This window comes from Tautonia marina (genome assembly GCF_009177065.1).
GTDB lineage: Bacteria > Planctomycetota > Planctomycetia > Isosphaerales > Isosphaeraceae > Tautonia > Tautonia marina.
Genome location: NZ_WEZF01000014.1, coordinates 1 through 195,084 on the forward strand (window position 1 = coordinate 1; position 195,084 = coordinate 195,084).

General features: G+C 65.6%; 163 protein-coding genes and 1 pseudogene. 90 read left to right on the top strand and 74 right to left on the bottom strand.

The window, feature by feature from the left end:
• The first annotated feature begins 200 nt into the window (after positions 1-200).
• Positions 201-944, top strand: a complete 744-nt coding sequence (locus GA615_RS16875; protein WP_152052497.1) for a PH domain-containing protein — start codon at positions 201-203, stop codon at positions 942-944.
• Positions 945-1,039: 95 nt separating this feature from the next.
• Here the strand turns inward: GA615_RS16875 and GA615_RS27875 are convergent, their stop codons facing one another.
• Complete coding sequence (locus GA615_RS27875) at positions 1,040-1,420, bottom strand: hypothetical protein (protein WP_201750213.1); 381 nt, start codon at positions 1,418-1,420, stop codon at positions 1,040-1,042.
• 330 nt (positions 1,421-1,750) lie between these two features.
• Here GA615_RS27875 and GA615_RS16890 point away from each other — a divergent pair, with 330 nt between their 5' ends.
• Complete coding sequence (locus GA615_RS16890; RefSeq protein ID WP_152052498.1) at positions 1,751-3,844, top strand: FG-GAP-like repeat-containing protein; 2,094 nt, start codon at positions 1,751-1,753, stop codon at positions 3,842-3,844.
• Positions 3,845-3,862: 18 nt separating this feature from the next.
• Here the strand turns inward: GA615_RS16890 and GA615_RS16895 are convergent, their stop codons facing one another.
• The 6 genes from GA615_RS16895 to GA615_RS16920 all read right to left on the bottom strand — a co-directional run bounded on the left by GA615_RS16895 (position 3,863) and on the right by GA615_RS16920 (position 9,670).
• Positions 3,863-4,225: a hypothetical protein gene (locus tag GA615_RS16895; RefSeq protein ID WP_161602389.1), complete on the bottom strand. Its 363-nt coding sequence runs from the start codon at positions 4,223-4,225 to the stop codon at positions 3,863-3,865.
• A gap of 156 nt (positions 4,226-4,381) precedes the next feature.
• On the bottom strand, positions 4,382-5,032 hold the full coding sequence (locus GA615_RS16900) for a TetR/AcrR family transcriptional regulator (protein WP_161602390.1): 651 nt from the start codon (positions 5,030-5,032) through the stop codon (positions 4,382-4,384).
• The gene (locus GA615_RS16905) at positions 5,029-6,930 is read right to left on the bottom strand and encodes an alkyl hydroperoxide reductase (RefSeq protein ID WP_152052501.1); all 1,902 of its coding nucleotides are present in this window, start codon (positions 6,928-6,930) and stop codon (positions 5,029-5,031) included. The genes GA615_RS16900 and GA615_RS16905 overlap by 4 nt, the downstream gene beginning before the upstream one ends.
• Before the next feature lie 160 nt (positions 6,931-7,090).
• Entirely contained in the window at positions 7,091-8,308 is a 1,218-nt protein-coding gene (locus GA615_RS16910; RefSeq protein ID WP_152052502.1) for a biopolymer transporter ExbD, read from the bottom strand.
• Positions 8,309-8,423: 115 nt separating this feature from the next.
• Positions 8,424-8,858, bottom strand: a complete 435-nt coding sequence (locus GA615_RS16915; protein WP_152052503.1) for an ExbD/TolR family protein — start codon at positions 8,856-8,858, stop codon at positions 8,424-8,426.
• 65 nt (positions 8,859-8,923) lie between these two features.
• The gene (locus GA615_RS16920; RefSeq protein ID WP_152052504.1) at positions 8,924-9,670 is read right to left on the bottom strand and encodes a MotA/TolQ/ExbB proton channel family protein; all 747 of its coding nucleotides are present in this window, start codon (positions 9,668-9,670) and stop codon (positions 8,924-8,926) included.
• A 274-nt stretch (positions 9,671-9,944) separates the two neighbouring features.
• Between GA615_RS16920 and GA615_RS16925 the strand changes: the two genes are divergently transcribed.
• Complete coding sequence (locus GA615_RS16925) at positions 9,945-10,808, top strand: response regulator (protein ID WP_152052505.1); 864 nt, start codon at positions 9,945-9,947, stop codon at positions 10,806-10,808.
• 268 nt (positions 10,809-11,076) lie between these two features.
• Here GA615_RS16925 and GA615_RS16930 read toward each other — a convergent pair whose 3' ends face one another.
• The gene (locus tag GA615_RS16930; protein ID WP_152052506.1) at positions 11,077-12,150 is read right to left on the bottom strand and encodes a hypothetical protein; all 1,074 of its coding nucleotides are present in this window, start codon (positions 12,148-12,150) and stop codon (positions 11,077-11,079) included.
• Positions 12,151-12,494: 344 nt separating this feature from the next.
• On the opposite strand from GA615_RS16930, the gene GA615_RS16935 reads away from it, so the two are divergent.
• The 8 genes from GA615_RS16935 (at position 12,495) to GA615_RS16970 (ending at position 20,246) form a co-directional block, all read left to right on the top strand.
• Positions 12,495-13,340, top strand: a complete 846-nt coding sequence (locus GA615_RS16935; RefSeq protein WP_152052507.1) for a hypothetical protein — start codon at positions 12,495-12,497, stop codon at positions 13,338-13,340.
• Between the two features lie 231 nt (positions 13,341-13,571).
• Positions 13,572-13,802 carry an addiction module protein gene (locus tag GA615_RS16940; protein ID WP_152052508.1) on the top strand — a complete coding sequence of 77 codons (231 nt, stop codon included), beginning with the start codon at positions 13,572-13,574 and terminating at the stop codon, positions 13,800-13,802.
• Positions 13,799-14,092, top strand: coding sequence for a type II toxin-antitoxin system RelE/ParE family toxin (locus GA615_RS16945; RefSeq protein ID WP_152052509.1), 294 nt, complete (start codon positions 13,799-13,801; stop codon positions 14,090-14,092). The genes GA615_RS16940 and GA615_RS16945 overlap by 4 nt, the downstream gene beginning before the upstream one ends.
• Before the next feature lie 337 nt (positions 14,093-14,429).
• Positions 14,430-15,035 carry a PIN domain-containing protein gene (locus GA615_RS16950; protein ID WP_152052510.1) on the top strand — a complete coding sequence of 202 codons (606 nt, stop codon included), beginning with the start codon at positions 14,430-14,432 and terminating at the stop codon, positions 15,033-15,035.
• Positions 15,036-15,303: 268 nt separating this feature from the next.
• Positions 15,304-16,182 carry a tetratricopeptide repeat protein gene (locus tag GA615_RS16955; RefSeq protein ID WP_152052511.1) on the top strand — a complete coding sequence of 293 codons (879 nt, stop codon included), beginning with the start codon at positions 15,304-15,306 and terminating at the stop codon, positions 16,180-16,182.
• A 45-nt stretch (positions 16,183-16,227) separates the two neighbouring features.
• Positions 16,228-17,520 (top strand): hypothetical protein, encoded by a 1,293-nt coding sequence (locus tag GA615_RS16960; RefSeq protein WP_152052512.1) that lies wholly within the window; start codon positions 16,228-16,230, stop codon positions 17,518-17,520.
• An 82-nt stretch (positions 17,521-17,602) separates the two neighbouring features.
• Entirely contained in the window at positions 17,603-19,531 is a 1,929-nt protein-coding gene (locus tag GA615_RS16965; protein ID WP_152052513.1) for a heavy metal translocating P-type ATPase, read from the top strand.
• Positions 19,503-20,246, top strand: coding sequence for a hypothetical protein (locus GA615_RS16970; RefSeq protein WP_152052514.1), 744 nt, complete (start codon positions 19,503-19,505; stop codon positions 20,244-20,246). Before GA615_RS16965 ends, GA615_RS16970 begins: the two co-directional genes overlap by 29 nt.
• 48 nt (positions 20,247-20,294) lie before the next feature.
• Here the strand turns inward: GA615_RS16970 and GA615_RS16975 are convergent, their stop codons facing one another.
• A complete protein-coding gene (locus tag GA615_RS16975) occupies positions 20,295-20,645 on the bottom strand; it encodes a DUF427 domain-containing protein (protein ID WP_152052515.1) in 351 nt (116 codons plus the stop codon).
• A 269-nt stretch (positions 20,646-20,914) separates the two neighbouring features.
• Here GA615_RS16975 and GA615_RS16980 point away from each other — a divergent pair, with 269 nt between their 5' ends.
• Positions 20,915-22,321 carry a di-heme oxidoredictase family protein gene (locus tag GA615_RS16980; protein ID WP_152052516.1) on the top strand — a complete coding sequence of 469 codons (1,407 nt, stop codon included), beginning with the start codon at positions 20,915-20,917 and terminating at the stop codon, positions 22,319-22,321.
• Positions 22,322-22,400: 79 nt separating this feature from the next.
• Here GA615_RS16980 and GA615_RS16985 read toward each other — a convergent pair whose 3' ends face one another.
• Positions 22,401-22,631: a DUF5808 domain-containing protein gene (locus GA615_RS16985; protein ID WP_152052517.1), complete on the bottom strand. Its 231-nt coding sequence runs from the start codon at positions 22,629-22,631 to the stop codon at positions 22,401-22,403.
• A 224-nt stretch (positions 22,632-22,855) separates the two neighbouring features.
• Here GA615_RS16985 and asnB point away from each other — a divergent pair, with 224 nt between their 5' ends.
• The 10 genes from asnB to GA615_RS17035 all read left to right on the top strand — a co-directional run bounded on the left by asnB (position 22,856) and on the right by GA615_RS17035 (position 31,805).
• Complete coding sequence (asnB, locus tag GA615_RS16990; RefSeq protein WP_152052518.1) at positions 22,856-24,343, top strand: asparagine synthase (glutamine-hydrolyzing); 1,488 nt, start codon at positions 22,856-22,858, stop codon at positions 24,341-24,343.
• Between the two features lie 542 nt (positions 24,344-24,885).
• On the top strand, positions 24,886-25,221 hold the full coding sequence (locus tag GA615_RS16995; protein ID WP_152052649.1) for a type II toxin-antitoxin system RelE/ParE family toxin: 336 nt from the start codon (positions 24,886-24,888) through the stop codon (positions 25,219-25,221).
• 4 nt (positions 25,222-25,225) lie between these two features.
• Complete coding sequence (locus GA615_RS17000; RefSeq protein WP_152052519.1) at positions 25,226-25,546, top strand: helix-turn-helix domain-containing protein; 321 nt, start codon at positions 25,226-25,228, stop codon at positions 25,544-25,546.
• A gap of 230 nt (positions 25,547-25,776) precedes the next feature.
• Positions 25,777-26,112, top strand: a complete 336-nt coding sequence (locus GA615_RS17005; protein ID WP_152052649.1) for a type II toxin-antitoxin system RelE/ParE family toxin — start codon at positions 25,777-25,779, stop codon at positions 26,110-26,112.
• 4 nt (positions 26,113-26,116) lie between these two features.
• On the top strand, positions 26,117-26,437 hold the full coding sequence (locus tag GA615_RS17010; protein ID WP_152052519.1) for a helix-turn-helix domain-containing protein: 321 nt from the start codon (positions 26,117-26,119) through the stop codon (positions 26,435-26,437).
• A gap of 197 nt (positions 26,438-26,634) precedes the next feature.
• A complete protein-coding gene (gene dnaN / locus GA615_RS17015) occupies positions 26,635-27,756 on the top strand; it encodes a DNA polymerase III subunit beta (RefSeq protein ID WP_152052520.1) in 1,122 nt (373 codons plus the stop codon).
• A gap of 91 nt (positions 27,757-27,847) precedes the next feature.
• Entirely contained in the window at positions 27,848-28,189 is a 342-nt protein-coding gene (locus tag GA615_RS17020; RefSeq protein ID WP_152052521.1) for a DUF721 domain-containing protein, read from the top strand.
• 105 nt (positions 28,190-28,294) lie between these two features.
• Entirely contained in the window at positions 28,295-30,931 is a 2,637-nt protein-coding gene (gyrB, locus tag GA615_RS17025; RefSeq protein WP_152052522.1) for a DNA topoisomerase (ATP-hydrolyzing) subunit B, read from the top strand.
• A gap of 89 nt (positions 30,932-31,020) precedes the next feature.
• Positions 31,021-31,551, top strand: a complete 531-nt coding sequence (locus GA615_RS17030; protein ID WP_152052523.1) for a hypothetical protein — start codon at positions 31,021-31,023, stop codon at positions 31,549-31,551.
• 8 nt (positions 31,552-31,559) lie between these two features.
• Entirely contained in the window at positions 31,560-31,805 is a 246-nt protein-coding gene (locus GA615_RS17035) for a hypothetical protein (RefSeq protein WP_201750216.1), read from the top strand.
• A gap of 31 nt (positions 31,806-31,836) precedes the next feature.
• On the opposite strand, the gene GA615_RS17040 is transcribed toward GA615_RS17035, so the two are convergent.
• From GA615_RS17040 to GA615_RS17050, 3 genes are all read right to left on the bottom strand, one after another.
• Positions 31,837-32,787 (bottom strand): ADP-ribosylglycohydrolase family protein, encoded by a 951-nt coding sequence (locus GA615_RS17040; protein ID WP_152052524.1) that lies wholly within the window; start codon positions 32,785-32,787, stop codon positions 31,837-31,839.
• Positions 32,788-32,964: 177 nt separating this feature from the next.
• Positions 32,965-33,777, bottom strand: a complete 813-nt coding sequence (locus GA615_RS17045; protein ID WP_152052525.1) for an XDD4 family exosortase-dependent surface protein — start codon at positions 33,775-33,777, stop codon at positions 32,965-32,967.
• A 577-nt stretch (positions 33,778-34,354) separates the two neighbouring features.
• Positions 34,355-34,822, bottom strand: coding sequence for a nucleoside deaminase (locus GA615_RS17050; protein ID WP_152052526.1), 468 nt, complete (start codon positions 34,820-34,822; stop codon positions 34,355-34,357).
• Positions 34,823-35,591: 769 nt separating this feature from the next.
• Here GA615_RS17050 and GA615_RS17055 point away from each other — a divergent pair.
• Together GA615_RS17055 and GA615_RS17060 are read left to right on the top strand one after the other, a co-directional pair.
• Positions 35,592-35,777: a DUF1328 domain-containing protein gene (locus GA615_RS17055; RefSeq protein WP_152052527.1), complete on the top strand. Its 186-nt coding sequence runs from the start codon at positions 35,592-35,594 to the stop codon at positions 35,775-35,777.
• Positions 35,778-36,094: 317 nt separating this feature from the next.
• Positions 36,095-37,738: an ArnT family glycosyltransferase gene (locus GA615_RS17060; RefSeq protein ID WP_152052528.1), complete on the top strand. Its 1,644-nt coding sequence runs from the start codon at positions 36,095-36,097 to the stop codon at positions 37,736-37,738.
• Between the two features lie 7 nt (positions 37,739-37,745).
• On the opposite strand, the gene GA615_RS17065 is transcribed toward GA615_RS17060, so the two are convergent.
• From GA615_RS17065 to GA615_RS17090, 6 genes are all read right to left on the bottom strand, one after another.
• Positions 37,746-38,300 (bottom strand): Uma2 family endonuclease, encoded by a 555-nt coding sequence (locus GA615_RS17065; protein ID WP_152052529.1) that lies wholly within the window; start codon positions 38,298-38,300, stop codon positions 37,746-37,748.
• A 166-nt stretch (positions 38,301-38,466) separates the two neighbouring features.
• Positions 38,467-39,366, bottom strand: coding sequence for an arsenite methyltransferase (gene arsM, locus GA615_RS17070; RefSeq protein ID WP_152052530.1), 900 nt, complete (start codon positions 39,364-39,366; stop codon positions 38,467-38,469).
• Positions 39,367-39,409: 43 nt separating this feature from the next.
• Entirely contained in the window at positions 39,410-40,096 is a 687-nt protein-coding gene (locus tag GA615_RS17075) for a hypothetical protein (protein WP_152052531.1), read from the bottom strand.
• A 74-nt stretch (positions 40,097-40,170) separates the two neighbouring features.
• Positions 40,171-40,542: an ArsR/SmtB family transcription factor gene (locus GA615_RS17080; protein WP_152052532.1), complete on the bottom strand. Its 372-nt coding sequence runs from the start codon at positions 40,540-40,542 to the stop codon at positions 40,171-40,173.
• 179 nt (positions 40,543-40,721) lie between these two features.
• The gene (locus GA615_RS17085; protein ID WP_152052533.1) at positions 40,722-41,264 is read right to left on the bottom strand and encodes a carboxymuconolactone decarboxylase family protein; all 543 of its coding nucleotides are present in this window, start codon (positions 41,262-41,264) and stop codon (positions 40,722-40,724) included.
• A gap of 361 nt (positions 41,265-41,625) precedes the next feature.
• Complete coding sequence (locus GA615_RS17090; RefSeq protein WP_152052534.1) at positions 41,626-42,153, bottom strand: peroxiredoxin; 528 nt, start codon at positions 42,151-42,153, stop codon at positions 41,626-41,628.
• 155 nt (positions 42,154-42,308) lie between these two features.
• Between GA615_RS17090 and GA615_RS17095 the strand changes: the two genes are divergently transcribed.
• From GA615_RS17095 to GA615_RS17120, 6 genes are all read left to right on the top strand, one after another.
• Positions 42,309-43,199 (top strand): LysR family transcriptional regulator, encoded by an 891-nt coding sequence (locus GA615_RS17095; RefSeq protein ID WP_152052535.1) that lies wholly within the window; start codon positions 42,309-42,311, stop codon positions 43,197-43,199.
• A gap of 124 nt (positions 43,200-43,323) precedes the next feature.
• Complete coding sequence (locus GA615_RS17100; protein WP_152052536.1) at positions 43,324-44,397, top strand: HlyD family secretion protein; 1,074 nt, start codon at positions 43,324-43,326, stop codon at positions 44,395-44,397.
• Entirely contained in the window at positions 44,384-47,230 is a 2,847-nt protein-coding gene (gene rbbA, locus GA615_RS17105; RefSeq protein ID WP_152052537.1) for a ribosome-associated ATPase/putative transporter RbbA, read from the top strand. Before GA615_RS17100 ends, rbbA begins: the two co-directional genes overlap by 14 nt.
• Before the next feature lie 570 nt (positions 47,231-47,800).
• Entirely contained in the window at positions 47,801-48,922 is a 1,122-nt protein-coding gene (locus tag GA615_RS17110; RefSeq protein WP_152052538.1) for an ABC transporter permease, read from the top strand.
• 294 nt (positions 48,923-49,216) lie between these two features.
• On the top strand, positions 49,217-50,098 hold the full coding sequence (locus GA615_RS17115; RefSeq protein ID WP_161602391.1) for a TetR/AcrR family transcriptional regulator: 882 nt from the start codon (positions 49,217-49,219) through the stop codon (positions 50,096-50,098).
• Positions 50,099-50,100: 2 nt separating this feature from the next.
• On the top strand, positions 50,101-51,606 hold the full coding sequence (locus GA615_RS17120) for a DUF1254 domain-containing protein (protein ID WP_152052540.1): 1,506 nt from the start codon (positions 50,101-50,103) through the stop codon (positions 51,604-51,606).
• Positions 51,607-52,030: 424 nt separating this feature from the next.
• Here GA615_RS17120 and GA615_RS17125 read toward each other — a convergent pair whose 3' ends face one another.
• Complete coding sequence (locus GA615_RS17125; RefSeq protein ID WP_152052541.1) at positions 52,031-53,461, bottom strand: ascorbate-dependent monooxygenase; 1,431 nt, start codon at positions 53,459-53,461, stop codon at positions 52,031-52,033.
• Positions 53,462-53,791: 330 nt separating this feature from the next.
• Here GA615_RS17125 and GA615_RS17130 point away from each other — a divergent pair, with 330 nt between their 5' ends.
• Positions 53,792-54,796, top strand: a complete 1,005-nt coding sequence (locus GA615_RS17130) for a TIGR03009 domain-containing protein (RefSeq protein WP_161602392.1) — start codon at positions 53,792-53,794, stop codon at positions 54,794-54,796.
• A 174-nt stretch (positions 54,797-54,970) separates the two neighbouring features.
• Positions 54,971-55,546 carry a DUF6939 family protein gene (locus GA615_RS17135; protein WP_201750217.1) on the top strand — a complete coding sequence of 192 codons (576 nt, stop codon included), beginning with the start codon at positions 54,971-54,973 and terminating at the stop codon, positions 55,544-55,546.
• Between the two features lie 31 nt (positions 55,547-55,577).
• Here GA615_RS17135 and GA615_RS17140 read toward each other — a convergent pair whose 3' ends face one another.
• The 4 genes from GA615_RS17140 to GA615_RS17155 all read right to left on the bottom strand — a co-directional run bounded on the left by GA615_RS17140 (position 55,578) and on the right by GA615_RS17155 (position 60,474).
• On the bottom strand, positions 55,578-57,134 hold the full coding sequence (locus GA615_RS17140) for a gamma-glutamyltransferase (protein ID WP_161602393.1): 1,557 nt from the start codon (positions 57,132-57,134) through the stop codon (positions 55,578-55,580).
• Positions 57,135-57,360: 226 nt separating this feature from the next.
• Positions 57,361-57,633 (bottom strand): hypothetical protein, encoded by a 273-nt coding sequence (locus GA615_RS17145; protein WP_152052544.1) that lies wholly within the window; start codon positions 57,631-57,633, stop codon positions 57,361-57,363.
• 364 nt (positions 57,634-57,997) lie between these two features.
• The gene (locus tag GA615_RS17150; protein WP_152052545.1) at positions 57,998-58,912 is read right to left on the bottom strand and encodes a XamI family restriction endonuclease; all 915 of its coding nucleotides are present in this window, start codon (positions 58,910-58,912) and stop codon (positions 57,998-58,000) included.
• Positions 58,909-60,474 carry an N-6 DNA methylase gene (locus tag GA615_RS17155; RefSeq protein WP_201750218.1) on the bottom strand — a complete coding sequence of 522 codons (1,566 nt, stop codon included), beginning with the start codon at positions 60,472-60,474 and terminating at the stop codon, positions 58,909-58,911. The genes GA615_RS17150 and GA615_RS17155 overlap by 4 nt, the downstream gene beginning before the upstream one ends.
• 555 nt (positions 60,475-61,029) lie before the next feature.
• Here GA615_RS17155 and GA615_RS17160 point away from each other — a divergent pair.
• The 3 genes from GA615_RS17160 (at position 61,030) to GA615_RS17170 (ending at position 63,352) form a co-directional block, all read left to right on the top strand.
• The gene (locus GA615_RS17160; protein ID WP_152052547.1) at positions 61,030-62,166 is read left to right on the top strand and encodes a hypothetical protein; all 1,137 of its coding nucleotides are present in this window, start codon (positions 61,030-61,032) and stop codon (positions 62,164-62,166) included.
• 427 nt (positions 62,167-62,593) lie between these two features.
• Entirely contained in the window at positions 62,594-63,007 is a 414-nt protein-coding gene (locus GA615_RS17165) for a Yip1 family protein (protein ID WP_152052548.1), read from the top strand.
• A gap of 24 nt (positions 63,008-63,031) precedes the next feature.
• Complete coding sequence (locus GA615_RS17170; protein ID WP_152052549.1) at positions 63,032-63,352, top strand: hypothetical protein; 321 nt, start codon at positions 63,032-63,034, stop codon at positions 63,350-63,352.
• A gap of 136 nt (positions 63,353-63,488) precedes the next feature.
• Here the strand turns inward: GA615_RS17170 and GA615_RS17175 are convergent, their stop codons facing one another.
• From GA615_RS17175 to GA615_RS17185, 3 genes are all read right to left on the bottom strand, one after another.
• Positions 63,489-64,973: an alpha/beta hydrolase gene (locus tag GA615_RS17175; protein ID WP_161602394.1), complete on the bottom strand. Its 1,485-nt coding sequence runs from the start codon at positions 64,971-64,973 to the stop codon at positions 63,489-63,491.
• 12 nt (positions 64,974-64,985) lie between these two features.
• Positions 64,986-65,357 carry a hypothetical protein gene (locus GA615_RS17180; protein ID WP_152052551.1) on the bottom strand — a complete coding sequence of 124 codons (372 nt, stop codon included), beginning with the start codon at positions 65,355-65,357 and terminating at the stop codon, positions 64,986-64,988.
• A gap of 159 nt (positions 65,358-65,516) precedes the next feature.
• Positions 65,517-66,056, bottom strand: coding sequence for a DUF6702 family protein (locus GA615_RS17185; protein WP_152052552.1), 540 nt, complete (start codon positions 66,054-66,056; stop codon positions 65,517-65,519).
• Between the two features lie 337 nt (positions 66,057-66,393).
• Between GA615_RS17185 and GA615_RS17190 the strand changes: the two genes are divergently transcribed.
• Positions 66,394-68,115 (top strand): GntP family permease, encoded by a 1,722-nt coding sequence (locus GA615_RS17190; RefSeq protein WP_152052553.1) that lies wholly within the window; start codon positions 66,394-66,396, stop codon positions 68,113-68,115.
• Between the two features lie 45 nt (positions 68,116-68,160).
• A complete protein-coding gene (locus GA615_RS17195) occupies positions 68,161-69,618 on the top strand; it encodes a GntP family permease (protein ID WP_152052554.1) in 1,458 nt (485 codons plus the stop codon).
• 101 nt (positions 69,619-69,719) lie between these two features.
• Here GA615_RS17195 and GA615_RS17200 read toward each other — a convergent pair whose 3' ends face one another.
• Positions 69,720-72,308 (bottom strand): sigma-70 family RNA polymerase sigma factor, encoded by a 2,589-nt coding sequence (locus GA615_RS17200; RefSeq protein WP_152052555.1) that lies wholly within the window; start codon positions 72,306-72,308, stop codon positions 69,720-69,722.
• A 369-nt stretch (positions 72,309-72,677) separates the two neighbouring features.
• On the opposite strand from GA615_RS17200, the gene GA615_RS17205 reads away from it, so the two are divergent.
• From GA615_RS17205 to GA615_RS17285, 17 genes are all read left to right on the top strand, one after another.
• Positions 72,678-74,168: a cytochrome ubiquinol oxidase subunit I gene (locus GA615_RS17205; RefSeq protein WP_152052556.1), complete on the top strand. Its 1,491-nt coding sequence runs from the start codon at positions 72,678-72,680 to the stop codon at positions 74,166-74,168.
• Between the two features lie 94 nt (positions 74,169-74,262).
• Positions 74,263-75,282, top strand: a complete 1,020-nt coding sequence (gene cydB, locus GA615_RS17210) for a cytochrome d ubiquinol oxidase subunit II (protein WP_152052557.1) — start codon at positions 74,263-74,265, stop codon at positions 75,280-75,282.
• A gap of 284 nt (positions 75,283-75,566) precedes the next feature.
• Positions 75,567-75,950, top strand: a complete 384-nt coding sequence (locus tag GA615_RS17215; protein WP_152052558.1) for a hypothetical protein — start codon at positions 75,567-75,569, stop codon at positions 75,948-75,950.
• A gap of 320 nt (positions 75,951-76,270) precedes the next feature.
• The gene (locus GA615_RS17220; protein WP_152052559.1) at positions 76,271-76,600 is read left to right on the top strand and encodes a hypothetical protein; all 330 of its coding nucleotides are present in this window, start codon (positions 76,271-76,273) and stop codon (positions 76,598-76,600) included.
• 146 nt (positions 76,601-76,746) lie between these two features.
• Positions 76,747-77,823, top strand: coding sequence for a hypothetical protein (locus GA615_RS17225; protein WP_152052560.1), 1,077 nt, complete (start codon positions 76,747-76,749; stop codon positions 77,821-77,823).
• Between the two features lie 58 nt (positions 77,824-77,881).
• The gene (locus GA615_RS17230) at positions 77,882-79,588 is read left to right on the top strand and encodes a serine/threonine-protein kinase (protein WP_152052561.1); all 1,707 of its coding nucleotides are present in this window, start codon (positions 77,882-77,884) and stop codon (positions 79,586-79,588) included.
• A 256-nt stretch (positions 79,589-79,844) separates the two neighbouring features.
• Positions 79,845-81,134, top strand: a complete 1,290-nt coding sequence (hcp, locus tag GA615_RS17235; RefSeq protein WP_152052562.1) for a hydroxylamine reductase — start codon at positions 79,845-79,847, stop codon at positions 81,132-81,134.
• Positions 81,135-81,263: 129 nt separating this feature from the next.
• Positions 81,264-82,184, top strand: a complete 921-nt coding sequence (locus GA615_RS17240; protein ID WP_152052563.1) for a sulfotransferase domain-containing protein — start codon at positions 81,264-81,266, stop codon at positions 82,182-82,184.
• Between the two features lie 2,057 nt (positions 82,185-84,241).
• A complete protein-coding gene (locus GA615_RS17245; protein ID WP_161602395.1) occupies positions 84,242-87,865 on the top strand; it encodes a DEAD/DEAH box helicase in 3,624 nt (1,207 codons plus the stop codon).
• 64 nt (positions 87,866-87,929) lie between these two features.
• Entirely contained in the window at positions 87,930-89,150 is a 1,221-nt protein-coding gene (locus GA615_RS17250) for an AAA family ATPase (protein WP_152052565.1), read from the top strand.
• Positions 89,147-89,764 carry a DUF4276 family protein gene (locus GA615_RS17255; protein ID WP_161602396.1) on the top strand — a complete coding sequence of 206 codons (618 nt, stop codon included), beginning with the start codon at positions 89,147-89,149 and terminating at the stop codon, positions 89,762-89,764. The genes GA615_RS17250 and GA615_RS17255 overlap by 4 nt, the downstream gene beginning before the upstream one ends.
• Positions 89,761-90,777 carry a glycosyltransferase family 2 protein gene (locus GA615_RS17260; RefSeq protein WP_152052567.1) on the top strand — a complete coding sequence of 339 codons (1,017 nt, stop codon included), beginning with the start codon at positions 89,761-89,763 and terminating at the stop codon, positions 90,775-90,777. The genes GA615_RS17255 and GA615_RS17260 overlap by 4 nt, the downstream gene beginning before the upstream one ends.
• A complete protein-coding gene (locus tag GA615_RS17265; RefSeq protein WP_161602397.1) occupies positions 90,770-91,516 on the top strand; it encodes a class I SAM-dependent DNA methyltransferase in 747 nt (248 codons plus the stop codon). Before GA615_RS17260 ends, GA615_RS17265 begins: the two co-directional genes overlap by 8 nt.
• A 207-nt stretch (positions 91,517-91,723) precedes the next feature.
• Entirely contained in the window at positions 91,724-92,929 is a 1,206-nt protein-coding gene (locus tag GA615_RS17270; protein WP_152052569.1) for a nucleotide sugar dehydrogenase, read from the top strand.
• Positions 92,930-93,085: 156 nt separating this feature from the next.
• Positions 93,086-94,114 (top strand): NAD-dependent epimerase/dehydratase family protein, encoded by a 1,029-nt coding sequence (locus GA615_RS17275; RefSeq protein WP_152052570.1) that lies wholly within the window; start codon positions 93,086-93,088, stop codon positions 94,112-94,114.
• Positions 94,078-94,833 carry a class I SAM-dependent methyltransferase gene (locus GA615_RS17280; RefSeq protein WP_201750220.1) on the top strand — a complete coding sequence of 252 codons (756 nt, stop codon included), beginning with the start codon at positions 94,078-94,080 and terminating at the stop codon, positions 94,831-94,833. The genes GA615_RS17275 and GA615_RS17280 overlap by 37 nt, the downstream gene beginning before the upstream one ends.
• Positions 94,830-95,609 carry a glycosyltransferase gene (locus tag GA615_RS17285; RefSeq protein WP_152052571.1) on the top strand — a complete coding sequence of 260 codons (780 nt, stop codon included), beginning with the start codon at positions 94,830-94,832 and terminating at the stop codon, positions 95,607-95,609. The genes GA615_RS17280 and GA615_RS17285 overlap by 4 nt, the downstream gene beginning before the upstream one ends.
• A gap of 49 nt (positions 95,610-95,658) precedes the next feature.
• Here the strand turns inward: GA615_RS17285 and GA615_RS17290 are convergent, their stop codons facing one another.
• Positions 95,659-96,417: a hypothetical protein gene (locus tag GA615_RS17290; RefSeq protein ID WP_152052572.1), complete on the bottom strand. Its 759-nt coding sequence runs from the start codon at positions 96,415-96,417 to the stop codon at positions 95,659-95,661.
• A gap of 142 nt (positions 96,418-96,559) precedes the next feature.
• Entirely contained in the window at positions 96,560-97,381 is an 822-nt protein-coding gene (locus GA615_RS17295) for a DUF434 domain-containing protein (RefSeq protein WP_161602398.1), read from the bottom strand.
• Between the two features lie 179 nt (positions 97,382-97,560).
• Between GA615_RS17295 and GA615_RS17300 the strand changes: the two genes are divergently transcribed.
• The 3 genes from GA615_RS17300 to GA615_RS17310 all read left to right on the top strand — a co-directional run bounded on the left by GA615_RS17300 (position 97,561) and on the right by GA615_RS17310 (position 100,393).
• Complete coding sequence (locus GA615_RS17300) at positions 97,561-98,403, top strand: class I SAM-dependent methyltransferase (RefSeq protein ID WP_152052574.1); 843 nt, start codon at positions 97,561-97,563, stop codon at positions 98,401-98,403.
• Between the two features lie 323 nt (positions 98,404-98,726).
• On the top strand, positions 98,727-99,965 hold the full coding sequence (locus tag GA615_RS17305; protein ID WP_235905522.1) for a DUF362 domain-containing protein: 1,239 nt from the start codon (positions 98,727-98,729) through the stop codon (positions 99,963-99,965).
• A gap of 158 nt (positions 99,966-100,123) precedes the next feature.
• Complete coding sequence (locus tag GA615_RS17310; RefSeq protein ID WP_152052575.1) at positions 100,124-100,393, top strand: hypothetical protein; 270 nt, start codon at positions 100,124-100,126, stop codon at positions 100,391-100,393.
• A gap of 38 nt (positions 100,394-100,431) precedes the next feature.
• On the opposite strand, the gene GA615_RS17315 is transcribed toward GA615_RS17310, so the two are convergent.
• Entirely contained in the window at positions 100,432-101,217 is a 786-nt protein-coding gene (locus GA615_RS17315) for a DUF4058 family protein (protein ID WP_152052576.1), read from the bottom strand.
• A gap of 144 nt (positions 101,218-101,361) precedes the next feature.
• Positions 101,362-101,502, bottom strand: a complete 141-nt coding sequence (locus tag GA615_RS27555; protein ID WP_161602399.1) for a hypothetical protein — start codon at positions 101,500-101,502, stop codon at positions 101,362-101,364.
• 82 nt (positions 101,503-101,584) lie between these two features.
• Here GA615_RS27555 and GA615_RS17320 point away from each other — a divergent pair, with 82 nt between their 5' ends.
• The gene (locus GA615_RS17320) at positions 101,585-103,477 is read left to right on the top strand and encodes a vWA domain-containing protein (protein WP_152052577.1); all 1,893 of its coding nucleotides are present in this window, start codon (positions 101,585-101,587) and stop codon (positions 103,475-103,477) included.
• 363 nt (positions 103,478-103,840) lie between these two features.
• Entirely contained in the window at positions 103,841-105,928 is a 2,088-nt protein-coding gene (locus GA615_RS17325; RefSeq protein WP_152052578.1) for a vWA domain-containing protein, read from the top strand.
• Positions 105,929-106,050: 122 nt separating this feature from the next.
• Here GA615_RS17325 and GA615_RS17330 read toward each other — a convergent pair whose 3' ends face one another.
• The 4 genes from GA615_RS17330 to GA615_RS17345 form a co-directional block, all read right to left on the bottom strand.
• Complete coding sequence (locus tag GA615_RS17330) at positions 106,051-106,992, bottom strand: DUF1559 family PulG-like putative transporter (protein WP_152052579.1); 942 nt, start codon at positions 106,990-106,992, stop codon at positions 106,051-106,053.
• A gap of 93 nt (positions 106,993-107,085) precedes the next feature.
• Entirely contained in the window at positions 107,086-108,321 is a 1,236-nt protein-coding gene (locus GA615_RS17335; RefSeq protein WP_235905523.1) for a cytochrome-c peroxidase, read from the bottom strand.
• 147 nt (positions 108,322-108,468) lie between these two features.
• Positions 108,469-108,975 carry a hypothetical protein gene (locus GA615_RS17340; protein WP_152052580.1) on the bottom strand — a complete coding sequence of 169 codons (507 nt, stop codon included), beginning with the start codon at positions 108,973-108,975 and terminating at the stop codon, positions 108,469-108,471.
• A gap of 138 nt (positions 108,976-109,113) precedes the next feature.
• Entirely contained in the window at positions 109,114-109,389 is a 276-nt protein-coding gene (locus GA615_RS17345; RefSeq protein ID WP_152052581.1) for a hypothetical protein, read from the bottom strand.
• 277 nt (positions 109,390-109,666) lie between these two features.
• On the opposite strand from GA615_RS17345, the gene surE reads away from it, so the two are divergent.
• Both surE and GA615_RS17355 read left to right on the top strand, forming a co-directional pair.
• Positions 109,667-110,440, top strand: coding sequence for a 5'/3'-nucleotidase SurE (surE, locus tag GA615_RS17350; RefSeq protein WP_152052582.1), 774 nt, complete (start codon positions 109,667-109,669; stop codon positions 110,438-110,440).
• 1,490 nt (positions 110,441-111,930) lie between these two features.
• Complete coding sequence (locus tag GA615_RS17355; RefSeq protein WP_152052583.1) at positions 111,931-112,521, top strand: hypothetical protein; 591 nt, start codon at positions 111,931-111,933, stop codon at positions 112,519-112,521.
• Between the two features lie 8 nt (positions 112,522-112,529).
• Here GA615_RS17355 and GA615_RS28200 read toward each other — a convergent pair.
• From GA615_RS28200 to GA615_RS17385, 6 genes and pseudogenes are all read right to left on the bottom strand, one after another.
• Positions 112,530-112,694, bottom strand: a pseudogene (locus tag GA615_RS28200) (IS630 family transposase); the annotation flags it as partial.
• A 478-nt stretch (positions 112,695-113,172) separates the two neighbouring features.
• Positions 113,173-113,505 carry a type II toxin-antitoxin system HicB family antitoxin gene (locus GA615_RS17365; RefSeq protein WP_152052584.1) on the bottom strand — a complete coding sequence of 111 codons (333 nt, stop codon included), beginning with the start codon at positions 113,503-113,505 and terminating at the stop codon, positions 113,173-113,175.
• Complete coding sequence (locus GA615_RS17370; RefSeq protein ID WP_152052585.1) at positions 113,502-113,765, bottom strand: type II toxin-antitoxin system HicA family toxin; 264 nt, start codon at positions 113,763-113,765, stop codon at positions 113,502-113,504. The genes GA615_RS17365 and GA615_RS17370 overlap by 4 nt, the downstream gene beginning before the upstream one ends.
• A gap of 179 nt (positions 113,766-113,944) precedes the next feature.
• Positions 113,945-115,033 carry a polyphosphate kinase 2 gene (gene ppk2 / locus GA615_RS17375; protein WP_152052586.1) on the bottom strand — a complete coding sequence of 363 codons (1,089 nt, stop codon included), beginning with the start codon at positions 115,031-115,033 and terminating at the stop codon, positions 113,945-113,947.
• A 382-nt stretch (positions 115,034-115,415) separates the two neighbouring features.
• The gene (locus tag GA615_RS17380; protein ID WP_152052587.1) at positions 115,416-118,754 is read right to left on the bottom strand and encodes a WD40 repeat domain-containing serine/threonine protein kinase; all 3,339 of its coding nucleotides are present in this window, start codon (positions 118,752-118,754) and stop codon (positions 115,416-115,418) included.
• Entirely contained in the window at positions 118,751-119,359 is a 609-nt protein-coding gene (locus GA615_RS17385; RefSeq protein ID WP_161602400.1) for a sigma-70 family RNA polymerase sigma factor, read from the bottom strand. Before GA615_RS17385 ends, GA615_RS17380 begins: the two co-directional genes overlap by 4 nt.
• Positions 119,360-119,648: 289 nt before the next feature.
• Here GA615_RS17385 and GA615_RS17390 point away from each other — a divergent pair, with 289 nt between their 5' ends.
• Both GA615_RS17390 and GA615_RS17395 read left to right on the top strand, forming a co-directional pair.
• Positions 119,649-120,158: a hypothetical protein gene (locus GA615_RS17390; protein ID WP_152052589.1), complete on the top strand. Its 510-nt coding sequence runs from the start codon at positions 119,649-119,651 to the stop codon at positions 120,156-120,158.
• Positions 120,159-120,308: 150 nt separating this feature from the next.
• Positions 120,309-121,175 carry a hypothetical protein gene (locus GA615_RS17395; RefSeq protein WP_152052590.1) on the top strand — a complete coding sequence of 289 codons (867 nt, stop codon included), beginning with the start codon at positions 120,309-120,311 and terminating at the stop codon, positions 121,173-121,175.
• 138 nt (positions 121,176-121,313) lie between these two features.
• Here GA615_RS17395 and GA615_RS17400 read toward each other — a convergent pair whose 3' ends face one another.
• Positions 121,314-122,465, bottom strand: coding sequence for a cellulase family glycosylhydrolase (locus GA615_RS17400; RefSeq protein ID WP_152052591.1), 1,152 nt, complete (start codon positions 122,463-122,465; stop codon positions 121,314-121,316).
• A gap of 356 nt (positions 122,466-122,821) precedes the next feature.
• Here GA615_RS17400 and GA615_RS17405 point away from each other — a divergent pair, with 356 nt between their 5' ends.
• From GA615_RS17405 to GA615_RS17420, 4 genes are all read left to right on the top strand, one after another.
• Positions 122,822-123,052 carry a hypothetical protein gene (locus tag GA615_RS17405; protein WP_161602401.1) on the top strand — a complete coding sequence of 77 codons (231 nt, stop codon included), beginning with the start codon at positions 122,822-122,824 and terminating at the stop codon, positions 123,050-123,052.
• Between the two features lie 145 nt (positions 123,053-123,197).
• Positions 123,198-124,265, top strand: a complete 1,068-nt coding sequence (locus GA615_RS17410; RefSeq protein WP_152052593.1) for a DUF1559 domain-containing protein — start codon at positions 123,198-123,200, stop codon at positions 124,263-124,265.
• 398 nt (positions 124,266-124,663) lie between these two features.
• The gene (locus tag GA615_RS17415; protein ID WP_152052594.1) at positions 124,664-125,254 is read left to right on the top strand and encodes a hypothetical protein; all 591 of its coding nucleotides are present in this window, start codon (positions 124,664-124,666) and stop codon (positions 125,252-125,254) included.
• Positions 125,255-125,396: 142 nt separating this feature from the next.
• Positions 125,397-126,137, top strand: coding sequence for an FkbM family methyltransferase (locus GA615_RS17420; RefSeq protein ID WP_152052595.1), 741 nt, complete (start codon positions 125,397-125,399; stop codon positions 126,135-126,137).
• 68 nt (positions 126,138-126,205) lie between these two features.
• Here GA615_RS17420 and GA615_RS17425 read toward each other — a convergent pair whose 3' ends face one another.
• Together GA615_RS17425 and GA615_RS17430 are read right to left on the bottom strand one after the other, a co-directional pair.
• A complete protein-coding gene (locus GA615_RS17425; RefSeq protein ID WP_152052596.1) occupies positions 126,206-126,814 on the bottom strand; it encodes a hypothetical protein in 609 nt (202 codons plus the stop codon).
• A gap of 427 nt (positions 126,815-127,241) precedes the next feature.
• A complete protein-coding gene (locus GA615_RS17430) occupies positions 127,242-127,658 on the bottom strand; it encodes a CsbD family protein (RefSeq protein ID WP_152052597.1) in 417 nt (138 codons plus the stop codon).
• Between the two features lie 398 nt (positions 127,659-128,056).
• Here GA615_RS17430 and GA615_RS17435 point away from each other — a divergent pair, with 398 nt between their 5' ends.
• Genes GA615_RS17435 through GA615_RS17450 form a run of 4 tightly spaced genes read left to right on the top strand, consistent with a single transcriptional unit; the run spans position 128,057 to position 129,697 of the window.
• Positions 128,057-128,515 (top strand): hypothetical protein, encoded by a 459-nt coding sequence (locus tag GA615_RS17435; RefSeq protein ID WP_152052598.1) that lies wholly within the window; start codon positions 128,057-128,059, stop codon positions 128,513-128,515.
• A 36-nt stretch (positions 128,516-128,551) separates the two neighbouring features.
• Positions 128,552-129,046, top strand: coding sequence for a hypothetical protein (locus GA615_RS17440; protein ID WP_152052599.1), 495 nt, complete (start codon positions 128,552-128,554; stop codon positions 129,044-129,046).
• Positions 129,006-129,245, top strand: coding sequence for a hypothetical protein (locus GA615_RS17445; protein ID WP_152052600.1), 240 nt, complete (start codon positions 129,006-129,008; stop codon positions 129,243-129,245). The genes GA615_RS17440 and GA615_RS17445 overlap by 41 nt, the downstream gene beginning before the upstream one ends.
• Complete coding sequence (locus GA615_RS17450) at positions 129,224-129,697, top strand: phage holin family protein (RefSeq protein WP_152052601.1); 474 nt, start codon at positions 129,224-129,226, stop codon at positions 129,695-129,697. Before GA615_RS17445 ends, GA615_RS17450 begins: the two co-directional genes overlap by 22 nt.
• Positions 129,698-129,791: 94 nt before the next feature.
• Here GA615_RS17450 and GA615_RS17455 read toward each other — a convergent pair whose 3' ends face one another.
• The 3 genes from GA615_RS17455 to GA615_RS17465 all read right to left on the bottom strand — a co-directional run bounded on the left by GA615_RS17455 (position 129,792) and on the right by GA615_RS17465 (position 134,134).
• Positions 129,792-130,997, bottom strand: coding sequence for a hypothetical protein (locus tag GA615_RS17455; RefSeq protein ID WP_152052602.1), 1,206 nt, complete (start codon positions 130,995-130,997; stop codon positions 129,792-129,794).
• Positions 130,998-131,286: 289 nt separating this feature from the next.
• On the bottom strand, positions 131,287-133,020 hold the full coding sequence (locus GA615_RS17460) for a GspE/PulE/PilB domain-containing protein (protein WP_161602402.1): 1,734 nt from the start codon (positions 133,018-133,020) through the stop codon (positions 131,287-131,289).
• 301 nt (positions 133,021-133,321) lie between these two features.
• Positions 133,322-134,134, bottom strand: a complete 813-nt coding sequence (locus GA615_RS17465; protein WP_152052604.1) for a DUF4058 family protein — start codon at positions 134,132-134,134, stop codon at positions 133,322-133,324.
• Between the two features lie 212 nt (positions 134,135-134,346).
• Here GA615_RS17465 and GA615_RS17470 point away from each other — a divergent pair, with 212 nt between their 5' ends.
• The 3 genes from GA615_RS17470 to GA615_RS17480 all read left to right on the top strand — a co-directional run bounded on the left by GA615_RS17470 (position 134,347) and on the right by GA615_RS17480 (position 139,453).
• Positions 134,347-135,624, top strand: coding sequence for a Gfo/Idh/MocA family protein (locus GA615_RS17470; protein WP_152052605.1), 1,278 nt, complete (start codon positions 134,347-134,349; stop codon positions 135,622-135,624).
• A 118-nt stretch (positions 135,625-135,742) separates the two neighbouring features.
• Entirely contained in the window at positions 135,743-137,713 is a 1,971-nt protein-coding gene (locus GA615_RS17475; RefSeq protein WP_152052606.1) for a hypothetical protein, read from the top strand.
• Between the two features lie 60 nt (positions 137,714-137,773).
• Positions 137,774-139,453 (top strand): FAD-dependent oxidoreductase, encoded by a 1,680-nt coding sequence (locus GA615_RS17480; protein ID WP_152052607.1) that lies wholly within the window; start codon positions 137,774-137,776, stop codon positions 139,451-139,453.
• 57 nt (positions 139,454-139,510) lie between these two features.
• Here GA615_RS17480 and GA615_RS17485 read toward each other — a convergent pair whose 3' ends face one another.
• Together GA615_RS17485 and GA615_RS17490 are read right to left on the bottom strand one after the other, a co-directional pair.
• The gene (locus GA615_RS17485; RefSeq protein ID WP_161602403.1) at positions 139,511-142,270 is read right to left on the bottom strand and encodes a PAS domain-containing protein; all 2,760 of its coding nucleotides are present in this window, start codon (positions 142,268-142,270) and stop codon (positions 139,511-139,513) included.
• Positions 142,271-142,609: 339 nt separating this feature from the next.
• A complete protein-coding gene (locus GA615_RS17490; protein ID WP_152052609.1) occupies positions 142,610-143,116 on the bottom strand; it encodes a GNAT family N-acetyltransferase in 507 nt (168 codons plus the stop codon).
• Between the two features lie 122 nt (positions 143,117-143,238).
• Here GA615_RS17490 and GA615_RS17495 point away from each other — a divergent pair, with 122 nt between their 5' ends.
• Positions 143,239-144,801, top strand: a complete 1,563-nt coding sequence (locus tag GA615_RS17495) for a rhamnulokinase (protein WP_235905524.1) — start codon at positions 143,239-143,241, stop codon at positions 144,799-144,801.
• A gap of 13 nt (positions 144,802-144,814) precedes the next feature.
• On the opposite strand, the gene GA615_RS17500 is transcribed toward GA615_RS17495, so the two are convergent.
• The 5 genes from GA615_RS17500 to GA615_RS17530 form a co-directional block, all read right to left on the bottom strand.
• Positions 144,815-146,254 (bottom strand): DUF1501 domain-containing protein, encoded by a 1,440-nt coding sequence (locus GA615_RS17500; protein ID WP_152052610.1) that lies wholly within the window; start codon positions 146,252-146,254, stop codon positions 144,815-144,817.
• Between the two features lie 194 nt (positions 146,255-146,448).
• Entirely contained in the window at positions 146,449-147,012 is a 564-nt protein-coding gene (locus tag GA615_RS17505; protein WP_161602404.1) for a GNAT family N-acetyltransferase, read from the bottom strand.
• A 96-nt stretch (positions 147,013-147,108) separates the two neighbouring features.
• Complete coding sequence (locus GA615_RS27560; RefSeq protein ID WP_161602405.1) at positions 147,109-149,913, bottom strand: tetratricopeptide repeat protein; 2,805 nt, start codon at positions 149,911-149,913, stop codon at positions 147,109-147,111.
• A gap of 219 nt (positions 149,914-150,132) precedes the next feature.
• A complete protein-coding gene (locus GA615_RS17525; protein ID WP_152052612.1) occupies positions 150,133-151,023 on the bottom strand; it encodes an SgcJ/EcaC family oxidoreductase in 891 nt (296 codons plus the stop codon).
• Positions 151,024-151,729: 706 nt separating this feature from the next.
• Positions 151,730-152,572 carry a hypothetical protein gene (locus tag GA615_RS17530; RefSeq protein ID WP_152052613.1) on the bottom strand — a complete coding sequence of 281 codons (843 nt, stop codon included), beginning with the start codon at positions 152,570-152,572 and terminating at the stop codon, positions 151,730-151,732.
• A gap of 523 nt (positions 152,573-153,095) precedes the next feature.
• Between GA615_RS17530 and GA615_RS17540 the strand changes: the two genes are divergently transcribed.
• Both GA615_RS17540 and GA615_RS17545 read left to right on the top strand, forming a co-directional pair.
• Positions 153,096-157,031 carry an FG-GAP-like repeat-containing protein gene (locus tag GA615_RS17540; RefSeq protein WP_152052615.1) on the top strand — a complete coding sequence of 1,312 codons (3,936 nt, stop codon included), beginning with the start codon at positions 153,096-153,098 and terminating at the stop codon, positions 157,029-157,031.
• Between the two features lie 74 nt (positions 157,032-157,105).
• Positions 157,106-161,011 carry an FG-GAP-like repeat-containing protein gene (locus GA615_RS17545; protein ID WP_152052616.1) on the top strand — a complete coding sequence of 1,302 codons (3,906 nt, stop codon included), beginning with the start codon at positions 157,106-157,108 and terminating at the stop codon, positions 161,009-161,011.
• A 73-nt stretch (positions 161,012-161,084) separates the two neighbouring features.
• On the opposite strand, the gene GA615_RS17550 is transcribed toward GA615_RS17545, so the two are convergent.
• From GA615_RS17550 to GA615_RS17580, 7 genes are all read right to left on the bottom strand, one after another.
• Complete coding sequence (locus GA615_RS17550; RefSeq protein WP_152052617.1) at positions 161,085-162,302, bottom strand: lipase family protein; 1,218 nt, start codon at positions 162,300-162,302, stop codon at positions 161,085-161,087.
• Positions 162,299-162,880 carry a hypothetical protein gene (locus tag GA615_RS17555; RefSeq protein WP_152052618.1) on the bottom strand — a complete coding sequence of 194 codons (582 nt, stop codon included), beginning with the start codon at positions 162,878-162,880 and terminating at the stop codon, positions 162,299-162,301. Before GA615_RS17555 ends, GA615_RS17550 begins: the two co-directional genes overlap by 4 nt.
• 174 nt (positions 162,881-163,054) lie before the next feature.
• Positions 163,055-164,197 carry a glycosyltransferase gene (locus tag GA615_RS17560; RefSeq protein ID WP_152052619.1) on the bottom strand — a complete coding sequence of 381 codons (1,143 nt, stop codon included), beginning with the start codon at positions 164,195-164,197 and terminating at the stop codon, positions 163,055-163,057.
• 225 nt (positions 164,198-164,422) lie between these two features.
• A complete protein-coding gene (locus tag GA615_RS17565; protein ID WP_152052620.1) occupies positions 164,423-165,556 on the bottom strand; it encodes a glycosyltransferase family 4 protein in 1,134 nt (377 codons plus the stop codon).
• A gap of 48 nt (positions 165,557-165,604) precedes the next feature.
• Positions 165,605-166,135, bottom strand: a complete 531-nt coding sequence (gene hpt, locus GA615_RS17570; protein ID WP_152052621.1) for a hypoxanthine phosphoribosyltransferase — start codon at positions 166,133-166,135, stop codon at positions 165,605-165,607.
• Between the two features lie 104 nt (positions 166,136-166,239).
• Positions 166,240-166,491, bottom strand: coding sequence for a DUF7660 family protein (locus tag GA615_RS17575; protein WP_152052622.1), 252 nt, complete (start codon positions 166,489-166,491; stop codon positions 166,240-166,242).
• Between the two features lie 270 nt (positions 166,492-166,761).
• Entirely contained in the window at positions 166,762-167,448 is a 687-nt protein-coding gene (locus GA615_RS17580) for a PEP-CTERM sorting domain-containing protein (RefSeq protein ID WP_152052623.1), read from the bottom strand.
• Between the two features lie 436 nt (positions 167,449-167,884).
• Here GA615_RS17580 and GA615_RS17585 point away from each other — a divergent pair, with 436 nt between their 5' ends.
• The 5 genes from GA615_RS17585 to GA615_RS17605 all read left to right on the top strand — a co-directional run bounded on the left by GA615_RS17585 (position 167,885) and on the right by GA615_RS17605 (position 171,678).
• A complete protein-coding gene (locus GA615_RS17585; protein WP_152052624.1) occupies positions 167,885-168,499 on the top strand; it encodes an RNA polymerase sigma factor in 615 nt (204 codons plus the stop codon).
• 182 nt (positions 168,500-168,681) lie between these two features.
• On the top strand, positions 168,682-169,332 hold the full coding sequence (locus tag GA615_RS17590) for a hypothetical protein (protein ID WP_152052625.1): 651 nt from the start codon (positions 168,682-168,684) through the stop codon (positions 169,330-169,332).
• A 7-nt stretch (positions 169,333-169,339) separates the two neighbouring features.
• Positions 169,340-169,894, top strand: a complete 555-nt coding sequence (locus GA615_RS17595) for a hypothetical protein (RefSeq protein ID WP_152052626.1) — start codon at positions 169,340-169,342, stop codon at positions 169,892-169,894.
• Between the two features lie 239 nt (positions 169,895-170,133).
• The gene (larE, locus tag GA615_RS17600) at positions 170,134-171,006 is read left to right on the top strand and encodes an ATP-dependent sacrificial sulfur transferase LarE (protein ID WP_152052627.1); all 873 of its coding nucleotides are present in this window, start codon (positions 170,134-170,136) and stop codon (positions 171,004-171,006) included.
• Between the two features lie 159 nt (positions 171,007-171,165).
• Positions 171,166-171,678, top strand: coding sequence for a hypothetical protein (locus GA615_RS17605; protein ID WP_152052628.1), 513 nt, complete (start codon positions 171,166-171,168; stop codon positions 171,676-171,678).
• A 51-nt stretch (positions 171,679-171,729) separates the two neighbouring features.
• On the opposite strand, the gene GA615_RS17610 is transcribed toward GA615_RS17605, so the two are convergent.
• The 3 genes from GA615_RS17610 to glgC form a co-directional block, all read right to left on the bottom strand.
• Positions 171,730-172,194, bottom strand: a complete 465-nt coding sequence (locus GA615_RS17610) for a hypothetical protein (protein WP_152052629.1) — start codon at positions 172,192-172,194, stop codon at positions 171,730-171,732.
• 138 nt (positions 172,195-172,332) lie between these two features.
• Positions 172,333-173,469, bottom strand: a complete 1,137-nt coding sequence (locus GA615_RS17615; RefSeq protein WP_152052630.1) for a DUF1559 domain-containing protein — start codon at positions 173,467-173,469, stop codon at positions 172,333-172,335.
• Between the two features lie 371 nt (positions 173,470-173,840).
• Positions 173,841-175,067 carry a glucose-1-phosphate adenylyltransferase gene (gene glgC, locus GA615_RS17620; protein ID WP_152052631.1) on the bottom strand — a complete coding sequence of 409 codons (1,227 nt, stop codon included), beginning with the start codon at positions 175,065-175,067 and terminating at the stop codon, positions 173,841-173,843.
• A gap of 281 nt (positions 175,068-175,348) precedes the next feature.
• Between glgC and GA615_RS17625 the strand changes: the two genes are divergently transcribed.
• Positions 175,349-176,383: an alpha/beta hydrolase family esterase gene (locus tag GA615_RS17625; protein WP_152052632.1), complete on the top strand. Its 1,035-nt coding sequence runs from the start codon at positions 175,349-175,351 to the stop codon at positions 176,381-176,383.
• A gap of 60 nt (positions 176,384-176,443) precedes the next feature.
• Here the strand turns inward: GA615_RS17625 and GA615_RS17630 are convergent, their stop codons facing one another.
• Both GA615_RS17630 and GA615_RS17635 read right to left on the bottom strand, forming a co-directional pair.
• A complete protein-coding gene (locus GA615_RS17630; RefSeq protein ID WP_152052633.1) occupies positions 176,444-177,430 on the bottom strand; it encodes a DUF1559 family PulG-like putative transporter in 987 nt (328 codons plus the stop codon).
• A 141-nt stretch (positions 177,431-177,571) separates the two neighbouring features.
• Positions 177,572-178,657, bottom strand: coding sequence for a hypothetical protein (locus tag GA615_RS17635; RefSeq protein WP_152052634.1), 1,086 nt, complete (start codon positions 178,655-178,657; stop codon positions 177,572-177,574).
• A gap of 472 nt (positions 178,658-179,129) precedes the next feature.
• Between GA615_RS17635 and GA615_RS17640 the strand changes: the two genes are divergently transcribed.
• The 3 genes from GA615_RS17640 (at position 179,130) to GA615_RS17650 (ending at position 182,110) form a co-directional block, all read left to right on the top strand.
• Complete coding sequence (locus GA615_RS17640) at positions 179,130-179,582, top strand: hypothetical protein (protein WP_152052635.1); 453 nt, start codon at positions 179,130-179,132, stop codon at positions 179,580-179,582.
• Positions 179,583-179,738: 156 nt separating this feature from the next.
• Positions 179,739-181,472: an alkaline phosphatase gene (locus GA615_RS17645; RefSeq protein WP_152052636.1), complete on the top strand. Its 1,734-nt coding sequence runs from the start codon at positions 179,739-179,741 to the stop codon at positions 181,470-181,472.
• Positions 181,473-181,642: 170 nt separating this feature from the next.
• Entirely contained in the window at positions 181,643-182,110 is a 468-nt protein-coding gene (locus tag GA615_RS17650) for a hypothetical protein (protein ID WP_152052637.1), read from the top strand.
• A 107-nt stretch (positions 182,111-182,217) separates the two neighbouring features.
• On the opposite strand, the gene GA615_RS17655 is transcribed toward GA615_RS17650, so the two are convergent.
• Positions 182,218-182,829 carry a zf-HC2 domain-containing protein gene (locus GA615_RS17655; RefSeq protein ID WP_152052638.1) on the bottom strand — a complete coding sequence of 204 codons (612 nt, stop codon included), beginning with the start codon at positions 182,827-182,829 and terminating at the stop codon, positions 182,218-182,220.
• Positions 182,819-183,544 carry an RNA polymerase sigma factor gene (locus tag GA615_RS17660; RefSeq protein ID WP_152052639.1) on the bottom strand — a complete coding sequence of 242 codons (726 nt, stop codon included), beginning with the start codon at positions 183,542-183,544 and terminating at the stop codon, positions 182,819-182,821. Before GA615_RS17660 ends, GA615_RS17655 begins: the two co-directional genes overlap by 11 nt.
• 60 nt (positions 183,545-183,604) lie before the next feature.
• Here GA615_RS17660 and GA615_RS17665 point away from each other — a divergent pair, with 60 nt between their 5' ends.
• Positions 183,605-184,630: a GNAT family N-acetyltransferase gene (locus GA615_RS17665; protein ID WP_161602406.1), complete on the top strand. Its 1,026-nt coding sequence runs from the start codon at positions 183,605-183,607 to the stop codon at positions 184,628-184,630.
• Here GA615_RS17665 and phoU read toward each other — a convergent pair.
• The 4 genes from phoU to guaB all read right to left on the bottom strand — a co-directional run bounded on the left by phoU (position 184,606) and on the right by guaB (position 189,441).
• The gene (gene phoU, locus GA615_RS17670; protein ID WP_152052641.1) at positions 184,606-185,343 is read right to left on the bottom strand and encodes a phosphate signaling complex protein PhoU; all 738 of its coding nucleotides are present in this window, start codon (positions 185,341-185,343) and stop codon (positions 184,606-184,608) included. The genes GA615_RS17665 and phoU overlap by 25 nt on opposite strands.
• 159 nt (positions 185,344-185,502) lie before the next feature.
• Positions 185,503-185,766: a hypothetical protein gene (locus GA615_RS17675; RefSeq protein ID WP_152052642.1), complete on the bottom strand. Its 264-nt coding sequence runs from the start codon at positions 185,764-185,766 to the stop codon at positions 185,503-185,505.
• Between the two features lie 71 nt (positions 185,767-185,837).
• Positions 185,838-187,592 carry a hypothetical protein gene (locus GA615_RS17680; protein WP_152052643.1) on the bottom strand — a complete coding sequence of 585 codons (1,755 nt, stop codon included), beginning with the start codon at positions 187,590-187,592 and terminating at the stop codon, positions 185,838-185,840.
• A 340-nt stretch (positions 187,593-187,932) separates the two neighbouring features.
• Positions 187,933-189,441: an IMP dehydrogenase gene (gene guaB / locus GA615_RS17685; protein ID WP_152052644.1), complete on the bottom strand. Its 1,509-nt coding sequence runs from the start codon at positions 189,439-189,441 to the stop codon at positions 187,933-187,935.
• Between the two features lie 502 nt (positions 189,442-189,943).
• Here guaB and GA615_RS17690 point away from each other — a divergent pair.
• Positions 189,944-191,359: a TolC family protein gene (locus GA615_RS17690; RefSeq protein WP_152052645.1), complete on the top strand. Its 1,416-nt coding sequence runs from the start codon at positions 189,944-189,946 to the stop codon at positions 191,357-191,359.
• A gap of 34 nt (positions 191,360-191,393) precedes the next feature.
• The gene (locus tag GA615_RS17695) at positions 191,394-192,812 is read left to right on the top strand and encodes a multicopper oxidase family protein (protein WP_152052646.1); all 1,419 of its coding nucleotides are present in this window, start codon (positions 191,394-191,396) and stop codon (positions 192,810-192,812) included.
• Positions 192,813-193,172: 360 nt separating this feature from the next.
• Here GA615_RS17695 and GA615_RS17700 read toward each other — a convergent pair whose 3' ends face one another.
• Positions 193,173-194,117, bottom strand: a complete 945-nt coding sequence (locus GA615_RS17700; RefSeq protein ID WP_152052647.1) for a carbon-nitrogen hydrolase family protein — start codon at positions 194,115-194,117, stop codon at positions 193,173-193,175.
• Between the two features lie 379 nt (positions 194,118-194,496).
• Here GA615_RS17700 and GA615_RS17705 point away from each other — a divergent pair.
• A partial coding sequence (locus GA615_RS17705) for a DUF262 domain-containing protein (protein WP_201750222.1) occupies positions 194,497-195,084 on the top strand: 588 nt, incomplete at its 3' end.

The window sequence follows — 195,084 nt, forward strand, 5'->3', positions numbered from 1 at the left end:
CAACCGATTCGTTGCAAGATATGGAGGTGGAAGTAATTGGATCGTGCCCGATCACGAGCGATTGAGTTCCGTATGCAAAACATTATTGCTTCAGGCGCGCGAACGGCTGGGTGGAACTGGTGCGAAGACTTGATCAGCGGTGGGTGGCTAGAATCATCCTGCTCCCAGCGGGTGGCAACCAAACTTAATGGAACCTAGCTATGAGTACAACTTTTCAGCCTGGGCTGCAAACAGAGCAGACTATTTACCAGGCCCATCCGGCCATGTTTCGCAACAGTCCCATTGGTTTCCTGATTTGTATCGTACTGATTCCCTTTCTGGGTCTGGGTTTGCTTCTGCTTTTCGTGTGGTGGTTGAATACTCTGGGAACCACTCTCACGGTTACAGACCGTCGAACCATACTCAGAAAAGGGTTGCTTTCGAAATACACAAATGAAGTTTTTCATGAGGATGTGAGAAATGTTCAGGTCGGACAGACTTTCTTTCAGCGCATCTTCCGAGTCGGTTTCATAGGAATATCAAGTGCAGGACAAGCAGGAATTGAAATAGGGGTAAACGGAATTCCCTCGCCGAATCGAGTCAAGGAAATCCTTGATCAAGCGCGTCACAATCACAAGAGATCAGTCTCGCAGTCCTCTTCGGCCCGCTCGACTCCAGACACTCATCAATCGGCCACGAACTCCGCAGTAACGAAGGCCATGCCCTCTGCCACACCAGCTACACCTCCTCCGATCCCATTGGATGGCCAGATTGAGAATGCGGAATCAGCTTATATTGTTAAGCTCAGAGAACATGGACAAGGATTAATCGACTTTCTTGCATACGTCGCTTCGTTTGTCTGGGTCAGTCGTCTACCTGATTGGGCCCAGCCTATTGTCTGGGGACTCTTGGTTTCCGTTCCGTTAATTGTCCTATTGGCAATTTCGTTTAAAGCGATTGGTTAGGTTGACCACAGAGGGTGGCGCGGGCGGCCTCGGGCGGGTGGCACTGGTAGACGCAATCGCATACTCACATGAAAATTTGGGTGGCACTGGTGACTTCACCAGTGTCCCTTCTGCTTGGCCGAACCGATGGCCTGCCTTCCCCCGTTCGTCGTTTCCAGACCCGTCGCGTCAGTGGGCCAATTGCCAGGTCGACCGGATCGACCCGGCTTTGTTCTGACGACGATTACGATCAATCTCACGAGGTCGGTCACAGGCGATTCGCCATGAGGGCGGTTCTTCCTCAGCGAGCGCAAGGCCTGATTCACCGCCTCGTCGGTCGGAAATGCCGTGCGGACCTCAGCAGACAACAGGGCGAGGTTCGTACCGGCCTGATAGCGTTTGAGATACTTCCCCCGAACGCCCTGCTTGAGATCTTTGGGGCCGTATTCCGGGCGCAGTTCATCCTCGGGCGGCGCCGTGTCCTGATCCTTCCTCATCAAGCCTCCTCTCCCGACGCGTGGCCAACCGGGCACTGATGATTCTCGTGCCCTCACCGCGATCGGCGTGTGACACCACCAGCAGCCTCCCTCCGATCGAATGCCCAAAAGGTCAGGAATCGGTCCTCGTCCTCGGAATGGTCGGGAGGTCCCTTTCTCTCTCGGCAACAGCGAGGGCACAGATCTCGTGTTCAAAGCGGGCTGTTGAACGAGGGACGAGCCGGTTGCGCGGATTGGGCGAGGCGATTCGGCAACAGGGGTTGCGGGGGAGGTTGACGAGGGGGAAGAATGGTCGAGACTTGAAGGAGCTTCCCCGGGAGATTGGTGCTGATGATGACGCCCCCTGCGCGACGGACTCGGGCACTCCGGAAACGGACGGGGGGCGCCCGGTTGGGCTTCGAGGGCCTGGAGGAGCGGGTGGTCTTGTCGGCAATGGTGCCGGCGGACATCGACGGAGACGGGCGGTCGGATTTTGCCGTCTATGACTTCAGCGCTCGCCAGGGATTCGGGACGTTCACGGTCGAGCAATCGAGCGGCGGACGGGTGCAGAAGGCCTTCGGGGGGGCGGCCGATCGGCCGGTCGTGGGAGACTACGACGGTGATGGCCGGTCGGACCTGGGGGTGTTCGGGTTCAGTCCGGTCGATGGATTCAGCCGGTTTGCGATCTTGCCGTCGAGGGGGGGATCGGCCTTTCTTCAGGGGTTCGGCGGGGCGGCCGATCAGCCGGTCGCAGGGGATTTTGACGGCGACGGCATCACCGACGTCGCCGTCTACGGGTTCAGCCCCGATGACCAGGCCCACCGCTTCGCCGTCTTGCTCTCCGACGGCCCGAGCGTGCAGCACCCGAACGGCGTGATCATGCTGCCGATCGGAGAGGCCGCCGACGTGCCGGTGGTCGGTGACTTCGACGGCGACGGCCGCGATGACCTCGGCGTTTACGGCCCGAGCGGCACCGACGGCTTCAGCCGGTTCCGGGTCGTGCTGTCCGGCGGCCCGAGCGCCGAGCATCCGACCGGCCTCATCGTGCGGCCGTTTGGCGGGCTCGACGACCTGCCGGCGATCGGCGACTACACCGGCGACGGTCGGGCCGACCTGGCGGTGGCCGGGTTCAGCCCGGTCGAGGGGTTCCGACGGTTCGCAATCTTGCCGTCGGAGGGGACTTCGGGCCGATCGGTTCCCTTCGGGGGCTTCGACGATCGGCCGGTGCCGCTCGACACCGAGGGAGACGGGATCACCGACATCGCCGTTTATGGGTTCAGCCGGTTCGCGGTCTTGCCGTCGAGCGGATCGGGGGCGTTTGCGGTGCCGATGGGCGCGGCGCAGAGCATCCCGATGCCCTCTCCGGCAATTGCTTCGGTGCCGATCGGTTCTCCGGGACCGGGACCGGGCCGGCCGACCTTTCAGATTGACTGGGTGAACCGAGGGACGGCGACCGACCAGTTCTCGGCCGCCGAGCGTCGGGTGATCGACCGCGCGATCGAGATCTGGGAAGGCGTGATCCTCGACATCAACCGGCCCGACAACACGATGCGGATCCGGTTCCAGGGAGGGGCGTTCTCGGGGCTCGACATGGGAGACACGCTCGGCCTGGCCACGGTCCGTTACGACGCGAGCGGCCCGTTCGAGGCAACGATCCAGCTTGACGCCGACGGCGGCGGCCGAGGGTGGTACGTCGATCCGACCCCGGCCGACGACCTCGAATTCGCGGGGGCCGCCTCGCCGACGTTCCTGGTTCACGGGCCTGCGGATCAGTTCGACCTGCTCTCGACGGTCGTCCACGAGATCGGCCATGCGCTCGGCTTCGGCATCGACTTCGCCAACCGCCTGGGGTCCGGTCTGTCTCCCTGGCCCGGGGGTGGTCTGATCTATCAGGGGCCGACCGGCGCTCGGGCCGTCTTCAACGACGCCGTAGACCACCTCGACCCGATCGAGCACGCCTACGACCTGCTGACGGCCGACGCCTTCGTCGGCACCCGCGCGTATCCGACGGCGTTGAACCTGCAACTGCTGGTCGATGCCTACGGCTACCGGGTGTTCGTTCCCCCGTTGCCTCTCGACGTGAGGCCGCCGCGGATCCTCGATGCCCGGATCGCCTCACTCGGGGTCGGCAACCTGATTGTCTCGGTCGATTTCGACGAGGGGATCGACCTGACCGGGGCTCGTGATCCGTCGCGATACGCCCTGCTGCGGCCCCAGGGGGCCGACTTCGTGCCGGTCGCGTCGCCCTTCACCTCGGCCACCTTCGATGTGAGCCGCCTTCGGCTTCGCCTGCGGCTGCGATCGGGCGTCATGCCGGCTCCCGGCTGGCTCCTGGTTGTGCCTGGCCTCGGCCCGAATGCGATCACCGACCTGGCCGGCAACGCGCTGGACGGGAACCAGGACGGATTGTCCGGGCCGGACGCGGTGGTCACGCTCCGGTTCTGAGGCGATTCGACCGCCTTCTCAGGACAGGCCGAGCCAGTCGAGAATGCGGGCGAAGACCTCGGAAGCATCGGGAGCGTCCACCGATTCGCGGCGGAGTTCCTGAAGATCGGGGCCGAGGTATCGAACGAGGAAGCGGCGCCGGTGGCCGTCGTAGAGGACGAAGACCATCGGCCGCTTGAGCCGGTCCTCAAACGCGGAAACGGTCGATAGGCCGAGGGCCTCGTGCGAGGTACTCGGCACAAGCACCTGGCCATAGGGGCCTGACGCGAGCCAGGAGGCGAAGGCTCGCATCGGCTCCTGACGCCAGCCGTAGTCCTCAATCAATTCCTCGTAGAAGGCGTCGATGTCTTCCCAGCGATCAGTGGGCACAATGAATTCCACCAAAGAAGTTTCATGCTATCAAATTTCATGAAGTACGTCGAATCCTCGAAGACGCACCATCTCGGGCAAAGGTGTGTCTTCGACGACTCGAAATACCCGAGACCACGTGCCCGCGTCAATCGGATGGGGCGGCGCGGGCCGGGCGGGCGGCTTGATTCAACCGAGCGAGAACGGAGGCAAGGCCACACGCCCTCGACGGCCTGTGCCGATCCCGTAAAGGAACGCGTTGACCAGTTCATCGGCCAGTTCCAGGCGCAGGCGATCCCGAGCATCGGGGATTCGAGTCAAGAGATGAAGATGCGTATCCAGAATTGAGCAGAACATCAAGGCCAGTGCGCCGGCGTCTCCGCCTCGTAAGGCCTTCTGATCGAGGCCGTCGAGCATGACCTGGCGGACGATCTCGAACCGCAGGGCACCGATTGCGTCCATGAATTCGGAAATCCCGGGGATGGACGGGCCGAAGCTCGTCTGAAACATCAATCGAGGGACGCGGAGATCCGCCAGGCAGAAACGGAACGACCCCCGCGCGATGGCCCGGAGCCGATCGGCACAGCCCTCGATGCTGCCCAGGATTTGGCCGAGTTCTTGATACGCCTGGTCATGTTTCCATCGAACGAGCCGTTTGAATAGATCGTCTTTCCCGGAACAGTAGTAGTAGAGAACCGGAGCGGTCACGCCCACGGCGTTGATGATTTCACGAACACTGGTGGCCTCGTAACCTTTCTGGGCGAAGAGGGTCAGCGCGGCGTCGAGCAGACGTTCCTCGGTGGCGTTGGTCGGGGGGCGGACCGTGTCGAGCCTCGTCACGGTCTGGGCTCCGGCGCGAGACGCGGTTGTCGGGCGTCGTGCCCGAGGTTGTCGAGAATCACGTGAATCACGTCCTCCGTCCGCTCGGCGGCGATCAGGAAGAAGCAGAACAACATTTCGTCATTTGTGCCATCTCCCCAGGTGACGCGCCGGGGAGGACGGCTCGGGTTCGAGGGGTTCTCGGCCGAATTGTCGAAGGCGGCCCGGACTTCCAGACGCGTTCCGGCGGGTAAGGTAAAGGGGCGCTCGTAATAGTACTCGTCTTGCCAGTTGTAGTTCCAGTGTTCGATGTCGATCAGCGTTGTTTCCTGACCATCGGGCAAGATCGCGGTCACGGTCATGGCCTTGCCGAGCAGGTGCATATGAGGCACGACACCGACCAGGATCACGTCTCGGGGCAGGGTGTACGACGCCGATCGCTCGACGTGGTTCGCGCCGGCGGGGAGGTCGATCTCATAATCGGCGAGCCAGATGCTTCCGACGAGCTTTGCCGGCTCCTTGAGCGCCTCGCTAGCCGGTTTCGGGACGAAGAACAGGCCGATTTCCGACTGGTCCGTCTCCTCCTTGCCTGTGGGGTGGTAGTGCATTTGCACGACCAGATCGGAGCCTCGCTTGAGGTAGCGCCCCATGCCATTGGGGAGCGTCCGAGGCGTGTTGCCGACGGACCATCCCCCGAGTGCTCCCGACGGGAAAAATCCCGGCCCGCCGAAATTCGGATACCCCGGCCCCGAGCTGGCCCGGTCCAGTGCGCGGGCGATGCCGCTTTCATCCAGGAACAGAACCGCGTGGTGGGCCACTCGGGGGTTGCCGGGATGGAACTCGATGGCCGCCACGAGCCTGTCCTCGTCGAGATCCAGGGGGATCACGAAGTTCTGAAACAGGTCGGGGCCATCGGCCGGGACCGTGAACGGCTCGGGCATCCGGACGATCAGATCGGGTTGACCGAGGAGCCAGCCTTCGGCGAACGACGGCACGGGGGGCAAGTCGGCCTCATCTCCCCTGGCCCGGCCCCCTTCGGCCCAGTCGACCAGCAAGTCCAGCTCACGATCCGTCAGCCGGCGATCGCCGACGAACCGCTCATGACCCGAACCGGGAATCCAGGGGGGCATGATCCGGTCCTGCGTCACTTGGACGATCTGACGGGCCCTCCGGGCGGCCTGCTCATACGTGGCCAGCGCGAACGGGGCCGCCTGCCCTTCGCGGTGGCAGTTCAGGCAGCGTGCCTGGAGGATCGGCGCGATGTCTCGGGTGTAGGTCACTCGGCTCGATGCTTCGTCCTCCGGCGGCAGTTCAATCAGGCAGCCGACCGGCTCGGTCTCGGCGATCGAAACGGCCCACCCCCGGCTCGCCGCCTCGATCGCCTCGGCCAGATAGGCCTGCTCGGCCTGGATGCGACGCCGCCCGAGGGCTTCCCAGGCGTTGTCGATCGCCCCTCGATAGACCAGCCGACCGTCGGAATCCAGCACGAAGGCCTCGGGAACGTGCGTGGGCCTCAACGCCTCGAACAGCAACCCCGACGCATCCACGAGGATCGGAAACGCCGCCTCGAACTCCCGGAAATGCCGAGCGATCTCGGCCCGGGTCACGTACGGATCGAAGACGACCCCGAACAGATCGACCCCGACGGCCGAGTCCTTCAGCGTCTCGCCCAGCGCATTGAGCGTCCTGATCGAACCGTTCGAGATGGGACACTCGGTCGACAGGAAGACGAACGCCCGGACCCTCTCTTCATCGTTCTGCCCCAGGTCATGGAGTGCCCCGTCCAGATCCGCCAGGATCACCGCCAGTGACGGAATCCCGCCGAGCTGCCCCGCCTCCGGCTCGGCCGCCGTCACAAGGCCCGACGCGCCGACACTCCCGATCCCCAACAGACCCATGATCGCCACGAGGTTCCGCATGTCCGATTCTCCCTGCAAAGTGGTCCCCACCAGGAATGGCGGTTTTCCGAGAATTACCGAACTAGCGCTCGTTAGGTTTCGTCTGAAGTGGATTTTCTCCGGTCGATCGCGCGTTGAACGGGCAAGGTGGGTCTTCAAGGGCGCCACACACCCGACTCGGCTACTGCGGCGGGGAGGGCTTGGCGATGGCGATTTGGAGGCCGAGCGCGTTGGCCGAGTCGATGGCGGAGACGGCGTTGCGGTGGGGGGTGGTGAAGTCGGCCATCAGGAGCATGCCGGAGCGGAGGGTGTCGGCGCGGGCCTGGCGGAGGCGGTCGGTCAGCTCGGCGAGGTCGATCGGTTCGCGGTCGACGGAGATGCGCCCCTGGGGGTCGATCTCGACGAGGATGTACTCGTCGAGCAGCTCGTCGAGCGTCCGCATTTGCTGGGCGACGGCGTCGGGATCTTCGGGGTCGGGGGTCGGGATTTCGAGGGTCTTGAAGTAGAGGGTCGTGGCGGTGACGAGGAAGAACAGGACGAGCTGAAAGGCGACGTCGACCATGGCCGTCAGGTCGATCTCCTCGGGCTCGTCCCGAGGCTCGGCAGCGAGGGTGAAGGAGGCGGCCTCCTCGTCCTCGTCGGCCGGGTCGAACAGGCCGAACAGCTCGGCGCTGGTGAGGGTTTCGGACGAGGTTTCGACGATCGGGGCGGCGCGGCGGTCGGAGAGATCGGGCGCGGGGATCGGCTCGGCGTCGAACTCGGAATCGGCCTCGCGCTCATCCTCGGTTTCGGCAGCGATGGAGGCATCTGAAGCAGGGGGCAGCGTGTCGGGACGCGGGACGGCGGCCGGGGGAGGCGCCGGCGCCGGCTCCGGGCGCGAGGAGCGCGGGGGCTTGGGGGACCGAGGGGGCAGCTCGACGGTCCGTTCCTGCTCATCGGCGTCAGCGTCAGCCTCGGCCCTGGCGGTGTCGGCCTTGGCGTCGGTGGCGAGCGGAGGGGCGGGGATCGAGTCGTCGAAGTCGGAGTCGGTGTCGTCGGCGTCGAGCGGGAGGGGTTCGAACTCCTCGGCGACCTCGGCAAGCTCAATCACCTCGTCGTCCTCGTTGTCCTCGACAACGTTGGCGTCGAGGATCGGCTCCCGGTCGTCGGGTGGAGGAGGAGCGGCGGGACGGATCGTCTTCGGCGACTCGGTGCGCGGCGAGGGGGGTTCCTCCGCGCCGTAGGAGGGTAACAGCTCGGGAGTGTCGCCGATCCGGGCCCACGAGGCACTCGACCCGGCCGGTCGGACCAGGTCATCGGCCCGGATCGCCCCCGAGGCAACCGCCGCGCGCACGGCCTCGGTGCTGAGGCTTCGCTCGGCTTCGAGGCGGTCGGTGTGGAAGATGTCCCAGTTGGCCATTGGTTCTTGGGAGTAGGCAGGAGGCGGTCGGCAGGAGGCAGTCAGGAGAAGACAGAGGGCGGTAGGCAGTAGGCGGCTTCCGATGTCTTTCTGCCGACTGCCTCCTGCCTCGTGCCTACTGCCCTTCGTCCTCGACACCCAGGTGAAGGATGATGCCCTCGACTTCGGCGACGGTGGAGCCGACGCGGAGGACCTCGCCGTGAGGGACGGCGCCATCGGCCTGGAGGACGACGCGGCGGCGGCCCTGACGGACCCCTTCGGCGACGGCCTCGCGGATGGCGTCGGGAGAGTCGAGCCGGTCGTTTGGGTCGGTGGACATGCCGTTGAAAACGGCGACTGCGCCGCCGGGCAAGGGGAGCAGGGTCAGGGTGATGGCCTCAGTTTCCTCAACCCCCGTGCCGTAGACCGCCGGCGGCAGCTCGATTTCGGACTGGGCCGAGGCGCGGTAGGTGAGCATCAGGAAGATGAGGAGCTGAAAGACGACGTCGACCATCGGGGTCAAGTCGACGGCGCTTTCCAGAGGAGCTCGAACCTGGCGTTGCAAGAGCATGGCGATGGCGGCCCTTGGGGCGTGCGAGCGTCGGAGGTCGTTTGAGGGGTCGGTGTTGCTTCAGATCAACGCGGCGCGGTGGCTCGGACGGAGCCGGAACCGGGCCGCTGGCCGGACGAGGCCGAGGCCGACGCCGACGCGGATCGGCGATCGGCGGCGCGGCGGGCGTCTTCGACCTCGATGAATTCGAGGAACCCTTGAAGCTGCCGCTCGGTTCGGTCGCGGAGCTTTCGCAGGCGGCCCTGGAGGTCGTTGGCCAGCAGCATCAAGGGGGAGGCGATGATCAGGCCGACGGCCGTGGTCCAGAGGCCCAGGGCGATCGAGGCGGCCAGCTGGCTGCCGGGGTCGGTCGCCCGCTCGCCCGCCCCGACGTTGCCGAAGGCCCCAATCATGCCAATGACCGTGCCCAGGAGGCCGAGCAACGGCGCGAGCTTCGCGGCCGTGACGACCGAGGCCAGGCGGTTCTCCATCGACGAGATGATCTGGGTGTGAAATTCCATGACCAGCAGCAACTTGATCTTTGCCAGCCCCTTGTGAAGATTCTGAAGGCCGACGGCGACCAGTTGCGCCAACGTGGTATGCCAGAATGGGGGCCGGTTGCAGACGTCGATGGCTTCCTTCGTCGCGCCGGTCTTGGCGACGAGGGTGCCGACCTGTTCGAGCAACTGGTTGGCCCGATCGTCGGGCAAGGTGCGCTTGCCGATGCCCCGGTAGACCATGACCGCATTATACGTGCCCCAGACCGCCAGCAGGGCCTGAGCCACGTAGATCGAGTAACCGATGAGTTTCAGGAGCAGCGAGATGTCAAGCATGCACGGCCTCGGGTCGTCGAACGGCTCGGCGGGAAAGGATGGGGTCGGGTCGGAATCTTGGGACGGTTCGGTTTGGAACGGGCTGGCCAGGAATTTGTTGGTCGATTTCTGAGGGCTCTTGCGGTCGAGCCGGCGATGTATTGTTCATCCGAGCGTGCAGAGCCGCAAGACCCCGGTGGACGATGCCTTGCTTCGAGCCGAAATGCGCGCCACAATGATTTCCCATCTGTCAGATCGTCATCAAGACCCGAAGGACGTCGGGGACCGCGTGCCCATGTCGCCGCGCACCGTAATGATTGTTGAAGACGAACGCGACGCCAACGACTTGATGGCCGAGCTCGTCCGCGCCCGCAATGATCGGCCTGTCCAGGTCTTCGACGGGGCATCGGTGCTCGACGCCGTCGACGAGCACGACCCGGACCTGATCTTGCTTGATGTCATGCTGCCCGACGTCGACGGCTATGAGATTTGTGCCCGGCTGAAACGCCGACGGGCGACGAACCTGATCCCGATTATCATGGTCACGGCGCTTCAGACCGAGAACAACCGCGTGCGAGGCGTTCGGGTCGGAGCGAACGAGTACCTGACAAAGCCGTTTACCCCCGATCAGTTGTTCGAGGTGATGGACCGCGCCCACGCCTGGCGAGAGCAGCACAAGACCCTCGGCACCGCCGGCGAGATTCATTTCGATATCCGGAGCGAAACGGATTATCTCACCGAGCTGAACGACATGCTCACCGACCTGTACGAGCATACTCCCCTGACCGAGCGGCAGATCAAGGACCTGAAACAGGCCGTCATGGAAATGGGCTCCAACGCGATCGAGTGGGGCCACCGCAAGGACGCCGAGCTGATGCTCCGGATCACCTACCGGATCGAGCCCGATCACGTCACCCTGATCATCCTCGACCAGGGCCCCGGCTTCGACCCCGGCCACGTCCCCCACGCCGCCCAGGTCGACGACCCGATCGCCCACCTCGACGTCCGCAACGAGCTGGGCATCCGCGAAGGGGGATTCGGCATCATGCTCGCCCGCGGCCTCGTCGACGAGTTCCGCTACAACGACAAGGGGAACGAAGTGACCCTGGTCAAGCGCTTCGAATCGACCGGCGCGGTGGGCCTCCCCGAAGGAGACTGAGCCACCCGCTCGGCCGTCAGAAGCCGGTGGGTGGAGGTGAGCCACGGAAGGGGATGGTCGGGGGAGGTTTTGAGCCACGGATGAAACACGGATAAGGGACGAATCGAATCGGCTGACGGATGGCGTTTGCAGCCGACGGTTGATCCCGGTTTGGTTCTTCGACCCCTTGTTTTTACGTGTGTATTCTTCGTCTTGGCGCGCGGTGTTGCTGCCTCCGTCTTTGTATGGGTTGCGTTCTGGTTTCTGTCATCTGTGTTTCATCCGTGTTTCATCCGTGGCTCACATCCGCTCGCTTCCTTCTTGCCGCCGCGGCTCGGGCCCGACGTGCGCGGCGGTTGGTGAGCGGGACGGGAGCGGCCGCCGGCTCGTTCCGCAACCGCTTGTCCGGCAAGGCGATCGGCGGATTGCACGGGGGTGATTCGGGGGCGATGGGTTCGTTTCGCGCGGCCGATTCGGGGGCGATGGGTTCGTTTTGCAGAGGGGGGCGGCAGGGGCGCGGGCCGGGAGGCGAGGAGGAGGCGCGGGGGGCGGAGGAACAGGACTGCAAGCGGCGTAACTCGTTGAGGAAATACGAGAAACGGCGTCGAGCGTCGGCGGCGTAGCGTTCCAGGAGGCGGATGGAAGCGGGGTCGTCGGCATTCAGGCCGAGTTCGGTGTCGAGCCGGGCGCGCTCGTCTCGGGCGTTGAGGACGGTTTCCAGGCGATCGCGGAGGGCGGCGACCGCCTCGGCGACCAGGGCCAGGCCGGGCTCGGGGCCGGAGTCGTCGGGCGAGAGTTCCCAGGGGCCGAGCCCCTCACGGGCGTCGATCGCCAGGCCGAGCAGGTCGAGCATTTTTGACCAGGTTGTCGGCGTCCACCCCTGGTGGCTCGTGAGCGAGTCGGCCACCTCGGCCCAGCGGTCGAGGAGCCATTGCACCCCGTGCTTGCTCTGCAACAAGATCGCTTGAATCCGGTCCGGCTGCCGGTCGAGCTTCGCGGCGAGTTGGGCGACCTCGGCGGCGCGGTCGTCGTCCCAGAGTTCCGAGGCGCGGAGGGCGTGCTCCTCCCTCGCGGCGAGGATGCGCGCGTTGCAGGCATCGAGCCGTACCGACTCGGCCACGAGCTGCTCAAAGGCCCAGATCTGCGCCTCCCCCTCGGGGCGATAGTCCGACTTCCAGGTGGTCTTGCGCCGCTCGATCGCCTCGGCCATCTCGGTTGTCGGGTGGGTGCCGACCTTCGACAATCCGTGCGTCCTCGCGTTCTGGCTCGCTCGTTGCTTCCCCTCGCTCGACCTCGGGCCGGTCGATCGCAGGGCGTTGAGGCGGTTGGCCAGGGTCTGCTTCAGGCTCAGGAGGCGTGTCATGTCTGGATGCCTTTGTGTTGCTCGTGGTGTACTCGATCGGATGCGTTGCGGCCCGATCCCCTGGGCAGGGCCGCGACGGACCGCTCCTGTCTGATAAGATCAGGAAATCGGGGAGGCTTAATTGCGTTTTTCTGGGGCGATTGTGTGATGGGGGTGAATTGAGGGGGGCGATCCTCGTTCGTCGAGGCGTGCTCGCCGAGCGGCGCGACGGGGAAGGAGGCGACTTCGGCTGCGTCCGTTCGCCGAAGCCTCGATTGTGCTTGCATCAACGCAACGAAGGCGGGAGAATCAGGCCGATGGGATGAGATGGGCGATCCGTCGTGTTTTTCCGGGACGACTCCTTTGTGATTGCTCAAGAATATGAGGAATCGTTTGTCGATTTTGGTGAGGCGGCTTGGTTCTTCGCGGATCAGAGGCTGAAGATGGACGACGAACGTGATTTAAACTACGTATGCGAGAACCTCCAAGCAGCGGGTCTCAGCGTGACCCGAGTTGAGGTTGACCCGAAGGCGGAAGTTGAGCGATGTGATCTGTCAGCCACCGACACGCGGGAGAAATACCTCATAGAAGTGAAGGGAATAAACGACGAGGTCAAAATCAAGCAAGTTTTGTGTAAGGGTGAGATGTTCGAGACGACTCGCTCCCATGTTTACCGAAATCGCGTAGCTAAAGAAATTCACAAGGCTAAGAGCCAATTACAAAGCACAGCAGAAGAATATAAGGATCATCTCTGGCTGGTAGCCCTTATCGCAAAGAGCAAATACGATGCTCGTTTTATGCACGAACAGATCCTCGGAACTCTCTATGGCGTTGCCGCCATCACCGATTGTGAAGCAGACGGAAAACGCCGTAGACGCCGCTGCCTCTACTTCTCTGAAAGCGCGTTCCATAAACACCCTGAAGTAGACGGCGCGATCCTATTAGGAGTCGATGGCATTTCGCTACACATGAACGATTATTCCAGTCGTATCGATCGAGTGCGTCGAAGCGGACTGGCGTGTTTTCTTGAACAATACAAGGTTGTATATGATAAAGAAGCAATGGAGGACCGTTGTGATTGTCTGGTTGCCGATTTCGAAATGGATCGAAGTGACGTCCGGGCAGTCATTGAACGCCTCAAGGAGAAATACCACGGCCGAAATTTACAAGCGATGAATTGGCAACGATGGGAAGGAATTGCGCGTATTTGAGGCGAAGCAAGGGTCACTACGTGGTAGTGATTGTCTGCGGACGGGTGGCCGGGGCAGAGCGAGTCTTCGAGCGTGCCCCGGTGAGCGCAGCGGTTGCGGACTGGGGCACGAAAACTTTGCCCCGGCCACCCGCCCGGGGCCCTGGGCCTGGTCGGGCTGGTGGGGTATGATGGATGGAGGCGGGAGCAGCCCGCGCGAACGTCACAAAATCCCCTGCGAGGCGGGCGACCGATGGACTACCAATCCGTTCTCAGGGCCGTCGAGTCATTGCCGATCGATGATCGAATCCGGCTGGTTCAGGACGTCTGGGATCGGCTCGGCAATCAAGGCGCCGAGCTGGAACTGACCGAGGAGATGAAGGCCGAGCTGGATCGACGGGTCGAGGAACTGGACCGCAATCCCGAGGCGGGTATCCCCTGGGAAGTGGTCAAGGCCCGCGCCCTTGAGCGCATCCGGCGATGAGCCTCCCGGTCTTGCTCAGTCCGGCCGCGGACCGGGAGTTCGTGGAGGCGGCGGCCTGGTACGAGCAGCAGGCGGGGCGCGGGGAGGTGTTCATCGAGTGCGTCCAGGAGGTGCTGGACCGCATCGGCCAGCAGCCGGAACTTCATGCGGTGGTCTACCGAGACCTCCGACGGGCGCGGGTCCAACGGTTCCCGTACAGCGTGTTTTACCGTGTCCTGCCCGACCGGGTCGAAGTGATCGCCGTGTTCCACGGCAAGCGGAACCCGCAGATCTGGCAATCGCGAGCCTGACGGGCGGGTGGTACAGGTGACCTCACCCGTGCTGGGGATGGCTGGCCAGGGGGACCACCCCGCGCCACCCCATCGGCAGTCGGGTCCAGGCTGGTTGCGATCGACCAGGGGTGCGACACCCCCCTGGAACCCGCTCGGGGGCGTGCCGAGCCTGGACACGCTGAAAGGCACAACGCACGGGTGAGGCCAACAGTGCCACACGGCCGGAGCCGTGGACTAGAGTCGTCGTAGGGTCGGTCACGGGCGGTGCCGGGGGAGTTCGATTGCTGCCTCGGGGCGGCCACACGGCGCCCTTGAGAGTCTTGAGGGATCGCAACCGTCGCCCTGGAACATCACGGTGCGCAGGAACTATGTCCTCATCGATTATGAGAATGTTCAGCCCGAGTCGTTGAAGGGGCTCGACGCCGAACACTTCAGAGTGCTCCTGTTTGTGGGAGCTACTCAGACGAAGGTGTCGTACGAGATCGCCGAGGGGATGCAGCGTCTCGGGTCACGCGCCCAGTACGTCAAGATGGCGGGCAAGGGGTCGAACGCGCTGGATTTTCACATCGCTTTTTACATCGGTTATCTTGCGGCCAATGATCCCACGGCCTTCTTCCACATCATCTCGAAGGATACGGGATTCGATCCACTGGTCCAGCATCTGAAGACCAACAAGGTTTTCATTGTTCGATCGAAGGCGATTGAAAGCATCACGCTCGTGAAGGTGGCGAACTCGAAGACCCTTCCTGATCGGGTCGCGGTCCTGGTGGCCGACCTGAAGAAGCGAGGCACCGCCAGGCCAAAATCGGTGAAGACGCTGACGAGCACGGTGGCTTCCGTCTTCCAGAAACAACTGAAGGAACCGGAGCTTGCCGAATTGATCGCCGAGTTGCAGCGGCGTGGCTTCATCAGCCTCCACGAGGCGAAGGTTTCCTATGCGTTGCCGGAAGGCGATCCCTGATTGCTTTCCGGGGCCTCGGGAGTCATGGGCAGGCCGTTGAGGCGTTGGGTGAGGTGGGACCGGGCCGGGATTCCGGGGGGAACCTCGGGGCGGAGCGAAGCGGGTACCTCGGGTGATCCGGAACGGGCGGCGAGGTGGTACAATGGGAGGCTCAGACGGCTTCGGATCACGAGGGGAAAGGGGAAGGCAAGCCAGGCCCTGAACCTTCGGGATTGCGAAGGGGAATTGACGGTGACCGAACGAACCTTTCGCATCGGGCCCAACGACCATGAGCACTCCACAGAGCGACACTCAGGAACCCGCATTCGTGATCGACGCGACCCGGGAGGGCTTCGAGCAAGAGGTGATTGAGCGGTCGAAGTCGGTGCCGGTGGTGGTCGACTTCTGGGCCGAGTGGTGCGGGCCGTGTCGGAGGCTCGGCCCGTTGCTGGAAAAGCTAGCGCACGAGTATGCAGGGAAGTTCATCCTGGTGAAGGCGGATACGGAGCAGCTGGGAGACATCGCCTCGGCCTTCGGCGTGCAGGGAATTCCGGCGGTCTTCGGCCTGAGGGACGGGCAGATTGTGGATGGGTTCGTCGGGTTGCAGTCGGAGGCCGTGATCCGAGACTTCATCGGCCGATTGCTGCCGACGCCGGCGCAGGCGATTGCCGCCGAGGCCACGGCGCTGGAGGGGTCGGAGCCGGCCTCGGCCGAGGCGAAGTATCGGGAAGCCTTGGAGCTGGACCCACGCGAGGTGAAGGCGAAGATCGGCCTGGCCCGTGTGCTCGAAGCGCAGGGGAAGACCGACGAGGCCGCAACCTTGATCACCCAGCTCGAAGGCCGGGGCTACCTCGAACCCGAGGCCGAGGCGGTGAAGGCCCGGTTGGCCCTCGACGCCGCCGCGGCCGACGCCGGTGATCTGGCCTCGGCCCGGGCCGAGGCCGACGCGAACCCCGACGACCTGCACGCCCGCTTCCGCCTGGCCGAGGCGCTGGCCGCCTCGGGGCAGAACGAAGAGGCGCTGGCCGTGTGCCTCGAACTGGTCGAGCGCGACCGCCACGGCGTCGGCGAGCAGGCGAGGCAGACGATGCTCGCGATCTTCAACCTGATGCCGCCCGGCGACCCGATCGCCACCGAGTATCGCCGGAAGCTGTCGTTCGTGCTTTGATGTTTGCTCATTTCTTTGGATTTTCTTGACGGATCGGATCGACCGATGCCTTCACCGCTTCGCGATGCCATCACCCGGGGGCTTGCGCCCGGGGCCGACCTTGCCGCCGCCATTCACGAGCTGGGGGATTACCCGCTGCGGACCATCGAGGATGCGGAGGCCGTGTGCGAGGCGCTCGAGCGCCTGCCGGCCGAACCTGATCCGGACGACCAGACAACACGGTCGCCGTTGCACGCCGTGCTGGGGATCTTGCAGGGGATCGAGACGCGAGAAGCCTACGAGGGAATCGCCGAGCGGGGGATCTCCCGGCTGGCGGCGGTGGTGACCGAGCATTTGCGGTCGCCCGAGGCTGCGACGCCGTCGAGGCGGGAGGTGATCGCCTTCGCGCTGAAGGTGCTGGGCCTGTATCGCGTGCCCGAGGCGATCGAGCCGATAGCCGAGGCAGCCCGCCGTCCGGGCGTCGATGAGGCGTTTCTCTGGGAGGTGATCTTCCGGACCTTCGACGCGCAGCACCCCCTCCGGTTGACCCTCTGCGACCGCCTGCGCGACCCCTTGCCGAAGGGGTTCGCAGGAATTGCCTACCTCGACTTTGCCAATACGCTGGCGCGAGAAGGATTCATTGACGATCACCCGTTTGATTCATCGGAGGGGATTGATCGGCTGGTCGGACTGCTGAGGGACTCGGACCCCGAGTCGTTTTCTCAGGCACAGAGCGCCGCGGCGGCCTTGCCGTTTCTCGACCCGGCCGCACGAGAACCCTTGATGGCGCTGGCGATGGATCACCCCTCGACCGGTGTGCAGATGGAAGGGGCCTGGGCGGCGGCGAAGCTCGGCAGCGAGGCGGGGATTCGCTTTCTGGGGCGGCTGTGCCTGGACGTGAACCACAGTCTTCAGGCAAGGCTGTATTTGCAGGAGCTGGACCGGCACGAGGCGGTTCCGCCGCGCGCCCACGAGCCGAACTTCGAGGCGATGGCGAAGATGGTCGACTGGCTCGGGCACCCGATGGAGTTCGGCCAGCCTCCCGACGAGATTTCCCTGTTCGATACGCGGGAACTCCTCTGGCCGCCGGCCAACGACATGAGGCGGCTCTGGCTGTTTCACTACCGATACGCGGCGACTGCTCCGGATCAGCCCGAAACGGAAGGGATCGGCATGGTCGGCTCGATCACCTTTTCGCTGTTTGGGGAAACATCGTCAAGCATGACACCGGAGGACATCTACGCTCTTCACTGTTGCTGGGAGCTGGCCGTCGACGACGACCCGAGAGCGCCGTCGGCCCGCTCGATCGCCGCCGGACGGGCCTTGCTCGGGTTCCCTCCGATCGAAAACGCATCGTGATGCGATTGCAAATTGGTTGATCGCTCCGAGACGTGTTGAGTTGTCTACCTGACTCGTCTCGACTCTTTTCCGAGTTGATCCAATGCCCACCGACGCACCGATCGAACCTGTTGCCGACCGTGTGAGCCGATCTTCGGCGCTGATCGCGGTGTTTACCGTGGGAATGATCGCGGTGCATCTGGTGCTTCGGTTTGGGATCGGCACCAGCGCGACGGTTCAGGGAATTCCGATCGAACGCTGGCCGTTGCTGGCGGCCTTGCTGTTCGGTGGGGGGCCGTTGGTGCTGGACCTGCTGTCGAAGATGCTCCGCCGCGAGTTCGGCGCGGATTTGCTGGCGGGGATCTCGATCGTAACGGCGGTCGTGCTGGGGGAATACCTCGCCGGAGCGCTGGTGGTGTTGATGCTCTCCGGAGGCGAGGCAATCGAGGCATACGCGGTGCGGAGCGCCTCGTCGGTGCTGGAAGCGCTGGCGAAGCGGATGCCCTCGATCGCCCACCGCAAGACCCAGGGCGGGACGGTGGCCGATGTGGCGCTCGACGCGGTGGGGATCGGCGATGAGCTGGTTGTCTTCCCGCACGAGATTTGCCCGGTGGACGGCGAGGTGATCGATGGTCATGGAACGATGGATGAGTCGTTCCTGACCGGCGAGCCATACCTGATGTCGAAGGCCCCCGGCTCGACGGTGATCTCCGGGGCGATCAACGGTGAGTCGGCCCTGACCATTCGGGCCGAAAAGCTGGCGATCGATTCGCGATATGCGAAAATCATGGAGGTGATGCGCGCCTCTGAACAACGTCGGCCGCGTATCCGACGCCTGGGCGACACGCTGGGAGCGCTCTACACGCCCCTGGCCGTGGCAATCGCGCTAGTGGCCTGGTTGATCAGCGGCGATGCGGTGCGATTTCTGGCCGTGCTGGTGGTGGCCACGCCTTGCCCGCTCTTGATTGCGATTCCGGTGGGAATCATTGGGGCGATTTCGCTGTCGGCGAGGCGAGGGATCATCATCAAAGATCCGGCGGTTCTCGAAGCGATTGATACGTGCCGCACGGCGATTTTCGACAAGACGGGGACCTTGACGTATGGTGCTCCTCGATTGACGACGATCGACGTCTCGACGATCGCGGGCATGAGCGAGGATGCGATTCTCCACCTGGTCGCCAGCCTGGAACGATACTCGAAGCACCCGCTTTCCGGCGCGATTCTGAACGAAGCCAGGCGCCGACGCCTGAATCTGTCCGATGCCTCGCAGGTCGAGGAGCGGCCCGGCCAGGGCTTGCTCGGGACGGTTGACGGCCATACCGTGCGGATTTGCAGCCGGAAGCAACTGCTTGCGCTCGATCCCGAGGCCGCACCCCACCTTCCTCCCATGTCTGGGGGAATGGAATGCGTGGCCGCGATCGACGACCGCTTCGCCGCCGTCTTCCGCTTTCGTGACGAGCCGAGGCGCGAGGGGGCCTCGTTCATCGAGCACCTGGGGCCGAAACACCAGTTTGACCGCGTCCTGATTGTCTCTGGAGACCGCGAGTCGGAGGTGCGCTACCTGGCCGATCGGGTTGGCATCGGTGAGGTGTATGCCTCGCAAACGCCCGAGCAGAAGGTGGCGATCGTCCGAGACGAGACCTCGAAAGCGCCCACTGTGTTTCTGGGAGACGGCATCAACGACGCCCCTGCCCTGGCCGAGGCGACCGTCGGCGTCGCCTTCGGCCAGAACAGCGACATCACATCTGAAGCCGCCGGGGCGGTGATCCTTGACACGTCGCTTTCAAAGGTTGACGAATTTTTCCATATCAGTAAGCGCCTTCGAAAAATCGTCCTTCAGAGCGCCGTCGGCGGCATGGTGTTGAGCCTGGTCGGCATGATGATCGCCGCCTTCGGCTATTTGCCTCCGGTGGCGGGGGCGATTTTCCAGGAAGTGATCGACGTGATTGCGGTCGTTAATGCGTTGCGGGTGGCCTTTTCTCCGCCTCGTCTGACGGATTTTGATGCCGAACCGGGCGCGTCGGCACGATGAGACGCGGCGTGTTCTTGAGGATCGCCGACGGCCCCGATGGCCCGACACCTACGGCTTTCTGGTTTCCGAACTCAGTCCGATGATTTCTGAACGGCTCGATCCGTTCTCCGTCATGCCATCGTTCGAGGGATTCCAGGCGCAGATTGACGCCCGCTGTGCCGGGCTCAGCGACGACCTGGTTCGCCGGTTCGCCTGCGCCTGCTGCCGGCGGATCTGGCACGTCATTGAGAATGATCGGGTCCATCGCGCCCTTGCGACGGCCGAACTGTTTGCCTCGGAACGCGCGACCTTCAACGACCTGGATACGGCCCGCGCCGAGGTTGCCGACGCGCTCCGGGTCGCCTCCCATGCCGAGTGGGTGGCGGAGGCCGAGGCCAACTGTACCTACACCCCCCGGTATTGCGAGATCCAGGCTCGTCTGTTTGCGACCCTGGCCGTCTGGTACACCCTCTCGCGGAGCATGGCCGCCCCTGAACCGGACGACGTGTTATTCCTGACCCCTCGTCACAAGCAGAGCAGTTGGTTCTGGGCCGCGGCGACGGTCGAGGCCATCGAGCGAGCCGAGGCGCTCCGGTGGTTCGACGAGCACCTCCCGGGCGACCCCGACACCTTCAACGCCACCAACACGACGGCCCGGATGCACCGGATCGACGAGCGCCGGGAACAGCAGGAGATCCTGGACCGGATGATCGAAAACCAGGCGACACGCGAGTGAACCCTCAAGGGTCGTCTGCGTGCCAATCGGGACGCCCGGCGGCCCACCTCACTGCACGACGATCGCATCGACCTTGCCCGGATAAAAGGCGAGGTGGTCCTTGATGGCGGCGACCTCGGCCTTCGGGTCCTCGTAGCTCCAGGCGACGTCGTCGGTCACCTGGTCGCCGATCGTCAGGCGGAAGTAGCTGGCGTCGCCCTTGAAGGGGCAGTGGGTAGATCGCTCGGTGCGCTGCATGGCGTCCATCACGATGTCGTCGCGTGGGATGTAGACGATTGGCGCCATGCTACCTTCCTTCAGGGCCAGCGCCCGGCGCGACTCGGCGATGGTCTTCTCTCCCTTTGTCACCAGGACCCGGCCGGCGATCGGTTCGATGGAGATGTGGTGCGGGTTGCTCATCGGATGCCGTTTCCTTTGAATCACAGGGATGAATCGAGAATCGACCGTGCCTTCGCAGAAGATTCTCTTGCAGGTTTTAGGCCACCGGCAAGGCCCGCTGGCCGGAGCATGACCGCTGACCGAAAGATTGATCGAATCGGTTGGACTTCCGCGGCGTCTCTGGAGTTTAATGAAGACTCGTGATCGTCTCGCGGGCTGTCGACGTCCGCCTCTCACTCGAGCATCCAATCGGATGGGCTTGATCTGATTCGCCACGGAGGAGACTTCGCATGAGCCAGGCGTTCGCAACGAGCGTTCCGGGCATCGTCGGACCCGTGCTGATGATGCTGGTCGTCCCGGTTCACCTCCAGGCACAGGAGGACGATTCGAGCCCCGCTGCCCCCGGGGTGATCGAACTCGGCCGCGACCTGTTCACCCACCGCTGGATGCCGGGCGATCCAAAGAGCCGGGGGGGAGATGGCCTCGGGCCGGTCTTCAATGCCCAGTCGTGCCTCGATTGCCACGACCGTGGCGGGATCGGAGGAGCGGGGCATTCGGCGAGGAATATCGACATTGCCTCGGCCACCGGACAGGATGGCTCAGCAGGAACCGGATTCTTTTATGCTTTCAGCATGAACATGGGTCCGAACCGTTTCGAGTACCGGATCGGCACGCCCCCCGCCGCCGCCGTGGCCACAAACCGACGAGGGGCCGCCGCTCCGCCGGCGAACCTGGCCGCCCTGGAGGCAATTCACCCCGGATTCCGAGAGTCGCCCAGCGTGGTCTTGCACCGCTTCGGCACCGATCCCGCCTACGGCAACTGGCGGGCCGAGGTTCCCGGTCGGCACGGCTCGGTTTCGGTGCGCATCACCCAGCGCAACCCGACGGCCCTGTTCGGCGTTGCCCTGATCGACGACCTTCCCGATGAGGTGCTGGAAGACGCCGCCCGACGCTCCCGACGGGCAAAGGCGACCCGGGGCCGCCTGGCCCGCACCGCCGACGGCCGCATCGGCCGGTTCGGATGGAAGGGGCAAACCGCAACGCTGGACGAGTTTGTCCGATCGGCCGCGGCCGGAGAGCTGGGCCTGGAAGTCCCCGGGCATCACCAGGCGCTGGATCCGCGATTGCCGGGCATCGGCGCTCCGGGGCCCGACCTGAATCAGGGGGACCTCGACGCCCTTCTCGCCTTCGTCCGATCCCTACCGAGGCCGACGATCACCGTGGATGACGAACTCGCCACCCGGATTGAAGCAGGCGCAAGCACCTTCCGATCGATCGGCTGCGCCTCGTGCCACGTCCCCGACCTCGGGCCGATCGAAGGGATTTACAGCGACCTGCTGCTGCACGACATGGGCCCTCGGCTCGTCGATACGGGCTCGTACATCGCCTTTGGGGCTCGACCCGCCGCAGCCCCCGCTGCCGCTCTCGATGCCGATGCCCCGGCCACGGATCACGAGTGGCGCACCCCACCGCTCTGGGGCCTGGCCGACTCGGGCCCGTACCTTCACGACGGCCGAGCCCAGACGATTTCCGAGGCCATCCTCTTGCACGACGGCCAGGGAGCCGCCGCCGCCCGACGCTTCGCGCAGCTCTCCAGCCCGCGGAAGGAACAGCTCGGTGCCTTCCTGCTCTCCCTCACCGCACCGGCCGAGGCCGACGACCCGCCCCGACTCCTTGGAATCGGAGCCGACGAATAATCGCTTGCCAATCCAAAGCGGGGGCCCGGCTCGAACAGTCCAGTCCGAGCCGCCCGCCTGCCTGGCCTCGCCGAACCGATCAGGGCGAGGCGAGCAGCGCGACGATCGTCACCCCGAACGCGACCGCAAGGAGGAGCAAGACGGTCAGCGGCCCGGAAGGATGGGCGAAGTTCACGGTGTAGCCCATCCACGGTTTACGCTTGGGGACCCAGGCTCGCGAGTCTCTCGGGCTCCGGTAGATCTCGAACCACCTGCCATGCCAGTTCCGGGGATCGTGCCACTCGGCGTCGTTGATTTCAGCCTGGGTCATGACGGACAGCTCCAACCAATCAATCGTGCGGAGATGATGGGAACATGAGTTCTCCTTCAGGAGCAAGTTCGCTCCATCATCCCCTTCATTCAGGAACCTCTCCCAGGTTCCCGGCGAGAACGGGAGCCGAGGCCCTTGGGGTTGACCTCCGCGGCGGCCGGGGAACAATCAAGACGGGGGCCATCGAGACAACCGACTCCATCGAACGCAACGAAAGATGATTCATGTGCGGATTTGTTTGCCTCTGGAAGATCGACGACAAGGTGCTGGCTCGGCAGATGATTGAGCGGATCGAGCATCGGGGGCCAGACGAAACGGCGGTGCTTTCGCCAGCGAAGATTCCGGCGGTGATGGCGCATTGTCGGTTGTCAATCATCGGCACAGCGGATGGCTCGCAGCCGATCTATTGCTCGGACAACGTGCTGGTGGCCAACGGAGAGATTTACAACTACGCCGACATCCGCGCGATTTTGGGGGAAAGCGCGTTTGAGACCTCCAGCGACAGCGAGACAATTCTGCAATTGTTTCGGTCGGGTCAGATGCGCTGGGTGTCGAAACTGGACGGGATGTTCGCCTTTGTGCTGGCGACCCCCGAGCGAATCATCGCCGCCCGAGACCCCCTGGGGATCAAGCCCTTGTACGTGGCCCACCTGCGCGGGGGCCTGGCCTTTGCCTCGGAGCTGAAGGCGTTTGACGGGCTTGGGCTGGAGAAGCTGGAGGCGATCGAGCCGGGAGCGATGTTTGACAGTCGGGATGGGATCCGACGCTGGTATCGCTTGCCCCACGGGGCCGCCGAGTTGGAACCGGGGCAGTCGGCCGAGTCGATCTGGAGGGAGCTTCGCCTGGTGATGGAGGAGGCCGTCCGCAAGTGGATGGTGGCCGATGTGGAGGTCGGCTCGTTCCTCTCCGGGGGGCTCGATTCCTCGATCATCGCCGCTCTGGCCGCCCGGTTCAGCCCGAGGAGGTTGAAGACCTTCGCCGTTGGCCTGGAAGGGAGCGCCGACGTGATGGCCGCTCGCCGAGTGGCCGAGCATATCGACTCGGATCATCATGAATTACTGTTCTCGAAGGATGACCTGATCGAGGTGCTGCCGAAGGTCGTCTATCATCTGGAGAGTGCCGATACGGACCTGGTCCGCAGCGCGATTCCGACCCACTTCGCCACGACCCTGGCCCGGCGACACGTGAAGGCGGTGCTGACCGGTGAGGGGGCCGACGAGCTGTTCGCCGGCTACGCCTACCACCAACGCTACGCCGATCGACCCCGAGACCTGGCCGACGAGCTGACGCGGTCGCTGGCGGCGATGCACAACATCAATCTTCAGCGCGTGGATCGGATCACCATGGCCCAGGGCTTGGAAGCAAGGACCCCCTTCCTCGACCGCGAGCTGATCGACTTCGCCCAGTCGATCCCTGTCACCCTGAAGCTCAAGGAGACCGACGACGGCGAGCTGGTCGAGAAGTGGATCCTCCGCAAGGCCTGTGAGGACCTCTTGCCCGAGGATCTGCTCTGGCGAAAGAAGTCTCAGTTCGACGAAGGTTCGGGCACGACCCAGGCGCTTGCCTCGGCCCTGGCAACGATCCTTGGCGTTGATGGCCCGGTCGATCGCCAGGCCGAGGGACAACTGTATGAGCGCATGCTCCGCGAGCAATACGAGGACCCGGAGTTGATTCTCAACTGCGCCGGCACGTGGGCCGCCAACCGAGTCTGATGCCGCCCTCGCGAGGGTTCGTCCTGAGGTCCGCACGGCATTTCCGAGCGACGAGGCGGTGAATCAGGCCTTGCGCTCGCTGAGGAAGAACGGCCCTCATGCCTGACGCAGAGTGGCCCCCTCGTGCGATTGCGATCAATCGCCGAGAGAACCCCACCGAGCCGATTCGGTTGACCTGGCGATCGGCCCAACGACGGGACGAGGCCCGACGACCTGCTTGACTTCCTCAAACGGCTCGACCGCAAGGTCACCATCCGGATCACCCCCCACCATCCCGGCGAGCCGTACCACGACATCGCCCTTGGCCCTTGACCGGCTGTCAGCCCGCCTTGAGGCCGGTTAAGTTCTTTGGTATCATCGGGTTCTTCGGAATCCTCCCCTCGGACCGAGCGAAGGTGCCGCGGCAGCGCGGGTTGCATCAACAGGTCGGGGGTTGAGTGATTTCTCGGAGCCGAGCCGCGCGGAAGCGGCCGGGACATCGGACCCGAGGTCCAGGGCGGGGTTATAATTTGCGTTATAACTCCAAACGCCTATCCATTTGGATGGGCAACTCCCTAAAAGCCATCCGGGCATTCCCTGACGGGGCTCGTAAGCTTATTGGGGACGAGTTACAATCGATCGAGTTCGGAGGGATGCCGAGGAGCGCGAAACCCTTCAAGGGAGTCGGCCCTGGCGTTTTCGAACTGGCAGTGCAGTACGATACCGATGCCTACCGCACGGTGGTTGCCGTGCAACTCGGCGAGTGCATCTATGTGCTGCACGCCTTCAAGAAAAAATCCAAAGAGGGTATCGCGACTCCGAAGTCGGACGTGGACCTGATCAAACAGCGATACGCCGAGGCGGTATCGCTGGCCCGTCGTCGCGAACAGGGATGCTAAACCGATGGAGATCGAATTCGAGGAAGGCTCGGGCAATGTCTTCGCCGACCTCGGATTCGAGGATGCCGAGGAACGGTTCGCGAGGGCGAAGCTGGGAGCGTGCGTCTTCCGGATCCTGGATGAGGCGGGGATGACCCCCGAGGCGATCGGGTCGCTGCTGAGCCTGTCGTCGGAGGAGGTCGCGCACCTCCTCGACGGCCATTTCAGCCGGTTCTCGACCGACACCCTGCTCGACTTCCTCAAACGGCTCGACCGCAAGGTCACCATCCGGATCACGCCGCACCACCCCGGCGAGCCGTACCACGACATCGCCCTTGGCCCTTGACCGGCCGTCAGCCCGCCTTGAGGCCGGTTAAGTTCTTTGGTATCATCGGGTTCTTCGGAATCCTCCCCTCGGACCGAGCGAAGGTGCCGCGGCAGCGCGGGTTGCATCAACAGGTCGGGGGTTGAGTGATTTCTCGGAGCCGAGCCGCGCGGAAGCGGCCGGGACATCGGACCCGAGGTCCAGGGCGGGGTTATAATTTGCGTTATAACTCCAAACGCCTATCCATTTGGATGGGCAACTCCCTAAAAGCCATCCGGGCATTCCCTGACGGGGCTCGTAAGCTTATTGGGGACGAGTTACAATCGATCGAGTTCGGAGGGATGCCGAGGAGCGCGAAACCCTTCAAGGGAGTCGGCCCTGGCGTTTTCGAACTGGCAGTGCAGTACGATACCGATGCCTACCGCACGGTGGTTGCCGTGCAACTCGGCGAGTGCATCTATGTGCTGCACGCCTTCAAGAAAAAATCCAAAGAGGGTATCGCGACTCCGAAGTCGGACGTGGACCTGATCAAACAGCGATACGCCGAGGCGGTATCGCTGGCCCGTCGTCGCGAACAGGGATGCTAAACCGATGGAGATCGAATTCGAGGAAGGCTCGGGCAATGTCTTCGCCGACCTCGGATTCGAGGATGCCGAGGAACGGTTCGCGAGGGCGAAGCTGGGAGCGTGCGTCTTCCGGATCCTGGATGAGGCGGGGATGACCCCCGAGGCGATCGGGTCGCTGCTGAGCCTGTCGTCGGAGGAGGTCGCGCACCTCCTCGACGGCCATTTCAGCCGGTTCTCGACCGACACCCTGCTCGACTTCCTCAAACGGCTCGACCGCAAGGTCACCATCCGGATCACGCCGCACCACCCCGGCGAGCCGTACCACGACATCGCCCTTGGCCCTTGACCGGCCGTCAGCCCGCCTTGAGGCCGGTTAAGTTCTTTGGTATCATCGGGTTCTTCGGAATCCTCCCCTCGGGCCGAGCGAAGGTGCCGCGGCAGCGCGGGTTGCATCAACAGGTCGGGGGTTGAGTGATTTCTCGGAGCCGAGCCGCGCGGAAGCGGCCGGGACATCGGACCCGAGGTCCAGGGCGGGGCGTCTCCATGAAATTGCTGTGCGACCGCGAGCAATTGCTCGCTGCGTTCGGGGCCGTCGGCGGTGTGGTGCCGGCCCGGAGTCCCAAGCCGATCCTCCAGAACCTCAAGCTCGACGCCTCGCCGAACCAGGGCTCGACCCTGATGGCGACCGACCTGGAAGTCGGCATCCGCTTGAAGGTGCTGGGGGTCAAGGTCGATCAGCCCGGCTCGGTCATCCTCCCCCTGCAAAAGATGGGGCAGATCCTCCGCGCCAGCACCGGAGACGACGAGCTGGCCCTTGAAGTCGAGGGGGAAACCCTGGTCGTCCGCGGCCACCGCTCCGAGTTCAAGCTCCCGGCCGAAGACCCGAGCCTCTTCCCCGACCCGCCCGACTTCCACGCCGAGACCGGCTACCGCATCTCCCCGGCCGACCTCCGCCGCGCCGTCCGCCGCACCAGCTTCGCCACCGACCCCGACAGCACCCGATACGCCCTCGCCGGCGTCCTGATGGAGCCGGGGCCCGAGTCGATCACCATGGTCGGTACCGACGGCCGCCGGATGGCCCGCCAGATCATCCCCTGCGAACCCGAAGGCGAGGCCGAAGTTCCGAGCCAGGCCCCGGTCATCCCGGTCAAGGCCCTCCGCCTCATCGAGCGCAACCTCGACGACGACGAGCCGGCCCGAATCGCCGTGCAGGACGGCACCGCCGTGCTCGTCCGGACCGGCCGCGCGGTCATCTACAGCCGGCTCGTCGAAGGCCGGTTCCCGAACTACAAGGCCGTCATGCCCAGCAGCTACGAGTGCCGGATCCCCTTCACCGAGGTCGATCCGTTGCTCTCGGCCGTCGAGCAGGCGGCCATCGTCACCAGCAAGGAGAGCCGAGGGGTCGACTTCCAGTTCGGCGACGGCCTGCTCAAACTCGCCAGCCAGACGGCCGACATCGGCGAGTCGCACGTCGAGCTGCCCATCACCTACGACGGCAAGGACGTGGCCATCACCTTCGACGCCACCTATCTGATCGAGGCCCTCAAGACCCTCGACCCCTCGCAGCCGATCGCCGCCGAGCTGATCGACCACAAAAGCGCCGCCGTGTTCAAGACCGAAGACCAATATACCTATGTCGTGATGCCCCTGAACCGCGACCGCTAAGCTTGGGCACTTCGGAGCCAGATCATCGGCCAGGTGGGGGCGGGCGGAGCGTGCCCCATCCGCTTGCCAAATGCGGGGTTGAGACGTTACAATGAAAAAGCGTACACATCGAGAACGCCCCCAGGGGGGCGGAGGTCCGACCCCCCTGGCCGAGACGCTCGGCTCGCTGTTCGCCGCTCGAGGATACGCCCGAACCCGAGCCCTCAGCGAGCTGGAAGCCGCCTGGGAATCGGCCGTCGGGGCCGACCTGGTCGCCCGAACCCGCCTCGGTGGCGTCCGCCACGGGGTCCTGAGCGTCACGGTCGCTCACCCGACGCTCCTGGAGGAACTCTCCGCGTTCCGCAAGCCGTCCATCCTCGCCACCTTGCGGCGCGAGGCCCCCGGCACCCCGGTCCTCGATATCCGCTTCCGGGTCGGTCCCGTCGAATCGTGATCGTAACCGTGACCGCTCGCTGGTCGATCGACGACGCTCCCGAACCGACCCGAACCCCGCCTTGCACGTTGCTTGCTTGCTCTTCAGCCTTTTTGAGGTTTGGTGATGGCCCTCAACTCCGACGGCTCGATCGAGACTCCCGAGGCCCCGACCACTCCCCCGGGGCCTGGCGGCGACGGCTCCCAGGCACTCGGCTACACCGAGGAGAATATCCGGGTCCTCGAAGGGATCGAGGCCATCCGCAAGCGCCCCGGCATGTACATTGGTGACACCACCACCCGGGGGCTCCACCACCTGATCTACGAGGTTGTCGACAACTCGATCGACGAGGCGATGGCCGGCCACTGTCGCGCCATCGACGTGACCATCCACGCCGACGGCTCGGCCTCGATCGCCGACGACGGCCGAGGCATCCCGGTCAAGGACCACCCGAACTACCCCGGCGTCAGCACGCTCGAAATCGTCCTGACCAAGCCCCACGCCGGCGGCAAGTTCGACCACGCCACCTACAAGGTCTCCGGCGGCCTGCACGGCGTCGGCATCACCGTCGTCAACGCCTTGAGCGAGCACCTCGAAGCCGAGGTCCACCGCGACGGCAAGGTCTGGCGGCACGAGTACAACCGCGGCGAGGCCCAGGGGCCCATCCGATCGACCGGCGCCACCAAGCGCACCGGCACCCGCATCCAGTTCCTGCCCGATGCCGAGATCTTCCCCGACATCGAGTTCGACTACGACACCCTCGAGAAACGCTTCCGGGAACTCTCGTTCCTCAACCCCGGCGTCCGCATCCGCCTGATCGACGAACGCGGTGACGAGCCAAAGCAGGACGAGTTCTACAGCGAAGGCGGCCTCGCCGAGTTCGTCTCCCACCTCAACCGCGCCCAGAACCCCCTGCACGAGCCGGCCGTCCTCACCGGCCGCGACGACGAGCGCGCCGTCGAGGTCGAGGTCGCGCTCCAGTACAACGACAGCTTCTCCGAGACTGTCGTCACCTACTGCAACAACATCCACACGATCGAGGGCGGCACCCACCTGACCGGCTTCCGCGCCGCGTTGACCCGGACGATGAACTCGTACCTGAAGGCCAACGCCCCCGCCAGCCAGAAGGGCCGCAAGGACCTGACCATCTCCGGCGACGACTTCCGCGAGGGGCTCACCGCCGTCGTCTCCGTCCGCGTGCCCGACCCCCAGTTCGAAGGGCAGACCAAGACGAAGCTCGGCAACGGCGAGGTCGAGGGGATCGTCGCCAAGGCCGTCAACGACTCCCTCTCGGCCTACCTCGAACAGAACCCGGGAGCCGCCAAGAAGCTCGTCGCCAAGGCCGTCCTTGCCGCCGAGGCCCGCGAGGCCACCCGCAAGGCCCGCGAGCTGGTCCGCAACCGCAAAGGCGTGCTCACCGGCGGCGGCCTGCCCGGCAAGCTGATGGACTGCACCAGCCACGACCGCGACCACTCCGAGCTGTTCCTCGTCGAGGGCGACTCCGCCGGCGGCACCGCCGAAGGGGGCCGCGACCGCCAGTTCCAGGCCATCCTCCCGCTCCGCGGCAAGATCCTCAACGTCGAGCGCGCCCGGCTCGACAAGGTCCTCGGCAACGAGGAGGTCCGCAACATCATCACGGCCGTCGGCGGCGGCATCGGCGAGGAAGAAGCGACCGGCAAGCGCCGCTACGGCAAGATCGTCATGATGTCCGACGCCGACGTCGACGGCTCGCACATCCGCACCCTGCTCATGACCTTCTTCTACCGCCAGATGCCCCGCCTGGTGGCCGAAGGTCACCTGTATGTCGCCCAGCCGCCGCTTTATTTGATCACCTCTCGAAAAGAGCGCCGCTACGTGCAGACCGAGGCCGAGATGCACGCCATCCTCATGGGCAACGGCCTGCACGACGCCACCCTCCGCCGCGTCGGTCCCGGCTCCGACGCCGCCCCGTTGACCGCCGACGGCGACAAGCTCCGCGCGCTGGTCGAGATCGCCGCCGGCCTCGATAACGCCCTGCGAGCCTTCGGCCGCCGCAACCTTCCCATCGGCGAGTTCCTCAACCGCGCCCACCCCGAAACCGGCCTGCTCCCCCTCTTCCTCGTCCGGCAGCTCGAACAGGACGACATCTACCTTTCCTCGGCCGAGGAGCTGGAACGCTTCACCCGAGAACACGCCCCCGAATCCCTCGACGCCGCCCCCGTCGTCGACACCGACATTCCCTCCGCCGACGCCGATACGGACGCCGACACCGAGATCGACGCGGCCGAAGCTCCTGAAGCATCGCCCGAAGCCGACGCCGGCGCCACCCCGGCTCCCGTCGATCAGGTCCCGTTCCGGATCATCGAGCTGAGCGAGGTCCGCTCCCTGAACAAGTGGATCGCCCGGCTCCGCGACGAGTTCGCGCTGGGGACTGACGTCCTCCTGCCCGTCGAGGTCACCGGCGACGAGCCCCCCCCGCGCTTCATCCTCGACCGCGAGGGGGACGAGCACCCGCTTCTCGACCTCCGGGAACTTGTCCCCACCGTCCGGAAGCTGGGCGAGCGCGGCCTGAAGATCACCCGCTTCAAGGGCCTCGGCGAGATGGACGCCGAACAGCTCTGGGAAACCACCATGGACCCGAGCCGCCGCACCCTGCTTCAGGTCCGCCTCGACGACGCCGCCGCCGCCAACGACCTGTTCACCACCCTCATGGGCGACGACGTCGAACCCCGCCGCGAGTTCATCGAAAAGCACGCGCTTGAGGTCAAGAACCTCGACGTGTGACCGGCAGACGGCCCCGGTCATTTCCCCCTGGGGCCGATCCGATCGTCACGGCTTGCCCTCCAATCGGATGGAACCAGGAGAGTCGAAGCATGCGTGTTTATCGATTTCGACTCAGCGGCTTGATGCTCATCGTCGCGGTGGTGGCCCTGAACCTGGCCATTGGCATGGCCCTTTTCTCCCGCGATATATCCCTCCTGTTTCGGATCGCTCTGATCGGGATTGCGCTGCAAGTCGGGCTCGTCGCGTGGGTCCGGGGCCGAAACCGTCCCTTCTGGGCGGGGTTTATGGCGTTCGGCCTGCTGAGCGCCCTCTCCTGCGCCCTGGCCTTCGGCCCCCGGTTCGAGATCGTCACCGATGCGACGGGGTCTCGGCCCGTCGAAGTCGCCCCCGCCTCGGCGATGTGGCAGGCGTGGGAGGGCTATGATCGGCTCTGGGTTTCGCGGCTCGAACCCGTCGTGTTCCCTTACCTTCAGCTTCCGGAGCCTCCGTTGCCGATCGTGATCGCCTGGGTGACGACGATCATCCTGGCCTCGGCCGTCCCTCATGCGTTGATCGCGATCGCAGGCGGCCTGATCACCCGCGCCTCTGCCCGACGATTCCGGTCGAGGGTCGGTTCGTAAGTCGTGTCTTGAAACGGAAATGGCGTCCGCCCCTCGCCCTGCCGGCCGTCGGGCTGTTTGTTGCCGGGGCGGGCTTCGCCTACGACCTCGCCTTCGCGGGGATCCCGTACCCGGATCCGACCCCGGAGATGGCGGCCCGATACCGCTTCCATTCCCGCATCGCCTCGGCGGCCGAATGGTCCGGCGCGGCGGTTGTCCTGGTCGGTATGCTGTCCCTCGCGTTGCGGGCGGCCTGGCGGCGGGTGTCCCCCTGATCGCCCTTCTCGGGCGATCCGAGAGGCTCGATCACCCCTCCCACCGTTGCTGCAACCGCTCCAAGAGCGGCTCGTACAGCTCCTTCCCCCGCAGCGCCTGCCGCCAGCGATCGGGAATCGCGTCGATCCCGTCTCTCAACCCTGCCAGTCCTCCGGCCACGCACGCCGTGGTATCGGTATCATGGCCAAGAGCAATGGCGGATTTGACCACGCCTTCATACGAGGGTTCTTCCATCGCCAGGCGGCTCGACCGCAGGCAATCGACCACATAGCCGGTCCCCTTGCCCGAGGGGGGCTCGTCGGGCCGGATCGCCCCTTCGAGTTCGAGCATCAAGATCGACTCATAATCGCAAAGCGTTCGCATGGTCCGCACCGCCTCGCGCCACGGGTCGGCCGCGCCGTCGAGGATCCGACGTGCCCAGAGGCAGTACAGGGCGCAACTCGCCTGCGACCGCGCATGCCCGTGCGTCAGCTTCGACTGCAAGCAGGCCAGGTCGATCAGTTCCACATCCGTCCCTTGATGCCAGAGCGCCAGCGGCAAGACGCGCATCAACGACCCGTTGCCGTTGTCCCGCTCGCCATGCGGCCCGGCCATCGCCGCCGGAATCCCCTCGCGAAGGTTCTGCAAGGCCCGGCTCGTGGTGATCCCGATGTCAAACACCTTACCGCCCACGGCCATGAAGCCGTGTTCATACCAATCGAGCAGCTTGCGTCCAAGATCCTCCAGGTCCAGCTGCCCGCAGTCGAGCAACGACGCCAGCAAACAGAGCGCCTGCGCCCCGTCGTCCGACCACGTTCCCGGCGGCACCCCCGCATGAGCCCTCCGGAACCCCTCCGGCGGCTCCATCTCGATCGCCTCAACCGGCGGTAAATCGCCCGGCGCGTGGAACTCGTACGGCACGCCCAGCGCGTCACCCACCAGGAGGCCGATCAATCCCCCTTCCAACCGATCGAGCAACCCTGGTGGCGTTTCGGCTTCCATGAATCAGTCCTGGTCCGATCGATCCCTGGTTTCCCAATGACACACCCCCTGGCGAGCTTACCCGATCCGCTCACGTCGGGAAACGACGATGCCCTACCACCAGCATGCTGGAAGGCAGGGCATCGAGGGGCATGGGTGTCGCGTTTCCGATGGGATCAAGGCGGGCAGAATCAGCCGTCAGGCTGCGGCGTTCAACGATCGGTGGCGCTGGATGACCCGAACCAGACCAATCGTTGCCACGCAGCCCAGGGCCATCACCAGGGTCGACGGCTCGGGGACTGCGTTCACCCCCTCCGAGCCCTCCTCATCGCTGTCTGGTGGTGTCTGCAGGGTTCCGTAGAAGCTCGGCTCAGAGAGCGATGTCCCGTACTGGAATTTCACGCTCTGGATGTGGGAGAGACTGAACCCACTGCCTACCGTGATGGCAAACGTCAGGGTGTCTCGAACCAGCGGGGTCGAATCGACCGCATTATTGCCGTCGCCAGGGTTGTATCCGGCATTGATGAGACCGAAGTTAAACCCTCCCGTGCCCTCTCCCGTGTTGACGATGTTGCCGTTGAAGATCCCGAACCCCGCGGTTCCGAGACCCTCGGACGGCTTGAGCTGCCAGCCCCCCAACGTCCCGGTGTAGTCCTTCTTCGAGCCGTCGACCGCCAGGTTCGGGTTGGCCGGCCCCGAGTAGTTGACCAGCTCCGAGGCATACGCCGTCAGCAGGTTGAAAGGGTTCGGCGTCGGATTGATGTCGACCAGCAGCGCCGTCAAGACACTGCTCGGCACGGTCTGGTTTGCCCCATACGTCTGGAGCGAAGTGTTTTTCAGAACAATCGAGAGCGTTGAATCGCTCAGCGAAAACTCGGCCGAGGCGGCCAGGGCATGATTCGCCGAGGAGTTCGTGCCCGAGCCCAGGTACAGGCCCGCCTGACACGGCTCAGAGGCGACCGTGAGTATCACCAGGGCACCCCACAGAGCGCCTTGTCCGCGCAAAACCATCGAAGAGACTCCCCAGTCTTGGAGCCGTCACCGTGCGTCATCGCAAATGGTCGCCGTCGTGGCGATCTCGCGCTCGTTCCCGTCAACTCGAAGGGGTCTGAGAACCGCCGGACGACGCAAGCCCTCGCGCCGATCCGACGAAGTCCCGCCTTCAAGCCACGGAACTCCGCTCAATGCAACCGCAACCGTGCTTGATCTCAAACACCCCAGAACTCACTGAGTTCTTGCAAGGGTGCATTTCTCTCGCCCGCCATTCTTTCGTTCCCACCCGGTGGGTTCAAGAGCCCCCTTCCGAATGTTCACGAAACGTTGTCAGGACGCAACATTCCTGTCTCCTCCTTGCATCATCCCGCGCACCAAAGCAGCCCGGCCCGATCCTCTCTCTCATGAGTCCGAACCGGGCCGGGCGGGTTGAGCAGGAATTGCCCGCGCTCCATCGAGACCGTTTTCATTCCGACCATCGAGCGCGGTTGGTTGTGTTGTGTGCAACTGGACCGTTTAGAGCTGGCGCCGGCTCGATCATCGTCCGAGTCGAGGGCGAAAAGCCGGTCGGGGTCTGAGTTCAACACTCGTCTGATCAGTACGCGCGGCCTCGGGCGGCCTTCCAGGTGTCGAAGAGGGCGCGGCACTCGTCGCGGAGGGGGCCGGGCTCGACGAGGATCGGGCTGCCTCCCTGGCGGGCGAGGGAGGCGGCCGGAACGCTCAGTTCGGAAAAACCGGCGGCATCGGCATCGGCAATCGAGGCGCCAAAGATCACCCGATCGACCCGGGCCCAGTGCGAGGCAGCCAGGCACATCGGGCAGGGCTCGCAGGTCGTGTACAGGGTCGATCCGGTGAGGTCAATTCGTTCGAGGCTCCGGCAGGCGATCCGGATGGCGTTCACCTCGGCATGAGCGGTCGGGTCGGTGTCTTGCCAGACCGTGTTGTGCGCCTCGGCAACAATCTGACCCTCCCGCACGATCACCGAGCCGAAGGGCGACTGCCCGTTTGCGATTCCCTTGCGGCAGATCTCCACCGCCCGGCGCATGAACGCCTCGTGATCCATCGTCCCAGGTCCCTTCTGACGTCCGCCAGACGCCCCAGAGCCGCTCTTCGCGGGCCAACCCCGCCAACCACCGGACCGCGATCGAGGATCACCATACCGGATGGCTCCCTCCTCGGTCCAGAAGACCGGCACGCTGACCCTCCACTCGGTCTTCCGCGAGGAGCGTTCGTCGACTCGACTGCTCCCCATCCTGCATCTTGGCAACTTACGCCATTGCTCCTTGTGTTCCGCTTCCTTTCGTTTCTTTTCGTTCTGAGAACGTAAATGAACGGTAGAAAATCATCGTCTTCTTCGGAGAGAGGCCTCCGACGTGTTGACGGTCGCAACCTCAATACGCGAACTCGTTCTTCTGAAAGGAGTTAGGAAACACCGTCCAGAAAACTTCCCAGGGGAAAACCCGTTAACCTTTCTGTCGCGCCCTCCGGCATGGTCCGGGGTTCTCGTGGGTCCGACCACGGAGCGCGAATCCCCTGGTGTTCACCCTCCGGGCGCCATCCGCGAAGGCGCGACGCGCCATCAACGGGTTTTCCCCTGGTCGGTGTTGACGGCGGATCGGGACACCTGATCACCTGGACCAGGAGAAGCGGGTTCGGAATTTCCCACGCTTGGCATTCTCTTTGCATCCAGATCAAGGGTGAGTTTGGTCCTGCTGGTCGCCATTCGACCGGCTGTGATCACGGCCGGCGTGATCCCCCCCGTCGAAGCCACCGGCAGCGACCCCATCGGGAGACGCTCCCAATCCCTTCACTCAAGCGTTGAGGAACGAATCATGAGTTTGCTCTGGTGGGCCTTGATTGCTGCGGTCGTCGCGATCATTTCCGGTGCCCTCGGTTTCACGGGAGTGGCATCGGGTGCGGCGACCATCGCCCGGGTCCTGTTCGGGATCTTCCTGATTCTGGCCCTGATCCTGCTGCTCATGGCACTGCTCGCCGGGGCCGCCGTGGCCGCGGTCTAGCAGGCGCGAAACGGGGTCTGGTGACAGGTCCACGCACGGGGCCGCTGGTGCAAGCTCGCCCGGCAATCGCCCCTGGTTCCGACCTGTCACGACTCCGATCGCCTCCCCTTGGTTTCGCCGGAATCACCGCCTGGAGCACGCGAGGAGCAACTCTCTCGCAATCCTTCGCGCCTTACGCCCAATTTGGTGCGTAAGCGGCGTAATGGGCGCTTCTTCCTCCTCGCCTTCCTGGGATCGCCGTGGTGGCGTATGATCCCGAGCGGAATGGCCTCGGGCTTCGAATCGTTTCAGGCTCGACTGTGTGGGAGGTTGCGGGCATGATGCCATCAATCCGATCGGGCCGGGCTGACCGATGGGTCGGGTTGCTCGGGCTCCTGGCCGTGCTTGTGCTGGGAGTGGGGCTCGGCGGGGCTCGCCGCTTGACCTACCACGAGGCGATTGTGGCTCAGGGAGCGCGCGAGCTGCTCGCGTCTGACACGGCGGCCGACTGGCTGGTGCCGACCCTCGGCGGTCTTCCCTGGCTGGAAAAACCCCCCCTGGCCCACTGGTTGGTGGCCCTGTGTTCGGGGGTGGCGGGGGGAGTGAGCGAGACGTCGAGCCGAGTTCCTTCGGCCCTGGCCGCTGCGAGCCTCGCCGGAGTGGTTGCCTGGCTCGCGGCTCGGCGATTCGGGGGGACCGTCGGCCTCCTCGCCGGAGGCGTTCAGTTGACCACCGCCTGGTCGATTCAGCGCGGGCGCCTGGCCGATGCCGACATGCTGCTGGCCTTGCTCGTGGCTGCCACCCTGGCCGTCGCCGACCGATTGAGGACCGCGACCGACCCTCGATCCGCGCGAGCCTGGCAATGGGCGTTCTTCGCCCTGCTCGGTGGCACGAGTCTGGTCAAGGGAATTGGCTTTGGCGCGGTCCTGGCGATGGCGTCGATTGGGGCTCTGGTCCTCTGGGACCGCGACCGCCGCACCTTGCTCCGCTTTTGCTGGCCGACCGGCTGGTGCCTGGCTGCCTTGCTCGCGCTGGCCTGGCCGCTGGCGATTGTCGGCCGATACCCCGAGGCCGTGCCCCTCTGGCTTGGGCACGTGACCGACCGCCTCGCCGCCGAGCCTCGCCGGTTCGCCGGGCAGCCGATCGGGGCGTTCTTGCTGACACCGATTCTTCAGACCTTACCGTGGACCCCCTTTGCCCTGGTCGGCGCCTGGCACTCCCTCTGCCGCTCCCGCCGAGAGCCCGGCGGCGCCGACCGCCTGCTCTGGGCCTGGGCCGTCGTGCCGACGCTCTTACTCTCGATGGCCTCGGTTCGCAACGGCCACTACCTGATTCACGCCCTGCCCCCCTGGTCCATCTGGGCGGCGCTCGGGCTCGTTCGCCTCGGCGATCGCCTCCAGACGCGCCGAGGGTGGGCGCCCGATCGGCTCCGCCGCGCCACCGTTTCGCTGTTCGGCGCAATCGGCGTGACCGTGACAATCCTTCACATGCTCATCCTCCCCCGAGTCGATCACCGGGGGCGCGAGTGGTTCTGGTATGCCGAGGCCGCCCGCCAGGCTCCCCCCGATGAACCGCTCGTCTTGCTCTACGACTGGGACGGCCCCGACCCCTGGGACCGCCTCCCCTACCCGACTCCCTTCGGCCCGGTCCCGCCCGATCTGGCCGTCCGGCTTTTTTATCTCGACCGCCCCGCGCGCTGGCTTTCCGGACCCGACCGCCTCGCCGCCCACCCGCCAGGCTCCGGTCCCTTCACCGTCGTTGCCCGAGATCGCGACCTGCCTGCACTTCATTCCCTCGGGCCGGTCACCGAGCTGGACCGAGGCCCTTCTCACCGTTGGGATCGCTCCTACGCGCTGTTCCGCGTCTCCCCGGCACCGTCGTCTCATGACCGGCTCGCGGTGGGCGATCGGCCGTCCTCCGGGGCTGATCGCTCCGAGATCGAGCGAAACGAATCGAGAGTTTCGAGTGTTGATGTGTTATGACGATGTTTCAATCGAAGAAGCAGCGCACCGCGACGCGGAAGTCGCCCAGCAGGTCGGGAAGGGTCAGTTCATCGTCATCCTGCAACATTTGCGGGGCGTGATCGACTCGGTAAACCTGGGCCGAGCGCGCCTCGGGGTCGAGCACGAGGACGGCCACCACGCCGGCGTTGAGGTATTCCGTGACCTTCGCCAGCACGTCCGGCCAGCGATCGCCCGGCGAACGAACCTCGACGATCAGTTCGGGAACCTCTGGTCCATACGACTGCGGCAGCGGTCCCTTCGGTAAACGCTGATAACTGTAAAAGGCAATGTCGGCGCCGCGAACCGTGTCGGGATTGCGCTCGGTGATCACGCCGGAGTCATTACTCAGGACGTGGCCCAGGTCGTGCGCATCGACGTGATGGCGGATCAAGAAGTACGCCTGTCCACAGACTTGCCCATGACGTCGATTCGGTGGCGGCATGCGAACGACTCTCCCCCGGACCAACTCCTCGGGAAACCCGGGATCGGGCCTGTTGCCGAACTGCTCGGCAGTGATCAGTGATGCGACGGCGGTGGCCATCGGGGTCCTCCTGTCCGTGTCCTCGGGGTGAACTCCGCCTGTGTGATTGTCACCGGAACCCGGTCCCAATTTCCAGAGCCGGGAAAGGGCTTCCAGTTCCGGCGCAGGAGGCGGCCACGGTTCGGAACCGTTCCGAAGCGTTTCGAACGGAGCAACATCAACACAATCACTGAGGCTTTAACGCGAAGACTCGGACGCTGGCGGCGTAGTCGTTCACGTTGTACCGACGGAGCAGTTCGGCCAGGCGATCGTGAAAGGCCGCGTCGTCTGGAGCCACGGCGGGGGTGGGGGAACAGCACCCGGTCTCGGCGATTGGCAAGGCGCCGGAGGTAGGCGACGCCGGGGCCGGTGGTGAGCAGCAGGCGGCCTGGTTCTCGACCTTCGCGTAGGCGTTCAGGTCGGCCCCGGTGTCCACCACCTCGACGGCCGAGAACCCGGCGTCGAGCAACAACTGCCGATATTCAGGAATCAGCACGGCCCCGGCAATGCAGCCGACGTAGGCCATCAGGTCGTTGCCGAGTTCCTCCGGAAGATCCTGCTTCAGGGCGATATCGCTCACGGCCAGCCGACCACCCGGCTTCAACACGCGGACGATCTCGCGGAAGACGGCCGACTTGTCCGGAGCGAGGTTGATCACGCAATTGCTGATGACACAATCGACCGATGCGTCGGGCAAGGGCAAGGCGTCGATCGAGGCCAGGTGAAACGCAACGTTCGTCGCGCCGGCCTTCGCCGCGTTTTGCTCGGCCAGGGCGATCATCTCGGGGGTCATGTCGATGCCGATTGCCTTGCCCGACGGCCCCACCTTCTTCGCGGCGAGCAAGACGTCGAGCCCCCCTCCCGAGCCGAGGTCGACCACCACCTCCCCCTCGCGCAGGTTCGCCGTCGCCGTCGGGTTGCCGCACGAAAGGCCCATGTTCGCCTCGCTCGGGATCGAGGCCAGCTCCTCCGTCGAGTAGCCGAACGCCTCGGCCACCGCGCGCACCCCTTGCTGATCGCTCGACAGGCCAAAGCCCGCGACCGATCCATACTTCGCCTTCACGGCCTGGGTGATGGATTCCGACATGATTGTTCCTTTCAGAAATGAAGGTAATGGTCCACTGATCTCTTTAGAGAACTCGGGTCAAGGCGTGAAGCATCCATCGGGCCAGTTCGTCGCGACGCTCGGCGTAACGAAGCGATTCGACGGGAGAACCGTCCGCCTCTTTCGGATCGGCAAAGGGAATGGACACGCGGAGCGCAGCCCCCGGCACGACGGGGCACTCGTCGGCGGCCTCGTCGCAGACCATCAGGGCGGCAAACCCAGATCGAGGATTGCTGGCGTCATCATAACGCTTCGAGAACTCGATCGCCTCCGTTTCCGGGTTGCCCGGCACGGTTCCCCAGCGGACCCGGTAGACCGGATTCGGCAGACCGGAACGACCCGACGGAGCCTGCTCGCCGGTCGGCTCGATGACCACGCCGATCGCCTCCAGCGCGGCGATGGTCCGGGGGTTGAAGGCACTCGGCTCGGTCCCACCGCTGAACATCCGGATGTCGGGCAGACCAACAGACGCGGTGGCAATGTTCCCCATCGTCGCGCCGAGGATGCTCCGCCGACTGTTCCCGGTGCAAACCACGATCACCGGCGAGTCCTTGCCCGCCTCGCGATTCCTCGCAATCCAGCCGCCCAGAGCCTCGGCCATTTCCCGATGAGCGATCGGCGTCACCCCCCGGGCACGACCCTCGCCCAGTTGATCAAGATGCGCGGCAACCGCGGGAAGCAAGAGCGATCGGCGGTTGGGCTTCACGGTCATGATCGCTTCCGATGCTGGCCGGGTGTCTGAACCCTTGATTCGTGAAACCGAATATAGAAACGCAAAAAAATGATTCACTTACTGCAACAGGCGATGAGCCGATCGAGCCTCCTGCGATCTTCGCGCAGCAGCTCGATCGGGCCGAGGCACGAGCCGACACTCTCGATCAACGTCCGGTGCAGGCCCGATCTCGGCTTGGCCAGGCGGTAATGGACCCAGAGCCCTTCCTTACGACCGACCACCAGGCCGAGCTTGCGGAGGGCGGCCAGGTGTCTCGAAACGGTCGGTTGCGGTAAGCCGAGCGCCTCGTGCAGGTGGCAGACGCAGACCTCGCGATCGCCGACGAGTAGGTTCAAGAGCCGCAGTCGCACCGGATCGGCAAACGCCTTGAACAGCGCGGTCGATTCGGCCAGGGTCGGCGAGGTGTCGGCGGCCGTGGGGTTCATCGGTCGGTCAGGTTCTGGGACACCGGGATGCGCTTAATTCACTTTTCCGAATATACGCCGACCTCATTCAAAGGTCAAGGGAAACCGGCGTCGGTCCGCATCGACCGCGCCGATTTCCCTTGCTTGATCCCCCATCGTCGGGGACATACCCGATGCCGCCGGCCGGAACGCAGTGAACGTCAGGCCGTCGCCGTCGAGGGCTTGCTGGCCAGCAGCGCGGTCTGGAAGCCCCGGACGACGGCGGCGATGCGCACGGCGTCGTGGACCTTATCCTCGCCGGCTCCTTCCTTGATCAACGCGTCTTCATGAGCCTTGATGCACGCTTCGCAACCGGCCAGGGCCGCGCAGGCCAGCGAGGCCAGTTCGAACGTGGTCTTGTCGGTGGCCGGCCGGGCCATGCGGCTCATGCGGAGGCCGGCGGGGCGGTGCTGGTAGGCGTCCTTGCCCACCATGTGGCGGAAGCGATAGTAGGTCGTGTTCATCGCCATCAGGGCTGCCGCCGCCTTCGCGTCGGCAACCGCGGCGTCGTCGAGCGCCTCGCGGCCGTCGTCGGCGATCGCCTCGGCCAGCGCGGAGTCGTTCAGAAACAAGGCCGAGGTCAGGGCCACGGTGTATCGTTGCTTCGGGTCGAGGCTGCCGCCGCCGAGGACCGAGCCAAGATTCAGGCGCAGATCTTTGGTGTCATCACCGAGCGATTCTTTCATCGGGTCAAGCAGCGACATGAGCAAACGACTCCTCAAGCAAATCTGCCACCCGAACACCAGGGCTCAGGATCGGCAATCCGAACAAACATGATTTGATTCGATGTTCAGAGAAACGTGATCCGACACGCGATCGACGCGCCGCGAACGCAAACCTCGCGGATGCGTCCCACACGCCAGGCTCGCGCGTCGGTTCGTTTGTCCCTCTTGGCTCAACCTCCGGCCTCCCTCTCCCCGATTGCGGGGAGAGGGCCGGGGTGATGGGCCGTTGGCCCGCGCGCGACGCTCCGCGTCACGTCCTCACTCCCTCGTCCGGCGTTCGGCCACATGCTTCCCAGGGTCGGAAAACGAGGTCGCACGGGGAGACACGTCGATCCGTCGATCAAACCTTGATCGTCTCTTCACCCTTCTTCCAGTTGCACGGGCACAGCTCGCCCGACTGCAAGGCGTCGAGCACCCGGATGATCTCGTCCACGTTGCGGCCCACCGACAGGCCGTTGGCCGTGGCAAACTGGATCGTCCCCTCGGGGTCGACGATGAAGGTCGCCCGCAGGCAAACCCCTTCTTCGGGGTGCAGGATGCCCAGATCGGCGGCGAGCTTCTGGGCGCCGATGAGCGGGTACTTCAGGCCCTTCAGGTCCTCGTGCGACTGGCACCAGGCCAGGTGGCTGAACTCGTTGTCCGTGCTCCCGCCCACGACCATCGCGTCGCGGTCCTGGAACTCGCCGAGCCGCTTGTTGAACTCGGCAATCTCGGTCGGGCACACAAACGTGAAGTCTTTCGGATAAAAGAAATAGACGACCCACTGCCCCGGGAACGACTGGTTGTGAAAGGTCGTCAGGCTGTCCTTCGCGGATCCCACGCAGCCGTGGGCCTGAAACTTCGGAAAGCTTTGTCCAACGGTCAGCACGGCTCTCGTCCTCTGCCTTCTGGCAAGATCATGACACACTCGGGCCGGTCACTCCGGCCAGACGGCCTCGCGGCGCGTCGTTCTTGCTGGAGTTATAGAGGATCTGATTCGATAAGTCGAATGGATTTTCCCGATCAGTTTGATAAACTTTGCTTATGGACATTGTGCAGCTTCGCTCGTTCCTGAAAATCGCTGACCTGGGCAGCTTTACGAAGGCGGCCGAGGAGCTGGGGGTCTCTCAGCCGGCGCTTAGCCAGCAGATGGCCCGGCTTGAGGGCGAGCTGGGCCGGCCGGTTCTGGAGCGCGCCGGGCGAACGGTCCGCCTGACCGACGCCGGACGATTGCTCCTGCCCCGGGCCGAGCGCATTCTCGCCCTGGCCGACGACACCCGCCGCGAGCTGCTCGACGACGGCCGGGCCGGTCGGGTGGTGGTGGCGGCGATCCCGACGATCGCCCCGTTTTTGCTTCCCCCCGTGCTCCGCGAGTACCGCCGCGAGCACCCAGGGGCCTCGGTCCAGGTCGATGAGGAGGTGACCGAGACCTTGCTCCGCCGTTGCCAGCGCGGCGAGATCGACGTCGGCGTCTTCGCCCTCCCGGCCGAGGCCCCGGCTTCGCTTGAGGTCGAGCCTCTGTTCGAGGAGGAGCTGGTGCTGGCCCTGCCGGCCGACCACCCGCTCGCCCGGCTCGACGCCGTGCCGCTCGACGCCGTCCGGGGCGAGCCGTTCGTCCTGCTCGGCGAGGGGCATTGCCTCTCCGACCACATCCGCAGCTTCTGCCAGCAACGCGCCGTCCAGCCGATCAGCACGGGCAAGACCGGCCAACTGGCCACCGTCCAGGAACTCGTCGCGCTCGGCCACGGCGTCTCGTTCGTCCCCGAGATGGCCCGCCGCGTCGACGCCAGCCCCCACCGCGCCTACCGCTCGATGCTCGGCGACCGCCCCCGCCGCACCATCGCCGCCTGCTGGAACCCCGACCGCTACCAGACCCGCCTCGCCCGCGCCTTCCTGGAACTCCTCCTCGCCTACCGACCGAGCGATCCCGCCTGATCCTCCTCCCGCTCCCGACAACACCTCGACGCAGCGGCCCCCTTCGTTGACGCGACGACGCACAGCCCCCTACGATTGAAAGATGGGGGAACCGCCGTGCGGCGAGCATCAAAAGGAGGCGAGGATGACGATCCGACAATGGCTCCTGGCCGTGGCCGTCGTCGCCGTCGTCACGATGGGCGTCCTCCAGTGGAGGGCCGCGCGGCCCGAGGAGCTTCCCGAGGGGTTCGCCCAGGGCAACGGCCGCATCGAGGCCACCGAGATCCACATCGCCACCAAGGCTCCCGGTCGGCTTGAGGAAGTCCTTGTCGACGAGGGCGATTACGTCGTCGCCGACCAGGTCGTCGCCCGGATGGACACCTCGGTCCTCGAAGCCCAGTTTCGCGAGGCCGAGGCGCAGCACCGCCAGGCCCAGAGCGCTGTCGATGCCGCCCGGAGCAACGTCACCCAGCGTGAGAAGGACCGGGAAGCCGCTCAGGCCACCATCGCCCAGCGCCAGGCCGAGCTGGAGGCCGAGGAGAAGCACCTGAACCGTACCCAGCAGCTCGTCGGCCGAGACGCCGGAACCGTCGCCGATCTCGATAACGCCCGCGCGCTCTTTTTTCGAGGCAAGGCGGCCCTCGCCGCGGCCGAGGCCAATGTCGCCGCGGCCGAGGCTGCCGTCACTACCGCCACCTTACAGGTCATCGAGGCCGAGGCCGCCGTCGATTCGGCCCAGGCCCGCATCGATCGGCTTCAGGCCGATCTCGACGATGCCGCCTTGAAGGCCCCGCGCGACGGCCGCGTGCAGTTCCGCATCGCCCAGCCTGGCGAGGTCCTGGCGGCCGGTGGAAAGATCTTGAATCTTGTCGATCTCACCGACGTGTACATGACCTTCTTCCTCCCCACGGCCGACGCCGGCCGCCTGGCGATCGGCACCGAGGTCCGGATCGTCCTCGATGCCGTCCCGCAGTACGCCATCCCGGCCCGGATCTCCTTCGTCTCCAGCGTTGCCCAGTTCACTCCCAAGACGGTCGAGACCGCCGAGGAGCGCCAGAAGCTCACCTTCCGGGTGCGGGCTCAGGTCGATCCCGATCTGCTCCGCGAACACATCGACCGGGTCAAGACCGGCCTGCCGGGGATGGCCTACGTCCGGCTCGACCCCGACGCCGAGTGGCCCCCCTTCCTCCGCGGGATTCCCGGCGATGACCAACCCTGACCCTGACCCCGGCTCCCCCGTCGGCGTTGATCCTGCCGATCTCCCCTCCCCGCCGGTCGTTCGCCTCGCCGAGGTCACCCACCGCTACGGCAAGGTCCGCGCCCTTGACGGTGTCAGCCTCGATCTGCCGGGCGGCGGCATGGTCGGCCTGATCGGTCCCGACGGCGTCGGCAAGTCGAGCCTGCTGGGGCTGATTGCCGGTTCCCGGAGGCTCCAGGTCGGGCGCGTCGAGGTCCTCGGCGGCGATATGAGCGATCCGAGGTTCCGCCGCGCGGTCTCCCCCCGCATCGCCTTCATGCCGCAGGGGCTCGGCAAGAATCTTTATCCCTCCCTCTCGGTCTTCGAGAATGTCGCGTTCTTCGGCCGGCTCTTTGGTCACGACCGCGCCGAGCGCGAGCGCCGCATCGCACGGCTGCTCGCCAGCACCGGCCTCGCCCCCTTCGCCGATCGCCCCGCCGGCAAGCTCTCAGGAGGGATGAAGCAGAAGCTCAGCCTCTGCTGCGCCTTGATTCACGACCCCGACCTGTTGATCCTCGACGAGCCGACGACCGGCATCGACCCCCTCTCCCGTCGCCAGTTCTGGGAGCTGATCGACCAGATCCGCGCCTCCCGGCCCGGCATGAGTGTCATCGTGGCGACCGCCTCGATGGACGAGGCCGCCGGCTTCGACTGGCTGGTGGCGATGGACGACGGCCGCGTCCTCGGCGCCGGAACCCCCGCTGCCTTGCTCGATCGTACCGGCACCGACTCGCTCGAAGCGGCCTTCATCGCCCTCTTGCCCGAGGCGAAGCGCCGGGGGCACCAGCCGGTCCGGATCCCCCCCCGATCGACCCTCGAAGGAGAAGGGGCCGAGGTGGCCATCGAGGCCCAGGACCTCACCCGCCGCTTCGGCTCGTTCGTGGCCGTCGATCGCGTCACCTTCCGCATCGAGCGTGGCGAGATCTTCGGCTTCCTCGGCTCCAACGGCTGCGGCAAGACGACCACCATGAAGATGCTCACCGGCCTGCTTCCCGCCAGCGAGGGGCGGGCCTGGCTCTTTGGCCGCGAGGTCGATGCCCGCGACCTCGACACCCGGCGCCGGGTCGGCTACATGTCGCAGTCTTTCTCCCTCTATTCCGAGCTGACCGTCCGCCAAAACCTCGTCTTGCACGCCCGATTGTTCCAGGTGCCGAGGTCGGAGATTCCCGACCGCGTCGCCCAGGCGGCCGATCGCTTCGGCCTCGATTCCGTCCTCGACGCCTTGCCCGACGCCCTCCCGCTCGGCCTCCGCCAGCGCCTTTCGCTGGCCGTTGCCCTGATCCACCGGCCCGAGCTGTTGATCCTCGACGAGCCGACTTCCGGCGTCGATCCGGTCGCCCGAGACGCCTTCTGGCAGTTCCTCGTCGACCTCTCTCGGCGCGACGGCGTGACCATCTTCATCTCCACCCACTTCGTCAACGAGGCCGCCCGCTGCGATCGCATCTCCTTGATGCACGCCGGCCGCGTGCTGGTCAGCGATTCCCCGGCCGCCCTGGTCGAGCATCGCGGCGCATCGAGCCTTGATGAAGCCTTCATCGGCTACCTCGAAGACGCCGCGGCCGAAACCCAACCTCAGCCCCAGGTCCCCGAACCTTCGTCCTCCCTCGCCTCGGCCGAGTCGCCCCCGCCTGGGGTGGCTGGGGTCGTGTCGACCCCCGCGGACCCGACCGCAATCGAGCCGTCATCCCGCTTCAGCCTGCGGCGCATGCTCAGCTTCAGCCGTCGCGAGGGCCTGGAGCTCATCCGAGACCCGATCCGCCTGACGATGGCCGCGCTCGGCAGCGCCATTCTCATGCTCATCATGGGCTACGGCATCACCTTCGATGTCGAAGGCTTGACCTTCGCCGTGCTCGACCGCGACCAGACGGCCCTGAGCCGAGACTACACCTGGAACCTCGCCGGTTCTCGGTACTTCATCGAGCGCACGCCGATCCTCGACGACGAGGACCTCGACCGCCGCATGCGATCGGGATTGCTCAGCATGGCCGTCGAGATCCCTCCCGGCTTCGCCCGAGACGTGGCGCGCGGCTCGCCGGTCGAGCTGGGTGTCTGGATCGACGGCGCCATGCCGCAGCGGGCCGAAACGATCCTCGGCTACGTGCAGGGGATGCACGCCCTCTGGCTCGACCAGCAGGCCGAAACCGTCCCCGACCGAGCCGACCCGACCCCCCCGGCCGTCGTCGAGCTGCGCTATCGCTACAACCCCGACGTCAAGAGCGTCGTGGCGATGGTCCCGGCCACCATTCCGCTCGTCTTGCTGATGATTCCGGCCATGCTCTCGGCTCTGTCCGTGGTCCGCGAGAAGGAGCTGGGCTCGATCCTCAACTTCTACGTCACGCCGACCACCCGCCTGGAGTTCCTCCTCGGCAAGCAGCTTCCGTATGTGGTCCTGGGAATGCTCAACTTCGTGCTGCTGGTCACCATCGTGGTGACGGTTGTGGATGTGCCGATGAAAGGGAGCCTCGCGGCCGAGGCCGCCGGGGCCTTCCTCTACGTCATCTGCTCCACCGCGATCGGCATGCTTGTCTCGACCTTCATGCGCAGTCAGGTGGCGGCGGTCTTCGGCACCACCATCATCACCATCCTCCCCGCCGTGCAGTTCTGTGGCTTGCTTGAACCCGTCTCGTCGCTCGAAGGCACCGGCGCGATGGTCGGCCGGATCTACCCGACCACCCATTTCCTGACCATCTGCCAGGGCACCTTCTCCAAGGCCCTTGGCTTCGCCGAGCTTTCCGGCTCGTTCCTCCCCCTCCTGATCGCCGCCCCCGTCCTGATCGGCCTGAGCGCGGCCTTGCTGAAGAAACAGGAGGCATGATCATGCGAGTCTCTGCGACGTGTGGAGCACCGCTTCCAATGAAGAATGGTGGGCTTCTCCTGGGTGGCCCCGGTTGCTCGTCAACCGGGGTCGCGGAGCGACGAGCGGTCTCGGTGCGGCCTCTCGTCTCCTCATGCGGCTGCGCCGCCCCGGTTGGCGAGCAACCGGGCCTACCCAAACAGGAGGCATGATCATGCGAGTCTCTGCGACCTGTGGAGTACCGCTTCCAATGAAGAATGGTGGGCTTCTCCTGGGTGGCCCCGGTTGCTCGTCAACCGGGGTCGCGGAGCGACGAGCGGTCTCGGTGCGGCCTCTCGTCTCCTCGTGCGGCTGCGCCGCCCCGGTTGGCGAGCAACCGGGGCTACCCAAAACGCATGATTTGAGGGTGGAAGAAGGAGTCGGGTGCGTCGAGTCCTCGAAGACGCACCGCCAAGCTTTTGGCAATGGATCAGTGTGTCTTCGAAGACTCGACACAGCCGACCACAGCAGGGGCGTTGCGATCGTCCTGGGGATGGCTGTGGGAGCCCAGCCACACTCAATCACCTGCCTTCCAGAAAATTTGGCATAATCATGCGAGCCGATCATATTTTCCAGCTTGGCCTCAAGGAATTCTGGAGCCTCGCCCGCGATCCGGTCATGCTCGCCCTGATTCTCTTTGCTTTCACCGGATCGGTCTACTCGGCCACCAGGGCCATGCCCGAGACGCTCAACAACGCCCCCATCGCCATCGTTGACGAGGACCGCTCTCCCCTCTCGCTGCGGATCATCAGCGCCTTCCGCCCCCCCTATTTCCTGCCGCCGAGGCTCGTGACCCAGGGCGAGATGGATGCCCGGATGGACGCCGGTCTCGACACCTTTGCCCTCGACATCCCCCCCGGCTTCCAGGACGACGTCCTTGCCGGCCGATCCCCGGCCATCCAGCTCAACGTCGATGCCACCCGCATGGGCCAGGCGTTCGCCGGCAGCGGCTACGTCCAGACGATCGTCACCCGGGAAATCGACGAGTTCGTTCAACGCTACCGCGCCGCTCCGTCCGTGCCGATCGACCTTGCCTTGCGCGTCCGCTTCAACCCGAACCTGACGAAGTCCTGGTTCACCGCCCTGACGAAGCTCATCGATCAGGTCACCTTGCTCTCGATCATCCTCACCGGCGCCGCCCTGCTCCGCGAACGCGAGCGCGGCACCATCGAGCACCTGCTGGTGATGCCCGTCACCCCCTTCGAGATCATGACGAGCAAGGTCTGGGCGATGGGCCTGGTCGTGCTCGTCGCCTGCACCTGCTCGCTGTTCGTCGTCGTTCAGGGGTTGCTGGCGGTCCCGCTCTCGGGGTCGATCCCCCTGTTCCTGCTCGGCGCGGCCATGAACCTGTTCGCCACCACGTCAATGGGGATCTTCATGGGCACCTTCGCCCGCTCGATGCCCCAGTTCGGCCTGTTGGTGATTCTCGTGCTCTTGCCCTTACAGATGCTCTCCGGCGGCTCGACCCCGCGCGAAAGTATGCCCGAGTGGATTCAGTATGTGATGCTCGCCGCTCCCTCGACCCATTTCGTCATGCTTGCGCAGGCCATCCTCATGCGCGGCGCCGGCCTCTCGGTCATCTGGCCCCAGTTCCTCTGGCTTGCCCTGATCGGTTCGACCTTCTTCGGCATCGCCCTCGCCCGCTTCCGCCACGCCATCGGCACAATGGCCTGAGCCGCAAGACGCCCCGCCCCAATGCCGCCACGCCCTCGGCACGGCTTGACCCTGTTCTCTGAAGTGGCTGGTGTCGTGTCGACCCCCGCGGGCCGACGCGGGGCCGTTGCCTCACCCGACTGGGGTCAGGATGAGCCCAGCCACCCCGCCGTGCTTGACGCGTTTGGGTACTCCCACGCCCGTTCGCCCTTCGTTTCTGGGTGGCACTGGTGACTTCTCCCAGTGCAAGCCGATCGCAGGTGGTTCCAGGCTCCGCGTGATCCCAGGCGACGGTTGTGTGTGTCGAGGTGGAACGTGTCGCGAAGCGTGGTTCCGCCGCCGAAGAAGCTGGGGTCGTTGTTTGGATTCATCATATCGTACATTGGTGAAGTCACCAGTGCCACCCGGCGCAGCCTGTCTGATGTTTCTTACATTCAGGGAGTTGCTGACGCGATGTCAGTAAACTATACTGACGCCATGTCAGTATCTCGTAGAGCAACTCGGAAGACCAAGGCCAACGCACCCCAACGCTCTCCCCGGCATCATCCCGACGATGCGAAGCGGCTTATCACTCAAAGCACGCTCCGGTTTCTTTGGGAATACCCATTCCGGGAACTTACCGTGGCCAAGCTCATGGCGGGGACTTCCCTTAGCCGCCCGGCGTTCTACCAGTATTTTGATGACCTGCATGACTTGGCTGAGTCCCTCCTCCACGAGATTGAGTCCGCGATGCGCCAGAGGGCCAACCCGTGGATCAACGGTGAGGGAGAGCCGATTGCGGCGCTGCGCGTGGCTCTTGATGGCGTGATTCGGTCTTGCATCGAACACGGACCCATCATTCGCGCAGTTGCCGAGGCGGCTCCACTCGACGAGCGTCTCGAACGGGCGTGGTCGAACTTTATGAAGCGTTGGGACGACTCGGTGGAGGCCCGGATCAAGGCCCAGCAGCGCGAGGGCCTAATCGCGAAGACGCTCGATGCGAAGCGGACCGCCAATGCGCTGAACGCCCTCGACGCAGCAGTCTTGATCTCCGAGTTCGGACGCCGACCTCAAGGCGATCCGGACGCCACGCTGGACACGCTTCACAACATCTGGGTGGGAGCGCTGTACGGCCGCTCGCCTAAACAATTACGAATACCAGAGCAATCAGGACCAACATCAACCCAAAAGAAACGCAACACCAAACCCAGGAGTTGACCATGAAAATCACAACGTTTGCAACACTGACTGCGTTTGTTCTCGCCTCGTCGGCGTGGGCACAGCCGCCAAAGATGAAGATGACCACACCGATTCCCGAGGGCATTGCGACGCCCGACACGCTGGAGACGTCGATCGGCACGCTGACGGGGTTCGACGGCGTGCCGGACGCCAAGACCACTGAACTGGTCTACGAGCACCTCTATCGGCAGCGAGCACTCAGTGCGTACCTGAACTCCATCCAGATCGCGTCGATGTACGCGATGGAGCAGGGCATGCGTGAGTTTGGACCGCCAAACACCACGGTGATCCAGTTTGCCGATCAGATGGATTCCAAGGCGCTGTGGCTGACGCCTAACACGGTGTCGATCTACCAGGGCTGCTGGGTGGAGCTTGGCGACGAGCCGATGGTGATCGAGACCCCGCCCAATGTCCTGGGCATCATTGACGATGCCTGGTTTCAGTACGTCATCGATTTTGGCAACGCCGGCCCGGACAATGGCAAGGGCGGCAAGTTCTTGCTCGTCCGCGAGGACTACAAGGGCGAGATTCCCGAGGGCTATTACGTCGCGCGAACCCCGACGACCGGCAACTGGGTGATCTGGCGCGGCTTCCCGGTGGACGGTTCGACCAAGCCCGCGGTGGAGGCGACGCAGAAGTTCGTCAAGTTCTACCCCCTTTCCCAGAAGAACAACCCGCCGAAGCTCAAGTTCGTCAACGTCTCCGGCACGTTCAACAACACCATCCACCGCATGGACTTCGGCTACTGGGAAGAACTCAACGCTCAGATCCAGGCCGAGACGTTGATGGGGCTCGACCCAGACATCCGAGGGCTGCTTGCCGAGGTTGGCATTGAGAAGGGCAAAACGTTCGATCCCACGCCGAAGCAGAAGAAGATCCTGGAGGATGTGGCCAAAATCGGTGCCGTGACCGCCCGGGCGCTTACCGCCCGGCCGAAGGATGACCTGGCGTACGTGTACCCGGGCGAGTTGAAGTGGACAAACCCGTTCTTCGCCAACCGCTACGACTTCATCCTCGATGGCAAACGCCTTTATGACGGTCGTGTCTACATGCACTTTTACGCGACCGGGATCACCCCGGCGATGGCGGCCAGGAACGTCGGCAAGGGGTCACAGTACCTCATCGCCTATCTCGACAAGGACGGCAACGCCCTCGATGGCGGCAAGACCTACAAGATTCATCTGCCGCCCGACGTGCCCGCGAAGGACTTCTGGTCGTTCACGCTCTACGACAACCAGACGCGTTCGATGCTTCAAACGGACCAACGGTTCCCCGGCCTCGACAACCTCAGCAAAAAGGACCTGAAGCAGAACGCGGATGGTTCCTACGACATTTACTTCGCTCCAAAGCCGCCGAAGGGCTTTGAGACCAACTGGATCCAAACCGTGCCCGGCAAGGGATGGAACACCATCTTCCGTCTTTATGGCCCACTTCAGTCGTTCTACGACAAGACTTGGAAGCCGAGCGATCCGGAGTTGGTGGAGTAGCAAGACTTCGCACCACAAACAGCCGATCGCAGTTGGTGGTGTTGTGTGCCATCGGGTGGGTGGCAATGGCGCCCGCACCAGTGTCCTCATCATGGCAGGCGTTTCCAGGCGTTGCACAATTCCGGCCCATGCGACCGTTCGGGCGTGGGTGGCTGATCCGTCGTCGCGTGGTTCTCCTCGCCAAACGATCGGGAGGCCCCTGGCATCGGCCAATCCTCCTGTACACTGGTGAGGACACCAGTGTCACCCTACGAAGAAGATTCCGAACGAGCCGATCCAACCCAAACCGTCGGGGTGGCTGGGGTCATCCTGACCCCAGCGGACGGTCGGCAGGGTGTTCGAATCACCGACTGGGGTCGGGATGACCCCAGCCACCCCGATGGTCGGACCTGAAACCCTTCGCGGTCATGCACGACGCCCCCGCTCAATCGGCCGCGTCTCCCGAAGGATCGCGCGAGACAGAGCGGGCGCGGTCGGCGTCGGTGGCGGGAACGAACTCGAAGATGCCGATGCACATCTCGTCGTTCGTCTGGTCGCCCCAGCGGACGAGGACGGGAGGATGGCTCGGGTTGTTCGGGTTCTCGGCCGAGTTGTCGAAGTGGGCCACCATCTCGAACCAGGTCCCCTCGGGCAGGAAAACGGGTTCGAGCAGGGCGTAGGTCCCCTGCCAGTTGAAGTCCCAGCGGTCGATCCGGATGATCGGGACGCGGGTCTCATCGGGCAAGACGGCGGTCAGGGTGAAGTCCTTGCCCAGCCAGTGCATATGAGGCATGACGGCCGTCAGCAGGACGTCTCGACCGAGCGGCCGACCCATCACCCCACCCTGGCGCGTTGATCCTTTCACCTCATAGTTCGCCTCGCCGGGAGGAATCACAAGCACCTCGCGCATGAACTCGTTCAGGCCCGGCCGACCCCCTTTCTCCTGCATCGCCGCGCGGGCCTTCATGGCCTGGAACATCGAGACGTCCGGGAAGACGAACCCCGTGCGCACTTCCCGGCCGAGCGGCTCATCCGAGAAATAGAGGCCGATCGCCGTGGCGTCCTCCTCCACCTTGCCGCTCTTGTGGTAGTGCACCTGGATCAACACGTCGGCCCCCTTCGGCAAGAGGTAGCCGGCGTCCTCCGGAGCGTCCCGAGGCGTGCTGCCCGGCACCCAGATCGGCAGGAACGACCGGATCGGCACCCCGTCGCCGAACCCGCCGACGGCCGAGTAGCCCGGTGTCTCGTCCTCCGCGTCCAGCTCCCGGGCTCGGCCCGAGGTATCCGTCCCCGCGATCACGTGATGCACCACCCGGCGGTTGCCCGGCTTGAAGTCGACGGCCCGGATCCAGCGGTCCTCGGGCAGATCGGTCGGCAAGACGAAGACGCGGAACTCGTCGTCCCCTTCGGCCCCAAGCGCGTACGGCTCGGCCATCGTCAGGATCAGGTCCGGCTCACCCATCGGCCAGTCGCCGGCGAAGGTGAGGGGCTCGGGGGCGTCGGCCGGGTCCCCTTCGGGGGTGTCTGCGTCGAGCCAGCGCTGAAGGGTGTCGATCTCGGCGTCCGACAGGATCCGCTCATCCCGGAACGGCCCGCCGAAGTCCTTCGAGGCCGGCCAGGGGGGCATCCGCCGTTCCTCAACGACGAGCAGCAGGTCCGACGCCCGCCGCCTGGCGTGGTCGTACTCCAGCAGCGAGAACGGCGCGACCTCTCCCGGCCGGTGGCAGTCCTGACAGTGACGCTGAAGGATCGGTGCCACGTCTCGATGATACGTCGGCACGTCGGCCCCCTCGGTTCCGAAGGCCGACCCCCCACCCGTCCCCAGGCCGACCAGCAAGCAGGCGGCCAGCGTTCCCGCGATCGCGTACCGAGTCATCCTGTCTGATCCCCTTTTTGAAGCGTCTTCTGAGCCGGAATCCACGAAACCCGAACCAACCCAATGGGCCCCACGGCCCGCGGCCGATCTTCGGAGATACTCCCGTTCGGTCCTTCGGGTTTCAACGGCCGCGGCGGGGTTCTCGTCCGATCGGTTCCGAGAATTCCTCGAAAAACCGAAAGACCCGCCGCCTCGGGTGGTCAAGATTGGGGGGATCCGGTACGATCCGCCTCGATCTCGGGCCGTTTGCTTGCCCGAAGGCTGGATTGCGCCCTTTGCGGGGCGTCGGCCCGGCCAGCCCCGAACAACCCGATCCCGGAGGGACGCGGAATGCGACGGATCGCTCCCCTGATCGTCGGCCTCCTCGCCGCACTCGGCCCGATGGCCGCGGCCAAGGGCCAGGCGACCCCCTCGAATCCAGGCCAGGCCCCCCGCCCCCAGACCCGAGCCGGCGCGAGCCAGACTCCCCCTGCCCCGGCCATCCCCGGCCCGGCCCGAGGCGCCACCTATGATCCCTCGGTCCAGCGGGCCTCCACCCCAGCCCCGGCTCAGGCCCCGGCCCAAACTCAGGCTCAGCCCGCCGCTCCCGAGCAGGCCCCGAGCGACCCCGAACTCGACGCCGTCCTCGCCCGCTGGGAGCAGACCAGCGGCAAGATCGAGACCCTCTACGCCACCTTCGAGCAGGTCGACGAGATGACCATCGTCGGCGACCGCAAGGTCTACAAGGGGGCCGCCTACCTCCGCCGGCCGAACCTCGTCGTTCTGCAACTGGAGAAGCAGACCGGCGACGAGGGGGAAGAAAAATTCGTCTTCGACCGCCGCATCCTCGCCAACGGCGGCGAGGTGGTCGAGTTTGACGGCCCGCTCCGCCAGATCACCATCTTCCCCCTGCCCAAGGACGCCCAGCAGCGCGCCCTCGAAGAAGGCCCCCTGCCCTTCCTCTTTCGCATGAACATCGAGGACTTCAAGCGCCGCTACCGCGCCAACCTCATGCCGCCGAACCAGGAAGGCACCCACCGGATCGCCATCTACCCCAAGATCGCCGCCGACCGCGACGCCTTCTCCGTCGCCGTCCTGATCCTCGACGCCAAGACCCTCCAGCCGAAGAGCATCCACACCCTCGCCCCCAACGGCAAGGACAAGCAGAACTATTACATCAAGGAACTCAAAGCCAACGTCGCCATCAAGCCCGAGCTGTTCGTCTGGGACTCCGCCAAGGCCCAGCAGGCCCAGAAAGACGGCTGGCGGATCGTCCGCAACCCCGACCAGCCCGTCGTCCAGCCCCCTCCCAACGAAATCGGCCGCCAGGACGGGCTCGAACCCATCCCCCGCTAAAGGCAATGCCGCAGAGGCACTTCACATGAACAAGGGGTGGCCGGGGTCGTGACAACCCCGGACGGACCGATGCCGATGCGATGGCCCCTCGCCACTGACGCCCCGGTTGCAAGCCTTTACGCCGCCGGGGGCATCCACCGATTCCTTTGAGATCAGGACAGGCGACGGAGGGCCTTGGAATTGATCGTCGCCGTCGAGAGCCGCCGCAAGAAGCTCGCAACCGTCGAGGCTCAATGGCCCGGGGCTGTCATCATCGACGTGACCTCCAAGGGGGTCGAACCCTGGGTCCGGTTCAGCCCCTTCTATCCACATGGCGGCATCCCGATCCCGAACTCCGGGTCCCAGACGGCCCAGTCGGTCGAAGGATTGTGGCAGGGGTTGAAGGTCTTCGAGCGAGAGGACATCGACCCCGGCAAGTGGGCCATCACCCGCATGTCAGGAATCAAGCGCGGGGGCGCCAGGCGAGGAGCGGTGCTCGGCCACCGCTTCGGCGTCGAGGGCGACACGCTCCTCGACTACCTCAGCGCTCGCCTGCGCATTTATTTGCCAGCCTACCGATGGGTGCTTGAGCACCGCCTGGCGGCCGAGGTCGAACAGTTGAGGCGGCTCGCCGCCGATCGCCCCTTGGTGCTCCTCGACTACGAAACCAACGCGGATGTCGAGGACCTCTCCCGCCCTCTCTCGCATGCCGCCCTGATCAAGGACCATCTCCAGGGGTGCTGGCCCGCCCCCCGGACCGCGGAGCCCTGATCCCCGGCCGCCCGGCGCCGACCAATCCCGATCACCCCACCTCCCGCACCGCCCCCTCGCGCCTCAAATCAGCCCGACCCATCAGTGACCCGTCGGCCCCGGCCATCACCAGCTTCACCCCGCCGAAATACATGTCCGGGTGATCAAACGCGCGCACCTCGAAGAACGGTTCGAGCAACGACGTGTCGAATCCCGGCTCGCTTCGGGCGATCGGCCGCCCACCCTCGGCCGACGGTTCAACGTGCAACCGAGGCGCCGCCACCGCATCCCCCGGTTCCAGCCCCTCGAACGCCATCCACGCCCACGTCTGCGCCAGGGCCGTCGTGATTCGAGACGCCCCCGGCGTCCCAAACGCCAGCCTCCTGCCGTCGTCGGCCAGCGCCACCGTCGGCGCCATGTTCGAGACGATCCGCGCTCCCGGCGCCAGGGCCAAAAATCCCCCCGGATTCAGCTCCGGCTCTCCCAACGCGTTATTACAGGTGATCCCCGTCCCCGGAATGTTGATCCCCGCGTCGTAGCCGTTGCTCATCGCGATCGAGACAAGACTGCCGTCTCCCGTCGCCACGCTCAGTTGCGTCGTGCCGGGGCTGGAAAGCCTCGGAAGCCACGGCAAGAGCCCCGTCTCCTCCAGCAGCGACCGCGCCATCGCCTCATCAAAATCACCCGATTCGATCACATCCGCGCGCAATTCCAGCAACGTCCGCTGCGCCCTGGCGATCACCAACGCCCGCTCGCCGTGCGACGTCTCGCTTGGCCAGGCCCGATCGAGCCAGCCGATCAAGACCCCCAGCGCCGCCCCCCCGATGCTCGGCGGCGGGTTCAGGTCCAGCGTCCACCCGCGCGACCGCAGCATCAACGGCCGCCTCACCTCCGCGCGGTACGATTGCAGGTCCTTTCGCGCGATCAGGCCCCCGTAGTCCTGCATCTCCCGTACGATCGCCTCGGCAATGTCCCCCTCATACACCGACCGCGCCCCTTCCCGGGCGATCGCCTCCATCGTCCTGGCCATCCCCGGCAATCGGAACGGACTCCCCGGCGCCGCCGGGTTCCGACCGTCCGGGAAGTAGGTCCGCAAACACTCCTCTTGCCTCACATACGACCCCGGCCCGACCCTCGCCAGGTAGTCGCTCATCGTCTTGCTCGCCGGCCATCCCGACCGTGCCAGCTCGATGCTCGGCGCCACCAGCTCGGCCCACGGCAACCTTCCGTGCCGCTTCCAGAGCGTCTCCAGCATCGCCGGCACGCCCGGCACCGCCACCGTCCCCCGGCCGATCTTGATCGCAATCCCGCTCCCGTACGGCAGCAGGTAATCGACCACGTCCAGCTCCTCGCCCGACCTCCTGCACGTCGGATCGAGCCCCGGCACCGTGTGCGCCCCGTCGATCAGCTCGGCCGCTTTCCCCTTCGTCGCCACCATCGCGAACCCCGAGCCGCTGAGCGAACACATCAACGCCTCGGTCATCGTCGCCACCAGAGCCGCCCCCACGGCAATATCGGCGGCGTTCCCCCCCTCCTCGGCGATCCTCGCCCCCGCCTCCGCCGTCGTGGGCGAATCCGCCGCAATCACCGCTCGTGTCGATCCTGGCATAACCGCTGGCTCAGGCCCTGGTCCGCACACCCTCGGCCGACCCCCTCCAATCCGGGCCGACCCACCCTCGCCCTTCATTCTATCCCAATCCCTGTGCGGACCCTACGAGGCTGGGTGGCCAGATCGACCTTCGCGCCGGGTGCCCCGGGTTCCGCGCACGCGGACCCCGGGCGGACCTGCGGGTGGCCCCGTCATCACGAATGGCCATCTTCACTGCAACGCGGTCTCAGGCGTCCTCAGCGCCGGCCCAGCGTTCCATCTGCTCTCGGATCCGGCGCTGCTCGGCGCTTTCCGGCGGTTCCACGGCCGCGGAGCCCGAATCCGATCGAGGCGATCGGCTCAAGCGTCTCGGCGGGTCCTCGACCAGGCCATACGCGCCGGCCGGCTCGACGAAGAAGGGGAGCTTGCACTTCGGGCAGGTCATCGTCGAGCCCATCACGGTCTCGTCCACCTGCAACGTCACGCCGCACTCCGAGCATTCCACATCCACGATGGCCATGATGAGCCTCTCTCGATCGTTCGCATCCCGAGACGGTGAGTCCCCGCGTCCGATCCAGAAGGCACCACGCCTCGGAACACCTCGGGCGATCGGCAGGCCGCCGTCCTCTCCTGACGATGAACGACACCAGCCCCCGCTGTCAACAGGTCAGATCAAGATTCATCGAAGAAAGAACCGCGATACCTTCCGCTCCGGCGCTTCTTCCACCCATGCGGTGCCTCTTCGCGTGAAGCCTTGGCCGGGTGATTTCCGCTGGTTTGCCGCGTGCCATTCCCACGTCCACCTGGGCATGCCCCATTCGCCTGCCGCTCGATCATGGCCACGTCTTCGTGGCCATACCACCCCTCAAAGAGAGAGGTCACTCCTAAGGTCTAGTTTTCTCAATCCAATCAAGCATGGCATTAAGACTGTGGGCCCAGAAGATTGTGAGGCCACGTCGCTGCGCTTCTTCTAGTTTCTGAAGCTTGTAGACGCCGCTGATGACTGCGGTGGACACGACCTGCGTTTCACCAAAGTCTTTACGCCATACCTCTGCTTTCACGGCAGCATCATTGTTGAGACGCTTGACGGAGTTGAGCGCGGAGTTGGATACCTTGCATTCGAGCGGCATGACGCGATGGTCCCATAGACGAATTACGAAATCCGCCTTCCGTGTGCCGAGTTCGCTTTCGCCACAGAACTCGCCGAGCCCCGGCGCAAGCGGCAGCGTGGGGATTGCCCGCGTCGGTACCTTCTTGAAACCAACACCCAGCATGGCATCTTCTACTCGCTGCTCCTGTGCGCTTTTCCCTTCGTGCCGACGCGCGGTCCCGAGCCGCTGCGTCGCTATGAGAGCCGCAGATGCCAATACTGCCGCACCTCGTTCAGCTTCCGTAGCCTCGCGATCATCCGCTACCCACGGAAACCGCCTTCGATCGAGGGCAATGAGGATGAGTTCCACTACACGGTTAACTAACTCCGGATCCTGTTGGAGGCCTTTCTTGCTCAGCGACGTTGTCTCGGCGACCGTCTTGAGGTCATCAGTTGATATGGGAGGGCCGGCGAGGTAGCGGAATGCCTCGTGAAGCTTCTTGTCAGTGAGAACCTGAAGCCCGTTTTCGCGTAGCTGTGTAAGATCTACGGTCTGTTCGAGAAGGTCCTCAAAGAATCCTTGATATTCATCAAAGACTTCGAGGTATGCTTCCAACGGCTCCCGTAGTCGCTCACGTCGGAAGATTGAGATGGCTATCTGCCGATCTCTCTCAAATTCCTCGGTGGTCCACCGGGGCGGATCGATCATGTCGCACCTTGCGAGAGAATATCCAGACCGGGAACAAGAAGACGTTCCATTTCCCGGGGCTCGAATTTCGTTAGTCCACCTGCGTAAGTGCGTCCCTCATTCGTGTTTACGGCGCCTGACAGGTAATCTACAAGGTTTTGCAGAATGCAGTCACTCAGAATTTCTCTTGGGTAGAGACCATGCGCGATATTGATGTGCCGTGCCTCTGCACGGTTCCGCACGAACGCAGGGGGTCGGCGGGCCATATACGTAGCGAGTATCGGGGCAGGCTGTCTCAGCCCTACCGACCACCATGCGCGGCGATTGGTCGCAATGTATGTCTGATGCGCGCCGAGTTTTTTTGCACGGTCGAGGAAACGATCAATCTCTCGTCGCACTGGCGTATCAAAGACATCTAGATCCACGGGTAGGTCTATAACTCGTCGCAATATCGAAGCATCTTCCAGCACTTTTCCTGCAAGAAAGAGCTCGCGTGCCTTAGTAATGGATGGAAAGAGGACCGACGATGGAAGACCCTTACTTAACGGACCCTCGATCCAGACTTTGTTTGCGCCGGTAACCTGGCCACGATGAACGCGGAAGACCTCGCCTAGTTCGACGTATCCTGCCGGACCCCTACGGACTCGGCGAGTGAGGTGCGACCAGCGGACCTCGGTCTCTAGCCGCTCTCGCCGAACCACGCGCTCGTCGCCGCTGAGTTGCAGATCGTCCAGCAACTCGACTCGTTTCATGCGAATCTGCTTCGGTTGGCTCCCGATCTTAAAGGTGGTGATAGCCGCCGTCGTGGCGGCATCAGGGAAAGGCAGAGCAGTCGGCTCGATAACGACGATCCGTTGCCCGCCGAGGGGGCCGATGAATAGGTCGCGAACGAGACTGCCATAGTTGACATCGAGCCACTCCGCTGCGGTAATAAACGCGCCAAAATCGCCTGGTGCTGCTTTCGCAACCGTTGCGAGGAAGAAGTGAACATGCAGCCCAGCAAGCTGACTCGCTGAGAGAGTTAAGCGGGACGCTTCCTCGATAAGCCATCGCTTCCATTGGGAGCCAATTAGGTGGTGGCGAACATATGGTGGGTTGCCAATATACAGTGTCTTGCCGTTAATCGACGAAATTGGGACACTGCGAAAGTCACCTAGGATGACCTTTGATCGGTGGGCGAACCCCGCCACTGACAGATTCGCCCTAGCGATGACGGCGGACAGGGGATCCACCTCGATACCAAGAATCGTTGCATCACGGAATCTTCTCCCAGCGGCAAGGGCAAAACGGGCGGATCCGATGCCGGGATCAATGACACGTTCAGGAGTTGCAAACTGCTCTGCCCAATCAACCATAGCCGTGGTAATTGGCTGAGGAGTGAAAATGGCACCAGTTTTCCGGCGTTCTACAGGTGGGCGGAGCCTGCAGAACGCTTCTCCGAGCGGATCGAAACCGGCGAGTATTTGTTCCTGGATTCGATCCCGAAGTGAAGGTGGAACAGTCGGTAGATTGGCCGTGAAGTGCTCTTCCTCAGAAGACCAGCCTGCGACTTCCCGAGCCCCAAGAGCCATTGCAATGGCCAAGAGGCCCCGCTCCGACGGCTGCTCGGAGAATTCGGTTGCGAGCACGTCAGTCTCGGCAATATTGGTAAAAAGGCTCAGTTGCCGAGGCTTCCTCATGTCTTCAGCCTACCTTTGCCGTCCGTTTCAACAAGATCACTCCTTCCAGCAGATCTCCTGGAGAATACCGGCCGCAGCCTATCAGGACCACCCTAGGGGCCTGTGTGAATCGATCGCTCTATTTTGCAATACGAACGGCAGGCAAGCAAGCTGCTGGGAGCATGCCCACGAAGCTGCGGGCATGCTCCCAGCCCCTCCTTCCTCCGAGGATGGTCACGCGGACATGGCCATACCACTCGGCCATTGCCAGTAAGGAATGCCTCTCCCACACCTCAACAAAAACGCCTGATCGCCCAGCTACTCTCACGGAAAAACGCAATAAAGCCTCGCCGTTTTCCAGATGCTATCAAATAAGTCGCGCGGTCCTCGCCCTGCCGAAACCCACCGTGGGGCCGCTCGCCCGATGGATTCGAATGGCGCACCTCTTGTGTCTCGCTCACCTTCTGGGAGCACGCTCCAATGGCCCACACCACCCTGAAGCAGACGATCGCCAACCGCCTGAACGCCCTCCTGTCCACCGGCCCGAAGACGATCGAGGGCAAGGCCCGATCGAGCCGGAACGCCCGGACGCACGGTCTCTCGAAACTTGGGACGCACCTCTGCGCCGACATGGTCGAGGCGATCGAAACGCGCAAGGCCCAGTGGCGCAACGATTACCGGCCCGAGGGGTCGGCGCAGGAATGGTTCTTCGAACGCCTCGTGGCCGAATCCGTCCGCCTCGATTGCTGCGACGATCGCATCCGAGCCGCCCGCGCCGAACGCTCCGCCCGCGCCGCCGAAAGCTGGGACGACGACCGCGCCGCCGAGATCGCCTCCCTCGCCGCGCGGCTCGCCACGCATCCCGATCGCATTCAACCCATCTTGCTTCAGAGCAAGCATGGGGTCCTCTGGCTCCTGGAGCGGTGGGACGAGGTCCTCGACTCCCTCAACCGTCACGAAGGCTGGACCCGAGACACCTGGAACCTCGCCCTCGACCTGCTCGGTGTCTCGACCGCGGCGCGCGACGGTTCCGGCCCCTGGGACCTCGACCCCGAGGATAAGACCGAAGCCCCCGGCCTCGACCTCGTGGCCCGATCGACCGCCGCCCTCCGTGAGCGCCTCGACGCCTACCTCCACGCCCGAGACGAGCGCGCCCAGACCGACGCCGCGCTCGGCCTCGACGCCGACGATCCCCCCGCCATCCGCCTCCTCGAACGCTACGCCGCCGACGCACGTCGCCAGTTCTCCAAAAATCTCAACGAGTTGCGCCGCCTGCAATCCCTCGCCTCCCGACCCGCCCCCGCCGTCCCGAGCCTTCCCCCCGGCCCTCGACCGTCCCGATCCCCCTCCGTTGACCGCACCGCTCCCGATCGCCCCCCCGCGCCCATCGAAGCCATCGCCGATTCCCCCCCCTTGCGAAACGAAGCCGATGCCCCCGGATCCCCCTTGCGAAACGAACCCGTCGCCGGATCGTCCCCCTTGCGAAACGAAGCCGATGCCCCCAGCAATCGCCCCGCGATCACCCCTGGCCGCCCCTTGATCTCCCTGCCGGCCGCCTCCCCTCGGGAGAACCGCCGCGCCCGACGCGCTCGGGCCGCCGCCGCGCGACGGTCGTGAGGTCCGTCGATTCGTCCCTCCGTCGTATCGTTTCCACCCTCAACGGATGCGTTGTGGGTGGCCCCGGTTGCTCGCCAACCGGGGTCGCGGAGCGACGAGAGGTCTCAGTGCGGCCTTCCGTTGCCTCTTTCGGCTGCGCCGCCCCGGTTGGCGAGCAACCGGGACCACCCAAGACAAGGAGCGGCGCATCAGTTGAGGTTGGAAGCCGTACTCCTGCGGCAACGTCTTCGCGGTTGCGACGAATCCTCTCTGGGAAGGGGGGATCGGATCGGCCCCGTTCGCCTGTGCCTTCGTCGTGTCCGCTTCATTCTTCGCCAACGGACGAGGGATTCATTGCGTGATTCTTGCAATCACGTTCAGGGCTGTGTATACGTCTGGAGCGGCTCACGTCACCGTCCCATCCAGGCCCGATTCGGGAGTCTCCGAGATGGCCAGTTACGACGAAGATGAGGATCTGCAGAACCCCTATCGTGCGCCGATCGGGCGGCATGACGAGATCCGCACCCCTCAGGAGGTGCCGGGGCTCGGGCCCGACCCGAATCCGTGGAAGACCATCTGGCGACGCCCTCGGGCGACCATTCGCTACCTCGTCGCGACCGACCCGACCCGCAACGTCATGCTCCTGGCGGCGCTCAGTGGCATCAACAGTTCGCTGAGCCGGGCCGTCGAGCGCAACGCCGGAGACCTGATGCCGCTGGTCGCCATCCTCGGCATCGCGGTGCTGCTCGGTCCGATCGGCGGCATCATCTGGCTGTACCTCGGCAGCGCCTTGCTCCGGTGGGTTTCCGGCTGGTTCGGCGGTCGGGGGGAGAGCGAACACATCCGCACGGCCATGGCCTAGTCGCTCGTTCCCGTCCTCACGACCATGGTCTTCTGGATCCCCCAACTGATCCTCTTCCGTGGCGAGATGTTCCAGTCCGAGATGCCCCGGGTCGAGTCCAACCCGGCCCTGCTCAACACCATGGTCGCCCTCGGCGGCCTGGAAGCGCTCGCCATCCTGGTCCTGGGCATCTGGACCCTCGTCGTCTTCCTGCACGGGCTGGGAGAGGTCGAAGGCTACTCCGCCTGGAAGGCCCTCGGCGTCTCGATCGTCGCGGTCATCGTGCTGATGCTGTTCCTCCTGGTCATCATCTTCGGCATCGTCCTGGTGGTCGGTGGGGCAATCGCCGGATTTCGAGGAGTATAATCAACTTTGCATTTCTTGGAATCAATGATTCCTTTTGATCAAGAAATCTGATTGCTCGTGTTCGAGCCGGTTCGCATCGCGTCGCGCGAGGTGGGAGCCGGGCCAGTGGCGGCCCGGCTCCTTGAGACGAGCCCGATCAGGAGGAGCGGCCGGGGCCGTCGGCCTCATTCGCCTCGGCCGGAGGTTGAGGGGGACGGGGGGCGGCGGCGGGCTGGGCTTCGGCCTCGGCCTCGTCGTTGAGGTTGGTCACGCGGACGTTGGTGTAGACGACCGGGTCGAGGTTGTACCGCGGTTCCCACTCATCGGCGCGGACCTTGACGGTGGTGTCGAGGAACTCGATCAGCGGGGTGGTGGCTTCGGGGGCGAAGCGGAGGAGATTCGTGGCGGGCAATCGGGTTTCGGTCAACGTCACCCGGCTCAGGCGCTGGCGTTCGATGGTCGGTCGCAGGGCATCGGCCAGGGCCGAGCGTTCGGCGTCTCCGGCCCCGGCTTGCAGCAAGATCGGCAATCGGGGGGCGAGGGCGGTGACGGCCGGTTCAATGGGCCGATCGTTGAGCGTTGGGCGGGGGGAGATCAGGACCATCGCGGCCAGGTCGCTCGTCCGCCCTTCGATCGAGACCGCCCCCCCCGGAGCCGTCGCCCAATGAGCCGCCAGATTGGCCCCATCTCCCAGCGCCACGACGGCGAACTTTGCCAGGTTCAGCTCGCGCCGGTTGTGCCGATCGAGCAGGAACCGGTAGGCCGCCTGCAGGTCTCCGATCCACCGCAGCAAGGGGTTGCCGACGCTTCCTCTCGACCGCGCCGGGCTCTGCCCGTGGCCGCGGAGATCGACGGCAAGCACGGCGTAGTCGAGCTGCTGCAGATGGGTGGCGATCCCCTGGTTCTCCAGATCGGCGACCGCGGCGTCGAAGTCCTGGCTCGATCGGCCGGGGCCGAGGTCGTGCACGAGCAAGACCACCGGCGCGGTCGAGCCGAGCTGCGACGGGTAGTACCGCACGGCCAGCGGAGCGCCGTCGAAGCTGGCGATCGTCAGCTCGTAGCGAAACGGCCACTGGGGGACGATCGGCATGTTCGGGTCGGCCGGCCGGGCCACGGGCGGGCGGGCCGCGTCGGCCGGCATGGCGGCCGGGCCGAGCGGGTCGGCGGCCGGCCCCGCGGCGATCTCCCCCGGCGGGTTCTCGGGAGGCAATCGCAGCCCTCCCGGCGGGGCCTCTTCCGCGTCGGCCTGGGGATTGTCGCCCTGGCCTCCCCTGATCTGAGGAACCCCTCGGGGTCGAGCGGCGGGCGGGGCCTCTTGCTCCTGGTCCTGTTTCGTGTCCTGCGCTGGCAAGGCGCCTGCGAGGGTCAGATGCGCGACGCCGAGCAGCATGGCGATGCGGGCCATCCGTTCGATCGGGGATCGTCGATCGCTTTTCATCGCGGGGTTCTCTCCTCGGTCGGGGCCTTGGCGGCGGGGCATCAGCTCAGGCAAGTCTATCGTATCGCTGATCGCCAGGCGCAATCCAGCCGAGAGCCCCGACCGATCCTCCCCTTCGGATCGGGGCGGAGCGATCGGGAAGGCCCGGCCGATCGGGTCGAGCCGACCGCCGGCCGGGCCGGTTCGATGCGCGGCAGGGCGCATCACCGTCGCCGATCAGGGGCGGTGGGCATCATGGCAGGCCTTGCAGTTGGCCGCTCCCTTGAGCAAGGCGGGAGCCTTGTCTTCCCCCTTCACCGCGGACTCGGCGGCGAGGACGAGGGCCTCGGTCTTGGCCTTCCAGCTTTCCAGGTCACCCTGGGGCGGTTCGTTCTCGGCCAGTCCCTTGTACAGGACGAGCAGGCGATCTTTTTCCTCGGCCGACGCCTCGCCACCGGCCACCTTCTTGTTCAGGCCCCCCTTCATGGCCTCCTTCATGACCTCTGAGATGGTGATCGGCTCGTCTTCGGCGACGAACCGGGCCGATCCGGTCAGGAAGGCGGTGGTGAACAGGAAGGCGCTGGCCAGCATGATCCATTTCTTCGTCATGGAATACGGACTCCCGAGTCTTGGAACCATAAGATCGAGACACCGTGGTCTCGCACACCGGGCCCGCGTGGCAAGACGTCGCCCGGCGGGACATACGATAATCCGAGCAAGATGTCCGGGCTATCGGGTACCGGGACGATTTCGGAAGAAGCTTCGGGGTCATGGTTTCCGGGGCGAGGACGAGGCGCCGGGCCGCTGGAACCGATGGGTCGGATCGTCTCGGGTAAACCGAAGCGAGACGCGATCTCTCGCCCGGCCGAAAACCATGGTGTTGACCTGGTCGGCTTCGATCTCAAAGAGCAACCGGTTCGTAAAGCTGGCCCCCTCGGGACCGTCGGGCAAGCGGGCCTCGACATACAGCCAGGTGGTCTTGACACTCACCTCCTTGCCCACCCATGCCAGCTCGGCCGCTTCGCCGTCGGGAGGGGTGATGACCAGGCAGTCGCGGAGGTAGTCGAGGATCATCTCGTCGACCTTCTCGGTCTGCTCCAGGTTCACCCGCTCTCCTTCGCGGAGGCTGAGGGCCTGTTCCAGGTCGCCGGGGTTATAGATCCGGATCGCCATCTCCAGCGTGCCGGCCTCGGCGTTGAACTCGACCTCGGCGATCGTCACATGGAACGGATGGGCCGCGACCGATCCCGAAGCCGAGGCCGAGGCCAGCGCCATCATCACGACCATCGCCAGTGCCGGGGTGCTCATGGGTCAAGCTCCGCAAAACCTGGGTCCAAACACTTCCGCGTCGATCCGCCCGCGACCAGAGATACTGTACGAGGTCGAGGGCAGAATCGCCAACCGATCCAGACGCTGGAGGTTTGCGACGAGGCAACCGGCGTGATAGTGTCGGTCCCGCATCGCCTTCCGGGCCGATCGGTTCGGGGCGTTGCGAGACGTGATCTCGGGGTCATCGAAGGCGAATCACGATCGAGCCGGCTCGGGCGGTCGGTGGGCCGAAGGGGATCAGCCCCCTCCTGGCCCAGCCACAACCTCGTCCGAATCCCATCGGCTCGGACCGAACCGGCGGAGGCACAGGGCGTCGATGGAGATTCACCCGTTGATCATTCTGGCCATCGGCATTGCGACGGTCGTGGGAATGATCCTCGTCTTGCGGCTCAATGCCTTCCTGGCCCTCATCACCGCGGCCATCCTGGTCAGCCTGATGGCTCCGGGACCAATCGCCGAGAAGATCAGCCGGGTTGCCCTGGCCTTCGGCGCATCGGCCGGAACCATCGGCATCGTCATCGCCCTGGCGGCGATCATCGGCACCTGCCTGATGGAAAGCGGCGCGGCCGATCGGATCGTCCGCTTCTTCCTCCGCGTCCTGGGAGAGAAGCGGGCCTCGACCGCCCTGATGGGCAGCGGGTTCGTCCTGGCCGTGCCGGTCTTCTTCGACACGGTCTTCTACCTGCTCGTCCCCCTCGGCCGATCCCTCTTTCGGCGAACGGGAACGAACTATCTCAAATATGTTCTTGCCATTGCGTGCGGTGGAGCGATCACGCATACGCTCGTGCCGCCGACGCCGGGGCCGCTGTTGATGGCGGCGAACCTGGGAATCGATCTGGGGGTGATGATCCTCATCGGCATTGCCGTGGCCCTGCCGGCGGCGATGGCCGGCCTGGCGTTCGGCGGCTGGGCCGACCGGCGCATGCCCGTGCCCATGCGGCCGATCGGCGGGATCACCGAGCCGAAACCGCCGCGAGACGAGCTGCTGCCGCCGCTCGGTCTGGCCATCTTGCCGGTGGCTCTGCCGGTCTTGCTCATTACCCTGAACACCGTCTTGAAGACGATGGCCGATACCGAGCACGCCGCCCGGATCGTCGCCGAAGACGTGGCCGATCCCGCCGGCTTCCTCGGGCCGTTGGGGGCCGAAGACCTCCCGCCCGACTCCCCCCTGGCCTTGCTCAACACCCTCCTGACCGACGCCGAGCTAGACCGCAACACCCCCTCGGCCGAAACGATCGCCCTGGTCTTAAATGAAGCTGTCATCAATCAACGTGGAGCGGAGAAGGCCCTGAGCCCCACGAACCTTTCCCGGCTGTCCGAGGCCGAGGTGGAACGGGCCAATCGCCTGATCCTGGAGGAACTTTACCCCGAGACGGTCCTGCGACGGCACGAGTGGGAGACGCCGCTGCGGCGGGCCTCGAACGTGGCGTCGTTGGTGGGGGACGCCAACTTTGCTCTGTTGCTCTCGGCCACGGTGAGCATGCTGCTGCTGGTCCGGCAGCAGCGGCACGGACGCGAGGAGATCGCGAAACTGGTCGAACAATCGCTCATGAGCGCAGGTGTGATTATCTTGATCACGGCGGCGGGCGGCGCCTTCGGGGCGATGCTCCAGCAGGCTCAGATCGGCGCGGTCCTGGAAGATGCGTTCGGCTCGGGGGATGCTCCGGATGCGGCGAAGCGATCGGGCCTGATCCTGCTGTTCGTCGGCTTCGGGGTCTCGGCGGTCCTGAAGGTGGCGCAGGGGTCGAGCACCGTGGCGATGATCACCGCCTCGGGGATCATCGCGGCCCTGATCCCGACCGGAGGCGGGGCGGTGCTCGGGTATCACCCGGCCTATCTGGCCACGGCGATCGGCAGCGGATCGTTGATCGGTTCGTGGATGAACGACAGCGGCTTCTGGGTCTTCGCCAAGATGAGCGGGCTGACCGAGGCCGAGGCGCTCAAGAGCTGGACCCCCCTGCTCCTGGTGCTTGGCACGGTCGGCCTGATCGTCAGCCTGGTGCTGGCCGTCGTCTTGCCGCTGACGGGCCTGGCCTGACGTGATGGTGTCCGAGCGTCGGAGCGTCTTCGGGAGTGTCGTCTCATGCACCCTGTCGCGACCCTTGGCCTGGCCATCGCCCTGGTCCTGTTCGGCATCCTGGCCCTGCGCCTGCACGCCTTCCTGGCCCTGCTGCTGGCGGCGTTCGTCGTGGCGACCTTGACGCCGGCCGAGACGCTCCGGTCGATCCCCGAGGCGAGGCTCGCCGCCGGGGACTGGACCGCCAAGCGGGCCGACGCCTTCGCCTCGTCGACCCCGGCGGCCCGCGTGGCCGAGGGGTTCGGTGACACGGCCGCGAGCATCGGCATCCTGATCGCGATGGCGGCGATCATCGGCAAGTGCCTGCTCGACAGCGGCGCCGCCGATCGCGTGGTCCGGTCGGCCGTCAACCTGGTGGGACAGGCTCGGGCCTCGCTGGCGTTCCTGGGCAGCGGGTTCGTGCTGGCGATCCCGGTCTTCTTCGACACGGTCTTTTACTTGATCATGCCTTTGGGCAAGGCGATGTGGCTACGGAGCCGCCGCGATTACCTGCTCTATGTGCTCTCGATCGTGGCCGGGGCGACGATGGCCCACTCCCTCGTCCCGCCGACGCCGGGGCCGTTGCTCGTGGCCGGGGAACTCGGCGTGGACCTGGTGACGATGGGAGTCGCCGGCATGGTGGTTGGGTCGATCGCGGCGCTGGGAGGGTACGCCTTCGCCCGGATCTTGAATCGCCGGATGGACATCCCCTTGCGCGAGTCGGCCGACCTGTCGATCGAGGATCTCGAAGCCGTGATCCGCAAGCCTGACTCCGAGCTGCCGCCGCTCTGGCTGGCCCTGACGCCGATCGTCCTCCCTTTCCTGCTGATCGCCTCGGACGTGACGCTCAGCACGTATCTGGAGCGGCTCGACGGGGCCGAGCCGCTCGGATGGGTGGCGGCCGTGACCCCCCTGGTGCGAACGATTGGGGACAAGAACGTGGCGCTGACGATCGCCGCCGGAGTGGCCATGAGCATGCTGATCGCCCGCCCGGGGGTCGATCGGAAGTCCCTGGCCGAGGCCGTGCGGAGTGCCCTGGCCGGGGGCGGGGTGATCATCCTCATCACCTCGTCGGGCGGTGCCTTCGGCGCGGCGATCCGGCAAGGCGGGGTCGCTCAGTCGATCGAGGCGATGGCGGGGGGCAGCTCGGCCGCCTTTGTCTTGCCGGTCGCCTTCCTGGTGACGGCCCTGGTCCGATCGGCCCAGGGATCGGCCACGGTGGCGATGATCACGGCCGTCGGCGTGCTCGCCCCCCTGGCCGAATCGGGGGCGCTCGGCTGCCACCCCGTCTACCTCGCCATGGCGATCGGCTGCGGCTCGAAGCCCGTCGCCTGGATGGCCGACAGCGGCTTCTGGGTCATCCTCCAGATGTCCGGCCTGACCGAGGCCGAAGGCCTGAAGACCGTCACGCCCATGACCGGCATCATGGGCCTCGTCGGCCTGGGGGCGACCATGCTCGGCGCCTGGCTCTGGCCGATGCTCTGAGCGGGACGATCCGGGGTAGGGGCGCGGGGCTTTGGCATCCCTGGAGGTGTCGGCCCCGCCCTTCCGATTCCCAGGTCCTTGCCGATGTGAGCCGTCCGAGGTCACGGGACCTCGTCCGGCTCGGGGCCGGCCGGCGGCTCCGTCTCTAAGGGGCCTGGCATCGCCAGCGCCACGCGGACGATGACACGGTCACGGAGTTCGGGATCGTCGATGCTCTGGAGCACGCCGCGGGCTGCGTCGAGTTCCCCGTCCTCTGCGAGCAGGGCCGCCAGGTTGGGAAGGAACTCGTCCCTGGCTTTCTCGGGAAGTTGCGCGGCCGTCTCGATCGCGGCCCGAGTCCCATCGAGCTTCAGGCGGATTCGGGCGAGATTCGACGCCGCCAGCACGATCCTGTTGGTCGTGGCGAGCAACGGATCCCAGCCGTTTGAGCGATCAGGCCTGGAAGACTCTCGGATGATGATCGTCCTGAGCTCGGCCTCTGCACGTTCGAGCCCGTTCCGCAAGGCGGCCCGTGCCCCCAGATCATCGCCCGACGCTCGCCTGGCCTCATGAAGCTTGAGCCAATCGTTGCTGTCCGCGTCTCCTCGCTCGACGAGTTCCGCCGCGAGCGCTTCCGCTTCCTCAATCTCGCCGAGCCTGAGGTACTCTTCGGCCGCCACCCGGATCGGGAAGCTCCTCAACTCATGCCGCTCGATCGACTCGATGGACTCCCTGGCCTCACCCAACGTCTCGCGGGCTCCCTCCTGATCACCACCATCAAGCTGGGCCTGCGCAACCAAAGCAAGCAAGAATAATTTCATATGATTGTAAATCTCGGTCATGTGCGATGGGCCGCTCATCTCGATCCGCCGAATGGTCTCAATGGCGTCGTCGAACCGGCCATGTCGGGCAAGGACCTGCGCAAGGGTGCTCAAATCTCCATTGCGACGCCAGGTTTCTTGCTCAACCCGTTCCTGCTGCAGTTCGCCCTCAGCCCTGATCATGGTCTCGATGGCGTCGTCGAACCGGCCATGCCGGTCAAGAGCCTGCGCAAGGGTGCTCAAATCAATACGATTGCTATGAAGTTCTTGCTCGGCGCGTTCAGGTTGCAGTTCGCCCTCGGCCCGGATCGTTGTGTCGATTTCGGCAAGGATCTCGGTGAGGAATTCATCGTCCTCGGGCAACAGACTCTCGGCGATCGCCAGGAGGGCTTGGCGCCGATCAGGAGCACCCTCGGGGAATTGAAGGTGTGCAGCGGCCTTCACGTCGCGGATCGCCCGCGCAACCTCGCCGGAACGGGTCAGGATTCCCACTCGGATCAAGGTCGCCTCGGGCTCACCGAGTCCCGATCGTTCGACGAACGCGAGATACGGGTCGGCGACGGCCCGAATTCCTTCCCGGCCTATCCATTTTCCCCACATGGCAATGAGGCGCGTCCACTCACTTCGCTGCCGATGATTGTCCATTGCCTCGATGATCGGGATCGCCGCCCGGAAGGACTCCAGCGCCGCATCGCGGTCCCCCGCCTCGGCCTGGGCACTGGCGATTCGGGTGATCGGGTGTCTGGAGTTGCCCAGGGCCTCCACAGGGATTCTCTTCGCCGAATCACGGGCCAGTCTCAGGACTTCGAGGGCCTCGGCGGACTGGCCGCGCCGGCTCCGCGCCTGGCCGAGGCGCAGGAGGACCTCCGCCCGTCGCTCGGGGTCATCCAGCGATGCGGCAATCGCCTCGGCCCGTTGGTCGATCGCCTCGGCAGAGAGGGCGGGTGCCTGGCGATTCGGGACGGGTGAGGGCTCCCGGGAAGTCGAGCCCGAAGGGTTCCCCGGATTCGACCCCTGGGCCACGACCACGGCCGCGGCACCGGCGGCGCAGAGGCTGCCGCCGAGGACGAGGACGGCGGCGGTGGTTTTCAGCTTGGCAAGGAACATGGCGTGGATGACTCCTCGGGACAGGGCCGCGACGGTGGGGGAGAGGGAGGCGACGCCGGCCCCGGTGGCGGCGCGGCCGAGCGAGAGGGAGACGGCGGAGCGGACGGTCCGCTCCGTCAGGGCGTTCGGGACGATGCCTGCGAGGGCCGCAGGCGCGGGGAGGGTCGGGGAAGCGCCTCGGGACGAAAGGCGGGAGCGGAGCAAGGCCCGACCGCGGTTCAGGCGGGCCTTGATCGTGCCGACGGGGCAGCCGAGCCGGGAGGCGACCTCCTCGTAGGAGCAGCCGCCGAGGTCGTGCAGGGCGATCGGCCCGCGGTAGTGGGCGGGCAGGCGGTCGAGCTCGCGAAGCAAGGCCTCCAGGTCGCCGGGGGCGTCGGCGAGGGGGGGGACGGCGACGGCCTCGGGGCGGGCGGCACGGCGCTCGGAGTCGCGGCGGGATCGGGCGTCGGCGAGGGATCGGAGGGAGATCCGCCGGGCGACGCCGTAGAGCCAACTGGCGACCGAATCCCGACGGCGGATCGAGGCGGCCCGCTCGGCCAGGACGAGGAAGGTGGCCTGGTAGGCGTCCTCGGCGGCGTGCCGGTCGGAGAGGACCCCCCGGCAGACGCGCCAGACCATCGGCCCGTGGCGTCGGACGAGGGTCTCGAAGGCCGCATCGCCGCCGTCGTCCGGCTGCTGGAGGAAGCGGTCGAGCAACCGGCCGTCGGGCCAGTCGCCCATCGTCCCCAGGCGGAACAGGGTCCGCCAGTCGCTCCCCGCCATCTTCGACCGATTCCCCGCCATGAGCCCGGGTCCTCCTTACCCTATTGGTGTGCGCCGAGTGCCGGTGTCCTCTCCTCCATAGTGCATCGGGGAGGGGAGATTGTTGCACGATTTTGTGGCGGGGTCTGGTTTTGGGGCAATTGAGGCGCCCGGGAAGATGGACAGTTCGAGCGTGTCGGATGCGTTGAACGTTCCGAAGCGTCCGCACGGTTCGCACGGTTCGAAGGGGACAGAATACGATCAGATATGGAAATCTCGGCAGACGACGCTATGATCCCAGAACAAGGGGGACGCTCAGCGACGGCTTGACGAGGTGATTCTTGCCCGGACGCGCGCCCCTTGACGACCCGATCGCCGCCCGCCCCGAGTCCTCGACGGAGCCGAGTTGCCGTGGATGTCTTGCTGCTGTCTCGGTTGCAGTTCGCCTTCACCATCATGTTTCATTATCTGTTCCCGCCGTTGACGATCGGGATCAGTATGGTGCTGGTGCATTTGGGGTTCATGCGCCTGATTCGCCCAGACGATCGGATTTATGAACAGGCGGCGAAGTTCTGGACGAAGATTTTCGGCCTCAATTTTGCGCTGGGGGTGGTGACGGGGATTGTGATGGAGTTCGAGTTCGGCACGAACTGGGCGGCGTATTCAAGATATGTGGGGGACGTGTTTGGTTCGGCATTGGCGGCGGAGGGGATCTTTGCGTTCTTCCTGGAGTCGGGGTTTTTGGCCGTGCTCCTGTTCGGCTGGGAGCGGGTGGGGGTGAAGACGCACTTCTTCGCCACGGTGATGGTGGCGATCGGGGGGATCTTCTCGTCGATCTGGATCGTGATTGCCAATAGCTGGCAGCAGACGCCCACCGGATTTGAAATCCGGGAGTACGAGATCCACGGGCAGACGTTCACCCGCGCCGAGATCACGGATTTCTGGGGGATGGTGTTCAACCCGTCAACGGTCGATCGCCTGATTCACGTCTGGCTCGGGGCCTTCATCCTGGGGGCCTTCTTCGTGATGAGCATCTCGGCGTGGTACTTGCTGAAAAATCGTCATGTGGAATTTGCCAAGCGGTCGTTCACGGGGGCGTTGATTCTGGCGACGGTGTCGTCGCTGCTGCAACTGACCTCGGGGCACTCGCAGGCGACGATGGTGGCCGAGCATCAGCCGGCGAAGCTGGCGGCGATGGAGGGCCTGTATGAGACGCAGTCGCGGGCGCCGCTGTCGCTCTTTGGCTGGCCGGACAGCGAGGAACGGCGGACGAAGTTCGCGGTCGAGGTGCCGGGGATGCTCAGTGTCCTCTTGCACGGCGATCCCGAGGCCGAGGTGAGGGGCTTGAACGACCTGGAAGCGGACTACGGGATGCCGCCGGTCTGGCTGACGTTTCAGGCGTATCACCTGATGATCGGCATCGGCATGCTGTTCGTGGCGACGACGGTCCTGGCGACGTATTATCGGATGCGAGGAACCTTGTATGAGAAGCGCTGGCTGCTCTGGTACTTCGTCTTCGCGGTCTTCCCGGCGTTTGTGGCGAACGAGGCGGGATGGGTGACGGCCGAGGTGGGCCGGCAGCCGTGGGTCGTGTATCCGACGGTGGTGGACGGCACGTTGCAGGGGGGATTGCGGACGAGCGATGGATTGTCGGAAGTGGTGACGGCCGAGCATGTGCTGGGATCGATCATCATGTTCGGCTTGATTTACGCGTTGCTGTTCGTCCTGTGGATCATGATCCTCAACAGCAAGATCCAGCACGGGCCGGAGCCGATTGCGGAGACACCGCCCGACTCTGGCTCTCATGTGCTTGAGGCGGCGTCGGCGCGGGTCGATCATGCCGGGTCTTTGACCGAGGCGAAGGAGCCGCCGGAGCCGAGTGAAGGGAAGGGAGCATCCTGATCGACCCCGGCGGGTGCTGAGGTGAATGGGGGAAGCGGTGGGCGGCGGTTTCGGCGAGTGACCACGGATCACATCAACAAAGGCGATCGACTCAATGGATCTCAACCTGCTCTGGTTTATTCTGCTCGGGGTCTTGCTGGCCGGGTACGCAATTCTGGATGGCTTCGATCTGGGGGTCGGCATCCTGCACCTGACGGCGAAGGGAGACACCGAGCGCCGGGTCATGATCAATTCGATCGGGCCGATCTGGGACGGCAATGAGGTCTGGCTCGTGACCTTCGGCGGGGCGATGTTCGCGGCCTTTCCGGAGGCGTATGCGACGGTCTTTTCGGGATTCTACATTGCGTTCATGATGGTCCTCTTTGCCTTGATCTTCCGCGCGGTGTCGATCGAGTTTCGGGGCAAGAGCCACTCACAGCGTTGGCGGCGGGTGTTCGATTTCAGCTTCTTCGCCTCAAGCCTGCTGGCGACCCTGTTGTTCGGGGTGGCGATCGGCGCGGCGATGGCGGGGGTGCCGCTGGATGAGCGGGCGCTGTATGCGGGAGGGTTCTTCGACATCCTCTCGGTCTATACCTTGATGGTCGGCGTGCTGGCGGTAGCCCTGTTCACGATGCACGGAGCGATTTATCTTTTGTTGAAAACCGAAGGGGACCTGCGCGAACGGCTCTACCGGCACGCCTGGACGGGGTTCGGCTTCTTCCTGGTGACGTACCTGATGGTCACGATCCTGACCCTGGTGACGATCCCCCGGGCGACGGCCAATTTCGAGGAGTACCCGTGGGCCTGGATCGTGGTTTTTGCCAACATCCTGTTGATTGCGAACATCCCCCGCAGCCTGTTCCTGCACAAACCGTCGCAGGCGTTCGCCTCCAGTTGCGGGGCGATTGCCGCGTTCGTCTTCCTGCTGGGGATCGCGCTCTTTCCGAACATCGTGACCAGCTCGATCGCCCCCGACGAGCGCAGCCTGACGATCTACAACGCCGCCAGCTCGCAGCAGACGCTGTGGAACATGGCGATTGTCGCGGCGATCGGCTCTCCCCTGGTCCTTTCGTACACGGCGATCGTCTACTGGACCTTCCGGGGGACGGTGCGGCTGGACCCGCACAGCTATTGACCCGGTCATCGGGAGACGGGGTGGCGGTGATGAAAAGGACGATTTGTGGGTGAATCGCGCCGAAGAGGACGCCCCAGACTAGTTCGCCGACCGGGATGCCAAGGACTCGTTGCGCCCAGATGCTCCCTTCGAAAACGCCGTCGTCGAGGAGTTGGGGCCAGATCAGGATGAAAAGGTGGAGCTCGATGAGGTAGTAGAGGGCGTATCCGACCGAACCGGCAAGGACCATCGGCCACCGGATGCGTTCCCAGCGGACGATCGCGAGCAAGACGAGCGTCATGCCGATGAGCGAAGCGCTGACCATCTCCAGGCCCATGACGGAGCCGATGGCGATGGTCGCCATGCCGAGCAGCACGACCCCGAGGTATCGCTTGGCGGCGATCGTCCCCGCGCCCCGGAACGCGAACACCCTGCCGGTTCCGGCGGCGGCCGCGAGCCAGGCGACGGCTCCGGCCTGGACCAGGAACAAGACATCCTCGACACCGGCCGCCATGCCTCCGAGACGGGACGGCGCCCAGTACCAGCCGCGCTCGGGGACCGTGATCAAGGCAAACCCTGCCAGGGGGATCGTGCTGAGCCCGCTGATGAGCATCATCGGCCGTTGCGCGGGGAAGAGCAGGAAAAGCAGGCCCACCACGGGAAGCGACAGCAGCCCGCTGAGGAGATAAGGATCGTCTCGAAGGAGCGAACCGATCGAGTCATCCATGAGGCACGGATCCCGAGGTTTCGTCTCGTCTCGTCCCATCTGCCGGGCATACGCCGCCCTGGCCCTCGTGCTGGGTGAGATCATCCTATCAGGATACCGCGTTCGGTCCCTTTCGGGCAAAACGAGGGCGAGATGGGCCGTCGAGGGGCGGAGGCATTGGGTGCGAACATTGAATTTTTGTTTGCTTTGGGCTGCCCCGTTGCAGAGTGCCGATCCGACCGAGTAGCTTGAGAGACTGTGATAGATCGGTGTGTTCTGAAACGACGAGATTAACTCACTTCAATGCTCACCTCTGTTGCGATTTTTTACCTGGTGATCAAGGGGGCCTTTCTCGCGGCACTCGTCAAGGCGTTCACGTCGAGCGATTCCTTGATGGAAAAGCCGATCATGATGGCGGTGATCTACACGCTGGGCATTGCCGGTCTGAGCTACGTGTACCTGAACCCGTCGATGCTGCGGGAGATGGGGATCTCCTGGGAGGACCGGCGGATCTGGCTGGGGACGACGTTTTTGCTGGCGGCCTTGTACTTCTGGTTGCTGGCGAAGTTCGAGAATGCCGGGGCGCTCTGGTGGGCCATCTTGATGCTGGGCCTCGGCCTGGTGATTTATTGAACCCCTTCGGACGAGGCCGCCGAGCGGGACGAAGCGAAGCGAGACGAGACGGGACGGGACGACGCAGTGCCGACGGTGAGTCGCCACCGGATTGAAGCGTGACGAGGCGAGCAGCGATCGCCTGGGTTGGAAGCGGGGACGCAGTGATGACCATCGATTTCGCGTGTCCGAGGTGCGGCGCTCAGTTCACCGTTCCCGCATCGCTTGCGGGCAAGACCGGCCGGTGCAAGAAGTGCCAGCATCAGATGACGATTCCCGCCTCGAAGCCCGTGGCGGCGCAGGTGGCCGCCAGCGGGATGTTCCGGCTGTCGAGCCTCAGCACGGCCGGGGCCGGTGCCGTGCGGGGGACCGGCGCCCGACAGGCAGACGGGGGAGGACTGGGCTTCCCCTCCAACGTCGGGCTCGCACCGTTGACCGAGGAGGTGCGGCCGGTCTTCGGCAAAGGGGCGCCTCCGTTGCAGAAGCAGTACAGCTTCAACCCCGATTTGCTGCTGGAGAACTCGGCGCCGGGTTCCTCTTACAAGCTGGTGGCGTCGCAAAAGGTCTTGCCGACCGTCGGGAGCAAGGCGAGTGCTCGCACGCCGGGGTTTCTGGAGCGGCTCTGGCGAAGTCAGGCGAGGGCTGTGCTGGGCCTGGTGCGTCAGATCAGCGACGTGGTCTACCTGCTGACGGTCCCTTGCGTGATTCTGATCCTGGTGGCGATTGTGCTCGACCGCCGCGACCTGGCGGTGCTCGGGGCGACGGGGGTGATCGTCCTGAGTCTGCTCCGCCTCGTGCTGGAAGGGTTCGCCCTGGTCGCCGGGCCGTTCAAGGAGAACCCGCTCCAGGGGATCCTGTTCCTGATCCCGCCGTTCACGTTCATTTACCTGTCCAAGTACCCGAAGCGGACGAAGAAAGCGTTGGGCCGGGTGCTGGCGCCGATGGGCTGGATTCTGGGGGTCATCCTGGCGTTTGCGTTCGTCCCGCAACTGTCCAGCGGCGAGGGAGCTGAGAACGGCTCAACGCTCGATCGCGCCCGAACCGAGGTCAACGCCCTGAAAGGGGACGTGTCGAGCGAACTGGAGGGCCAAGGGGTCTCGCTCGACGCGGTCCGGGATTCCGAGACCGGCCGGCGCGCCGGCGAAGCCCTCGGCGAATTGAAATCACGAGCCCGGCAAGGTCTCGACCAGGCCAAGCAGGCCCTTCCCCAGCAGAAGACGCCGGCGTCTGAGCCGAACCCCTGACCCGTCGCCTGAACTGCCGAGGCTGCCGTATCCCACCGAACCGACGCGAGGCGTTGTGATGTCTGCGAAACCCGAAGCCAACGGCGACGAGGTCATCGAGCTGACCCCGACCGTCGAAATCGCCTTCCACCGAAGCCCCTCTGCCGACGACCCGACGCTCGACTTCACCCTCGGCGGCCCACCGGAGGGAGGAGGCCACGTCGAGCTGGTGGCCGGGGCGGCGCAGACGATCGGGACCGAGACGACCTCGCTGCTTCATTCCCGCTTGCGGACGGTCACCTTTGTGATGCTGGTGATCTTCTCGATGACGCTGGTCTGGTCGCTCGTCAACGAGGCGGCGTTCGACTCGGGGGCCTTGCGGCTGATCACGGGGGTCAACATTGCCCGGCTCGCCGTTCTCGGGGTGATTCTGGGCGTCCTCTGGAGCCGCCCTCACTTTTCGAATCGCTTCCTGAGAGGGCTCGAATATGCGCTCTTTGGCAGCCTGATCGTCTCGTGGATGGCCGTGCGCTACCAGTCGATCCTCAGTAACGCTCGGGCCGGAGCGATGGTCGATCTGGTTCTCGAAGCGCAGCTTCAGATGTTCGCGCTGTTTGTCTACATGATCCTGCACGGCCTGTTTATCCCCCACCGATGGACCGGCACGGCTCGGGTTGTGGGCACGATGGCGCTGGCGCCGGTCGTCACGCTGGCGGCCTTGAAGCTCGGGCATCCGGAACTTCTGGATCGGATTGCCGCGATCACCAACGAACGGACCCTGAGTACCGACATCCTGATCGTGGCCGTCGGCGTGTTTCTGGCCACCTACGGCGCGGCGATGTTCGACCGGATGCGGACTCAGGTGCACGAGGCCAAGAAGTTCGGCCAGTACCAGCTGGTGCGGAAGATCGGCTCCGGCGGCATGGGAGAGGTGCATCTGGCCGAGCACGCCCTCCTGAAGCGCCCCTGCGCCTTGAAGCTGATCCGGGCCGACGCCTCGGGAGACCCGACCGCCCTGGCCCGCTTCGAACGCGAGGTGCAGACAACCGCCCGCTTGACCCACCCGAACACGATCGAGATCTACGACTACGGTCACACCGACGACGGCACCTTCTACTACGTGATGGAGTACCTGCCGGGCATGAGCTCGGCCGAACTGGTCGAACAGCACGGCCCCCTGCCCCCCGGTCGCGTCATCTACCTGCTCCGCCAGGCCTGTAGCGGGCTGGCCGAGGCCCACGCCGAAGGCCTGATCCACCGTGACCTGAAACCGGCCAATGTGTATGTTTCCGAGCGTGGCGGGCTGTGCGACTTCGTCAAGGTGCTCGACTTCGGCCTCGTCAAGCTCACCCACGAGCCCGACGCCGCCCAGTTGACCGCCGACATGACCGTCAGCGGCACACCCCTCTACATGTCTCCCGAACAGGCGACCGGCGAGCGCGGGCTCGACGCCCGGTGCGATCTCTACGCCCTCGGCGCGGTCGCCTACTACTGGCTCACCGGCCGGCCTCCCTTCGAAGGGTCCAGCCCGGTTCAGGTGATGATCGCCCACGCCCGAGACCCCGTCACCCCCCCCTCGGCCCACCGCCCCGAAGTCCCTCAGGACCTCGAAGCCGTCATCCTCCGCTGTCTCGCCAAGGCCCCGGCCGACCGCTTCGCCGATGCCTCGGAGCTGGAACAGGCGCTCGCCTCGTGCGCCTCCGCCAGCGACTGGGACCACCGCCAGGCCGCCCTCTGGTGGCACGAGGTGACGCTCGGCCAGGCCGCCGCCCCCTCAGGCGCCTGATCGACCTCAAGGGTCTCAACACTCGCCTACCCCGTGATGCCTCGTAGCACCGAACTCGGACCAATCAGCCAAAACAAGACATCGAGGTCTTGAAATCTCTCTTTGGGGTCGCTAGAGTGGTCGCAACGGTCATGATCGCTCGTTCTGAGGGCCGGGGCGGGCAAGGGGCCGGGAGTTCGTTGGACGGACGGAGCGTTGCGGAGCGGGCGGTCGCCGGCTCGGGCGTCTCCTTGAGACATCGAGGGAGTCAACGACGATGTTCTGCAATCAGTGCGAGCAGACGGCCCACGGAATCGGTTGCACGATGAGCCCCGGCGTGTGCGGCAAAGATGCCGACGTGCAGTCGGTGCAGGAGTTGATCCTGTACGGCTTGAAGGGGATGGCGGCGTACGCGAATCATGCGCGACGGCTGGGCAAGAGCGACGAATCGGTCAGTGCGTTCATCGAAGAGGCTCTGTTCTCGACGATGACGAACGTGAACTTCGATCTGGAGAGCCTGTTCGAGATCGCGATGGAGCTGGGCCGGAAGAACCTTCGCGTGATGGAACTGCTCGACGAGGGGCACGTTGAGACGTTCGGAAAGCCGTCGCCGTCGGTCGTGCAGGCGGGCACTCGGCCGGCGCCGGGCATTTTGGTGACGGGTCACGATCTGGTCGATCTCTGGAACCTGTTGCAGCAGGTTGAAGGGACCGAGGTCAAGGTCTACACGCATGGCGAGATGTTGCCCGCGCACATGTACCCGAAGCTTCGGGAGCATCCGAACCTGGCCGGTCACTACGGCGGCCCCTGGCAAAAGCAGAAGCAGGAGTTCCCGAAGTTTGGCGGGCCGGTCGTGGCCACGACCAATTGCATCTTGATTCCGAAGGATGATTACGCCGACCGCATCTTCACCACGCGGTTCACGGCCGTGCCGGGCGGCACTCGGCTGAACGGCGACGACTACGGGCCGGTGATCGCCAAGGCGAGGGAATGCGGGCCTTTGCCGGAGGTTCGCCAAGGGACGTTCCAGGTTGGCTATCACCGGACGGTCTTGCTCGACGCTGCGCCGACGATCGTCGAGGCGGTGAAGGCGGGGCAGATCAGTCGGTTCTTCGTCATCGGCGGGTGCGACGGGGCCGAGCCGGGACGAAACTACTTCTCGGACTACGCGGCGAATACCCCTTCGGATTCCTTTATTCTCACGCTCGGCTGCGGCAAGTACCGGATTCTCGACCGCGACCACGGTACGCACCTTGGCTTGCCCAGGCTCATGGACATGGGCCAGTGCAATGATGCTTACGGGGCGATCCAGGTGGCCCTGGCGCTGGCCAATGCCTTCGGCTGCGGGGTGAACGACCTGCCGTTGACCTTGGTGGTGAGCTGGTTCGAGCAGAAGGCGGTGGCCGTCTTGCTCACCTTGCTGTCGCTCAACGTGCAGGGGATCACGATTGGCCCGAATCCTCCGGGGTTCATCACGCCGAAGGTCTTCCAGATTCTCCAGGAGAAGTTCGACCTGCGGTTGACCGGATCGGACCCCCTGGTCGATCTCAACCTGGCGATCTCCTGAGGCCCGCAAGCTCGCATGGCTTGGCCCGATCTCCCCGCGCTGTCCGGACTTGGGCTGGACGCTGCGGGGGGGATCGGCTAGGGTCCGACGTCCGGCTCGGCTCGTTCAGGGACGAAGGAGCGAGGATTCATGGACGTCATCTGTTGCGGAATGTATCGGGCCTGTTCGACCTGGCAATACGAGGTCATCGGGCACCTGATCGAATGGCGGCGCAAGGGGGAGCGGCTCGGCTACGTCGAGGGATCGGCCTACGACCCCGTGCCGGGCCGGGGGCGGTTTCGGGTCCTCAAGTGCCACGACCAGCACCCGAAGTTTGCCGAGGCCGTGGCCGAGGGAGACGCGCTGGCCGTTTACTCGTACCGCGACCTGCGCGACGTGATCGACTCGATGCGGCACAAGATGGGCCGATCGTTCGAGGCGTTGATGCACGAAGGGCTGGTGCATCGGATTTTGAGCAACGATCGGTTCTGGATAACCCGGCCCGGCGCGCTCGTGCAGCGGTACGAGGATTTGGTGGCCGACCCGACCGCCGGTGTGCTGGAGATTGCTCGATTCCTCGGGATCGCCCTGACGATCGACGAGGCCGAGGAGATTGCCGAGGCCTACTCTCCCGAGGCGAACCGTCGCCGGGTCGAGGCCGTTCGTCGCGAGGCCGAAGCGCAGGGGATCGATCCGGACGACCCGTCTCAGACCGTTCGGCAGGACGCGAAAACACTCTTTCACGGCAATCATTTGCGGCTCAGTCGGGTGGGAGACTGGCGCGAGGCGCTTTCGACCGAGGAGCAAGCCGTGCTGGCCTTGCTCGCCGGCTCCTGGCTGATTGCCCGAGGATATGAGTCCGATCTGTCGTGGGCACCGCAGGAGTTGGGGGCCGGAGTGGCCGGTCGGATCGCCCGGTCGCGCTGGCACTGCTGGGTCTACTTCACGGCAAGGCGGTATCCGAAGGTCGCCGCGATGGCCCGCCGATGGCTCGGATTCTCACGCGCCGAGGAGAGAATTTCTGCCGACGCTCCCGGTCGTCGGGAATCGACGACCGGGCAATGGACGTGAGCATGGGCGGGCCTCATTCGTGACCTTCGGCACGATTCAGCAACAGGCGATAATGTGAAGAAGGCTCAATCGGAACGATTCGAGCGTCGCCTCGCTCGCGGCGTTCCGAGGGTCGGAACGGTTGATCCCGAGGGGATCGAACCCTCAAGGGGGCACAAGCGTACGGAGAGAGCGCGAGCGTCTGGGTGGCACGCGGACAACACTCGGGCAAAGAGGATCGGCGGCGGGGACTTGATCTTTTTCAAGAGGCGTGCCAGAGTAAGAGATGAGCACGGTGAGATCACCGGACTCAATCGCGTGTGAAAAAAAAAGACGAGTGCCGGTGTGACTTGCCGCCGATCGGCAATGCCCGGCCCGTTGAGCCGGAAAAAGACCTGAGGATTGCATTCCGACCAAGCGGCTCCGTTTCGCGGTTCCCACGCCAAAGGCGCTTCCCCGCACGGGACTGGAAGACGCCCTGAGCATCGAAACGGGGTTGCCTGCGAATCTCGACCTCGCCGGTCGTAATTCGACCGATCGGCGTCGGGAACTGGGCTTGTCAGAAGGCCCGAGATGAGCACAATCCGCCGAGTGAGGGTTCCGGGAGGTCCGGCGGTTTCGTCGTACTCCATGCGGAACGCTTGTCTGGTGGATCGTCGTGGTCGTGTTCGTTGGCGACGACGACGGGCATTTCGGGCCGGGTCGCACTGTCTGGGTGCGGCGTCCGTGCGAGTGACCGTAGTGCGCCACCGTCGTGGCGGTCTTGCGGTGGCGCATTCGCGAGACGGGTGACGGCCTGCCCCGGAATCATTGCGCGGGGTGGAATCGCGGACCAAGAGTCGGAACGGGAATCGGGTCGCCTGAACCTTTGAGACTCAGGTTGTTCGGGTTCCAAACGTGGCTGGGCCAGGCGTGGTGCCGGTCGTTGAGTTTCGGTTGCATCGAGGTTTCGGAACGCGAGTTGCACTACGAACTTCTTTTGACGACGCTGGAGAACGCTTCCCACCTCCGAGGCCTCGGAGCGGTGATCGCTGCTCGTCGGTGGGGTGGAGAGGCGGTTCGTCGAGCCGAACCCACCGGAGCCGGTCAGACCCGGCCAGGTTCGGGAGCGGCCAAGGGAGTTTTTCGTCACGATCGGAGTTCCGCTGTCGTTGCGGTTTCGATCCTACCGATTCAACTGTTGGCGGATCGTGCCGGTGCCGGATCTGAGCCGGGCCGCCCACGACCCCCCTTGCCTATCCTGGTACGGGCTGACGATCACGTTGCTGGATCGAACCATTCCCTTGGGGGTTGGACCGGGTCGGGAGTCCTCCCCAACGCGTTTGAGACCTCGAACCGAGGTCTGAGTTGGCCGTTTGCCCTCGTCAATCTGCCTGCGAGTCGATCACCCGGCCCGGGGTCTTGTCATCGGCTCGGTGGCGATCGAAGGCAGCGGCATGAGGGCCTTCGCCGAGTCCGAAACGGGGCATCGGCGCGTGCGAGGGGAGCCCAGGGGATTGGGAGTCGCTGCTTGCCCTGCCGATTCTTGCTTGGGAAACGAGCGGTCTTTGGGGCCTCGGCCGGCATGATTGACGCTTCGTTCCGTGTGCGGGGGTGATGTTCCTTTCCCCCATTGCCATTGGCTTTGCATTCTCCCACCGATGGCCCAGAAATCACCACGACCTGACGACCGACATCGACGCGACCAACCGACATCGACCCCCGAGCCGATCGACGACTTGACTTCAACCGAACTGATCTGAAGCGATCGAGAGTCGAACGCTGACCGAACCGGTAGAGAACCGAGCCCCCGAGGGGGAACCTCCTCGGGAACGACCAGGCCCAGATCGAACGTCTTCGAGCGGGCCGGATCGACGTTTTGAGGACGAATGAACGACCAGACCAAGGACAGGCGCCCCGGCGCCGAGGGCCTTCCGCTTGGACCGATCGCTGATCGAACCGAGCGGGTGCCCCGGCCGTCCGAGGCGCAGGCGTCCCGAGGGCCGATCGAACCGGACCGTGACCTTCTGTCGCAGCATCGTGCGCCCAGAAGGAACGGATCTGGATCATCCCCCGATTTCCGACGCCAGGAGAGCAGCGTGGAACCGAGACGAAAGGCGCCGACGGGGATCGCCCAGAAAGTCGCCCGCGACTTCGCCGAGGGGGTCCGAGCCCGGGGCCGGGCCTACTTCGCCAAGGGGCGGGTACTGGTCCGCGTGGATGGACCGGGCGAGATTGCCGCGAAGGTTCGCGGCACGACGAGCTACCGCGTGCGGCTCTGGCTGCGCGGCGATCGCCTGCTCGCCTCGTGTACGTGTCCGTACTTCGGTCCGGAAGGGGCCGGCGCGCCGTGCAAGCACATCTGGGCCACGGTGCTGGCGACCGATGCGCGCGGCTTGCTCGAAAGCGCCGAAGGCCGACCGCTTCGCCTGCTCCCGGTCGGACCTCCTCGACGCCAGCCCCCCACCGGGGCGGCTCCCCCGGCGTTCGAACCGCCGCCCAACGGCCGGGTGAATGGTCATGGTCCGGGGCATGGTCATGGTCATGGATCGGGTCATGGCCCTGGCTCGGGGCCGGGACCGAAGCAGGGGTACGCGACGCATGGCCCGTCGGGACACCGGCCGGGACCGGGAGGGGGCCAGGGACGCCCGCAGCATCCGAAGGGTCCGCATCGCAAGTCGGGTCAGGGACCGCTGCCGACGGGACCGGGGCCGGGGCCGAGCGGTGGACCCGGCGCCAAGGGGTATGTCCCTCGTGCGGGGGTTCCGTTTGCCAAGGGGGGCAAGCCCCTGCCCAAGGCTCAGCAAGGCCCAGGGGGGAAGGGACAGGTTCCCGCGGCTCAGAACAAGCCGAAGAAAACCAAGCGACGGCTCTACTACATTGTCGATGTGCCGGCGACCCAGGCTCAAGGGCGACTGGTGATCGACCTCGCCCGCCGCGAGCGCAAGCCCGACGGCACCCGGGGTCCGTTGCGCCCCTGGTGGCACACGCCGGCCACGGCGGCCTCGAAGGTGGATGTCGAGGACCTTCAGATCCTCGAACTGCTTCAGCAGGCAAGAGATCTGGGAGCCTCGGCGAGTGCGGGATCGGGATCGGGAGCCGGGTCCTCGGGAGGAGGAGCGAGCGGTTCTCGCGGCCCCGCCAAGCTGCCGGGGGCGATTCGACGCTTTGTGCTGGCACCGGGCCGTCAGGTCGAGATCATCGAAAAACTCTGCCGAACGGGCCGCTGCCGCCTGCGACGAACCGACGGCGAAGACGATCCCCCGGGGCTCCGCTGGGACGACGGTCCCCCCTGGCAGTTCTGGCTCGACGTGAAGCAAGACTCTGCCGGCAAGCGCTGGACCTGGCGAGGAGCCCTGCACCGCAAGCATGGCCGGATCGATCTGGCCGAGCCGTTGGCGATCTTGCCGGGCCTGTTGATCCTCGGCACCGGCCGGGCGGCCCGGTTCGACGACGCGGGAGTGCCGCAGTGGGTATCTCGACTCCGCGAGGAAAAAGAGCTGATCTTCCTGGATGTCGAAAAGCAAGACACGATGCTTGCCTCGATCCTCGAAGAAGCGAAGCTCGGCCCCGGCGACCTGATTGAAGACCTGCCGCTGGAGACAATCCGGTCGGCTCCCCGGCCTCGCCTGGTCGCCCGGAGCCCGAGGCGCAACTATGGCGTCGAGGCCGATCGGGTGCTCGGCCAGCTTGAATACGTCTACAACACAACAGCCGTCCCTGCGCAGACGACCGGCAACCTGTTCGTCAGCACGAGCAAAGGGGTGGTCATCCACCGCGACGTTCCGGCCGAGCAAGCGGCGGCGATCCGGTTGTTCGAGGTCGGTTTCCGGGAGTCGAAAGACCACCTGGTCGATCCCGGCACCCTGGAGCTGCCGGCCAAGCGGCTCGGCCTGGTCGTCCGAGAGCTGGTGGCCGAAGGCTGGCAGGTCGAGGCCGAAGGGGAAGTGATCCAGCCGGTCGGTGAGTTCAAACTCTCGGTGACGAGCGGGATCGACTGGTTCGAGCTGGACGGCGCGGTCGATTTCGGCGGGCAGTCGGTCCCCTTGCCCGAGGTCCTGGCCGCCGCCCGTCGTGGGGAAGACCGGATCACCCTGGCCGACGGCTCGGTCGGCGTCTTGCCCGAAGACTGGATGAAGAAGTACGGGATGCTTGTCGATCTCGGCACCGAGAAGGACGGCATCCTCCGCTTCGGCTTCGCCCAGGCGAGTCTGCTCGACGCGCTGCTGGCCAGCCAGCCGAACGTGAAGGTCGATGAAGGCTTCCGCCGCGCCCGCAAGCAACTGCACGAGTTCGAGGGGGTCCGAGCACTCGACGCCCCCGAAGGCTTCGAAGGAGAGCTTCGGCCGTATCAGCGCGAGGGGCTCGGGTGGCTCGACTACCTGGAGCGCTTCGGCTTCGGCGGGATTCTGGCCGACGACATGGGCCTGGGCAAGACGATTCAGGTGCTCGCCCTGTTGCAGCACCGGAAAGTCTCGGAGAAGGCCGAGGGGCCGGCCCTGGCGGTTGTTCCCCGGTCGCTCGTCTTCAACTGGCTGGAAGAAGCGGCGAAGTTCACCCCTGAGCTTCGCGTGCTCGACTACACCGGCCGCGGCCGCCCGCAAATGCGGGAGACGTTCGACGAGTACGACCTGATCGTCACCACCTACGGCACCGTCCGCACCGACGCGGCCGAGCTGTCGAAGATCGAGTTCGACTTCGTCATCCTCGACGAGGCTCAGTCGATCAAGAACGCGACGAGCCAGGCCGCCAAGGCGTGCCGGCTGCTCAAGGGCAAGCACAAGCTCGCCATGAGCGGCACACCGATCGAAAACCACCTGGGAGAACTCTGGTCGATTATCGAGTTCCTCAACCCCGGTATGCTCGGCAGCGCCACCGCATTCAAGGGGCTCACCGGCGCCTCGGCCGGGCAAGACGAAGGGGCGCGGGCCGGCCTGGCCAAGGCGCTGAAGCCGTTCATCCTGCGACGGACGAAGTCTCAGGTCGTGAAGGATTTGCCCGAGAAGACCGAGCAAACCCTCTACTGCACGATGGAACCCGCCCAGCGCCGCATTTACGAGGAGCTGAAGGCCCACTATCGTCACGCCCTCTTGCGCAAGGGATCGAGCGATCTGAACAAATCCAAGATCGAGGTCCTCGAAGCCCTCTTGCGACTCCGCCAGGCGGCCTGCCATCCGGCTTTGATCAACGGCGAGCAATACGGCGAGGAACCGTCGGCGAAGCTCGACATGCTCTTGCCGCAACTGGCCGAGGTGGTGGACGAAGGGCACAAGGCGCTCGTCTTCTCGCAGTTCACCACCTTCCTCGGCCTGGTCAAGGACGCGTTGGATCAGGAAGGATTGACCTACGAATACCTCGACGGCCGGACCCGTAACCGGGCCCAGCGTGTCGAGCGGTTCCAGAACGATCCCGACTGCCCGATCTTCCTCATCAGCCTGAAGGCCGGCGGCCTGGGCCTGAACCTGACGGCGGCCGAGTACGTCTACCTGCTCGACCCCTGGTGGAACCCCGCGGTGGAGGCCCAGGCCATCGACCGCTCGCACCGGATCGGCCAGACGCACAACGTCTTCGCCTACCGCCTGATCTGCCGCGACACCGTCGAGCAGAAGATCGTCGACCTCCAGCAACAGAAACGCGAGCTGGCCGACGCGATCCTCAACGCCGATAACCGCTCGATCATCAAGAGCCTCTCGCGCGACGACCTGGAGTTCCTGCTCTCCTGAGGTCCACGGGGCCTTCCCCTTTTTCAAGGCCCCTTCCCCTCCCGCTCGCTTCGGACGCATCGCCATGTTCCTCCGCGAGATCACCCTCCGCAACCTCCTCTCCTTCGGCCCCGAGACGCCGCCCTTTGCGCTGCGCAATTTGAATGTTCTGATCGGACCGAACGGCTCGGGGAAGTCGAACTTCATCGAGGCGATCGGGCTGTTGCAGGCGGCGCCGACGGACATTACGAAGCCCATCCAAAGAGGAGGAGGCATTGACGAATGGCTCTGGAAAGGATTGTCCGAAAAAGTCAAGGCGTCCATTACCATTGAATTGAATGAGCCAGAAAGCCTGTCTCCTTTCTCGATTTGGCATCATTGTGAGATCCAGGATCTGGGGCACGTCATCCCCCATTTCGCCGGGCAGGTCGAGGCGATTTCCATCTCAGACGAGTGGGTCGATATTCCGGCGAGCGAGGGTGACCGAAGGGAGCGAATCTTCGATCGTAAAAAGGAGCAGTCGTCGCCGCCTTCTTCCAGTACCGGTTCGCACAGCATCGTGCTTGACCAAAATCAATCGATTCTGTCGCAGGCTTACCTCTTTGGCAGGGATCATGAAGAAGAGTTCATGCTCAAGCAGGCCCCGACGGCACTTCTCCTTTTATTGGAATTCTATAAAAGAATAAGAATTTACCGAGATTGGTCGTTCGGCCGTAGTTGTCCGCTCCGCCTGCCCCAACAGTCTGATGAGAAGGGTGATTTCCTCGCCGAAGACTATCTGAATCTGGGGCTTGTGTTGAACAGGCTCAAGCGGAATCTTCCTGTCAAGCGGGAGCTGCTTGAGTTGCTCGGCGACCTCTATCCGGGGATCACCGACTTCGGGATTGATGTCCTCGGCGGTAGGGTTCAGCTCTACTTGGAGGAAGAGCGTTTCCCGGTCCCTGCGACTCGCCTGTCTGATGGGACCCTTCGTTATCTCTGCTTGCTCGCAATCCTTTGTCACCCGAAGCCGCCGCCGTTGATCTGCATCGAGGAGCCGGAACTGGGGCTGCACCCGGACGTGCTGGTGAACCTGGCGAAACTGATCAAGAAGGCGTCGGAGCGGACGCAGTTGATCATCACGACCCACTCGGAAATCCTGGTTGATGCCTTGACGTACTCGCCCGAGGACGTGGTTATCTGTGAGAAGGGGGAGTCGGGCACGGTGATGCGGCGACTCGACGGTGAGGATCTTAAGGAGTGGCTCGAACACTACACCCTGGGTCAGCTCTGGAGCCGCGGCGAGATCGGGGGCAACCGCTGGTGAGCGTCGTCAAGCTCTATGTCGAGGGGGGCGGGAATCGGGTCCTGGACCAGGGGCTCCGGGACGCCTTCAAGCGGTTCTTCGCTAGGTCGGGCCTCCCTGAGGCGAGCATCGTCATCCGGGTGTGCGGGAGCCGTCGCGATGCGTTCAGGGATTTCGGGATCGCGTTACGTAAGGCCGGACCGGTGCAAGCGCCGATCCTGCTGGTCGATAGCGAGGAGGCCGTCCTCCCCCAACACTTCGGGAAGCCGTGGGACCATCTGCTCCGGGTCGACCGGTTTTCCAGGCCTGGGGGAGCGACCGACGATCAGGCCCACCTGATGGTCCAGTGCATGGAGAGCTGGTTCCTGGCCGATCGCCAGTGGCTCGCGAGGTACTTCGGCCAGCACTTCCACTCCGGGGCGTTGCCGGGGGCGTCCAATATCGAATCGATCGATAAGCGTCGCGCTCTGGAGGCGCTCGGCGGCGCGACAAAGGCATGTCAGAAGGGCAAATATAATAAAGGGAAGCACTCTTCCGAGATCCTCGCCGGCCTTGATCCCAAGAGTGTCAAGGAGGCGTCGGCGCATGCCCAGAGGTTGTTCGAAACGCTGAAGGCGAAGGGCTCGGGACGATGAGTCGGCGAGAATTGGACCGGGCCATGCTTTCGGTCGTCGTACCGGTGTACGACGAGGAGGAGGCGCTGCCGGAGCTGGAAAAGCGGCTGGCGGGGGCGGTCGAGGGGTTGGGGTTTGATCGCTTGGAATTTCTCCTGGTGTCGGACGGGAGCAGGGACGGCTCGGAGGAGATCATCCGCGCGATGGTCGCGCGTGACCCGAGGTACAAGGGGGTCTTCCTGTCGAGGAATTTCGGGCATCAGGCGGCGATCGGGACCGGGCTCGGCATGGCAAGAGGGTCGGTCGTGGCGATCATCGACGGAGATTTGCAGGACCCTCCGGAAGCGATTGCGGCCCTGATCGAGACGCTCGATCGCGGGGCCGACGTGGCGTACGGGGTGCGGACGAGGCGCAAGGAGTCGCTCCCGGCCCGCATGGCGTACGCAAGTTTTTATCGAGTGCTCAGGGCCGTCTCGGCGATTGAGATCCCGCTCGATTCGGGGGATTTCTGCTGCATGAGGAGGCCGGTCGTCGACGCCATGCTCGCCCTGCCCGAGCAACGGCGGTTTCTCAGAGGCTTGCGGGCCTGGGTCGGATTCCGGCAAGTGGGGGTCCCCTATGAGCGGGCGGCTCGGCACGCGGGAGCCCCGAAGTACACGCTTCGAAAGCTCGTTGCTCTCGCGTATGATGGCTTGTTCTCTTTTTCAAGCTTGCCGATCCGGGTGATGCAGCTTGCTGGGTTCGTGCTGTCGGCGCTGGCGATCGGGATTGCAATTTTCTACATCATCTGGTCCTTCCTGGCTCCCGAGCGGTTCCCGAGCGGGTTCGCCAGCCTGATTGTCTCGATCTGGTTCTTCGCCGGGGTGCAGTTGCTTTGCCTCGGGATCGTCGGCGAGTACGTCGTGCGAACCTGCGATGAGTCGAGAGGCCGCCCGCAGGCGATCATCCGCGAAGTGGTCGCCCAATCGGTGGAGCGAGGCGGCGAGGGAGAGCCGGGGCGCATCGAATCGGCTCGGATGGATCATCATGCGTGAATCGTATGGCGCGGTCTATGCCCGGCTCTACAACGAGCACTGGTGGTGGCGGGCCAGGGAAGCCATCGTGCTGCGGACGATCCGGCAGATGGGACTGGAGCCGGGCGAGGATCGGGAGATTCTCGATGTCGGCTGTGGCGATGGCTTGTCGTTCCCGGCGCTCTCGGCGTTCGGCCGGGTGCGGGGGATCGAGGTGGACGAGCGCTTGCTCGACCCGAACGGGCCGTACCGCGATCGGATTTTCACCGCGCCGCTGGGCGATCCACGTTACGAGGCCCCCTCGTGGCGGTTCGATCTGATCACGGCGCTCGACGTGCTGGAGCATATCGACGACGATCGCGCCGCGGCCGATGCGATGGTCCGGATGCTCCGGCCTAACGGTCTGCTGGTCGTGACCGTCCCCGCGTTCGAAACGCTCTGGGACGAGCACGATGAGATCAATCATCATTACCGACGGTATACGATCGGTCGGCTGCGTCGGGTGCTGGAGGGGATCGGCCTGGAACCAATCCGATTGCGATACGTCTTCCGGGGGCTGTTCGCGCCGAAGCTGGCCGTACGCCTGGTCAACCTCGGGCGTCGGCGGAAGGTGGCGCAGCACGGCATTCCCTCGCCTCGGGTCAACGCGGTGATGCGACAGCTCTGCGAGGTGGAAGACCGGGTGCTTGCTCGCGTGCCGGTTCCGTTCGGCACGTCGGTGCTGGCGGTCGCTCGCCGGGCCAGTGGCGACGGAGCGTGAGGCCGACACCAGCCAGGCCGGGGCCGATCCTGACGGCAAGGCACACACTCAACGCCAGGCCAGCCTTTGACGACCCGGTCAGGCTCGGCAACAATTGACGAAACGGTCTGGGCGATCTGGTCCCGCACGGAACCCCCTGCCCTGCCCTGATCCGCCGGCCAGGTCCGCCGACTGGCCGGCGACGATGCAACCGGAGCGATCCGACCGATGGCCGATCCCGAGTTCCGGCACGATGTCTGTGTGGTGGGAGGCTGCGGCCATGTGGGCTTGCCGCTGGCAATCACCTTTGCCTCGCACGGCTTGAAGGTCAGCGTTTCCGACATCAACGCGCAGGCGGTCGAACTGGTCCGATCGGGGCGGATGCCCTTTCTCGAAACCGGGGCCGAGGAGGCGCTTCGGGCGGTCATCGGCCGGACACTGGAGGTGGGCACCGAGCCGGAACTCGTCTCGCAGGCCAGGCATGTGGTGGTGGTGATCGGCACCCCGGTTGATGAACATCTCAATCCCACCTTCCACACGATGCGTCGCTTCTTCCAGGGGCTCATTCCGCATCTGAGAGACGGGCAGACGGTCATTCTCCGCAGCACCGTCTTCCCCGGCACGACCGAGAAGATCCGGGCGTTGCTCGATCGGTCGGGGGTACGAGTCCACGTGGCCTTCTGCCCCGAACGCGTGGCCGAGGGGAAGGCGATGGAGGAACTGGTTGTCCTGCCGCAGATTGTCTCCGGCTGTGACGATCGAGCGATCGAGGCTGCATCGGAACTGTTCGGAACGATTGCGAAATCCTTGATCTTTCTCTCGCCGTTGGAGGCGGAGCTGACGAAGATTTTCGCCAACGTTTGGCGCTACATTCAATTTGCCACGGCGAATCAGTTCTTCATGATTGCCGCCGATCATGGCCTGGACTTTTCCAGGCTTCACAATGCCCTGACCCAGGACTACCCCCGCATGGCGGGCCTGCCCCGAAGCGGGTTCGCCGCCGGACCCTGTCTGTTCAAGGACACAATGCAGCTCTCGGCTGCCTATAACAATAACTTTGCACTTGGTCATGCGGCGATGCTGGTGAATGAAGGGTTGCCGAACTTTCTGGTCAAGCACGCCAAGCAGCGCTTTGACCTGGCGAGCATGACCGTCGGCCTGCTGGGCATGGCCTTCAAGGCCGAGAGCGACGACCCGAGAGAATCCCTCTCGTACAAGCTGCGCAAGCTGCTCGAAGCGGAAGCGGAAACCGTCTTGTGTACGGATGAGTATATTCGTGACCCGAACTTTCTGCCGGTCGAGGACGTGGTGGCGCGGGCGGATCTTCTGTTCATCGGAGCACCGCACCGGAGGTATCGAGAGCTGTCGATTCCGAGCGAGCTGCCGGTGGTGGATGTCTGGAATCTGTCGGGTCGGGGAGCGTTTCCGGAGTGATCCGAGTGCGCCGGATGCCTTGAACGGCGGGGCGATTCCTGGGACGATACGATCAAGGGTCGGTGGTTCGCCCGGTTCGCAGCCTGTCGCAGTCCGTCCGTTGTCGGACGTCGCCCACCATGCCGGCTCGATTGATGGAATGAGGATGGCGCATCGATGAAGATCCTGGTCACCGGAGCCGCCGGGTTCATTGCCGGATACCTGGTCGAGGAGTTGCTGGAGGCCGGGCACGAGGTGATCGGCCTGGACAACTATTCGAAGTACGGGCCGATCGATCACTCCTACGACCAGCACCCCCGCTATCGCCTGGTGCGCGGGGATGCCAAGGACGTGGCCTTGCTGACCGAATTGCTCCGGGGGTGCGATCACTTCGTGGCCGGTGCGGCCATTATCGGCGGCATCTCACTCTTTCATGAGAAAGCGTACGACCTGATCGCCGAGAATGAGCGGATCACGGCCGCGGCCTTCGACGCAGCGATCGCCGGCTTCAACGGCGGTCAGGGGTCGCTCCGGAAGATCACCGTGGTCAGCTCGTCGATGGTTTTTGAGAGCTGCGACGAGTTTCCGACCCCCGAAGGAGCCGAGCGTCGCTGCCCGCCGCCGGCCTCGACCTACGGCTTTCAGAAGCTGGCAACCGAGTACTTCGCCCAGGGAGCCTGGGAACAGTACACGCTGCCGTACACGATCGTCCGGCCGTTCAACTGTGTGGGGATCGGCGAAAAACGAGCCGTGGGCGATCATGAGGTCATGTCGGGAAATGTGAAGCTGGCCATGAGCCACGTCGTGCCCGACCTCGTTCAGAAGGTGCTCAAGGGCCAGGACCCGCTGCACCTGCTGGGGGATGGGCGCCAGGTCCGGCATTACACGTACGGCGGCGACCTGGCGCGGGGGATTCGCCTGGCGGTCGAGCATCCCGATGCAACGAATGAAGATTTCAATCTTTCGACCGATGTTTCCACGACGGTGCTGGAACTGGCCGAACTGATCTGGACCAAGGTTCGAGGCAAGGATGAGCCGTTTCGCTATGTCAGCGATCCCCCCTTCCCTCATGACGTGCAGCGGCGGGTGCCGGATGTGAGCAAGGCCAGGCGCGTGCTTGGCTTCGAAGCGACGACGTCGTTGTCGGAATCCCTCGACGAGATCATTCCGTGGATCGACCAGCAGATCAAGGTGGGGGGCATTTGACCGCCCCGACCACTCCGGCCGGTGCGGGTGCGCTCAACGCCGAGCTTGACCGGCTCTACGCCGGCCGCTTCAGCGCCCGCGACCGACAGGGGAAGGCACGGCTCTGGCAGGTCCTTTGCCGATCCTTCTTCGACCATTACGTGCCGGCCGAGGGGGCCGTGCTCGACGTCGGGGCCGGCTACTGTGACTTCGTTAATCAGGTCAGGGCGCGGCGTCGGATCGCCGTCGACCTGAACCCCGACACGGTGACGGCCGCCGGCGCGGGGGTCGAGGTCTTCACGCATCCGCTGGAACGCCTTGATGAAGTGATCGCACCCGAGTCGATCGACCTGGCCTTCGCCAGCAATGTGTTCGAACACCTGAGAGGTCCCGATGCCCTGCTCCAGGTCCTCGGAGCCTTGCGGACGGTGCTCCGGCCGGGCGGTCGGTTGATGATCATGCAGCCGAACGCCCGGGTGGTGGGCGGGGCGTTCTGGGACTTCTTCGACCACACCTTGCCCCTGAGCGAAAAGGGCATGGCCGAGGCGCTCGGGATCGCCGGGTATGAGGTGATCGAGTCTCGGGCGAAATTCCTGCCGTACACGACCAAGAGCCGATTGCCGCAATGGCCGATCCTGGTTCGCCTCTACCTGGCCCTGCCGCCGGCGCACTGGCTGTTCGGCGGCCAGATGCTTGTGGTCGCTCGCAAGCCGGGCGCTTCGGCCGGAGGATCGCCATGACCACCGAGGCTGCGAGCGCCTCCAGCCTGGCCGAGATCGACTTCGTCATGCCCGTCTACAACGAGGGAGCGAACATCGCTCGGGCGCTGGCCGAACTCGATGCGCAGGTGCAAATTCCCAAGCGCGTCCTTGTCGTCTACGACTTCGACGAAGACGACACCCTGCCCGAACTTCGCCGCCTGGCCCCGGCGTATCCCTGGGTCGAGACGGTCAAGAACACCCTGGGCAAAGGGGTTCTCAATGCGATCCGGGCCGGAATCGCCGCGACGACCGCCGAGGTGGTCATCATCACCATGGCCGACCTGTCCGACGACCTGACCGTCGTGCCGACGATGGTCCGGATGATCCGGCAAGACGGCTACGACATCGTCGCCGCCTCACGCTACATGAAGGGAGGGCGGCAGATCGGCGGCCCGTTGCTCAAGAAAACGATGTCGAGGGTCGCGGGCGTCAGTCTTTACTGGCTCGGCGCCCTGCCGATTCATGACGCCACGAACGCCTTCCGCGCTTATCGCCGCCAGGTCCTGCTCGATTTTCCGATTGAGAGCCAGGGGGGCTTTGCCTATTCCCTGGAGATCACCGCCAAGGCTCACGCCGCCGGCTGCACCATTGGCGAGGTCCCCTCCACCTGGCGCGACCGCTCGGCCGGTGCGTCGCGATTCCGCCTCCGGGCCTGGTTGCCGCACTACCTGAAGTGGTACGGCTATGCGCTTACCCATCGGCCGAAGCGAACCACGGGGAGCGGCGTCGAGCCACCGCCGAGCCAATCCCCGTAGCCCCTTTGTTTCTGTCTGGTCCGTCAGTGAGCCACGCCCAAACACTTGCTCAGCGAACGATCCGGGCGTCGGGCTTGGCTTCCTGAAGTTTGGCGACGGCCTCGTCGGAAACCTCGGTGCCGATCAGGTAGAGCGTGCGGAGCTGGGGCAGCTCGGCGAGGGTGGCGAGCCCGGCGTCGGTGATCTTGGTCTTGCTCAGGGAAAGCTCCTTCAGCTCGGGAAGCTCCTTGAGGTGGGCGAGCCCCTCGTCGCCGACCTCGGTGCCGGTCAGAAAGAGCATGCCGAGCGAGGGGAGTTCCTTCAGGTGTTCCAGGGCCGCGCCGGTCAGGGCCGGAGACATGATGGTCAGGGCGGTGATTCCCTTGATTTCCTTCAGCTTGGCCGCGGCCTCGTCGTTGAATTCGGGGTTGTCCACGTAAACGACGGTGACAGAGGGCAGCCCCTTGAGGGCTTCCAGGGCGGCGGCATCGCCTCGCCAAAGCTTCGGCAGGGTGACTCGGGTGGTCTTCGGCCCCTCGTCGGGGCCTTCGACGGCAACCCCCGCGCCCAGGGCTTCCAGATCCTTGATGGCGAGGGTCAGCTCCAGGTCGGCGACCTTCTTCTCCAGCTCGGCGATCCGTGCCTTGAGGACTTCGGGATCGTTCGGATCGGCCTCCTCTTGCGGCTTGGCGTCCTCGGCCGGCTTCTCCTCGTCCTGGGCGAAGGAGGCCGTCGAGGCGATCGGGGAGAGGATCAGGGCGAAGGTCATCGGCAGCAGGGCCAGCCACCAGGGGGCGGAGGCGGATCGGGTCGAGGTGCGGCGAATCATGGGCGTCGGGCTCCCTGTTGAAGGTCTTCGAGCGAGGATCTCGGTTGGATTGGCCCCGGTGTCTCGGGGGCGGGAATCGTCGGGGTCCGTCGGTGGGATCATGCGGTTCCCGAGGTCCGGGCAATCCGCGTTGAGGTTCAGGCTACTGGCCCGACGGCTCCTCCGCAACGCCCGGCCCCACGCGAGGAGGCTCGGAAAGGTCAACGACCCACGCCCCCGGCACCGCTCGCTCAACGACCAGGCGGGCCATCGGGAACCACTGGGCACAGTGGTCGAGGACCTCCGAATCGGCCGACGCGACGACCACCTCGGCAGGCCCGGCGATCAGTTCGGCGTCGGGGTTGAAGGGAAGCTCGACCTCCCAGGGCCAGCCGCGATCCGAGGCCACCTCGCGCAGGATCGCCGCCAGGCGCCCGCTGTTCGAGACCGGCCGGTCGAGCAGCCAGAGGCTCGGGCCGACCCGCCAATCGGCCAGTGCCTCGCCGATCAGGGCGATTGCCGGCCGCGTTTCCTCAACCCGCCGATAGGTGCCGTGGACTCCCGCCAGGTCTCGGAGCGACCCGTCCCGGCCGAGCAGTAACGGGGCCCCGCCCAGCGCCGCCTCGATCGTCGTCAGGACGTTGAAGCCGTCGATCCGCAACGAGCGGCCGGCGATCGCGTCGAGATCGAGCCGACGGCTCAGGCGATCGGCCCGCTGGGCATCGGAACAGGCCGATCGTAAAACAGCTTTCCGCGAGCGATCGGGCAGCCGGTGGCGGTCGCCAACGAGCTTCAGGCTCGACGCCTCGGCATAGCCCCGACCGAACAGCCAGGCCAGATCCGCCACCGCCTCGCGAAGCGCCGGGATGGCCTCGGGAGCGAACAGCGAGGCGTCGCGCGGGTCGGCCCCTCGGTGCGATCGGCGGTCGGGCATCGCGGCGATCCCTTTGCTCATTTGGGAGCGGTTGGTGCAGTCTTTTTCCAAGGGGCCAGCCTCCAGAGGATCGCCCCGAGGCTCGAAGCCGGTCAAGCCCCCGCGTGTTTCCTGTGCAAGCGATCGTCGGACGGAACGGACCACTGGCATCGAACTTGCTCGCCGCATCCCGATTGTCCCAGGGGCGAGCCGATCGACCGCCCTCGATCCGGCCCCTTCGAGCGGAGGGCATGCGCGCAATGACCGACACCGAAGACACCATCCCCAGCTACCAGGAATCGCTTGCGGCGTTTCATCAGGCGTTTGGCGACGAGTTGCGAGAACTGATCGGGGCGTTGCCGATCGCCGAGGGAAACCGGGTGCTCGACCTGGCCTGTGGCGACGGCCGTTATGCGGCCTGGCTCGCCGATCGGGTCGGGCCGGAGGGCCGGGTCGTGGCGGTCGATCTGAGCGGGGCGTACCTCACGCTGGCCCGTCAGGTCGTCAGCGAACAGGACCCGGAGGGCCTCGTGCGCTTCGTCGAGGCCGACGTCTTTCGCGTCCCGTTACAGGAAGGGTCGTTCGATCTGGCCTGGTGCGCTCGGAGCCTTCGGAGCCTGCCCGACGCGATCGAAGTCCTGCGCGGGATGGCTCGCCTGGTCCGGCCGGGAGGGGCCATCGCCGTTCTTGAAGAAGATGCGCTGCACCACCTGATCCTCCCCTGGCCGGAAGACCTGGAGCTGGCCCTGCGCCGGGCCGAGCTGGAGGCCCTGGCCGCGCAGATCGGCCAGCCGAGACGCTACTACGCCGGGCGTCGCCTGCCGCAACTGGCCCGAGAGGCCGGTCTGGATCGCGTTTCGGTTTCGACCCGGGCGATCGACCGCTGGGCGCCACTTACGGAACCCGAGCGGGCCTTCATCGACCTGGAACTGGCGGCCCTCCGACGCCGGGTGATCGGCCGGATCGACCCCGAGATGCGAGAGGTCTTCGATCGCCTCGTCGATCCCGATTCCGACGCCTATCTGCCGGCTCGCCCCGACTTCACCATGACCTGCATCGAGCGGGTGGTGGTGGGCCGCCGGCCCGAGGCGTGATCGGGAGTCGTGGCCCGCTCGCGCGGCCGTTTCGAGCGATCGTGCCCGATCAGGTGTTTCTGCGTCATCACGAGTGAAGCAAAAGGTCAGTCAGCCAGAGGCGCGGCGCGGGGAACCGTGTAGAATCGGGGAACGCAGCAGTTGATTCCAGAGTGCTCGATGCATGGGATCAATCGCGATGCACGTCTCGCAGTCCCGCGATTCTCGACAACGGGGCTGCTTCGAGTTCCGTTCCGTTGATTCCTTGCTCCGTCTTCTCTGTGTGCGAGTCGTCCGATTCGCTCTCCGACGCCGAGGGTGTCGGATCCCCAAAAGGAGTTTCGATGATGCGCGGTCGTTATCCGTGCGGTGGGATGCAACGTCGTCAATTCTTGGCGGGGGCCGCCGCGGCCGTTTCGGCATTGGGGGCATTGCCGACGTTCGCCTCGGCCCAGCAGGCGCCCCGAGGGCGAAATCGCGGAGGGAACGCCGAGCCGGACGGAACGCTCGGCGTCCCGGGACCGTATCCCGGTCAAGTGATCGAGGCCCGCAACCCGGCGATGATCCGTGGCGGCGCCAAGAGCCGTGAGGCGATCCGGGCGACCCTCGGCCGAGCCCTGACCGAACTGACCGGCGCCGATCACCCGGTCGAAGCCTGGCGGTCCTTCGTCGAGCCGGGAGACGTGGTCGGCATCAAGGTCGTGCCCAACGGCCACCCGCAGCATCCGACCTCTCCCGAACTGGTTCTCGAAGTCATCGACGGCCTGCGATCGGCGGGGGTGAAGCTGACCGACGTGGTCGTCTTCGACCGCTATGAGTCGGAATTCCTCGCCGCCGGCTACCAGAACATCCTGCCCGATGGCGTCGCCTTTGGTGGTCTGACTCCGAAGGAAGGGGACGGCTCCCAGTTGAAGCTCGACTTCGAGGGGGGCAAAGGATTTTCCGGCTACGACCGTGACGAGTTCGTCGAGATGAACCTCGTCAGCTCCGGCCACGATCCGAAGGACGACCGCGCCTATCGCTCGCACCTCGGCCTGCTCGTCACCAAGCGCCTGAACAAGATCATCAGCCTGCCTTGCCTGAAAGACCACGGCGCCTCGGGCGTGACCGGCTGCCTGAAGAACATGAGCCACGGCCTGGTCAACAACGTCGAGCGGTCGCACTCGACCCCGGCGGCCAACGCCACGAACACGTTCATCCCGTCGATCGTCCAGCACCCGATCATCCGGGCCAAGTGCGTCTTGCAGATCATGGACGGCATCCGAGGCATCTGGCAAGGCGGGCCGTTCGGCAACAACGCCGACTGGGCCTGGGATTACAACGCCCTGCTCGTCGGCACCGACCCGGTGGCGATCGACCACGTGGAATGGGACATCATCGACGCCAAGCGGGCCGAGATGGGCGTGCCCGGCGTCGGCGCCGTTGGCAAGCTCGCGGCCGACCCGTTCCAGCGCGAAGGCTTCGACATCCGCCAGCCGCAACACATCGCCCTGGCCGGCAACCTCGGGCTCGGCTATTTCGACTACCGATCGCCGCTCGGCCGTCGTCGGTCGATCAACCACCGGGTCATCCAGGTCGGCTAGCGCGCAGGTCGGCTGGCGCGGCGTCCGCCTCACATGGCGGATTGACCGTGCCGCGGACCCCTCTCCCCGCTCGCGGGGGAGAGGGTGGCCGCAGGCCGGGTGAGGGGGGCCGACCACCTCGACACGCAACGGGAAACCGCTCGCATGGAGCCCTGACCATGCGATTACGCTTGCTGATTGCCGCGCAACTGGCCTGGGTTTCCCTCGCCGGGGTCCTCTGCCGGGGCCTCTTGCCCAAGGCGATTGCCGAATGGGTCGAAGGCATTGTGGCCCCGACGTACCTGTTCGCCCTGTTCGGGTTTCCGGTGCTGGTCATCCTCGCGGTGCGTCGGGAGCATTGGCCGGAATGGCGATTCTGGCTGGTCGGCCTGATCCAGACCGCACTGACGTTCGCCACCTTGCTCGCGGTGATGCCGGCCTTCCAGTGATGCGTCTGCGCGCCGGTGGTCTGTTTGGCCCTTGACGCTCACCCTTCGAGCCGGGGCTTCCATCGCCTCGGGAAGACGTCAAAGGCCGCCTGGTACGTTGCTTCCAGGGGGACTTCGACGCATCCCCGAGGCAAGAGGAACAGGGGCATGTCGGTCAGGCGATCGCCCACGGCGGCCGGCACGACGAAGGCACGGATCGTCTCGTCCGTCTCGTAGCTGGCGAGCGTCAAGGGGCGCTCCTGCTTCGGGAGCGGACGGCCGTCGATCGCTTCCCAGATCAGGGCGTGGATACCGTTCGGGTCGCGGGGGCCGGGCGGCAGCAGGTCGAGGATCATCAGGTGGATCTTCTGGTCGAGCAGGAAGGCCGCCTTGCGGACGAACTGCTCGATTGCCATCTGGCTGTGCTTGTTGCCGGGCGAGACGACCTCGACAATCGCCACCACCCGATCATCGCTGACGTGCCGGACCGTGACGCTCGCCGCCTTGCGCCGGTAAAACTCCATGTCGGTCTCGGCCGACGGAGCAAGCTTCGGCTCGGCCAGGGCAAGGCCCCCCGCCCCCGGATTCGGACCGAGGGGCGACCAGGAGCCGTTCGAGCCGTTCGAGCCGTTCGAGCCGTTCGAGCCGTCGGGCTCGTCGTCCGGCGCAGCACCCTGGAGCGTCAAGACATCGGGGCCGAACCCGCCGGTCACCTGCTCGGCCATCGCGTAGTAATCCGGCGGCAGCACCCTGGCATTCAGAATACGCTTGATCTCCTCAATCCAGGCGTGGTGGAAATCGTGGAAGACCCCGGCTTCGACACGGGTCCAGTCGTGAATCGGCATGGGGCACCTCCGTTCGGTTCGATGATACCAACAACGGGAAGAGGGTCGCAGCGCAAAAGCACCGGGCGATCCTCACGCCTTGGAGGAGACCAAGGCCCGGATTCCAAACGGCAACGGCCCACCCGCTCGCCTTGCGAAAGGATGTCACGCCGGGCAGACGGTGCCGTAAAGTTCATTGGGCCGCGACGCCCCTTCGGAACGCCGGTCGGCAAACCGAGGCACGCGACGGGGTGACGCGTTGCCTCGATCATGCATGGTGTCGTAGAATGGATCGAACCAGCTCATCTCCTTGATCGAATTCAAATCAAGTGACGTGAGAAAAAGGGTCTCCAACGCATCCGACGCGAGGACGGAGGGAGGAGCCTTGATGAGAGGTCTGGCGAGCAGGATGCGGCAGTGGGTGGCCGAGCAATGGGCCCACCTGCGCGAGGCCCGGTCGTCGATCGTGGCCACGGCGTATGGCGTCAGCCTCCTGGTTCATCTGGCGATCCTCGGCATGTTGACGGTCGCTGGTGTCCTGATGGGCCGCGAGGTCGCGCGGTCGATCGAGGCGTCAATCGTCGATACGGCCCTGCCCGATCTCGAACGGCTCGACGCCACCGAACTGCTCGAAACCGATCTGGAGGCGACGCTCGACCCGGTCCTGGCGAAGACTGCCCCTCGCTTTTCTCCTCGGATTGTCGAGGACATCGCCGAGCCCGATCCCGAGCTTCAGATCGACCCGCTTTCGGTCGCCCCGTCGATGCTCTTGCCCTCGGCCACCACGCTGAGCACCCGCGTGGAACTCCGAGGAGACGGGGCCGAGCATGTCGATGGCGTCGAGGGGGCGGTCGATCGCCTTGCCCTGGAAATCCTTCGCCAGCTCGACAAGGGGCGTGTGCTGGTCGTCTGGATGTTCGACGCCTCGGGCAGCCTGCACGCCGAACGCGAGCGGCTGGCCGAACACATCGGCAAGGTCTATGAGAACGTGCTGGCCAGGCCCGAAGGCTCGTTGGCTCACGAAGGAGGGCTGCTGACGATGGTCGTCGCCTTCGGATCGGGTCGCAAGACGATGACCGAGGAACCGACCGACGACACGGCCGCGATCATCTCGGCCATCCAGGGCGTCCCGCTCGACGAAACGGGCGAGGAGACGACGTTCCAGACCGTGCTTGACGTCGCCCGCCGCTGGGGATCGTTCAAGAAGGACAAGGAACCGTACCGGACAATGGCGATCCTCGTCACCGATGAGGTGGGAGACGACGAGGAGAAGCTCGAACCGGCCATCGCCGCGGCGAAGAAATCGGACATGCCCGTCTATGTCCTCGGCAACTCGGCTCTGTTCGGCCGGGCCGAAGGCTACATGGACTACACCGACCCGAAGACCGGCCAGTTTTACCGTCGCCTGCCGGTTCGCCAGGGGCCCGAGAGTGTCGCCCTGGAACAGATCCGCCTGCCCTTCTGGTATCAAGGCCCGCAGCACACGGAACTCGACGCCGGCTTCGGCCCGCACGCCCTGAGCCGACTGGCCGCGACGACCGGCGGCATCTACTTCGTCACCCGGATGGGCAGCAGCCGGCCGACCTTCGACCCCAGCGGGATGCGGGAATACCGGCCCGACTGGGTCAGCGCCGGCCAGTACCGCGCGGCCGCCTCTCGCAGCCCCTTGCGGTCGGCCGTCCTGGCCGCGGCCCAGATCACCCAGCAAAACCTGCCGGGCCAGCCCTCCCTGGTCTTCCCGACCGCCGGCACCCCGCAGTTCAAGGAAGCGATGGAACGCAACCAGACCATCGCCGCCCGCGTGATGTACACTGTCGAGGAAGCGCTCGGCCCGATCCAGTCGGCCGCCTCGTACCGCGACCGCGAAACCTCTCGACGCTGGCAAGCGCACTATGATCTGATGAGGGCTCGCCTCCTGGCCGTCAAGATCCGCTGCTACGAATACGATTGGGCCTGCGCCCAGATGAAGGTCAACCCTCGGCCCTTTGACAACGAGAAGTCCAACGCCTGGCGATTGGAGCCGGATTCCGAGATTCACTACAGCCCCTCGGCGCAACGAGCCGGAGAGGAGGCCCGAGAACTGCTCGAACGGGTCATGACCGAGCATCGCGGCACCCCCTGGGCCGTCCTCGCCCAGCGCGAGCTGCGCGACCCGTTCGGCTTCAAGTGGGTCGAGACCTACGTGCCCCCTCCGCCTCCCCCCTCCGACAACGGCGGCGCGGCCCGCAAGAAGAACCAACCCAACGCCAACGGCCCGGCCGCTCCCGTGCCCAAGTTGTAAGAAGCCCCCTGGCCCGTTAAGCTTTTGATCCATCCCTCGGGATGAGTGAGTGACCCTGAAGCCCTGACCGCCGATTCGCCTCGAACCCGATCCCCGAGTCTCAACTGTTCGATCCCGTCCGTTGTCGCACGATCCTCGACGTTCGTCTGCTTCCGATTCGAGGACCCAGCTCCCCGGCTCACGTCGCGGCCGGGGGGTGATCGAATCGATGAGGAATGACCCCCCGAGATCGAGATTCCGCCTTGTGCTCCAGGTCCCGAAGCGGCCTGGAGCAGGTTCGAATCCGCCTCGCATCGGTCGTCTGACCGCAGCCGCGGACGCCGATTCGAACCGACCGCAAGGTCACCGCCCCGGGAGGACCGCATGAGCACCCAGATCTCCCGCTCCGACGCCGACCTGCTTGGCACCTCCGATACGCCGGTCTCCACTGCTCCCGGCGCGGTCGAGGCCATTGCCACCACCGAGTCGCCCGCTCGATCGGCCGGCAATCGGCCCCCGATCCCCGACGCCTCGACCCCTTCGCCGGAACCGAGCGACGCGGCCCCCAAGGAGGCCAAGCCCGCCAAGCCGGCCCGGAAACCTCGGACGAGACGGAGAGCCCCGGTCTGGAAGTGGGACGCGCCCAGCTGGGGCGTCTCGCTGATGGTCCACATCGCGGTGCTCGTGGCCCTCGGTTTGATGGCCGTCGGGGGCCAGATCGAACCGCTTGCCGGCTCGATCGACGCCGGCACCGAGGATACGAGCCGGGCCGAGGAGGATCTGACCGCCCTCTACGCCGAACCCTCGGCCGACGAGCGCGAGCTGGCCGTGGGAGACCCGACGAGCATGCTCGCCCCCGGCGCTCCCTCGGCCACCCCGGCCATCCGGACGGCCACGGCCGAGGTCAGCGAAACCAGGAGCCTCGCCGGCATGATCGACATCGCCGTGCCGACGCCCAGCACCTCGCTCATTCCGTCCACCGGCACCCTCAACCGCGACCTCAGCGGCGGCCGGCGGATCAGCGGCGAGACCGGCCGCCCGACCGACGGCTACGGCGAGGCGCTCGACCAGCTCGCCCGGGAGATTCTGGCCCACCTGGCCACCAGCCGCGTCACCGTCCTCTGGATGTTCGACGAGTCGGGCAGCATGAAGGACGACCAGCGGATGATCCGAGACAAGTTCGACCGGGTCATCAGCGAGCTGCGCATCCAGGTTCCCAGCGATCGGCGAGAGGCCGGCGACCTGGAGCACGCCATCATCGGCTTCGGCGAGACGATCCATTACGAGGACTCCCGCCCCCGGGCCGACCTGGAGGACATCCGTCAGGCCATCGACGGCCTTCGGGTCGACGAGTCGGGCGTCGAGCGGACGATGAAGGCCGGGTTTGAGGCACTGGCCCGATACAGCCGGATCATCGAAAAGGATCGCAAGGTTCTGATGGTCCTGATTACCGACGAGTCGGGAGACGACGGCGATCTGGTCGAACAGGCTCGGCTGGCGATGGTCAACCGAGGGGTGACGGCCTACGTGCTCGGCCGCCAGTCGATGTTCGGCTACGACACGGTTCGGCTCCGCTACCAGGACCCGGTGACCGGCGACATCTACTGGCCGACGATCGCCCGAGGACCCGAAACTGCCGGCCTGGAGATGCTCCAGTGGGACGGCCTCTGGAAAGACCGCCACGACGAGCAGCCCTCCGGCTTCGCCCCTTATGAGCTGGCCCGCCTGGTCAAGGATACCGGCGGCATCTTCTTCCTCTTGCCCAACGAGGAAGAGCTGCGCAACCGGCCGGGCGGTGAGAAGGCCTACCCCTTCGAGACCCTCAAGGAATACTCGCCCGACTACAGCCCCCGGGCCGACTACGCCTCTCGGGTCGCCCAGAGCGATCTGCGGCGGACGATGAACGAGATCATCCAGCTCACCCAGAAGGACTTCGGCTTCGAGCGGCACTTCCCGGTCAACCCGCCTGAGCTGGGCCAGAAGATCGCCCAGGAACTGCCCAAGGTCGAGATTCAGCTCCGTGCCCTGCGGGAGATCGAGACCCGACTCCGCGCCATGGAGCCGGCCCGCGATAAGGAGGTCAACCGCCGCTGGCAGGCCAACTACGACCTGATGCTCGCCCAGGTCGTCGCCTTCCAGATCAAGGCCTACGAATACCGGGCCTGCCTGGCCGAAATGGTGAGCCTGGCCAATCAGGGGAAGCTCAAGCCCAAGAACCCGCCCATCCCCAACCAGCGCCGAACCGACTGGGTCATCAACCACTCCGGCAAGAAAAAGGCCCCGACTGAGGAAACCGAGAAGCGCTACGCCGAGGCGACCCAACTGCTCAACGAGGTGATCGAACGCCATCCCGACACCCCCTGGGCCGACCTGGCGCAACTGACCCTCAACCGCGGCCTCGGCTGCGACTGGTCGGAGTGGAGCGTCCACCCCGACTACAACAAGCGGGCCGCCCTGGTGCCGAAGTACTGACCGGGGCCGAAACCCGATCGCGGCCCGATCCACTCACCCGCAAGCCGGGGGTCAAGCCGACATAAGATGCCGGCTTGATCCTCCCCGGACCTGGTGTTCCCCGATGGCGGTGAGCGGAGCGATCAGAGCTTGTCGGCCGAGATGATCTCGCCGCCGGCTCGGGTCATCAACGCGGCGAAGGTGGCGGCGTCGATCGTCTCCTTGACGAAGCGGACCGAGCCGTCGGCCATGCCCAGGTGGGCGCCTCCCGGGTGGAAGCTGTAGACGGCGAAGCGGTTCGAGCAGTTGACCATGCACGAGCCCTTGCCGGCTCCTGAGCCGTTGTAGCCCCAGGCAACGAAGACGTTCCCCTCGGCCCAGCCGCAGATCAGGACGCTGGTGGCGGCCGACGTGCCGGCGTTCGGGACAGGCTGTCGGCCGCGATACATGAGCGGTCGGCCCGCGCTTTCGAGGAACATGGCCGTGTTCGAGGTGCCGTCGCGGATCTCCTGGATCTTGCGGCGCCCGCTGTTGGAATTGCCCTGGAAGACGCCGTCGGTGTTCGGCCTCGGGCCGGGCAAGACCGCCGGAGGGGCCCAGAGGTTCGAGTTGATTCCGGCCCCGGCGGCATAGTCGGCCGCGGCGGCCGGCCAGCGCTCGACCGAGTCGCGCAGGTCGGCCGGGATGGTCGCCGGAAAGAACGGATTCATCAACGGAGACTCAGGAGTGCTCGGGCAGAGGAAGACCGACAGCGGGAACTGCACGGCCGTGCTGTTGGCCATCACCCGGAAGTGATCCTCGTGGTTGTAGGCGTCGAACAGGTTGCCTTGCTCGAAGTAAGGGAGGAGCTGGGCTCCCCAGTAGCGGATTGGGCTGTTTTCGTTGGTCGGGAAGGAGTCGAAGGCGGTGTAGAAGTTGTGGGCCGCCAGACCCAGTTGCCGCAGGTTGTTGGCACACTGGGCGCGTCGGGCGGCTTCTCGGGCGGCCTGAACGGCCGGCAGCAAGAGGGCGATCAGGACGCCGATGATGGCAATGACGACCAGAAGCTCGATGAGCGTGAAACCTCGGCGATGGGCCGCGGGCATGGATGAAACTCCGGCGGGACGAAGGATCAAGGGATGGTGATCGGGCAAACGCTCGCGAGGGACCTTCGCGGAAGCGTTGCCGGGGTGGGCGTGTCAGGACGCGGGCGAGTGATCGTGCAGGCCGGGCAAGGTCGGTGGTCGGACCCGGGTTTTCGGCTCGGTCAGGGATTCGAGGAAGGCCCGCAGGTCGTCGCGGTCCTGGGCGTTCAGGCCGAGCGGTTTGAGCAAGGGAGACTTCGTCGGAAAGAGCGGGTCGTCCTTCTGATCCTCCCGAGGCCGAAGGGTGGCCATGCCGGCGTCGTACATGCGGAGGACACCGTCCAGCTCGAACAGGCCGTTGTGCATGTAAGGGCTGGTCGATGCGATGTTCCGCAGGCTCGGCGTGCGGAAGCGTCCGACGTCCTCGGGGGCCTCGGTGACTCGGTAGCGGCCGAGGTCCTCAAACAATCGGCCGTAGTAGCTCAGGCCGAGGTCGTGGAACCGGCCGTCGCTGAGATTCGGTCCGTGGTGGCAGTTCAGGCACCGGGCCTCGCGGCGGAACAGGTCGAGCCCGGAGATGGCGGCGTCGGAGAGGGCCTCGCGGTTCCCTTTCAGAAAGGCGTCGAACCGGCTCCGGCCACCGACCAGAGTGCGCTCATACGTGGCAATCGCCTGGGCTGCCCGTTCGAGGGTGATCCCTTCGGAGTCGAACGCGTCGGCAAAGGCGGCTTGATATTCGGGGATCTCGACCAGCCGGGCGATGATCGCCTCATCGGAGTGCATTTCCTGCGGGTTTCGCAAGACGGCCTCGGCCTGCTCCTCCAGCGAGCCGGCGCGGCCGTCCCAGAAGAGGAACGGGAAGAAGGCCGTGTTCTGGACGGTCGGGGCGTTGCGCTTGAGCAGCGCTCGATTGTGGCCGAACGAGGTGGTCCGGCCGTCGGCCCAGCCGAGGTCCGGGTCGTGGCACGAGGCGCAGGCGATCTGCCCCGATCCGGAGAGCCTCGGGTCGAAGAAGAGCATCTTCCCCAACTCGGCCTTGGCATCGGAGTACGGGTTCTCAGGCGGGTGCGGCGGCTCGGGCAAGAGGCCCAGCTCGACCCACTCCACCCCCTCGTCCACGAGAGGCGCCGGCCAGTCGGACGGAGGCCCGGCGTAGATGTCCCGAAGCATGGCGATCCGGGCCCGACGGGCCTCGGGGTCTTCCATCGCTCGGGGGGGCGGGCGGTCGGGCCTGGCTTGCGATCGGGCCTGCCCCGGCAGGATTGCCGGCAGGGCAAGGATCGCCAGCACGAAGATCAAGGGCCGCGATCCCCGAGAGGGATCGGGCCGGTCGGTTGCGACGGCGGGCACGGCAAGGGGCTCTCGATCAGTCGTGGGGTGGGTCGGTCGCAGGTGGGCGAGAGTGAGACTCAGTCTCAGAGGTTTGCGATCGTACCGCGATCCGATCGGGGATGTCAAGCGCATGGGTTCGGCTCGGGGCGATTTCGCAAGGGAGGTTCAGAGGGCCTTGGCCAGGGCGCGGAGCAGTTGCAGGGCGAACAGGACGACGGCGGCCAGGATGGCGGCGGCGACGGTGATCGCGAGGATCGTGGCCGCGATCTCGCCGAAGGTGCGTTCGAGGGGGGTGGGCTCGTCGTCTCCCCGATTGACCCGGAGCACCCGGGCGATCAGGTAGCCGACCGACGGCCCGACGATCAGGGCCAGGCCGACGACCATCCCCGCCCTGCCCTGCCCGACCGCCAGGAAGACCGCCACCACGGCCACGCCGATCATCGTCGTCGCCAGCGAGATCCGGGGCCGGAGCCACGTCCCCCGGGGCGATTGCGGGCCGATCTCCGAGGGGGGCTCGACCTTCGGTTCGACCGGGGCGGTCGTCGCCGTCGCGGGCAGATCGGCCCCGCAGAGCCAGCAGTTCGAGGCGCCGAGCAGGTTGGCCGTCTTGCAGCTTGGGCAGCTTGGCGGCTCGGGCCAGGTGGCGGCATCGGTCGGGCGGTCGTCAGTCATCGGCCTGGTCCCGTTTGGAGGAGCATTTGCGGGGATCGGGTCTCATGAAAACGTTCGAGTATAAGATGGTATTAGGATTCCGCCAAGGATGTCTGTCATGAGCCAGAGGACGAGCCAGAGGGCCGGGAGAACGAGGATTCAGGTCATCAAGGCGAGGCAGAGGAAGAACGCCCCCCCGGCCGGGCCGGGGCGCTGGCCTTTGTCGCGTTCGGCCAGCCTGATGAGCCACGCATGGAGTGCCGCGGTCGATCCCAGGAGCAGGGCGATCAAGGCCCCCCGCACGGGATCGTCCCGGGAGAGCGCCAGGCAGGCGGCGATGACGGCAATGGCGAGCATCACCGACCGGAGGCGGAAGGTCCGGGGCGGTCCCTGGCCGGGGGTCGTTGGGGAGGCAATCGGCGTCGGATCGGCCATGAGGCGATGCTCCCCCGGGACGATGCGCCTTGGGGATCAGGACGTGAGGCGCGAATGGCTCCTCGATCGTGCCCGCGGGCGGGTGGCCGTGCCAAGGGGGGAGTGGGCCGGCCGAATCGATCGGGGACGATTGACGACGGTCGGCGGCGGCCGGTACGATCCAACACCAGGAACGAGGCGAATCGAAGCAAAGGGTTCGGAACGGGAATCCGAACGCCCCGCAGTTGGCCCCCTTGCCCCGCCGTTTCGAGCGTCTCCCGACCCGGGTGGTTTGACCGTGCGCATCTTGCTGACGAACGACGACGGGGTGTATGCCGCCGGCCTGCGGGCCTTGCACAAGGAACTGACGAAGCTCGGCGAGGTGACGGTGATCGCCCCGGCTCTGGAACAGAGCGGCGTCGGCCACGCGATCACCTTGCTCGACCCGTTGATCGTCTCGTCGATCGACGACGTGGACGGCTCTCAGCTTGGGCTGGCCGTCGAGGGGAGCCCGGCCGACTGCGTGAAGCTGGCGATTTACGAGCTGATGGATCGGCCGCCGGACCTGATCGTCTCGGGGATCAACCACGGGGCGAACGCGGGGATCAACGTCCTGTACTCGGGCACGGTGGCCGCGGCGATCGAGGGGGCCTTCTTCGAGATCACCAGTGTTGCCGTCTCGCTCGAATACAGTGAGCACTTCGACTTCCCCTATGCCGCCCGCCACGCGAGGCGGGTGATCGAGACGATCCTGAGCAACAACCCCCCGGCCGGGTCGTTGTTCAACGTGAACATCCCGTCGCACAACCGAGGGGAGCCGAAGGGGATCAAGGTGGTGCCGATGGGGGTCGGCCGCCACGGCGAAGGGTTCGAGCGCCGCCGCGACCCGAGGGGCCGCACTTACTACTGGATGACCTATTCCCCCCCCTTCCGCCTCGAAGGGGAGGCCAGCGACGTGATCGCCCTGGCCGACGGGAACATCACCGTCACCCCACTCCAGTTCGACATGACCCGCCACAACCAGCTCGATGCGGTCCGCGACTGGACCTGGCCGGGGCCGGAATCCTCCTGACCGCGATCCGCCCCCTCGCCCCTCGCCGGTGTCTCTCCGACCGTCCTGATCGACGCCCGGTGCGCTCCCTGCGTCCAGGCGGTGCGCCCCGGGCGTTCGTCGTAAGTCGTGGCGATACAGCCAGAACCGACGAATTCGAGGGTTCGTTTCGGGACGTCGGCCGGGGAAATGGGTTCGTTTCGTCACGCTCGGCCGCGGCGTTCGGACGCAGGGCCCGGCGGGGGAATGGGTTCGTTTCGTCGGGCGTGGTTGCCCGGCCTGGACGGGGCGCCCAACGGTCGGATGGGTTCGTTTCGTCAGGCTTGGAAGATCGGGTCGACTGGCCGGGGGGAGCCTCGGTGCGCCTGGCAGGATGGGCCTGGTGCGCCGAGGAGGATTGACGCAACGTCTTTTCAAGGAAGGACTCGCGGCTCAATCGGGGCTTCGTTTCGGGAATGGACGCCCTCGGAATGGCTTCGTTTCGCGCCCGGGATCCGGGGCGGTCTGCGAGGCGAAGGTGCGCCTCGGGTGCGCCGCCTGGTGCGCTCCACCATGGGGTGAGACGTTTGGGATGGCTGGACACGGCCGGTCGGCGGTGTCCAGGCGGCGAAGCCGCACGAGGCGATCGTGGGACCGACGGCGTGATGGGGATGCGGGGCGGGGGGAGACGCCTCGTGTGCCTGCGGCACCCAGACAACGCGATGCGTTGTCTGGGACACCCGAAGCAAGCAGTCATGCCGCCCGTCGCCCATGTCTGCAAGCATAAGACTTGGGGCGGCTCGATGGGGAGGTGGGGCGGGGCTCTGTCTTGCGGATTTTCAAAGAACGGGCGGACGCGAAGGGGGGCCCTACGGCCCGGCTCGATCCGATCCCGGCGCGGGAGCAGGGCGAGGGGAGCGCAAAAGGCGACGAAGGCCCCTTCCCTGATAAGATCGTGAAATGCGGGGGCGGCAGTCACATTTCCTCCGGGACGGCGGAAGATATCAGGCGGGGGGAGGGGTCGGTCGGCGTCTTGATCATCCGATCAGGAGGGGCCAGAATGAGGCGGCCGCGCGGGTGGCCCCGGTTGCTTCGCCAACCGGGGTCGCGAAGCGACGAGAGGTCACGGAGAAGCATCCCGACGCCTCTTGCGGCTGCGCCACCCCGGTTGACGAGCAACCGGGGCCACCCGCGAGGGGCCGCATATCTGGTAATCCTCGCTCGTTTGGCACACAATCTCACCTTACCTTTGAGCGACTCAACGACCGCTTGAATCGTCGCCTGATCGATCAAGGCAGTTCGTTCAGAGTAGCAACAGAAGAGTTTCGTGATGCCGCTGGTGTCGTAGTTGGTAGACGTGCTAGAGGTTCGATTGGTGCTGATGCCGTCATCCGAAATCTTGACGATGCTTCTGTGCTTGAGATTCTTGACCTGAAGACGCACGGGGGTATCCTGCGACCGATTTCTCCTTCACGACAGACGCAGTTTGGAACACGATTTGGCGCACCAGCGCAGGAGATATTTAGACAGCGATGACGCCCAAACAGTTTGACAAAGTAGCACGACAACTCTTCGCAGATGTATTGTCGGCTTACGGATTCAGTTGTGAGGAATCACGATTCTGCACGTTTTACCGTCAGCATTCTGATGAAGTGTTTCATTTCGTACTTCCTGACTTGGGGATTTGTGGGACGTGGTTTGACGTGAAAGTGTTTCCGGCATCTCCATTGCTTGACCCGTTGTTCAAAGAGCAATTTCCCGATGACGTGGGGGTTCCGACAGACAGCTTTTCGTACTTGAGTGAACGAGGCATTGGTCTCGATCAGGAAAAGTTCAACTGCAAAACCGAGGATAATTTGCGCCGTCGATTTGAGTCGAGCGTGCGACCGGCACTGGAAGAACGGGCGATACCCTACCTCGATCAATTCCGTTCGATTGATGACATCGTCCCAGTGTTGAGAAACCCTATGTTCCGTGGGATCGGACTGCATTGTATTGGCAAGATGGAAGAAGCCATTCCGCTGCTCCAACAACAAAGGGAAAGGTTGTCATTGTCGGACAGCGATGCCCCCGCCATTTCAGCACGGCTTAGGTTCATCGAAGAATTACTCGAAGGCCATTAGAGCGATGTTCATGTTGGTGTAGCGGCGTAGCCGCAATGCGTGAAGAAGTTCCGACATTCTCGCAAGTCGAACTCGCCAACTAACCGACCGATCCGCCGCCACAGCCGCCCGACTATCCGCTCCCCGGCCTTGCGTAGCAGGGCCTTGAGCTTGGCGAAGGCCTGCTCGATCGGGAGCCGAAAACGGGGACATTCCGAATATCGACATTTGTCGTAGATCAAAGCTCACCTCTTCCCCACCTGCGGCCTCAGCCTGAGCAGGGCCCGCCCCCGCGACGCCCTGGACGGCCTACGACGGCGTGCACGCCTACGCCGACTTCGACGGCTCCGGCACGCTGCAAACCCGCTACCTGCACGGGCCGGCCGTGGACATGCTCCTGGCCCGCACCTCCGCCGCCGGCACCACCGCCTGGTACCTGACCGACCGCCTCGGCTCGCTGCGCGACCTGGCCAGCACCTCCGGCACCGTGATCAACCACGTCGCCTACGACGGCTTCGGACGCGTCGTCAGCGAGTCCAGCCCGGCGAACGGCGACCGCTTCAAGTTCACCGGACGCCGCCGTCGCCGGGCTGCCGAAGGGGATCGGCGCGGGACTCGGCGTCGAGGGTCGTCCCGACGGCAAGCCGACGGGGGAGACGCGGGCGGTCACGTTCACTCGGAGTGGGCGAGGGCCTGGTGGGCGAGGTGGCGGATGAGCTCGTTGAGGCTGAGGGACTGGGACTCGGCGAGGAGGGCGAGTTGGCGGTGGAGGTCGGGGCCGAGGCGGACCTGGAAGTTGCCGGAGTAGGGGCGCTCGGGGAGCTCGCCGCGCGATCGGCAGAATTCGAGGTAGTCGTCGATCGAGTCGCGGAAGGCCTGCTCGGCGTCGTCGACGGTGGAGCCTTCGAAGGTGATGACGTCGCGGAGGCCGACGACCCGGCCGTGGATGCGCCGGGCCTCGGTATCGACCTCCATCCGACCCAGATAGCCCTTATAGGTGATCATGAGGATTCCTCGGCCCGAATCAGGAATTCACGAACGGCTTCGACGGTTCCCTTGCTGGCCTCTTTCTCCGGGTGAGGACGGTGGAAGACGGCTCGGACGCCGTTGAGATGGACCCGGACGCGGGAGCCTCGGCCCTCGGTGATCTCGGCTCCCAGGGCACCGAGCAGGGCCTCGATGGCTCGCCAGGAAAGGTCGCCTCGCGTTGGTGTTTCGAAGACCGCGTCGCGGGTCGTCCGGTGCTTGCGGCTCAATCGGGCCATGGGTCCCCCACGCCTGCCAGGCAATGGTACCACAGGGTGATACCATTCTCCATGGTACGAGAGGGGCATGTGAAGGACAAGGGTTTCGAACCGTTGCCGGGGCCGATGCCTACCCGTCTGGGGGTGGCGCGATCCCGGCGACCCCGGGGCCCTGCACGATTCGATTCCATGCGGTGAAACTACCCCATGTTGCCGGTGAAGCTGGCGCGGCCGACGATGAGGGGGTCGGTCTGGCCGACCTTGCTCGAGTCCTTGCCGCTGTAATCGAGCGAGCGCAGGACGTATCGCATGGCGTTGAGCCGGGCGCGCTTCTTGCAGTCGGACTTGACGACGATCCAGGGGCATTCGGAATGGTCGGTGTGGAAGAACATTGCCTCCTTGGCCGTCGTGTAGTCGTCCCACTTGTCCAGTGAGGCCTGGTCGATGGGGCTGAGCTTCCACTGTTTGAGGGGGTGGATCTCACGCTCTCGGAAGCGGCGGCGCTGCTCCTTGCGGCTGACCGAGAACCAGAACTTGATCAGATGAATGCCGCTGTTGACCAGGTGGCGTTCGATCTCCGGGGCCTGGTGCATGAAGGCGGCGTAGTCTTCGTTGGAGCAGAAGCCCATCACCCGCTCGACCCCGGCGCGGTTGTACCAGGAGCGGTCAAACAGCACGATCTCGCCGTGGGTGGGCATGTGCTTGAGGTAGCGCTGGAAGTACCACTGGCCTTGTTCCTCGGAGGTCGGCTTCTCCAGGGCGACCACGCGAGCGCCGCGGGGGTTCAGGTGCTCCATGAACCGCTTGATGGTGCCACCCTTGCCGGCGGCATCGCGGCCCTCGAAGAAGATGACGATGCGCTGGCCGGTCTCCTTCACCCAGGCCTGGAGCTTGAGCAGCTCGACCTGCAGCTGGTACTTCTGGCGCTCGTAGCTTTTGCGAGAGAGGCGGTTCTTGTACGGGTAGACGGCGCTTCGCCAGTCATCGACCAGCTCGTCGTCGGGGCTGATCGGCAAGCGGGTTTCGAAGGTCTGCCAGCGGGCGAGGGCGGCCTTCAGGGCCTCGGCGTCGTCGGGAGAGGCTCCTTCCAGGATGGCTTCCAGGGTCTTCAGGGCTTGCTGGTAGCTCTCTGGCCTGGGCTCCGTGCTGTTGAGGACATCTTCGGCGGCGCTGGCCTGCGCGTCCTGAGCTTCCAGGCTCTGCTGGAGCACGGTGAAGGTCTCCACGTTCCTGGCCAACGCGTTGGTCTTTTCGGTTGGGAAGTCTCTGCCCTGAGTGTTCTGGCTCATCTGCTGTTCCCCTCCGCCGCGATCGATCCCAAGGGTGAGACACGCTTCCAAAGACCCTCAATCCCGCAACATCCGAGCGCCGGATGCCGCAGGATGAGATCCAATCATGGCCGCTCTCCAGCCGAGCGGCACATGAAGAAGTCGGCGGACGTTCGACGGCCGCCCCCGGAGCACGCCCAATGAACCAAACGTCTCCACGCCTCTCTTCCATGCTAATCCAGTGGCGCGAGGCATGCCAGAACCGGATTCCCGAGCATCCTCGACCCCTCGACCGCCGGGGTCGTCTCTCCGCAACATTCCAAGGGCCGGTCTTCGGACCACGAACCGTTCGGAGGGGGCCGGGGGCTGATCCGATGACTTGAGGAGATCAAATTGGTGTCTGTCAATTCGACGAGACGGTCGCCTTCGCGTGCCAGATCCGGAGCCAGGCGTTGCCCTCGGCGGACGGGCTGGAGGCGGCCAGGGCGGAGCCGTCGGCCGAGAAGCAGAGCTGCGAGACGGGCGGTCCGCCGGGCTCGACCAGGCGGAGCAGCTCTCGATGGGAGGCAACGTCCCAGAGCAAGACGGCGCCGCCCAGTCCACCGGTTGCCAGGGTGCGGCCGTCGGGGCTGAAGGCGGCCGAGAGGACGGCGCCGCGGTGTCCGGAGAGCGTTGCCAGCAGGCGGAGCGACCGGGCGTCCCAGAGGGTTGCCGTCGGCGACTTGCCCAGGGCGATGAGGTGCCGGTCATCGGCCGAGGGGACCAGGGCGTCGATCCAGGCCGGGTGCGTCTCTCCGGCCGGGTCGACCCTCCCCGGCCCCGAGACCTCCAGCCGGTGCGGTTCGTAGCTGGTCGAGACCAGCAGCGAGGACCCATCGGCTGCTGCCCAGAGGCCTGAGATGTCCAGGCCGCGAGCAGCGGGATCGACCCGGCCCAGTTCGGTCCCGGTTGCGACCTCGATGATCCGGGCGGCCGACTCCCCTCCGGACCAGGCGACCAGCGATCGGCCGTCCTGGGAGAATCCGAGCCTCCAGGCCGGGCCGGGAACCAGGGGGATCGATCGGTTCGGTCGGTCGTCGGTCGGGGTGATGGTCAGCGTGCCGTCGGCCGAGAGGGTGGCCGAAACCCGGCCGTCGGGAGCGAGGGCCGCCAGGCCCCCGGCCCCGGCGGGAGGGGATTTTGGGCGTGGCAGCGAGGCCCCCGATTGCGGGTCGATCGCCTCGATCCGGCCATCCGGCCCCAGCACCAACAGCGAACGCCCATCCGGCCCGAAGGCGATCCCGGAGGGGGAGTCGACCGACACGCGACCCTCGACGGGGCCGAGCCGGCCTGGGTCCCAGAGCCGGACGGAGCCGTCTCGGCCGGCGCTGGCCAGGGTGCGGCCGTCGGGGCTGAAGGCGACGCACCAGACCCGGTTGGTATGACCGGCCAGGGCCGCGATCGAGCGGCGTTGGTCCACGTCCCAGAGCCAGACCGCGTGGTCGTCGGTCGCCCCGGCCAGGGTGCGGCCGTCGGGGCTGAAGGCGACCGACTGGATCGAGCCTCCGACGGCGACGAGCCTCCCGACCGCTCGGGCGGCCTCGGAGTTGAACAGGTCGACGATGCCCCCCCGGCCGGCGGCCGCCAGGGTGCGGCCGTCCGGCGCGAAGGCGGCCCCGAAATAGCTTTGCGCGCGGCTGTCGGCCGGGACGATGCCCGAGGACCCCGGCCGCCTCGCCAGCGCGAATTCCCGGCCGCTCCCCGGCTTCAGGTCGAACAGGTCGAGCATCGAACCGTAGCCGACGACGGCCAGCCCCCGGCCGTCCGGCGAGACGGCGAACCCCTCGCACTGGTCGAGCCCGATCGGCCAGCGGCCCAGCGGCCGGCCGTCGGCCGCATCGAAGGCCAGGACCGCACCGGCCCGGTCGAGGGTCAGAAGGGATCGGCCATCCGGGGAGAACTCGGCGCCGAAGACCCAGTCGTCGTGCCCGTCGAGGACCAGGCGGGGGGCGTTCCCCTCGGCGTCGAGGTCGAAGACGCGGGCGGTGCCGTCGTCGCTGGCGGTGACGATCGAGCGGCCGTCGGGGCTGAAGCGGACGCCGTTGACCTCGTCGTTGTGGGCCTGGATCGTCCGGAGCAACGCTCCCGACCCGGGGTCCCAGAGGCGGACGGTCCCGTCCTTACCCGCCGAGGCGAGCCATCGGCCGTCGGGGCTGAAGCGGACGTGATAGACGTCTTCTCGGTGCCCCAGCAACGGGGGCCGATGCCCCCTGGTCTGGGCGTCGAGCAGCCGCCAGACGAAGTCGGGGCCGGGGGAGGTTCCGGGCTCGGGCCGGTGACGATCGAGCGCCTTGCGAGCCTCCCGGGCGTTGCCCCGGCGGAGGGCCCTCCTGGCGGCGACCAGATCGTCGGCGTACGCCCACCAGGCCGGCTCGGTCGACGGGGCGGCCTCGTCGCGGGCGGTCCCGGGCAGGGGCTCGGGCTTCGCGGCGACCTCCGCGACGGATCGGGCCTCGGCTGGTCCCGGTCGATCCTCCGGTTGATCCCGAGCGGCCAGCAGGGCGATGGTGCCGGCCGTGATCGCCAATCCCACCGAGACAATCGCCGCCGGCCTCCTTGCCAGGTTCCGGGCGTTTCGGAGGAGCGCGCCGTTGCGGACACCCGACGGCGAGGAGCCGTCGAGCCATTGGCGGAGGTCGTCGGCCAGGGCGTCGGCGTCGGGATAGCGGTCGGCGGATCGGGGGGCGAGGGATCTCAGACAGATGGCCTGCAGCGCCGTCGGGACGTCGGGCCGGAGCCGGCCCGGCGGGGTCGGCCTCGACCGGGCGGCGTTGACCAGGGTCTCAAGGGCACTCCTGCCCGCGTGCGGGGCACGCCCGCAGAGGGTGGCGTAGAGGATCGCGCCGAGCCCATAGACGTCGGCCTGTGTGCCGATGCGGCCAAGTGACGGGTCGGCCTGCTCGGGGGCCATATAGGGAGCCGAGCCGAGGGGGGTGAGGCTATTGCTGCCGCCGCCCGGCTCGTCAAGGAGCTTGGCCAGTCCGAAGTCCAGGACGCGGGGGACGAACGGCAGGCCGTCGGCCTCGGGGCGATCGAGCCGGTGGAGCAGCACGTTGCTCGGCTTCAGGTCGCGGTGCAGCACCCCCCGGCGGTGAGCATGGGCCACGCCCGTGGCCAGCATCAACGCGATCCTGGCCGCCTCGATGGGATCGACCGGCCCGGGGCGATCGGCGAGCCATTCGGCCAGCGTCGGCCCGTCGCAGAAGGGAGAGACGAGGTAGACGATCGACGACTCCTCGCCGACCTCCAGCAACGGGACGATGTTGGGATGGTCGAGCATCGCCGCGGCCTGGGCCTCGCGGAAAAAGCGACGGCGGACCTCCTCGTCGGGCAAGAACTCCGGCCTGGGGAGCTTCAGGGCCACCCGGCGTCCGGCGCGTGGGTCGACGGCCCGGTAGACGACGCCGAAGCTTCCCCGGCCCAGCTCGCCCTCGATCTCGAACCGGCCAAACCGTCCTGGATGCCCGTCGAGCCCTGGCCATCCTCGTCCCCTCGGCCAGACGCGTTCCATCAGGCGGAGCACATCCATCTCTCCGAGGAGGGGCGGGGATGCGTCGTTGTCCGGCTCCGGTTCCGACTCGGTGGGGGTTTTTCCTGAGGCGAGCCGCTCGTCGAACCGGGCGAGCCGATCGGCCAGCCGATCGTCGTCGGGGCCGGCCGGGCCGTCGGGAGCGTCATCCGGGGGCCGGGGATCGGGGCTCATCCCTCGACCCCCTCCCCGGCCAGTTCGCCGCGGAGTCGGCGGATCGCCCGGAGCCAGCGCTTCCTGGCCGCGACGTTGGAGCAGCCGAGCCGACGCCCGAGTTCCTCGAAGGAGCACTCCTCGATGTGCCTCCAGAGCACCAGGCGCGCGTCCTGGTCGTCGAGCCGGCCGATCGCCTCCCGAAGCGCCCGCTCCTCGTCCCGGCGCACGGCCTTGGTGCCGGGAGACGGCGAGTCGATCGCCAGCGCCCGCACCCCATCCCGTTCGGCATGGATCGGCACCTCCCGATCCACGGAGCGCTTCTCGGTTCCCCGGAATTTGCGGACGGCGTGGGCGATCTGGTGTTCCAGGATGCTCCGGAGCCAGGCGAGGAGGTCTTCCGGAGACGTTCCCTGGAAGTGGTTGAACTGGCGGACGGCGACCATCATCGCCTCCTGCACCACGTCCGAGGCCCCTTCCTTGACGCGGACGGTCCTGCCCATGTTCCTCCTCGCCTCGGCGAGCAGGGCCGGCCGATGGGCCTCGATCGCCATGACACCGGCCCTGCCCTCCGGGGCAGCCCGGCGGACCTCTCCGTCTCGTCCCGGCGTGTTGGCAAGGCTCATGAGCTGTCCCGGATCGTCGATGCCATCGGAACTCGTTTCGCCACCGAACATTTTGGCGCCCAGTCGCCGGGCGATCCACCGGAATCTCGCGCCGATCGGGCTGCGATGTCGAGAAATCTCGACGCGAAGGTTCAGGAATGCCGGCCGATGGGACTCTCTCCCACGTGGGCACTCCGACGCCGGAGATCAGGCGGACGGGGACCGTGCCCACGCGGCTCAATGCTCAGTCTCTGGAGGGAGACCTCGGCGTCTCCCCCCAGGAAGCCTCCCAAGCCCACGGAGATTCACCATGATGCGGCGCGTCCTTTGGGTCGTTTCCCTGGCCGGGTTCGTCCTGTTCGATGCTCCAAGCGTGTTGGCCCAGCCTGAAGACACGTTCGAGGTGATGCTGGCCAAGGGGGTCGCCGTCGACCTGGAGGAGGACAGCGATGAAATCTTCTTCAAGGTCGATGGAGAGCATCGTCGCGGCCAGCCGGACGGCGACGGGGACTACATCCGCTTCGGGAGCAGCCACCCGACGACCCGCGAGATCAATCAGACGCTCTTCACAGACAAGGCGGCGGGCTACAGCACGACGTTCGAACTCTGGGAGCAGGATCGCGAGCCCGTTGATCCGCACGAGCATCTCGGCACGTGCAAGATCACGATCAACGCCGCCGGCAGGATGGTGATCGAGCCGATCAAGGGGGTCGTGGTCAAGCCCGAGCCGGAGGACAACATGCTCGTCGTGACCTTCAACAACACGGACGGATGCATTTATCAGTTGTATTTCAGGAAAATCCGGATCGAGGCGCCGTAGCGCCGCCTCGCCGCCCTCAAGGCGTCTTCTGTCAAGGGCGGGCGGGGCAAGGTCAATGCGCCCCGCCCTGCTTCACTTCGGCCGCAAAACGCCGGATGGAGTTCTCTGCGGCACAGCTTCCAGGTCACCAAGAACAGATCGAGAAATTTGATGAGCAATCTTCTGATTCGATTCCGAGTCCTCGGCCTTGCCTCGATCCTGTGGATTTTGGGCGGTTCCGCGGCCGACGCCGGGCTGCTTACGGCGGGGGGAATCCTGACGAACGAATTCGACGGGACGAACCGGTTCCTCCGCCGCTACTCGTTCGACGGCCAGATGACCGATGAACTTCAATTGACGTTCGACGATGTCTACGGCCCCGGATTGTCGATGGCGGTCGTGGGCTCTCGCGTGTTCGTGGCCACGGGCGGGTTCGGCGGACTCAACGGCGGGCGGAACATCCTGGAGATCGACACCAATTCGGGGCTCGCGTCCTTCGCATTCGCCCACGGCGGGGCGCTGGACCCGGCCCCGAGGCTCACGGCGATCGGGTCGAACCTGCTGATCTACACGAAGCAATCCGGCACCGCCAACCTGCAGGAGTACACCGTGGGGGGATCCTTCGTCGGATTCTACGCCGTCCCGGACGTGTTCCCCTACAGGAACGCGGAGGACGTCGCGTACGCCAACGGCGAGATCTCCCTCTGGGGCAACGCCAACACGGGCGCAGACCCCATCGGGTTCTTCGAAGCGAAACAGGATCTGGAACTCGATCGTTCCTTCACCCCACCGGTCTCCGCCTCGCTCTTCGATATCGATGATATGAGCGGAGATCTCTGGATCATGAACGGTCGGCGGACCTTCCTTCGAGGTCGCGAAGGAGAAGGGTTCGACGGGCAGTTTCTCTCCACGAACAACGTCCAGGGGTTCGCCGTCCTCACGACGGTTGTCCCGGAACCGGGCACGATCACCCTGCTGCTCTCCGGGTTGCCGTTCGTCGCGGTCGTCCTCTGGCGACGGTCGGCACGGAGGGCCTGACACCCGGTTGCCCCGGCCGGGACACGAGCGTGGGGGGGCCCGATTTCCTGAGCTGGGCAATCGGGGCCGCCCGGCCCGCGCTCGCGGTCGATCGGGCCTCCGAAAGAGAAGACCGGACGGGCCGAGGGGAGCGTTCCTTCAGTCGGCCTGACTGGTGAGGCGCTGGATGTAGGAGACCTCCTCGGGGCGGTAGGGGGTGCCGTCGGGGTGGAAGATGTCGTGGAACCAGACGGGGGGCTCGGAGGCGTAGGGGGTTTGCCAGGAATCCCAGGGGTAGATGGTGTTGGAGCGGCCGGCGACGAAGCCCCAGCAGTAGGCGCCGACGTCTTGATCTTTGAAGAAGCCGAGGACGGGGTCGAAGGTGCTGCCGTTGGGGCGGGCCATGAACTCGGTGCAGAGGAGGGGGCGGCCGTAGCGGCGGAGGTTCTCGACGCACTGCCGGGCGCGGTCGAGCGGGTCGTAGGTGTGGAAGGTGATGACGTCGGACTGGTCAAGCTGAACGCGCTCGGTGGGGGAAAGGCGGTCGGGGTCGGACCACTGGCCGATCCAGACGCCGGAAGTGAGCGGCTGGCTCGGATTGGCAGAGCGGGCCCAGGTGAAGGAGCGTTCGAGCAGTTCGAGGGTGCGCTCGCGCTTGCCTTCGGGCTCGCGGTCGAGCTTGTTGCGGCCGTAGGAGTTGTCGTTGGTGTTATCGGGCTCGTTCCAGAGGTCCCAGGCGTGGACGCGGGGGTCGTCCTTGAAGCGGGAGATGACGCCGACGGTGTAGGCCTTGAGCAAGTCTTCGCGATCGGGATTCATCAGGTCGTCGGCGCCGGGGGACTGGACCCATCCGGAGTTGTGCACGCCGGGCTCGGGATCGCGCTGGGGGCCGAGCTTCGGGTGGGGGTCCCAGACGCTATCGAAGAGGACGAACATGACGCCGATGCCGTGGCGATCGGCAATCGTGAGGAACTGGTCGAGGCGGCCGAGGAAGCCGTCAGCGTCCTGTTCCCAGAGCAGGTGATGCAGATAGACGCGAATGCTGGTGAAGCCGAGATCTTCGGCCCAGGCGAGTTCGCGGTCGATGGTTTCGGGGTCGAAGGTGTCGGCCTGCCACATTTCGAGCTGGTTGATGGCGGTGCTCGGGTTGTAGTTGCAGCCGACGAGCCAGGGGAGGTCATCGTACCAGGCGTTCGCCTGCTCGGGGGTCCAGCGCTGGCGATCCTGGGCCTGAAGCTCCGTCGGGCCGACGAGCGCGAGGGTGAACGCAAGGAGGAGCAGATGCCGGAGCGGACGGAAGCGGGTGCTCATGGAACCTCCAATCGGACGCCGACCCCGTGGTCGATCGGGGGAGGAGCGTGGAGAGTCTTCGGAGATTCGATTCCTCGGCGATGGATGCGATCCGGGGTGGGGAGCCGGGAATCGGGGAATGCTCGGCCAAGGGTATCAGGAGGATGGTGGCCGATCAACGCGCGAGGGATCGCACGGGGAGGGTCAGCGGCTGGAGCGATGGAATGTCAGTGAAAATCTGTTCATAAAATTTGATCAATAATTCTTTGACAAGTTTCTTGACAGCTCCGGGGTCTGTCCTTTATAAGCGTCGAATCAGGCCGGATTGTCCCAGAATCTGGTTCTGAGCGGAGTGTTCCGGAATTCAAGAACCCTCAGTGACGAGACGAATGCGCCAGCGTGCGACGCGAGCCTTGATGGTGATTGGGGCACTTGGGATGGTGCCGTGGTGGACGGGATGCGGGGAGTCAGAGCCCGCTCGCGAATACACGGTGCCCGAGGGTGCGACGGCCGAGGAGATCAGCCCCGGCGAGCCGATCACGCCACCCACCTACCGGGAGTCGTCTGGACTTCCTGGGCCTCCGCCAGGCCCTCCTCCCGTTCAGTAACCGAACGGGACAACGCTGTTTTTTTCCTCTCCATCCTCTCCACACGTCCTGCCTGCTGTTCGGTCGCCGGGCCCGATGGAAACGCATCGGTCGGGGACTGCTGCGCCATTTGCCAGACCATTCATGGACACGCGGAGGAATTCGCATGAGAAGGAATCGTCGCGCCTTTACGCTCATTGAATTGCTGGTGGTGATTGCCATCATCGGCGTCTTGATTGCCCTGCTCTTGCCGGCGGTTCAGTCGGCCCGAGAGGCGGCTCGTCGCGCCCAGTGCACGAACAATCTGAAGCAGATTGCACTGGCAACGCACAATTATCATGATGTGAACAACACGGTGCCGTCCGGGAGTCTCTGGCCCTGCCCTGGCGCGGATGGGTGCTGGGGATGGGGGGCCGCGCCGTTGCTCGGGGTGCTTCAGTACATTGAGCAAGGCACCTTGTTTAACGCCTACAACGCCTCGCTGGGGGTGATGGGCAACACGACGGCCGCGCCGAACCTTTGGCTGGGGAATTCGACGGTCTTTAACACGTCGATTGCGTCGTTCATGTGCCCGTCGGACAGTCCGGAAGTGACCACGCCGGTGACGAACTACCTGGGGAACCTGGGTGGTCCGTTCGCGCTGGGCGGCTACAGTGGGACGATCATTCCGAGCCAGCATTCGCCGTGGGACTACCCGGCCGAGGAAACCGACCTGCTGAGCACGGCGAGGCCCGTTGGGTTCGCGGCCATGCGAGACGGGACCAGCAACACGGCCCTGTGGAGCGAGGGGATTACCGGCACGACGGGCAGTGTGACCACGGGGATGGGCCAGGGTGAGGCCCGAGGGGTTTTTACCTCGAACTTCAACAACCGGACCCGATCGGTGGCGACGGTGATCGCGCTGCTCGGGACGTGTGATGCGCTTCCTCCCGGAACGGCGTCGATTCGGAATGACCGAGGGGTGGGATGGCAGTACACGTATCCCGGATACGTCAACAACCTGTACAACCACGTGGGCCCGCCCAACAGCCGGCGATGCACCAACGCGCCGCCGAACACCTGGTCGCTCGACCTCTGGGGCACGGAACCCCCGAGCAGTTTCCATCCGGGAGGGGTGAACCTGGCAATGGCCGACGGCTCGGTTCGCTTCGTCAAGGAAACGGTGAACCTGGAGACCTGGTGGGCGCTCGGGTCAAAGGCTGGTGGCGAGGTGATCAGCGCCGATTCGCTCTGATCCGACCTTCTCGTGAAAGTTCTGATCAAAACGCTTTGACGACAAGCGTTTCTGGATGAGTGTACGGACCGAACGGTCGAGATCGCGCCAGCGCCGAGGGTCGGTGTCTGGCGCGATCTGTTTGCGCGGGTTGGACTCGGCCGACTGTGCCCGGAAGCCAAAGAGGGGAGTTCCTGAACCCCAAGGTGATGCTTCGGCGGGGTTTGGGGTGTTGAGGATCGTGCCCGGCCCTTGCCGTCGAACGGGGAGAGTCACCATACTCTAACGATCTGAAGGTGGAAGGTGTTGGGATCGGGGGCACTCTGTTCGACCCGCCACCCTGGTTCCAGGCGAACGTCATCCCAGGGAATTGGGGCTGGGTCGGCCCGGCGTGTTTGCGAAGATCGAGGAGCCCCAAGATGCGTCACGTGTGGAAGACCGTTTTCCGAGGGGTGTTCGGGGCGGTCCTGATGATGATGGCCGGTTGCAATGGGGGAGGGTCGGACGGATCGCCGACGGCGTCGGGAGCGGGGGGGAGTCCGCCGCCGCCGCCGCTGGTGGACCAGAACGCCCCGCCGGCGCCGCCGGTGGCCGGGGCTCCGGGAGAGGCTCCGGTGCAATTGCGCAGGACGATCGGGCAGACGACCGACGACGTCCGCGACTTCAACGCCGAGATGCAGAGCGGGCAAAACGTTCAGGTCTCGACCGGCAAGATTACGGCAAAAGATCCGATCACGCTGCAAGGCAACGCCTATGTTTCGATCATCGGACAGGCGGCCGTGTTGCAGATTCAGCACGCGGTGAACCTGTACAACGCCCTGAACGACCGCTATCCGGCCGATTTCGAGGAGTTCAAGCGCGAGATTCTCGACGCCAACGGCATCCGGTTGCCGCAGCTCCCGGCCTATCAGGAGTATGCGTACAAGGCCGACACGCACGAACTGGTGGTCCTGGAATATCCCGACCGGATGGAGGCGCTCCGCGAACAGGTGCGGGGGGGAACTCCGTGAGGGAGGCGAGGCGGGGATTCGATCGTCTCGGAGCCGAACGATCGAGCGGTTTCTTCGTCAGACACACTCCCGAGCCCAGCATACGTTGCCGATTGCGGCGATTTCACGCCTCCGCCGACGGGGGCATTCTTGAGGGTCATCCATGTCCGTGAAATCGAAAGTGGTCGAAGGAGTCCTGAAGCAGTTCCGGCGGCAGGGGCTTCAGATCACGCGGCTTCCGTTCCCGAACGATCATCCGCTGAATTTGCTGACCTTGCTCGCGGATCGGATTCCGCATACCGGGGCGGACTTTTCGCTGGTCCAGATCGGGGCCAACGACGGCGTCTCGAATGATCCGGTGCATGACCTGATCATTGAGCGCGGGTGGTCGGCCTTGCTGGTCGAGCCGTTGACGGATGCGTTTGATCGCCTGAAAAAGACATACGAGAACGTCGATCATGTTCAGTGCGTCAACTGCGCGATCGGTCATACCGACGGCACGATGACCCTCTGGCGGGTGGCCGAGGCTCCGGGCAGTCCGGCAAGCCGTTGCACGTCGTTTTCGAGAGCGGTGCTGGCCAAGCAGTATCGGAGCATTCCGAACCTGGAGAGCCGGATTCAGCCGATCGAGGTGCCGTCGTTCACGTTGCAGACGTTGCTGGAGCGTTGCAAGGTCGGCCGGATCGACCTGTTGCAGATTGATACCGAGGGGTTTGACTTCGAGGTGATCAAGATGATGTTCTCGACCCCGATCCGGCCGGGAATCATCAACTTTGAGAATAATCACCTGTCGTACGACGACAAGGTGGCCTGCGCCCGGATGCTTCGCGAGCAAGGATACCGCTATCTTTCCTTTGGCCGCGACACGACGGCGTTTCGCACCGAGGGGTCGGTACCGGCCTGAGAGGGGCCGAGGGATTGGCCAGGAAGGGGGATGGTGAGGGAATGCCCCCTTCCTGGGTTCGGTTCGGATCAGCGGGTCCTGGAGAAGCGGGCCATGTAGCCGGCGACGTTCTCGGGAGTGCCGCCAGCGGGGACGCTGGTGACGTCGATCCGGGTGACCTTCCAGGTCTTGGGATCGACCTCGCGGAAGCCGATCGAGAAGCCGATGCCGGGCAACGGGGTGGCGTTGTAGTCGGTGCCGAGGCTGGAGGAGCGTTCCTCCCACTGGGCCTGGGCGAGGAAATCGGCCTTGCCCATGCGGGTGGCGCGGCCGGCCTGGACCTCAAGCTGGGCGATCCGGACGAACTCGAACTCAACGTTGGCGAGCGTGCCCCGCAGGAGGGCCTTGGTGAGCATGCCGACCTGCTTCTCAAACTCGGGGGCGAGGTGCGACTCGAAGCGGTCGAAGTCGCTCGCCTTGACGGCGTCGGCCATGTCGTAGATGGCCAGCTCGATCCGCTCGCGATCGGTCACCCAGAGCTGCTCGATCAGCAGCACCATCCCCGCCAGCCCGAGCGCCGCCGCGGCATAGGCCAGATGCTTGCCTTGCTGCGAGAACCGGACGCGAATCAGGAAGCCGACGGCCAGCAGGGCGAACAGACCGGCCAGGGGCCAGGGATCTTCAGAGAGCCAGGTCATCGGTCGACTCCTCTGTCGGGACGATGCGGTTGCGGTCGAGTCCCGGAACGGCCGAGGCAACACAGCGAGCCTCGTCACCCGCCGAAGAAACGGGGGGTTCGGGATTGAGAGGTGGCCGGAAGGGATCGCCTCCCGACACTTGTACGATAGGCGCCGAGGGGTGCCAAGACCAGACCCGAGGGCTCGGGAATGTGCCGATCGGACGGTTGGTTTTTCCGCTTGGGCCTTGCGGGGCGAGAGGGTGCCGGCGAACGGTGCGAGGGCGCTCGGCGTGCTCCTGGTGGTCACCCATCGACCAGAGCCCTCGGAGCAGGCGCGCGAAACCGGCGCGGTGCCGGGGGGAGAGCCAGGCATCGCGCCGGAGTGTTCACGTCGAATTGCTTCAGCACGCAATCAATCGGTCGATCGATTGGGCGGTTGGCGAGGCTCAGCGCTGACGGATCAGCAGGCCGAGGGTGACGCCGACGAGCACACCGATGCCGAAGGCGGTGCCGACGGACTGCATGGGGTTGCTGCGGACGAGTTCTTCGGCCTCGCCGTACTGGTCGTAGAACGAGGCTCGGGCGTTTTCGTAGCCGCTGCGGAGGTGCTCACTCGCGTAGTGAGAGGCGTGCTGGAAGCGTTCGGCGGCGGCGGCGAGCCCGGCGGCACCCTGGTTGATGAGGGCGTCGAGGTGCTTCTCGATGGCTTCGCGCGACTCGCCGGTCTTGCGCTGGATGTTGCCGATCAGTTGATCGACGTTCCCCTCGGCGAATTCGAGATCCTGGTCACTGAGCTGACCCCACTTCTGCTTGAGCTGTCCTTTGATCTCGTTCCAGTGGCCCTGAAGTGTCTGGGCATTCATGGTCGTGTCTCCTTCACGTTCACGGTGCGACGGGTTGGCAGGCGCTTGATGACGTTACCCGATCGGATCGGGGACCGGGGCGATTCGCAGGTGTCGAGGGCCCGGATTCACTCGGCCTCGAATCGGATCGTCCCGGCGGCAGACCCGATCGGGCACGGCCGCCGGGCTTACCAGAAAGAACGATGTAGCAACTGGAATGCCGAACCCGGGCGCTGCGATGATTGCGGAGTCGGCATCCGACTTGCAAGAGCAGTCGTTGTGTCTTGCTTCGACCCGGAAAGCGTTGAGGGTCGGAGATGGTAACCGGCTGTCGTCTACGCGCTGAACGCCGCAAGGTGCGTTGTGGAACGACGAGACGACACGCTTTGAATCGACCACAGGGAGAGAGGACGACGATCATGGCGACCCGCAAGAAAGGCTCGTCGAGCAATGGACGCAATGTCCAGCAACGAGCCCGAAACGAGAAGGAACAACTGGCCGAGCGGCTCTCGGAGCGGTCTGCCGAACTGGCCGAGCAGGCCGAGTCTCTCGCCCAGCATGCACAGGAGATGGCCATGCACGCCGATCAACGCTTCCGCCGTGTGGTCAACCGCCGACCGATGACCTCTGTCTGGACGAGCTTCGGCCTGGGCGTGGGTTTGGGCCTGGCCCTGGTCGCGTTGGTGCCGGCCCGATCGCGGCAAGGTGGGGCCGGTGGCTGGTCGCTGGATGACCTGTCTGGTTCGCTGAGCGACCTGAGCCGGCGCGCCGAGATGATGGGCCGATCGGCGGCGCACCAGGCGTCGGACTATGCCCACGACCTGGGGCACTCGGTCTCGCAACGGGCTCGGCGGGCGGCCGATTCGCTGGGCTTTTAATCGTCGGACCGACCGAGACAGAGAGGAAGGCCGACCGTGGCATCACCCAACCCCCCACGACCCGATCAGGCTGAGGTCGAGGAACTGCGTCGCGAGATGGCGCGGATTCGTCGTGAAATTCACGCCGACGTCAACGTCGCGGCCGAGCACCTGGAAGCGACCTTGAACTGGCGAGGCTACGTGCGGAGCGCCCCCTGGCCGGCGGCCGGAGCGGCCTTCGGCGTCGGGTTTCTCGCCGCCTGGTTGCTGGTTCCTCGCCGCCGAATCAAGGTGATTGAGCGCGAGCGAGCGACCTCGGCGCGTCGAGCCCCCCGCTACGAAGAGCCCGAGCAGGAGAAGGGTCCGAGCAAGGGGGTGGTTTCCATGGCTCTGGGCTTCCTGGCTCCGATTGCCTTGCGGGCGGCTCAGAATTACGCGATCCAATTCGTCGAAGATCGGCTACTGGCCCCGTCTGCCGGAATGGGCCCGACGCCGGAGGAGGAAGCTCGCCGTGTTCAACCGGATCACCCAACACCTGGGCGTCCCTTCTGACGCCCCGACCTCCGAACAGGCCCGAGAGGCCGCCGCGGAACTGTCGGCCCGAGCCCAGGAGGGCTACAGCCAGGCCCGCGAAGGCCTGGAATCGTTTCTGGCCACGACCCGAGAACAGATCGTCCGCCACCCGGCCCGATCGCTGGCCGCGGCCATGGCCATGGGAGTCTTGATCGGATGGTTCATCAAAAGACGTTGACTTTTTTTGGCGTTGAGGTCCCCGACAGCCTGCAAGGGAGCCTGACCGAGCTGGGGCACGACATGCTCACCCTGGCCGACCTTCAGGTCCGGCTGGCGAAGACCGATCTCCACGCCACGGTCCAGGAGGCCCGAGGACCGGCCATCGGTCTCATCGTCGGGCTGGTCGTGCTGGTCGCCTGCGTGCCGATCGGCCTGGTCGGCCTGGCCGAGCTGATCGTCTGGGCCGAGTGGCTGCCCCGCTTCGGCGCCTATCTGGCCGTCGCCGGAGGGGCCGCCTTGCTGGCCGGTCTGCTCGCCTGGCTCTGCCTCCGATCGCTCTCCCGAAGCGGCAGCGCCTTCGAGCGATCGAAGCACGAGCTGCGACGCAACGCCAACTGGATCGTCAAGGTCATCAGCGAAGGCGGCAGCTTCCGCCTCCGCCAGCCACAATATTGGAGCCGGTTCCGCTGATCCCTCGGTCCCGGCCCGAACGATGGATCGATTGATTCAACCGTCCGCGCGTCCGTCGGGTCCGGACGCGCGGACCCGTCGCGACTCTCGAAAATCAGCGCCCTCCGAGCGAAAAATCGTTGAAGCGTGCGACGATGAACTGCTGACGAAAGCGTTCTTGTGTGATGGCGTTTTTGATTCCATTGTTAATGTAAGCGTAAATCGCTCTTTTGATGAGGTCGTTGCGGCGGATGCGTTCTTTTTTGCGGAGCCAGGCCTGAAAAATCGCGAGTCGTCGAAGCCGTTCGCGTTCCGCGTGTTCGATGGCCTTCTGCCGTGCCTGGGCGAGGCCTGGGAAGGTGTTGGTCTGCCAGCGCCCTTGAGCACTCCAGATGCGGAACTCGATCTGATCGAGGTCTGCAACCTCGCCGGGCGGAAGGGGGATGTGGAGGGTAAAGTCCTCCTCGGCCTGCACGGTGGGCAAGATTTGTGTGAGGACCAATGGTTGGTTTTCGACCATCTCCTGCACGGCCGCGAGCCGGATTCCCTGGAACGCCGCCTCGAAGTCGAGGTTCTTCACGCCCATCATCCGAAGGATGACCGAACTGGCCACATTGGTCCAGATCCACTCGCCCGTCAGGGGTTTGCGATGCAAGATGATCTGAACCACGGGCGTTCCGAGGGGCTGATCTCCACCCGAACCGACAAGCTTCAACACAAACTCGTCATAATCGACATCGACGGTTGGTGGGGAATTCAGGGAATCGGCGAGCGCCCTCCGGCTGGCATCGGCCAGAATTTGCTCCAGGATGGCGTCGTGTTCTGCCTTGGCTTCCAGAGCCCGAACAATCCAATCGCCTTGCATCTCCCAGGCGGTGATGATGGGACTGCCGTCGGCCACTAACCCATTGACGATCTCCACGGCCGCGGTCGGATCCCAGGGAAGGTCACCAATCAGCATGAAAAGATAAGCGGGATCGATGGGGTTTCGTCCGATCATTTCCACAATGCCCGCCGCCTGACGGGTGGCGAGTTCGGCCACGTCCTGCCTGGTGACCTTCATTCGATCCTGGGCCGCGAGGAGCGCTTCGATTCGTGATCGGAGTGGCTGCTCAGCATCTCGGGCGATGTAAGGGAGACGTCCATAGAGCATGTCTCGCTTCACCTCTTCGCCGCCCACGACCGCGTTGACTCCGAAGGCTTCGAAGAACCGTTGCTCCGACTCGGAGAGCCAGGCCTCTTCAGCGGCAATCGTTCCTCCTGGAATCAGGAGGAGACACATCAGCGCGATGAGACGTTGACGGATCGTGTGAGGTTCCATCGAGCTTCTCCCTCGGCATTCCGGTGGCCACCGTGCGAAGTGGCCACGGTGCCGAGAGCAAGGCCCCGGGCGTTCCGAAGGGGAAAGGAGCACCAGGGGGCATGCCCTGCAGTGGTGATTCCGTTTCCAGCCTCGCACGGTTCGTTTCAGCGTTTTTTTGGCCGTCTAATGGCAGATACACGCGAGGCGCACGCGGCTCGGAGGCGAGGGAGGGCTCGAGGCCCGGTTCGATCGTCTTCTCAGAAGCCGTTTTCGGAGCGGACGGCCCCGTGAAGGGAGCCAGCCGGGCTTATGAAGATTCGCCGAGCGAACGGGAGGGAGAGGAGGCTGAAGAATCAAGGTGGACGTGGGTCGCGCCGTGGCCGCCGAGGGGGGAGCGGAGCTCGATGACACGATCGGCGCGGCTCTGCGTCAGGAAGGCGGTGAGATCGACGCCGAGGTCGCGGAGGGAGGCGAGGTGGTCGCGGCGGTGGGCGTCGTCGAGGGCGAGGGCGGCGCGGGTCTGGTCGGCGTCGAGGCGGGCGGCCTCGCGGAGCGCGGCGCGGCGGGCGTCTTCGGCCTTCAGCGCGGCATCAAGGCGCTGGGCGTCGAGTTCAAGCTCGTGGGAGACCTCGGCGGCCTGCTCGGTGCGGCGCTTGCCGGCGCGGGCGAGCTGGCTGTCGAGCTTGAAGTTTTCGAGGTCCTGGGCCTGTTGCTCGGTGGCACGGTCGAGCTGGAGGCGGGTGCGGGCCTCGATGGCCTGGTCGTGCATCTGCTGGAGGCGTTCGGCGGCGCCGTAGCCTCGGTAGACGACCTTGTTGATCCGATAGCCGCACTGCGCGGCTCGGCCGGTGAGCTGGCGGTAGGTGTCGAGCTCGTTGAGGCGTTCGGTGTTGCGCTTGAAGGACTCGAAGTCGTGGCGGCCGGTGAAGTCGACGACATCGCTGGAGGCGGCGTTGACGAAGTCGCCGATCGGGTCGTGGGTGGCGTCGAGCATCCGGTCGATGTCGATCAATTCGAAGAAGATCATCAGGCGAATGCGCAAGACGGCGTCGTCGGAGGTCCGGACGTCGGAGACGTCGTGGTACATCTGGTCGGGCATCAACCAGAGTTTCTGGAAGACGAGGCCGTTGGGGATCTTAACGACCCCCTCGGAGCCCCCTTTCGAGGCGTGCCAGGAGAAGGTGTGCAGCCACTCGCCGGGGCGGGGCATGAACAGGGCCGGGCCGTACTCGATCCGGCGCTGGACGTTGGCGGTCCCTTCCTTCTGGCTGTAGACGACGACGGCTTCCTTGGCGGCAATTTGCAGGGCCTCGCGGACCTCGACCGACTCGTGCGATCGGGGGTCGAACCAGACCTCGGCAGGGCCGGGCAGGTGTTCCTGGCGGCCGTCTCGGAAGCGAACGATCAGGTAATCGCCGGGGTGGGCGACGTGGTGGACCATGGCCCGGAACTGGTTCCGGCCCCGCCAGACCCGCTTCGGGCCGACGACGACGTCCATCGTGCCGTTCGACCGTCGCATCAAGACGCGCTGGCCTTCTTCAACCACGAAGGTGAACATGCCGGTCGAGCCTCCAGAAGCGTCACTTTGGGCCGTAATGCCGGATGGGGAACGGTCGCCGTACTGGTGCCTCGCCAGTGCGGACGGCCTGGGAGGGTGGGTTTGGATCAGGGATGGGCGAAGCTCGTCGTCGCTCGGGAATTCCTGAAGCATGGAATCAACGAAGTCTTCGTCGTCGCTCGCGGCGGCCGGGGCGGCGGCAACGGCGAAGGATTTCCGAGACCTCGCGCGGTCCGATTGGTAGAGGAGCGCCTGGTGTTGGGAGAGGATTTTTCGGTTGATTTGTTCGAGCCGGACCGATCGGGCGAGGATGGACGAGAGGCGATCGGCCTTGGCGATGTTCTCCGGGTCGAGGGCACCGAGGACGATGGTTTCTCCCTCGAGGACGAGCGGGACCACCTCGTGCCGGAAGGCGACCTCCGAGGGGACGATCATGGTCAGGGTTTCGGGGTCGTCCAGGACGGCGGAGGAGACGGTGTGCATCGTCGCGGGGTCACGCTTCCGAACGGACGTGGCCCTTCGGGACGGTGCCGGGGGAGCTGGCCCCTGCCCTCGTGAGGGCGAGTCGTTGAGGGAGCCTCGAGTGGCGAGGTACTCATAGTGCATCACGCGGTCCCCCGGCTTGATGCCCTTCCGCGGATCAGGCAAGAAGGCGACTGTGGCCCTGTTCCCGCCGATTGTTTTTGACTTCAAACGATCCTAGGTCAAACCTCAGCGCAGGCTACGCTCAAAAGGCTCAGCGCGTCTTGAACCAGACACATCATCGGGTCTTGAGGTTCGCGGTTCAAGCCTCCGGTTGGGGAGCCTCGGCGGGGTTGGCTCGTATCAAGGCATCGGCCCATGCCTGATCGTCGTCTGAGAGGGGAGGGACGCACGGGCGATCGTAGGCAATGCGTTCGCGGTACGATCCGGCGTTGTAGGTATGGTCGAGGACCGGCTGGAGCGGAACGCGGAGGTCGGGATCGCCCTTGGCGAGGGGAACGGAGATGGTCGGCAAGGGGCGGCGGAGCGATCGGGGGTACAGCTCGAACTCGTCTCGGGGGCGTTTGGCCCGGTTGACGCAGATGAGGTAATCGTAAGGGCCCCGGGGCTGGGCGAGACCTTTGGGGACCGCGACCGTGTGCCGGCCGGTGCGGAGCAGGTCGATTTCGATCAGGTGCGTATCGCTTCGCAGAACCTCGCGCTGCTTGCGTTGATATGCCTTTCGGCCTGCTCCTCCTCGCTTGTTCGAGGGACTGAGCAGTTCGATCACCGTCACGATCTTCTGTCCGGCGGTTCGATCAAGAATTGTCAGATACGATTCAGAAATCTCGATGGGATCGGCTCGAACAATGACCGGGGCGTCGTCCTCGGCCACCGCGACAGATCCTTGAGTCACCCTTGGAGCGGATGTGCTGGTGCGCCGAACGAAGGCATCGGGGACGATGACACGGTCTCCTCCTTCGATAAAGACGCGCGTTTCGGTCGCTGCGAGGTATCGAGGACCGAGAGCGGGTTGGATCTGGTCTCGGAGATAAACGATGAACTCGTTGTGAATGCCCGGCCAGAGGCCCGGGTGTTCCAGATACGGGTCCATGCCGGGGAAGATCATGGCCATGATGGGAGGCTCGTCGATCGGGTGATCGGTCGCGCGGCGATTCGGAACTCATTGTAACGGCCGAGGGAGGCCGGGTCATCTCTACCGGTGGTGTGCAACGGATGTTAAGCTGACGACAGCGACTCCCCGAACGATCCCGGTTCGAAACACCGGAGGTCGAGGTGGGGAATCGACCGAGCTTCACACTTCGATCGGCCCGAGGGAGCCCCCCGATGCGTAACGGCAGCAAGTCCAACCGCCGAATCTTCCTGATGAACTCGGCCGCCGCCGCAGGAGCGGCGTCGACGGTCAGCCTGACGAACGTGGCCCACGCCGCGGGTAGCGATACGATCCGGGTCGGCGTCGTCGGCTGCGGCGGCCGAGGCACCGGGGCCGCCGAGCAGACCTTGACGGCCGACGAAGGCTGCCGGCTGGTCGCCATGGCCGAGCTGTTCGACGATCGTCTGGAATCAAGCCTGCAGACATTGAAGACCTCTCGCGTGGGTGACCGCGTGGACGTGACCGACGACTCGAAGTTCGTCGGCTTCGATGCCTACAAGCAGGTGATCGATTCGTCGGATGTCGTGCTGCTGACCACCACGCCGCACTTCCGGCCGATCCACGCGGCTTACGCCGTCGAGAAGAACAAGCACGTCTTCGTCGAGAAGCCGATGGCCGTCGACGGCCCGGGGCTACGGATGTACCTGCAGGCCGTGCGAGATGCCGCCGAAAAGGGCCTGTCGATGGTCCACGGCTTCTGCTGGCGCTATCACTACCCCCGACGCGCCACCATGGAGCAGGTCTTCAACGGCGCGATCGGCGACATCCGGTCGATCGAAACCACCTACAACAGCCAGGGGGTCTGGGACCCGCGCAAGACCCGCGAGGAATGCGGCAGCGACATGGAGTACCAGCAGCGCAACTGGTACTACTACACCTGGCTCTCGGGCGATCACATTGTCGAACAGGCCGTGCACGGCATCGACACCATGAACTGGGCCATGCGCAACGTGCAGCCCGAGCGCGTTTGGGCGGTCGGCGGCCGGCAGGTTCGGACCGCTGAACGGTATGGGAATATCTACGACCACTTCTCGGTCGTCTACGAATACCCCGAGAACGTCCGCGGCTACCACCACTGCCGGCACTGGCCGAATACGGCGAACCAGGTGAAGGACTACATCCTCGGCTCGACCGGCACCTGCGACGTTTTCGGCAACCGGATCGAAGGCGAGACCCGCTGGCGATACCGGGGTGAAAGCAACAACATGTACCAGACCGAGCACGACGAGATGTACGAGGCCCTTCGTGCCGGTCGGCCGATCAACAACGGCGAGGAAGCCGCCACCTCGACCTTGCTGGCGATCATGGGCCGCATGGCCGCCTACACGGGCCGGGTCATCACCCCGGACGAGGCCTTGAACAGCAAGGAACGCCTCGGCCCCGAGTCGTACGAGTGGGGCGACGCGCCGAACTACCCGATCCCGATTCCCGGGGTGACCGACATCGCCTGATCGCCGAGTGTGGCCATCGTCCGGGAGCGGAGGGATCCGCTTCCGGACGCATCGAAGGATGCGAGCGCTGACCGAGCGCGATTCGAAACGGTTCTCAAAGGATTGCGATGAGGCGATCGTGAGCACACATCTCGCTCGCCGGGCCGGCCGAGTGACGGAGCAACTGCGCCGGGCCGTGACGCGGAGGCCCCTGCTGCTGGTTCCCCTGGTGCTGGGAACGATGCTGGCGGGGATGCTGGGACCGGACCTGTTTCTGGTCATTCCGTGGCCGATCCGGCACGCGGCGGGCATGCTCGTGTTTGTCGGGGTGGTGGGTTTGGGAGTCGCCCGGTTGCTGACGGTCAGGCCGGGAGATCGTTGGATCTCGGCGCGGGTTGAGGACCACTCGGCCGGTTGGGTGGAGCGGCTCTTGCCCTGGGCGCTGGCGGCAGCGACGGCGACCCTGGCCTGGCCCTTGCTCGCTCGGGAGGGATTGGGATACGGCGATTGGGACTTTTATCTGCAAACGTATGAGGCGGTTCGCAAGACCGTTCTCGAACATGGTCAGTTTCCCTGGTGGAACCCCTGGAACCGGGGAGGGTTTCCGCTGGCGGCCGACCCGCAGTGTAGCCTCGTGCCGCTGGCAACCCCCTTGGTGTTGCTGCTCGGGACCGGGGCGGGGTTGAGGCTGGCGGCGGTCATTTGCCTGATGATCGCGGTGGAAGGGGCGAGGCGATTGGCCCGGCTCTGGATCGGTGATCCGTGGGGCGCGTGTGCCGCGGGGCTGGTGTTCGGCTTGCACGGCGGGATGATCGTGTACACGGTTGCCGGTCTCTACATTCCGATGACCTTTTGCGCGATGCCCTGGATGATCCTCCACACCTGCCGACTGGCCGAGCGACCGGCCGAGGGGCTGGCGCTGGGGGGCTGGTCGGCGTTCAACGTGCTGAGCGGGATCTCGTATCCGACGATCTATGCGTTCTTGATTGTCGGGGCGTTTGCCGTGCGAGGGCTTCGGGTGGAACCCGGGGTGCGTCGGGTGCGGTTCCTCCGGCATGGAGTGATGGCCGTCGGCCTGATGCTCTTGCTGGCCGGTTGGCGGCTCGGGCCAATGGTCGCGGTGCTGGGAGATTTCCCCAGGACCGGCGGCATGATGATCGACCTTCGCCTGCTGGCGTACCTGGAGGAGATGCTCCAGCGGCCGTCGATCGAGGCCCTGCGCACGGTGTCGTTCCCGATCTTCTGGGAGTCGAACTGCTTTATCGGCCTCATCGGCGTGGGATTGCTTGTCACAAGCCTGGTCGGCAACTGGCGATGGTGGCACTGGCTGGCCCTGATCGCCTTTGCCCTGGGCCTGGGATCGCATCGAATCATTCAGCCGAGTTACTGGCTGGCCGACTGGCCCATTTTCAAAACAATGCATGTGGTGACACGTTGGCGGATTGCCGCGATGCTCGGCGTGGGCCTGGCGGTGGCTGATGGCGTGGCCCGGTTGCGCGCCGATCCCCGAAGGTGGCCGGGGTTGGCGGTCGCGGCGCTCGTTGTGGTGATGGGGGCCGATCTGATTGCCTACGGTCATCGAGTCTTACCCGTCGGCCTGGGTCCGATTCCGGAAGAATCTCGGTTCCCCGGTCCTCCGATCATGCAGCCGATCAATCTGGAACAGAATCCGGCCTTTCCAAACACGCTGCGGGGGTATGGAACCATCCGGGGGATTCAGCCCATCATGGGATATGACACCAACGGATCGACTGCTCGCAGGTGGCCGGGACACCCTGACTATGAAGGAGAGTTCACATCGGCAGGAGTGCCGATCGAGCCGGAGTATTGGAGCCCGAACCGATTGGAATTTCGGGTCGAGCCCCATCAGGAAATCGAGATCAATCAGAATCCCGGGTCGTGGTGGTGGGTCAACGGACGTCAGGCGTTTCCCGATTGGCGGTGTGCCGAGTGGGAACGCCCGTTTGTGGTCCGCGCCGATGACCAGGGAAGGCTTGACCTTCAAATCGTTCCGGTCGGTCTGAAGCGAGGACTGATGATGCAAGGCGTCGGTGCCGTGCTGCTGGTTGCGGCGTGGGGCATTCGGCGACGTTCGAATCAAGGATCATGAGACGGTCAACCCGGGCGTTTGAACGGCAAACGTTCGGAGACCGAATGAAGGATTGCCCAGATGAGTACTTCAAGTCGGACGATCGTGATTGTCGGTGGCGTGGCCGGTGGTGCTTCGGCGGCGGCCAGGGCCAGGCGGATCGACGAGCATGCTCAGATCATCCTGTTCGAAAAGGATGAACACGTTTCGTTTGCCAACTGCGGGTTGCCCTACTACATCGGTGGCGAGATTGTCGAGCGGAAGAAGCTGCTGGTCGCTCCCCGAGAGATGCTCGCCGCGCGGTTCAATCTCGACGTGAGAACCCGGCAAGAGGTTCTTCGCATCGACCGCGAGGCGAAGACGGTCACGGTACGCGACTTGACCTCAGGACGCGAGTATCAGCAATCGTATGATGCGCTGATCCTTGCTCCCGGCGCGGCTCCGCTGGTGCCGCCGATCGACGGGGCGACCGCGCCGGGGGTGTTCACCCTGCGGAACCTGGAAGACACCGACCGGATCAAGGCGGCGGTCGATGCCTCGGGAGAGAAGCGGGCCGTGGTGGTGGGGGCCGGGTACATCGGCCTGGAGATGGTCGAGCAACTGGTGCATCGCGGGTTTCAGGTCGCCCTGGCGGAGCTGCAACCGCAAATCTTGCCCTTGTTCGATCCGGAGATGGTGCAACCGATCGAGCAGGACCTGCGCAATCGAGGGGTCGCGCTGCACCTGGGAGACGGGATCGAGGCCATTCTCACCGGCCCGGACGGCAAGGCCCGAGGCATCCGGCTCAAGAGCGGTACGGAGCTGGAAGCCGGGGTGGTGATCCTCGGTATCGGTGTCCGTCCGCTGCTGGATCTGGCTCGGGGAGCGGGGATCGAGGTCGGCCCTGGTGGGGGGATTGGCACGGATGAGTTTATGCGAACGAATGATCCGTCCATCTATGCGGTTGGCGATGCCGCCGAGTACCGCTATGGGCCGACCGGCTCGCCGATGCGGATTGCCCTGGCCGGCCCGGCGAATCGTTCGGGACGGATCGCGGGAGAACATGCCGCGTCGGGCAAGAGCCGGCCGATGGACGCGGTCTTCGGCACGGCGATTGTTCGCGTCTTCGATCGAGTCGCCGCGATGACCGGCCTGACGATGACACTCGCCCGACGGCTGAACCGATCGGCCCGGAGCGTGGTTGTCGTGGCGAACAATCATGCCGGGTATTATCCCGGAGCCGAGCCGATCACCTTGAAACTGGTGTATGATCCGGAGACGGGCCGGGTCCTCGGAGCGCAGGGGATGGGCGGCGAGGGGGTGGACAAGCGGATCGACGTGATCGCCACGGCCATGCACTTCGGCGGCACGGTGGCCGATCTGGCGGGGCTCGACCTGGCCTATGCCCCTCCCTTCGGCGCGGCCAAGGACCCGGTGCACATGGCCGCCTTTGCCGCCTGCAATCAGATGGACGGCCTGACCGACTTCATCGAGCCCGACGCCGATCTGTCCGACGTGCCTCAATTTGTCGATGTCCGAACGACTCAGGAAGTGGCGGAAGCCCCTTTCCCGGGGGTCGATGGCATCATCAACATTCCGCTCGATGAGCTGCGCCATCGGGTCGGAGAGCTGGACCCTTCGGTCGAGACGGTCGTCTCGTGCCGAACGGGAGTGCGGTCGCACGTGGCCTTGCGGATGCTCCGGCAGCTGGGCTTCGAGCAGGTCAAGGCGGTCTCGGGAGGGGTGATGATCCGGCGTCGCGCCTGGCGCGATCAGGGCTGACGGCCCAACATAACATCCCGCGAGATCGCCTGGCCAGGCGGTCTCGCGGGAGAAGGCTCAGGCCCTGGCCTTCGACGGTCGGGGGCCGGGAGCGAGTTTTCCGAGACGTTCACAGAGGGTGCCGAAATCGAGGGGCTTGGTCAGGTGATCGTCGAAGCCGGATTGGAGGGCGCGGTCTCGGTCGTCGGCACGAGCGTAGCCGGTCATGGCGATCAGGAGGGCCGAGGAGGTGGTCGGGTCGGCTCGCAGGGCCCTGGCCAGGCCGTAGCCGTCGATCGAGCCGGGCAGGCCGATGTCGGAGAGAATCACCTCGGGCCGTTCTCGGCGAGCGATCTCCAGGGCCTGCTCGGCATCGTTGGCCACCGAGACGTGATGCCCCTGGTTGCCGAGCAGCCGGCTGAGCAAGTGAGCCATGTCTCGCCGGTCATCGACCACCAGCAGACGGAGCCCCGGAGGCAAGGAGGTCGAGGAAGGATTGGGAGTGGTGGCCGCCATTGCTGAAGACTCCTCGGGTCCAGGGTCCGCCGCGTGCCGGAGCGGCAAGACAAGCCGAAACGTGCTGCCTTGCCCTTCGCCGGCGCTGGCGGCCTCGACCCGACCGCCTTGCAATTCCATCAGGTTTTTGACCAGGGCGAGCCCCAGCCCGAGTCCCCCCTGGCTCTGTTTCCGACTGGTGTCGGCCTGCCAGTAGGCGAGAAAGAGGGTGGGAAGCACGTCTGGCGCGATGCCGATGCCGGTATCCGCCACCTCGACGAACGCCGAGGTGTCGTCGCTGCCGACCCGCACCGTCACCGAGCCGCCGGGCTCGGTAAACTTCGAGGCGTTGTGCAGCAGGTTGCTGACGCACTGGGCCAGCCGGGTCGGATCGGCCTCGATCGGCAGGGGTGTTTCGGGCAGATCGACCCGAAGCTCCAGGCGTTGCTCGCGGAACGGCCCCTCGACGGTGTCGAGGGTTTGCGAAACCAGCTCGACGAGGTTCAGCGGCTCGGGACGCACGAGGACCTTCCCGTGGCTGATCCGAGAGATGTCGAGCAAGTCTTCGATCAGGCGAGCCATGTGGCGGGCCTGCCGCTCGATGATCGCCGAGAGATTCCGGTTGGGGTTGGTCAGGTCGGTGTTCAACGCCTGAGCCGCGGCGAGAATCGGGCAGAGTGGGTTTCGAAGCTCGTGGGCAAGTACGGCAAGGAACTCGGTCTTCATCCGATCGGCCTCGCGCAGCGCCTGCTCGGATCGTCGACGATCGGAGATGTCGATGGTCGAGCCGACAACCCGGGCCAGTCGCCCTTGATCGTCTCGAAGGCAGACGCCCTTGTCCCAGACGTCAAGATAATGGCCGTCTCGGTGTTGGACGCGATACTCAAGGCTGTAGTGCCGACGCCGAGGATCGGCCTTGAGCTGCTCCAGGTCGGCGAGAACCTGGGGGCGGTCGTCGGGATGGATTCGATTGCGCCACCAGAGGTTCGTCGGTTCGGCCTCGCCGGGAGCGATTCCGAGCAAGGTGAGCAGGCCCGACGAGCGTTGGACGTGACCGGTCTCGACCCGCCAGTCGTAAATCAGGCCGTCAACCGCTTCGGAGGAAAGCTGATACAGTTCCTCGATCTCTTGCAGTTCGAGCAGGCGAGCCTGGGCTTCGGTCACGTCTCGGACGATCAGGCCCAGCCCCTGAGCGACGGGAGCGGCTCGCACTTCGAGCCAGCGATCAGACCGAGCCGAGGCGACCTCGAACCGCACCGACTGGCGATCGTCCTGGGCCCGGCGGAGCGCGGCCTCGGCCGGGGCGTCGGCCAGCTCGGGAATAAGGGTGACGAGCGGCTGGCCGCGCAGTGTTTCGCAAGGCTGCCCCAGCAGGGCCTCGGCCGGAGCATTGATCGACACGCACCGGCCGTTTTGATCGACGATCAGGCACAGATCACCCAGCCTGTCGATCAGCTCCGCCAGATTTGAAGGCTCATTGGTCGCTTGGGTCGGGGTGGAGGTGGTCTTCGAAACTTCCTGGGGCCGATCGGTCGAGGCCCCCTGGTCCGATTCCACGGCTTCGAGAACCCCGAAGACCCGGTCCGGATCGCCCATCGACCGGGTCAGGGCCGTCAAGACGCGGTCGCGGACGAGCAGGGATGAGCCATCGGAACGGAGCAGGCGGTAGACGAGGGTCTCGGGGGGGCCCGAGGCTCGTCTGGCGTAGCCGTCGGCCACTCGGGAGCGGTCGTCGGGGTGGGCCAGATCGAGCCAGGAGCGGGCCTGGCCGGTCAGCTCGGCGACCGACCGGCCGAGCAATCGCTCGCTCGAAGGACTGACCGAGGTCAGCCGACGTTCCTTGACCGACGCGATCCAGAAGATCGCGAAATCCTCGGCGCGAGCGTCGTCGTCTGTCGGGGTGGCGGCGGCGGAGCGCCAGGGCTCGGGTGTGGGAGGCTCGGTCGGATCGGGGTCGAGCATGGCCAGACCGTTCCAGGCGATCGGGCGTCCGTCTTCGTTCAAAACCGGCTCGGCGCGGGCGATGACGGGGCGGATGTGGCCGTCGCGTCCCGGGCCGACCCGAAAGCGCGCTGAAAAGGGTGTTTCCGAAGCGATCGCCGCCTGCCAGTGCGACTGAATCCGAGGCGCGTCGTCGGGATGAAGGCCGTCGATCCACCCGAGGCCCAGAGCTTCGGCCGGGGGCTGCCCGGTCCAGTCGTGCCACCGTCCCCCGACGGTTTCCACCAGGCCATTGGGTCCGGTGGTCCAGGAGAGGCCGGGGAGCTGGCTTGAGGGATCGTTCCGTTCAGGACCGAGTGTCCAGGCCGACGGCCGGGACTGTTGCTCCAGTGGGAGTGTCATGGTCACGTCGCCAATCGTTTCGTGCAACTCGACAACCGCACGACAGGCCGTCGCGGGCCATCACCAGAGCAGGATGAACTGGTTGGTCGTTCTCGAAGGCTCGGAACGGAACGACACACCAAACAGGGGCCGTGTGGTGACAGGCCCAACATTCAAGAATCAACAAGGCGACGGGAAGCGTGTGTTCAAAGGGGCCATCCTCATCCAGGAGGCAGTTACCTTGATCGTAAAGAACTTCGCCCTCGCCTCGCAAGAGAAACGCGTGTGCAGTCAACAGGAATTCGTAAACGCGGGCCTGATCGCGTCAGGGCATGCGACTGCGTTTTCCGGCGTCATCGCTCAAGGGGAGACGGGCATCCCCCCGACGGCCCGGACCATGTCCAGGTGCACGATGCCATCGAACAGGTACGGCGCGGTGACCGGACGGAAACCGAACCCTTCGTAAAATCGTTGCAGATAGCTTTGAGCGTGAATGCGGATCGCTCGATCCGGCGCGAGCTGCCGACAGCGTTCGATGGCCTCGGCCATCAAGAGGCGACCGACCCCCCTGCCCCGGCTTGATCGCTCGACCACGATCCGGCCGATCGAAGCTTCGGTGTCGGCGTCGGCGTTGGCTCCCGGTCGGCGCTCGAAGACCCGAGCCGAGGCAATGAGCCGACGCCCCGTCGGGCCGAGTTGCCAGCCCAGCAGGTGCCAGGCGATCGGGTCGAGCCCATCGGCATCGACATAGGGGCAGGCCTGTTCCAGGACGAACACACGTTGGCGAAGGGCCATGACCTCGTACAGATCCTCGATCGAAAGCTCTGCAAAGGGGCACCATCGCCAGGTGATGGCCTCGGCAGTCATGAGAGGGTGCTCCGGGAGAGGGAATGCAAGGGGGGGCCGAGAGTGTGGCGTGTCGTTGCTCCGGCCCGCTGCTGCCCGTAAGATGGCCACCGTGCGAGGCAAAGGACAAGAGATCGGACCCGATGCCGGTCGATTCCCGCGCGACGACCTTCTTTTTCGACCGACGGGGAGCCCCCGACCCGATGGCGACCACCAGCTATTATCTGGCCCTCGACCTCGGCGCCGAGAGCGGCCGAGGATTGCTCGGACGCTTCGATGGCCGACACCTGACGCTTGAGGAGATCCACCGCTTCCCGAATGGCCCGGTCCGGATGCTCAATACCCTGCACTGGGACCTCCCCCGGCTGTTCGACGAGATCAAGGTCGCCCTGCGCAAGGCGGCCTCCGGCGGAGCAAAGCCCGAGGGGATCGGGCTCGATACCTGGGGCGTTGACTTCGGACTGATTGGCCGAGGCGACACGATTCTCGGCAACCCGGTTCACTACCGAGACTCCCGGACGGAGGGGATGATCGACCTGGCCTGCTCGATGATCCCGCGGGAACGGATTTACGAGATCACCGGCTTGCAGTTTCTGCCGTTCAACACGGCCTTTCAACTGCTGGCGATGAAGCAAGCCGGCTCTCCCCTGCTCGACGCGGCCGAAACGATGCTGATGATGCCCGACCTGCTCGGCTGGCTCCTGACCGGCCGCCGCGCGGGAGAGCTGACCGACGCCTCGACCACGCAGTTGCTCGACGCCAACGCCGGGGCCTGGTCGGACGAACTGTGCAATGCACTCGGCCTCCCTCGGCAAATTCTTCCTGAACTGATCGCGCCGGGGAGCGTGCTGGGAACCGTTCGCCGCGACGTGGCCGATGAGACCGGCCTGGACCCGAACACCTCGGTCATCGTTCCCGCGACGCACGACACGGGAAGCGCCGTCGTGGCCGTGCCTGCCGCCGGCAAAGGGCCCGGATCGCCCCCGGACTGGTGCTACCTCAGCTCGGGAACGTGGTCGCTGATGGGGGTTGAGGTCGCCCGGCCGATCATCACCGCGGAGACCTATCGGTACAACTTCACCAACGAGGGCGGGGTCGATGGAACCTCTCGCCTCTTGAAGAACATCATGGGCCTCTGGCTCGTGCAGGAGTGCCGACGGACCTGGGCGCGATCGGGTCGGGAATATTCGTATGAAGACCTGATTCCGCAAGCCGAGGCGGCCCCGGCGTTCCGGTCGCTGGTGAACCCCGATCACCCGTCGTTCCTGCCTCCCGGCGACATGCCGGCGCGGATCGCCGCCTTCTGCCGAGACACCGGCCAGCCGGTCCCTGAGGATGAAGGGGCATTCGTCCGCTGTGCGCTGGAGAGCCTGGCGTTGACCTATCGCTGGGTCGTCGAGCGCCTGGAGGAGATCACCGGCACGCCGATCAAGACGATTCACATTGTCGGCGGCGGTGCCCGCAACGCCCTGCTCAACCAGTTCACGGCCGACGCCACCGGCCGCCCCGTGCTGGCCGGGCCGGTCGAGGCCACGGCGATTGGCAACCTGCTCATGCAGGCCCGCGCCCGAGGGCGGATCGGCTCGCTGGCCGACCTGCGCGAGGTGGTCGCCGGGTCGTTCCCCGTGACCACTTACGAACCAAGTGACTCGGCCGCCTGGACCGACGCCATCGGCCGCTTCGGCGAGCTGCTGGCCCGGTCCTGAGCCGAGGCGGCCTTCACGCAAACAGAGTGCGAACGGGTCGGCCGGTGGCGAGCGGGTGGGGTCGGTCGGTCGTGTCGTGGAGTTCGAGGCTCGGGTCGAAGCCGAATCGCCAGTAGATGGTGGCGGCCAGGTCGGCCGGGGTGACGGGATCGGAGGCGGGATAGGCCCCCATGCGGTCGCTCGAACCCAGGACGAAGCCCCCCTTGACCCCGCCTCCGGCCAGGACGGCGCTATAGCAGTCGGGCCAGTGGTCGCGACCGGCGTCGTTGTTGATTCGGGGGGTGCGGCCGAACTCGCCGAGGGCGACGACGAGGGTCGAGTCGAGCAAGCCTCGGGCGTCGAGATCCTCGATCAAAGCGGCCAGCGACTGATCGGCCACGGGCACGAGGTGGTCGCGGTGCTGGTCGAAGACCTTGAAGTGGGCGTCCCAGTTCTGGCCTTGCTGACGGAAGTCGTACACGTTGACGAAGGGCACCCCGGCCTCGACCAGGCGACGCGCCATCAAAAGGTTTTGCCCGCGCATCTCTCGGGCGATGCCCAGCTCGGCCCCGTTGCCGCCCCCACCGCCCGCACCGACGCTCGCCGGGGGATGGTCGTAGCCGTAGCGGTCGCGGAGTTTCGGGTCCTCCCGGTCGATCTCCAGCGCCTTGCGGACCTGCTCGGAGGCGAGCAAGCGATAGGCGCGTTCGTACGAATCGGCCATGGCGCGCGGCTCGCCGCGGAGGGTCGCCCCTTCCATCGCGTCGAGCAAGGCCCGGCGACGCCCCCGACGCGCCGGAGGAAGATCGGCCGGGGTCCTGAGCAATGCGGCCTGGTACGACCGATCGGCCATGTCGACGAGGACCTGGAACGGGTCATACGCCGAGCCGAGGAACCCGCCCCCCTGGCACGGCACATCCACCACGTTGTGAAAGGCAAACGGCAAGGCGGCATGAGGAACGGCCAGGTTCTCGCCGCGTCGCAGGTAGCTCAAGGCGCCGCCGAAGCTGGGGTAGAACTGCGGCTCGGGGGAAAAGAGTTCCTGGTCTCCTTGCGGAGCGGGTCGGCCGGTGAGGGTCTCCATCGAGGCCGAATCGTGCAGGCGGTTGCCGTGGGTCATGCTCCGAATCAGGGCGACCTTGTGCATGACCGTCGCCATCTTCGGTTGAAGCTCGGAGACGAACACGCCGGGGGCCGAGGTGGCGATCGGCCGGAATTCGCCCCGGACTTCGAGCGGGGCCTCGGGCTTCGGGTCGAAGGTTTCGAAGTGGCTTGGGCCGCCGTAGTAGAAGACCAGGATGCAGGCCCGGATCGGCGGCGGATCGCCCGGCGCGGTCGATCGACCGCCCGACGCCTGAGCCGCCCGCATCAGGCCAAGCAATCCCAGACCTCCCAGCCCCCCCGTGCGCAACAAGGCCCGCCGCGAAATTCGAGGGCCGGGGCACCGGCTTCGGGGCTCCGATCGTGTGGTCATCGGCGCTGCTCGTCTTGATCCGATTGAGGCGGGGCGAAGGCGTCGATCACGCTTCTCACTTCGGTCACGGTAATGACCAGGATCGCTCGTTGCCAAGCACATTTTGAACAAACGTGGGAGATAACAAGAGTGACTGGGGCCCTGGGCAAGGGTCTGGGAACGTGCCCTGGGGCGTCGGATCGGGGCCGAGGCGTTCATGGGCTCGGCGGATTGACCTTCTGCTCGGACATCGACCTCCAGCATTCGGCTGTCAGGCGGTAGAGGACGTGAGGAAGGTCGGCGTACTCGGTGTCGCATTCAAAGGTGAACCCGGCCTTTTCCATGACGCGGCGCGAGGCGAGGTTCGTCGGCTGGGTGAAGCAGACGAGGGACGGGAGGGTGAGGGTTTCGAAGCCGACCTCGACGCAGCGGCGAGCCAGCTCGGTGGCCAGGCCGCGCCCCCAGTAAAAGGGGAGGAAGGCGTAGCCGATCTCGACCTCATCGAGCCCGGCGATGACGACGTGCCGCAAGCCCCCTCGGCCAATGAATCGGCCCGAGGAGCGGTCTCGGATCGTGTACCAGCCGAAGCCGAACCGATTCCAGTGGTCCATCAGGCGCCCGAAGATCGCCTCGGTCTCCTCACGCGATCGTACACCCTTGAGCGTGGCCATGACGACGGGATCGGAATTCATGCGGATATAATCATCTAAATCGGACCAGGAAGGGCGTCCGAGGCGAAGCCGAGCCGTGACGATCGGAGCGATGGCGGGATCGGTCATGACGTGCCTCGCTTGGGCCTGCAGCAACGAGAACGGAGCCCCGCGACGGCACATCCGCCGGGGGCTCCGAAACCTCGAACCAGGACGAGGGGCAGCTTACGGGGCCGCGTCGCCTGCAACGCGGTCGAAGATCAGGCCCGGATCGTTCGGCGGAGCGCCGATCGGCCGGAAGGTAAAGCGGTCGGGACCGCCGGAGATGGCCTGGCCGATGAGGTCGCCTTGCTCCTCGCTGCGGAGGATCAAGGTGTCTCCGTCGATTCCGTAGGGGCCGGTCAGAGTGGTGGCCTCGCCCTGCTTCGGCGTCACGACCCAGGAGAAATTCCCTTCCTCGTCGATGGTCAGCTCGAAGCGGACCTGATCGTTCGGCTCGGCCCGCCATTGGCCGACGAGGTCGGTGGCGGGGGCGTCGGCGTCGGCCTCCGCCTCGGCGTCGGCCTCGGCCTCGGCCTCGGCGGGGGCGGGTTCGGCGGCCGGCGCGGGAGCTGCGCCCGGTGCGGGGGCTGCGGCCGGGGTGGGGGGGCTGCTCGCGGGGGGCTCGGCGGGGCCGGTCAGGGCTTCGAGCATCCGAGAGGCGACCACGTCTTCCGGCTGCTGGGTGGTGACGACCTGAAGGGCTCGGACCGCCGAGTCGTCGTGGCCGAGAATCAGGTAGTGATAGGCCAGGACGAAGTGCGAGGCCGGGTCGTTGGGGTTCTGTCGGCAATAGGACTCAAGGTTGCGAAGCTGATCGGTGTAGTACGTCGTGTTCTTGTAAAGGCTGCTCATGGTGGTCCAGTCCCAGCCGGGAGCGACCGCGAGCAGGGCGTTCAGCACGGCGGCGGCGTTGCGGTAATCGCCCAGAGCAAAGAGGCAGAGGGCGCGGAACTCGTGCATGATCGGATCGCCGGGCGTCAGCCGGAGGGCCTCTTCAATCAGGCTCAGAGCCCGTCCGTTGTCGTTGTTGGCGAAGGCGGCGCGGGCCTGGTCAAAGAGCTGATAGGCCTGCTGCTGTTCGGGCGTCAGTTGCGGTTCGGCCGGGGCGGCGTCGGCGGGCGCCTGGCCGGGATCGGCCGTCAGGTAGGTTTGCACGACGATCGGCTGGGAGTAGTCGTAGACCGGAACGGTGGCGACCGGCGCGACATAGTACGGGTTCAGATACGACGCGCTGTAGTAGCCGGAGGTCCACGACGACAGGCTGTTCAAGGCCCACATGCTGGTGCCGAAGGCCAGGGGGATCGACCAGGCATTGGCCCACGAGTTGTTCCAGCAGCCGTGATACCAGCCGTGGTAGACCGGCGGGACATAGCGGTTGTACCAGGCGCCGGCCCACTGGTTCGCGCCCCATCCCCATCCGGGGCTCCCCCAGCCGCTGCCGCCCCATCCCCAACCGGGGCTTCCCCAACCACCGCCGCCTCCCCATCCCCATCCGGGACGGTTGACGTTGATGTTGTTGTTATTCCAGTTGATGTTGTTCTGATTGAGCCAGTTTTGGTTATTGTTGATGATGTTGTTGATGTTTCCCGAACCAATATTCGGTCGGTTGCCCCCGCCGATAATCGGTCGATCACCGCCGCCGAAGATGGGACGATCGCCCCCGCCGATGTATTCGGGCAAGGTCGTAATGCCGCCACCGGGCCGTCCCGGTCGGTTTCCCCCGATGATGGGACGATCGCCACCTCCAGGCCGTCCCGGCCGGTTTCCTCCGATGATGGGCCGATCGCCGCCGCCAGGCCGTCCCGGCAGGGTGGTGGGCCGGTCGAAGCCAGGCCGTCCAGGGAGGGTGGTAGGCCGATCGCCGCCGCCAGGCCGTCCCGGCAAGGTGGGCCGATCGCCACCGCCGGGCCGTCCCGGCAGGGTGGTGGGCCGATCGAAGCCGGGGCGACTGGGGAGGGTTGTCGGCCGATCGCCGCCGGGCCGACCGGGGAGGGTTGTCGGCCGATCACCACCGGGTCGACCTGGCAACGTGGTGGGTCGATCGCCGCCGGGGCGGCCTGGCAACGTGGTAGGTCGATCGCCGCCGGGACGGCCCGGAAGGCCGGGAGTAGGTCGGGTGGTGCCGATCCCCGAGCCGGGGCGGTTACCTCCGGGTCGTCCCGGCAGGGTGGTGGGCCGATCGCCACCGCCCGGGCGTCCCGGCAGGGTGGTGATGCCGCCGCCCGGGCGACTGGGGAGCGTGGTGGGTCGATCGCCGCCGGAGATGTTGGGGAGCGAGGGACGGGTGACGCCCCCGCCGCCGGGTCGATCGCCGCTGCCAAGGCCGGGAATCGACGGAAGCGTGCTGCCGCCAGGCCGACCCGGGAGCGTCGAGGGAGGGGTGAATCCCCCGCCGCCGGGCCGATTCCCAAGGCTGGGGCGATTCCCACCCCCTGCGAGGTTCGGCAACGAGGGACGGGTCGTCGCTCCCCCGGCGCCGGGAGAGGTCGGCCGGTTCAGATTCGGCAATGAAGGTCGGGTGGCACCGCCGCCCGCGCCTGGGGCCGAGGGCCGCGACAGGTTCGGGGTGGAGGGTCGGGTGGAACCGATCCCCCCGCTCGGCCGGTTCAGGTTCGGCGTGGTCGGTCGGTTCTGAATCGAGCCGGGCCGTGTTGTGGGCAGGTTGGGTCGCGCGCTGGGCGTGCTCGGGCGGGTGGTCGGACGCGCTGCGGAGATGTTGGGGCGTGCGCCACCGGCGGCGCCCATTGAGGGGCGCGCACTGCCCCCCGGACGCGCAGCGCCCAACGAGGGGCGGGCGCCTCCGGTGGGGCGGCCGGCGCCCATTGAGGGCCGCGCACCGCCACCAGCGCGACCGGCCCCGATCGAAGGGCGGCCGCCTCCTCCGCCGCCGCGACGCTGAGCAAAGGCCAGAGAATCGGGCCAGAAGGCCATGAGCGTGGCGAGGATCGCGATGGCCACGGCCGGGAACCGTCGGGGAGTGGTGGTCATGGGTGCGTCGTCCGAATTATCGAGGGGCCGTGGGAGAGATCACGTCGTCCGCCTGAGTGCTGAGTTGAGGAGTCGAGCAGCAATCCGTTGACGAAATCGGTCTCGAAGGTCAGCCTCCCCGGCTGTCCGGTTACGCTCGGAACAGCCGGAGCGGCAAAGGCTTCGTCTGGAATCGGAACCGGTAAACCAAACCGGTTCCGATTCGCATTCCGCGATGTCTTATTCCTTGGGGGCGGGAGGTTGTCGCACGATGGTCACCTCAACATCCGGCTGCACGACCCCGGCAATCACGCGGTCGAGCGAGCTCCAGAGGAAGCGGTTCTCATCGATGGGAGTCAGGTAAAAGGTTGCCGATCCGGTGACGCCTTCCGGCAAGACGATCTCGCTCTTGACGACCCAGGCCGAGCCGTCGGTCGACCATCGCCCTTCGGAAAATCCGCCGTCGCTGTCGAAGTTCCACGAGCGGATGATCCCCTGTGCGGCGTCCCATCCGATCCGCTGATTGGTCTTGATGAGAGTCTCGCCATCTTGCTCGATCGTGTAGCCGCCGACGAGGAAGTTGCCGTCGTCGGACCAGGCGAACGAGACCGAGACGTTCTGATCGGCTCCTTCGCTGACCCAGTCGCCGACGAGCCAGGCGATCGGTTCGAGAAAGTCGTGAGCGGTCGGCAAGGGCTCCTCGGCGGTCTGCCTCATGCTGGCAATCTTCCAGCCGTCGCCCGTCTTGATGAGCACGGCAAGATAGCGGTTGCGGGCGCTGGCCTGGTCGGAGGTGGTGGTGATGGTCACGCCGTCCTCGATGGCGAGCGATGGGCCAACGAGGCGAAATTCCTCGACCTCCCGGACCAGCTTCGCCTCGGGGAACTCCTCAAAGAAGCGGCCGAGGATCTCGGTAATCGCGTCCTGACCTCGGTAGAGGTTGCCGGCCTCGTCCACCAGCTCGGCTTCTGCGGCAAACAGGGCGGCCACGGCCTTGGCGTCTGCCTGGTTGAAGGCCGCGTCGAACTGTTCCGCGAGCTTCTTCGGAGCGTCGCCATCGGTCTCCTGGGGAGCCCCGAGCGGTGCAAGGATCAGGCCCACCAAAGCCATCGTCGCGACGTGGGTCATCATGGTTGCCTCGTGAAGCAAGATGCAAAGGAAAGAGAAACCAAGGGGGCTCGGCAGCGGCCTGGGAACGGCCGATCGAAGGGTTTGGACACGCGCCCCCGGTCCAACTCGCACTCCTTTGAATCTAAGCCACGAAGGTTCGGGTCGGAAAGAAGGGATTCCCGCAATTTTGCCGTGATCCGATCGAGTTGCCTGTCAGGCAACCAGAGTCGGAGTCTTCAGAAGTGTGGATCGCAGGTCGTGTGCCACGGCGTTGCCTGAGCGGAACCGAATCGCCTTCGCGCCCTCCCTGGCCAGTGGCAACGCTCCCGGCTCGGCGCGGGGTCGGACCTCTTGCCGTCGCGCGTCTTGATCGCAAGGCGAGGCATTCGATTGCGCGACACAACTCTTGATTTCAACAGAGATTTCGATCGCCGATCCGGCCTCGCAGCCTCCCCGAGACCGCAATCACAGAACCCCCGCGATCACTGCCGGGACCATCCCCGAGGACGAGGCGATTCGCCCTTGCCTCGCGCCACGACCCATGCCGCACACCCACCCACAGAAGCCAGAAACCTCACGTCTACCACAGTGCAACGAGGGAGAGGGGCCAGAAACCTCCCCTCTCCCTCGTGAGCAAAGGCCCGACCCTGACACTGATCCGGCAAGCCGTTCGGGATCAAACCGGGGCCGACGGCTGCCGGGATCGGTGATCAGATCGATCGCGCGATCAGGCCACGTCGGGCCGGAAGGCCATCGTCATTTGACCGCTGGCTCCCATGGTTCGCATCTGGGGGCGGAGCGTCATATCGACGACGCCCGACCCCTGAGCGCCGGCCAGCGCGCCGGTGGCATCGACGACCTGGTAACGAAGCCGGGCGGTCGAGGCATCGGGGTCGGCATCGCCCGGGGCCCGGCCGGCCTGCAAGGTCATGGTGCCGCGCCGGGTGGTGACGGTCAGCGTCAGGTTCTCGGGAGAGGACGAGGCATTGGCCACGTAGTCGGCATTGATGCGGGCGGGGCCGATCCCACGGACCTGGCCGATCCCTTGAAGCTGGAACGACCCGCTGGAGCCGTCCGGAGCGATCTGGAGGCGGTAGTTGCCGCGCATCGTGCTCGACAGGTCGAGGTTCTCCAGATCGATCGCCGGGCCGGCGTTCGGCCGCGCATTGGGGGCCGCGAACGGCCGCGCATTGGGAGCCGCGAACGGCCGAGCAATCGGCCCGCTCTCGCCCGAGGCAATCGGTCGGGCGAACTGCGGAGCGACCGGTCGGGCCGTATTCCCGACCCCCGGCCTCCCCTGCAAGGTCCACGCCTGCCCGCTCTGCGCGGCCGGGTTGTTCGTTCCGGTCACGGTTTGCGGCGGGGTCTGGGCGGTGGTCACCAGTCCGCTCTGCGCGGCCGGATCAACGCTTCCGGTCACCGTTTCCGGCGGTGCCTCGGTTGTGGTCGTGGTGACGAGTCCGCTCTGGGCGGACACATCGGCCACCGTCGAGGTGGGCAGGGTGACTGACAGAAAGACCAAGGACTCCAGTCCCTCGACCTTCGGGCTCATCGACTTTGATCGACGCATGGCTCCTCCGTGCGATCGCTCGCCGTCCTCATGGCTCCGGGGCGTGGGGATGTTCCGTGGATCGTTCGGAAGACTGAGGCCCCGGACCTCGCTGCCTTCCCGATCACTTCCTCGGCCCGTTTCGCGCGATGGCGCCTCACGAACCGATTGCGGCGCGGACAGTACCGAGACGCCAAGGGTCTGTCAACGCAAGTCCTGTGAGAGATTGGCTCTCGGTAAAATCGCCGTCAAACTTGAGCGAAAATGTTCCCCTGGCCGGATTGGGGATTGACGGGGAATTGATCGGAGAGTTCTAATGATAAGCGTATGGGACCGTTCTTGATGGACGGGCCCCGGCGGTCGAGAAGGCCGGGTCGTGCCAGATGATGATGGCGCGGCTCGGCCTTTGTTCATGGAATGGGCTCGCCTCCGCCTGCCCGCCTGTCTGCTCCGGGACGTTCCGATCGTCGAGACGACCCGCGGCCCCTCCCTGTTGCGGTCTGGGAATGAGACCCAGCCCGCGTCTTCCTGGGAGGATCGGACAATGCGACACCCTCAACGACTCGGCTGGTTTCGGTGGGCGACTTGTCGGGGGGATCATGATGTGATTCCTCGGCGGTGGTCCAAACGGCGGCTAGTGATCGACCGGCTGGAAGCTCGCACGCTGCTGGCGGCGTTCCTCGACACAAGTTTCGGTGTCGGCGGCAAGGCCACGGTCCCCTTCGACCTCGCTGAGGCGGGGGGGTACGATACCGCGATTCAAGCCGACGGGAAGATCGTGGTCGTGGGTGAGTTCGGGGGCTTTCCGGGGCCTGGAAATGCCGATTTTCTCATCGCGCGCTACACGGCCAGCGGGCACCTCGACCCGACGTTTAGCGGCGATGGCATCGCCTCGGTCTCCTTCTTTCCGGGAGGCACGAGCCGCGAAGTGGCCCAGGGCGTGACCCTGCAAAGCGACGGCAAGATCGTGGTCGTCGGCTCGGTCCAGCAGGCGGCAGGGGATTACGACTTTGGGATCGTCCGGCTCAATGCCAACGGCACCCTCGATACCAGCTTTAGCGGCGACGGCCGGCAGTTGGTCTCCTTTAACCTCGGTGGCTCGGACTCGGACCTGGCCAACGACGTGCTGATCGACGGGAGCGGTCGGATTGTCGTGGCGGGCACGGTCGATCGCGCGGCCGGGGGAGACACCGACGTTGGAGTCGCCCGGCTCAGGTCGAACGGGGACCTCGACCCCGACTTCAACCCGAGGGGCCTGGTGGGTCGAACCTGGTACTCGTTCAACCGCGGGCCGGTCGGCAATCGCCTCGACACCGGAGAGGCCATCGCGATCCAGGCCGATCAGAAGCTGGTGGTGGGGGCCACCGTGCAGATGTCGGACACAGACTACGACTTCGGCGTGGTGCGGCTGAACACGAACGGCACGGTCGACACCGCCACCTTTCAGGCTTCGGGGCCTTATCCCGGCACGCAGACGGTCGCCTTCAACCTGCTCGGCGGCCCCCTGACCGACAAGCTCAGCGATCTGGCGGTTCACGGAAGCACAATCGTGCTCGGCGGAACGGCGGCTCGGGCTGGGGGGAACAGGGATTTCGCCGCTGCCCGGCTTCTGTCGAACGGCACGCTCGATCCCGGCTTCAGCGGCGATGGCAAGGCGATGGTCGCCTTTGATCAGGTCGCGGGAGGCGCGGATGTCTGCAATGCGTTGGCCGTGCAGAGCGACGGAGCGATCTTGCTCGTGGGGCAGGTTGCGACCCCCTCGGACGGATTCGACTTCGGTGTGGCCCGATTGACCGCGGCGGGGGCGATCGACTCCACCTTCAACCCGATCGGAGCGACCTTCGGCCGGCAGACGGTCGGCTTCAATCTCGGCGGCAGCAATCTTGACACCGCGAACGCGGTCGCGATTCAGCCTGACGGTCGGATCGTGGTGGTCGGTCAGGCGTTCAAGATCTTCGTCGCCATGATGTTCGATCCGGTCGCCCTGACCCGGCTGAACGCCAACGGCACGATCGACACGACGTTCGGAACGACAGGTCGCATGGCCGAGTCGTACGGCTTCAGCAATGGGGTTGCGTCCAGCATGGTGATGCAGCCCGACGGCAAGGCGATCCTCGCGGGAAGCGTGATCCACGACGGGAACATGGACTTCGCCGTCGCTCGCGTCTGGGCCAACGGCACGCTCGACACCTCCTTCGGCGGGACCGGCGTGGTCACGATTCCGTTCGACCGGGGCGGGACCAACGCCGATCGCGCCAATGGCGTCGCGATCCAGTCGGACGGGAAGATCGTTGTGGTCGGCAGCGCCGATACCGGGGTCGCCACGGCCACCGACATGGCCATTGCGCGGCTCCTGCCGAACGGCGACCTCGACCCGGACTTTGGCTTCGTCGGCGCCGGTCGGCGGATCATTCCGTTCGACGACATGGCCTCGCCGAGCCGGGACGAGGCCTTCGCCGTTGCGATCCAGAGCAGCGGCCACATCCTCGTTGGAGGGACCGTCGACAACGCTGTACGCGTGGATTTCACCGTGCTTCGGCTCAACCCCAATGGCCAGTTGCTCGACACGACCTTCAATTCCACCGGGACTGTCCGAGGTGTGCAGTTTGTCGACTTCGCCGGCGGCGGCACCAACGCGGATCGCTGCCGGGCCCTGGCGCTGCAGCCCGACGGCAAGATCTTGCTGGCCGGCTCCGTCGATCGGGGAGGCGGCAACTACGACTTCGGGGTCGCCCGGGTCCTGACAGACGGCCGCCTCGACACAACGTTCGACGGCGACGGGAAGCGGACCATCTCCTTCAACCTGGGCGGCCCGAACGCCGACCATGCCCGGGCCCTGGCGCTGCAGCCCGACGGCAAGATCCTCGTCGTCGGCGATGCCTCGATGAACGCCACCGGCGACATCGACTTCGCCATCGCCCGGCTGAATCTCAGCAACGGCTCGCTCGACCCGACGTTCAGCGGCGACGGCAAGCAGACCGTACGCTTCAACCTGGGCGGCTCGAACGCCGATCGGCCTTCGAGCGTGATCGTTCGGGACAATCGGATCGTCATGGCCGGCGTCGCCGAGGTGGCGAGCCCCGGTGGCCCCGACATCGCCATTGCCCGGCTTCGGCTCGACGGCTCGCTCGATGGTTCCTTCGCCCCGAATGGTCGGTACACCGTGCCGATGAACCTGGGAGGCAACAACACCGACGCAGCGGTCGCCGTCGCGGCCCTCTCGAGCAACCGCCTGCTGGTGGCGGGGACCTCGGCGACCGATTCCCCGGTCGGGGGAACGATTCCGACCATGGTCCGCTTGCTCACACCGGCCGGTCAGGTCGAGGGAGACTACGACGGCGACGGCCGGACCGACCTGGCTCTCTACCATCACGATGCCGCCACGAATCGGGGCCTCTTCGAAATCCGCCGCTCCTCCAGCGCCGCGATCATGATTCCGATCGCCGGTGTCGGCCCTCGCGTGATTCCGGTCGCGGGGGACTTCGATGGCGACGGCAAGACAGACGTCGCGGTGGTCGATCCGCTCGGCTCGATCACCCCTGGTGCCTCGACCTGGGTGATTCTGCTCTCGGGCTCGGGAGGTCTGCGGCGTGAGGTGGCCTTCGGGGCCACCGGCACGCTCGACCGTCCCGCTCCGGCCGACTTCGACGGCGACGGCATCACCGACATCGCCACCTTCCGGGCCAACAGCGACCTAACCCCCGGCGCGGCCGAGTGGTTTATTCTCCCCTCGATCCCGAACCCCGGTGGGTACCCGACCCGCAATGGTGCCTTCCGCGTGGCCTTTGGTGCCCCCGGCGGGGCCGACCTGCCCGCCCCGGCCGACTTCGACGGCGACGGGAAGGCCGACATCGCCGCGTTCCGACCGATCCCCACGCCGCAGGATGTGGCCCGAGGTGTGCGAGAGGTCGCGCAATGGTTTGTGCTTCCCTCGGGGCCGAACGACGCGACCTTCAGCGGGCGGATCGGCGGCTTCCGGGTCGAGTTCGGCGCTGCGAGCAACCGCGACCAGCCCGTGCCGGCCGACTTCGACGGCGACCGGCGTGCCGACATCGCCGCCTTCCGCTCGAACAGCGACCTCGTGCCGGGGTCGGCCCAGTGGTTCATCCTCCCCTCGATTCCGAACGACGCGACGTTCAGCGGGCGGATCGGCGGCTACGATGTGACCTTCGGCGTGGCCGGGGAAATTGCGGCGGTCGGAGACGTCACGCGGGACGGGCGGCCCGACCTGGTGCTGCACAACCGAACGACGGGGGTGTGGCGATTGCGGTCGGGGACGACCGGGATGCTGCTGCCGAGCATCACGTTTGGCTCGACGGGGCCGCGGGTCGTGCCAGTGCTGGCGCCCTTGTTCTTCCGCCTGCTCGCCACGAGCAACATCCCCCTCCCCGTCACGGCGGCCCTTCAGACGTCGGACGGCCTGGCGTCGGTGGTGGATCGAGCGATCGAGGAGTGGGTGAATCCGCTGGTGTTGGGTTAGGAGCGTTGCGAATGTGTGTTGAAGGAGGCTCACGGATCGACCCCATTTGATCGAAAAAACATAAGGGGTTTCAGATGATATTATCGCGATTTCTTATTGAGGGAAGCCGGATTCCTCGGGCGGGTAGCAATCGCTGGAGGAACATTCGATCACACAAGAACTGGCCACGGTTGCTTCCGCTGGAAGACCGCACCCTGCTCAACGCGTCGCTTGATCCGACCTTCGGTCTCGGCGGCAAGGCCACGGTCCCCTACGAGCTGGCCCGGGGTGAGGCCAACGACGTGGCCATTCAAGCCGACGGGAAGATCGTGGCCGTGGGGAACTTCGCGTACGCGTCGACGGGGGATTTCGGCGTGGCGCGATACAACCCCGATGGTTCGCTCGATCCCACGTTCAGCGGTGATGGCGTCGCCTCGATCGGCTTCAACCTGGGAGGGAACGACTACGACCAGGCGACTGGCGTGGTGATCCAGCCCGACGGGAAGATCGTCGTCGCCGGTTATGCAGAGGCCGGGGGCGGTGGCAATTTCGAATTTGCCATCACCCGACTGAACCCGAACGGCTCGCTCGACACCTCGTTCGATGGCGACGGCAGGCGGACGTTTGGTTATGATCTCGGTGGCGACAATGCCGACTATGCCCATGCCGTCGCGCTTCAGGCCGACGGGAAGATCGTCCTCGTGGGATCGGCCGATTTCGGGGGCGGCGACACCGACTTCGCCATCGCCCGGCTGAATCCGAGCGGCTCGCTCGACAGCACCTTCAGCGGCGACGGCAAGCAGACGGCCTTCTTCGACCTCGGTGGCAGTCGAGCGGACGCTGCGTGGGACGTGGTGATTCAAGCGGACAATCGGATCGTGATCGTCGGCACGGCTGAACGCGATACCGGCAGCGATTTCGCCATCGCCCGATTGAACCCCGACGGCATGTTCGACAGCACCTTCGACGGCGACGGCCGCCAGACGGTCGCCTTCGACCAGGGCTCCAACAATGCCGACGAGGCCTTCGGCGTCGCCTTGCAGGCCGACGGCAAGATCGTCGTGGTCGGGTCGGTCGATCGGGCGCTCCCGGGCGACCGCGACTTCGGGGTCGCCCGGCTGAACCCCAACGGCTCGCTCGACAGCAGCTTCAGCGGCGATGGCAAGGCGATGGTCGCCTTCGACATCGGCGGCGCCATGTCCGACCAGGGGAGTGACCTGGCGATTCAGTCTGACGGGAAGCTCGTTCTCGTCGGCACCGCCGTGCTGCCGGGTGGAAACTCCGATTTCGCCGTGGCTCGTCTGAACGTCAATGGTACGCTCGACACGAGCTTCAGCGGTGACGGCAAGGTGACGATTCCCTTCGATCAGGGCATGCTCGATATTGACTTCGCCCAGGCCGTGGCGGTCCAGCCCGACGGCAAGATTGTGGTCGTCGGGGGGGCCGAACGTCCGGAGGGACCGCCGCACTGGAGCTTCGGTCTGGCCCGGCTTAATTCGAACGGGACGCTCGACCCGATGTTCGAACCCGGCGGCAAGGTGGCGACACCGTTTGGCCTGGCCGTTGGCGCGGCGATGGACATGGTGGTGCAACCGGACGGGAAGATCCTCATCGTCGGCTCGATCCTCGTGGGAGACAATTACGACTTCGTTGTGGCCCGGACCCTGGCCGACGGCCGCCTCGACACGACCTTCGGCGGCGGCTCGGGCAAGGTGACCATCCCCTTCGATTACGGTGGGAACAACCACGACTTCGCCTTGGCGATCGCCCTGGCGCCCGACGGCAAAATTGTCGTCGCCGGTGCCGTCGCCGGCCAGTACGGCGGCAGCGATACCGACTTCGGGGTCGCCCGGCTGAACCCCGACGGCACGATCGACACCACCTTCGACGCACTGGGGCCTTTCCCCGGCCGGCGCTGGGTGGCCTTCGACCTGGGTCAGGACAACGCCGACGTGGCCTACGACGTGGTGGTTCAGCCCGACGGGAAGATCGTCGTCGTCGGTTCGGCCCAGGTCCTGGGCGGTGGGACCGACTTCGCCATCGCGCGGATCAATCCCGACGGCAAGCTCGACGGTTCCTTCTCCTTCCCCGTGGGGGCGGGCCGGATCACCATCTCGTTCGATCCTCCCGGCGTCTACAACAAAGATGAGGCCACAGGGGTGGCGCTGCAAGAGGACGGCAAAATCGTTGTGGTCGGCTATGCGTCCCCCTTCACCGGTCCCGACTTCGCCATCGCGCGGATCAATCCCGATGGGACGCTCGACACGAGCTTCAGCGGCGATGGGAAGCAGGTGGTCCCCTTCGACGTGAGCGGGCCGGGAAACGATCAGGCCGAGGACGTGGTGGTCCAGCCCGATGGCAAGATCGTCGTGGTCGGGGTGGTCGGGACCGGAACCGCCGGCGCCGATGATTTCGGCATCGTCCGCCTGAACAGCAACGGAACGCTGGACCCGAACTTCAGCGGCGACGGCAAGCAGACGGTCGCCTTCAATCTCGGCGGTGGGAATGTTGACAAGGCTCGGGCCGTGGCGATGCAGGGAGACCGTATCCTCGTGGCCGGCTTTGCGGAAAGTGACTTCGCGGGCCAGTACGATTTCGAGTTCGCCATCGCCCGGCTCCGCCCCGACGGCGCCCTCGACCCGACCTTCAACGGCACCGGCAAGCAGACGATCGCGATCAACCTCGGTGACACGATGATCGACGACGCAACCGCCCTGGCGGTGTTGCCCGGCAACAAGGTCGTGCTGGCGGGTTGGGCAAGCACCGACACGCCGACCGGTGGAGTCATGCCCGTGCTGGCGAGGCTCAACACCAGCACCCCCTTCGCGGTCGAAGGAGACTATGATGGCGATGGGCGGACCGATCTGGCGCTCTACCGCTACGATGCCGCCACCAGCTCCGGTCGCTTTCTGATCCGACGCTCCAGCACCGGGACCGACATTGCCGTGCCGATCTCGGGCGTCGGATCGCAGGTCGTCCCCATCTCCGGCGACTTCGACGGTGACGGCAAGACCGATGTCGCCGTGGTCGATCCGCTGGCCCACGGGCCCGGCGGCCTGGTTCCGGACCGGACCCGCTGGATCATCCTGCTCTCGGGCTCGGGCAACTTCCGTCGCGAGGTCGAGTTCGGTGCCGCGGGGGTCCTTGATCGTCCCGCACCGGCCGACTTCGACGGCGATGGCCGCACCGACATCGCCACCTTCCGCGCCAACAGCGACCTGACCCCCGGCGCGGCCGAGTGGTTCATCCTCCCCTCGGAACCGAATCCGGGGTACACCACGAAGGTCGGGGCCTTTGCCGTGGCCTTTGGTGCTCCCGGCGGGGCCGACTTGCCCGCCCCGGCCGATTACGACGGCGACGGGCGGGCCGACATCGTCTCCTTCCGCCCCATTCCGACCCCGCAGGACATCGTGTATGGCGTCCCGTCCTGGGCCGCCCAGTGGTTGATCCTTCCTTCGGGACCGAACGACGCGACGTTCAGCGGTCGGGTGGGCGCCTTCCCGGTCCGGTTTGGGGCCGCGAACAACCTCGATCAGCCGGCGGTGGCCGATTACAACGGGGACGGCCGGGCGGATATCACGGCGTTCCGCCAGTACAGCGACAAGATCGCCGGGGTGGCGCAGTGGTTCATTTATCCTTCGCTCGCTCTGTCGCCAGAGTATGCCAATGCCTATGACGTGGTGTTCGGCGTGGCCGGCGAGATTGCGGCGGTGGGGGACTACACCCGCGACGGCCGGCCCGACCTGGCGTTGTTCAATCAAAGTACGGGCGTCTGGACGCGTCGGAGCGGGACACTTGGTACGGTCTTGCCCAGCGTGAGCTTCGGCCCCACCGGTCCCGGTGTGGTCCCCGTGCTGGCCCCGCTGTACTTCCGACTCAAGGCGACGGGGAACTTGCCGACCTCGGCCGCCTCGACGGCCACCGGCCTCTCGGCGGGGCTGGCGTCGGTCGTGGATCGTGCGATTGACGACTGGGTGCGGCCCGTCTTGCTCGATGGCTGAGTTTGAGGTCCCTCGGGATGATTTGCAGGAGGAATTGGCACGATCGATCGATCTCGGAAGCGATCGTGGTGCGTCAGGATGCTGCGTCTCCGAGGGCGGCGGGGCCGGGGGCTCGGATGCCTCGGCGGGTGCCGCGGCGCTCGGCGTGGAGGTCGATGGCCTTGAGGTAGGTATCGGCCACGTGGTTGGGTAGGAGGTCGCCGAACTGGGCGAGGAAGGTCCAGGGCTCGCCGACGTGGGAGAACCCCTCGGCCATTTTCGAAGAGGGCAGGAGCGGGACCGTGTCGGCGAGGTTGGCGACCCGGTAGGCATTGGGAACGAGCCGCGCGAAGGACTCGGCGAAGGTCGCATCCCCGACCCGGGGGCCAGCGTAGGTGTAGAGCCGGAGCCAGTCGGTCGGGCGATCGACCCGCGCGGCCACGTCGATCGCTGTCAGGGTGGCCAGGGCGGCGCCGAGGCTGTGCCCGGTGATGTAGCAGGGTTTCGATGGGTCAAGCTCGGCGGCCACCTCGGCGGGGGTCCGGATCGGGCCGCCGTCTCCGGCCCAGGTCCGGAGGTTCTGGCCGGCGATGTTGGCAAAGCCGAAGTGAACCCGGCCCAGCGATGCTCCGGTCACGGGGTGTCGGGCCTCGGTCTGGGAGCTTCGGAGGTTGCTGATCCACTCCGCCTGGGTCTGGGTGCCGCGGAAGACCATGATGTGATCGCGCTCCGACGTGAGCACGAACCCGAAGAAGACGCGGCGGCGAAATTCACGGCGGATGATGCGGGGGACCGTCTCCCGGAGCGTCCGACGGACGGGGCGGAGAACCCGTTCCAGGGGGCTCTCCAGGGAGACGGTGGCCTCGGTCGGTTCGGCCAGTTCGAGATAACGCTCCAGGTGTTCTTCCTCGGCCTCGAAGGTAGCGACCTTCTTGTAGCCGGGAAAGAATCGTTGGAAGCCGTCGAGTTCGGAGAGATCCCCATCGAAGCTCGGCACGTCCAGGGCGGTCCGGTACTGGGTGACGGCCAGCTTGCAGGCCCGGATCAATCGGGCCGAGGCGTCGCGGTCGTAGGGAACCGGGGGAGATTCGAACTCGGTTTCGGTGGAGTCAAGCAGGCGGCCCAGCTCCTCTTGCCAGGCGGCCTCAGAGGCATAGGCGGCCTCGACCACGTCGGCGTATTCGGCCAGGGCGTCCTGGGAGTTTGGATCGGTCCTGGCCCGCCGGTAGCGGTACGACTCGATCCCCCCGGAGATCCCCAGCCCAGCCCCCAGGCCGGCGAGCAAGGCCCGCCGTCGGTTCCACTTGGTCATCCCCGGTTCTCCTTTGGCGTCGACTCGACCTCCGCGGTTCGACGCCGCTTCGACCGGCGGCGAAGGCGCAGGGCCAGGTGAATCCGCCTCGGGTCAATCCGGCGAGCGCTCAGGTAAAAGTCGTTCGCCGTGCGACCAATGGCGAAGGTCAACGCGAAGCCGCCCGCCGCCTTCGCCCAGCCGAGCATCAAGGGAACGTACAGGCTGGCCGTATAAACGAGCAGGTAGGCGAAGATCATCGAGAGGATCGCCCCGAAGATCCCGAGTACCAGGAAGACCCTCGCCAGCGGTCCCTGGCCCCTCGGGAATCCCCACCGTGCGCCGATCGATCGCACCATCACCAGGTTGAGCACCAGCACGGCACCCAGTTGCACCTCCTGCAACCAGGGCACGGTCGGGGGCAACGAAACGATGGCCACGATCAGGGCGTAGTCCATGATCGTCTGGTGGACCCGCTCATTCATCCGGAGGGTCGACTCGACCACCTCTCGGATCGATCCCATGCTCGGCGGCCGATCTGCGACCGCCGTGATTCCCTCGACCTGAGTCTCCTGTGTCCGAGGGGGCTGATCCTTCACAAAGGCTCCTGCGGGTTGACCTTGGAGATGCTCCCGGAGGGGTGGTTGGAGTCACGATGACCCCAGGCGTTGCGGCGACGGTTTCCCGACCGTCCGAGGGGTTCGCCCCGACCCCGGCCACCCCTGAAGAATCGGAGCGACACTGGACATGATCTGAACGCGGATTCCATCACGTTATAGCGAATCTGAAGAACTTGTGAACCCTTTTTTGGATTGGGCGAGCTGTTCATAGAGCTCGGCGAAGCGGTCAATCATGGTCGCAGCCCGAAAGTGGGCCTCGACCCGATCGCGTCCGGCCTGGCCGAGCCGCTGCCGCAGATCCGGCTCATCGACGATCCGGAGCAAGGCGCGGGCCAGGGCCGTGCCATCCCCGACCGGAACGAGCAAGCCGGTTTCACCGTCCACCACCACCTCGGTCGTTCCCGGAGCGGCGGTGGCGACAACGGGTTTCCGAAATCGCATGGCCTCAAGCACGACGTTGGGCAGCCCTTCGAAGCTGCTCGGCAAGACGAGCGCATCGGCTGCAAGCAACAGGCGGGGCACGTCGTCTCGGTGGCCGAGGAACCGCACCCGGCCGGTCGATCGCAGCTCGAAGGCATCGGCCACCCCTTCCAACTCCTCCCGAAGCGGGCCGTCTCCGGCGATGACCGTCGTCAGGTTCGGCCGGACGTGCTGCAAGAGGTCGGCCGCCTTGAGCAGGTCGATCACCCCTTTTTGCGGGTAAAGCCGCCCGGCGAACAGCAGCAGGGGGGCCTCGGCCGGAATGCCCAGCTCGGCCTTCACGGCGATCGGGTCGACGCTCGGCGGCTCCTCGTCGGCAATTCCCGAAGGGATCATGGCCAGGCGATCGGCGGGAATCCCGACCGTCTCCCGGTAAAAATCGACCACCGCCTGCGAGTTGCCGACGATCCGATCGGTACGGCGGGCCAGACGGCGATCAATCCAGAAGTGCGCTCGTGTTTTCCAGAGATCGGCCGCCATCTCGGCCGTGATGACCACCGGCACCCCGGCCCGTTGCGCGGCGATCCGGCCGTAGACGTTGGCGGCGAAGATCCAGGTCTGCACCACGTCGAACCGCCCGAGCTTCATCAACCGGGTCAGTCGGCCGAGCGCCCCCGGATCAATCTTGCGGCGCTTCTCGATCGCATGCACCGGAATCCCCGCGGCGAGCAGATCGGCTTCCAGCGGCCCGAGCCGTGTCAGCGCCGCCACCTCCACGCGGAAGCGGTCGCGGGGCAAGCCGGCGGCGAGGAGCACCATCTGCTTCTCGCCGCCCGAGCGGTCAAGAGTCGGGATGACGTGTAAAATTTTGATCACGGCACAATCGGTCCGAATCCACAACAAGAAGGGCCGGAGACGTCGGCCAATTGTTGCCGCTCGTCCCGGTCGGCTCAAGGTGGGTTGTGAAGGAGGGGGAAGCAAGACGAGCGCAGAGACGCAAAGAGGAAAAGGATGCGAGAATCATGATGATGGCGTGAGGACGGTCGCCTTGACCTGTTTTTTCCTCCTCTTCTCCGCGTCTCTGCACGCGTCTCCTCCGGCTCAAGGCTGGGACTCCTCGACGAGCGACTGGAACAGCTCCAGGTGTTGCCGCGCAACCACGGTGACCGAGTACGACCCCTCGACCTTCTTCCTCGCCGATCGGGTCATGTGAAAGGCGCGATCGAACTGGGTCCACTGCTCGACGATCACGCGGGCCAGCCCTTCCGGATCATCGACCGGGGCGAGGCGGCCGTCCTTGAAGTCGGAGATGAGCTTGCGATTGCCCGGAATCGACGAGGCGACCAGCGGAATCCCCAGCGCCATGGCTTCGAGCAAGGCAATGCTCATGCCTTCCTCGCGAGACGGCAAGATGAACAGATCGGCCTCACGCAGTGCGGCGATCGGGTCGCTCGTCGGGCCAGGGAGGTCGATGACGTCTCCCTGGCCGAGCTTGCCCACACCGGCCCAGAGCGACGGGCCTTCGGGGCCGTCGCCGTGCAGCGTCAGCTGAGCCCTCGGGAACGTTTTGCGCACGATCGGCCAGGCTTCGATCAACGTATCGAGCCCTTTTTCCGGGGCCAGGCGGCCGACGTACGCCGCCCTCGGAGCGCTTCGCCAGTCGTCCCGACGCCGCCAGGGGAGTTCCGGCACGGGCACGCCGTTCGGCAATCGGTGAATGATCGACGGGTTGTAGCCGGCGCGTCGCAGCTCGTCCTCGATCGGCTTCGAGATGGCGACGATGGCGTCGGCCTGCTTCGTCCGCTCGCCGATCGTCCGGCCGAAGTTCCCCCACGATTGCCAGGCCAGGTCGCCCGTCGCCCCGGCCCCTTCGGGACGCAGGACGACCGGAAAGCCGAGCCGTCGGCCGACCTCGACGCTGACGTAGGCATCGTGCTTGAGCATCGACACATAGGCCAGGTCCGGCGGGTTTGCCTCCAGCCATCGCTCCAGGTTCTTCATGTAGCGCCAGGTGCCGACGAATCGCAGGCGAGACGTGCCCAGGCGCCGAATCGTGCAAGAACCGCGGCGCGTCGGCACCTCCTCGGCCTCGGGCAGGCCCGAGCCGGGCGGCAGGCTGGTGAGGACCGTGACCTCGTTCTCCTGCTCGGCCAGGGCGGGAGCAAGGTAGCTTAAAACTTTCTCAGCCCCGCCGATCAACGGGGGGAAGCGTCGAGAGATCAAGGCGATGCGCACGGTGGGGGCTCGGGCTCGGGTCGCGGCCGTCGGAAATTCGTCGCCGGTTCAGTGGGCCGCCTCGTGGGCGTTCGGATCGAGCACGGCGATGTAGGGCAGGTGCCGGTACTCGTCATCATAGTCGAGCCCGTAGCCGATGACGAACGCATCGGGAATCGCAAAGCCGACGTAATCGGGCTCAAGGGCCACTTCCTGCCGCCCTTGCTTGCGGAGCAACACCGCCGTCCGAACGTCGATCGCCCCCCGTTCGCGGAGCTTCGGCACGAGCGCCGCCAGGGTGTGGCCGGTGTCGAAGATGTCGTCGAGCAAGAGGACGTGACGCCCTTCGACCTCGGGGGCGAAGGCGTCGTTGATCGTCAGCGAGCCCCGATCGGTGACAGCCCCCTTGTAGCTGCTCGCCTGCAAGAGCGCGACCCGAAGCGGAAGCTGGACCTGCCGGATCAGGTCGGCCAGCAAGATCACGCTACCGGTCAGAATGCCGACGATCGTCAGCGGTTTGCCCTGGTAATCGCGTTCGATCTGTCGGCCAAGTTCGGCCACGCGCTCTCGGATGCGCTCCTCACTGATCAGAATCTCCACGCCACGGGGTCCTCATTGCGTTCGAGCGCCGATGAGGGATCATCCGCCCGGCGCGGCGGCCCCTTCGTTTCGCTCTGCGGGTGTGTTCGCTCCGGCCCATGAGTTTACTCATAGACCCGAGCCGCCGACAGGGCACTGGCGAACAGTTGCCACGACGGCCGATCGGGATCGATCACTCCCTCGTCGTTGCGCGGTGACGCCTTGCCACAATCCGTCAGCCAGGCGGCCAGGGCTTCCAGGAAATCGCCGAGGGCCGAGTTTTCCCATTCGGCCTCGTTGGCGTCGAGGTCATCGAGCAGGCTTCGAATGTGCTCGACCAGGTCCGCTCGCGACTGGGCCGACTCCGGGAGATTCATGCGAGCTCCTCCTCCTCCCCGCGCCCGGCCGTACGGACGGGACGGGACATCAACGGAACGAAACCATCGGAGCGACGACCTCACCTGAATCGTCTCACTCCGAACCATCGTACCGTCAACAGGCAATGGGGCCGAGGGGGATGACCGTCGCGCAAGAAAGAGGATCGGGGGACGATGCCCCTTCCTCCACCCGTTCTTGTTGGAGGAAGGGGCTCCGCCCCCCGATCAGGATCACAGAGCGAGCTTGGGCCGAACGAGGGCAATCCGACCTCAGGCCGTCGCCGAGGCGAGCAGCCGTCGGCGTCGTCGGGCGAAGCTCAAGGCCCCAAGGCCGAAGACGGCCCAGAGGATCACGGCCGAGGGCTCGGGAATCGGCGTGCCAACGGTGCCCGGATCGGGGTCGCCGGGCAAGCCCGGCTCGGGCTCAGGCTCTGGACTGGGAACGTCGAGAACCGAAAGGCTCAGACCATCGACGGCCGACTTCAGGAGCCAGCCGACCGCGTTCTGTGCCAGGTTCAGCTCGAAGTCGAACATGCCGCCTGGTTCGAGCTGGCCGATCCGGTTCCCTTCGGCGTCGACCAGGGGGCGGAACGGCACGGCGGCCGAGGGGTCCGTCTCCGGTTCGTAGCCAAAGAGCAGGAACATCCGTTCCATCTCCTCGTCGCTCGGGTCGCTCGTCAGAAGGACGAACGAGGTCGAGACATCGATGCCGGTCGAACTGTCCAGCGCCGTCATGGGGCTGCCTTCGATCACCCCGCCATCCTCGTCGGTGCCGATGACCGGGGGGATGATCGTGTCACGAGGCACCAGCTCGAAGTACATCTCCGAGACGGGTGAGTCGGTGGTGTTCGTCAGACGGAAGGTCATCGGCTGGGTGGGCGACGCCGTCGCGGGCTGGCCAGTCGCGGCGATCACAACGCCGAAGGCTGCCAGCAATCCGAGCAGGCGGTGAGACATGGGCGCGGGCCCTCCTTGGGTACGCGATGGTGTAGGGACCGATCCGAACAAGGGGCCGCGTCACCAGCCGTCCGGTCCCGAAACGATCCGAAGCCGTCGCTGTTGCAATCGAGCGAAGGCGGTCCGCGGCACTCCCCGGCGTTGAGGGCCGGAGGAGGCACCAGATTCAAGGGATGAGAATTTCAAGATGAGGGCGTCGCTGGACCGGGGATCGAGTCGTACGCGGATGGATGGGTTCGGCCGGGTGTACGTCCGGGGCGGATCGGGCTCCGCTCTCGGGCGGGCGTACTATGGAGACGATCCCCAGAACGGTCAAGGGCAATTGCCGATCCCATCGGTTTGACGCGCTTGTTCCCGGTTTGAGCCTCCCCGCTCGTTCTGCCGATCGAATAAGCTGGAACGAGGGGCGTCGAATCCGGCGAGGACCACCCGCACTATGCCCGATCCGCACAGCGGCGTCGTCGAGGCGCCCGACGAAGCCCTGGTCGAGCTGGCCCGTGCCGGCGATGCCGACGCCCGCGAGGAACTCTTCCGTCGCGGGCGAGAGATCGCCTACCGCGTCGCCTTTCGCCTGCTCGGCAACGCCGAGGATGCGATGGACGCCGTGCAGGACGGCTTTATCAAGGCCTTTCGCAACCTCGACGCCTTCGATGGCCGCAGCGCCTTTCGAACTTGGCTCCTGCGGATCGTGACCAACGCCGCTCACGACCTCGGCCGTCGCAAACGCCGACGCCCTGCCCTCCGCCTGGCCGACCTCGACACCGACCCCGGCGGCTCGGGCCTGCCCGGCACCTCGGTCGCCGAGCCGAGCATTGAGGACGATCCCAGCCGAGGGCTCCACCGCGACGACCTCCGCCGCGCCCTCGACGAGGCTCTCGCCCGCCTCAGCCCGACGATCCGGGAAACCTTCGTCCTTTTTGCCGAGGCCGAACTCAGCTACAAGGAGATCGCCGAGACCCAGGACGTTCCCATCGGCACCGTCATGAGCCGCCTCTACTACGCCCGGCAGAAGCTTCAGGCCGCGCTGGAGGAAATCGAAGATCACCCGTAACCTTCGAATAAGTCGTGTGGAACGGGCGTCGAGCAGGTAGGCCGATCGTCTCGCAAGCCTCTTTCCGGGGCCGTGGGAGATCGCTATGCTCAAACCCGAACCGAATGCCCTGGAAGGGCTTCTGTCAATGGTGGCGGCGGTTTTTTCGCTGGCCGTTTGAACCGGAGGTTCTCAAACCCACGATGCGTTGCCGAGACGTTTCCCGAGCCGTCGCGACCCAGCCGGGCGCGATGTCCGAGTCGAAGATTCAGGCCCATCTGGCCGCGTGCCCGCGCTGCGCGAGGATGGCCGAAGGGGTCCGACGCCTCGATCGGCTCTGGGACGCGACCCGGCCCGAGCTGCCCTCGGCGGCCTCCTGGGACTCGGCCTGGGCTCGGATCGACGGCGAACTGGCGGCGGCTCCGCAGCCGTTGGCCAGCGATTCCTCGACGAGCCGGACCCTCCCGATGCGCTCCCGCGTTCCAGCTGCTCGTCTGGCAATCGGTCTGGCCCTGGTCGCCGCGGCGGTCGTGCTGGCCCTCAATGTTCCCTCTCCTGCGCCGAACTTCGCCGACAATGGCAAGACCAACGGCCCGGTGTACGGAACGCTCGACGTGCCGGTCGGCCACACGGTCCTTTACCACGTCGATTCCGACGAGCATCGGGTTGTTCAGGTCAGCGGGCCGATGGCCTCGGGAGAGGATGACCTGACCTTCTTCAGCCAGTCCGAGCTGGGTCTTGATGCGGTCGACTACTTCGCCCTCTTCGGCTGGTTCGAGGCCATGCCCGCCCTGACGGCATCGGCCCCGTCCGGTCCTGGAGAGAGTGCCAGCCCCTTTGACTCCCGGCCCTGATTGTCCCATGAATCACGCCAACGATGCCCGAGGTTCGTTCTGGTCGGCCCGTCGCCTCGCTCGCCTGGTTCCGAGGCGGGCTCGGTGGCATCTGCTGGCCCTGCTTGTGGCGTTTGTTGCGATCGGCCCCGCCTTGTTCGCCGATCGCAGCCTCGGCCAGCCCGGAGACGAGCCTCGCCCCGAGCGCGACGTGACCCTGTTCGGCCTCCGGGCCGATCCGGGCAAGGATCGGATCGACCCCCTGCTCTCCCCCTACGCCGCCCCCCTGCGTAAGCTCGTGCCCGGCCACGGCTTGACCCTGCTCGACGCCGCCAGCCAGCGCCTCTCATCGAATCAATCCGTCTCGTGCGACCTGGGAGACGGCCAAACCCTGAAGGTCGTGCTGCTGGAACCCCTCGGGGCCGACGGCAAGGTCCATCTCCGCGTCCAGTTACTCGACGACGATCAGACGCGGCCCGTCTTCGTCACCGACGTCCGTACCCCTCCCGATCAACTCGTCTTCCTCGACAAAGCCCTGGAAGGCTCCGAGTCGCTGCTCCTGATCGGCGTCGGCGCCCGCTGAACCGAGCCGGCGTTCCTCGCGTCGCATCTCGTGGCGAGTGCGTCGCGTCCTCGAAGACGCACCCGACCAAAAGGCCGCCTCCGAGACGCTGCAATCGCCCTGTGTCCGGATGCCGAGCGCTTGAGCCGATCGCGCTTGCCTCGTAATAATAAGAGATGTGCCCACAGCTCCCCCTTGGGGGTTGATCGGGCGGCGATCGAAGGACGGACTGCGGCTTCCTATCCGGCGGAGGTGCCTTGATGAGTGACTGGAACGACCCGGAACTGGCCGCGATGCGAGATCGGCTGATCGCGGCTCTCCGTGGTTACGGAAAGGTCGCGGTCGCCTTCTCGGGGGGGATCGACAGCACGGTCGTGGCCCAGGCGGCGCACCTGGCGATCGGGGAGGATGCGATCGCCGTGACCGCCGTCTCCGACAGCCTGGCCGAAGGCGAGCGCGAGGAGGCCGAGGCCCTGGCCCAGCAAATCGGCATCCGCCATCGGGTCATCCACACCTCCGAGTTCGAAGACCCGAACTACCTCCGCAACAATCCCGACCGCTGCTACTTCTGCAAGAGCGAGCTGTACGGCCGCCTCGCCCTGATCCGGGCCGAGCTGGGGGTCGACGCCGTGGCCTCCGGCGCGAACCTCGACGACGCCGGCGACCATCGCCCCGGCATGAAGGCCGCGGCCGAGAACGGCGTCGTCCACCCGTTGCTCGATTGCGAGCTGACCAAGAACGACGTCCGCAAGCTGGCCAAAGCCTGGGGCCTGCCGACCTGGGACAAGCCCGCCACCCCTTGCCTGTCGAGCCGGATCGCCTACGGCGAGGAAGTCACCCCCGAGCGCACCCGGATGATCGACCAGGCCGAGCGATGGCTCCGCGCCCGGGGGCTCCGGATCGTCCGCGTCCGCTACCACAAAGGGGACATGGCCCGCGTCGAGGTCCCGCTCGACGAGCTGCCGACGATCGCCTCGGCCGAGGTTCGCACCGAGATGGTCCGGGCCTTCAAGGACCTCGGCTTCAAGTTCGTGACACTCGATCTCGAAGGGTTCCGATCCGGGAGCAACAACCTGGTCATCCCCTCCGAGAACCTCATGAAAGGGCTCGTCGTCCCGGCCGTCGGCCGCTGATCTCGCCCCGGTGAGGTCGCGAACACAGGCCATTGAGCCGGGATGAAACGGGGCCATCCCGGTCGTGCCTTGATCGACCCTCGCTCCGAGTCGTTCGCCGTCCGTCGGATTCGAACACCGATCCGACCCGGACGGCCCCCTCGAAAGGACCGCGCTGTCATGGCCAAGGCGACCTGCCGATGCGGTCAACTCTTGACCGTGCGCGACGATCGAGAGGGCCGGGTGGTCTGCCCGAAGTGCGGGGCGAAGGTCCGGATCCGCATCAACCGAGGCCCGGATTTGACCCCGGCCGACGGGTTCATCCGCTTCAATTGCTCCTGCGGCCGACGCCTGAAGGTGCCGGCCGCCTCGCCTCCTTCGCATGGCAAGTGCCCCGACTGCGGGCGGATTGTCCCCGTGCCGGGGGTCGGCAGCGGTCCCGAGCAGCGCACCGACGACCTGCTACCCGAAGAGGCCCGCTTCCTGGATCAGTGGGCCGCCGAACACCGCGATCGCGGCAGCCGGAAGCCGGAAAATGTGCCTGCCGGGCCGAACGCCCCGCCGTCGAACCATCCTCAGTCGCCGGTCGAGAAGGTCGAGGCCGGCCTGCGGCTCTGCCCGAAGTGCGGCCGCCCGGTCCACCTCGGCTCCGACGTCTGCCGGCACTGCGGAACCTCCGTCCCCCGCCGCTGAGCGGAACAGAATCGAGGGCGACTCCCTCAGCGGGGGCGGTACCGGCGTCGATCATTCCTCGGGGTCGTTGCCGGCCTTCGGGGCGGCGGCGAACTCGTCGGCAGTCATGGTGGTGAGCGTTCGGTTGAGCAGGAGGACCGAGCCCCCCTGTTCCGGCGCTTCCTTGACGTAGGCGAGAATCGCCGAGTCGTCGGTCGTGCCGATTTCCTCGCCCGTGTCCGGCAGGGTGGCTCCCCATCGGACGATAAACTCACCCGACCGAATCCGCTCGAAACCCATCGGCGCGGCCATTTCGAGCGAGGGAACGGCCTGGACATCCGCGAAGCTCTGTGGGGGCTCCCCCTTCTCGATCTGGTACATCCGCAGCAATTCGCCGACGTCCAGCAAGTTCGTGTCGCGGAATTGTTCCTCGGTGGCGGGCGTATTCCCGTCGCCGCAGCCAGGCAAGGTCACGATCACGGCGGCGCAGAGCAACCCAAAGGCCACGATCCGAGTCGTGGCAAGGCGAAGACGCATCGACGAAAGCTCCTGAGAAAAAGTCCGTGTCCGAACAATCGAGGGCATGAGCAATCCTCGGGTGCGACCGGAGGCCGCATTACGGACTCTGGACACCCCCGAGGATCAGGCGTTCGAAGAACGAGGATCAAGCCAGTCTCAGAGCTGGTCGGCGCTGATGACCTCGCCCCCCTGACGGCTCCCGGCGGCTCGCCAGACATCGGGGTTGACCGTCTCCTTGATGAACTTGACGCTGCCGTCGCAGTTGGCCGCGTTCACGCCGCCGGGGTGGTAGCTTCGGGCCGCCGCGTGGTTCTGAACGTAGTTGCTCGACCCGCAGTCGGAGAACCGGCTGTTGGGGGTCAGCGTGTGGCTGTAAAAGCCGTTCTGAGGCAAGGAGCGGTAGTACTGCTGGCCTCGATAGTAGATGCGGGTGCTGTAGTTGGGCATCAGGTAGTAGCAACCGCCCTGGTCGGCCAGCGGGGTGACCAGGTTGTCGATTACGACGTTCTGAATGTAGACGTTCAGCGGGTCGGTCGTCGGCACGCCCGAGGCGGCCAGGGTCGAGGCAGCGGCATACGAGCGCCGGGTCTCAGAGAACATCACGGTGTTGCTCGTTCCGTCCCGAATCTGCGAGAGCTTCACCGCGCCCAGGGCCTTGCGGTAATCCGGGTTGACGGTCGTTTGGCCGGGCAGGAAGCGGGGGGCCGACCGATTGATCTGGAAGTTGAACACGCCCAGCCGGTTGGTGTTCGGCTCCTGGAAGGAGAACCCGCTGCCGTATTCCGACGAGGCGGTGTTGCCGGTGCTGGCCACGTAGTTGGCGTAGGCAATGGTGCCGTCCATCTTCGTGCTGTGGATGTCGGACGGGCAGATGTAGGCCGACACCAGGGCGGTCTGAGCCGTGAAGTTCGCGGCCGTCGGCCCGAACAGGTTCAAATTGATTTCAAGGTTAAACGCCGCGTAGGCGGCCGAGCCCTCCATGAACGGCAAGAGCTGGGCCAGCGGGGTGGCCCGACCGCCGCAGGTGCTGCCGGCGGGGTTCTCGGCGGTGCCGCACGGGCCGTTGCCGGGAGGCAAGGTGCCGTAGGTGCTCTCAAAGTTCAGCGCCGCCAGGGCAATCTGCTTCAGATTATTGGTGCACTGGGCGCGGCGAGCGGCCTCTCGGGCACTCTGAACGGCAGGCAGAAGCAAGGCAATGAGCACGCCGATGATGGCGATGACGACGAGCAGCTCAATCAGGGTAAACGCACCGCGGACGGCGGTCGCCCGACGCGAAGAAAACGCGCGACTCATAATTGGCAAGGGTCCTTAGAAACGGCTGTTCAGTCTGATCTCGGAGGGTGGGGGCGGATTCTCGGAAGTAAGGGCGTGTTCCTGGGGCGAGGACCGAAACGGCTCACCCTCGTCGGTGAATCCGCCGGCCGAACGTGATGAAGGACAGCTCGAGGCCACTGCCCCCGGCAACTCAGATCAAGACAGAGAACCGTGACGATTGAAGAAGCAAAGCGGGCGGGAACCCCTTCACACGAGGACGACGAACATCGACCCCGCGTGAGGGTGGCGTATTCTAGGAGGGCTTCGACCGAAATTTCCAGGCCAGGCGCGCGATTTTGTCGATTGTGTTGCTCGGAAACGTCGCACAGGCGGCGGGGCCCGAAGGCCGGTCAGGATGCAAACCGTTCCAGGTCTTCCCCTTTGGGAATCACCGTGATCCCCCCTTCGGTGATGGTAAAGCCCCGAGCGCGGTCCAGCTCCGGGTCGTCTCCAATCGAGAATCCGGGGGGAACGTGAACGTGTTTGTCGAGAATCGCGCGCCGGACCCGAGCGTGGCGGCCCACCTCGACCCCCTCAAACAGAATCGCGTCTTCGACCTGCGCGAAGCTGTTGATGCGCACGTTCGGCGAGAGCAGGCTGCGGTGCGCCCGACCTCCCGAGAGAATCGAGCCGTTGCAAACGATCGAATCGTAGGCCGCCCCGACCCGGTGGTCGATCGCGTGCACGAATTTCGGCGGGGGCAACGAGGGCTGAAAGGTGTGAATCGGCCACGACGGGTCGTACAGGTTCAGACTGGGATCGACCTGAATCAGATCCATGTTCGCCTGATAGTAGGCGTCGAGCGTTCCCACGTCTTTCCAGTAGGCCGCGGCCTTGCGGTTCTCGTCTCGGAACGAGTAGGCGAAGACCGCGTGCGAGTCGAGAATCCGAGGGATGATGTTGTGCCCGAAGTCGTGCCGGCTGTCCTGGTGCTTGGCGTCCTCGAACAGCAGCTCGAACATCGTTCGGGTCTTGAAGACGTAGATCCCCATCGACGCCAGGGCGATGTTCGGCTGACCGGGCATCGATTCGGGGTCTTCGGGCTTCTCGGCGAAGCCGATCACCCGGTGCTGATCATCCACGTGCATCACGCCGAAGTCTCGGGCTTCGAGCCGAGGGACCGGCAAACAGGCGATCGTCAAATCAGCATCGCGCCGGCGGTGCTCGGCGATCATGTCCGCATAGTTCATCTTGTAGATGTGATCGCCGGCCAGAATCAACGTGTCTCGGGTCCGCTCCCGTTCGATCCGAAAGATGTTCTGGTAGATCGCGTCGGCCGTGCCGGCGTACCAGCTCTCGGCGATGCGCTGCTCGGGAGGCAAGACCTCGACGAACTCCCCCAGGTTCGGCGCCAGGAACTTCCACGACTTGTCGATATGGCGATTCAGGCTAAACGCCTTGTACTGCGGCAAAACCAGGATCTTGCGAATTCCGGAATTGATGCAGTTCGACATCGTGAAGTCGATGATCCGATACACCCCGCCGAACGGTACGGCAGGCTTGGCCCGATCTCGGGTCAAGGGATCGAGTCGCGTGCCCTTGCCGCCGGCGAGCACAATGGCGATGACATCCTTCATTGATTTCCAACCGAGCCGATTGCCGGGGAGAGCCGAGCGCGACACCGCGGCCTTGCAAGCGTCATTCCAATCATTCTGCGCGAGGAACCTTGCGGAACCAAGGGCTTCGCTCCTCATCCTTGGAGAAGGAGCCGCCCCCCGGCCTCCTTCCTCGGTCGGTCCAAAGAATCTCACAATCGGCATAGGCAGACGAACCGATTCCGAATAAAGTGCCGCGGTTTCTCAAGGAGTGGACGAAACTGCGATCTCAACTTGACCCCCCGACGGGAGCGCGACGGATTATGACCGCGCCACCGCCGATCCCGCCCGATCGAGCCCGATGGCTCGGCGTGATTGTGCTTGCCGTGCTGGCGCTGGCCGCCCGCCGGACCGAAAACCCCGAAGCCTTTGCGAACTCGACCCATCCCCGCTTCGACGATTCCCAAGAGGGGCGTCATCAGGGAACGATCGAGGTCGCCGGCCATTCGTGGTCCTTTGCCCTTCACGTCCCGGCGGGCTACGAAGCCGATTCCGACCGCCAATGGCCCCTGGTGCTGGCCCTGCACGGCGCCTCCGGCTCGGGGACCGCCTTCCTCGACGAAGCCGGATGGGACGACCTGGCCGATCGCGAAGGGGTCATCATCGCCGCCCCCTCCGGCCTTCCCATGCGCCCCGAGGTCAGCCCAAGCCGCGTTTTCAACCCGAGGCTCTGGAACAGCCGCCAGCATCCCCCCGATCGCCCTCGAAGCCAGGTGGACGACCTGGCCTTCTTCGATGCCTTGCTCGACGAGATCACCCGGCGATGGCGGATCGACCCCGATCGGATCTACGCCGCCGGCCACTCCAACGGCGGAGCCATGGCGCTTCGGCTCGCGGCCGAGCGGTCCGAGGTCTTCGCCGCCGTGGCCTCGGTCGCCGGCTTGCGCTACGTCGAGCCTCCCAACGAGGCCCGCGGGGTGTCCATTCTCACCATTTTCGGCGGGGCCGACCCCCTCTTGCCGACCGAGGGAGGGCTCTCGGTCCTTCCCTGGGAAGTCCGCCGCACTCCCGAAATCCTGCCCGAACTGAAGCGCTACGCCGCGCAGATCGGTTGCCCCCAGGTGGACACGGTCATCGAGCACGACGGCCCGATGCACTTCTTCTTCTACCCTCCCAGCCCCGAGGGAGCCACGCTCGGATTCATCCTGCTTGACCGGCACGGCCACGCCTGGCCGGGCGGACAGGCTCGCCTGGCCGAGCCCTTGCTGATCGGCCCCCGGAACGACCTGATCGACGCCACCGCAGTCATCTGGAAGTTCTTCGCCCACCGCAGGCGACGTTCCGACGAGCCCTCCTGATCGACGAAGAAACGATCTCAATACCGTCATGCGGCTTCGATCCGGTGGAGTCGGCGTCGGTCATTCGGAGTGGGAGATGATCTCGCCGCCGTTGCGGGTGCCCAGGGCCCGCCAGGTGGCGCGATCGATCGAGGAGGAGAACCAGCGGACCGAGCCGTCGGCCATCGCCGCGTTCACCCCGCCCGGGTGGTCACTCCGGGCGGCGAAGACGCCGATGCCGGCGTAGTTCGGGTTGCCGCAATCCGGGATCCGGCTGTTGGGCTCGACCATCGCGTAGAAGGCCGTGTACATCGCCCCGTGCAAGAGCCAGGCGTGCCCGCCATCGAGCTGGACGGTCCGGATCCCGCCCTGATTCGCGCAGGTTTCGACGAGCGAGTCGGCTTCGTATGGCAGGGGCGAGAGGGACAGATAGATCCAGTCTCGCGACGGGTCATAGCGTCCGGCCGCGCCGCTGCCGACCTTCTTCTCGGAGAATGCGAGGGTCTGGGAGAGGCCGTCGGTGAACGATGCCGGCGACAACATCGACCAGTGGGAGAACGCCCCGTCCTCGGAACCGGGCCGGTTCCGGCGGCGGTCGCCCAGCCCCCAGTTCGTCCGGTAATTGATGCGCCCCGGGACGTCGGCCGGACCCGAATCGGACGGGCAGATGAAGCCGGCGACGTGGGTCGTCAACGCCGTCCAGTTCGCGGGCGGGAAATGGTCGAAATAACGCATGTGAAGATCGTGATTGATCGAGTCGTAGACGTTTCCCAGTTCGAGATGGGGGAGCAACTGGGAGACGGCCGGCAGGTATCCGATGGGCGGCGGCCCGTCCAGGCGGTGGTGCGGGTCGGCGGGGAAGCCCCCATTGGCGGCCTCGAACTGATGGGTCGCGAGCCCGAGTTGCTTGAGGTTGTTCGTGCATCGGGCCCGTCGCGCCGCCTCCCTGGCCGACTGGACGGCCGGGAGCACCAGGCCGGCGAGGATCCCGATCACGGCGACGACGACGAGCAGCTCGATCAGCGTCAGCGCCGACCTCGGCCGGGTCATCCGGCGGGGACCAATCATGACCTGGGGCTCCCGTTCTGGCAATCTCAACTGATCAAGTCACGCCGAATCTTTGAAGCGTTAGGGGAGGTCACAACCGAGATCCGGTCGCGGTCGCATGACGGAAGTCCTCCTCCGAAATGAGGTGATCGTTCCACGGATTCACGATCGGCCTGGACGAGCCTCGTCCCACATCCGGCCCCCCTTGAGGAAGAACCAGACGCCGATCGCGGCGAGCACGACGAGGCCGAGGCCGATCACCCAGGCCGGTCGCCCCTGCCCCGACGAGGGCAGGTGAACCGTTGCCTGCGCGGGCGAGGGAAGCTCCATCGGCGGCTCGATGGTGTCCGACGCCGAAGGGTCGTAGTTCGTGAGGAACTCCTGCGCGGAAGTCTTCTCTGAGAGCGGGATGGCGCGATTCAAGACGCGGTCATGGACCCTCGTGGAGGCGGGCAGCTCGATGGCCAGGGCGTCGGCGACCTCGTCGGGGCGGAAGACGATCCGGTTCGCCTTCAACGTCATGAACTGGTAGGGCTGCCCCTCCTTGTGGATCGTCAATCGTGCCCGGGACGGGAACACGCGGCCATCCGGGGCTCGATCGAGTTCTTCGACGTCGAGTCGGGAATACGGGCTGCCTTCCATGTCGATCTCGGCCCGGTGCAACGTCCCGTCCCGCTCGTCGATGAGCAGGCGGACCTCCTTCCCCCGCGACCGGGCGACGAGGAGGATCGAGCCATCGGGGGATCCGGCCGGGGCGGGCTCCGACGCGAATCGGGCGCCTTCGAGGAAACTCGACCACGGCGTGGAACCGCCGAGGAGATAGAAGCTCGCAGGCCGCCAGTCCCCTGGTCGTGTCGGGAGCGTGAGGTTGTAATTCCTCTCGGCCATCCCATCCAGATACGCCTCGGGCGTCAGGTAGAACTGGGCAAACTTGTTGCTCCCGTCCAGTGTCTTGAGCGACTCCCGCGTCCCGTCCCACGCCCACTCGCAGTGGAGCACGGGGGCCTCGGGGCCAAGATCGATGCCGTAGCCCTGGGCCTCGGCCCATTCGCGCTTCGCCGCCCGGTCGGCTTCCATCAGTTCCGGGTCGAACCGGGTCTCGACCATGAAGGTCCCCCCGACCGGCGCGACCGACTCGATGTGGGCCAGGAAGCGCCCGGCGAGGGCGTCGCCATCGACCTGGGCGACCGCCGCCGATGCCGGGCAGGAGACCATCAGGCCGAGGAGGAAGATCGATCGAACACGCATCGGTTTATCCGCTCCTTTCGACACGCCCTGCGAATCGGACGGGGATTTCCAGCGAAGCGCAGCCGGTCTCCACCATGATGCGGCCTCCTTCGGGAGCGAGTCCGGCCGCCGGACTGGGATCGACCCGGATGATGAACTGCCGGTACTTTCCTCGTGGTATCGCACCAACACTCAAATGCTGATGCGCACTTGCAGAACCTTGAGCACTTATAATTGATCAAGTATGGTTGAGCGTATCCTTATCTTGTTGGGCTGTCAATAGGCCGCGATTCTCCATGGTGATTGAATTTTTTTGGCGATTGGGCCGTGTCCTCGGCGAAGGCGTTTTCCTCGCCCCCGGGTGCCCTGACCGCGTCTGGCGCCGGGGTCGAAATTGTGCTTGATCGGAATGCTCCCACCCATCAAGCTCATGGCTCAGAACCCGTCCGTCAGGGTCGAGCGAGCGACTCGGCCGCAGGGGAGCGCCCGAGTCATGGCGATCGACAATCCCTACGAAGCCCCGCGGGCCGAGCTGGCCGCGCCGCCACCGGCCGAAGGCAAGACCTACGGCGGGATCGGCCGCGGGCTCTATCTCGGCCTCGGCTTCCTGAGCTGGGTCGCCCTGGGGGTTCTCCTCGAGGGCCTCTCGGTCGCCTGGCCCGAGGTTTACGATCAAGGTTCGTTGATTATCATGGCAGCCCAGATCGCCGGGATGATCTGCCTGAGCGGCCTGCGCATCCGGAACATGGGCCAGAGTTTCTGGTGGGGCCTGGCGCTCATCGTCCCCGTCTATGGCCTGATCGTCCTGATCCGGTGCCTTGCCTACCCCGAAGGCTGGTCTGACCACCGGACACTCGACACCCCGGGCAAGATCATCGGCAGCCTGATTGCCGCGGTCATCATTCTGCCGCTCGTCCTGATCATCGTTTTCACGATCCTTGCGTGAAGAATTCCCGGGCCGGTTCCCGGAACCCCTGGATGTGTGATACCTTCGGATCTGCCCGGATCTCGGGGCCGGCCCCTGGATCGCCCCACCGACCGAACCGAGGCCCGGGGCTCGCCTCTCCTGCGTTGAGCGTCCATCTCCTGGAGTGACTGCCTGATGATCCCCGCCCTCTCTCGATTCCTCCTGCCTTCCGCCCTCCTCTCGCTCGGGTTCTCGGCCGCAATGGCCGCCGCGGCCCTCGGGCCGGCCCCGAAGGATGACAATGACCCACTCAAGGCGATGCAAGCCGAAGCCATCGCCTCGAAGGCCGAACCGCGCGAACGCCCCTACCACTTCGGCTCTCAGGGCCAGGGCAACGAGTTCTCGAACCACACCAGTCACACCAACCGCCTCGTGCCGGTCTTCACCCTCGGCAAGACGGTCGATCTCAAGAGCATCACCGGAGCCAATAGCTCCTACCGCAATGCCGAACGCCTCCGGGAGCTTTACGGCCAACTTCCCCAGCACACGCTTGACCCCGACGCCGAGTACGGCGATCAGGCCGATCTCTACCGCCTGCAAAAAGAGGCGGTCGAACGCGGGGCCAAACAGCTCTTCGTCGTCCTGTTCGACGGCCTCGACTGGGAAACCTTGAACGCCGCGGCCATCGTCAAGTCGGGCGATCCGAACGCTGGCGCCGCCCTGCTTGCCGGAGAACTCGGACCGGCCTACCAGGCCGATGGCTCACTCGCCGTCGGAGCCGTCGTCACCAGCCCGACGCACAGCGGAGCCAAACTCGACGTCGATCGCCAATCCGTCGCCTTCCCCGACAACGTCCTCCGGGGCGGTTACGACCCCCGATTCGCCGGCCGAGGCCCGTTGCAGGTTCCCGAGCTTGACGCCCCCGGTTACCTCCGCGGACAGTCGGCCACCCCGAGCGAGCTGGCCCAGATCCACGATCACGGCGGCGTCCCTCACGCCTACACCGACAGCTCCTGCAGCGCCGCCGAGATCGCCGCCGGGGTCAAGAGCTACAACAGCAGCGTCAACGTTGCTCCCGACGGCTCCTTCATGACCCCCCTGTTCCACGACCTTCAGCGCGACGGCTGGAAGGTCGGCACCGTGACCAGTGTGCCGATCAGCCACGCCTCTCCCGCCGCCTTCTACGCCCGCAACGTCTCCCGAGACGACTACCAGGACCTGACCCGCGACATGCTCGGCCTGCCGAGCATCGCCACCGAGCGCGGCGCCCCCGAGGTCCCCGGCCTCGACGTGGTCATCGGCACCGGATTCGGTCAGACGGGCAACCTTCAGGCCCTTCAACGCCGCCAGGGATCGAACGCCGTGGCCGGGAACGTCTACCTCACCGACGACGATCTGGCCGCCATCGACACCCAGCACGGCGGCCCTTACGTCGTCGCCCAGCGCACCGAAGGGGCCAACGGCAACGACGTTCTCAATGCCGCCGCCGAACGTGCCGCCGCCCAGGGGCACCGGCTGTTCGGCTTCTTCGGCACTGAGTACGGCCACCTGCCCTATCAGACCGCCAACGGCGGCTACGACCCCGCCCCGGGCATTTCCGGCGAGGCCGAGCAATACGCCTCGGCCGACATCGCCGAGAACCCGACCCTCACCGAGATGACCCAGGCCGCCCTGACCGTCCTCGGCCAGGACCCCGACCAGCCGTTCGCCCTCTTTGTCGAGGCCGGCGACGTTGACTGGGCCTTGCACGACAACAACCTTGATGCCGCCATCGGCGCCGTCTTCTCCGGCGAGGAGGCGATCCGGGCCATCATCGACTGGGTCGAGCAGCACAGCTCGTGGGACGACGCCGCGGTCATCATCACGGCCGACCACGGCCACTACCTCGTCATCAACGACCCCGAAGCCCTGGCCGGTGCGAACCGCTGAGCGCCCCCCTGGTTCTCCAGGAGCCCCCTCCCAATCCCGACGGTGCGGTGCAAAGGCATATCCTGCCGAGCCCGCACCGTTGCGAACCGTTCGAGGCTGCGATACGGTAAGCTCCGCACGTCAATCGACGCGTCTTCATCTCGTTGAACCGATCATGTCCCGGAGGCCCCATGTCGACCCCGACCGATTCGCCCGAATCGACCCCCCCGGCCCCGTCACCGGCCACTCCTCCCGTTGCGTCCTCTCCCGAGGCAACAGACACATCCAAGAAAGCCAAGGCGAAGGTCTCGCCCGCGCGCAACGCCATCTCGATGGTCTTGCTGATCATCCTTCTGATCGTCGGAGGGCTGGAGCTGAACGCCCTGTTCCAGTTCAACAGCGCGGTCGATCGGCTCGACAAGGCGCTGGAAGCCAACGAAGAAGACTTGCTGCCGAAGGATCAGGTCGAGGAAATCCTCGGCAAACAGGCTGACAGTCCCTTGCAGCCCGATGATCCCGGAACGCAGGCGACGACGTACACCTGGCGCGGGGCGCTCCGATCGCACGTCCTGACCGGGTTCTACTCCTATGGCGACGATCCCGGCATGGTCAAGTACGAGATCGGCTCGGCCGAGGCGACCGATCCGGGCGGCGACTGAGCGAGCCCTGCGCGTCTCGCCCTCCCTCACGATGAACCGCACGGAATCGAGCGGATTTCTTGGGTGGCTGGGGTCGTGCCGACCCCAGGCGCCCATCGAACGATACCTTACTGCGTCAGCTCGACCTCGGGCGGCGGCGGCGAAGGAATCGAGCGCGGAGCGGCGGTCGGGATCTCGTCGGGCGTGACCGAGGCGTGCGACTCGCGGTACGCCGCGGCGGGCCGGGGCCGGGGACGAGTCCGTCGCTGTTCGAACTGCTCCGGATTCTCGGGCTTGAGCAACCGAGGCGGATCGGTCGGCAGCAACTGGTCGAGCGCGACGTACTCCTTGACCAGCGTGTCGATCCTCGGATCGCGCCAGGCGCCCAGCGTCACGAGCGAGACGGCAACCAGCAGGCCGGCCGCCAGCCCTCCGGCCAGGGGCAAGGCCCAGGCGCGATGCGGTTCGAAGCCCCAGGCCGTGCGGGCTCGGGGGCGTCGGGCCTGACGGAGCCGTCGCGACAGATCGGGCCAGAGTGACGGGGCCTCCGCGACGATCGGCTCGTCGATCGCCGCGGCCGCCAGCACGCGCTGGCTGGCGCGGAGCGCTTCGAGCCGATGCCGGCAGTCGGGGCATCGCACAAGGTGGCGGTCAACCACCCAGCGGTCCAGGCCGAGGCTATCGCCTCCGGCCAGGAGCGGGAGGCGGGCCCGGACCCATGCACAGGTTTTAATCGGCATGAGGGGCCTCGGGGGAAAAGGCGTTCAAGGGGTCGGTCCCTCCCTGGTCCTGCTGAAGCATCCGGCGTTCCCAGAGCCGGCGGAACTGATCGCGGGCCTTGGCCAGCCGCCATCGGACGGTGGCCTCTCGTCGGCCGACGATCGCGGCGACCTCGGCCGACGAAAATCCTTCCAGGTCCCGCAAGACAAGAATCGTCCGGTCCTTGACCGGAAGCTGTTCCAGCACGAAGCGAACTTCCTGGGCCAGTTCTTCTCGGGGGCGGGGGTCGGGGTCAGACACGTCGAGGGCCGACGGGTTGCTCGGGTCGTCCTCCTCGCGTCGGCGGTCGATCGGCAACGAGGTCATCGGCGGACCCGATCGGCGGCGAAGCTGATCGACCCCCAGATTCACGGCCACCCGAAACAGCCACGGGCCAAATCGTCGACTCGTATCGAAGCGATCGAGCCGATGATACACCCGCCAGAGCGTTTCCTGCGCGAGGTCTCGCGCCAGTTCGTGGTCGTGAACCAGACGGGTCAGAACGCGGAGGAGCTTCCGCTCGTAGCGTCGAACCAGGGTGGCAAAGGCTTCCTCATCCCCTTCCCGGGCTCGTTCCACGAGCCGGGCATCGCCGGCGTCCTCGGCCAGGCCGGGACGGGCCACCAGACCGGGCTCGGTGTCCGAGCCGTCCGAAGCCGGGGCTCCGGGGCGGATTCCGGAAGATTGTAGAGGCATTTGCGTCGTCGGGTCGGGGTTTGGTCGCATATGATAAGTATACGGAGGGATGGCCCGCCCATGTTGGAGGATTCGACCCCTTCCTTTCCCGATTCGGCCTCGAAATCCCGCCCCGAGCCTCCCCAGGCGGCTCGGGCGCTCGGGATCGGTCTGTGCCCTCCCGAAGAGAAAGCCGAAGCCCTCGCGGTCCTCTATCACCGGCTCTCGGCCACGACTCGGGCCAACATGATCGTCGAGTTGCTTCGCCAGGAATCCCGAGGCCACCTCGACCTTTCCGGGCTCTGGATCGCCGCTCGCAAGCGACGCATCGTTGGGGCAATGCTCACCCAAGTGCTTGCAGGACGGGCGATTGCGATCTGGCCGCCCGTCATCGTCCGAGCCTGGGGAGCCGCCTCCTTGGCCTCGTGCATGGTCCGCGAGGCGCTCCGCGTCTCAGAGGCTCGGGGAATTCGGCTGGCCCAGGCCCTCGTCGATGACAGCCAGCCGAAACAGACCGGCCTCGACCTGACTCGTGGCGGCCTGCCCTACGTCACCGACCTCCTTTACCTCGGCCGCCCAACCGCAAATCCTCTTCCCGTTCCCCCTGAAATTCCCAACCTGGAGTGGCAGGGGTATCGTCCCGATCGCCACGACGACTTTGCCCGCATGCTCGAACGGTCGTACAAGGGGAGTCTCGACATGCCCGAGTTGGCCGGTTTGCGCAGCCTCGACGACGTGATGCAGGGGCATCGGGCGCGCGGATCGTTCGATCCGGAGCGCTGGCGGTTGGGGTTCCTTCCGGGCCAGTCCGAGCCGGTGGCGGTCTTGCTGCTGCTGGCCGGCTCAGAATCGACCTGGGAGGTGTCTTATCTCGGCCTGGCGCCGGAGGCTCGCGGTCGAGGGCTTGGGCGTCGCGTGCTGGCCCATGCGCTCGATCTGACCCGGCCCCATGCCCATCGGCTGGAGCTGGCCGTCGATGTGCGCAACCTCCCGGCCGATCGGCTCTATCAGCGGTGCGGCTTCCATGCCTTCGAACGCCGGAAGGTCCACCTCGTCGTCCTCGGCCAACCCGAGCCGCCCCTTCAAGACGGCTCGACGATCGGCTGAGGATCGTCTCGACGCAGAATCGTCCCCTCCTTGACGTAGACGACCGTCTCGGCCAGGTTGGTGGCGTGGTCGGCAATCCGCTCCAGGTTGCGGGCGATATTGATCAGGTGCAGCCAGATGGTGACCTGGCCCGGATCCTGGCGGATCGACTTCTTCAGATCCTTGAGGATCATCTGCCGGCGCCGATCAATCTCCCGGTCCCCCTTGATCACCTGCCGGGCCATGTCCGTATCGCCCCGGGTCAGGGCGTCGAGCGCATCGTGCACCTGTCCCAGGGCTTCGACCCCGAGATACTCCATCTGAGGAGGCAAGGGCACCGGCTCGTCGCGCCGGGCCAGCTTGCGGGCTCGCTTGGCGATGTGAGCCGCCAGGTCCCCCATCCGCTCCAGCTCGTAGCTGATCTTCAAGGCCGAGGTCACCAGGCGAAGGTCCGAGGCCACCGGCTGGTGCAGCGCCAGAATCCGAAGGCAATCCTGCTCGATCCGGACCTGCCAGTGGTCGATCGTCGGCTCGTCGGCCTTCACCTCGTTGGCCAGCTCGACCTTCCCGGAACAGAGCGCCTGCACGCTCGATCGCAGCGAGGTCTCCACCACCGCGGCGAGCTTTAGCACCTCACTCCAAAGCACTTCCAGGTCGCGCACCAGGTGACGATTCAAGTACGAATGCGGCCTATCGCCACCGGTTCCCGTTCCGGTGTCCGGTTCCATCATCATTGATGCGACTCATCTGCTCTGGCGTTCGGGCCCTTGGATGACCGGCAAAACCGCGTGAGACGCTACGAGGCAACTCTCATACCGACCGTTTACTCTACGGAATCCACTCGGATTCATCAATGCAAGATCGGTCTGGTTTGGCGAAGTCTCTCCGTGCGATCACACGTTCTTCATCAGATCGTCACGAGGGGGGGCGTGAAGGGTGCTTCCCGGCCGAAACCTTCGGAAGCGATGCCGCCCATCGTACACGAACGTCTCGATTTCTTCAAACGATTCGGCAGGGTTTTCTCCGGAAACCACGTCTCCGAGCCTCGACCATCGGCCAGACGCCGGAGTGTTCCGACTGGCAACGGGCCTCGAATCGAGGAGGGCTTCCCCCTCTCCCCGCACCAACGCACACGGCCCGAAGACCGGCGAAGCCATCGCCGAATCTCCGGGCCGTGTCCCTCATTGGGATCAAGCTGATCAGGCGTCACCAACACCCGACCCCTCTCTCAATAGCGCTTGCCTTGCAAGGGCGGGCCGACGCCGTGCAGCGGGGCATAGATCAGGTCCGGCGGCACGAGATCGCCCGGCCGATAGTAGCCAAGGTCGTACTCGGCCTCGCTCGGCGTGTCCATGAGAGCCTTATATGGCCAGGTGACAATCTGCGCGGCCATCAAGCCGGCCGAGAAGAACGGCTGGGCAAGCTGGTTCCGCTGCTGGCTCTGCTTCGGGTCGTCGAGCGGGTACGAGAGGAAGCGACCGACCGGACCGAGCTTCTGCTCGACGCTCTGGCCGTAACGCTCCAGGACCGGGTCCTGGAAGTAGAGCGGCAGGTGGCAGGTGGCTGCAGCCGACCAGTACTTCCGGCTCGGCGCGAACCGTCGAGGAGGCATCTCGACATAGTCCTCGGCCACCGGAATCGACTGGATCGGCCGGATTTCCGAGGGGCTTGGCGGTCGGGGCAACTCGATGGCGAGGCTCGACAGCTCGTCTTCCTCGTACATCGGCATCAAGGGGTCGTCCGGCAGCGGGGCCGGGTCAAACCCTTGACGCTGCGCTTCCTCCTGACGGCGGACGATCATCATGACCTCCTCCCGTTGCTCAGGAGTGAGCAGGTCGCGCGGGGGCTCGCTGTTCCGACGCCCCAGGCCGTTCAGTTCCATCGAGCCCCGCGATCCGTCCCCCAACTCGCGAGCCGACAGACTGGTGGGCCTCGGCGGTGCCGTCCGAGCCGGAGCGGGGGCCGCCATCGAGGGTTGTTCTTGCGCCGGCATCGCGGCCCGAGGGGCGGCGCCTCGCTCGCCCAGCTCCATCAACTCCTCGGCCGACGGCGGCAAGGCGGGCAATTCGTCGGGAGGGCTCGGCGGGTTCGAGGCAACCGGCAGACGCTCCGGAGCCGCAGCGCCCAGGATCGCCGACGGCGATTCAACCGCCGGCTGTTCCAGAGCTTCGGGCAGTTGAGGCAACCCGTAGGGCGTCGATTCCGCATCCGGGGCCGGAGCCGGAGCCGTGGCCTGGCTCGGCAACGCGGGCAGATCGCTCGGCCCAGGCAGAGCCGGCGGCACGTCGCTCGACGGAGCGGCCGGGGCGATCGGCGGCAATTCGAGCCCTGCCGGCGCTTCGGGAGCCGGCAACGACTGAGCCGCCGACGGAAGCACGCGGGGGTCGATGCTGATCGGCTCGGGCGGGATGGGGGGCACCAGATCCGAGGCCGCCGGGGCGGCCGGGATGTTCGGGCTCGGGCCTGGACGCTCACCGCCGGTCAAGACCACCCCATCGGGCGATCCAAGCGGGCCGGCGTCGGGCCGAGGAGGCTCGGCCAGCGCAATCGCTCCCGGCAGGGCTCCCGTCCGAGCGCGGCTCGGGCCGCGACGCGCGGTCACCGTGCCCGAGTCGTCGCGGGATGCCTCGGGAGATCGCATCCCTTGCCGGGCGGCCTCGATCCCCTGACGCACTTCCTGCTGCTCTGCCTCGGAGAGTTCCCCGATCCTCGCCTCGGCTTCCCGGAACAGCGTCAAGGCCCGCAGATACTCGCCGTACCGCAGATAATCCTGTCCGTTGCGGAGCAGGTGTCTTGGTGACCGGGCCGAGGCCATCGGGTCACTCGATCCGATGGCCGCCGGCGCCTCGGGAGCCGAAGGGCTCGCACTCGGCCGGCCCGCCGGACGGTTTCCGTCCTGCGCGTAACTGGACGAAACGCTGGCCGCCGCGGCGGCCGTCAGCAGGGCTGTGGTCAGGGTTACGACCGGATAGAGACGACGCACACCGAGCCTCCTTGCTTGCCCTGAGCGGGGCCTTCCCCGCGCCGCGGCCGGGTCGAGTCCCGAGCACGAAGGCCCGATCGCCCTCGGCTCCATTCGATCCCGATTGCTTCCGTAATTCAGACGATCAACCGACCGAAGTTCCCGATCCGATCCGTTCGAATCCACCTGGGCCGATCTGACCCCGGACGTCCCCTTGTGATCGGGCCGGGCCGGGGCTCCGTATTGAGCTGGCTGAAGTCTTCCTGACCCAGCCTGACGACCGAAACGCGCGTGCCCCGTCTTCCCCATCGTGTTGGGGTGGCTGGGGTCATCCCGACCCCAGTCGGAGGCCTCGTTCGACTTAGACCGAATTGCGACTCGACTCCCCCTCAAACGCCGGACTGGTGTAATTGGGGGCTTCCTGGGTAATGACGACATCGTGCGGATGACCTTCAGACACCGAGGCCCCGGTGACCTGGATAAACCGGGTCTTGGTCCGTAGCTCCTCGATCGTCCGGGTTCCGCAGTATCCCATTCCGGCCCGAAGGCCGCCGATAAGCTGGTAGACGTAATCGGCCAGCGGCCCCTTGTACGGGACGCGGCCCTCCACTCCTTCGGGCACGTACTTCTGCGAGGCCGCCGGCTTGCCGTCCGGCCCCTTCTGAACATCTTGTCGGTAGCGGTCGGCCGAGCCTTTGGCCATCGCGCCGATCGACCCCATCCCCCGGTACTGCTTGAAGCTGCGACCCCGGTAGATGATCGTCTCTCCCGGACTTTCGGCCAGCCCTGCGAACAGGCCGCCGATCATCACGCAATGCGCCCCGGCGGCCAGGGCCTTGGCCACATCTCCCGAATAGCGAATCCCGCCGTCGGCGATGATCGGCACCCGCCCCTCGCTCGCCTTCGCACAGTGATACACCGCCGTAATTTGCGGCACGCCCACCCCGCTGACGACCCGCGTCGTGCAGATCGAGCCCGGCCCAATGCCCACCTTCACCGCGTCGGCCCCGGCGTCGATCAAGGCCCGAGTTCCTTCGGCCGTCGCCACGTTCCCGGCCACGACCTCGATCTGGAAATCACGCTTCACCTGCCGAACCGTCTCGATCACGTTCTTGCTGTGCCCGTGCGCCGAGTCGACCACGATCAGGTCCACGTCCGCCTCGATCAACGACGCCACCCGCTCGAAGTCGTACACCCCCACCGCCGCGCCGACCCGCAACCGCCCTCGCGAGTCCTTGCAGGCCAGCGGGTACTTGTGCAGCTTGTCGATGTCCTTGATCGTGATCAGACCTTTGAGCGTAAACTCATCATCGACCAGCAACAGCTTCTCGACCTTGTTTTTCGTCAAGATCCGGTCAGCTTCGTCCAGACTCGTATTCTCGGGAGCCGTCACGAGGTTGGACTTGGTCATGACCTCCTCGACCGGCAGATCGTCCCGCTCCAAAAACCTCAGGTCGCGCCGGGTGAGAATCCCGCGCAGTTTCCGGCCCTCGACGACGATCGGCACGCCCGAGATGTTGTGATCGCTCATCAACTCCCGCGCCTCGGCCACGGTGGCCGTCGGCGGCAGGGTGACGGGATCGACGATAATGCCGTTCTCCGACCGCTTGACCTTGTCGACCTCGATCGTCTGATCCTCGATCGACAGGTTCTTGTGGATGATCCCCAGCCCCCCCTCCTGCGCCAAGGCGATGGCCAGCTCGGCCTCTGTCACCGTGTCCATCGGGGCCGAGAGGATCGGGATGTTCAGGTCGATCGAGGCGGTCAGACGGGTCCTCGTCTCGACCTCCCGAGGGAGCAGTTCCGACAGCGCCGGCTCCAGCAGCACGTCGTCAAAGGTCATCCCTTGGTAGGCGATGCGGTCTTGCATAATCGGGAAATGCCTCCGAACCGACTCCCCGAACGTGCCGAGCGAGTGGTGATTCCTTCGGTGCCTTTCCCATCATATTAGAACGGCCCGCCCTCAAACGAGCAACGCCAACCGAGACGAGCAAATGGCCTCTCTTCGGTCAGGCACGATTTCTCATCGATCTTGATCGGCCAGAATGCTCCGGAAAATGACAAATCTTCCGAAATTTCTGCGCGGACAGATTGGTCGGGGTGGGCGATGGTGTCGCGGGAATCGACCGCCTGCCGCTCCGCTCCTGTCCGATCGCCTGGGACGATCCTCATGATGTTCGACACCGGGGAGCGTTGGTCCCCGGCAGCCTGGGCCGCGACCGCCGGCGGCCTTTCCCATCGATGGTTGCTTACGAAAACCTCCCGAGTTGGGTTGTGCGGGTCAAGTCGGGGGGGGGCGGTGCCGACCAAAAATCATCAGGTGTGGAACGATGGAGAGGATTCGACTGACCGGAAGCTGAGGGGGAACGCAGATGGTCATCAAGACCTCCCGGGGCGCGCCTTGCGTCGTCGTCCTCGCCGGGGTGCTCGCGGCCGCCGCTCCCAGTGCCGGTCAAGAGCCGCTGCGCGAGGGGGCCGAGGAGCGGATTGGTGAAATCTACGTTCCTCCTCCGAGCATTCCCGGACCGATCACCTCGGCGGCACCCGAGGGCATTCCGGCCGCCCCTCCCATCACCCTGGCGTCGCTGGAGGCGACGGCGCTGGCCGCCAACCCGACCCTGCGGCAGGCCGTCGCCCAGGTCGATGGGACGCTGGCCAAGGCCGTGCAGGCTGGCCTCTACCCGAACCCGGTGATCTTCTACCGGGCCCGACAGATCGGCGTCGAAGGCACCCCCGGCGAGTTCCACGGGGGGATCCTCCGTCAGGAGATCGTCACGGCCGGCAAGCTCCGTCTCAGCCGGCAGAAGTACCTCGCCCGGACCCGGACCGCTGAATGGATCGCGATGGCCCAGCAATTCCGGGTCCTCAACGACGTCCGCGTCCACTTCGCCCGCGCCCTGGGCAGGCAAGAAACCGTTGCCGTCCGCGAGCAGCTCGTCCGCAACGCCGAGGATGTCGTCCTGACGACCCGAGAAATGTTCAACGTCGGCCAGGCCAACATGGCCGATCTGCACCAGGCCAACGCCCTCTTGCAGCGCCGTCGGCTCGATCTTCAGATGGCCCGCAACGATCTGGTCGAGGCCCGTGGGTTCCTCTCGGCGCTGGTCGGCGTCGAACTCCCGCCGGCCCCTCTGGCCGGGACGCTCGAAGGGTCCGATGGCCCCCCGCTTGACTACAATGCAACACTGGTCCACCTCATCGAGCACAGCCCCGAGGTGCAGCAGGCCCACGCCAAGCTCGGGGCCGACCGGATCACGATCGACCGCGAGCGCGTCCAGCCGATCCCCAACATTTTCGTCCAGGGCGGCGCCGGCGAGAACTTCGAGGACAGCCCCAATCAGGTGACCGGTATGCTCCAGGTCTTCGCCGAGATTCCCCTGTACGACCGCAACCAGGGGACGATCCGCCAGGCCCAGGCCGACATGATGCGCCAGCAAGGGGAGATCCGCCGCGTCGAACTCGACCTGCGCCGGCGCTTTGCCCAGGAGTACCGCCGCTACCTGACCGCGTTGCAGCAGGTCGAGAATTACCGAAGCGTCGTCCTGCCCGAGACGAGGAGTGCCTACGAGGTGCTTCTCAAGAGCTATCAGGAAGACCGCGCCCCCTGGCCCGATGTGCTCGACGCGGAGCGGGAGTATTTCCTCAGACGCCTCGAATACATCGCGCAACGGATCGACCTGAACGAATCGCTCGCGTTGCTTGAGGGTTTCCTCCTGCACGACGGGCTGAAGGCCCCGGAACGGCCGACGCCGCCGGGTCACATCGACTCCGTCCCCAAGCCGCGCTGACCCGGACGACGACGACTCTTGAGAGGGCCTTCCCATGGACGATGCCGAAAACCGCCGCAATTTCCTGAAGAAGGGCACGGCCGCGACGGTCGGGACATTCGGGCTCTCCTCGGCCACCGCCGGCGCCCAGGAGGCTCGGCCCGAGGTCGACGCCCCTCCCCCCCAGCAGGCCCCCGGGCCGTTCGACGAGTATTCGCGAACCCGGTCGAGCTATGGCGGCCCGCCCGACTCCGACCGCTTCTTCGGCAAGCTCGTGCCGGGCCGTCGGGGCTCAGATCAACCGCCGGTGCCGTTCGAGATGCCCGACGTGGTCACGCTCCCCTGGCGAATGGTGGACGGGGTCAAGGAGTACCGGATCGTCTGCGAACACGTCCGCCGCGAGCTGCTTCCCGGTTACTGGATGGACCTTTGGGGCTACAACGGCAGCGTCCCCGGCCCGACGATCGAGGCCAACCAGGGCGACCGCGTCCGCTTGATCGTCGAGAACCGCCTGCCCGAGCCGACCACCGTCCACTGGCACGGCCTGGAGCTGCCCATCCAGTACGACGGCCCCCCGCACCTGGTGCAAGACCCGATCGAGCCCGGCGGCACCTTCGTCTACGAGTTCGACCTGCACCAGGCCGGCACCTTCTTCTACCATTCGCATATCGCGATGCAAGAAGCGATCGGGATGGTCGGCTACTTCATCATCCACCCCGCCCGCGCCTTCGACCCCCCGGTCGACCGCGACATCGGCCTGATCTTCCAGAACTACTTCATCCCGCCCAATCAGACCGTGCCCAACACCATGGCGATGGAGTGGAACTGGCACACCATCAACGGCCGGAGCGGCCCCTACTCTACCCCGATCGTCGTTCGCCACGGCGACCGCGTCCGTCTCCGCATCCTCGACTTCAGCCCCATGCAGCACCACCCGATCCACCTGCACGGCCACACCTTCTGGATCACCGGACGCGAAGGGGCCCGCATCCCCACCTCGGCCTGGCAAGCGCGCAACACCGAGCTGATCGCTGTCGCCCAGGCCACCGACCTCGAATTCGTCGCCAACAACCCCGGCGACTGGCTACTGCACTGCCACATGGTTCATCACATGATGAATCACATGGTCAAACAGGTCGGCCCCCGCATCCGCGACGGCGTGGACGTGACCCGATACTTCGGCTCGCCCGACGACCGGCCGAGGCCCGTGCTCTCCCGATCAGCCGCCGCCCAGGTCGATCCCGGATATCCGCAAATGATGATGGGCATGGAGATGACCGACGCCCAGATGCACGCCATCACCAACCGCCGCGAGACCCTCGGCATGCGTAAGGGCTGGCCTCGCGCCCTGGCCGGTCTGATGACGGTCGTCCGCGTCCTTCCCGACGACCTCTTCGACCGCGTGATGCACTCCGACGAGGACATCCCCCCCGGCTCCATCTTCGACGAGCTCGTCCGTCGCACCAGCTCATGATCCCCCTCCACGCCCCCCATCAACCCTCCCGCCCCCCGCGAGTGGCCTCGGCGGGTGGTCGAACGGGTAGCCGGGGCAACGTGGAGCAGCGCGAAACGTGCCCCGGTGGCGCCGCTGATCCCGGGGCACGCCTTCGGCTTCGCCCCGGCCACCCGCCGGCGTTTTCTCGACGCCTCAGGAAGGTCGATCCCGCCAACCCTGGTTCCGTTGTCCGGCGATGCGGAGAATGATCCTCCTGTCCAGGGATTCCGAACACAGGTGCAGCCACTCGTGCCAACCAGCCGACACCGCCGGATCGGTCGTTGATCCCCGACCACGCCCGACCCGGAGTCGCCCTGCGGCAACGGATTTTGATCCACGTTACTTGGCGGGCTGTTGATCGGTGCCGATCGGCCTCACGATCTCCCCGTAAGCATCGGGCCTCCTCTGCTGGAGGTTCCGGCTGTTCTGCCGGGCCTGCCGGACCCGTCCCAGATCGATCGTGGCGGTGATGTAGCCCTCCCCCGGTTCCGTGCAGGCGGCGAGGATCTGGGCGGGCCACTGGCCGATCATCGTCCCCGACCCATACGCCTGGTTCGTGGCGACCATCGCGACCTCGTTCTGGAACATCGCAGACTTCACGAGGAAGTCCTCCACCATCCCCCTCCGGCCGTTGATCCAGACAAGCATCTCGGCCCCGTTGAGCGACAGGATGCGGGACGACTCCGGGAACCAGCCGTCGTAGCAGGTCAGGATGCCGACCCGGCCGAAGTCCAGGTCGAAGACCGGGAAGTCCTGCCCCCGTTGCATCGTCCACTCGGGGTCGTTCGTCAGGAACCACGCGTCGTCCTTGCCCTGCGGAGGTCTCGACCAGGGCGGCTGGCCCTCGAAATGGTCCACGGCGGCGTGGACCTTGTGGTACTTGCCGGCGATCTCGCCCGACCGGTCGAACAGAAGGGCCGTGTTGGCATACGTGCCGTCCTCGAAGACCTCCCAGCAACCGACGATTACGAAGATGTTCCCCATCGCCGCCGCTCTTGCGATCCGCTCCGTCTGCGGGCCTGGGACAGCGATCCTGCCCAGGAGATACTCCGGAAAGACAACGAGTTGCGCCCCGTCCCTGGCCGCCCTCTCGATGAAAGGGATCACGGCGTCTGTCGGATCGAATCCGGGGCGTGGCAGGTCGGTCTTGTCGTAGCCGAGGATCTGGACCGCCGCCACCTTCACTTCAGCCGGTTCGAGGAGTTCTTCCCCTCCCCATGCGATGAGCGCGGGGAGCAGCCAGGTCACCGATGCAAGAATTGCCATTCTCAGTTGTGGTTTCACTGATGATTTCTCCCTCGGCCGAGATCCGATCCCGTCGCGTGTCGATCGTCACTTCCACCTCTGATCGCCACGGCCTCCCCCTGGTGGCCCAAGCCGCTCGGAGCCGACCGCCAGCCTCGGACGGGGGGATTGGGCATCGCCTCTTTTTGCCCCGTTGGTGTCCAGGATGACGCCATCATAACGCCTTCACCAGTGGCCGGTGCAACGCAAAGCATGCCCCTGGCTGAGTCAGCCGCCGATTTCCCGATTGATATCACTCGCGCAGCCTCCCTTTCTCGATGATGTTGTCAAGAATGAGCCCCCGTTCCCGATTCCCGCGGACGAGTGGCCCTGGCGACAAGTGGCCGAGGCAACGTGGAGCAGCGCGAAACGTGCCCCGGTGGCGCAGCTGATTCCGGGGCACGCCTTCGGCTTTGCCACGGCTACCCGCCGGCGGGGTTGGGACTTGGGCATTATGGCGTGCTGGGTTAATCTCGGTGGTGCATGGAATCACACCATCCCTGCCCCTCGTGAGACTGGCATGAACGACAACCAGAGTCAGACCGAATCGCTTCTCGACATCGTCCGAGGGATCGAGGGAGAAATCATTCTTTTGCCTGAATTCCAACGCGACTTCCGATGGGAACTGGACCAGACCTATGACCTTTTCGACTCCCTGATCCGTGAAATCTTCATTGGCACAATCATTTACGGCAAGCCTGGGTTCGGGATGACCCTGCGCCAAGTCGACATCCGACCCCGGAAGGGCAAGGGCTCGCGTGCCCCACTAAGAGCAAAGGACTACACGAAGGAAGAGATCGTCCAACAGACTCAGATCAAGAACCTCCGCGTGATCCTGGACGGCCAGCAGCGGATCACCTCGGTCTATCGCGCCCTGGTAGGTATAGACGATGTTTTCGTGGTGGTCAGGCGGGACCTTGACCCTGAAGTCCTCAGCAGCAGCGAGCCCCTGGAGCGTATCTTGGAC

Coding starts and splice junctions, on each gene's coding strand:
- GA615_RS17095 (WP_152052535.1), top strand. CDS start 42,309: ATGGACATTGTGCAGCTTCGCTCGTTCCTGAAAATCGCTGACCTGGGC.
- GA615_RS17650 (WP_152052637.1), top strand. CDS start 181,643: ATGTCGACCCCGACCGATTCGCCCGAATCGACCCCCCCGGCCCCGTCA.
- GA615_RS17505 (WP_161602404.1), bottom strand. CDS start 147,012: ATGACCGATCCCGCCATCGCTCCGATCGTCACGGCTCGGCTTCGCCTC.
- GA615_RS17315 (WP_152052576.1), bottom strand. CDS start 101,217: ATGCCGATTCACGACTGGACCCGTGTCGAAGCCGGGGTCTTCCACGAT.
- GA615_RS16940 (WP_152052508.1), top strand. CDS start 13,572: ATGGACTACCAATCCGTTCTCAGGGCCGTCGAGTCATTGCCGATCGAT.
- guaB (WP_152052644.1), bottom strand. CDS start 189,441: ATGCAAGACCGCATCGCCTACCAAGGGATGACCTTTGACGACGTGCTG.
- GA615_RS17270 (WP_152052569.1), top strand. CDS start 91,724: ATGGCCGATCCCGAGTTCCGGCACGATGTCTGTGTGGTGGGAGGCTGC.
- GA615_RS16960 (WP_152052512.1), top strand. CDS start 16,228: ATGCCTTCACCGCTTCGCGATGCCATCACCCGGGGGCTTGCGCCCGGG.
- GA615_RS27875 (WP_201750213.1), bottom strand. CDS start 1,420: ATGAGGAAGGATCAGGACACGGCGCCGCCCGAGGATGAACTGCGCCCG.
- ppk2 (WP_152052586.1), bottom strand. CDS start 115,033: ATGAGCCAGAACACTCAGGGCAGAGACTTCCCAACCGAAAAGACCAAC.
- arsM (WP_152052530.1), bottom strand. CDS start 39,366: ATGTCGGAATCCATCACCCAGGCCGTGAAGGCGAAGTATGGATCGGTC.
- GA615_RS17480 (WP_152052607.1), top strand. CDS start 137,774: ATGAGTACTTCAAGTCGGACGATCGTGATTGTCGGTGGCGTGGCCGGT.
- GA615_RS16980 (WP_152052516.1), top strand. CDS start 20,915: ATGAGCCAGGCGTTCGCAACGAGCGTTCCGGGCATCGTCGGACCCGTG.
- GA615_RS16995 (WP_152052649.1), top strand. CDS start 24,886: ATGGGCAACTCCCTAAAAGCCATCCGGGCATTCCCTGACGGGGCTCGT.
- GA615_RS17625 (WP_152052632.1), top strand. CDS start 175,349: ATGACCGCGCCACCGCCGATCCCGCCCGATCGAGCCCGATGGCTCGGC.
- GA615_RS17145 (WP_152052544.1), bottom strand. CDS start 57,633: ATGGCCATCGTGGATGTGGAATGCTCGGAGTGCGGCGTGACGTTGCAG.
- GA615_RS17390 (WP_152052589.1), top strand. CDS start 119,649: ATGATGCGGCGCGTCCTTTGGGTCGTTTCCCTGGCCGGGTTCGTCCTG.
- GA615_RS16945 (WP_152052509.1), top strand. CDS start 13,799: ATGAGCCTCCCGGTCTTGCTCAGTCCGGCCGCGGACCGGGAGTTCGTG.
- GA615_RS17045 (WP_152052525.1), bottom strand. CDS start 33,777: ATGGTTTTGCGCGGACAAGGCGCTCTGTGGGGTGCCCTGGTGATACTC.
- GA615_RS16925 (WP_152052505.1), top strand. CDS start 9,945: ATGTCGCCGCGCACCGTAATGATTGTTGAAGACGAACGCGACGCCAAC.
- GA615_RS17165 (WP_152052548.1), top strand. CDS start 62,594: ATGGCCAGTTACGACGAAGATGAGGATCTGCAGAACCCCTATCGTGCG.
- GA615_RS17645 (WP_152052636.1), top strand. CDS start 179,739: ATGATCCCCGCCCTCTCTCGATTCCTCCTGCCTTCCGCCCTCCTCTCG.
- GA615_RS17340 (WP_152052580.1), bottom strand. CDS start 108,975: ATGACTGACGACCGCCCGACCGATGCCGCCACCTGGCCCGAGCCGCCA.
- GA615_RS17660 (WP_152052639.1), bottom strand. CDS start 183,544: ATGCCTCTACAATCTTCCGGAATCCGCCCCGGAGCCCCGGCTTCGGAC.
- GA615_RS16970 (WP_152052514.1), top strand. CDS start 19,503: ATGCCGAACCGGGCGCGTCGGCACGATGAGACGCGGCGTGTTCTTGAG.
- cydB (WP_152052557.1), top strand. CDS start 74,263: ATGGATCTCAACCTGCTCTGGTTTATTCTGCTCGGGGTCTTGCTGGCC.
- GA615_RS17215 (WP_152052558.1), top strand. CDS start 75,567: ATGAGCGAAGCGCTGACCATCTCCAGGCCCATGACGGAGCCGATGGCG.
- GA615_RS17410 (WP_152052593.1), top strand. CDS start 123,198: ATGAGAAGGAATCGTCGCGCCTTTACGCTCATTGAATTGCTGGTGGTG.
- GA615_RS17130 (WP_161602392.1), top strand. CDS start 53,792: ATGCGACGGATCGCTCCCCTGATCGTCGGCCTCCTCGCCGCACTCGGC.
- GA615_RS17300 (WP_152052574.1), top strand. CDS start 97,561: ATGCGCGCAATGACCGACACCGAAGACACCATCCCCAGCTACCAGGAA.
- GA615_RS17125 (WP_152052541.1), bottom strand. CDS start 53,461: ATGACTCGGTACGCGATCGCGGGAACGCTGGCCGCCTGCTTGCTGGTC.
- GA615_RS17635 (WP_152052634.1), bottom strand. CDS start 178,657: ATGCGTGTTCGATCGATCTTCCTCCTCGGCCTGATGGTCTCCTGCCCG.
- GA615_RS17150 (WP_152052545.1), bottom strand. CDS start 58,912: ATGATCGATCCGCCCCGGTGGACCACCGAGGAATTTGAGAGAGATCGG.
- GA615_RS16955 (WP_152052511.1), top strand. CDS start 15,304: ATGAGCACTCCACAGAGCGACACTCAGGAACCCGCATTCGTGATCGAC.
- GA615_RS17590 (WP_152052625.1), top strand. CDS start 168,682: ATGCGTTGCCGAGACGTTTCCCGAGCCGTCGCGACCCAGCCGGGCGCG.
- GA615_RS17690 (WP_152052645.1), top strand. CDS start 189,944: ATGGTCATCAAGACCTCCCGGGGCGCGCCTTGCGTCGTCGTCCTCGCC.
- GA615_RS17400 (WP_152052591.1), bottom strand. CDS start 122,465: ATGAGCACCCGCTTCCGTCCGCTCCGGCATCTGCTCCTCCTTGCGTTC.
- GA615_RS17540 (WP_152052615.1), top strand. CDS start 153,096: ATGCGACACCCTCAACGACTCGGCTGGTTTCGGTGGGCGACTTGTCGG.
- GA615_RS17575 (WP_152052622.1), bottom strand. CDS start 166,491: ATGAATCTCCCGGAGTCGGCCCAGTCGCGAGCGGACCTGGTCGAGCAC.
- GA615_RS16875 (WP_152052497.1), top strand. CDS start 201: ATGAGTACAACTTTTCAGCCTGGGCTGCAAACAGAGCAGACTATTTAC.
- GA615_RS17140 (WP_161602393.1), bottom strand. CDS start 57,134: ATGCCAGGATCGACACGAGCGGTGATTGCGGCGGATTCGCCCACGACG.
- GA615_RS17430 (WP_152052597.1), bottom strand. CDS start 127,658: ATGAATGCCCAGACACTTCAGGGCCACTGGAACGAGATCAAAGGACAG.
- GA615_RS17160 (WP_152052547.1), top strand. CDS start 61,030: ATGGCCCACACCACCCTGAAGCAGACGATCGCCAACCGCCTGAACGCC.
- GA615_RS17470 (WP_152052605.1), top strand. CDS start 134,347: ATGCGTAACGGCAGCAAGTCCAACCGCCGAATCTTCCTGATGAACTCG.
- GA615_RS17675 (WP_152052642.1), bottom strand. CDS start 185,766: ATGGCTTCGCCGGTCTTCGGGCCGTGTGCGTTGGTGCGGGGAGAGGGG.
- GA615_RS17585 (WP_152052624.1), top strand. CDS start 167,885: ATGCCCGATCCGCACAGCGGCGTCGTCGAGGCGCCCGACGAAGCCCTG.
- GA615_RS17380 (WP_152052587.1), bottom strand. CDS start 118,754: ATGAGCCCCGATCCCCGGCCCCCGGATGACGCTCCCGACGGCCCGGCC.
- GA615_RS17240 (WP_152052563.1), top strand. CDS start 81,264: ATGGACGTCATCTGTTGCGGAATGTATCGGGCCTGTTCGACCTGGCAA.
- GA615_RS17180 (WP_152052551.1), bottom strand. CDS start 65,357: ATGACGAAGAAATGGATCATGCTGGCCAGCGCCTTCCTGTTCACCACC.
- GA615_RS17075 (WP_152052531.1), bottom strand. CDS start 40,096: ATGACCGTGAAGCCCAACCGCCGATCGCTCTTGCTTCCCGCGGTTGCC.
- larE (WP_152052627.1), top strand. CDS start 170,134: ATGAGTGACTGGAACGACCCGGAACTGGCCGCGATGCGAGATCGGCTG.
- GA615_RS17495 (WP_235905524.1), top strand. CDS start 143,239: ATGCCGGTCGATTCCCGCGCGACGACCTTCTTTTTCGACCGACGGGGA.
- GA615_RS17500 (WP_152052610.1), bottom strand. CDS start 146,254: ATGACCACACGATCGGAGCCCCGAAGCCGGTGCCCCGGCCCTCGAATT.
- GA615_RS17425 (WP_152052596.1), bottom strand. CDS start 126,814: ATGACCTGGCTCTCTGAAGATCCCTGGCCCCTGGCCGGTCTGTTCGCC.
- GA615_RS17655 (WP_152052638.1), bottom strand. CDS start 182,829: ATGCCGATTAAAACCTGTGCATGGGTCCGGGCCCGCCTCCCGCTCCTG.
- GA615_RS17465 (WP_152052604.1), bottom strand. CDS start 134,134: ATGGCCATGATCTTCCCCGGCATGGACCCGTATCTGGAACACCCGGGC.
- GA615_RS17355 (WP_152052583.1), top strand. CDS start 111,931: ATGACGCCCAAACAGTTTGACAAAGTAGCACGACAACTCTTCGCAGAT.
- GA615_RS17225 (WP_152052560.1), top strand. CDS start 76,747: ATGACCATCGATTTCGCGTGTCCGAGGTGCGGCGCTCAGTTCACCGTT.
- GA615_RS17460 (WP_161602402.1), bottom strand. CDS start 133,020: ATGCACACCGTCTCCTCCGCCGTCCTGGACGACCCCGAAACCCTGACC.
- GA615_RS27555 (WP_161602399.1), bottom strand. CDS start 101,502: ATGAGCTGGTTCGATCCATTCTACGACACCATGCATGATCGAGGCAAC.
- GA615_RS17530 (WP_152052613.1), bottom strand. CDS start 152,572: ATGCGTCGATCAAAGTCGATGAGCCCGAAGGTCGAGGGACTGGAGTCC.
- GA615_RS16915 (WP_152052503.1), bottom strand. CDS start 8,858: ATGCTCTTGCAACGCCAGGTTCGAGCTCCTCTGGAAAGCGCCGTCGAC.
- GA615_RS16890 (WP_152052498.1), top strand. CDS start 1,751: ATGATGACGCCCCCTGCGCGACGGACTCGGGCACTCCGGAAACGGACG.
- dnaN (WP_152052520.1), top strand. CDS start 26,635: ATGAAATTGCTGTGCGACCGCGAGCAATTGCTCGCTGCGTTCGGGGCC.
- GA615_RS17275 (WP_152052570.1), top strand. CDS start 93,086: ATGAAGATCCTGGTCACCGGAGCCGCCGGGTTCATTGCCGGATACCTG.
- GA615_RS17120 (WP_152052540.1), top strand. CDS start 50,101: ATGAAAATCACAACGTTTGCAACACTGACTGCGTTTGTTCTCGCCTCG.
- GA615_RS17265 (WP_161602397.1), top strand. CDS start 90,770: ATGCGTGAATCGTATGGCGCGGTCTATGCCCGGCTCTACAACGAGCAC.
- GA615_RS17365 (WP_152052584.1), bottom strand. CDS start 113,505: ATGATCACCTATAAGGGCTATCTGGGTCGGATGGAGGTCGATACCGAG.
- GA615_RS17060 (WP_152052528.1), top strand. CDS start 36,095: ATGATGCCATCAATCCGATCGGGCCGGGCTGACCGATGGGTCGGGTTG.
- GA615_RS17085 (WP_152052533.1), bottom strand. CDS start 41,264: ATGTCGCTGCTTGACCCGATGAAAGAATCGCTCGGTGATGACACCAAA.
- GA615_RS17610 (WP_152052629.1), bottom strand. CDS start 172,194: ATGCGTCTTCGCCTTGCCACGACTCGGATCGTGGCCTTTGGGTTGCTC.
- GA615_RS17665 (WP_161602406.1), top strand. CDS start 183,605: ATGTTGGAGGATTCGACCCCTTCCTTTCCCGATTCGGCCTCGAAATCC.
- GA615_RS17250 (WP_152052565.1), top strand. CDS start 87,930: ATGTTCCTCCGCGAGATCACCCTCCGCAACCTCCTCTCCTTCGGCCCC.
- GA615_RS17695 (WP_152052646.1), top strand. CDS start 191,394: ATGGACGATGCCGAAAACCGCCGCAATTTCCTGAAGAAGGGCACGGCC.
- GA615_RS17170 (WP_152052549.1), top strand. CDS start 63,032: ATGGTCTTCTGGATCCCCCAACTGATCCTCTTCCGTGGCGAGATGTTC.
- GA615_RS17605 (WP_152052628.1), top strand. CDS start 171,166: ATGGCCAAGGCGACCTGCCGATGCGGTCAACTCTTGACCGTGCGCGAC.
- GA615_RS17100 (WP_152052536.1), top strand. CDS start 43,324: ATGACGATCCGACAATGGCTCCTGGCCGTGGCCGTCGTCGCCGTCGTC.
- GA615_RS17050 (WP_152052526.1), bottom strand. CDS start 34,822: ATGGATCACGAGGCGTTCATGCGCCGGGCGGTGGAGATCTGCCGCAAG.
- rbbA (WP_152052537.1), top strand. CDS start 44,384: ATGACCAACCCTGACCCTGACCCCGGCTCCCCCGTCGGCGTTGATCCT.
- GA615_RS16920 (WP_152052504.1), bottom strand. CDS start 9,670: ATGCTTGACATCTCGCTGCTCCTGAAACTCATCGGTTACTCGATCTAC.
- GA615_RS16905 (WP_152052501.1), bottom strand. CDS start 6,930: ATGCGGAACCTCGTGGCGATCATGGGTCTGTTGGGGATCGGGAGTGTC.
- phoU (WP_152052641.1), bottom strand. CDS start 185,343: ATGATGATGGAACCGGACACCGGAACGGGAACCGGTGGCGATAGGCCG.
- GA615_RS16985 (WP_152052517.1), bottom strand. CDS start 22,631: ATGACCCAGGCTGAAATCAACGACGCCGAGTGGCACGATCCCCGGAAC.
- GA615_RS17595 (WP_152052626.1), top strand. CDS start 169,340: ATGAATCACGCCAACGATGCCCGAGGTTCGTTCTGGTCGGCCCGTCGC.
- GA615_RS16965 (WP_152052513.1), top strand. CDS start 17,603: ATGCCCACCGACGCACCGATCGAACCTGTTGCCGACCGTGTGAGCCGA.
- GA615_RS17285 (WP_152052571.1), top strand. CDS start 94,830: ATGACCACCGAGGCTGCGAGCGCCTCCAGCCTGGCCGAGATCGACTTC.
- GA615_RS17450 (WP_152052601.1), top strand. CDS start 129,224: ATGGTTCATCAAAAGACGTTGACTTTTTTTGGCGTTGAGGTCCCCGAC.
- GA615_RS17525 (WP_152052612.1), bottom strand. CDS start 151,023: ATGATGACCCACGTCGCGACGATGGCTTTGGTGGGCCTGATCCTTGCA.
- GA615_RS17230 (WP_152052561.1), top strand. CDS start 77,882: ATGTCTGCGAAACCCGAAGCCAACGGCGACGAGGTCATCGAGCTGACC.
- GA615_RS17220 (WP_152052559.1), top strand. CDS start 76,271: ATGCTCACCTCTGTTGCGATTTTTTACCTGGTGATCAAGGGGGCCTTT.
- GA615_RS17185 (WP_152052552.1), bottom strand. CDS start 66,056: ATGAGCACCCCGGCACTGGCGATGGTCGTGATGATGGCGCTGGCCTCG.
- GA615_RS17195 (WP_152052554.1), top strand. CDS start 68,161: ATGCACCCTGTCGCGACCCTTGGCCTGGCCATCGCCCTGGTCCTGTTC.
- GA615_RS17345 (WP_152052581.1), bottom strand. CDS start 109,389: ATGGCCGATCCGACGCCGATTGCCTCCCCAACGACCCCCGGCCAGGGA.
- GA615_RS17415 (WP_152052594.1), top strand. CDS start 124,664: ATGCGTCACGTGTGGAAGACCGTTTTCCGAGGGGTGTTCGGGGCGGTC.
- GA615_RS17065 (WP_152052529.1), bottom strand. CDS start 38,300: ATGGCCACCGCCGTCGCATCACTGATCACTGCCGAGCAGTTCGGCAAC.
- GA615_RS17485 (WP_161602403.1), bottom strand. CDS start 142,270: ATGACACTCCCACTGGAGCAACAGTCCCGGCCGTCGGCCTGGACACTC.
- GA615_RS17110 (WP_152052538.1), top strand. CDS start 47,801: ATGCGAGCCGATCATATTTTCCAGCTTGGCCTCAAGGAATTCTGGAGC.
- GA615_RS17455 (WP_152052602.1), bottom strand. CDS start 130,997: ATGGAACCTCACACGATCCGTCAACGTCTCATCGCGCTGATGTGTCTC.
- GA615_RS17000 (WP_152052519.1), top strand. CDS start 25,226: ATGGAGATCGAATTCGAGGAAGGCTCGGGCAATGTCTTCGCCGACCTC.
- GA615_RS17640 (WP_152052635.1), top strand. CDS start 179,130: ATGGCGATCGACAATCCCTACGAAGCCCCGCGGGCCGAGCTGGCCGCG.
- GA615_RS17550 (WP_152052617.1), bottom strand. CDS start 162,302: ATGACCAAGTGGAACCGACGGCGGGCCTTGCTCGCCGGCCTGGGGGCT.
- GA615_RS17055 (WP_152052527.1), top strand. CDS start 35,592: ATGAGTTTGCTCTGGTGGGCCTTGATTGCTGCGGTCGTCGCGATCATT.
- GA615_RS17580 (WP_152052623.1), bottom strand. CDS start 167,448: ATGTCTCACCGCCTGCTCGGATTGCTGGCAGCCTTCGGCGTTGTGATC.
- GA615_RS17490 (WP_152052609.1), bottom strand. CDS start 143,116: ATGACTGCCGAGGCCATCACCTGGCGATGGTGCCCCTTTGCAGAGCTT.
- GA615_RS17615 (WP_152052630.1), bottom strand. CDS start 173,469: ATGAGTCGCGCGTTTTCTTCGCGTCGGGCGACCGCCGTCCGCGGTGCG.
- GA615_RS16910 (WP_152052502.1), bottom strand. CDS start 8,308: ATGGCCAACTGGGACATCTTCCACACCGACCGCCTCGAAGCCGAGCGA.
- GA615_RS17330 (WP_152052579.1), bottom strand. CDS start 106,992: ATGCCCGCGGCCCATCGCCGAGGTTTCACGCTCATCGAGCTTCTGGTC.
- GA615_RS17420 (WP_152052595.1), top strand. CDS start 125,397: ATGTCCGTGAAATCGAAAGTGGTCGAAGGAGTCCTGAAGCAGTTCCGG.
- GA615_RS27560 (WP_161602405.1), bottom strand. CDS start 149,913: ATGACCACCACTCCCCGACGGTTCCCGGCCGTGGCCATCGCGATCCTC.
- GA615_RS17305 (WP_235905522.1), top strand. CDS start 98,727: ATGATGCGCGGTCGTTATCCGTGCGGTGGGATGCAACGTCGTCAATTC.
- GA615_RS17435 (WP_152052598.1), top strand. CDS start 128,057: ATGGCGACCCGCAAGAAAGGCTCGTCGAGCAATGGACGCAATGTCCAG.
- GA615_RS17190 (WP_152052553.1), top strand. CDS start 66,394: ATGGAGATTCACCCGTTGATCATTCTGGCCATCGGCATTGCGACGGTC.
- GA615_RS16975 (WP_152052515.1), bottom strand. CDS start 20,645: ATGAGCAACCCGCACCACATCTCCATCGAACCGATCGCCGGCCGGGTC.
- GA615_RS17200 (WP_152052555.1), bottom strand. CDS start 72,308: ATGGCGGGGAATCGGTCGAAGATGGCGGGGAGCGACTGGCGGACCCTG.
- GA615_RS16930 (WP_152052506.1), bottom strand. CDS start 12,150: ATGACACGCCTCCTGAGCCTGAAGCAGACCCTGGCCAACCGCCTCAAC.
- GA615_RS17325 (WP_152052578.1), top strand. CDS start 103,841: ATGAGCACCCAGATCTCCCGCTCCGACGCCGACCTGCTTGGCACCTCC.
- GA615_RS17395 (WP_152052590.1), top strand. CDS start 120,309: ATGAGCAATCTTCTGATTCGATTCCGAGTCCTCGGCCTTGCCTCGATC.
- GA615_RS17545 (WP_152052616.1), top strand. CDS start 157,106: ATGATATTATCGCGATTTCTTATTGAGGGAAGCCGGATTCCTCGGGCG.
- asnB (WP_152052518.1), top strand. CDS start 22,856: ATGTGCGGATTTGTTTGCCTCTGGAAGATCGACGACAAGGTGCTGGCT.
- hcp (WP_152052562.1), top strand. CDS start 79,845: ATGTTCTGCAATCAGTGCGAGCAGACGGCCCACGGAATCGGTTGCACG.
- GA615_RS17290 (WP_152052572.1), bottom strand. CDS start 96,417: ATGATTCGCCGCACCTCGACCCGATCCGCCTCCGCCCCCTGGTGGCTG.
- GA615_RS17030 (WP_152052523.1), top strand. CDS start 31,021: ATGCGTGTTTATCGATTTCGACTCAGCGGCTTGATGCTCATCGTCGCG.
- gyrB (WP_152052522.1), top strand. CDS start 28,295: ATGGCCCTCAACTCCGACGGCTCGATCGAGACTCCCGAGGCCCCGACC.
- GA615_RS17385 (WP_161602400.1), bottom strand. CDS start 119,359: ATGAGCCTTGCCAACACGCCGGGACGAGACGGAGAGGTCCGCCGGGCT.
- GA615_RS17320 (WP_152052577.1), top strand. CDS start 101,585: ATGAGAGGTCTGGCGAGCAGGATGCGGCAGTGGGTGGCCGAGCAATGG.
- GA615_RS17630 (WP_152052633.1), bottom strand. CDS start 177,430: ATGATTGGTCCCCGCCGGATGACCCGGCCGAGGTCGGCGCTGACGCTG.
- GA615_RS17040 (WP_152052524.1), bottom strand. CDS start 32,787: ATGGAAGCCGAAACGCCACCAGGGTTGCTCGATCGGTTGGAAGGGGGA.
- GA615_RS17005 (WP_152052649.1), top strand. CDS start 25,777: ATGGGCAACTCCCTAAAAGCCATCCGGGCATTCCCTGACGGGGCTCGT.
- GA615_RS17010 (WP_152052519.1), top strand. CDS start 26,117: ATGGAGATCGAATTCGAGGAAGGCTCGGGCAATGTCTTCGCCGACCTC.
- GA615_RS17260 (WP_152052567.1), top strand. CDS start 89,761: ATGAGTCGGCGAGAATTGGACCGGGCCATGCTTTCGGTCGTCGTACCG.
- GA615_RS17370 (WP_152052585.1), bottom strand. CDS start 113,765: ATGGCCCGATTGAGCCGCAAGCACCGGACGACCCGCGACGCGGTCTTC.
- GA615_RS17080 (WP_152052532.1), bottom strand. CDS start 40,542: ATGAACCCCACGGCCGCCGACACCTCGCCGACCCTGGCCGAATCGACC.
- GA615_RS17020 (WP_152052521.1), top strand. CDS start 27,848: ATGAAAAAGCGTACACATCGAGAACGCCCCCAGGGGGGCGGAGGTCCG.
- GA615_RS17310 (WP_152052575.1), top strand. CDS start 100,124: ATGCGATTACGCTTGCTGATTGCCGCGCAACTGGCCTGGGTTTCCCTC.
- GA615_RS17175 (WP_161602394.1), bottom strand. CDS start 64,973: ATGCGCCCTGCCGCGCATCGAACCGGCCCGGCCGGCGGTCGGCTCGAC.
- glgC (WP_152052631.1), bottom strand. CDS start 175,067: ATGAAGGATGTCATCGCCATTGTGCTCGCCGGCGGCAAGGGCACGCGA.